Genomic DNA, 227,470 nt, shown 5'->3' on the forward strand with positions numbered 1-227,470 from the left:
GAAGTTGTCGCGCATCAGGTTCGACGCCTTGCGGCCCTCGCCGCGCTGGACGGCGTCGGCCTTCTTGTCCGGCAGCGGGAGCTTCGGGACGATGAGGTGGAAGCCGCTCTTACCCGGATCGGAACCCTTGCCGGAGGAGTCGGCGTGGATGCTGATCGCCAGGCTGGCGCCCGAGGCGTTGGCGGCCGCGGTGCGCTCGTTGATGCATCCGCCCCACCCGGTGTCGTTGGGACGGCTGAGCACGACGCGCGCGCCCTGGCTCTCCAGCGCCCCCTTGACGAGCTGGGCGACCTGCCAGTTGACGGTGTGCTCGGTGGCGCCGTTGACCCCGGTGGCGCCGGTGGTCTGGCAGTCCTTCATCCCGCCCCGCCCGTCGGGCACCTGCTTGGTCAGCGAATGTCCGGCCGCCGACGCCTGGTGGCCGGGGTCGAGGAAGACGGTCTTGCCCGAAAGCTGCTTGGCCGGTGCCGGAGCCGGTGCTGCGGGAGCCGGTGCTGCGGGTGCGGATCGCGGGGCCGCGCTGACGCTCGGCGCCAGGGCGATCGACGCCGAGACGGCCGCGAACATCGCGACGGCGGAAAGGGACTTGCGCATGATTCGGTCAACCTCCGGTGAAAACACCACTAGTCACATCAGTAACATCTGTACCAAGTGAAACATTGCTCGAACCTCGATCTCCAGCCCGGGCGGCACTTGTTAGCAGGATGTGACCTGCAAATCGGACATCACCGGCCCGCGGCGGACTCCGCGTCGTAGCGCAGCAGGCTCAGGACGCCGAACTCGTCATTCTGGTCGACTTTTCCCAGTGCCGCACCGGCCGCGGCGGCCCGCGCCTCGTCCATCCCCGCTCCGATCATCACGACCACCGTCGCCGCGGTGCCCGCCCGCGTCGGCCCGCGCGTCGCGCGCACCCGTCCGCCCACCGCGGAGAAGTCGAGGGTCCCGGTGTAAACGTCGGAGACCACGCGGGTCCACCCTTTCAGCCGGTAGCAACCCGCCGGAGGGCGTTCCAACAATCGCGCCAGGGCGCGCGGGTTCACCGGCTCGTCGCTCTCCCAGGTGACCTGCTGGTAGTGCTCGTGCTCGTGCTCGTGCGCGTGGTCGTCGTCGGCCGCGCGCAGCAACTCGTCGAGCGTCAGTTGCCTGGCCCCGACGTCGACCGGCCGATGACGGGCGTCGACCAACAGCGCCGGATCGATCACCGCCTCGCGCGTGACGATCCGCGGTGCCGAGTCGTTGACGGCGTCGAGCGCCCCGTGCACGGCGGCGAGAGCCGCCTCGTCGACGAGGTCGGCCTTGTTCACCACGATCAGATCGGCCACCGCGGCCTGGCGCAGCACCGTGGCGGGCAACGCGCCATCGGCATGGGACGCGGCGTCCAGCACGTAGACGAGGCCGCCGTAGGCCGCCCGCGGATCGGTCATCGCGGCGACCCGCGATAGCAGGGCCCGCGGATCGGCGATACCCGAGGCCTCGACGAGAACGGCGTCGAGATCGGCGGCGACCAGCCGCGACACCGCGTCTTCGAATCCGTCCGAATCCGTGGTGCAACAGAGGCAGCCGTTGCCGAATCCGACCACCCCGTCGACCTGACCCGCGACCAGCAGCGCGTCGACGTTCACCGCGCCGAAATCATTGACGATCACACCGAATCGGGCCTGATCCGCATGCCGCAGGACATGGTTGAGCAAGGTCGTCTTCCCCGCACCGAGGAAGCCGGCGAGAATGATGACCGGGATGGGCGTGGCGGCGTCGGCCCGAATCACGGCACCCGACTCCCTGAACAGCTGCCGCACACGACCATCAATTCCCGACCGTCGCGGTCGGGATAGTTCGCCACATTCTTCGTGGGCTCGCCGCATTGCGCGCATTGACCGATGACCGCGGTGTGATCGGAGTAATCGACACTCATCCGCCCGTCGAACACGTACACCGATCCCTCCCACAGTCCATCGTCGCCGAACTCTTCGGCATATCGGACTATTCCGCCATCGATCTGGTATACCTCGGTGAATCCGCGCTCGACCAGAAGCGAACTGAGCACCTCGCAGCGCACACCACCGGTGCAATAGGTGATGACCGGCCGGTTCACGAATTCGTCGAACTCCCCGTCGTCGACGAGCCGGAGCAGATCGCGGGTCGTCTTCGCCCGCGGGACGACCGCATTGCGGAAGCGACCGATCTGCGCCTCGATCTCGTTTCGACCGTCGAGAAAGACGACCTCCTCCGCACGGTTCTCGACCATCGCGTTCACCTGGACCGGACTCAGGTGTACCCCGCCGCCGACCACACCGTCCGCGTCGACGCGCACCCGCCCGGCATCGCCGAAGGTCACCATCTCCGGACGCACCTTGACCGAGAGCTTGGGGAAATCGGCGCCGGTACCATCGGACCACTTCACATCGGCATTCTTGAAAGCGGGATACTGGCGGGTGGCGCGCACATAACGTTTCACGTCGGGCAGATCCCCGCCGACGGTGACGTTGATACCGTGGGGCGAGACGACGATCCGCCCGCGCAGATTCGACGCCGACGCGATGCCGAGCTGCCACAGGCGGATCGCCTCGGGATCGGCCAGCGGCGCGAACACGTAGAACAACACAATCTTGGGAGTCGCCACAACATGCCAGGGTACGGACGCTCAGGAGCCGACAAGCGCAGGGTGCGCTTTGCGGCGATCGCGGCCGCCCTACTCGCCGCCACGACCGCGGCGGTGGCCGTGAGCAGCTGTTCGATCGTGTCCGACCTGGCCACCCCCGATAAATCGCGGACCATCGTCGTACCGGGCACCGACCCGCTGACCACCGAATCCGCGGTCCCCTCCTCGTCGGTCGGGGTCTCCGAGGCGATGGAATCCGACAGTGCTTCCGGCCAGTGGGACGACTGGTCCTACGGCCACCTGATCGGCGTCGCCCCGCGCGTCGACATCGACCGCTTCCACCGGGCGGCCAAAACGCCGACGTCACCGCTGGTGACGACGACCGGATTCCACTTCAGCACCCCGGACCGCGGTGTCCAGTGCTCGACGGGCGCCAACGGCACCGGGACTCTGTCCTGCGTGTCCAAACGGGTGAACGGTCCGCCCGCCCCACCCGGCGGCACACCGTCGAGCTGTGCGTGGAATCCCTCGATGGCGACGCTCGGGCCGGCCGGCGCGTCGGCCGGGGCCTGCGCGAACCTGTACCCGGTGATGACCCGCTCGTCCATTCTGCCGTCGCGCCAGACGCTTTCGGTCGGGCGCTTCAAATGCCTCGATTCCACCGAGGGCCTGTACTGCCTCCAATCAACCGGGACCGGATTCGCACTCTCCAAGAACGGTTTCGCCGAGATCCGCGCGGAGCAGCGCGCACCCCGGTCGATGCGCGACGCCGCACCGGACGAATCCAATAGCGAGAGCACGCCGACCACCAAACCGACGCGATAATCACGACCCGTTCCACCAATTGTCGCGCGGCGGATGTTATTGTCGGGCCACTGTCAATATCTTTCACACATATTGGTGCGGAAGAGCATGAAGGGACCAGCCATGGCACGGAAAGCCGTAATTCAGATCTTCGACGACCTTGATGGCGCGCAATTGGACACTCACGAGACGGTTCGATTCAGCGTCGACGGGCGTTCCTACGAATTCGACACCTCACCGGCAAACGCGGCGGCCTTCCGCGATTCGCTGGCCCGCTACATCGGTGTCGCTCGCCCGGTCCGTTCGGGTGGCCGCCGGAGCAGCGGTCGCGGCAAGCTGGACACGCAGAAGATCCGCGATTGGGCCAATAGCAACGGTTACACCGTCAGCGACCGCGGCCGTATTCCCGGTCATATCGTCGAGGCCTACGACGCCGCGCACTGAGGCATCGCCTGACATATCGTCGCAAGGACAACGGCTAACGCACCGGGAATACCTCCCGGTGCGTTAGCTTTTCTCGCAGCCTTCTCGACCGTCGAGGATCTCCCGCAGCTCGCGCAGCACACCGAGGTCGGCGTTGCCCGCGACGAGGTTGCGGGCCCGTGCCGCGACGGTGGGATGGGCATTGGCGACCGCGTACGAATGGTCGGCCGCGGCCAGCATCTCCACGTCGTTGAGGTAATCGCCGAAAGCCGCAGTCTGCGCGGGGGTCACACCGAGTCGCCGCTGCAGCATCCGCACGCCGTGCCCCTTGTTGGCGTCGGCGGCCATGACGTCGATCCAGTGCTTCCCCGAGACGACGACCTGCCCGTCGAGTCCGTCGAAGTAGCGTCGCGCGGCCCGAGCCGCGTCGTCGAAGTCGAAGATCGCGAGCTTGAGGACGTCGCGGCAGTGGGGCGTCAAATCGTCGACCTGCGCCAGCTCCACGTAGTACTTCGCGCACTCGGCGACGAATTCCCCATCGGTCCGCTCGATCACGGCACCGTCGGGCCGACAGACGACGACGCCCAGATTCGCGCCGTCGTCGACCGCCGCGCGCACCGCGTCGACGACTCCGCGGGCGAATCCGTCGGGCACGGTCGTCGTCGACACCACCTCCGCTCCCAGGGTGACCAGCGTGCCGTTCTCGGCGATGTAGGAAAGGTGCTCTCCCCCGGGCTCGCCCGCGAAGAGTCCGCGCAGCGTCGCCAGTTGGCGGCCCGAGGCGGGAACGAAGGCGATCCCCCGCTCCGTCAGCTCCGCGAGCAGCGGCCAGAACTCCGGCGGCACCCGGCCGTCGGGCAGCAGGGTGCCGTCCATGTCGGAGACGACGAGTCGGATGTCCACGCCCGCCACCCTAGCGGCGCGCTAGCGTGAGTCATGTTCAAGACAGACACCGACCACATCGACCAGCGCGTCTCCACCGGTGCGCTCCCCGACCTCGATGAGACCCTCGGCCTGCTCCGCGAGGTCCACGAGCGGTATCGCGGTCTCGACGACGGCGCGGTCGCGGACTACATCCCTGCCCTGGCGAAGGTCGATCCGTCGTTGTTCGGGATCTCCGCCTGCTCGGTCGACGGCCACGTCGCCGACGTGGGCGACGCCCGGCACGAGTTCGCGATCGAATCGGCGTCGAAGGCATTCGTCTTCGCCCTGGTGACCGATGCGCTCGGGCACGACGCCATCAAGAAGCGGATCGGCGTCAACAACACCGGGTTACCGTTCAACTCGGTGATGGCGATCGAACTCAACCACGGCAGCGCGATGAACCCGCTGGTCAATGCCGGTGCCATCTCGGCGACCGCCCTGATGCCTGGTAAGACCCCCGACGAGCAGTGGCACCACCTGCTGGCCGGGCTGTCGGCCTTCGCCGGCCGGGAGCTCACCCTGGACACCGAGGTGTACGAGTCCGAGATGGCGACCAACCAGCGCAACCTCGCCCTGGCCCGCCTGCTGCAGAGCTACGGGAACTTCGAGAACGACCCGACGGAGATGGTCGACGTCTACACCCGCCAGTGCTCGCTGCGGGTGACGGCCCACGATCTCGCGGTCATGGGTGCGACCCTCGCCGACGGCGGCGTGAATCCCGTGACCGGCGCACACGTCGTCTCCCCTCGGGTCTGCCGGGACACGCTGGCCGTCATCGCCACCTCCGGGATGTACGAGCGCTCCGGCGAGTGGATGTTCGAGATCGGCATCCCGGCGAAGTCCGGCGTCGGCGGTGGCATCGTCGCGGTGGCGCCGGGCAAGGGAGCGGTCGGGACGTTCTCGCCGCCGCTCGACGTCGCCGGGAACAGCGTGCGCGGGCAGTACGCGATCGGCCATCTGTCGCGCTCGCTGGGCCTCAACGTCTTCGCCTCGGCCGCCCGGGAGGGGATGGCGTAGCGACTGCGGCGAGTGTCGCCAGCGTCGCGTCGACGGGCGCATCCCCGACGGCGGCGCGCCAGCGGCCCACCTCTCGTCGGAAGAGTTCGCCCGACCGAGTGAGCATCTCGATGCCCCTCTCGGTCGGCACGAGCAGCCGTTCCCGGCGATCCGTCGCGTTGCGCTCCCGCGTAATCAGCCCCATCGACTCCAGCGAGTCGGCGGTCTTCGCCGCGGCCTGTTTCGATACGCCGAGCCGCGTGCCCAACTCCACGCCGGTACACCCCGGACCGATGGCCTGCATGGCGAATCCGTGCGTGTCCCGGATGCCGGGGAATCCGACTTCGGCGAGTGCCGCGTTCACGGCGTCGACCAGGTCGCGGAAGGCGACCATCAGCAGGAACGGCGTCGACGCGTCGTCGACCTGACCTCGGCCTTGATCCATGCCGTCCACCCTACCCCTTGTGGTCAATAAGGTTGACGATGTATGGTCAATCTAGTTGACCACTATCGAAAGGACCCCGTTGTGTACCACCTGACCAGCACCTCCGCCCCCACCTACGACCTCCACGGCGTCACCTTCAGCTCTTACGCGGCGAGCCGATCCGGCGCGTCGAGCCTCGCCGCCTGGCGGGCGGACTTCCCGCCGCACACCCCCGGCGCCGCCCACTCGATGACCGCCGAGGAGGTCGTCGCGGTTCTCGACGGGCAGCTCGACGTCGAGGTCGACGACGACCGCTTCACCGCCGCCGCCGGTGACGCCGTCCTCGTTCCCGCCGGGACCCGATTCCGGATCAGCAACAATTCGCCGGCGTCGGCGCGGGCGTGGGTCACCACCACGCTCGGGATGAATGCGGTGATGGGCGACGACCAGCGGATCGCCCCGCCGTGGGCGCAGTAGCGATCATGAATCGGTGAGCGTCAGCGCACCCAGGCCGGCGACGAGCCCGACGACGACGGCGAGCAGGGCGAAGGTGAGCCGCTCCCCGTGGAAGAACGAGGCGACGAGTTCGCTGCTCCACACCCCCGACGGAAGGGTCGCCGTCACCAGCGCGGCGATCATCGTGCCGACGACGGCGGTGCCGACGCTCGAGCCGACTTCCTGCGCCGTGTCGTTGAGGGCCGCGCCGAGCGATGTCCGGTTCTCCGGCATCGCGCTCACCAGCGCGACGGCACAGATCGTCATCACGGTCCGCAGGCCGATCGTGAACGTCACCATGAACAGGGCGATCAGCGGATAGCCGTGCTCGACGCCCCAGGCGAGTCCGGCCAGCGAACCGGCGAGGAGGACGGCGCCGACCAGGCAGGCGATCCGGTGCCCGAACTGCTTGCCGAGCCATTCGGAGAGCGGGGTGGCGACGATCATCGTGATGATCAGCGGCAGGTTGGCCAGACCGGCGCGCATCGGGCTCCACCCCCACGCGTATTGGAAGTGCAGGATCAGGCTGAACATGATCCCGGCCATCGCGATGGAGGTGCCGACCTGCGCGACAGTCGCGCCGCGGATCGTCGGATTGGTGAAGACGTGGAGGTCGAGCATCGGCTCGCGCGCACGACGTTCATGCCAGACGAAGCCACCGGCCGCCAGCACGGCACCGATGATCGACGCCCAGGTGATCAGCGAAGTCCAGCCGTTGTCGACGCCGGAGGTGAGGGTGAAGCAGCCGAGGCCGATGGCGACGATGCTGAGCACCGCGCCGGGAAGGTCGAGCGAATCGTCGGTCAGCCCCGCTGCGTCGTCGGCCGGGACGCCCAGGCGCACCCCGATCCACGCGATCAGCGCGATCGGGGCGTTGACCAGCAGCAACCACTCCCACCGGACGTGGGCGAGCGCGGTCCCGCCGAGAATCGGGCCGAGGATGAAGCCGCTCATGCCGACGACGATCATCAACGTCATCGCCCGCATCCGCAGCGCTTCGTCGTCGAAGAGCCGGAAGACCAGAGAGTTCGTTATCGGGGCCATCATCGCGGCGGCGACTCCCAGTGCCGCGCGCAGCGCGATCAACTCCCCCGACGAGTCGACGGCCATCACTCCGAGGCTGATCAGCCCGAAGGCCACCAGGCCGATCTGGAGGACGCGTCGCCGCCCGAAGCGGTCGGCGAGCGAGCCGGCGGTGAGCAGCAGCCCGCCGAAGGTGAGCGAATAGGCGCCGGTCACCCACTGCAGGGCGGTGGTGCCGGAGCCGAGATCGCGGCCGATCGTCGGGAGCGCGATGGTCAGCAGGGTGTTGTCCACCATCTCCACGAAGAACGCCAGACACAGGGCGGCGAGCGGAATCCAGGCCGCGCGCAACGACGGGTAGGCGCGGGTTGACGGGGTCTCTGACGTTGTGGTCATGAGGCACCTCCTCATTATCGAACAACGTTCGGTTATCGAACGACGTTTGATACGATAGAACAGCGTTCGATTCAGCGCAAGGGAGGATGATGACGGTATGACGACTCGACGGCGGGCATCGCACTCGATGGAGACGGTGGTCTCCGAGGCGGTCGCCCTTCTCGACGAGGCGGGCGAATCCGCGCTGACCTTCCGGGCACTGGCCGCGCGACTCGGCGGTGGTGTCGCGAGCATCTACTGGTACGTCGACAGCAAGGACGAGCTGCTCGACCGCGCCACCGACCACGTGCTGGCCGGGGTCGTCGCCGACACCGCGGGGTTCACCGACGGCGACGACCCGATCGACAACCTGCGCCACATCGCCGTCGCATTGTTCGACGCCGTGGAGGCACGGCCGTGGCTCGGCGCCTATCTCATGCGGGACACGGGAGCCCAACCCAACGGCATGGTGCTCTACGAACGCCTCGGCCAGCAGGTCATGCGCCTGAACCTCCCGCCGCGCGAATCCTTCCACGCCGTTTCCGCAGTGATGGGCTTCGTCATCGGTACCGCCGCCGACCTCGGCCAAGCCATTCCCGCCGAGGTTCTCGACGGGAGTGTGTCACGCGACGAGCACATCGCCGCCCACGCGAACGAGTGGCGTTCCCTCGACGCCGAGCAGTTTCCATTCGTCCACTACATCGTCGACGAATTCGTCACGCACGACGATGCCGAACAGTTCCGGGCCGGCCTCGACCTGCTGCTCGACGGTCTGCGAGCAAGCGCGCAGTCGCAGTAGTCAGAACGGCGGGTCTCCGTCAGCGGGAGGTGGGTTGATCTTCTCCTCGGCGAGGCGCCTGTCACGGTTGGCGGCGCGTTCACGTCGGCGCCGGGCATGCTCGGCTTTCAACCGATTCCGACCTCGGGGCGGAGCGGTCGTATCAACATCAACCGGTGGCGGGTCGGGATCGCGCCAGGTGATCGTCGTCAACGATTCGAAGAGGTCTTGATTCGTTTCGGCCGGCCCGGGAAACCTGATCCCTTCCGGTGAAACCACCTCAGAAACGAGGCGGCCGCCTGGGTCGCGGAATTGGTCATCGATCCAGCCGTGACCGAAGGTCTTCAACAGATGGTGCATCCGACATTTGACGGCCAGCCCGTCGGGATCGGTCCGGCCACCCTGGGCCGGGGCATCGTGGTCGTACTCGGTCACGTGGTCGATGTCGCAGGCCCAGGCCGGATAGTCACAGCCGGGCACCGTGCAATACCCGTCACGGATCCGCACGAAAGCGTCCAAGGCGGTCGAGGGCCGATACGGATCCGACGGCAGAAACGTCGGCAACCACAGACCCTCGGTCTCCGCGTTGTTCTCGATGACAGTCGTCGGCTTGTTGAGCGGGCGGATGCGCACGTCGTCGCGGTCGAGGATGTCGCGCAGGTGAGCAGCAGAAATCACGCCGTGCCCATCCATGAACCCCGGATTGTCGTTCTTTCCGTCGACGGTGGCCCATTCGGCGACTACATGAACCACCACCGCACCCTTTGTCACCGCCGTGCGCTGCTGCTCGGCCAGCCATGCGTTCAAGGCGTCGGGTTCGGGAATCGACGCCCGGCAATCATCGCGACAGCAGTCGCAGTCGAATCGGGTGCCCGACAACAGGGCGAACACCGCATCGCTACGCCGCGCCTCCGGCGACCGTCGATCATGCTCACAAGCGAGAGCCGCCAGACGGGTGACGGCGTCATAGGCGATCGCCGCATCCTCGGCGGTCATCGTCGCTCCAATGCTGGCCATCCCGTCGGCGCCCGGAAGTAACCAGGCACAGCGATCACTCTTGGCCTTCTCCCTGCGGCGGCGCACCGAATCCGGATCGTGGCGGAAGACGATCCGATCCACCATGTCCCGCAATCTGCGATTCGACCAGACACCCCGACCGTTGCCCAAAGCGCAGAAAATGCCGTGATCAATCGCGCCAGCCCACTGTTGCCCGTCGATCAACTCGGTACGGGCGACGATCAACCGGAACTGTCGTGGCGAAATCATCCCGTCCCGCAGGCGCAGACCCACCAACGGCAGTCGATCCCGCATCGCGATCGCCTCGGCCAACCAGGTCTCCGCCGCATCCTGGCCGATCCCGCGCGACATCGCGATCCGTGCCGCGCATTGGCCCTCGACATCCAGGATCCGTGCTCCCCGCGGTGACGGCTCCGGCTTACCGAACGTCGCGAGTTGGCGATGCATCGCACCGATCTCGCGATACTCACACCACGCGATCATCGACGACGCCTTGCCGCAGCCGGCCAAGGTTTCCAGCGTCCACGCCGGCTCACCCACCGTCACATCCATCGCCGCGGCGACAGCCTGCGCCCGGCCCATCCACAACGAGCCGTCCGACTCACCCAAATGGTCCTCACCGCAATCCGGGCCGGCGCAATCGGCGTCGGCCCCGGGAATCGGCAACGGCCCCGCAGCCTCGTCGCACAACAATGCCCACTCCCCGTCCGCCGGATCGACCGGCGCGAACTCCGGGATATCGACCTCATCGGAAACCGCAGCACTCATTGCCTCGAGCGCGGTGTCCAAGATGAGTCCCATGCCTCAACATTAATCGAACATATGTTCGTAGTCAACACACAGTTGTGCAGCTCAGGATGTCTCCAGCATGCGTCGCATCCAGCGCAGCACGCTGGGCATCGCATACCCGGCGGCGATCATGTGCTCACCGGGGACAGCGCGGTATTCGACATCCGCCCCCTTCGCACGCCACCGCTCGACGAGTTCGGTAACGCCCTGCTCGGGGATGAACTGGTCGCCCAGCAACCTGCTCCTCGAACCGTGGTAGAGCAGGACCGGCATCGTCGGAGCGGTCTCACCGGGCCGGTTGGCGGCGATGACCGACTGCGCGATCTCCGAATCAAACGCATCGGGCACCGTGGCCAGTGCGTCGAGGTCGATACGCGCGATACCGGAAGCCGCGAGCGGAGGCTGCGGGAAGTCCTTGATCCGCGTCGCGACGTAGAGGGCGAAGTCGCCGAATAGCTCGACCATCTGCGGGTATTCACGCGCCTGGCCGATGGTGGCCGCGGCGAACAGACCCGACCCCAACGCGCCATTCATGCTGCGGTACAGCAACGAATAGTCGGTCGGTGTCCCGCCCGCGACCGCGCCGTTGAATCGCAGCTCCGGCGCATAGGACGGCTGTTCCTGCGCGGCCCAGGCGGTGGCGATCGCGCCGCCGCTGTAGCCGTCCATTGCCATCGGCGCCTCGGCGAGGTCCGGCTCCACCCGATGCATCCCACGCACCGAATCCAACACCGCGTGTGCAGCCATCAGGCCGGCCGAATACGCCATGCGCGGCCCTTCGTGATCGGGCAGCAGGACCGCGTAGTTGCGGGCCAACAAGAACGGGAGGAATGGCGGGACGTCGACGTAGGTGCCGCGCTTGATCTGGTAGGACGGCGCCGATTTGAGCCCGAGCGAGTTGATGGGCTGATTGCGCACCACGACCGGCCGAGGCCCCGTGCCCCGCCACGACCGTCGCGGCACGATCAACGTTGCCGTCACCGGGACCGGTCTTCCCTCGGTGTCGGTGGATCGGACCATGAACCGCCGAACCTCCATGCCCGGCAACGGGATTCGCGGTGTCACGCGCTCGACGCGGATCACCTCGCCGTTGGCATGCGACGCGAGGTCGCCCGGATCGGTGTAGAAACCCGTCAGCGGGGTCGGCAGAATGGCGGCGTACCGGTCGGCTCGCTGCTCCGGGGTGAGTCGTCGCGCGGCCCACTCGTTGAGATGCCGGATCACCGTCGGGTTCCGCAACGCGGCCGCGGATCCGACCACCCCTGGGCGCTTCATCACGACAGTCCCAACTCCCGAACTCCGATCACTAGACGGCGGACCAACTTGAACTGAACCGCATTCATGATGGTCACCCTAGTGCGACCGTATCGATCGTCAACCCGACACCGCATCGCCCCATCTTTGTGCATTTGAACAGGTAGTCCGGAGAGCTTGGGCGATCATTGACATGTCGTACATCACATTTGCTCAATACTGTCGTCTTCACCATATCTATAGATGTGGTGAGCCGGATCCAGCCTCCAGGCGCAACGCCGACCGCCATCGGTTCCTTGCCCGTGCGCGCTTGATGGCGACACTGTCCGCAGCGACGGTCGTGGTTGAGGCCGGCGCGCGGTCGCGATCGATGAAGGCGCGCAGGACGCACGTCAGCTCGGCCGCGATGTCGGTGCGGTTCCGTGACCCGTCTCCAGCGCAACGAGCGTCGGTCCGCACCGACTCCTTGCAGAGGGCCACGCACGGCTCGTGACCGGCTCGAGCGATCTTCTCTAGCCTGACAAGCAGAACCTACGTAGCACGACCCAACAGATTCTCCAGCGAGAAGCCATTGAGGGCACGAAGTCAAAATCCGCAACGCCCCTACAGCGCTAGAGACTCACGAGCCGTCCTCGGAGTCATAGAGCAGTTTTCCGTCGAATGCCGGGCGTGACTGGTGTTGGAGGAGCAGTGACAGAAGTCCCCGTGCCGTCGTATCTGAAACCCGTGCGAAGCGCTCTACGCCGAACTCGATTTTCGCTGCTGCCGCGTCTATCTTTGCGGTAAGTCCATCGCTGTGTTTGGTGGCCGTACCGAGTAGTGCAGCAGTGACGTGCCGTCGCGCTAGACGGACTAGACGGACGTCGGCTTCCTTTCCCTGAACGGTGTCGAGGACCGACTCCATGCCCTGGAACTTGGACGCGAGCCCTCGGACCTCGGCTTGCATCTTCTCGTGGCGACGCATCCATGATCCCGGCAGGGACGTGGGTGCCACGTCAGCGCCGCCGACCACACCGTGACCGTTTCCGCTAGTGACGCACGCGTCGAGCGCCAGGACGGGAACCCAAATCTGACTCGCGAACTGAACGCGCCACAGGTCACCGGCAGAGCCCAGAAGTGGGCCGAGATCGGCTTGGTTGGACTTCAGCGGACGATAGGTTTCTTCGTCGCCCTTGGCGGCTGGCTTCAACTCTGTGAGAAGAACCCTCGTCAGAGCGTTACTCCTCCGGCCGCTCGCCCTGACGCTCAGGTCGCACGCCTGCGTAAGGAGAATGTAGTAGCGGGGTCTGCCTTGGCTACGTCCCTTGCCGAAAAGATCATGGAACTTGAAAATGTCACCGACGTCGAGGGGGCTTGCCAGTGATGCGAGGGACTCTCCAGTCTCGAACTGTTCGTCCCACTGAACTTGGTCGTACTGGGCTGGCCGAGAGACACCATCAAGATACAGCTTGACCGCTCCGGCGTTGCGTAGCTTGTTGAGCACCTTGTCGACGAACACGGCGTCTCGTAACGAGGCTGCGAGCGATTTGCGTGCGAATGTCGCAGCGATCCGCATCGCATAGTCCGTCTCGTATAGGCCCTCTTCGCGAGCCGCTTCGAATGCTGCGAGGAGCAAGTACCGATCGACACCTCTCAATGCCTCGATGGCCTTGAGGTTCGCTTGCTCAAGGCTCTTAACCGCATGCGATCGGAAGGCCTCGATCTCCGATGCGAACAAGACAAGGCGCAGTGCCTGGGGGAACTGCTGATCCTGGAGGCGGCGTTTGGCGACCACGATGACCGGCCGGCTGGTGGCCAATCCATCGGTGATCTCGGCTGCGATATCGTTCTCGCGACCCTCGTCGGCAGCCGTGTGGGTTAGCAGCCCCACGTGAACGTGGTCGCGGTCGTCGCGCGCAAGCACGCCCCGCACCAGGTCATCACCCGCGGTAGCCGAGCCTCCCTCTCGCTCGAAGCTGCGATCAAACAGGAGCAAAGTTGGCACTTGGTCATCAAGTAGGGCCTCGCCCGCAGCCCGCCAGTCCGCAAGTCTCATCCGCCGGAAGTCGGCGACACCTTCGAGGAGCTCTGGAAGCGCAAGCAGGGCGGCGTTGTTGCCAGCAACGTCTTGGGGCTGATCGTCAACCAGGCCACCGCCCGACGCTTGGGCACGTAGCGCGGCTTGGGTCAGCTCGTCCCGCTGAAGGTCGGTGAGGTCGTCCCAGGAGGTGCTGACAAGATCGAGCACCTCGTCCTGGCTGAGTTCTTCGGCTTGCTCGTCTTCGCTATCGGGAAGGATAAGCCTCGCAACGAGCACCGTGTCGATGGACTGCGCTCGGATGGCCCCGAGCACGTCCTCCTTGCTCTGCTGTGTGCCCGGAGCGTGATCGTCATCGACGTTGACGACCCTGGTGATACCAAGCGCGGTCAGGAGTTCTTGGATTTGCTCCTTCTGATTGGGTGATCCGCTGTCAACGGCCTCACTGCTCACGTTCGTTCCCCTTCGCGAGTTCCGCATCCATGAAGTGCATACGGAACTTGTAGCGTCGACCCCGACTGTTTCGGTCAGGGGAAAGGAGAATCGACGCGTTCATCGAGTCGAGGAGCTGCCGGACGACAAAGAGGCCGAGACCTCGGCCCGACTGGGATGGCTTCATCGTAATGAAGGGGTCAAATGCAAGTTCCTCGATCGACTCGTCTACGCCCACGCCGTCGTCTTCAACGGTGACGAACGGGCCATCCACGGTGATCCTGATGACCCCCTGGTCGGCCCTCTTGGCGAAAATCTGCCGAAGAAGCCAGTACTCGCTGTTGAGGATGAGATTGTCAAACACTTGCGTGAGCTTGCCTTCGTTGACTCGAACAACGAAGTCGTTCGCCACATCGATCTCAAGTTTGAGGCCGTTCGTACCCCACCTCGCCGTGAAGTACTCGTCAAGCTTCTGGCACATATCTGACATGCGCACGTTGTCGCGGCGCTCTCGCATGTAGCGCAGAGCTGGCGATAGCCTTGCGACCTGCTTGCTCAGTCCGCTTGCGGACGAGCGGACGTGCTCCACGAAGGTCCAGACTCGCTGGTCGGTGCTCCCAGAGGTCTTCAGGTACTGGACGATCTGAGCGCTGCGGCCACGCAGCCCATCGCTGATGTGTTGCACCTCGTGAGCAAGTGCTTCAGCGCCCAGACCTAGGGCAACCGACTCCCACGCGTCTCCGATCTGGTCTTGGGCGAGACGTAGCTGCTCCTCCAGTAACTCAACACCGAGGCGCATGCGGTCATGTGCCTCCTTGAGGTCATCCAGGCGGCCGATGAGAGTCCTCGCCTCCGCGACAGAAGTCCTGAGTTGCGAGATCGTGTTGTCAAGTGCAGCTGCGAGAGTCGGGTCGTGGAAGACGGTACCTTCTGCACTTCGTTGCTGTTCGTCTAGGGTGGATGTCAAGGCTTCAATCTGGTTCAGCACCCCTTTGGTTTCAGCGGCCTGAGCGGCTAGGCCCGAACCCTCTGAGATGCGTCTATTCACGTCTTTGATCAACTCTTGAGGAGTGATCCGTGGCGAGACGTCGATCGACTCAGCCAGCTTCTCGCGCTTATAGTCGTTGTAGCCTCGACGCAGATGCTCCTGAACTCGCGCAGCGTATGCGGCCCACGCCTTCATCACCAAAATGAAATTGCGGTAAGCCGGGGTATCTCTGAATGCTTCACGGTTGGTGGTCTCTTCCAACGCAGCGTTCCCTCTGGCAGAGATGCTCACGTATCCTGAGACGTTTCCCGGCCGGAGGCTGTAGTAGGAACCTCCGGATGTCCATTGCTCTCCCAGGCCGAGCCAGTCTTCATCCACTCGAACGCCGAAGCCGTCCCGATAGACCTTGATGCCCACGAGAGCGCGGACAAACTCCTTGTAGTCCGAGGTGCGGTCGAAGATGCTGGTTGTGTCGCGCGCCAACGAGATGGCACTCACTTCACCATGAAACGGGCCCGGCGAGATCACTTCCTTGGCGACGAGTTCGACGTCCTTGAGAGTCGATAGTTGGATAGTGGATTCACTCTTGAGAAAGTACTGGTCGTCGCCAGGTTCGATGCCGAGTGGACGTGCACGCGCAGATTCAGATTTCGCGAGAAGCCACTGGGAGAACGCATACCCATTGTCACGATCGATGAGATCATCAAAGGCCGCGACGTCCTCTGCGCCCTGCTGTGGTCGCAAGAATGAGGACGAGTAGGTTCCTGTGATAGCGAGTTGCTCTCCGTCGAACTCGAAGGAATAGATCACCGGCGCCGCCTTCAGTACCTCCTGGGCCTTTTCTCGGAGATTGATGAGAGTCGTGTCGATCGTCAACGAGATGTTGAATCCTGATACTCCTTCATACGGTGAGATCATGGAAGCAAGCTCGCGCTGGAGGTCGTTCGTCTCGTGCTGACGCCAAAACTCCGGGTCCCGCAGACCGCGAATCTCTAGACGTGTTCCCCTCTTCATACTTCCGGCGGGGAGCTGGTTCACATCGATAGGCACACTGCTCAGTGATTCCGCCCCTGCGAAGTCGCTCCAGTTCATCACAACGTTCAGCGGGGCCACCGAGGCTTGGTCCTCGCTCCGGTGAGTGGTGGTCATCGCGAGCTGATCGCCGAGCCGCTGAGCTCCAAGGCGACCCAAGCCCTTGTCGCCGAGCGGGGTACGCTTCTTCGCTGTGACCTGACCTGCTGCCTTCATCTCCAGCTTTTGGCTTAGCGACACCGTGAGCCAGCCACGCTTGATGGCCGAGAGGTCCATTCCGGTGCCGTCATCGATGATGGTGATCGCACCGACAAGCTCGTCCTGTTCTTCATCGGACTCGTCCGAAGAGCCAGCTTCGGGGTTGTCCAGAAGTTCGCCAGACAGGCGGTCGAACCGGGCGTGTGTATCAATAGAAACACGCACACGGGTTGCGTCAGCATCGTAGGAGTTCTTGATCAACTCCATCAGAGCTTGCATGTCGTCGGTGATTAGGTCGGCACCCAGTTTGAACACGACCGACGGATGCACATCGAGCTGGAGGGTCTCCACGACCGTTGAATTGCTTGAAGCAGACCCGCTCACAAATCTGCCCTCCACGATCTGGTGATCAGAACCCATTCTTGCGCCATCGTGGCACCCTGATTGTTCTTGGCTGCCATGCGCTTGCGTGACCCTGGAAGCACCCGCTCGATGATCATGACTTCTTCATGGTTGTCCGCAAGGAGAAGTTCCCGAGTGATGCCTACGAGCGGAAAAGTCTGCTTCCCAACGCGTCGTTCCCCCAGGGTGAAGAAGCAGAACGCCCCGTCTTTCAGGCGAGGACCGAGGCTGCTCAATGCATGGTGATAATCGCGGACGAACGAAAGGACTTTCTTTCTGAGAGCCGGCTTCTCATCGATCCGCGGTAGCCACGCCTTCAAGGTTGCCGACTTCTCGCACAAGTCATTTCGGGATGCATCGGCTTCCTTGAGCGAGCCGCCGAGACTCAGCAGGTCGATCCGATGCGTCGATTCCACTAGCGTCTCGTCGAACGCTCCTGGGATGTCCTCGTGAGCGATCCACTGTAGATGTCGACGACGCGTGAATACTGACCCCCAGACGACGGGTGAAAGTTGACCCCCCTCGTCATTCTGGAGGGATGATTTCAGTGGAAGACTGGGCCGAGATCCGTCGGCTGCACAAGGCGGAGGGGTTGTCGATCAAGGCCATCGTCCGGGTGACCGGGCACTCGCGGAACACGGTGCGCGCGGCGCTGCGGTCGGACGCGGCGCCGAAGTACACGCGGCCGTCGAAGGGCTCGTTGGTCGACGCCGTCGAGCCACAGATCCGTCAGCAACTCACATTGGATCCGAAGATGCCGGCAACGGTGATCGCCGAACGGATCGAGTGGACGAACTCGTTGACGATCTTGAAGGACCGGATCCGGCAGATCCGCCCGGAGTACGTCGGGATCGACCCGGCCGATCGGATCGTCCACAAGCCCGGCGAGTCGGCGCAGATGGACTTGTGGTTCCCCGAGACGCGGATCCCGACCGGGTTCGGCAACGCCGAGATCCTCCCGGTGCTGGTGATGACGTTGACGTTTTCGAAGGTTCTGTCGGCGATGATGATCCCGTCACGGCAGGCCGGAGACATCCTGGCCGGGATGTGGGCGTTGATATCGGCGATCGGGAAGGTCTCGAAAACGCTGGTGTGGGACCGCGAATCAGCGATCGGCGGCACCGGGAAAGTCACCGAGCCGGCGCAGATGTTCGCCGGAACTCTGGGCACCAGGATCGTGCTCGCGCCGCCCCGAGACCCGGAGTTCAAGGGGATGACCGAACGCAACAACGGCTATTTCGAGACCTCGTTCCTGCCGGGTCGGGAATTCGCCTCACCCGCGGACTTCAACTCCCAACTTGGGTTGTGGTTGCCGAAGGCGAACGCGCGGACGGTGCGGTCGTTGCATGGTCGACCGATCGACTTCCTCGACGAGGACCTGGCCGCGATGACCGGGTTGCCGCCGGTGGCGCCGCACGTCGGCTTGTCCTCGCGAGTCCGTTTGAGTCGTGACTACTACGTGCGGGTCGACGGTAACGATTACTCGGCGCATCCGTCAGCGATCGGCCGGTTCGTCGACGTCGCGGCGAGCATGGACGAGGTCGTGATCTCCTGCCAGGGGCAGGTCATCGGTGCTCATTCGCGGTGTTGGGACACTGCGCGCACGATCACCGACGACGAGCACGTGGCCGCGGCGAAGGTCCTGCGTCATGACTATGCGCAAGCCCAGAAGGCCAGGTACCAGGCGGCTCGTCGGGGAAAGCTGGTGCCGGTCGAGCCCGCGCTGGTGCGCGATACCGCCTCCTACGACGAACTGTTCGGGGTGGACTTCGACCCGAACCCGACGACCGGTCATCGCGAGGTGATCGCATCATGACCATGACGGCATCTGCGGCCGGTTCGTCGACGGCCTCGACGTTGGCGTATCTGGCTCGGGTCCTCAAGACCCCGACGATCGGCCGGGTGTGGGAACAACTGGCCGACACAGCCCGCGAGGAGGGCTGGTCGCACGAGGAGTACCTGGCCGCGGTCCTGCAACGGCAGGTCGCAGACCGTGAAGCCTCCGGCACCAGGTTGCGGATCGCCGGCGCCCATTTCCCGGCGGTCAAGTCGTTGGAGGACTTCAACCTCGATCACCAGCCATCGCTGCGACGAGACGTGTTGGCGCATCTGACGACGATGTCGTTCGTGGCCAAGGCCGAGAACGTCGTGCTCCTCGGGCCGCCCGGAGTCGGCAAGACGCATCTGGGGATCGGGCTGGGCATCAAGGCGTGCCATGCCGGATATCCGGTCGCGTTCGACACCGCGACCGGGTGGGCCGCTCGCCTGCAGGCCGCGCACACCGACGGCCGCCTCGAGCACGAGTTGAAGCGGCTGCGCCGCTACAAGTTGTTGATCATCGACGAGGTCGGCTACCTACCGTTCGACGCCGATCAGGCGAACCTGTTCTTTCAGTTGATCGCGCACCGTTACGAGCAGGGCTCGATCCTGGTGACCTCGAACATGCCGTTCGGCCGGTGGGGCGAAGTGTTCGGCGACGACATCGTCGCCGCAGCGATGATCGACCGGCTCGTGCACCACGCCGAAGTCCTCACCCTCAGCGGTGACTCGTACCGGACCCGCTCCCGACGGGAGCTCCTCACAACTTCGCCCGAACCGGGCGAACAGCAGTAACCAACCATCAAAGGGGGTCAGGTTTCAGACGTCGATAGGGGGTCAGATTTCACCCGCCGTTGACAGTAGAGGGAGGTAGCTATGCTGACCGTACGGAACCGTGGTCTGGTTGTCCCCGTAGGGTGGTGAGGTCATCAATATGTCGGCCTGTCGCGGAGCCACCCACCGCTCACTCACGGAGCCGGGAAGCAGAAGGACGCCCGGATTCCTTCTAGATTCGTGGAGAAGCTCCATCCGTTCCCAATGCTGCTTTAGGTGTGCGACATTCTGTGCGCCGACCAGCTTGAAGACCTTTATTGCATCGGACTCGCGTCGGGCAATCTCTTCTGCGGTGTATGTGTGCAGTTTGAACGTTGAGATGCGGGAATTCGAGACCAGCCGGATCGTCTCGGCGAGGCACACCCAGAGAAACTGACGGTCAACAAGTTGCGCCTCATCCAAGATGGAGGCCCGAAGCTGCGCCAGTCCCGTCTTGATCTCGGGCTTGAACCACTTGTCTACTCCCGCAAACTCTGGCGCAGCGGGGTTGCTGATAGACGTGGCTCTTTCCACCACCCCAGCCACGGCTGACTCGCCTGCCTCGACAGTTGGCGGATTGGCCTTCACCTGGCAAAGAAGAATCGCCAGTGGGTTGATGTCGCTCCCGTGGAACTCAAGCCCCCTATACAGGCTTTCAAGCATCACCGTTCCGGAGCCTGCAAACGGGTCGTACACGAGTTCAGACATTGGGGATACCGCCCGCAGATCATCCAACAGCGCACCTTGAAGCTCCGGCACCATCATTGCTGGGTACTGGAATAGTGCGTGATTACCCGATCGACTTCTGAGATGACTGAAAGACCAAAAATCAGGGTCTACAGACGTGCGCGCTTGGAGTCGAAGACGGAGAGAGGCCGTAACGTCGCTCTCGGCGTCTGTGAACTGGTGAACCGGTTGGGCGCTCATGCGGGTTGCCCTCCTCTCTTGGTGAGAAGGTTGCCAGCAACCTCCGACAGTTCACCCAGGGGCGGTCTAACGACGTCTGCCGCGCAGTGCTCCAGGGCGCAGCGCTCCAGGCCCTGCATGAGCCTGTCAACCGTCGTAGAGCCATCGAACAGCCCTCGTTGTGGGCCTACGTACTGGCGCCATCGAGACGGATGGCGAGGCCGTCCGCCCATGACCCATGCATGTGTGTGTCCATGGTGGCGCGCTCGGGAAATCACCCAGCTCGTCTGGCCACGTACATGCCTTCCGGCCGTACCGCTCAATGGCGCGACTCCCCAGGCAAAGACCAGCGTGTCGCTACTGGTGAGCAGTGCCTCCAGACGATCACGAGCGTCAAGGAACACTTGAGGAGATGTGGCTACCTGTGCAAGTTCCTTCGAGTTACGAGTCGGGGTCTCGACCAGGTTCGCGATCTCCAGCTTGCCCCATACTTTCGCGACCCGAACGTCCTCCAACACCTGTTGAGTCGTAGACACCCGCTTCGTTTCCCTGGCCGGATTCAAGAGGATCACTCCCACGCGGGGCCCGTCCGCGTGCTGAACACCCATCAGGAACTTCGTCCGTCCACAAGCGTGGCCCCGCTCAGGCTATCGAGGCTTACGTCGAGGACAGCCGCGAGCCGGGCAACTGTGACGAAGGCCGGCGATGCGGTTCGCCCTGACTCGATACTCCGGACGGTGTCGATGCTCAGGCCACTTGCCTCAGCCACGGCTTGAGCGGACAGACCAGCAGCCTTGCGGGCGTCACGGAGCACCGCGCCGAGCCGAGGGACGGCGCGGTGCGGTGCTGTCTTCGCTGGGTGTCGCTCAACCATATGACCATCGTACACGTAGAGTCATACATGTACTCCGTGCGCGGCCCACTTCGGCGGTCCTCACTTGAGGAGTCAACCCGATAGATCAGTTCACCATGTCCAGAGGGCCTCAGTTTGCGCATTCAGTGATGGCCCTGCAGGCGCGGAATCAACCGTGAAGCTGTGGGCGTTCGGTATTGCACACCGTCCGTGCTGTCATTCGCATGACCCTGAGCACGCATGATGGCAGCGCGGGCACGCGCGGCGTCGATCCTCTGCGCCTCGGATACGGGTGGTACGCCGAGGGCTGTGTCGCCGGTGATGCGGTAGCGGTCTCGATAGGCAGCGACCATTCGCGCGGCTTTCCACCAGGCTGCAGCTCCGCGGGCGTCACCAGGTCGTGTGCCGATGACCTTCGTCCAGGCTGCCCCATCCGTGAGCGCACCATCTAGGACGGCGTCGGCGCGGGCTTCGATGAGTGCTTCTCGTTCGTCGAGCGCGGTTCGCATCTCACCGTCACGCACTTCTCTCGCGGTGCTTTGCGGCTCGTCCTGATCCGGCGGGTCGTGCGGTGGCGCGGGCGACTCGGTAGTGGATGACGGCGGCGATGTCGTCGGCGTCATTGAAGCCGCGTGCCGCGATGAGGCGTGGGAGCAGGGTCTCGATGTCGTGGTGGTTGACCTCGGCGCGGCGGAGTGCTGCGGTCAGTGGCCCGAAGGCTTCAGACTCGACCGCAGCTTGGGCTTGATCTGCTGTGAGACCAGAGGTGCGGACGAGGGAGGCCCAGCCGTCGTGCTGTGCGGCGGCGGCGATGGTCTCGTATTCAGCGGCGAGCTGCGCGATCGACCCCCACTGTTCCTGCTCGGCGGTGATCGTCTCGTGAGCGGACAGTTCCGCACCGACGTGCTGGAGCACTCCGGCCAGGATGCTCCGGCTGCTCGCGTTCGGGTCGTCGCCGCGGTGCGGCTGTTGGTGGTCGTCGGTGCGGTCGAGGATCACGTAGGCGTGGTTCGCGGCTCGGCCTCGGGTCATTGAGACGTAGAAGTTCTCCCTCGTTGCGGTCGGCTCGACCAGGACACGGGCGGTGTCGGTGGTGACACCTTGGGCTCGGTGTGGGTGACGGCGTATACGAGATCGACATGCTCGGCGATGTAGGCGGCGAGCAGCACGATCGCACCGCCGTAGGAGCGGCCTGGTCTGCGGATGGTGGGCGATGTAGGCGCGCAGCAGCGGAGTCGATGACGTCAATCACGCGCATCGCCTCGACCGGGCCGAAACGCTCGACGTTGACGCGGAACGATTCGGCGGAGGCGATGTCGACGAAGCTGAGGGAGCGTTGGCGGCCGTCTTGACGCCACAACACACGATAGAAGGTGGAGCCGTCGGCGAGTGCGCGAGAGTGGATTGAAGCCATGTCAGTTGCCTCCTAGGGGGAGCGGTGTTACCCGTTCTACCTGGGAGGTATGACACTCCGTGTTGCCTCGTAGTGTTGCCATGAGGCGATTATCGCATGTTTACCGCTTTGACCTGCGGTAATAAGTGGAGCTAAGGGGACTCGAACCCCTGACCCCCACACTGCCAGTGTGGTGCGCTACCAGCTGCGCCATAGCCCCGTTCGCGGCTTCGCCGCACGCTCATGGCCGGTTTCCCGGCCGCAAGCGCATAAGCGAAACTACACCATCGCGATCACCGCATCCAAATCCCGACGGCAGGGCCGCCGCGACCGCCCGATGCGGCGACCGCGTCAGTTGCCGCCGTTGTCGAGCTTGGTGATCCAATCCGGCGTGGTGTGGGGAACCAGCTTGCCGTTGTGGACGACCGACGGGGTGCTGACCTGGCCGTCGGAGGCCTTCGAGAGCGCCTCCAACGACTGCTTGGCCGACTGCTCGGCGGCCCCGACCTGGGCGCCGCTCGCGATGCAGCGTTGCGTTGCCTCAGTGGCGCCCGCTTCGCTGGCCAGACGCGCCAGGTCGAGGTTGCTGTGGTCGGTCTTGCCGCCCTCTTCTGGCTGGTTGTTGAACAGCGAGGTGTGGAACTTGATGAGCAGTTCCTCCTTCTTCTCGCCCGCCACGCACAGCAGTGCGGCACCGGCGCGCGTCGAATAGTCACCCGACGGCGAGGACTGGTTCAGGAAGTTCAGCATCCGGTAGTGCACGCGCAGCTTCCCGTCCTGGATGGCCTTGACCACGGTGGCACCCTGGCTCTGCTCGAACATCCCGCAGGCCGGGCACAGCGCGTCCTCGAAGATCTCGACGGTCGGGGCGTTCTCGGAGCCGACGATTACCTCGCTCGCGCCCGGGGTGACCGGGCCGACGGGATTGACGGTGAAGGACGTCGACGCGCCGGGGTCCGCCGTGCCCGGAGACTTCGTGCGGTTGGCGTTCCACACCACGCCGCCGATGACCAGACCGGCGACGACGATCACCGCGAGGGAGACCAGAACGTAGGTGAGCACGCTCGTCGACGACTTGGGCGGCTTGTATCCACCCCTGACATTGGGGATCGCGGGGCCCGACTTGGCACTCACGTGGCTACTCCTTGTGGTCCGACAACAGGTCTGTAGTGGTTCTTTCGGGAGGAAACGCTACCCGAAATCCGCTGAGACCCTGCTAAGACCTTGTCGCGGGGTCCAACGCGGCGTCGACGACGGCCTGCGCCTCCTGCTGCACCAGATGCAGGTGGTCATCCCCCAGGAAGGACTCGGCATAGATCTTGTACACATCCTCGGTACCCGACGGCCGGGCCGCGAACCACGCGTTGGCCGTCGTCACCTTGAGCCCGCCGATGGGCGCGTCGTTGCCCGGCGCCCGGGTGAGCACCGCGGTGATCTCCTCCCCCGCCAGTTCGCGCGCCGTGACGCGATCCGGGGTCAGCGCGGCGAGTAGGGCCTTCTGCTCGCGGTCGGCCGGGGCGTCGATCCGCGCGTACGACGAGGTGCCGTACCGCTGGGCGAGCTCGGCGAACCGTTGACTGGGGGTCTGCCCGGTCACCGCGAGGATCTCCGAGGCGAGCAGCGCCAGGATGATTCCGTCCTTGTCGGTCGACCACGGACTGCCGTCGAATCGAAGGAAGGACGCCCCCGCGCTCTCCTCGCCGCCGAAGGCGATGTCGCCGGACAGCAGCCCGTCGACGAACCACTTGAATCCGACGGGCACCTCCACCAGTCGGCGGCCGATACCCGCCACCACCCGGTCGATAAGCGACGAGCTGACCAGGGTCTTGCCGACGGCCGCACCGCTTCCCCAACCGTCGCGATGGGTGAACAGATAGTCGATCGCGACCGCCAGATAGTGGTTCGGGTTCATCAGCCCGGCATCGGGTGTGACGATGCCGTGCCGATCGGAGTCGGCATCGTTGCCGGTGGCGATGTCATAGGAATCGCGCACGGCGATCAACGACGCCATCGCGTTGGGCGAGCTGCAATCCATCCGGATCTTGCCGTCGGTGTCGAGGGTCATGAAATCGAACCGCGGATCGGTGCGCGGGTTCACGACGGTCAGCGACGGCAGGTACCGCTGCCCGATCGCCACCCAGTAGTCCACCGACGCGCCCCCCAGCGGGTCGGCGCCGATCCGCACGCCCGCACCGGCGATGGCCTCCAGATCGACGACCGTGCCGAGTGCATCCACGTAGTGGTCGAGAAACGAGTAGTCAGTCGCGGCGGCGCGGGCCTTCTCGAAGGGGACCCGCCGCACCTCGCGCAACCCGTCGGCCAGGATCTCGTTGGCCCGTGCGGCGATAGTGGAGGTCATCGCCGAATCGGCCGGGCCGCCCGACGGGGGGTTGTACTTGAACCCGCCGTCGCGCGGCGGGTTGTGGCTGGGGGTGACGACGATGCCGTCGGCCCGCGCCTCGTGTGCGGCGTTGAACTCGAGGATGGCCCGACTCACCGCCGGGGTCGGGGTGACCGTGTCACCCGTCGCGGTGTGGACGTCGACACCACCGGCGACGAGGACTTCCAGGGCGGTCCGCCACGCCGGCACCGACAGCGCATGGGTGTCGAAACCGATGAACAGCGGTCCGGCGATGCCCGCCTGCCTGCGGTACTCGACGATGGCCTGCGTGGTGGCGAGGATGTGCGGCTCGTTGAACGCCCCGTCGAGGCTGGAACCCCGATGCCCCGACGTGCCGAAGACGACGCGCTGGCCGGGGTCCGACGGGTCTGGCAGCAGGTGGTAGTAGGCGTGTTCGACGTCGTCGACGTCGATCAGATCCTCCGGCAGGGCGGGCGTACCGGCACGGGGGTGAGCAGCCATATCGCCCAGTCTGCCACCATTGCAGGCATGGCTCCTCGACTCGGCGTGCTGGTGCTGCCCGGCGGCACCGACTACTCGTATAAGCCGTTCTCCCCGTGGCAGGATTCCGCGCTGCGCATGTACCCGTTCACGTGGTCGTTGCGGGCCCGATTCCCCGGGGCGGTCGACGTGGCGCAGGTGCGCTACCGCGTCTACGGATGGAACGGCGGCCAGGCGAGCCCGATGTGGCACGCACGCGCCGCGCTGGAAACGATGGCGCGCAAGCACCCGGGCATCCCGATCGCCGTGATCGGGCACTCGATGGGCGGGCGCATCGCCGCACAGCTCGGCGCGGATCGCCGGGTGATCGGTGTCTTGGGACTCGCCCCGTGGTGGCAGTTCGCGGATTGGCGCGAGATCAACGGCGGAGCGCGGGTGCTCGCCCTGCACGGCTCGGCCGACAGGACGACCCTCGCGCCGCGAACAGCCAAAGGTATCGCCGAGCTGCGCGAGCGCGGCGTCGACGCGAAGTACGTCGAGATCCCCGGCGGCAAACACGCCATGCTCGACCATGTCGGGACGTGGCAGGGTGCCGCGCTGGGGTTCGTCGACGGACTGCTCCGCGACCTGCGCTAGACGGTCACGGCGGAGGGATCAGCTGTAGAGACGCCCGCCGCAGCTCGGCCACGCGCCGATGCCCTGACGGGCCAACACGCGCTCGGCGATGGCGATCTGCTGCTCGCGCGACGCCTGGTGGGGCATCCCCGAACCACCGTTGGCAGCCCAGGTACCCGGGCTGAACTGCAGGCCGCCGTAGTAGCCGTTGCCGGTGTTGGTGGCCCAGTTCCCGCCGCTCTCGCACTGCGCGACGGCGTCCCAGTTGTGGCCGGCCGCAGCGGCGTTGCCGGCGACCGCCGCGATCGGGGCGGTCAGCAGCGCGCCGACGACGGCGGCGCGGATGGTGAGCTTGGTGACGCTCATGGTGTCTCTCCTCGTTGGTGCCGCCCCCTCCGTTGAACGGGGGCTTTACGATTCGAAACAGGAAGCTACGGCGTGCAGATCGAAAGGTCACATCGGCGACAAGTGGGACGAAAGAACCACAAAACCGGCTTTCCCGAGCGAATCCGCAGGTCAGCCGTCGTTACTGTTCTGTGATCTTGCCGTGATCATTCTTAGAAGACTGTGAGAAATTCCACTGGCTCGCGCCGGTTCCGTGGTCACAATTTGCAGGCGACGACGACGAGCGCGACGAGCCCGAGCAGCATGATCAGACTGGCGACCAGGCCCGCCAGCGACCGCGGCTGATCAGGATCAAATTCCCGCAGCGCACGAGACTGCTGGCGGTGCTGGATCGTCGCCAGGACCAGCGTCACGATCCCGACGACGATCATCACCAAGCCCACCAGCCATGGACTGGCGATCGTGTCCGCATTGGTCTCGCGCCGGTACTGGAAGAATTTGAAGATGGTGAAACCGAAGGCGATCAGCGACGTGCTGGTCCGGATCCACGCCATCGTGGTCCGCTCCAGGGCGAGGCGGGTCCGTTCGACGGCGAGCGCCGTCGCCTTGTCGATCTCACCGACGATCCGGCCGCTGGTCATAGCTGGGCGCCGGTGTTCTTCAACTCCGCCAGATTGCGGGCCCTGGTGAGGATCACCACGCTGACGATGAACACCCACGTCGGGAACGCCAGGAGCACCCATTCCGACATGTCGCTGACAATCATGAGGGCCAGCGCGGCCAGATAGGTGATGACCACCAACCACGTGGGCATGACTTTGGTTTTCAACCAGATCGTCGCCAAGGAGATCATGAAGACGGCCCCCATCCGTACGGCGAACGTCTTGCTGATCGAGGCGGCAAAACCGGCGCCGTAACCGATCACGGCGCGCGCGGTGTCCGGATCGACATTGCTCTTGCTGACCACCACGACGCCGATTCCGGCCGCCGTCGACACGAGCATCATCGCGAGGAAGGTCAGGCCGCTGCCCAGGAACACGGTCGAGTAGAAGCGGTCTTCCACCAGGCGGAGATAATCGCGCACGACCGCGATGAACCAAAGGAAGGCGATCGCCGCGAACGGCATCAGGTGGGCGGCAATGGTGATCCGCGACTGGCGATCGGTCGACACGGCCCCGGTGGCCGCTTCTCCGTTGTTGGGCATCGATCCGTGCAGCAACACCAGCGCGGCCCCCAACAGCACTGCGAACAGCACGCCGGCGAACGCCGCCGCCTTCGGCGTCGTCAGCAGATTCGTCGCCACACCTCCCGACAGTCCGCTCGTCGTCGAACTCGAATCACCAGAGGCGTTGGTCATCAGGTCTCCTCAATCATGGGTGAGCAGTCTCGGTACAGCTTCCCAGTTGCCTTCGAGGTTTACCCGCCGAACGCGCGCCCTGACGCGGGGGCCTCACCCGGCGCAGGTCAGGCACCCGACCGTCGGCTCAGGTGTAGGACACGTGCACCGAGCGGATCTTTCCCTCGAACGGAAACGGCGCCTTCGCCCGGTATTCCATCGACACCGGCGATCCCAGACAGGTCCCGAAGTCGAGGCAGTCGTTCGCGGTGAACAGCAACGGAACGCTGACGGGCACAGTCCCCGCGGCCAACTGCTGCCCATCCAGCGTCACATCGACGTCGAGCGGTCCCGCCGGATGGTCGTTGGTGTGCGTCGTCGTGACGACGATGGTCGCCCGGCCGGCAGGCACCTTCTCGTCGGACCGAATCGTGGTGCGCTGCATGAGAAAGAGGTTGTACTCGTAGACGAGGTGGCCCTTGTCGAGGTAGCACGTCAACCCGCCCGCACCCGACCCGAGTGCATAGAGGACGCCGTTGGCGCGTTCCGGGAATTCGACGTCCATGGTGAGGACGTTGTTCTTGGTGCCCAGAGCCGGTGCGCAAAATTCCGGCATGCGCGTCATGTCGCCGGCGAAGTCCCACTCCCGATAGGGCGGTGCGATGCGCAACTCGGGGTGGTAGACCGGAACCCATAGGCCGCCGCCGACGGGGAGAACCGCGTTGCGAGCGGCCTCGACCATGAACAGCTCGCGCATCTGCGCCAGACGCTCCGGCTCATCCGCGGCCAGGTCCTTGGACTGCGACCAGTCCTCGTCCAGGTGGTACAACTCCCACACGTCCTCGTCGGGAGTCCATGTCGCCATGCCCTCGGGCAGCCCGGGCACCCACGGAAGCCGTGGGCCACGGGCCGAGGCCATCCACCCGTCGTGGTAAATCCCGCGGCTGCCCATGATCTCGAAGTATTGCGTCGGCTTGCCGCCGGACGCGGCGCGGTCGACGAGGGTCTCCGCGAAGCTGGCACCGGCGATCGGCATCTGCGGCTCGCCGTTGACCGTCTGGGGTGGGGCGATGCCGACGATTTCGTAGATCGTCGGGACCACGTCGTTGCAGTGCAGGAACACGTCGCGCGGAACCGGATCGGCATTCACCTTTGCCGGCCACCGAACGACCATCGGGTTGCGGGTCCCGCCCAGGTGCGAGGCCATCAGCTTCATACCCTTGTACGGCGTGCTGCCCGCCCACGCCCACGCCGCGTGGTACTGGTTGTCGACGAGCGGCGAGCCCAACGCGTCGAGTCCACCGAGTTCGTCGAGCGCGTCGATGTGCTGACGGACCGTCGTCGGGATCCCGTTCTGCGCGAGCAGTTCCGAAATCGTGCCGTTCTGGCCCTCGCCCGACGACCCGTTGTCACCCCAGATGTAGACGAACAAGGTGTTGTCCGCGTAGCCGAGAGCGTCGAGTTCATCCGTGATCCGGCCAACCTGGACATCGACGTGTTCGGCATAGCCGGCCGCTACCTCCATCAAGCGACGCTGGAACGGCTTCTCATCCTCGGGGATGCCCTCCCAATCGGCCATCTCCGGATCGCGCTCGGTCAGTTCGCAGTCCTGCGGGATCCATCCGACCTCCTTGGCGCGGGCGTGGACGCGCTCCCGATAGGTGTCCCACCCGTCGTCGAACTTGCCCGCGTACTTGTCCGCCCACTCCTTCATGATGTGGTGCGGGCCGTGCAGGCACCCGCTCGCCCAGTACATGAAGAACGGCTTGTCCGCGTTGAACGCCTTGTGCTGCCTCAACCAGCCGATCGCCTCGTCGGCGAGGTCCTCCGACAGGTGGTAGCCCTCCTCCGCCGTGCGCGGGGGTGGGACGACGGTGGTGTTGCGCACCAGGTTCGGCTCATATTGGGATGCCTCACCCGCGAGGAAGCCGTAGAAGTGCTCGAACCCGAGACCAGTGGGCCAATTGTCGAACGGTCCGGCCGCCGTCGTTTCTTCGGCGGGCGTGTTATGCCACTTACCGAAAGCCGAAGTCGCATAGCCGTATTGGCGGAGCACCTCGGCGACGGTGGCGCTCGACCTCGGGATTTTTCCGGCGTATCCGTCCCAATCGTTGGCCAGCTCGGCGATCTGCCCGTTGCCGATCTCGTGGTGATTGCGCCCGGTCAACAGCGACGCCCGCGTCGGCGAGCACATCGCCGTGGTGTGAAACCTGTTGTAGGACACTCCTTCCGCGCAGATCTTGTCGAGGGTGGAAGTGGTCACCTCGCCGCCGAAGGTCGACGGGAGGCCGGGTCCCGCGTCATCGATGAGCACGATGACGATGTTGGGCGCGTCCTCGTGTAGGCGGCGCGGAGTCTTGCGCGGATGGTAGGTCGATTCTTGGAGCGTTCGCCCGGCGACCGACCCCGACGGAACCGGCGGGAACGGCAGCACCCCGCCGTCGGGCAACACCGGTGCCACCACGCCCGAGGTCTTGTTCGATGCCATTTCCGACTCCTCGTCTCGTCACAGGTCAGCCCTCGATCCGCGCCGCACCCAGATAGACGCTAGAGCGGCACGAGCCGTCCGGTCTTGACATCCCAGGACAAGTGTTTGACTGTTCAAGACATGCCTCTGATTCGCGGCACGGCACTGACGGGATTCTCCCAGCTCGTCACCGATTTGGGCGGCGACAGTCGCCGTTTCGCCGCCGACGCCCACATCTCCCACGACGACATCGGCCGGCACGACCGGTTCATCTCACTGCCCCGCGGCGCCCAGATGCTCGAGGACGTCGCAGGCGCGCTCAACACTCCCGACCTCGGTCGGCGGCTGGCCACCCGACAGGGAATCGAGATCCTGGGACCGGTCGGACTGGCCGGTCGCAATGCCGAGACGGTGGCCGAGGCCTTCGCGATCTTCGACAAGTTCATGGCGGCATACAGCCCGTCGATCAGCGCGCGGGTGGTCCCCCACGCCGACCCCGAGCTGCATCGATTCGAGTTCGAATACCTTCTCAAACCCGCGCCAAGGCTCCAGGCGATCGAGTTGTCGATGGGCGTCGTGCTGAAGGTCCTGCGGCTCTTCCTCGGGTCTTCCTATCAGCCGGCCGATCTCCGTCTGCCGCATGCAGCACTCACCGAGCCGGAGACCTATCGCGCGTACTTCGGCTGCCGGACGTATTTCTGCGAACCGATAGCCGCCTTCACCCTGCGGACCGCCGACCTGCAACGCCGCCTGCCCGTCGACCGGCTCGCCCACCAAACCGCGATCGACTTCCTCTCCGCCACCGTCGGTGACCATCGGCCGACGACCAGCGACGACGTCGGCACCTTGATTCGCCAACTCCTACCCTCGGGGGCGGTCCGCCTCGACGATGTGGCGCGCTACCTCGACATGCACCCCAAAGCATTGCAGCGCCGCCTCGCCGCCGAGGGATGCGCATTCGGTGACCTCGTGGACGAGATCCGTCGCGATACCGCCCGGCGACTGTTGCGCGACACCGATATGACGCTCGACCATCTGTGCCGCGAACTGGGCTACGCGGAGCAGAGCGTGCTGACCCGCTCGTGTCGGCGGTGGTTCGGAATGACGCCGACGGAGTTTCGGAGATATGAAAAATCCCCCTGACCAGCTACGTCAGGGGGATTCCTCATTCGAGTGGAGCTGCCGGGAATTGAACCCGGGTCCTCCGCCGCTTCACTGGGGCTTCTCCGTGTGCAGTCCGCTATGTCTCTACTCGGATCTCCCGGTCACGCGAACAAGCCGAGATGACGATCCCAGTCGCTGTGTGATTTCCCGACCCCGCCCGCGACCGGCGGTGTCGGTGAGTTCCCGAAGCTGATGCCGGCATCCGGATGTGGGAACACCACCCGGGCCGACAGACTAGCCTGGCTGCTTAGGCAGCGAGAGCGTAGTCGCGCTGATTGGAATCGGCGCTTAATTGGTTGCTGCGACGCTTAACGGTGGTCTCTAGCCTGCACCGACACGCTTCCCCCAACTCGACGCACAGAGTCGAAACCGATCAGCCCCGAGCGGGATCCACTGCTTTCACAGCGGACTGTTCAGTGTAACCGTCATACCCGCCAGATTCATCCCGATATTCAGACGATGCGGATCAGCACGCTGTCCCGCGCCCCGATCAGCCCGCCCAACCGGCCGTCGTGAGACTCGAATCCGCGTCCGGTCCAGGCGTCGACGCCGTGGATCGTCCCGGACAGTCCGAGTGCCGCGGTCGCGACCGTCACCGCGGCCGGTCGATCCCGCCGATTGGTCAGTGAGACCACCAGGCCCTTGAGGCCGATCGCCCGCGACCGCACCACCTCGTCGGGATTCTCGCGCACTGTGCCGCCCGGCGCGCCGCGGCCGTCGCGGACGAGTTCTCCGACGTCGGGGTTCTCGAGGATCGCGCGAATCTCCGGCGCCAGCGCCTCGGGTCGGCTCACCACCCATCCGCGCGGGACCATCACGAGCGCGGTGAGTTCCGAGCGCAACGCCGCCGGATCGGTGCGCGCGGGTGGATCCAGCGTCACATCCGGTTGGCGCACCGTCGTCGTCTCCCGCGCGCACCCGACGGCGCTCACCGCGGCGACCAGGGCGAGCAGCAGTGCGACGGCGACGCGGCGCGGCGCGCTACATGCCTTTGACGCGGCGCCCGAGTTCACGCTCCACCTCGCGCTGGGCGGTGCGCTTGGCGATGTCGTGGCGCTTGTCGTGGGCCTGCTTGCCGCGGGCCAGCGCCAACTCGACCTTCACCCGGCCGTCGCTGAAATACAGCGACAGCGGCACCAGCGTCAGATTCCCGTCGCGGATCCGGCCGACGAGGTTGTCGATCTCCCGTCGGTGCATGAGCAGTTTCCGGTTGCGCAACGGGCTGTGATTCGTCCACGAACCCGAGCCGTACTCGGCGATGTGGAGTCCGCGCAGCCACACCTCCCCGTCATCGACGGTGGCGAATGCGTCCACCAGCGACGCCTTGCCGTCGCGCAGGCTCTTCACCTCGGTGCCGAGCAGCGCGACGCCGGCCTCGTAGGTCTCGAGGATCGTGTAGTTGTGGCGTGCCTTGCGATTGGTCGCGATCGCCTTGCGACCCTTTTCCTTCACTTCCAGTCCTTCCGCGGTGCAGTGCGGTCGAAACGGATCATTCGCGCACGTACCACCGCAGGGTGACATACGCGGTCACTCCTGCCAACACAATTCCGGTGAGCAGCAGCCACGGCGAGACGAACAACACGTCGTCGACCGACACCCTGGCCAGGATGTTCACCTTGTACAGGTCGTTGAGCGCCTGGTCGAAGAAGAACTTGCGGCCGATGAGCAGCCCGCCGACGGCGAGCAGGGTGCCGATCACGGCGGCGACGACCGCCTCGATGAGGAACGGGAGCTGCGTATACCACCGGGTGGCGCCGACCAACCGCATGATCGAGACCTCGGTGCGCCTGGTGTAGGCCGCCATCTGCACCGTGTTCGCGATCAGCAGCACGGCCACGAACGCCAGGATCAGGGATAGGACGAAGGCCGCGTTGCGCGCGCCGTCGAGCACGCTGAACAGGCGGCTGACGAGCTGTCGCTGGTCTTGGACGCCGTCGACGCCCAGATCCTGGCGCGACTTGTACTTGTCGAGCACCTTGCCGTACATGTCCGGGTCGTTGACCTTCACGCGGAACGACGCCGGCATCGTGTCCGGGGTGACCGCGTCGGCCATCTCCGGCGAGTTCTTGAACGATTCCTTGGCGTCCTTGTAGGCGTCGTCGAGGTTCATCCACGTCACGTTGGTGACGCCCGGCTCCTTCTTCAACTCGTCGCGCAGCTGGGCGCACGGCGCCTTCTCACAGTTCGGATCGGCCTTCGCCACGTCGGTGTTGACGAAGATCTTCATCTCCACGCGACTGAAGAAGATGTCTTGGCTCTTGTTGGCCATCTGCATGACCAGCAGCCCGGCCCCGAGCATGCCCAGGGTGATCGCGGTGGTCACGATCATGGCGATCGTCATGGTCACGTTGCGGCGAAGCCCGTTGAGGACCTCGGCGATGATGAAATTGGCGCGCATGGTTGCTGCTCTCCTCGTATGCGGTGCGTCAGCCGATGCCGTACACGCCGTGCTTGTCGTCGCGGACCAGGTGACCGTTGTCGAACTCCAGGACGCGGCGGCGCATGGCGTCGACGATCTGGCGGTCGTGCGTGGCCATCACCACGGTGGTGCCGCGCCGGTTCACCCGGTCGAGCACCTCGACGATTTCCTGGCTGGTGATGGGGTCCAGGTTGCCCGTCGGCTCGTCGGCCAGCAGCACCAACGGGCGGTTGACGATCGCGCGGGCGATCGCGACGCGCTGCATCTCGCCGCCGGACAGCTCGTACGGCATGCGATCGGCCTTGCCGCCGAGTCCGACGTATTCGAGGACGTCGGGCACCACCTGGTTGATCGTGTGCTGCGGCCGGCCGATCACCTCGAGGGCGAAGGCCACGTTCTCCGCGACCGACTTCTGTTGGAGCAACCGGAAGTCCTGGAAGACGCAGCCGATGGACTGGCGCAGCTTGGGCACCTGCCGGGCACGCAGCGAGTTGACGTGGAAGTCGCCGATCCAGATGTCTCCCGACGTGGGCTTGTCCTCTTTGAGGAGCATCCGGAAGAAGGTCGACTTGCCCGATCCCGAGGGGCCGATCAGAAAGGCGAATTCGCCCTTGTCGACGTCGAGGCTCACGTTGGACAGCGCCGGCCTCGTCGAGGCCTTGTACTGCTTGGTGACGTTCTCCAGCTTGATCACGGGACGCCAGTCTAGCGGCGGCAGCTGAGTGCGCTTCTCAGGCGCGCCGCCTACCCGCCGGACGGATTCGGGACCTTCTCGACGGTGATCGTCGGCCGCGGCGGGGCCTGCTCCGACCGATCGGCCGAATTCGAGAGGTAAACCCCCAGGAGGATGACGAACACAATCGCGAGGACGATCGTCGTCAGGTGTTTGCGCGAGCGGGCGACCATGTCACTCCTGCGATTCCGGGGTATCGGGATTGTATCCGGAGCGCACCTCGATACCGGCCTTGCGAAGTGATTCGATCAGGTAGACCCGCAGGTCGCGGGCCACCTCGAACTGCTTGCCCGGCAGCGTCCGCGCGACCACGCGCACCGTGTACGAGTCCTGTCCCATCGCGGTCACGCCCAGCGGGGTCGGGGCGTCGAGCAGCAACGGACGGTAGCGATCGTCCTCCCGGAATGCCTCTCCCGCCTTCGCCACCTCGTCGTTGACGACGGTGAGGTCGACCTTCTCGGCGAACTCGATGTCGACGACGGCGCGCGCCCAGTCGCGGGACTGGTTGACCGCGGCGATCACCTGGCCGTTGGGGATGGTGATGAGTTCCCCGTCGGTGTCGCGCAACCGGGTCACGCGCAGCGAGATGTCCTCGACGTGGCCCTCTTCGGTGTTGCCGCCGGGCAGCAGCAGACGCACCAGGTCGCCGTACCCGTACTGCTTCTCGGTGACGATGAAGAAGCCGGCGAGGAGGTCTTGGACCACGCGCTGGGCGCCGAAACCGACCGCGGCACCGATGACCGCGCCGGGCCCCACCAATCCGGCGACCGGAACGCCGAGCAGTGCCAACACCCGCAGCACGACGACGAAGCCGATCGCGGAGATGATCGACCAGCGCACCACCTGGAGCACCGCACGCATGTGTTTGGCGCGCTCGGCCAGCACGATGGCGTCGCCGTTGTGCGCGCTACGGGTCACCCGGGACTCGAAGACCTCCAGGACCCAGCCGGTGAGCCGGGCGGCCAGGATGCCGCCGATGACCCACAGCGCGACGGGCAGACCGCACACCTGCAGCCAATCCCACAGTCGGTTACCGACGTGCTCGACGACCCGCTGCCAGCGGTCAGTCGACATCGGCTTCCCCGTCGGCCATCCGCCACCGGATGCCGGCCTCGATGAACTCGTCGATCTCGCCGTCGAGCACGCCAGAAGGATTGTTGTTCTCGACGTTGGTCCGCAGATCCTTGACCATTTGGTACGGGTGCAGGACGTAGGAGCGCATCTGGTTGCCCCAGCTGGACCCGCCGTCGCCCTTCAGGGCGTCCATCTCGGCCCGCTCCTGGGCGCGCTTGCGCTCGAGCAGCTTGGCCTGCAGCACCCGCATGGCCGACGCCTTGTTCTGCAGCTGGCTCTTCTCGTTCTGGCAGGTCACGACGATCCCCGTCGGGATATGCGTCAGGCGCACCGCGGAGTCGGTGGTGTTGACCGACTGCCCACCCGGCCCCGACGACCGGTAGACGTCCACCTTCAGGTCGTTCTCGTCGATGTCGATGTGGTCGGTGGTCTCCACTACGGGCAGCACCTCGACCTCGGCGAAGGAGGTCTGACGACGGCCCTGGTTGTCGAAGGGGCTGATCCGCACCAGGCGGTGGGTGCCCTGCTCGACCGACAGCGTGCCGTACATGTAGGGCGCCTTGACCGCGAAGGTCGCGCTCTTGATCCCGGCCTCCTCCGCGTAGGAGGTGTCGTAGACCTCGACGCCGTACCCGTGTGCGTCGGCCCAGCGGGTGTACATGCGCATCAACATCTGCGCCCAGTCGGCCGCGTCGACGCCGCCGGCGCCGGACCGGATGTTGACCAGGGCGTCGCGCTGGTCGTATTCGCCGGCCAGCATCGTCTTGACTTCCATCGCCTCGATGTCACCGCGCAGGGAGGCGCGCTCGGCATCGGCATCGGCGAGGGCGGCGGCCTGGTCGGCGCCCTCTTCGGATTCGGCCAGCTCGTAGTGGACGGGCAGGTCGTCGAGGCGCTGGCGCAGCGCGGTGACGCGACGGTACTCGGCTTGGGCGTGCGAAAGGTCGCTGGTCACCTTCTGCGCGTGGTCCTGGTCGTTCCACAACTCGGGATCGGACGCCTGCATCTCCAGTTCGTCGATCCGGCGCTTGAGTTCCTCGAGGTCAAGAACTTTCTCGACGGTCGTCAAGGTCGTGTCGAGGGATTCCAGGTCGCTGATGACATCGGGCTGCACAGGAAACAAGCCTAGTCGGACGCGCCTAGTCGGACATGAGGACCCACGACTGCTCGACCTTGCGCGGGTTGTAGCGCACCGGCAGGTCCTGGCCGATCTGTGGCCACGCCCCGGCGAGCGAGTGCGTGAACGATCCGTACACCTCGGTCGGCGCGATGTCGGGGCCCATGATCGTGCCGGAGACGGTCAGATAGGCCTGGCCGTTGGCGTCGCCCTGCGCCGGACGCTCGTTGACGCCGGTGACGGTCAGCGTGCCGCTACTCATCTCCGCCAGCTTCTGTGCCGACGGCCCGCGGTTGCGCAACCCGATGAAGAGCGCGACGGCCGTGGCGGCCAGGAGACCGGCGATCAGGATGCTGAAGATCATGACCGATACCCTAGGTGGTCATGGCCCCTCTAGCCACCGACCTCGCCATTGCCCTGGAACTGGCCGATGCCGCCGACGCGCTGACCATGCCGCGTTTCGGCGCCCTCGACCTCGCCGTGGACACCAAGCCCGACCTCACGCCGGTCTCCGACGCCGACCTGGCATGCGAGACGATGCTGCGCGAACGGATCGGCACCGCACTCCCCCACGACCGGATCCTCGGTGAGGAATTCGGCGGCGACGCGGTCGCCCGCGGCCGCCAATGGGTCATCGACCCCATCGACGGGACGAAGAACTTCGTCCGCGGCGTGCCGGTGTGGGCGACGCTCATCGCGCTCGTCGACGACGGTGTGCCCGCCGTCGGCGTCGTCTCCGCGCCGGCGCTGGGCCGACGCTGGTGGGCCAGCGCCGGCGCCGGGGCCTTCGCCACCGGCCCGGGCGCACCGGAGCCCCGTCGGATCGGCGTGTCGTCGGTGTCCGGGCTGGCCGACGCCAGTCTGGCCTTCTCGAGCCTGTCCGGTTGGGCCGAGCGCGGGTCGCGCGAATCATTCGTGGCGCTGACCGACGAGGTGTGGCGGGTACGCGGCTTCGGCGACTTCTGGAATTACTGCCTCGTCGCCGAGGGGGCGGTGGACATCGCCGCCGAACCAGAGGTCTCCCTGTGGGACCTGGCCGCCGTCGACATCCTGGTGCGCGAGGCGGGCGGGCGGTTCACCAATCTCGACGGTGAGCCCGGACCGCGGGGCGGCAGCGCCGTCGCCACCAACGGAGCACTGCACGACGAGGTGCTGGCGCGCCTGCGCTGAATGCCCTCCGGCATAACGCAGGTAGTGCCACAGTGGATCGGTGAGGTGGCTCGCTGTCGGTTCGGTATTCCTCGTCGCCCTCGCGCTGGCCGTCCTCGGCTGGCTGTCGGGGGGTTGGGTGTGGTGGGTCGTGGCCGCGGTCGCGACGGCCCTGGGTTCCGTCGGCGTCTACGACCTGGTGCAACGCGCCCATTCGGTGACGCGCAACTATCCGATCCTCGGTCATGCCCGTTTCCTGATGGAAGAGATCAGACCGGAGATCAGGCAATACTTCATCGAGTCCAACACCGAGGGCCGGCCATTCGACCGCGAGCTGCGCGACCTGGTCTACGACCGCGCGAAGGGCAACCACGGCGAGGAGCCCTTCGGCACCCAGCGCGACGTCGACGCCGTCGGCTACGAATTCGTCGTCCACTCGATGCGCGCGAAACCGAAACCCGACGGGCCGCAGCCGAAGGTCCGCCTCGGCGGACCGGAGTGCACCAAGCCGTATGACATCGCGCTGCTGAACGTATCGGCGATGAGTTTCGGCTCCCTCTCCGGCAACGCGATCGAAGCGCTCAACGGCGGCGCCGCGCGGGGCGGGTTCGCCCACGACACCGGCGAGGGGTCGATCAGCGTCCACCACCGCAAGTACGGCGGCGACCTCATCATGGAGGTCGCGTCGGGCTACTTCGGCTGCCGCACCGACGACGGGCGTTTCGATCCGGAGAAGTTCGCGCAGCGGGCCACGCTCGATCAGGTCAAGGCCGTCAACATCAAGCTCTCGCAGGGGGCCAAGCCGGGGCTCGGCGGACTCCTGCCCGGGTCGAAGGTGACCCCCGAGGTCGCCGCGGCGCGCGGGGTCCCGGTCGGGGCGACGGTCGTCTCGCCGCCGTCGCACAACGCCTTTCACACCCCGATCGGGCTCATGGAGTTCATCGCGGAGCTACGGGAACTCTCCGGCGGCAAGCCCGTCGGATTCAAGCTCTGCGTCGGGTCGCGGCGCGAGTTCCTGGCGCTGTGCAAGGCGATGCTGGCCACCGACATCACACCGGACTTCATCATCGTCGACGGCTCCGAGGGCGGCACGGGCGCCGGACCGGTCGAGTTCGAGGACCACGTCGGCATGCCCCTGACCGAAGGGCTGATGTTCGTCCACAACGCGCTGGTCGGCGTCGGGCTGCGGGAGCAGATCAAGATTGGCGCCAGCGGCAAGGTCGCGACGGGCATCGACATCGTCAAACGCGTCTGCCAGGGAGCGGACTTCACGTTGGCGGCCCGCGCGATGATGTTCGCGGTCGGGTGCATCCAGGCGCAGAAGTGCCACACCAACACCTGCCCGGTGGGCGTCGCGACGCAGGATCCGGCCCGGGCGCGGGCGCTGGTCGTCGAGGACAAGATCACCCGCGTCTACCAGTACCAGGACCGGACGGTGAACTCCGCGCTGCAGCTCGTCTCGTCGATGGGCTTGGACTCCTTCGAGGAACTGACTCCCCGCCGACTGTTCCGCCGGGTGGACCCGCAGATCACGATGAACTACTACGAGTTGTTCGAGTGGCTCGAGCACCGCCAACTGCTCACGCGGGTGCCGGACGGGTGGCACCGCAACTGGGTCACCGCGTCGGCCGAGACATTCGACGCGGTGGAGGTGGCCGATCTGATCGAGCCGCTCGAGGCGGCACGGGAACTGGACCTCGACGACTAGGGACTCGACGACAACGTGAGGTCGACGTGCGCGCCGACGGTCGCGTCCAACGCGTCCATGCACAACCGATGACATTGCGCCCGACTCATGCGCCCGTCCACCAGGGCGGCGAGGGCGGTGGACCGGACGAAGGAGATCCAGCCCTCGAACGCGACCTCCGCATACCGACGCGCCGCTCCGCGCGCCTGGGCGGCATCGAGGATCACGGTGCACAGGACGGCGAAGTCCCGGTCGATCGGCCCCCGCACCGCGGGGTCGGCCGAAATCGAACTGCGATTGGCGACGATGACGAGCGGGATATTCGCCTCGTAGAAGTCGAAGAAGGCCGCGAGTGCCTGGTCGATGCCGTCGCGCACGGAGGCCGGCGGTCGCGGCGCCACAGACGCGGCGATGGCCGCATGCGCCCGGTGCCAGATCGCTCCGAAGAACTCGGCCTTCGTCGGGAAGTAGTGGTACAGCAGTCGGCGGGTCACCCCGGCCTCGACGGCCACGTCCTCCATCGACACGTCTTCCACCGATCGTTGCGCGAAGACGCGAGCGCCGACGTCGAGGAGGGTTTCCCGACGCTGCGCTGGCGACATTCGCTGACGACCCGGCACGCCCCCATCGTAGGAGGGCTTGACCAGAGGTCCACGGGGACTCACACTGGTCACTATTACACATATGAGAAATAGGAGGAGCGATGCGTAAGGCGTTCGAGATCTGGCTCATCGTCTTCGGGCTCGCGTGCGCGGGCATCGGCGCGGCCCACCTCTTCGGGGGGCAGGCGACATATATCGGCGGCGGCACGGTCAACGCCACCATGGACTCCGACCTGCGGTTCTACAGCCTGCTGTTCCTCGCTTACGGCCTGGCGTTCGTCTGGGCCGCGCGCGACATCGACCGCCGTGCGACGGTCATCAACCTGCTGGGCGCGCTGTTCTTCCTCGGCGGCCTGACGCGCCTGCTGGCCTGGGCGGCGAGCGGTGCGCCGACCTGGTTCTACATCGTGATGATCCCCGTCGAACTCATCGTTCCGCTCGTCAACTACTGGGCACTGCGCGCGATCACCCGCCGCGAGGCGCCCGAGAGCACACCCGGCTAGAAGTCGGCCGACTCCCCCGGCCCGACGACGGTGAACTCGGTGCCCGCCTTGCGCATCTCGCTCAGGCGCGCGTTGTGGATCGCGGCACCGGCCGCCGAGAGCACGCCCTGGTGGACCGGGAACGCCTTCGCTGGCTCGACTCCGCGCAGGTAGTCGACCGATTCGGAAAGCTTCATCCACGGCGCGGCGGCCGGCAGTGCTAGGACCTCCACCGCGACGAAGGGGATGTAGAGGGAGTCGCCCGGGTGCAGCAGCATTCCCGGCCGGTCGTCGGTGCCGATCAGATAGGCGATGTTGTCGATCACCGGCAGCTCGGGGTGGATCACCGCGTGCCGTCCGCCGGTGGCACGGACGGTCAGTTCGCCGATCGGGAAGCGCTGCCCGACGTGGGCGTCGCGCCATTGCCCGTTGGCCGGGCCGGCGTTGAGCTGCGCCGTCGTGGCCGGATCGGCCCAGCGTTGGGCGTCGGGATTGGCGGCGACGAGGGCGGGCAGCCGCGCGACGTCGCAATGGTCGGGGTGCTGATGTGTGATCAGGATGGCGTCGAGCCCGGTGAGCGCCTCGAAGCCCGACGAGAGGGTGCCGGGGTCGAACAGGATCTTCGTGCCGTCGACGTCGGCGAGGAAGCAGGAGTGACCGAAACTGGTGATCCGCATGGATCCATCATGCAACGCCGCCCGCCCGGGCGCGCCGTTGTCAGGGCGGGGTGCGAGAGTAGACGCGACCCCGCCGACCGGAAGGACCCCACCCATGCCACCGCGCAGCCGCCAGGCAGCCGACTCGTTGACCCCCGAAGACCTGGCGGCACTCGCCGCCGCGGTCGCCGACGGCAAACGGGCGACCGTCTACCTGCGCGATGCGATCCCCGGTCTGCGACTGGCGGCCGGTTCCCCGGCGAAGGTCGTCTCGATCGACGGCTCGACGGTGACCGTCCGCCCGAGCGGCGTCGACGACGAACTCCCCTACGAGGCCGAGGAACTCCGGCTGACCAAGGCCGCACCGGCGAAGGCGGGGAAGTCCACGAAGGCCGCCGCTCCCAAACCCGTCGCCACCAAGCCCGCCCCGGCGCCGCCTCGGGCCGTTCCCGCGCCCGCTCCTGCTCCGCGGAAGTCCGCCGCGAAGCCGAAGTCGGTGACCGTGACGATTTTCGGGTCCACCGACAACGAGTGGTCGGTATCGGTGACCGCGGGCGGTCGCAAACCCAACCAGTCGCGCGGCGTCACCCCGGCGGCGGCGGAGAACGCGTTGCGCGAACTCGGCGACGACGCCGCCCTACGGGCGGCCGAATCGGTCCTGCGGGCCGCGCGGGAGGAGGCCGAGCGCAAGGTCGAGGAACTCAGCCGCGAACTCGCGGCGGCGAAGCAGACGCTGGCCGCCCTGTCCGGCGAGGACGCCGACGACTAGGAGCGGCTAGGCGACCGGGGGGAACCAGCCGAGTCCGGCCCCCGCGGAGACCATCCGCACGACGCCGTAGACCAGCCACAGGCCCACCACGGTCAGCCCGACCTTGCCGAACACGAGGTCGCCCCACTGCGAGATCGCTCTGGTCTTCCCGGTCAGCAGCACCCACAGCGCCAGCGCGACGGATGCGACGATGACCGCGAAGAAGAACGGTCCCATCAGGTTGTAGCCGAAGGCCTTCGAGACGTCGCCGTGGGCGAGCATGACGAAGCTGCGCGTCAGCCCGCATCCCGGGCAGGGCAATCCGGTGAAGTGGCGGAAGAGGCAGGTCACCGGACCGGAGGTGACCCTCGACGTCGACCAGGCACCCGCGACGCAGAGCACGGCGGCTCCCCCGGCCGCGACCGTGAGGGCGGGCAGCCTCCGGCCGACCGGGCCGCGGTCGACGAGGGGCGCCGGCGGCGGTCCCGATTCGACGATGGGGCTGGTCATGGAGACAGCGTACCGCCGGGTGTCGACAACACTCCTTACTGTGGAGTAAGGTCTGTTCTTACTAGCGAGTAAGAAGCTTGCTAAGCGGTACCCCGCCGATCATCGGCGAGACCGTTTCACAGTTCCACTCCATCGAGACAGGTAGCAGCGTTTCATGACCACCACTGAACCCCGCGACACCTCCGCCGTCGGCAAATCCGGGAGCAAGACCTCCCCCATCGGCTACGCCATGCGCGCACTGTTCGCGGTCACCGGCTCGGACTTCGCCAACCGCTTCGGTCTCCGCGAGCCGCTCAACCGCGTCGCCTACCAGGGCACCAAGACCGGCTTCCAGACGCTCGGCGCCGCGAACCGCGCCTTCACCAAGGCCACCGGCGACGGCAAGCCCAAGCGCCCGGCCACGTCGAACAAGGGTCTGTTCAACCTGAACCCCGACGACGAGCAGCAGATGATCGCCGAGACGGTGAAGGACTTCGCCACCGAGATCCTGCGCCCGGCCGCCTACGAGGCCGACAAGAACGCGCAGGCTCCGGCCGAGATCCTCGAGCGCTCTGCCGAGCTGGGCATCACCATGATCAACGTCCCCGAGGAGTTCGACGGCGCCGCCGCCGAGCGCGGGGTGGTGACCAACGCCCTGGTCGCCGAGGCGATGGCCTACGGCGACATGGGCCTGGCCGTCCCGCTGCTCGCGCCGAGCGGTGTCGCGTCGACGCTGACCAACTTCGGCACCGATGCGCAGCAGGCCACCTACCTGCCGGATTTCGCCGGTGAGAACGTTCCGCAGTCGGCGGTGGTCATCGCCGAGCCGAAGCCGCTGTTCGACGCCTTCAACCTGACGACCAAGGCCACCCGCGTGCCGAGCGGCTACCGCCTCAACGGCGTGAAGTCGTTCGTCCCGGCTGCCGGCTCGTCGGAGCTGTTCCTCGTCGGCGCCGAACTCGACGGGCGCCCGGCGCTGTTCATCGTCGAATCCGATTCCACCGGCCTGATCGTCGAGGCCGACCCGGGTATGGGCCTGCGCGCCGCCGGGATGGGCCGCCTGCTCCTGCAGGACGTCGCCGTGCCGGAGACCGCCCTGGTCGGCGGCCTCGACGGTGACGAGGCCTTCGCCGCCTACCGCGACGTCGTGCGCCTCTCGCGCCTGGGCTGGGCGGCACTGGCCGCCGGCACCGGCCGGGCCGTCCTCGACTACGTGGTGCCCTACGTCAACGAGCGCGAGGCCTTCGGCGAGCCGATCTCCAACCGCCAGGGCGTGGCCTTCATCGTCGCCACCATGGCCACCGAGCTCGACGGCCTGCGCCTGGTCACGCTGCGCGGCGCCTCGCGCGCCGAGCAGGGCCTCTCGTTCGCCCGCGAATCGGCACTGGCCCGCAAGCTGACCATCGACAAGGGCCTGCAGATCGGCCTCGACGGCATCCAGCTGCTCGGCGGCCACGGCTTCACCAAGGAGCACCCGGTGGAGCGCTGGTACCGCGACCTGCGCGGTGCGGGCATCGGCGAGGGGATCGTCGTCCTCTAGGGGCGGCGAGACGAAGGAGAGCTACCGACATGGCTATCAACCTCGAACTCCCCAAGAAGTTCGCCGCGAACATCGACCAGGCGCGCCAGGCCGCGCATGAAGTGTTCCGCCCCATCTCGCGCAAATACGACCTCGCCGAGCACACCTACCCCGTCGAACTCGACACGCTTGCCGCGCTGTACGACGGCCTCGCCGCCGCCGGTGCGGCCGGTGCCGGTGCCGCCGGTGGCCGTGGTGACGAGGTCAAGGAGCGCCCGGAGGGCGTCGTCGTCAACGGCGGCAACATGCAGTCGATCATCAACTCGATGGAGGCCTCCTACGGCGACGTCGGCCTCATGCTGACCATGCCGTACCAGGGTCTGGGCAACGCCGCGATCGCCGCGGTCGCCACCGACGAGCAGCTCGAATCCTTCGGCAAGGTGTGGGCCGCGATGGCCATCACCGAGCCGAGCTTCGGCTCCGACTCGGCGGCCGTGACCGCGACCGCGGTGCGCGACGGCGACGAGTACGTCCTCAACGGCGAGAAGATCTTCGTGACGGCCGGTTCGCGCGCCACCCACATCGTCGTGTGGGCGTCGGTGGACCGCAGCCTCGGGCGCGCGGCGATCAAGTCCTTCGTCGTTCCGCGCGAGCACCCGGGCGTCACCATCGTCCGCCTCGAGGAGAAGCTCGGCATCCGCGCGTCGGATACCGCGGTGATCCGTTTCGAGGACTGCCGCATCCCGGCCGCCAACCTGCTGGGCTCCCCCGAGGTCGACGTGAAGAAGGGCTTCGGCGGGGTCATGCAGACCTTCGACAACACCCGCCCGATGGTGGCCGCGATGGCCGTCGGCGTGGCGCGGGCGTCGTTGGAGGAGCTGCGGAAGATCCTGGAGGACAACGGGATCGAGATCGACTACGACCGTCCTGCGATCGACCAGCACGCCGCCGCGGCCGAGTTCATCCGACTCGAGTCGGACTTCGAATCGTCGTACCTGCTGACGATGCGCGCCGGCTGGATGGCCGACAACAAGGAGCCGAACTCGCTCGAGGCGTCGATGTCGAAGGCCAAGGCGGGTCGCACCGTCAACGACGTGACCAATCGTGCCGTCGAGCTGGCGTCGACGTTCGGCTACTCGGAGCGGACGCTGCTGGAGAAGTGGGCTCGCGACGCGAAGATCCTCGACATCTTCGAGGGCACGCAGCAGATCCAGCAGCTGATCATCTCCCGCCGCGTGCTGGACAAGAGCAGTGCCGAACTGAAGTGAGCTAACCGGAAACGGTTTCACTGAGGGGTCGAAGAGGGGCCGGGAGATCAGATCTCCCGGCCCCTCGTCGTTCCCGAACTTGCTTACCCGACCGCTACGCGGGCGCGCCCGGGGCAGGTGCACCCGGAGCGGGGGTCGGCTGGCCCGGGGCGGGCGTGGGCTGACCCGGGGTCAGACGAGGCGTCCGCATCCACGGCGGCGTGCCGTTGTCGCCGCGCGGACCGTAGTAGCCGCCCGACCCGTCGTCGCCGTAGCCGCGCGGGCCGCCGTATTGGCCCCATCCATCGTCGCCGCGGCGCGGGCCCCAGCGATCGCCGTGCCGGTCGCCGTACCAATCGCGGTCGCGGTCATCCCAGCGCTTGTGGTGCTCGTGGCTCGAGCCGCGGTCGCTGTCGTTGTCGCCGCAGAGGTAACCGAGCGCGAAGCCGGCACCCAATCCGATCACCCCTGTGAGCAGCGAGACCCCGATGACCGTCGTCCACACGTGGTCGCGCCACCAGGAGCCCTTCGGCTCGTGAGCCGCCACCGGGGGCGGCGGCTGGTGACCCGCTAGTGGGGCGGTCGGCGGGGCGGGGATCCCCGCAGTCGTCGCAGCCGACTCGGCGGCCTGCGGTGCGGACTCAGCAGCTGCGTCGGCGTTGCCGTCCGCAGTCTCATCGGGCTTGTCAGTCATGCACCTGTCCTCTCAGTCTGAAGTGCGATTTCCACAATGCCCGCAAAGTCGTAGTCGTGCCATAAATCCACATCGAGAACTCAGGGTTGCACAGGGTCCACTAATCTTTGGCCATGCCGACAGACACCCCGCCAACCGTGACCGCTCAGACGTCGGTCGCCGCCTCGCCCGACGTCGTGTACGCGCTGCTGGCCGATCTCCCGACGCTCGCCGAGCTGGGCGACGAGATCGCCGAGATGCGCTGGACCAAGGGGGATGCCGCCCGCGTCGGCGCCGTCTTCCGCGGGCGCAACCGCAACGGGTGGCACCGGTGGAGCACCACGTGCACGATCACCGACGCGACCGCCGGCCATGTGCTCGCCTGGGATGTCGCCAGTCTCGGGCAGCCGATCGCCCACTGGCGCTACGACATCACGCCCGCCGACGACGGCTGCCTCGTCGTCGAAAGCATGTGGGATCGGCACTCTGAGCTGCTGAAACGCACCGCGCACCTCCTCACCGGCATCCGCGACCGGGAGGGCGCCAACGCCGAGCACATGCGTGCCACCCTCGACCGGCTGAAAGCGCGCGCCGAGGCCCGGTGAGGCGTGTGACACCCCTCACCGGAAACCGATTTGCACTGCCGCGCGACTCGCCGGTAACGTTGTGTTCACCGACGCGGGGTGGAGCAGCTCGGTAGCTCGCTGGGCTCATAACCCAGAGGTCGCAGGTTCAAATCCTGTCCCCGCTACGACGATTCAGCCCTGACCAGCAAGAACGCCGGTCAGGGCTGAGTCATTTCTTGGACCTGTTTAGCTGAATTCCCCGTTTAATCATCACTTTTCGCCGTGGCGAAAGCCTGGAGCTTAGCCCTGTTGTCCGGCGTGACCGTCGTCTTTGCGACGTAGTGCCGCGCCGTCACATCGGTCCCGGCGTGGCCGAGCTGGGCGGCCGACTCACTCATGTCGTCGGACGCGAGCAGGGTCGCCACAGCCTTGCGGAAGCTCTTGGGAACGACACCCTCCCAGCCGTGGCGCTCGCGCGCCGCGCGCCATTGGTCGCGGAAGTTCGTCGGGTCCCGCAAGGACCCGACCGAGCTGGCGAAAACCACGTCGTCGACGGTCGGCCCAGCGTTGACCTTCCGCGCGAGCAGCACGTCGACCGCGAACTGTGGCAGTTGCAGGCGCCGCCGCGACGCCGAGGTCTTGGGATGGGTCTGCCGGACGAGGCCCTCGCCCTTCTTGCGGATGATCGTCCCGGTGATCGTCACCGTAGGTACCTCTGCACCGAGGTCGAGGTCGGCCCATTGGATCGCGAGTAGCTCACCGAGGCGGACGCCGGTCGCGGCGAGCACGTCGACCGCGTCGGCGAGGTCCTGGCGCACGGCGACCTTGTCGGCCCGCAAGGTGGCGCGAAGCTCGAACACCTCGTCGACCGTGAGCGCCACGACCTCGTCGGCCTTCTTGGCCTCGACCTTGACACCCGTCATCGGGTCCGAGGTGATCGCACCGAGGCGGAAGGCGGTCCGCATCATCCCGGCCAAGTTGGCGCGGACGAGCTTCGCCGTAGGCTTGCCGACCGCCTTCTCAATTCCGTCGAGGTGGCCCTGAAGGCGTCCCGGCGTCACCTCTCGCAAGCGAACCGACCCCAGTCCCCTAAACGTCTCGTCGCCGACGACATAGCGCTCGGTCACCTCGCGGTAGCGCCGACGAGTGTTGTAGCTCTTATCGCTCTCGTCGAGCTTCCCGAGGTAGTACTCCGCAAGGACTGACATCACGGTCTCGCCGTCGATCGCGCTCGCTGTCGTCTGCCCTCCCCAGTCGCGGCCCTTGAGCTTCTCCTGAAGGTTGGTCTCCGCGTCCTGGCGCGAGGTGCCGATCACGCGGACCTGCCGAACGACACCGTCGAGGTCTCGCACCCGGCATCCGGCGATCCCGCCATTCTTGGTCGCCTTGCTCGCGATCCGCCCATGGTCGCCGATCTTCAGCGGTGGCCGCCCTCTACTCATTTCCTCGCTCCTCGTCGTCGTTGCATCCACGCCTCGTTGCCCTCGTCGGACTCGTATCGATTCCCGAGCGCACCGCCGACCTTCTGCTCCACCCCATCAAGTCGTCGCTCGATGCCCTCTAGAGCCTCTTGCTTGAATGGCACCGGCGAGCGGCCAACAGCCCTCATTGCAGATCGCGCCTCCTGCCGCGCCGTCTCATACTTCGACCAAGCCGCGAGCAGCGCGTCCGCTTCACGGCCCATCGCAACTACGGACGCCTCTGCGAGGGCAAGGTCCGTGTCCTTGTCGACATCGTCGAACGGCAAAAGCTCAAGCACGCTCACGCCGAGCACCTGAGCAAACGCGGGCAGCTCCTCGACCTTGAGGGCTCGTTCGCCGGCCTCGATCCTGACGATGGTCTTCGCCTCGATACCCATGTCGGCACGTTCTTTGAGTTCATCGGCAAAAGCGTTGCGACTCAAAGACTTTCGCTCGCGAGCCTCGCGCACCTTTCGGCCGATCTCTCGGTTCATGTCCCACATGGTGACCATAGTACCCCAAAAGTGGGCATTGGAACTATCCCTCTTAGTGGGTACTGCTTGAAGGGTAAGGCAATTCATCCCCAACTGAGAGGAACGAAACATGTTGGACGACGACGAGGTTCTGGTCGCCAAACAGGCGGCCAAGATACTCGGCACGACCGAGCAGGCGCTCGCTCATGACCGTTCGCGCGGCATCGGGATTCCCTACGTCCGGGTGGGCCGCCGTATCCGCTATTTGCGTAGCGACGTGGTCGGCGCACTCGAAGCTGGCCGGGTCGTCCCCGGCGAGACCAAGACCGAGGTGGGTGCGGCATGAGTTCCCGCTTCGATCCCATCCGCGCCGAAGTCGTCACGCTTGGCGAGGACGAGGGTGCTCCTCGTGCCGCCGTTGCGATCCACACCGCTGGTGCGGTCGACACCGAGGGTTGCGTCGACATGACGCCCTCTGACGCGCTGGCGCTGGCCGAGCGCATCCGTATCGCCGCCCTCGGCGCCCTCGATGAGGAGCGGTCATGGTGATCAACACGCCTTCCGTGAGCCCCTTCCGCAACGATCGCGGCGAGTGGGTGGTCGGCATCGACTTTCACGACGGGAAGCTTGCCGCCTTCGAACTGCCTATCGACATGGCGGCCGACTTGGCCGAGAGCATCCGTGACAGCGTCGAGCTGGCGCGGAAGCGGGGGCGCACCAATGACTGACAACACGATGCCCGAAGGCCGCCGCCTGGTCCTGGAGCGCTTGCACCGCCAGGCGAGCGGTGGGCATTCGCTGCGCATCGACGCCGAGCTTCGCCTCGACGACCAGGGGCATGAGCGCGTGCTCGGTCTGCTCGCGGGGTACATCGCGTGCCCGTTCCCCGACGCGCCGGTCAGCGCTGACGCCTTCGATCACTTCGACACGACGGTCGACGCGGTTCGCCTGATCGGCCGGTATTGGGGCCTGAGCGACCAGGAGCTTGCGATCGCGGTCGCCGGGTACTCCGGTGGCCAGATCACCGGGCTCGGTCTCAGTGCCGCGCTGAACAACTTGTGCGCGAGCTATCTGGTCGCGGTCGGCCGTGACGAGGTTCATCCCCGCGCGATCACGGCCGTGTTGGCCCTCGCCACCGAGGGGGCGCAGGCAGCTTGAAAGCAATTCCCTTGAAAGACAACGCAACCCGGCGCACTAGCTCGACGCGCCGGGTTCGTTGTGTCCTCTGTCAGGAGGTGATCGCCACCGCCTAGAAGCGTTCAGGTCGTTCTTCAGGGGAGCCCGACCCAAACCAGCCCCCGGACGTGAAACAACCGCTGAAGCCAAAGCGTCCTAGAGCTTCTGCCCTTGTCGTGCATGGCCCGCCGACCAGGGCAATACCAGGATTCTACCGCCGTCCGGCTCATAGGACGAGTGGCTAGGAGCGCTGGCCCGGGAACGGATACGGGGCGAAATTCCGGGATTCCTTTATGGGTTGGAGGCCACACGAACGCAAGCGATCGAACGATTGGAGGAGGTGCAAGGGTGATCGACCTCAACGACTACAACAACTGCCCGGACACGATGAGCATCCGGCAGTACGTCTACCTCTTGCGGACCTCTCCCGAGGTCCTCATGCAGGAGGTCACCGGCTGGCCCGCGACCCGTCGCCGTCGACATGGCGGCGGGCTCCTGCCTCGTGGTGTCGGACTCGACGCGAAGTGGAAGGACCGCTGTCGCCTGTGCAACACCGAGGTGCGCAAGGGTGACCGCATCGCCTACGGTACCGAAGGGTTGGCGCATGTCTTGTGCCACCTCGCCCGCAAGGCACAGCAGCGCGTCGAGGCCCAGGCCGCAGCGGCGAAGACCGAGCACCGTCGCAAGCGCGACGCCAAGTTCGCCCGTCGTCGTCGGTCAGGTGTCGCATGAGGATCGCCCCGCGCGGATCGCACCGCGTCCGGCCGTCTGTCAGGGCGACGAAGAACGAGAGGTTCCCGATCGTCCTCGCCCTCGTCGGCATCGACTTCAGCATGACCGAGGAACAGGCCGTGAAGCTCGCGACCGACCTCGCCGACGCCGTCGAGCAGCACCGGGGGAAGTCATGACTCTGCCTCGTCCGTGCGCCCGATGTGGCGAGCCCGTCGCGTCCGGTTCGTACTGCGAGGAGCATCGGCCGGCCAAGCGCGCGAAGCCGCAGCGCCCGAGCCGTGAGCGTGGGTACGACGCCGCGTGGTTCCGGCTGTCCCGGCGTGCTCGCAAGCTTCAGCCGTGGTGCAGCGATTGCGGCACCGAGGAGGACCTGACCGCCGACCACTTGCCGAGCGCATGGGAGCGCAAGGCGAAGGGCCTGCCGCTCCGCTTGTCCGATGTCGAAGTGACCTGTCGAGCATGTAACTCGCGCCGAGGAGCTGCGCGTGGTCCTCGCTCGCGAGACTCTCGCGGTGGTCGTCCCGGTGGAACAACCACCGTCCGTCCCGCTAGCAACTCGCTAAGCAAGTCGCTAGCAAGTGCTAGGACCTCGCTCGACCCCAGGGGGGATACCCCAGACGAAGGGTCTCCCGGCCCCGGCGGGAAGCCGCGATCAGCGTTACTCATCGCCGAATATGACGCCGTCAGGGGGACGCGATGAGGTCAGGGAGTCCGTCGAGTCACTTTCATGTCGTCGCGGAACGGAAAGGACGGGGGAAGCGCCGGGTCGACGTTAGAGTCGCTCCCGTCGTCCTCGACAAACGTTCCCAAGTAGCGAAATCCGGTCCACCATTCGTCCAGTTCGCCGTCTTTCCGCGACGCGGGGAGGCGTTCGATCTGCTCCACCCTGAGCCAGAGTTTGCCGGTCTCAGGACTAGCAATGATGTCACCGACGCGAACCTCGTCGGTGCTGACATGTTCGGTTCCCATGCGGGGAGCTTGCCATGAAAGCAGGGCCCAAGGCTCGCACTCTCGACAAGCCGCTCCCGTTCCGTCCGACGGTCACCGGCTCGGCCGCCTTCGAGAAGTTCGCCGCGAAGTTCATTCGGGTTCCGAAGGGGACGAACGCGCGGTCGCCGCTGAAGCTTCGCCAGTGGCAGCGCGAGCTGATCGCGTCGATCGAGGACGCCCAGCCCCAGCCCCGCACGGCCGGTTGGATGCTCCCGCGCGGCCAGGGCAAGAGCACGTTGATCGCCGCCTATGGCTTGTTCCGTTTCTTCACCGACGGCGACGGGGCGATGGTCGTCGTGGTCGCGGTCGACGAGCGTCAGGCCGGGATTGTGTTCGGTATCGCGCGGCGCATGGTCGAGCTCGACGAGGAGCTGAGCAAGCGGGTTCAGGTGTTCAAGGACCGGCTCTATTGGCCCGCCTACGACGCCACGTTCGCCTGCCTGCCCGCCGAGCCGAAGCGCCTGGAGGGCCTCGACTACACGCTGGCGATCCTCGACGAGGCGGGGGTCGCGAGCCGCGAATCCTATGAGACCCTCACCCTGGCCCAGGGCAAGCGCGAGCGGTCGACCGTCGTCGCGATCGGCACGCCGGGACCCTCGATGGACTCGCCCCTAATGGACCTACGCGCCGCCGCGATCGCCAACCCCGGCGACACCTCGCTCGTGTGGATCGAGCACTCGGCGGCCGGGTTCGAGGATCACCCCGTCGACTGTGAGCACTGTTGGTCCCTGGCGAATCCGGCGCTCGGCGACTTCCTTCACGCCGACGCGATGACCGCGCTCCTGCCGCCCAAGACTCGCGAAGCGGTGTTTCGCCGCGCCCGCCTCTGCCAGCTCGCTGTCGACCGCGAGGCCGAGTTCATCCCGGCGAGCGTGTGGGCCGCGCTCGGCACCGGGGAGACGATCCCCGAGCGCGCCGAGGTCGTCCTGGCCCTCGACGGTTCGTTCTCCGACGACACCACGGCCTTGCTCCTGGCGACGGTCTCGACGACGCCGCACTTCGAGCCGCTGGCCGTGTGGGAGAAGCCCGCCGACGATCCCGACTGGCGCGTGCCGGTAGACGAGGTCGAGCAGGCGATCCGCGAAGCCTGCCAGCGCTACCGCGTGATCGAGGTGATCGCCGACCCGTTCCGGTGGACCCGCTCGCTTCAGCTCCTCGCCGACGAGGGCCTCCCGGTCTACGAGTTCCCGCACAGCGCGCCACGCCTGACGGCCGCGACGACCGATGTCTATTCCGCCGCCACGAACGGAAAGTTCTCCCACTCAGGAGATCCCAGGTTCGCCGAGCACATCGCGAACGCGATCGTCTCCGACGACGCCCGAGGTATCCGACTGACCAAGCGCTCACGGTCCCGCAACGCCGGGAAGATCGACCTCGCCGCGTGCTTGGTCATGGCCCACAGCCGCGCCACCTGGCGCGCAATCAATCGGCGCAAGCGCCGGAGAGTGATCAGCTACTAATGACGATCAACGACACGATTCAGCCCCTGACGACCAAGCTCGACACGACGGCCCCGAAGTTGGCCGCCCTCGATCGGTATTGGACCGGCACCCAGCCCGCCGCCTTCTTGTCGACGAAGTCTCGCGAGGCCCTCGACGGCCGCCTGACGACGCTCTCGGTCAACTTCCCGCGCATGACCGTTCGCTCGCGTTCAGAGCGCTTGGAGGTCAACGGCTTTCGCACCTCACCCGACGGCGACCCCGACCCTGACCTGTGGCGCATCTGGACGCGCAACGGACTGGAATCGGCCGCCGACGCCGCCCACGTCGACGCCCTGCTCTACGGCCGCAGCTTCGCGGTCGTGTGGGCCGACTCGGCCGGTAACCCGACGATCAGCATCGAATCCGCCCACCAGCTCGCCGTCGAATTCGACCCGCTCACCCGCGAGGTGCTGCGCGCATTCAAGCGCTGGGTCGACCCGAACGCCAAGCGCGGTTATGCGGTCCTCTACGAACGCGAGGCGATCACCAAGCTCACCGCCGACGCCCGCACCGGAGACCCGGCCGCCCTGTCGGCGACCGCCTGGAGCGCGACCGAGATCATCCCCAACCCGCTCGGCATCGTGCCGGTGGTCCCGATCGTCAACCGTGGCCGCCTCCTGGAGCTGGACGGCACGAGCGAGGCCGACGACGTGCTCGGCCTCACCGACGCCCTGGCCAAGCTCCTCGCCGACGCGATGACGACGAGCGAGTTCTACGCCCGCCCCCGCCGTTGGGTCACCGGCCTGGAGATCGTCGAGGAGCCCCGCCTCGACGACGCGGGTAACCCGGTCCTCGACGAGCACGGCGAGCCGATCGTCGATGTCCTGGAGCCCTTCAGCAACGAAATGAACCGCATGATGCACGCCGAGGACCCCGACACGCGGTTCGGTCAGTTCGACGCCGCCCGCCTCGACGGCTACGGCGACATGATCGCCACGATCACCAACCAGGTCGGCGCACTGTCGGGCCTGCCGCCCCACTACTTGGGTCTTGCTGGCGACCAGCCCGCCAGCGCCGAGGCCCTCCGCGCCTCCGAGGCGAGTCTCGTGTCGCGGTGCTACGACCTCCAGCAGCAGTTCGGCCGGGCCTGGTCTCAGGTCATGGCCCTGGCAATCGCGGTCCGCGACGGGGTCGACCCGCGCACCCTGGACATCTCGACGATGTGGGCCTCGCCCGAGACCCGCACCCCGGCCGAGGCCGCCGACGCCGCCGCGAAGCTGACCGCGATCGGGGTCCCGCTCACCGTCGCCGCCGACGTGGTGCTCGGCTGGACGCCCGAGCAGATCGCCCGATTGCGCACCGCGACCCGCCTCCAGAGCCTCGACACCGCGCCGCTCACCCTGGCCCCGCAGGAGCCCGCAGCATGACCTACGACGACGAGCTGACCGAGGTAGCCGACCAGAGCAGCGCCGACGCGCTCGCGATCCTGGCCGTCTACCTCGCCGCCACCGAGACCAGCCCGAGCACCTCCGAGACCGCCGCCGCGATCGCCTTCAGCGTCGCGCTCCACAACGCCACCGCCGTGAAGCTGGCCGACTTGCACCTGGCCGACCTGCTCACCGTTTCGGCCGGCCGATCAGTCTTGCCGCTCGGCCTGGCCCCGTCCGAAGGTGACATTCCTAGGCTGACGGCCGCCGTCGAGACCATCCTCGCCGAGGACTCGGCCCTCGCTCGCGAGCCCGAGCCCGCAATCGCCGCAGCTCCCGAGGTCGCGCCGGGAAATGTTGCGCCGCAACACGAGCGCAACAGCCTCCAGAGAGTCGACCGGCTGGCACGGTCTGAGCCCCTGGAAGCCGCCTCGCACGCTGAAGGGCAAGCGGTGGCCCTGAGCGACCTCGTCGTCGCCTGGACCCGCGTGCTGAGCCCTGGAGCGTGCACCAAGTGCGTCGCGTGGGCCGAGGGCGGCCGAGAGTTCCCCAAGAAGGCCGCATTCAAGCGGCACCACGGATGCACCTGCACCCGTGGACCTATCACGAAGGAGGATCGCCTTGCCGAACGAAACTGACCCCGAGGTCGACATCATCGAGGAGGTCGACGAGGACGCCACCGAGACCACCGACGAGGAGGTCGACGAGCCCACCGAGGAGGTGCGCGAGTTCTCCGAGGACTACGTCCGGTCGCTGCGCAAGGAGAACGCCCGGTATCGCCAGCGCGCCAAGGAAGCCGACACGCTCGCCGAGCGCCTGCACGTCGAGTTGGTCCGCGCGACCGGCCGTCTGGCCGATCCCGGCGACCTCGCGTTCGCCCCCGAACACCTCGACGACCCCGAGAAGCTCACCGCCGCCCTCGACGCGCTTCTGGAGGCCAAGCCCCACTTCGCCGCCCGCAAGGTCGCTGGCGACATCGGCCAGGGCGCGACCAGCACGCCCGAGCCGACCAGCCTGTCGGCGATGCTGCGCGCCCGCGTCTAGGAATCGTCGCGCCGGTTCGGTAGAATCGAAAGTGCGTTCGGGTTGCTCCGAATTGGGTGTTGGCCCCCGAACGCACTCGCCCCGGCTCGCGACCCTGATGGTCCGAGCCAGGGTCTCCCGCCCCAGGAGGGCAACCCATTCCCGACCCCGAAGGTCACCGCAATCACACGATTCTGGAGATCTTCCCATGGCCGTATCCACTTCCACCGCCGCCGAGTTGACCGCGACTCAGGTTCAGTCGGTCCTCGTCCAGCCCCTCGAAGCGGCATCACAGTTCCTCGCCGCAGGCCCGCAGGTGTTCGACACCGCTGGCCCGATCCGCATTCCCAAGCTCGGCGGCCCCGTCACCGATCCCGGCTTCACCGCCGAGAACACCGAGATTCCCGGCCGCGATGTCGACTTCGACGAGGTCGCCCTGATGCCCTCGACGATGCAGAGCGTCAAGGTGCTCACGAAGTTCAGCAACGAGCTGGCCCGCCAGTCCGTCGTCGCCCTCGACGCCGCGATTCAGCAGCGCCTCGTGACCGACGTGGCCGCCAAGATCGACGCGACGTTCTTCAGCGCCACAGGCAACGGCACCACGACCCCGAAGGGCCTGTTCGCCTGGTCGGGCACTCAGTCGGTCGCGGTCGGTGGCGCGTTGTCCTTCGACGCCCTCCTCGACGCTTGGGGCAAGGCCCTCGAAGCCAACGTGAGCACCGCCAATCTGAAGTGGTGCCTGCGCTCGCGCGACGTGGTGAAGCTGCGCAAGCTCAAGGACACCAACGGCCGCTACCTGATCGACCCCGATCCCACGGTGGCCGGTGGACAGACGTTGTTCGGCCTGCCGGTCATCATCTCCGACCGGATGCCCGACACGACTGGAGGTTCGCCGACCGGCCGGGGCGCGCTCGTCGACTTCTCCCAGATCGCCGTCGCCCGCGACCTGGCCCCGTCCGTGACGATCCTCGACCAGACGTTCGCCGACTTCGATCAGCAGGCGATCCGCGTCGTCACCCGCTACGACGTGGCCCCGCTCAACCCGACCGCAATCGTCACCCTGACCGGAATCACCATCTAGTCATGGACCTCGCCGAGCGTTACGAATACCTCCGCGACGGCGACGACGAGAACATCGAGATCGTCGAGGCGTTCGTCCGCGCCTATACCCGAGGGGTCGGGTTCGACAAGCACACCGGCTTGCCGATCCCGGCCCTCGCCGGGGTGATCCTCGCCGCCGCCAAACGCCTCGAAGTGAGCCCGATCATCGGCCAGGCCACCGAAGGGGGCGAGGTCCGCTACGACGTGTTCAAAGGGTTCAACCTCGCCGAGCTATCGGTTCTCAACGACTACCGCCGTAGGAGCGCCTGACATGGGCGACATCGACCTCGACCAGCAGTTCGTGAACGAGTGGCTCAACGGCCCCGAGTGTGAGCGGATTCTCGGCGACGTGGCCGACGAGGTCGCCGACTACTGGGCGGCCCACGCCCGACGCCGGACCGGCAACATGGCGACCAACACGATCGCGACCACGGTCATGACCGCCAGCGGATGGAACGGCTACTTCGAGGTACTCCCGTACTACGCGAAGTTTCAGGAGCGCGGCACGCACGACGTCGAGGCCATGCACCTGATCGAGGAAATCGTCGCGCTGATCGAGGGCGGCCTGTGACCGGCCGCCAAGCCCACAAGGGCAAGAAGCGCCCGCGCTCCTGGCACCGCCGATTCAACGGCCCCGACAAGGCCCACCTCGTCGCACAGCGCAAGATCGACCGAGCCTTGCGTCGAGCGGCCAAGCAGCTCGTCGACCCCGATTCGCTCCCCGCTTAATCATCGAATAAACGTGCATTTCTTGGAATCTCAGGGCATCTAGCGGAATGGTCGACCGAATGAAATACGTTGTCTAACAGCCAATTTGGCATGAAATGGCAATCCTGGGAATGTCCATTTCGCTAACCCAGAGGTCGCAGGTTCAAATCCTGTCCCCGCTACGAAAACGATGGCCCGGACCACATGGTCCGGGCCATCGTTTTATTCGCTGCGCCTCAGCGCACCAGGCAGAGCGGAAGGTAACCCGACTGTGCCGGTGACGTCGGCGACGTCACAAACAGGCAGGAATTGAATCCGAGCTTCTCTGCCTCGTGACGCAACATGAGCAGCGTGCCGTTCGAGATGACCCGATCACGGCTGAGGATGAATCCGGAGACGCGGAACGGGTCACCGACGATGGCGTACCGGTACGGATCGCCTCGGTGTGCACCGTCGGCCACCCAGGCGACGATGTAGTTCGGGACCCCCCGGGTATCGATGGTGTTCGGCACCCCGGGAAAGCTGACGACGAGTTGGGCGTTGGTCTTGGTATCGACCACCGTGGCCTTGCCCTTGATCCCGTCGGGCTGCCCCGACGGGGAAATGCACCTGTTGTCGACCGACAGCGTCGTCTTGTCGATGATGCCGTAGCGCGCGACCGTGTCGCGGGCGCAACGCACGCTGTAGAACCCGGGGATCGCGGCCTGCTGCCACCACGCGCCCAGGTAGCGGTTGACATCGAGGGAGCGCACCGGCCGCAGCGTTCCGCTGGGCGCTGCAGTCGACGGGCCGGCGGCAAGACCGCCCAGCACGGTGGTGAGCAAGGCTGCGAGGAGGACCGTAAGTATTCGTTTCATACTCGTGATTCGTAGCGAGTCGCGCCGCGGATGGGTGGCAACCCCATCTCGCCCATCTTGCCGACGACCCATCCGAATGACGATCGGCTTCGAACACTGGGTATGACACCGAAGAGCTTCGCAGTGGTGGGCAGCGGCGTCGCCGGCCTGACTGCCGCGCACGTGCTCGCGCGCGAACACCGCGTGACCCTGTTCGAAGCGGATTCCCGGCTGGGCGGCCATGCCGACACCCATCGGGTGATGCTGCCGTCGGGGGCCGAACTCGCGGTGGACACGGCCTTCCTCGTCCACAACGACCGCACCTACCCGACGCTGCAGCGACTCTTCGCCGAATTGGGGGTGACGACGCGCGAGACCGACATGTCGATGTCGGTGCGGTGCGACCGCACCGGTCTGGAGTACGCGGGTGCACGGGGCATCAACGGACTCTTCCCGACCGTCGCCACCGCCGCACGGCCGCGCTACCTTCGGATGCTCGGCGAGATCGTCGCCTTCCATCGCGCGGCGCGGCGGGTGCTGGCGGGCCCCGTGTCAGACGAATCGATCGCCGGGTTTGTGAGTCGCGAAGGATTCTCCGACTACTTCGAGGAGAACTTCCTACTACCGCTGATCGCTGCGGTGTGGTCGTGTGACAGCGCCACCGCCGCCGACTACCCGGCCCGTTCTCTCTTCACCTTCCTCGACCATCACGGAATGTTGTCGGTCTTCGGCTCCCCCACGTGGCGAACCGTGGCGGGCGGATCGGCAACCTATGTCAACGCAATCGCGGGCCGGATAGCCGCGAGCGGCGAGATTCGGCTGTCACAGCCCGTGCGCGGCATACGCGAGACGCCGAACGGGGTTGAGGTCGTCGCGCACCGAGCCGGATCGGCGACGACCGAGACCTTCGACGCGGTGGTGCTCGCGGTCCACCCGCACCAAGCACTGGACCTGCTCGAACATTCCGCAGACCGCGCCCAGATCCTCGGGGCGATGCCCTACCTGGCCAAATCCGCGGTGCTGCACACCGACGAGTCCATGCTCCCCCGCGCGCGACGCGCCCGCGCCTCGTGGAACTACCGGATCCCGGACGACGAGCGCGGCGCCGAATCGATCGTGGTCACCTATGACGTCACCAGACTCATGCGTCTTCCCGACGTGGGTGAGCGGATGCTGGTCACGATGGGTCGGACCGACCTGGTCGACCCGGCGTTGATCCTCGACGAGATGACCTACGAACATCCGGTGTACACACGGGAATCGGTGGCGGCCCAGGCCCGGTTGCCGGAGTTGAACACCGACCGCATCGCGCTCGCCGGCGCCTACCACGGCTGGGGCTTCCACGAAGACGGCGCCGCGTCGGGCGCGCGCGCGGCAGCCAGGCTCGGCGTGCCCTGGCCGGCACCGGGCTTCGGGAGGAACCCATGAGTCCCGACGGAACCGTTCTGCCCGCGATCGTCGACGCGCAGATCGTGCACAGCCGAACCGACCCGATAGTCCATCGGTTCGCCTACCGGAGCCGGACGTGGCTGATCGATATCGACGATCTGCCCGACCTGCCCGGCCCCCTCCGCCCGTTCGCCCGCTTCCGGGCTGCCGACCACTTCCCCGAGCCCCTGGGCGCCGCGGACACGCTGCGCGGCCGATTGGAGAGCCACCTGCGCGCGGCAGGCGTGGAACCACCGACCGGCCGCATCACGGCACTGATGTCGCCGCGAGTCGCCGGGTACGTGTTCAACCCGCTCAGCGTCTACTGGTGCCACACCGACGACGGCGCGCTTGCCTACGTCGTCGCCGAGGTCCACAACACCTACGGCGGGCGCCACTGCTACGTCGTCGACGTCGACTCCGCCGGCCGCGCGAGCGTGGACAAACAGTTCCACGTCTCGCCGTTCCACGACATGAGCGGCAGATACGACCTCCGACTGCCCGAACCCGACCCCGGGGGCAACGTCAGCCTGTCGATCGTCCTATCCCGCCCCGGCGCGGCGCCGTTCACCGCCTCGTTGCGCGGGCGGGCACTCCCGGCCACGGCGCGGCGGGTGGCCCTCACCCAGCTGACCGCGCCACTGGCGCCGTTGGTGGTGGCGCTGCGGATCCGCATCCAGGGTCTCGCCCTATGGCGCCGTCGCCTGCCGATCACGCCGCCGCCCGATCAGCACCAGCACACCACCGTCGCCACCGACCACGTCACCGCACGACAGGAGGAGCCACGATGAAACGGCCCGTGTCCCACGACGAGCCCGAAACGGCCGAGGTCGCCCAGCGCTGGCCCGACCTCGCCACCGTTCCCGGCGGCCCCACCGCCCGGATCCGGGCGCTCGTTGCCGACCAGCTGTTCCGACGTGCAGCGCGGCGCGCTGGGATCCGCGTCGAGTACCCCGACGGGTCGCTCATCGGACCGTCGACCGGTGCGGTACTGCCCAGGATGATCATCCGGCGCCCGGACGCATTCGCCAGGCGCGTCGGCGCAACGGGACTCATCGGATTCGGCGAGGCCTACATGGCCGGCGACTGGGCCACCGACGACCTCGTCGGGCTACTCACCCCGTTCGCCCGGGCGGCGGCCACGCTGGTCCCCCGCCCGTTGCAGTTCCTGCGAACCCTCGTCCTGCCCGGCCCCCGGGCGGAGGAGAAGAACACGACGGCCAACACCCGTTCCAACATCTCCCGCCACTACGACCTGTCCAACGACCTCTTCACCACCTTCCTCGACGAGACGATGACCTACTCGTGCGCCCTGTTTGAACACGATCCGTCGCCGGGCACCGGGTTGAACTGGGATGATCTCGCCGGTGCGCAGCGGCGCAAGATCGACCGCCTGCTCGACCTGGCCGGTGTCGGCCCCGGTACCCGCCTGTTGGAAATCGGAACCGGCTGGGGCGAACTATGCCTGCGGGCGGCGCAACGGGGGGCGATCGTACGGTCGGTGACCCTGTCGGCCGAGCAGTGCGACCTCGCCAACCGCCGGGTGGTCGAAGCCGGGTACGGCGACCGGGTCACGATCGAGCTGTGTGACTACCGCCTGGTGACCGGTGAGTATGACGCGATCGTGTCGGTCGAGATGATCGAGGCGGTGGGCCGAGAATATTGGCCGGCCTACTTCAGCACCATCGACCGTCTCCTGGCACCCGGTGGGCTCGTGGCGGTTCAGGCCATCACCATGCCCCACGACCGGCTGCTGGCCTCTGAACGCACCCAGACCTGGGTACACAAGTACATCTTCCCCGGCGGCCAATTGACCTCGATCCGGGGAATCGAGGAGGCCGTCGCGGAACACACCTCGCTGCGGCCCGTCGACTCGGCCCGGATGGGCCTGCACTATGCCGAGACCTTGCGCCTGTGGCGCGACCGCTTCAACACCGAGGAGGACCACGTGCTGGAATTGGGATTCGATCGCACATTCATCCGTATGTGGGATCTGTACCTGGCGTACTCGGAGGCCGGCTTTCGCGCCGGATATCTCGATGTCGTGCAACTGGGCTTCGCTCGATGACCGGGCCAGCCGGGTTCGCGGTCATTGCCGGGGCCTCGTTGCTGTTCCTCGTCGTGCTGCAGACCGTGGCGTTGGCCGTGGGCCATCGGATCGGCCGCTACAACGTGGTCGACGTCGGGTGGGGGCTGGGATTCGTCGGCGTGGCCTGGTTGGCGCTGGTGCTCGGCGACGGCGATGCGACGCGGCGGTGGCTTCTGGCCGCGCTGGTGAGCATCTGGGGACTCCGGCTCTCGCTGCACATGTTCGTCAAGAGTCGTGGCCACGGCGAGGACCCGCGCTACGTCGAGATGCTCGCCAGGTACGAGGGGCCGCCCGTGCGCGTGGCGGCGACGCGGGTCTTCGCCACCCAAGGCGCAGCCCAGTGGTTCGTGTCATTGCCGATTCAGCTCTCGGCAGTCGCCAGCGCGACGACCGGGGCCGCCTGCGTGGCCCTGGTCGCCGGAATCGCGGTATGGCTGGTCGGCTTCGGATTCGAAGCGATCGGCGACGCCCAACTCCGCCGGTTCAAGGCCGATCCGGCGAACAAGGGCCGGATCATGGACCGCGGACTGTGGGCGTGGACGCGGCACCCGAACTACTTCGGCGACGCGTGCGTCTGGTGGGGACTGTGGCTGATAGCGGCCAGTGCCTGGCCCGGCGTGCTGACCGCACTGTCGCCGGTGGCGATGACCTACTTCCTGGTGGTGGCGACCGGTGCGCGGCTGCTGGAGCAGTCGATGGGTCGACGGCCGGGATACGCCGAGTACCAGCGTCGCACCTCGTTCTTTGTTCCGCGCCCACCACGTCCGAAGGGCTCTGCGCTACGGTCGTGAGTGTGACGACTCCGAGCAGGCCGACGCTTCCACACCTGCTCGAGAACATCGCGGCCGGGGACGGCGCGGCCTTCGGAGAATTCTACGATCAGACCAGTTCCCGCGTATACGGCATGGTGCTGCGCGTACTCCGCGACCCCGGCTACAGCGAGGAAGTGACCCAAGAGGTGTACGTCCAGGTTTGGACGTCGGCAAAGTCCTACGCGCCGTCGTCGGGATCACCTGTGGCGTGGCTGTTGACGATGGCGCACCGCCGAGCCGTCGACCGTGTTCGACGGGAGGATGCGGCCACCAGGCGCGACCTGAACTTCGCGGCACGAGCCGCCGATCGGGAATACGACGAGGTGAGCGAGACGGTAACGACCCGTGAGATGACGGCTGCCGTGCGGGACTGCCTCGATTCGCTGACGGGTACCCAGCGGGAGTCCGTCGACTTGGCCTACTACGGCGGGCTGACGTACCGCGAAGTCGCCGATCGCCTCTCCGTTGCGCTGCCCACCGTGAAGTCGCGCATCCGGGACGGGCTGCTCCGACTCCGCAACTGTTTGGGGGTCGGCGATGCCTGACGATTCACTCCTCGACTGGGCGGCACTGGCCGGCCTCGATGCCCTGGGCGCCGCGGACGTCGCAGACCTCGACGAGCGGTTGCGCACGGCCTCCCCGCAGGCGCGCGCCGACTACGAGCGGGCCCTGCGCGACACCCGCGAGGCGATGGCGCGGGTGAGCGAGGCCACGGCGACAACACCTCCTCCGCGACTGCGCGCTGCGATCCTCGCGGCGGTGCAGCGCATGGAAGCGACAGGGGCGGGAACCGCGGTCGCGGACATATCCGCGATGCCGACAGAGGGATGGCACGGCCGCCGGTTGTCCTACCTCGCCGCTGCCACGGTGTTGGCCGTCGTCGCGGGTGCCGTCGGCTGGCTGATCGGAATCCGATCGGTCGACTCCCACGCGCCCACGAACCCCACCGCGGCACGCGTTTTCGCCGCACGCGACGTCGCCTCCAGATCGGCGCCCGTCGTCCGGGGTCGCGCCACCCTGACCTACTCCGACTCCGTCGACGCGGCCGTGCTGGTAATGAACGACGTCCCGCCGCCCGAGCCCGGGACGGTGTATCAGATGTGGCTCGAGCACCCGGGAGGTGACATGACGCCGGCCGGCACGATGTCGCGCAACGACGTCGCACCCTCGACGACCGCGGTGATCACCGGGATCCGCGACGCCCGCGCCCTTGTGTTCACCGTCGAACCACAGGGTGGCTCGACCCGACCGACCGGTGTCCCGGTGGCGAAGCTGCCGATAGGCTGATCCCTTTTCTCCCTGCTCACGCGCTACGTCCAGACGTCGGCCGGCGGCGTTATACGTCGTGCCGCTACTCGTCCTCAGCGCGATCGCCCTGCGTTCTAACTATCCGCGAAATACAGCTTCGTCACGTCGTACAAAACCAGGGTCGCCGGACCGAGGCCCGCGTGCACGGCGCAAGTCGCGGCCAGACGCCACCGCCGAGCCGCTTGAGCGTAGACCGCGAGTCGGCGTTTGACCGTCGCATACGACGACGCCTCGACCCCGACCTCGGCCAACACGCGCAGGGAGTCCAGTTTGCTCGGGCCGCCCGCGCCGGCGCCTGCCACACCGAGCTCCAACTGTCCCTGACCGGCCGATAGCCGCTCGACGGCCACAGACCTCAATGCCGCCAATTCGGCCTCGGGGTGCGCCGAACCGATGTGATCAATCGTGCGCGAACCCCGTCGATTCGAATGCACGACCTGCACCACAGCAGCACCTAGAACCGCCCCGTTAGTGGCCACCCCGAGACCCAACGGCACAGGTTGCAGCGCCGCCGACTCCAGAATCAGTGAAAGTGAGCCAAGTCAGGTTGAAGGGTCGACGGCACTACCCGGCCCCATGCCCAGAAGCCGTCGACGAAGCACCACTTGCCGGTAGTTCGCGACTTGATACCGGCAATGATCTATGGCATGCGGTCCGGAACCGCAGCCGATACCAGCTCGATCTGCGCCTGGTTGCCGGGAGCGCCGGCCAAGCCCGCATCCGCGGTCAGCAGCGGGACGTCGAGTAACTCCGCCAACGCGACGTACGCCGCGTCGTAGGCGGTGAGGTTCCCGCGCAGTGCCCACACCCGACGGGCGAGCAGGGCGTGATCGTGATAGCTCACGTCGAGCTCCTCGAAGAGTTCCAACGCACGGTTCGCCTCTTCGGTTGTCGTCGAACCGGCCGCTACTCGGCGTCGCAGCACCTGGAGCACCTCGATGGTCAACAGCTGCGGTGCGTGCAACTGCACGGTCGACGCGGCGATCCGCCGCCTGACATCCTCAGCGAGGGGAAGGTTCAACAACAATTCGACGACGACCGACGCGTCGAGGACCATCAGCGCGCGTCACGTTCGGCACGAACCGACTCCGCCGCGGTCTCCCCGCGATAGGCGGCCTCGGGCAGCGCCTCGAGTCGATCGAGCATCTCCTGCCGCGTCGGCCGTTCCACCGATCGCGCCAACTCCGCCAGGGCGAGGTCGGACAACGTCACCCCCTCGCGCGCGGCCCTCTCCTTCAACCTGCGGTGCAGATCCTCGGGGACGTTGCGGACCTGAATCAGAGACATGTAAATATGATGACTTCATCACTATTGCATGTCAATCGGCCATTTGATTATTAGTTACTAACTACTAATCTATCTCTATGGCATCACGTATGAGCGGCGCGGATCGCCGAGAACAGGTCTTGGCGGTCGCGGCACCGGAGTTCGCCCAGCACGGCTTGCACGGGGCGTCGACGGAGGCCATCGCGCGCGAGGCGGGGATCACCCAGGCCTATGTCTTCCGGATGTTCGGCACGAAGAAGGCGCTGTTCCTGGAGCTGGTCACCGCCGCGTTCTCGCGGGTCAGCGACGGGATGCTCGACGCGGCGCAGGGCGCCGACGGACTCGAGGCACTGTCGCGGATGGGAGCGCAGTACTACGGACTGCTCGCCGACCGAACGTCGCTGCTGCTGCAATTGCAGGGCATGGCCGCATGCGGCGACACCGAGGTGCGCGACGTGGTGCGCGAGCGCTTCAGCGCGATGTGGCAGGCCGCGGCGGGAGCGACCGGCCTCGACGCAGTCACCGTCAAGTCCTTCCTCGCTTACGGAATGCTGCTGAACGCCGGTGCCGCACTCGACGTCGACGAGGTCGACGAACCCTGGGCGAGCGGGGTCCGCACCCGCATCGAACCCGGCCTGTTCGCCCACATCACGTCGGAGACGAACCGATGAGCGCGCCGCCGCGAACCACACCGGACACACGACGGCTCGCACCGGCGCTCGTGACGATCGCGTTCTTGGGCGCGGTGATCGGCGGCGTCGGGGCGCCGCTCATCACCTCGGTCGCGTTGGCCCTGCCCGTCTCGTTGGACTCGGCGCAGTGGACGCTGACGGTCACCCTGTTCTCCGGGGCGGTCTCCGCGCCGATCCTCGGTCGGCTCGGCACGGGTCCCCACCGACGCGCCGCACTGCTGGTCACACTGGGCCTCGTCGCGCTGGGCGGTCTGCTGACCGCCCTGCCGCTCCCCTTCTGGGTCCTCCTTCTCGGCCGCGCACTCCAGGGATTGGGTCTCGGCGCCATCGCCCTGCTGATGAGCATCGCGCGCGACCACCTGACCGAAGACCGTGCCCAATCGACGATCGCGACGATCTCGGTGGCGGGAACGGTCGGCATCGGCGTCGCCTACCCGCTCATGGGCCTGATCGACCAGACCGCCGGCTTGCGCATCGCCTACACGGTCGGTTTCGCGTTGTCGCTGCTGGCCGTGATCATCGCCTGGCTGACGATCCCGTCCGACGAGAAGCGGGCAACCCCACGAATCGACGGTCTCGGCGCCGCCCTGCTGGCGATCGGCACACTCGGCATCCTCTACGTCGTGGCCACGCCCGCCGTCTGGCACCGACCGCTCACCGGCGTCGGCATCCTCGTCGCAGCGCTCGCCGCCCTCGTCGCGTTCACGGCGTGGGAACTGAGAACGGCCGCTCCCCTCGTCGACCTGCGCCTGCTCGCCTCCGGCGGCATCCTACGGGCGAACTGCGCCATGCTCGTCGCCGGTATCGGCATGTATCTGCTCTTCTCCCTGCTCACGCGCTACGTCCAGACGCCGGCCGGCACCGGATACGGGTTCGGGCTGTCCGGGGTCGCCGCGGGAGCCGCACTCATCCCGTTCTCACTCCTCGGATTCATCGCGGGCAGACTCACTCCCGGCCTGACCGTCCGCCTCGGTGCACGTGGGACATTCGCCGTTTCAGCGGCGGCCGCCGTCGCCGCAGCCGCCCTCTTCACGTTGGTCCCGAAATCCCTCGTCGCGACACTGGGTTCTATGGCCATCCTCGGCTTCGGCGTCGGCGGCGCGTCGGCCATCATGCCGCGCCTGGTTCTCGACGGCGCGCCCCGCGAGGAGACGGCAAGCGTGCTATCGATCAACCAGATCGTGCGCACGGTGGGCTTCAGTATCGGCAGTGCCGTGGCCGGACTCCTCCTGGCGGCCGCGACACCCACGGGTGCGCGCTTCCCGGTCGCACACGGCTACCAGACCGCGGCGTTGTACGTCGTGCCGCTACTCGTCCTCAGCGCGATCGCCCTGCGTTCTAACGCAGGAAAAAGTAGTACCCGGCGATGAACACGACGACGATGCCGATGTTCACGATCAGCCGCAGCAGGGTCTGATCCCGGTCGCGCAGGAAGGCGACGTCCACACCGACGATGAGCGCGACCATGACGAGCACGTAGACCACCGACCACACCGGGTGTTTCATCCCTTCAGGCTACGCACCCGGCGTACGGTCCAGGATCAACAGCGGGATCTCCCGATCGGTGTTGCGCTGATAGCCGGCATATCCGCGGTACTTCTTCGTCACCCGCGGCCACAGCTCGGCGCGCTCCTGCGGCGTCGCCGGCCGCGCATGGAAGGGCTTGGTCTCGCCGTCGACGGTCACCGTGACCTCCGGCGTCGCGACCGCGTTCTTGTACCAATCCGGATGATCGGAGTGTCCGCCCTTGGACGCGACGACGACGATCCGCTCGTCGTCGTGAATCGGGCTGCTCAGCAGATTGGCATACGGCTTTCCCGACTTGCGCCCGACGGTGTGCAGTTCGACGGGAAGCATGCCCATGACACTCTTCGGGAAGCGTCCGCCGGTCACCGTGAGCAGGGTGCGGTGGCCCGTCTCCAACAACCAGGCGCCCGCCTCGGCCATTCGATCTGATCGACTCATGCGCCGACCGTACGCCGTGGCGGCGCCGATGTCGTCCTACCCCGGGTGGATCTTCCGGAGTGGGGCCCGAGCTACGCGCGCGGGGTTCGGTCCAGGATCAACAGCGGAATCTCCCTATCGGTGTTGCGCTGATAGCTCGCGTACCACCGATAGGCCTTCACCACCTTCGGCCAGAGCTCGGCTCGCTCGTCCGGAGTCGCCGTCCGCGCCCGCGCCGGCTCGGTCACGCCGCCGACGGTGATACGCACGTCGGGGTTCGCGACGGCGTTCTTGTACCAGTCCGGATCGTCGCTGTACCCGCCTTTGGAGGCGACCACGACGATCCGCTCGTCGTCGTGCACCGGACTCGACAGCGTCGTCGTGAACGGGCGCCCACTCTTGCGCCCGACGGTGTGCAACTCGACCGGCAGCATGCCCAGCAGCGTGCGCGGGAAGCGTCCGCCGGTGAGGCGCAGTGCCGCGTGGTGCACTCCGGCCAGCCCCCGGACCGCGGCGAAGACGAGCGGATCGGGCAGGCGCATGCGACGCAGGATACTCAGGACGGGTCGACGACCGGAAAGCTACCCGTCGGCCCCTCCCCCTCGTCGTAGACGTCCTTGGGCGAGCCGATGATCTTCGGATCGGGATGGCCGACCACGCGGTGGTCCTTGTTCGGATAGTCGAAACGGGTGAGCACCCAGCGCATCGCCTCGAGGCGGGCGCGCTTCTTGTCGTTGGACTTCACCACGGTCCACGGCGCGTGCGGCGTGTCGGTGTAGAAGAACATGGCCTCCTTGGCCTCGGTGTAGGCCTCCCACTTGTCCAGCGAGGCGAGGTCGGTCGGCGAGAGCTTCCACTGCTTGACCTTGTCGGTGGAGCGCGAGACGAATCGCGAATGCTGCTCGGCCCGTCCCACCGAGAACCAGAACTTCACCAGGTGGACGCCCGAGTTGACCAGCATCTGCTCGAATTGCGGTGCGGCCCTGGTGAACTCGAGGTACTGCTGGGGCGTGCAGTAACCCATGACCCGCTCGACGCCGGCCCGGTTGTACCAGGAGCGGTCGAACATCACCATCTCGCCTGCGGCGGGCAGGTGCGCCACGTAGCGCTGGAAGTACCACTGCGTCTGTTCCCGCTCGGTCGGCTTCTCCAAGGCGACGACGCGCGCGCCACGGGGGTTGAGATGTTCGGTGAACCGCTTGATCGAACCGCCCTTGCCCGCCGCGTCGCGGCCCTCGAAGACGATGACGATCTTCTGCCCGGTCTCCTTGACCCACGCCTGCAGCTTCAGCAGCTCGATCTGCAGCCGGCGCTTCTCCCGCTCGTAGGCGCGGCGCGAGATCTTCTTGTCGTACGGGTACCCCTGCCGCCACGGGGCATCCGGCCCGTCGTCGGCGGGCTGTCGCTTCGCGGCGCGCTGGAGTTCCTCGAGTTCGTCGATTTCGGGGGTCAGGTCGATCTGGCCGGGCGCGGCCATCTCGAATTCGTCGTCGGGCGTGGTGGAGTCTGTCGACATGCGGGCAAGTGTAGGGCGCACTCCGGCGCGAAACCCGACATGGCGGCAACCAACCGGTAAACGGCGCCTAAAGTCCCGACGACGAGATCAGCGGCTGTGGACGCCGAGCAGCCAGGCCAACTGTTGGGCCAACGGGTTCAGATCCAACCGATCAGGATCCTTCTTCGGCTTGTTATCCCACGGCTGCGCAATATGCGGATTGGCCAACGTCGCCCGCGCCGCACCACGCACCCCCGTCGGCGAACCCTGCGGCACCGTACACCGCGCATTCAAATTCAACGGAAAATCGTCATAGTTCACATCAAACGTCGGATTCTTCCGCTTGATCGCATCAATCATCTGCTGCGTCGACTCATACCCCTGCGTACACGCCGCCGGATTATTCGTCTCCAACACCACACCGAAATGAATCTGACCGTCACCGGGAGCCGGCGCCGCGGATCCCGCGGACAACTGTGAGATCAGGGCGAACAGCACATTCGTCGACCAGCCCGTCGGTGCGATCGCGACCCGGCTCACCGAACCCAGATCCTTGACCACCTTGGTGATATCGGCACCCTGCTTCTGCAACAACCCCGACAACGCCGACGCCGACGTCTGACCCGTCGTCAACAACCGCCGCACATCCGGATCACTCGACGCCAACGTCGAAGTCACCAACTCCAAATTCTTCGACCACGCCAAAATCGCATCCGACTGATCCGCCTGCGTCGCCAACACCACCGACGAATTCCGCAACAACGCAATCGTGTCCGACAACGAGTCATACCCCGCCTTGGACAACGTGTTCAACGACGTCACCAACCGCGTCAGATTGTCACCCTGACCGTTGAACGCCTTGCCCAACTCCTCGACAATCGTCCGCAAATCATCCACCGGCACCGACTCCGCGAAATCCAACGCCGAATTCACCACGTCTTCCAGCGGTGGCGGCGTCTGAGTCTGTGCCTGCGCCAGGATGGAGCCCGCGCGCAGATACGGGCCCGAGGCCGACGTCGGCCGCAGATCGATGTACTGCTCGCCGATCGCCGAGCGATTGGCCACCACGGCGACCGCCGAGTCGGGAATGCGCGGGCGGGCCTTGTCGAGCTGCAACTCGACGTCGACACCGTCGTGGGTGAGCTGTAGTTTCGCCACGCGACCCACCGGGATGCCCTGGTAGGTCACCTCGGCGTTGGTGAAGATGCCGCCGGAGTCGCGCATCTGGAGCAGTACGTTGTAGACGCCCGCGCCGAACAGTCTGTCGACGTGGACCACGTTGAGCCCGCCGACCACCAGGGCAACGATGCCGATCACGGCGGTCGCGATGATCCGGGTGATTTCTCCCCGACTGAGCGGCGGCATGGATCGATGCTACGACGGCGCCCTCGCCGTCGAGAACTTCTGACCGCATCAAGCGGCGGTCAGCACACGACCGCCGACTTTGTGTCGCACGTCACATTCACGAGTTAGCATGGGGGTGCCGATCCGGTCGACCAAGGAGGTCATGATGGCCACAACCCACACGGTTCACCACCACGAATCCCACGGCAACCACCCGATGAGCGTGGTCGCGTTCTGTGCCACCTTGCTCGGCTTCGCGTTCGCCGGCCTCTGGCTGGTGGCACTGGGATCGGGACACGGCACGGCCCTGGCGTTCGGCCTCGTGGCGCTCGCACTCTTCGTCGTCGCCGCGACGGCCTTCCGCATGGTGTCGACGCACGCCACCCACGGACCCTTGCAGCCGGAGAACACCGACGTGGAGACGGGCCGCTACCTCCACGAATACCGCGACTGACGCCCGGGCGCCCTACTTCGGCAGCGCCTGGTACTTGGCGACGGCCGCCTTCAGTTGCTCTAGTGCCTCGCCGTAGGCCTTGAAGTTCCCCGACTGCTGTGCCGCCGACATCGCGCTCAGCGCATCGTTGATGCCGCGCACCGCGTCGTCGAGCGCCGCGTTGGGCGCCGGGTCGGGTCGGGTGCCGGCGGCCTGCTGCGGCTCCGGCGCCTGACCCGGGATCGATTCCGGCGCGGCCACGTCGGCCGGATTGATCCCGACCCGGCGCAGGGCACCGGCCAGGGTCGGGTCGAAGGCCACCTCGTCGTTGTACGAGACCATCACGCCGAACAGCTTCGGCACCGCCGAGTCGGTGCTCTTCGACTGGGTGTACATCGGCTCGACGTAGAGCACCCCGTTACGGCCGACGGGAAGGGTCAACAGGTTGCCGAAGGTCGTGTCCACCGTGCCCTCGAGCATCTTGCGCACACCGGTGGTGGCCTTGAGCATCCGGTCCTGCGCCTGACGCGGACCGATGTACTGCTTGTTGACCGGCAGCACCTTGACCGTCAGCTTCCCGTAGGTGGCGGGATCAGACGACGCGGTGACATATGCCGCGAGATAGGGCTTGCGCAGTACGGTCAGCACGGTCGTCAGCTGGAACTGCGACTTGCGCTCGTCGCCGGGGGCGGCCGCGCTGAAGTAGTACGGCGCCTGCAAGTCCTGGGGGCGCTGCCGGGCCGCGCGGACCCCGGGCGCGAGGTCGGGTGCGGGCTCTGGTGCGGCACCCGAGGCCGCCGCCTGGGTCGGGTCCGGCGGAATCGACCAGAAGTCGCTACCGGTGAAGAACTCCTTGGGATCGTTGACGTGATAGCTGCGCAGCAGGTCGCGCTGGATCTTGAAGAGATCCTCCGGATACCGCACGTGGTCGCGCAGATCCTGACGCTTGTCGAACTCGGCGCGCGGCTTCACCGTTCCGGGGAACACCTTCATCCACGTCTTCAGCACCGGATCCTTGTCGTCGACCTGGTACAGATCGACCCTCCCGGTGTAGGCGTCGACGGTCGCCTTCACCGAATTCCGCACATAGGAGACCTCACGGTCGCTCTGCACCCGCGCAGTCTGACCGGCAGTCAGCGTCCGCACGTCGGTCGTCGCATCCTGCAGGGAGGTCGGTTGCGAATACGGATACCGGTCCAGCGTCGTGTAGCCGTCGACGATCCACTTGATCGACCCGTCGGCCATCACGGCCGGGTAGGTCTTGGAATCGACCGTCAGCCACGGCGCCACACTCTTCACCCGGTCCCGCGGATCACGGTTGTAGAGGATCTTCGAGTTCTGGTTGATCACCGAGGACAACAGGATGTTCCGCTCGGCGTACTTCACCGAGTAGAGCGCCCGCGTGAACCAATTGCCCAGGGAGACACCGGGTCCCTCGTAGGTGTACTTCTTACGGCCCTCGCCGTCGTACTCCTTGGCGGCGTCGTCGGTGCCGACGATCGCGTAGTCCGGCCCCTTGGCGATGAGTTCGCCGAAGTAGATCCGGGGTTGGCGGACCTTGATCGGCGCGTTCTTCTGGTAGTTCGGGGTGTCGATCGTGTCGAGGTCGCTCACCTGGAAGACCGGCAACCCGCCGCTGTCGGCATCCGACGTCGAAGCTGCCGCGTCGACCTTGTTCGCCTGGGCGGCGATGAACCCGTTGCCGTGGGTGTAGACGGTGTGCTGGTTGATCCAGTCGCGCTGGTTGTCCGCGAGGCGCGCCGGGTCGAGTTCGCGGACCGCGACGATGAAGTCGCGGATCTGCCCGTCGACCGGGTACCGGTCGATCGACAGCTGCTTGGGGAAGGCGTAGAAGTTGCGCAGGCTGTTGCTCTGGGCGAAGGCCGGCTCGACGACGTTCGGGTCGAGCAGGCGGATGTTCGAGAGGGTGGCGGAGTCGGAGTTGACCGCCTCGGGCACCGGCGGCACCGAGGTCCAATCCGGTTCGTAGGTGACGTTCTCCTTGCCGATGCCGTAGGCGCTCCTCGTCGCGGCGATGTTGCGCGCGATGTATTCGGCCTCCTTCTGCTGCGCATTCGGCTTGACCGAGAACTGTTCCATCACCGCCGGCCATCCGATGCCGATGATCAGCGACGACAGCAGCATGAGGGCCGTGGCCAAGGCCGGGATCCGCAGGTCGCGCAACACCGCACCGGCGAAGAAGGCAACGGCGCAGATGAGGGCGATGGCGGTGAGGATGAGCTTCGACGGGAGTACCGCGTTGATGTCGGTGTAGCCGGCGCCGCTGAAGATCTCCGCGCGGCGATCGCTGGACAGCAGCGTGTAACGGTCCAACCAATACCCGACGGCCTTGAGGATCAGGAACGCGCCCGCGATGATGGCGAGCTGGATGCGCGCCGCCGAGGTCAGGGCGCCCGGCGTACCGCCGCCACCCAGACGGATCCCGCCGAAGATGTAGTGCGTGGCGAGGCTGGCGACGAAAGCGATGATCACCGCCATGATCAAGATGGTCAGGACCATCCGATAGAAACCGAGGTCGAAGGCGTAGAAGCCGATGTCCTTGCCGAACTGCGGGTCCTTGATCCCGAAGGGTTCGCCGTGGAGGAACATCTGCACCGTCGACCACGAGGCCTGTGCGATCAGGCCGGCGATCGCGCCGAAGGCCAACGCCGGAGCCAGCGCGAACAAGCGCGGGCGCAGCGCGACGGCGGACCGGTAATTGGCCAGCGGGTCGGCCGGGCCGAGGGAGCTGACGACGATCGGGCGGGAACGGTAGGCGGCGAAGATCGCGGCGGCGATGATCGCGGTGACCACGAGGGCGACGACGAGGAACACCACGATGCGCGTCCAGAAGATCGTCGAATAGGTCGAGCGGTAGCCCAGATCGGTGAACCACAGCCAATCGGTGGTGATCCCCACCAATCGGGGGCCGACCAGGAGCAGCACGAGGACGGTGACGCCGATGCCGATCAGGATTCGTCCGCGCCGGGAAATCGTCGGCAGGGTTGGGCTCGTCACGTCTCGCTCTTTTCGTCTCGTCGCGGGCGGCGCTCGCGCCGCCCCGTCACATTTCGCACATGGTCGCCGCGTCGCCCGGCAACAGCGGGAAACAGGGGCCATGTCCGATTTCCCACCACTGTATCTACGTCCGGCGGCGCCGCACAGTTCCCGGTGGGCGATGATGGAGCGGTGACCGACGCCCATCTTTCCCCCGACGCGCTGGGTTCCGCGCTGCGCGACGTGACCGAGTTCGTCGACGCGACGGGCTGGGGCCAGCCGCCGATGCTGTTCGCGCTCGTCCCCACCGCCGTCCTGGCACAGACCGACCCCGACCTCGTCGACGAGTACGACGACTCGGAATTGTCGCCCATCGCGCAGGAGCAGCTGCCACTCTCCGACGACCCGGACACGGTGAACGACGAGCTGGAGCACGTACTGGCCACCACCCAGTGGCCGACCGCGGTCGCCGGCTGCGCGCTGGTCCAGGAGATCATCGTGCTGCCACCGCAGGCCGAGACCGACCTCGACGAAGCCTTCGAACCGCTGATGGCCGACCCCGACGCCGCGGAGGCCGCCGCTCGGGCCACGGCACACAGCCACCCCGGACAACAACCGGCCCGGCTGATCGCCGGTGCGTTGCGCGACGGCCAACGCCTGGCGCTGCTGCAACTGCGATCCGAGGAGTCCGACGGAAGGCTGGAACTGCTCGCCCATCCGGACCTCGCACCAGGGCTTCTCGACGCCCTCGCCGCCACGCTGGACGCCGATCACGATTATTAGCCGCACGGCTGATTCTGCTAGACCTATACGCATGAAATCCCGCCGTGAACTCGCATGCTTCGTCGTGTCCGGTGTCCTGGCCGCGCTGCTCGCCACCGTCGACACGACGGCCCACGCGGCCCCGCCCGCACCGGCTGCTCCGGCTCCCAGCCGCCCCGACCTCCCGACCGGGGCGCCGTATACGCACGGCACCTACGTCGCCATGGGCGATTCCCGCGCGGCCGGCGGATCGGCCACCCTCACCGTCGACTACCAGCTCAACCCGTGCCGACGGTCCGGAGACAACTACCCGTCGCTGGTCCGCGACCGCATCGCGCCGCGCCAATTCATCGACATCTCCTGCATCGGCGCCGAGAGCGCCAACGTGCGGCAATACCCGCAGGTGATGGGGATGAACGTCGGGTCACTGGGATCGGGGTCGACCTCGTTCACCATCGAACCGCAGATCCACCGGGTCCCGGGCAACGCGCAGGTCATCACCATCAGCACCGGCGGCAACGACCTCGGATGGGCCAAGATCCTCACCAAGTGCAACGTGCGCAACCATGCGGGGTGCCGCTTCAACCCGAACCAGAAGCGCCGGGCCGCCTACGGCCTGCACATGCTGTCCATCCAGTCCGGCACCACGCTGCGCGCGATCCGCGCCAAGGCCCCGCAGGCCCAGATCTTCACCGTCGGACTCGGCGGGTTCATCGGCAAGCGCGGCTGCCGCCAGGTGCAGTTGAGCAACGGCGACGCCGTGTGGATGAACAAGCTCTTCGCCGACGCCAACACGCGCCTGCGCAAGGAGACCGAGGCGGTCGGCGGCAAGTTCATCGACATCGCCGACGCCGGGCACGACCCCTGCTCGGCGCGGCCATGGTTCTTCGGGCGCAACGCGCCGGCCGGGAACATGGCCTTCCACCTCAACGCCCTCGGCCGCGGCGTGCTCGCGGCACGGATCGCCGGATCTATCCGCCGCTGAACCGCGCAGCAGTCAGACCGTAGCGCCGCGGCGCGCCCCTCAGTGCGCGCTACAGCTCGGCGTCGGCTTTCCCGCGACCGCCGCGTGGAGCGAGTCGACGGCATGCGACAGCGAATCCACCTTGACCAGGGTCAACCCCTTCGGCACGTCGGTCAGCGCCTCGGTGCAGTTGTCGGCCGGAACCAGGAACAGCGTGGCGCCGGCCTCGCGGGCCGCCTCCATCTTGTGCGTGATCCCGCCGATCGGGCCGACCTGGCCCTCGTCGGTGATGGTTCCGGTGCCGGCGATGAACTTTCCGCCGGTCAGGCTCCCCGGGCTGAGCCGGTCCACCATCGCCAACGACAGCATCAGCCCGGCCGACGGCCCGCCGATGTCGCCCACGTTGACGGTGATCTTCATCGCCGGATCGGCGTTGACCACGGCCGGGATGACGCCGAGGTAGGCGACGGTCACGTCCTTGCCCTTCGCGTCGGAGCCGTCGATCTTGCCGACGGTGACGGTGACGGTCTGCGGCTTCCCGTCGCGCACCACGTCGACGGCGACCTTGTCCCCCGGCTTGTGCGAGCGCACCGCCTTTTGCATCTGCTCGACGGTCGCCACCGGGGTTCCCCCGACCGCGCGCACCTCGTCGAAGCGCTGCAGCACGCCCTTCGCCGGACCGGCGTCGGAGACCGAGGTCAGGACCAGCTTGGTCGGTCGGTTCAATTGGCGCAGCGCGGCGGCCTGGGCCGTCTGCTCCGAACCGGACATCTGCGCGTTGTTCTGCTCGCGGACCTGCTGGTTGGACTGCCCCGGCGGGTACTGCGACTCGCGCGGGACCAGGGTCTCGGTGCGCGAGACCCAGCGCGACAGCGCGTCGAACAGGCTCAGGCCGTCGCTGACCGACACCGTCGTCAGGTTGAGATGGCCGTCGGTCGGGTCGGTGGGCACGCCCTGGATGTCGACGACCGGGACGGGACGGGTCTTCACCTTGCCGTCGGGGAGCTTCCCGGCGGCGACCTCCACGGTCGAGAGCGTGTTGACGGTCGGGCCGGGCCCGAGCGCGACATAGGGCACCTGCACGGACGTGCCGACGAACACGAAGACGGCGAACAGCACGATGGTGACCACCAGCGTCGCGATCCGACGGTACTGGGCGGAAGCATTCACCTGCGCCAGGGTAGCGGGTCGTCGGTACGGTGGAACCATGAGCGATCTCCCGTTCGGGTTTTCCGGCAACGATCCGGACCGCGACGACGATAAGAACACCCCGCGAGACGAGGGCGGCGAGGCCGGTTCTGGCTCCGGCGGCCTCTTCGGCTTCGATCCTTCCCAATTCGACCCGTCGACCTTCGACCCGTCGCAGCTGGGCGCCCTGGGCGCCGATTTCGACCCGTCGACGTTGAATCCCGAGATGATCGGGCAGATGTTCTCCCAGCTCGGGAGCATGTTCAGCGCCATGGGCGCGGGCGCCGCCGGTGGCACCGGCTCGGCCGGGGCGCCGGTCAACTACGACATCGCCAAGCAGATCGCGCGACGCGAGATCGGCGACTTCACGCCGGTCCTCGACAAGGAGACGAATGCCGTCGCCGACGCCGTCCGGCTGGCCGAGACCTGGCTCGACGCGGCCAGCGCGCTGCCCGCCGGTGTCACGACCTCGGTCGCGTGGACCCCGGTGCAGTGGCTCGAGGAGTCGCTGCCCACCTGGGCCACGCTGTGCGATCCCGTCGCGAAGCAACTGTCGCAGGCCTGGGCCCAGGGCATGCCGGAGGAGGCGGCCGCGTTCGCCGGACCGATGATGGGGATGCTGAGCCAGCTGTCTGGATCGGTATTCGGTACCCAACTCGGCCAAGGGCTGGGCAAGTTGGCGACGGAAGTGCTCACCGGTACCGACATCGGGCTGCCGCTGGCCCCCTCCGGCACCGCCGTGCTGTTGCCCGAGGCCATCGCGGCCTTCGCCGATGGACTCGACCTGCCGGCCCAGGAGATCATCGTCTACCTCGCCGCGCGCGAGGCCGCGCATGTCCGGCTGTTCACCCACGTCGGATGGCTGCGCCAGCGGTTGCTGTCCACCGTCGAGCAGTTCGCGGCCGGAATCAAGGTCGACGTGAGCGGGATAGCCGACTCCCTCGGTGGCGGCGTCAACCCCGAGGAGTTGATGGCCAACCCGGAGAAGTTCTCCGAAATGCTCGGTTCGGCGGCATCGTTCGAGCCGACCCCCTCCCCGGAGCAGCAGGCCGCGCTGGAGCGGCTGGAAACGCTGCTCGCCTTGATCGAGGGGTGGGTCGAGCACGTCGTCACCCAGGCCCTCGGCGACCGGATCCCCTCGACGGCGGCGTTGACCGAGACCATCCGCCGTCGACGTGCCACCGGCGGCCCGGCCGAGCAGACGTTCGCGACGCTGGTCGGGCTCGAGTTGCGCCCCCGTCGCGTGCGCGAGGCGACCGCGCTGTGGGACCGGCTCCTGCAGGCCACCGACCCCACCGTGCGCGACCGCGTATGGGACCACCCGGATCTGCTTGCCGACAGCTCCGATCTCGACAACCCGGCCGCGTTCATCGACGGAGTCCTCTCCGACGACCCCGACCCGCTGGCGGCCCTGGAGAAGACGATCGCCGAAGAAGAGAACGACGACGACGACTGAATCGACGCACCGACGTCCGATCAGAACGGGCTGTGGATAACTGCGGTTCACCACACCCGTCCGCGCACGGCGGGCCCACACTGGGCAGATGACGGCACCGGCGGCACGGCGCGCGAGGATCCCGGAGGGCACGGCCATCGTCGTGCGCGACGAGCATCAACTACAGATCGGTACCGATCCCGAGCGCAGTCTGCTCGTCGACCTCCCGCCGACCCTCGACGCGCGAGAGGTGTGCCGCGCGTTGCGATCCCTCGATGATCCGGCCCAGGGTCCCCGACTGCGCCGGCAACTGTGCGCGGCCGGCCTGTCGTCGCCGGATCTCGATCGGATCGTCGCCCGGCTGCGCGGGCTCCGCACAGAGTCTCCCCCTCGACCGGCGCTGCGCGTCTGTCTGCACGGCGCGGGTCCGCTGAACACCGGACTGGCCGCGGCGCTCGCCGAGGCCGGCCACCCGGTCGTGCGCAGCAAGGCCCGACGCGCGCGGCCCTGGCAGATCGGCCCACCACGCCCGACGCTCGTCGTCCTCACCGACTTCACCCACCCCGATCCGCTCGTCGTCGCCGACCTGATGCGGCACGGTGTGCCACACCTGCCGGTGTTCCTGCGCGAGGGCGTCGGCGTCGTCGGCCCGCTCGTCCTGCCCGGCCGGTCGAGTTGTCTGCGGTGTGCCGACCACCACCGCACCGTGCTGGATCCGCTGTGGCCGGTGGTCTGCGCCCAGCTGGTGAACCGCCCGGGCTATGCGGGCGACGCGATCACCCGCCTCACCGTCGGCACCGCACTCGAGCAGATCGAGCAGATCAACCTCGGGATCGGACCGGACGGCGGTGGTCGAACCCCTCGCCCGGACCTCGTCGACACAACCCTGGAGATCCACCCCAGACCGGTGCGCCTGCGCCGAAAGGACTGGTCGGTACACCCGGACTGCGGCTGCGGCGCACGGTGGACCTGAGCGGCCCGGGCCCTGGACTACTCTTGGAAACATGAGTGACATCACACGGGGGGCCGGTCGACGCAACGCCAAATTGGCGGCGCTTCCCATCGGCGTGGCCGGGCGAGCGGTCGGCGGGATCGGCAAGCGCATCGCGGGCAAGAGCAAGGACGAGGTCAGCCAGGAGCTGATGGAGAAGACCGCCGAGCAACTCTTCGCCGTACTCGGCGAGCTCAAGGGCGGCGCGATGAAGGTCGGGCAGGCGCTGTCCATCATGGAGGCGGCGATCCCCGAGGAATTCGGCGAACCGTTCCGGGCCGCGCTGACCAAGCTGCAGGCGGAGGCGCCGCCGCTACCGGCCGACAAGGTCCACGGCGTCCTCGACCAGCAGCTCGGGACGAAGTGGCGGGAACGTTTCCGCGAATTCGACGACGAGCCCGCGGCCGCGGCGAGCATCGGCCAGGTCCACAAGGCGGTGTGGTCCGACGGTCGCGAAGTCGCCGTCAAGGTGCAGTACCCGGGCGCCGACCACGCGCTGCGCGCCGACCTGAAGACACTGGGCCGGATGTCGGGACTGATCCAGAAGCTGTCGCCGGGCACCGACGTGAAGTCGATGGTCGACGAGCTGATCGACCGCACCGACGCCGAGCTGGACTACCTCGGCGAGGCGGACCACCAGCGCGCCTTCGCCAAGGTCTTCGACGGCGACCCGGACTTCCTGATCCCGAAGGTGGTCGCGAGCGCCCCCAAGGTCGTGGTGTCCGAATGGGTCGACGGCATCCCGCTGTCGAAGCTCATCACCTCCGGCTCGCAGGAGAAGCGCAACGAGGCGGCCGCCAAGATGGCCCTGTTCGAGATCTCCTCGACCTACCGCGTCGGGCTCCTGCACGGCGATCCGCACCCGGGCAACTTCTTCATCGCCGACGACGGGCGGTTCGGCGTCCTCGACTTCGGCGCCGTCGGGTACTACCCGGACGGGTTGCCGGCCGAGACGGGACCGATCCTGCGGCTGGCCCGCGACCGCGACTACGACGAGCTGCGCAATCTGCTCGTCGCGACCAACTTCATCCGGCCCAGCCACGCGACGAAGGTCAGCGCCGAGGACATCGAGGCCTACCTGAAGCCCTTCGTCGACCCGCTCTACACCGACGAGTTCCATTTCACCCGCAAATGGCTGCAGCGGGCCGCGGGCAATGCCACCGACCTGCGCGGCGACGTCTACAAAACGTCACGCAACCTCAACGTGCCGAAGAATTACGTGATGGTGTTCCGGGTGTTGCTGGGCTGCGTCGGCATCGCCGCCCAGCTGGAGGCACACGCCCCCTATCGCGCGATCATGTCCGAGTGGGTGCCCGGCGTCGACTGACATCTCGGCCCGGCCCCACGGAAGTCTCGGCCTATGACTGAGCCCGGCAGGTGTGTCCACCTACCGGGCTCAGTCGTTCAGCGGCCTCAGCTCGCGATCTTGCGCGGGCGGCCGCGGGGGCGCTTGCGCGCGACGATGGCGCCGCGCTCGAAGATCTCGCCGCCCCAGACACCCCACGGCTCGGCGCGCTCCAGGGCGCTGTCCAGGCACTCCCGCTGCAGCGGGCAGCCCTGACAGAGGGCCTTGGCCATCTCGAGGTCGGCGGGAGCCTCGGCGAACCACAGGTCCGCCTCGGCCTCCCGGCACGGCAGGCCGAGGGAGGTGAGGTCGGGAGCGGCGGGCGGGGCGCCGCCGACGAAATCGGTGATGCAAGTCATGGGATTCTCCAGGGGTCTGTGCGGGACGGTGCGACAGGGCCAAAAAAGGCCACGGTTCTCGCTTTCGCGATTCACCGTGGCCGGGGGATGTCCGAGGGACGTCGTGTCACATCGGATGATCCGGTACGGAGAATCGCTTGAGCGCTCGCGGTGCGATTGCCGCGATCTGCTTAGGTGCCCATACGACGGTCGTCGAAGCCGGGGCCTGGACCGCCCACGGACGCACGGAAGCGAACGCATCAGCGCTGTACAGATGGATCGTGTTCACTGTCCCTGCTCCTTTCGGCGGTGTCGGTTGTCGGCGCACAACGGGGATGGCCCCGCACGACCTGATCCAGGTTACGGGGCAATGCCGATCGGGCACAACCTATTTTCTACCTGCGGTTATGCGCCGGCCCGCTACGGCGACGCACCGACGACGATCGCGACGACATCCTCGCCGTAGCGCTCCAGCTTCGCCGCGCCCACCCCGTTGACGCGCGCCAATGCGCGCAGGTCCGCCGGGCGGGTGGTCGCGATCTCGCGCAGCGTCTTATCGGCGAAGACGGTGAACGCCGGCTTGTCCTGACGATTGGCCTCGGCCAGCCGCCAGGCTTTGAGACTGTCGAACAGCTCGGCGTCGGCGGGTTCCAGTGGCATCGTCGCGGCCCGTCGTGCGGCGGCACCGGATGCGGCCCCGCGACCCGCCCCCCGGTCACCGGCGCAGGCGTCGCAGATCCCGGTGCGCAGGGCGCGGGCGCCCATCAGGTGCGACGAGCAACGCCCGCAGGTGGGCAGCAATCCGGCCAGGAACCGCGATTTGCGCCGCCCGCGGCGCCCGCCCTCGTTGCGGGCCAATGCCCAGGACAGTTTGAGATGTTCCCTGGCCCGGGTCGCCCCGACGTAGAACAGCCGACGCTCCTCCTCGATCGCCTCGGCGCCCGTGTCAATGGCGTGGCTGATCGGAACGGCGCCGTCGGTCAGCCCGACGAGGAACACCGCATCCCATTCCAGCCCTTTCGCGGCGTGCAGCGACGACAGGGTGACGCCGCGCATCGTCGGCGGATGGCCGGCGGAAGCGCGCGCGGTCAATTCGACGGACAGGTCGTTCATGCTCAACGTGGGGTTGTGGCCGAGGAGTTCTTCGGCGAGCTCGACGAGCGCGGTCAGCGACGCCCACCGCGACTTCGCCTCGGCACCGGCCGGCTCCTCCGGCGTGAGGCCGAGCGGGAAGAGCAGCACCGGCAAGGCGTCGAGCAGGGCGTCGCCTGCCACCGTCTCGTCGGACCGGGCCGCGCCGGCGATCGCCCGGATCGCCTGACGGATCTCCGGACGCGAGAAGAACGCGTCGCCGCCGCGCACCTGGTACGGGATCTGCGCCTCGGTGAGGGCCTGCTCGTACACCTGCGACTGGGCGTTGATTCGGTACAGGATGGCGATCTCCGAGGCCGGCACGCCACCGCGGATGAGTTCGCCGATGTCGGCGACCGCGGCTGCGGCCTCGGCGGGTTCGTCCGGGTACTCGGCGAAACGGGGCGCCGGGCCCGACGGTCGTTGCCCGATCAACTCGAGCCGTGTGCCCGCGGCACGTCCGCGTGCGGCGCCGATCACCCGGTTGGCCAGGTCGACGACCTCGGGTGTCGACCGGTAGTCGCGCACCAGGCGCACGACCTGCGCCTCGGGGAATCGGCGGGAGAAATTGAGCAGATAGTCCGGGCGCGCACCGGCGAAGGTGTAGATGGTCTGGTTCGCGTCCCCCACGACGGTCAGGTCGTCGCGCTCGCCGAGCCACGCGTCGAGCAGCCCCTGCTGCACCGGAGTCACGTCCTGATACTCGTCGACGACGAAGCACCGGTAACGCGAGCGGAACTCGTCGGCCAGGCCCGGATCGTCGGTCAGCATCTGAGCGGTGAAGATCAGCAGGTCGTCGAAATCGAGCAGATAGTCGCCGTCGGCGGACACCTTGGCCGCCTCGTAGGCGGCGTACACCGCGGCGACCTGTTCACCAGAGGCGGGCAGGTCGCGACCGGCCCGTGCCGCGGCGGACGCGTAGTCGGCGGGGCCGACCAGGCTGGCCTTGGCCCATTCGATCTCCGACGCCAGGTCGCGCAGCGATTCGGTCGACGTCGCCAATCCGGCCTTGCGGGCCGCCGGTCCGACGACGGGAAGCTTCGAATCGAGTAGTTCCCAGCGGGCGTCGCCGATACACCGCGGCCAGAAGTAGCGCAGCTGGCGCATCGCAGCTGCGTGGAAGGTCTGCGCCTGCACGCCGGCCGCCGATCCGACGTCGCCGATGCCCAAAACCCGCAACCGGGAGCGCATCTCGGCGGCGGCACGAGCGGTGAAGGTGACGGCGAGGACCTGGTCCGGATTGACCTGGCCCTGGTCGACGAGATGCGCGATCCGACGCGTGATGGTGCGGGTCTTACCCGTGCCGGCGCCGGCGAGTACGCACACCGGGCCGCGCGGCGCGGTTGCCGCGGCGAGCTGCTCCGGATCGAGATCGGCGAGATGGTCCCCCACGCCGACCACTATCGCACCCCGCTCAGACATCCCGCCGACCGAGCCTGCCCCTCACCGCCGAGTGGGCACCTCAACCCCGCCGACTGGGCACTCGAATCGCACCGACTGGGCACCCCAGCCCCGTCGCGCTGGTCGAGTGGATCCGAGCCCCCATGGGCGAGGAACCGTATCGAGACCTGGGCACTCGAATCGCACCGACTAGGCAGTCGTGTCAGAGACCGAGCTTCGTGCGCACGTCGGCGATCGACGGATTGGTCGCGGTCGTGCCGTCGGCGTACTTCACCGTCGGGACGACGTGGTTGCCGTTGTTGACGCTGCCGACGAAGTCGGCCGCAGCCGGATCCTCCTCGATGTTCACCTCGTCCCAGGTGACCCCGAGGCTCTTCAGACCCGTCTTGAGACGTTTGCAATAGACACACCAGGTAGTCGTGTACATGGTCAATACGGGGGCGTCAGCACTCATACCTGAAATAACACCACAGACCTGACGCCATGTTCCCGCGCACTGGCCACTCGGCATGATTCGGGTGCCCAGGTCTCGATACGGTTCCTCGCCCATGGGGGCTCGGATCCACTCGACCAGCGCGACGGGGTTGGGGTGCCCACTCGGCGGGAATCCGGCTCAGTCGGCGGCGGCCCAGGCCTCGATCATGGTGCGGGCGATGGAGACCGAGCCGGGCAGTCGCAGGGGTGCGGGCGGGCCGTCGTCAACGCCCTCCGGATCGGTCCACTCCTTCGCGGTCAGTGCCTCGCGCACCTGGTCGCGGGTGAACCAGGCCGCGTCGGCGATCTCGCCGTCGAGAAAGCGCAGCGGTTCCTCCGGATCGCCGACCGCGGCGAACCCGACCATCAGCGACCGCGGGAAGGGCCACGGCTGGCTCCCCAGATACCGCGGCTGCGACACCGTGATGCCGACCTCCTCGTACACCTCGCGGATCACGCACTGCTCCAACGACTCCCCCGGCTCGACGAAGCCGGCCAGCGTCGAATACCACCGGTCGGGCCACACGGCCTGGCGTCCGAGCAACACCCGGTCGGCACCGTCGTGGACGACGGTGATGATCGCGGGATCGGTCCGCGGGAACTCCTCGCGCCCACAGGAAAGGTCGCGGCGCACCCAGCCGCTCTTCTCCACCGCGGTCGGTTGGCCCGTCGTCGGCGAGAACTGTGCGGAATCATGCCAGTTCAACAACCCGAGCGCGGTGACGAGCAACCCGGCGTCGTCCCCGTCGAGATGGAATCCGGCGGTCCGCGCATCCCCGGCGGGTTCGGCCACCTCGTCGACGCGCAGCGCCCAGCGGTAGGTCTCGCCGTCGACGCCGAGCAACACGGCCCCCTCGGGCGGCTCCTCCCCGACCTGCGGACCGGGCGTCCACCGCATGCCGTCGCCGTCGAGTCCGAATCGACCGCGGGCATCGACGAGGAGCACCTGCGCCGCCGGCCACGCCTGCCGGGCCTCGCCGTGGTTGCCGCGCAATTCGGCGGCCCGCGGGACGGTTCCTCGGGAGAACAGCGGCGGTGAGCCCAGGGTGAACGACATGGCTCAGCGATCCTTGTCCGCGGGACCGCGACGCACGTACAGCAGCCGGTCGCCGAGCTCGATCGACTCGACCTCCGGCTCCCCGACCCGGTAGACCTTGCCGTCACGCACGACGCCGAGCACGATGTCGACCGTATGCGCGGGCGACCCGCCGACCTCGGTCGGGTCGACGACCCGCTCGGCAATCGCATACCCCTCGTCGGGGGTCAGCAGGTCTTCGAAGACCTCGACGACGCTTGGCGTCTGCGTCGCGATACCCAGCAGCCGGCCCGCCGTCTCCGACGTGACGACCACCGAGTTCGCGCCGGACTGCTTCATCACGTGCGAGTTCTCCGATTCGCGGATCGACGCGACGATCGTCGCCGTCTTGTTCATCTCGCGGGCCGAGAGCGTGGTCAGCACCGCGGTGTCGTCGCGGCTGGTGGCGATGATGATGCTCGCCGCATGGGCCGCGCCGGCCAGGCGCAGCACGTCCGATTTGGTGGCGTCACCGCGGACGGTGACCAGGCCGTGTGCCTCCGCCGCGTCGAGGGCCGCCTGTGACGGGTCGACGACGACGATCTCGGCCGGCTTCACGCCGTCGCCGATCATCGCGTCGACCGCCGTCTGTCCTTTGGTGCCGTATCCGACGACGACCGTATGGTTCCGCAATGTTGCCCTCCAACGTTGGATTCGCAGCGCCTGGCGCGACCGTTCGGTCAGCACTTCCAGCGTCGTACCGATCAAGACGATCAGGAACAGAACGCGCAGCGGGGTGATCACGATGATGTTGACCAGCCGGGCCCCGGGGGAAATCGGGGTGATGTCGCCGTAGCCGGTCGTGGAGAGGGTCACCGCCGAGTAGTAGACCGAGTCCAGGAAGGACAGTTGGTCGCCCTGCGCGTCGCGGTAGCCCGAGCGGTCGATGAAGACGACGAGCGACGTGAAGAACAGCGCGCACACGGCGAACAGCACCCGGCGCCCGATCGCCCGCGCCGGACTCCGCTCGGCGTCGGGGATGCGCACGATGTTGACGAGCGCGTATTCCGGCTCGGCCGACAGCGCTCTCGCGCCAGCACGGCGACGCAGTCGGGCCTTCATCGGCCGCTCACGTTGGTCACGCCGCCGAATCTAGCACCGCACCGGATCGGTCGCGCCGGCTCCCGCTATCGGGCGAGCATGCCGGCGAGTGCCGCCGAGTCGGGCAGGTCGTCGGGTTCGAGCGTGTAATCCGACCGCACGTAGTGGAAGGCGGCCCGCACCTGATCGGGTCTCGCGCCGACCAGCTTGGCCCAGGCGACGCGATAGGCGGCGAGCTGGACGACCATCGATTCGCGCTTCGCCGGTTCGGGCACCGCCCCGGTCTTCCAGTCGACGACGATCCACCGCGGCTCGCCGTCGACCCCGGGCGGTTCGTTGAACACCGCGTCGATCCGGCCCCGGACGACCGTCGAGCCGATGACCGTCTCGAACGGCACCTCGACCTCGACGGGGGTGCGCATCGCCCAGCGCGACGCCTCGAACCTGGCGATCAGCTCGGTCAGCTCCTGGTCGGGGGTGGCCGACTCGTCGGCGGCGCCCGGCAACTCGTCGATGTCGAGGAGCCTGGTCGCCCCGAAGCGTCGCTCCACCCACGCGTGGAAGGCGGTGCCACGCCGGGCCATCGGATTCGGTTTGAACGGCACCGGTCGGCGCAGCCGCTGGGCGAAGGTCGCCTCGTCGGTGTCGAGTTCGACGAGCTGGCTCACCGAGAGGTGCGTCGGGAGCGCCACCTCGACCCCCGCCTGGTTGACTCTGGAGTGCTCGTCGAGCAGAACGTCGACCTCGGCGGCCCACTGCGCGACATCCGGGTCGGCGAGGTCGGGATCGGATTCCTCGGCGCGGCTCGGCTCGTCGAACAGCGACGGCTGATCGCGCGCGGTGATGCGGTCGAGTACCAGCGCGGCGGCCCGATCGGCGGCGGCGCGCCGGTCGCCCAGCCGGTCGGCGGGCCAGGCAGCGGTCACGACGTGGGCGGCCAACGGGTTCACCGCGTCGTCGTCCGGTTCGGGTGCGGCCACGTCGATCGTCATGCCGGTGGCGTCGACGGCCGGATTGGCGATCGCCTCCGTGACGATGCCGGCGAGTTCGGCGTAGAACTCCGAAACGGCACGCGGTTTGGTCGACCCCATCGACCAGTGGTGCGCCGAGATGAACAGCGTCTCGCGTGCCCGGGTCAGCGCGACGTAGAGCAGGCGGCGGTCCTCCTCGAGTCGACGCTTGGCGATGGCATCGCGATGCTCGTCGAGCGCCGTTTCCAGTTCTTTCCGGTCGGCCAATCCGGTGAGGTCCAAGCGCGGAAAACCCTCGCCGCCCGCGTCGGCGAGGTCGCCGCGCAACTCGGCGGGCAGTTCGCGGACGCTACCGAGCCACGTCCCGTCCGACCGGCCGCTGGGGAAGATGCCGCCACAGACGTGCGGAATCGCCACGACATCCCATTCGAGTCCCTTCGCGGCGTGGACGGTGAGGATCTGGACGCGCTGTTCGGCGACCTCGATGCGGCCGGGCTCGAGCCCCTTCTCGATGGTCTCCGCGGTGTCGAGGAAGGCCAGCAGACCGGGCAGGGTGGCCCCGGCCTTGTCGGCGTAGTCGGCGACGTAGCCGGCGAAGGCGTCGAGATGCTCGCGTCCGGTGGTCGCGCCGCGCATGCGCCTGGCCCGGATCTGCGCCTCCACCGCCACTCCGATCGTCTGCTCCACGTCGGCGACCAGTTCCGGCAGCGGCTGGCCGATCCGTCGCCGCAACTGGTCCAGCTGCGCTCCGAAGCGGCGGATGCGGGCGAATCCGTCGGCGCTGTATCGCGACGGGTCGCCCGGGTCGACGAGGGCGTCGGCGATGCCCGCGTCGTCGACCAGTTCGTCGGGTACCGATGCGGCGAGGGCGGCGGCGAGCTGTTCTGCGGTGTCCAGCGGCATGTCGGCGACACGGCCGCGCACGGCGAGTTCCCGCGCCCGCTTCCACAGGGCCGCCAGGTCACCGGCACCAAGCTGCCAGCGCGCCCCGGTCAGCAGGCGCATCGCGGCGCTGCCGGCGAGCGGGTCGGCCATCAGCCGCAGCATCGCGACGATGTCCTCGATCTCCGGGACGTGCAGCAGGCCGCCGATGCCGACGACCTCCGCCGGAATGCCCAGGGCCTCCAACTCGGCGGCCAGCGGCGCGGAGTCCTCGTTTCGCCGCACCAGGATGGCCGTGGTCGGCGGTGGCGCTCCCGCGTCGGCGGCCGCGTCGTAGCGCTGCGCGATCCGTCGGGCGATCCACGCGCGCTCGTCGAGCACTGTCTCGGTCAGGGCCAGGGCCACCGAACCGTCGGGCGCCTCCGGGCGGGCGCGCAGCACCGACACCGGGATGCCGGCGCGCCGCAGCTCTTCGGACGCCGCGTTGGCCAGCCGGAGCGCGTGTACGCCGTTGCGCCAGCTGGTCAGCAGTTCGAAGCGCCGCGCGGGGCTGCCGTCGGGCCGCGGGAAATCCGACGCGAAGCGCGGCAGGTTGGCCGCCGACGCGCCGCGCCACCCGTAGATCGACTGGATCGGGTCGCCGACCGCGGTCACCGCGACGGCCGCGTTTCCCCGCCCGCCGAACAGCGCCCGCAGCAGCACGCGCTGCGAGTGACCCGTGTCCTGGTACTCGTCGAGCAGCACGGCACGGAACGAGGCGCGCTCGGCCGTCGCGACCTCCGGATGTTCGGTGACGAGGCGGGCCGCCAACGACATCTGCGATCCGAAATCGAGGGCGCTCTGTTCCCGCATCTGCTCCCCCAGCTCGGCGATCAGGGGCAGCAGGGCGCGCCGCTCGTCGATCACCGCCTGGATGTCACGCATCTTGGCCGACGGGGCGTCGTTCTGCCGCGGCCCCTTGGGCAGCGTGTCGACGAGGTCGTAGAGGCGTTGGCACGCACGTGTCAGGTCGTCGAGGCCGACGAGGTGTTCGGCCGAATCGGAGTACAGCTTGAGCACGGCCTCGGTGACCCCGGTCGGTACCTTGCGCGTCGCGAGCTCGCCGGAATAGTTCGCGACGACCGAGAACGCCAGCTGCCACAGCTCGGTCTCGCTCAGCAACGTCGAGGACGGCTCCACCGGCAGCAAGAGGCCGTAGTCGGCGATGAGTCGGCCGGCGTAGGCGTGGTAGGTGCTGATCTCGGGGTCCGCGTTGCGCAGGCGGGTGCGCAGCGAACCGTCGGGATCCCAATCGGCGAGCACCGCGGCGCCCGACAGAGCGGAGAGGCGCCGACGGATCCGCGCGCCCAGCTCGCTGGCCGCCTTGCGGGTGAACGTCAGCCCGAGGACTTCCTCCGGGCCGGCCAGCCGGTTGACGACGAGCCACACCACGCGCGCCGCCATCGTCTCGGTCTTGCCCGCACCGGCCCCGGCGACGACGAGGACCGGCTCGAGTGGTGCCTCGATGACGGCGATCTGTTCCGGCGTCGGGCGCGGCAGACCCAACGCCGCCGCGATGCTGGTGGCGGGGATCGGATCCGCCGCCGGCTCGACTATCGGCTCAGTCATCGACGACGCTCCGCCCGGTCAGTTGGGCCGGGCAGGACGCGTGCAGCCCGCAATGCCCACATCCGTCGTTCTGCGTCGCGGTGAACACCGGACCGACGCTGCCGCGCGCCGCGGCCCGCAGGATCATCATCCACTCGGACAGGTGCTCGGGGGTCAGTGCCGGCTGTTCGCGCACCGCCGACCCCGTCGACTTGTTGGGATTGGCCACGTAGACGAGTTGACCGCCGCCCGGTTGCGTCCCGGCGTCGAACCCCGGGACGCCGCCCAGGTGCAGCGCCAGTTGATACGCGGCGAGCTGCGGGTGCTGCTTCGCGTCCTGCTTGGTCGGCGGATTCTTCCCGGTCTTCACGTCGACGACGACGGGCCGCCCGGATCGATCGGTCTCCAGCCGGTCGATGCGCCCGACGACGCGCACCGGCAGGTCGTCGGGGGCGCCGGGGGGCAGGGTCGCATCGACGCCGATCTCGGTGCCCACCTCGGTCAGCTGATCGCGCGAGGCGGTCAGCCAGCCGCGGAAGTTGTCGAGCATCTGCTCGGCCCGCTCCAGCTCGCGCCGCGAGAACCATTCGGCGCCGGTGTCCACCCGGTCCCAGATGCCGCGCAGGGCCGCGGTGACCTCGTCGGGGGTGATCTGCCCGGCCAGCGCCTGCACGAGCGTGTGCACCAGGGTGCCGGTCACCGCCGGGGTGGCGTCGCCGTCGCGACCGCCGTGGCCCTCCAGCACCCAGCGCAGCGAGCACCTGGTCAGTGACTCGATACTCGACGGGGAGAGCCGTCGGGGGCCGTCCGCGGGCACCCAGAGGGGCTCCTCGGTACTGGCGCCGGCCAGGCCGTACCAGTCGCGCGGGTGGGCGCCGGGGATGTCGAGGTCGGCCAGCCGGGCGAGCAGATCGCCCGCCGCGACCGCCCGCGCGGACGACGCCTCCGCGTCGACGCCGGCCAGCACCTCGGCGCGCAGCGTGGCGACCAGCGAGGGAAGCGAGAGCACGCGGTCGACACCGGGGTCCACCGGCACGGACTCGGGCTCCGCGTCGTCGTCGGCCGACGTCCCGACGCCGAGCGCGGCCGCGATCTCCGGGATGAAACGCGACGGGGCGGCCTCACCGCTGCCGTCCTCGACGGCGCTCACCACCAACTGCCTGCGCGCACGCGTGCAGGCGACGAGGAGCAGACGCCGTTCGTCGGCCAGCGCCACGGCCCCGCGGGCGACGGTGTCGACGGCCTCGGGGTCCACCCCGTCGAGCAGGTCGACCAGCGCCGACGTGGCCAGCACGCTGCCCCGCGGCCGCAGCGACGGCCACAGCCCGTCCAGCACGCCGGGGACCGCCACCACCTCCCATTCCCGTCCGGCAGCGGCGTGCGCGGAACAGACCGTCACGGCTTCGTCGCGCACCGCCGCGGCACGCGAGTCGCGCGGCACCTGGAGGGCGCGGACGTGCTCGACGAAGGCGCTCACCGCGGCACTCGGCAGGTTCTCGGCGAAGGATTCGGCGGCCTCGAACAGCGCCAGCATCGCGTCGAGGTCCCGGTCGGCCTGCTCCCCCGCCGGGCCGCCGCGCAACGCCGTCGGCGCCCAGCGCCGCTCCAATCCCGAGGCGGCCCACGCATCCCAGAGCACCTCGTCGACGCCTCGGTGGGCCGCGATCGCCGCCCGGGCCGCGCCGACGACCGCGCGCACCCGCACCAACGGCCGCGCCTCCGCGTCGGATAGGACCGCCGCGTAGCGCGCGGCCGCATCGTCGTCGCCGATCGCCGCGGCCAGCGCGGCGATGGAGTCGACCGGGTGACCGGCGTCGGGGGTCTCGTCGGCGCGGCGCACGCCACGGCGCAGTCGCCGCAACGCCGCTGGGTCGGCCGCTCCGATCGGCCCGGTGAGCAGCGTGATGACCAGCTCGGGTTCCAGCGCCACCCCCTCGGCGGCGAGCAGCGCGATGAGAAAGGCGGCGACGGACCGCTGTCGGTACAGCGGAAGATCCGACGCCGGGGTCGCGACCGGTACGCCCGCCGAGCGGAAGGCGCGCCGCAGGGAGGGCAGCGAATGCGGCACCGACCGCACCACGACGGCCATGTCCGACCAGGGCACGCCGTCGAAGAGGTGGGCGCGGCGCAGGAGATCGGCCACCGCCGTCGCCTCCTTGGCCGCCGACGCGAAGACCTTCACCCGCGCCGACCCCGCGGCGTCGCGCGGCAGCGGATAGGCGTGGCGCCGGGCGCCGGGCAGTCGGGCGGCCAGCGCCGCCCCCACCGCGTTGACCGGCGCGGTCGCGCGATGGTCGTCGGTCAGCACGATGTCGTGGGCCGACCCCGCTTCGACGAGGTCGTCGGAGAACCGCGGCGAGGCGCCACGGAAGCCGAAGATGGACTGGTCGGTGTCGGTGGCGACGATCGTGGAGTCGGCCCCGGTGGCGACCAGGCGGATCAAGTGGGCCGCCTGCGGATCGAGGTGCTGCGCGTCGTCGACGAGGACGTGACGGATCCGTGCCCGCTGACCGGAGAGCAAATCCGGATCGGTGGCGAATGCCGAGAGCGCCGAGCCGACCAGTTCGGCGGCGTCGACGGCGGGGGCGCTCGCTTGCGGGGCGCCGACGCCCACCGAGCCGCGCAGCAACATCGTCTGCTCGTACTGGGCGAACATCGCGCCCGCCGCAACCCACTCTGTCCGACGGTGGCGGCGGCCCAGGCGCACGAGTTCCTCGGGTCCGGCGCCCCGCTCGGCGGCCCGCATCAACAGGTCGCGCAGGGCTTGGGCGAACCCGTCGGTGAGCAGGGCAGGTCGCAGCGACTCGGGCCAGGCCGCGGCACCGTCGGCGACGTCTCCGGCGAGGAGTTCACGCAACACCACGTCTTGTTCGGACCCGGTGATGAGTCGGGGCGGCGGATTGTCATGGGCCTGCGCCTGCAGCCGCAGGATCGCGAAGGCATAGGAGTGGATCGTGCGGACCAGCGGCTCGCGCGCGGCGCCGGCCCGATGCGCCCCCGACGCGAGCACGCGCCGCGTGATCTCCTCGCGCAGCGCGGCGCCGGCGCGACGGCTGGCCGCCAACACCAATACCGATTCCGGATCCACCGACGGATCGGTGAGGCGGGCGACGGCCGCGTCGACGATGACCGACGTCTTTCCGCTGCCCGGTCCGCCGTGCACCCGGTACGGCGACCACGGCCGTTCCGGGTCGCGCAGGACCGGTGTGGCGATGATCCTGGCCACCTCGGCAGGCCATTCCCGCGGCGGCGCCGCGACGTCGGCGGCACCGACCAGCGTCGTGCGCACGAGGGGGCGCTGCGCCGGGCTGTGGACCATGTCCCTATCGAATCACGGCGGCCGGACATCGCCTCCGGCCGACTCGATAGGGTCGGTCACCATGAGTCAGCTGCACATCGAGACCTTCGGTCCCGACCGAGGTGCGCCCGTCGTCGTCGCGCTGCACGGGCTCACCGGTCACGGCCGACGATGGGCCCAGCTGGCGCGGGACCTGCCCGATCATCGGATCGTCGCGCCCGATCTCCTAGGCCATGGCAACTCGTCGTGGTGCCCGCCCTGGTCCTATGCCGCCCACCTCGACGCCCTCGGTCCCGTCCTCACCGCGCAGGGCGGACCGGTGACGCTGGTCGGCCACTCCTTCGGCGGCGCGCTGGCGCTGCGCCTGGCCGAGCGCCACCCCGAGCGCGTCCGCGCGCTGATCCTGCTCGACCCCGCGCAGGGCATCGACCCGACCCGCGCCCGCGACGTCGCGGCCGACAGCATGGCGCACTGGACCTATCCGTCGCCCGAGGCGGCCCGCGCCGCCAAGCGCGCCGAGGGCTGGGCAGCGGTGCCCGACGAGATACTCGACGAGGAGATCGCCACGCACCTGCGTCCCTCGGAGGAGGTCGGACTCCCCGCCGGCACCTACGGCTGGCGGGTGAGCCAACCCGCGGCGGCCACCGCGTGGAGCGAGATGGCCGACGGCTTCGCGTTGCCCCCGGTCGGCGTCCCCACCGACGTCGTCGTTGCCGATCGCGTCGACCCGCCGTTCGTCAGCGCCGGATTCCTCGACGCCTGCCGGGCACGACGGCCCGATTCGGTCCGTGTCCACCACGCCGACTGCGAACACATGGTCCCGTTCCTCGAGCCGGAGCTCGTCGCCCGGCTCGTGCGCGATGCGTCGGCGGAAGGGTGAGCCGATGGCGAAGGTGACCGATGCCGAGGTGGAGGCCGTGCGCGCCCTCGTGGCGTCGATTCCTCGCGGAAAGGTCACGACCTACGGCGATCTGGCCGGCGCGGTCGGCCTGTCCAGCCCCCGCATCGTCGGCTGGATCATGCGCACCGATTCGGCCGACCTGCCGTGGCACCGCGTGATCAGCGCGTCGGGCCGCCCGCCCGCGCACATGGCGGCGCGGCAACTCGGGCGCCTGGCCGACGAGGGGGTGCCCGTCGTCGACGGCCGCGTCGTGCTGCGCGAGTGCCGTTGGACGCCGACCGCATCCTGATCTGAGCTGTTTCCAACACCGCACAGTGTTGGAGACGCGCGGGCGTACGATGTGTATGTCAGACCAATGGCATACACATGGGGAGTATGACCATGAGAACGAATATCGACATCGACGACGAGCTTCTCGCCGCGGCGCAGGCCGCGGCCGGGACGTCGACCAAGAAGGACACCGTCCGTCTCGGCCTCGAACTACTCGTCCGACTGGACCGCCAACGCGACCTACGCGACCTGCGCGGTGCCGCACCGTGGGATGACGACTTGGCCAGGATGCGTGCGGACCGATGATCGTCGTCGACTCGACCGTGTGGGTCGACTACTTCAACGGCAATCCGACGCCGGAGTCCGACCGGCTGGACGACTATCTCGGGTCGCGTCCGGTCGCCATCGGTGATCTGATTCTTGCCGAGGTACTCCAAGGATTCCGTCACGAGCATGATGCCCGGCGCGCCGAGGACCTCCTCACCGGACTGACCGTTTTCGACATGCTCGGGGCAGCGCGGGCCGTCGGTGCGGCCGAGCGTTATCGGTCACTGAAGCGGATCGGAATCACTATCCGCAAGACTGCCGACGTGCTGATCGCCTCGTTCTGCATAGACGAAAGCCATCAGTTGCTCGCGCGTGATCGGGACTTCGATCCGTTCACAGAACACCTCGGGCTGCGACGGGCATGACCGTCGGCTCGCAGTGTCGCTGACCGAAATCACGCGACTAGCTGGGTATCTTTGCCATGTGACCACAGTCGAACCACCCGAGCACGTGCTGCGCACGTTCGGTCTGACCGCGCACCCGCCGATCGCGATGGGCGATCAATGGGTGGGCGGCTGGCGCGTCGGCGAGGTCGTCCTCTCGATGGTTCCCGACCACGCCCGAGCCGCATGGTCGGCTTCGACCCGTGAGAACCTTTTCGTCGACGGGCTGCGCATCGCCCGTCCGTTCCGATCGACCGACGGGCGCTACGTCGTCTCCGGGTGGCGGGCCGATACCTACATCGCCGGGTCGCCCGAACCGCGTTACGACGAGGTGCTGCAGGTCGCCGAGCGGCTGCATGCCGCCCTCGCCGGTTTGGAGCGCCCCCGATTCCTGCTGCAACCGCCCGCGCCGCCGTACACCGACGTCGACGTCTTCACCGCCGCCGACCGGGCGGCGTGGGAGGACCAGCCGCTGCGCACCGCGCGCGCCGCCGGGATGTCCGAGCCGGAGACCGAGGACGGCCAGGCCAGCGTTGCGGCACTCAAGACATTGGCCGGTCTGCGCCGACCGGTCACCTCGCCGTCGCAGATCGTCCACGGCGACCTGTTCGGCACCGTCTTGTTCGCCGGTGCCGCCGCGCCGGGCATCACCGATCTGGTCCCCTATTGGCGACCGGCGCCGTGGGCCGCGGCGGTCGTCGCCGTCGACTCCATCGCGTGGGGCGGGGCGGGCGAAGACCTGCTGGACCGCTGGTCCGATCAACCCGAGTGGGGCCAAATGCTGTTGCGCGCCACCATGTTCCGGTTGGCCGTCCACGCCTTGCACCCACGCTCGACGGCCGGCGCGCTGCCCGGCTTGATGCGCGTCGTCGACCTGGTGCGCCTGCGCGTCTAGTAGACCGGCATCGACGGGTCGACGGTGTTCGCCCACGCCGTGATGCCGCCTTGCAGGTGAGTCGCATCGGCGAATCCCGCGCCCTTGAGGATCGCGAGGACCTCCGCCGACCGCACACCCGTGCGGCAATACAGGACAACCGGGCGGTCCTGCGGGATCTTTCCCAGCGCATCGCCTGATTCGAACTCGTCCTTCGGGATCAGTGTCGCACCGGGCAGATGCGCGATGTCCCACTCGACGGGTTCGCGGACGTCGATCAATGCCAGCGGCGCCCCGCTGGCGACGCGCGCCGCCAACTCCGCCGGAGTGAGCGTCGAGCCCGCCGCCGCGGTCTGCGCCTCGTCGGAGACGACGCCGCAGAAGTCGTCGTAGTCGATGAGCGCGGTGACCTTCTCGCCGGCCGGGTCCTTGCGGATCTTCACGGTGCGGAACGTCATTTCGAGGGCGTCGTAGACCATCAACCGGCCCAGCAGTGTCTCGCCGATCCCGCAGATCAGCTTGATCGCCTCGGTGCCCATGATCGAGCCGATCGTCGCGCACAGGATGCCCAGCACCCCGCCCTCGGCGCATGACGGCACCATCCCGGGCGGAGGTGCCTGCGGGTACAGGTCGCGATAGTTGAGGCCGCGTCCGTCGGGCGCGTCCTCCCAGAACACCGACACCTGGCCCTCGAAGCGGTAGATCGACCCCCAGACGTATGGCTTGTGCGCGAGGATCGCCGCGTCGTTGACCAGGTAGCGCGTGGCGAAGTTGTCGGCGCCGTCGAGGATCAGGTCGTAGTGGCCGAACAACTCGACGGCGTTGGTGTTGTCCAAGGCGAATTCGTGCAGGTTGACGGTGATGAGCGGGTTGATCTCGAGCATCGAGTTCTTGGCGGAGACCGCCTTGGAAACACCGATGTCGGACTGGCCGTGGATCACCTGCCGCTGCAGGTTCGACTCGTCGACGACGTCGAAATCGACGATCCCGATGGTTCCGACCCCCGCGGCCGCGAGGTACATCAGCGTCGGCGATCCCAATCCGCCGGCTCCGATGACCAGGACCTTCGCGTTCTTGAGCCGCTTCTGACCGGCCATTCCGACGTCGGGGATGATCAGGTGCCTGCTGTAGCGGGCCACCTCCGCGCGACTCAACTCCGCCGCGGGATCGACAAGCGGCGGGAGCGTCATGGGAACGGCCAGGGGTTGGGTCGGCAGCTCAACGTGCGGTCGGCGTTCATCTGTGGATCAAGGGCCATGATGTCCTTGTTAGCCGTTCCGAAGGATTGCTGCATCATGATGGGCGCCAGTGCCCCGTTCTGCTTGCACGGCTCATGCTTGGCGTAGCCGATGCCGTGCCCGACCTCGTGGTTGATCTGGTACTGGCGGTAACTGTGGATATCGCCGGCGAACGGGATCGCGCCGCGCACCCAGCGCGCCTCGTTCAGCAGCACCTGATGGGTCGGCGGGTAGAAGCAGGACGTCTGCAGTTTGATCTGGTAGCCGCACAGTTCGCGCGTCGTGTTCGTCGACGTCAGCGTGATCCTCAGGTTGGGCTCCTGCCCGGCGCCCACGCGTTTGAACGAGACCTTCCCGCCACCGATCCAACTGTGCCGGTTGGCCAGCGTCGCGTCGACCATCGACGCGAAGGCGGTATCCCCGGAGAAGTCGCTGGGGATCAGCCCGTCCTCCACTTCGACGGTGTAGGTGAACTCCTGCGGGCCCTTGCCGATCTTCTTCGTCGCACCCTTCGTCGGCACGACGTGATAAGTCTTGCGCCCGTCGCGGGTGAAGTGCCCGTCCGGTGGAAGCGCGCCCACCGGTAGGTCCGACTCCGGGATCTGCTGGGTCGGTGCGCCGACCGGTGCCGACTCCTTGCCGATGGCCGTGTTACGCCCCCCGTCGGGGGAAGCATGCCCGGAAGCACCGTCGGCGGTGCCGCCGCGCACCGACATCACCAACAGGACGACGGTGAGAATGCCCAACACCGGAATGGCATAGGCGCGCCACCCGTAGGTGGAGATGAAGCGGCTGATCGGGTTGCCCGCAGCCACGGCCTGAACGATGGGCTCGGTGGGCGGATCCCAGGTCGCGCGCAGCGGTTGTCCGGGTTCGGCGCGCGGGATCGGAGGACGGCGGTAGTCCGCTGCACGTGCCGCATCGCCCGGACGGGGACGCGGCACGCCAGAACGGCCGTTCTCGGATCGGTTCACTCGTCAACTTTCTCACAGCCCGCGCGTCGTTCCGCGCAGGCGGCGCCCAACACGACCAGGTTACCGAACGGGGCGTCGCCCCCGCGGTAGTAGGCTGCTGGCCATGACATCGACGGGCATGACTCCCCCCGCGGGCCGCAACGGGACCAGGCTCCCCCGCAGCGCGCGCAGGTTGCAGCTCCTCGATGCGGCGAGCGAGATCTTCGTCGAACGCGGCTACCACTCTGCGGGAATGGACGAGATCGCCATCCACGCGGGGGTCTCCAAGCCGGTGCTCTACCAGCACTTCCCGTCGAAACTGGATCTCTACATCGCGGTGGTCGATTCGCACGCGGACAAGCTGGTCACCGCGATCAACGACGCGCTGCGCACCAGCACCGACAACCGGATGCGTGTGCGGGCCGCCGTCGAGGCCTTCTTCGATTTCGTCGACCTCGACAATTCGGGCTATCGCCTGATCTTCACCTCCGACGCCAAGGACCCGGCGGTCATCAAACGCGTCGAGGGGGCGATCGAGGCGTGCGTCGACGCCGTCTACGAACTCGTCATGCACGACTCCGGATTCGACCCCTACCGCTCGCGCATGCTGGCGGCCGGGCTCGTCGGGGCCAGCCAGGTCAACGCCCGCTACTGGATCGACGCGCACCGACCCGTCGACAAGCAGGTCGCGGTCGACACCACGGTCGCGCTCCTGTGGGGCGGCCTTTCGCGGGTGCCCTATCAGACGGTCGAGCGAGCGCAGCAGTAGCCGCGGCGCTCGAGAAGGACTACTTGGACCCGAAGCCGACGCGGCGCACCTCGGCGCTGCCGACCTCGGCATAGGCGATCTTCGCCGCCGGGATGAGGAAGCGCGACCCGCGATCGTCGACTAGGGTCAGCAGCTCGGTCTTGCCGGCCAGCGCCGACGACACGGCCTCGAAGGTCTTCTCGCTGTCGTCGGCCACCTGCACGGCCAGCTCGCGGGGGCTGTCGATGATGCCGATCTTCACTTCCACGCTCATGGTCACGAGCCTAGCCGAGACAGGTTGGCACACAGCGCCCCGCGACGCTCGTTTCGCCGAGAGCAGAAGCGACGTCACGTCTGTGGCTCGTCCGCCTTGGCCCGCCGTCGGGCGATCGTCCACGACGTGATGATGGTCGCGAGATAGACGAGGTACGGAAGCACCAGGAACAACACCGGGTAGATCAGGATCGGCCATGCGAGCGCGGCGACGCCGACGAACAAGCCCGACCCGATTTGCCGGAACGGAGTTCTCGGCACCGCGAACAACGCCACACCGATCACGACGACGATAACCATGAAGGTCCCGCCGTGGTACCAGCTCGGCGGGTGAAAGTGATCGTTCACCACCGACAGCTGCACGTTGTACAGGACCGAGACCAGCAGTCCGATCGGCCCGTAGTACTTCCAGAACACCTCCCACGCCCGTCGGCCAAAGCTGTAATGCTCCGCGAACTCCGGGTCCCACAGAGGTCGCGCGCCGGCGACACCGGCCACACCCAACCACATACCCCCAAGGCTGAGGAGGTCCGTAAGCGGCGAACCCGACCTATCGTTCCCAAAGAATTTGAGGCCAGAAATTAGAAGCGCAAGAATGAATATGCCCGGCGTCAGCGCATTCCTTATTCGAATGTCTTGAATCATATTTATGGCGTCCTCACCACGGTAAGGGAAAAGGAGGGAAAAATCGTGGCCGTATGTCAGCCCTCGGAACAATTGGACTTTCCGCTCCCCTCTCAGGATAATTGTGCGGCCCTCTCCCGCCGTCTGGACCTGAGGCATCTGTAGGGTTGTCAATTGTTCCCATCGGCACACCTGGACGAACAACCTCTCGATACTCCGGGGTATAGCCCGGTTTGCCGATCCACTCTTTCCGATAGAACTCCGGCTGATGCGCCTCCGGGCCGTTTGATCCGCTACCGATATCGTGATGATAGGGAAGACTCAAGCTGGGCCCCAAACTGTTACCCAATGCTGCCTTATCTACCGCAATGGGGGTAACACATCCGTCGGGAGCAGTTCTATAGGCTTCGAACCACGGATAGTTCGTCCGCGTACCGTCTATCCGTGGACCATGATCAGTGGGAGTAACCGCTATATCTCCGTTAACCGTTGTGTATCCAGGTTTGACGTTGGCCATGACTCCACCCAAACCCACAGGATCATTGGCGTCGTATCGGATTCGTACAGCGCCATTTGCAGCCTGCATTACACTCGCACGCGGAGTACCGACTTGCACGTCGCCAGGACTCCCATCGGCATTTTGCACGACCGACGGATTCTGACGCATTACGACAAGTCCATTCTCGTAGTCGATGTAGGTTGTAACTCGAGTGTGATCTGGCGAGAAGTTTGGATCCGGCCCGCGATTGTCCCCCATGTTCCGACTAAAAGCGCCACTTCCAGACGGATCGGTCACATCCGGTTCTTTGATAAAATGATTAGTTCGAACTACCCCTTGTCCCGGAACTGGGCGAATTCGGGTGACAGTAATATTCGCATTCTTGCCCTTGTACTTCGGATCCTTGCTAGTTGGGTCTAGCGCCGCAGCCGTGGCAAGGTCTACAGGCGACAGAGGACGGTGCCCCGTGAGCTTTTCAAACTGATGCTCGCCTCGCACGACTGCAGCGTCCACAATCTTGCCGAATTGAATACTCATCTGGCTGTGAATCGCTGACAACTTTTGCCGAGTGTCGTTGTCGGCACTCTCCACTTCTCCAGCCTTTGCGACAATATCGCTTTGCAGTTCGGCTCGGCGACGTTCGTCAGCTTCACTAAGGTCGCCCTCCTTTGTCACCGCAAGGAACTCCGTTACCGTGAAGCCCTCGCCTTCAGCGTCAGCGATCAAGGACTTCGCCTTTGTCAACGGCGCCTCAATCGCGTGGTAGCCGACGTCCATCTCTGTTGCAGCCCGGCCGAGAGTGTCAGTCATTTGACGAACAGTAGATCTGTCAAGGTACGCCGTGTCTTGCGCGGCTTCGGCGGCCGGACCGGTCCAACTCACACCGGAGACGTTCGACACTGCCGCCACATAACGTACAAATAGAGACTCGGCTTTGTCTGCCATCTTCCGCAGCCCCGTGGCCATATGCAGAAGCGGAGCTGGATCGAAAGCCTCGAGGTCAGATCGCGAGGGCGTCACGACTCCGGAGCTTTCCATTCCGGTAGCCCGGCGTGATAAGCCTGCGCTATGGTGGCCGCATTCGTCTGGTCCGTGTGCTCATATTTCTGGGCCACCGAGCGCATGACGGCACTGACGTCGTCGAGGCGCTCCACCAGTGCAGACTTCAGCTTCGTTTGAGCGTCCGCCGACAGCTCGACAGCCTCGCTGACCGACTTCAAGCGACCCGATACTCCGCCGGCCATCCCGAAAGGAAGTATCGGGAACACAGCCATCCCATCCACCGAAAGCTCTGCGACTCGTTTGCAAGTCCGCGCAAGGTGCCTGACAGTGTCCGCAGGTTTTCCAAGTCAACGTTGAAGCTCATCGTGTTGCCAACCTCTCACGTACGGGCGAGTCGGCGCAGCCTGCGTCTGCGTTGGCGACGACTCGCTTCGGGTGGCCAGTAACCCTACCCCAGCCCCAGATCAGCCATGCGTTGCGCGTGACGCTCGGTGACGGAGTCGAAGAAGCGGGAGACCTCGGCCAGGTCGGTGGCGCCGCCTTCGAAAAGGAGGTCGGTGACGTCCTCCTCCTCGGCCAAGACCCACTGCGTGTGGGTGATCGCCTCACCCAGCAGTCGACGACCCCACAGGGTCAGCGGCCAGCGCAACTCGGGCTCGGCCGCGACCCGGGAGCGAACCCAGTCGCGGGCGAATTCGGAATTGCCCGTCTCCGACATCACCGTCGACACCACCGCGCGCGCCTCGTCGGGCAGTGCACCGGCCAGCTCGCCGTAGAAGTCGGCGGCCAATCCGTCGCCGACGTAGGCCTTCACCATGACCTCGTCCCACGTCTTCGGGTTGGTGGTGCCGTGATAGCGGTCGAAGACGTCGAGGTGTGCGAGGACCTGCTCCACCGGGTCGATACCGCGCTTGACCAACTCGGCGGCCAGCTCGTCGTAGTGGTTCATCTCCGACGCTGCCATGCGTCCGATCGCGATGCGGCTCGCCACGTCGGGGGCCATCGCGGACTCGGTGATCAGCCGGTTGTGCGCGGCGTACTCGCCGGCGATGAGGACCGAATACAACTTGGCGATGCCGGGGTTGGAGTCCATGCCTGTGATGGTAGACGGGGACCGAATCGCCCGACCAAGTACACTGCTACCAGGTGCCACGCTGGCCAGACCGGCAGCGGCACCGTGAAATGTGCGCGCATCGCTCCGCACGCGACCCCCAGCCGGGAGGACGCGACACGTCGGAGCCGGCCAAACCGACGGTGCGCGCGAAGCAATCCGAGAGGTTTTGGACAACCACATATGAGCAGCACAACTGCGAGCACCGACGATTCGGTGCAGACCACCATCATCGACGAGGAGCATTCGGCTCCCACCTTCGCCGAACTCGGCGTCCACCCGGACATCGTGGCGGCGCTGACCGCCGACGGCAAGACCCACACCTTCGCCATCCAGGAATTGACCCTGCCGCTGGCCCTGGCCGGCGACGATCTGATCGGCCAGGCCCGCACCGGCATGGGCAAGACCTTCGGCTTCGGCGTCCCCCTGCTGCACCGGCTGCTGACGGCGCCGGAGTCGGGCGTGCGCGCCCTCGACAACACGCCGCGCGCGCTGGTCATCGTGCCGACCCGCGAACTGTGTCTGCAGGTCACCGGCGACCTCGAGGTCGCAGGCAAGGGCGTCAACGTCACCCTGGCCGACGGCACCACGCGACCGCTGAACGTCACCGCGATCTACGGCGGGCGCCCCTACGAGTCGCAGATCGCCGAGCTGCAGTCCGGCGTCGACGTGGTCGTCGGCACCCCCGGGCGTCTGCTCGACCTGGCCCAGCAGGGCCACCTCGTCCTCGGCAAGGTGGAGATCCTCGTCCTCGACGAGGCCGACGAGATGCTCGATCTCGGTTTCCTCCCCGACATCGAGCGCATCCTCTCCGCGGTGCCGTCCGCGCGCCAGACGATGCTGTTCTCGGCCACCATGCCCGGCCCGATCGTCACCCTGGCCCGCACCTTCCTCACCAAGCCGACGCATATCCGCGCCGAGCACGCCAACGACTCGGCCGTGCACGAGCGCACCACCCAGCACATCTACCGCGCCCACGCGCTGGACAAGGCGGAGCTGGTCGCGCGCGTGCTGCAGGCCGAGGGCCGCGGCGCGACGATGATCTTCACCCGCACCAAGCGGACCGCGCAGAAGGTCGCCGACGACCTGGCCGAGCGCGGCTTCGCGGTCGGCGCCGTCCACGGCGACCTCGGGCAGGGCGCCCGCGAGAAGGCCCTGAACGGCTTCCGCGAGGGCAAGGTCGACGTCCTCGTCGCCACCGACGTCGCCGCGCGCGGCATCGACATCGACGACGTCACCCACGTCATCAACTACCAGTGCCCCGAGGACGACAAGACCTACGTCCACCGCATCGGCCGCACCGGCCGAGCCGGGCGCACCGGCATCGCGATCACCCTGGTCGACTGGGATGAGATGCACCGCTGGTCGCTGATCAACAACGCCCTCGGCCTGGAGACCCCGGAGCCGGTGGAGACCTACTCCAGCTCTGAGCACCTGCGCGCCGAACTGGGCATCCCCGAGTCGGCGACCGGTCGCATCGGCGCGCCGAAGACCGCGTCGGGCACCCGCTCCGGTCGCGACGGCGGTCGCGACGGCCGGACCCGCGTCGAGCGTCCCGCCCGCGCCGCCTCGCAGCGTTCGCGTCAGCGCACCCGCGGGGGTAAGTCCGCGGAGGGGAAGACTCCCGACGCCACCACGACCGAGCAGACGGCCAACGCCACCGGCGACGCCGCGGCCAACACCGGTGAGGACGCTCCGCGCCGCCGCCGTCGTCGTCGCGGTGGCCGCGGCGGTCAGAAGCCGGCGCCCGCCCAGGCCGACTGACCGGACCGTCACTCGATGCGACCACTGCGGCGACGGCCGATCGACTTCGCCGTCAGCGCCGTCATCGTCGTGGCGCTGGTCGTCGTCGCGGTTTTCGCCTGGCACGCCAGTTCCGCGCGCCGCACCACGCTGTCCCCGGCGACGGCCGCACCGACGACGCCGCCCTATCCGGACCGCACCCCGGCGCGGCTGGTGCCCCGCTGGCATGCCGCCTCGACCGCGACCCGGTCACCGCAGGTCACCGACACCGTCGTGCTCACCGGTGACGACGGGGCCGTCGTCGCACATGACCCGCACACCGGTCGTGAACTGTGGCGCTACCACCGCGACATCCCGCTGTGCGCACTGCTCGCGGCCTGGTCCCCGTCGACCCCGACCGCGCTGGCGGCCTACCGCAACTCGCGGGGCTGCGGCGAGATCACCGCACTCGACGCCGACCTGGGCACGCGGCGCGCGACGCGCAGCTCCGACGCCGACCGCGCCATCGCCCTGCGATCCGATGGCGGCTACGTCCTGGGCATGGGCACCACCCGCTTGGAGACGTGGGGCTCTAACCTGGTGCGCGGCATCGAGTACGGCCGCGTCGACGCCCCGGTCAAGCCGGATCGCGGCCCCCGCACCGGAACCGGCTGCGAGTTCTCGTCGGGGATGACCTCGGGCGATCGCGTCGCCGTCATCGAGCACTGCGACGGCGACCCCGGCTTCCGCCTCACCGTCCTCGGCGCGGTCCTGGACAAGGACGAAAAGATCACCCTGTACGGGTCGTCGGTGATCACCAGCGGAACGGCCTTCGCGGCACCGACCATCGTCGCCATGTCGGAATCGGCGATCGCGGTGTACGACGGCGGCGAGAACTCGCCCGAGCCGGCACCGCCGACCATCCGCGTCTTCAACTCCGACGGGGCCGACACCGCGCGGCAACCCGTCCCCGGCCCCCGGACCCCACCCACGGCGGCGACGAGTGTCACGAGCGACGGCTTGACCTCGGTGTGGACCGGACAGGCGACGGTGGTACTCGACGGCGACTCGCTGCGCCCGCGCTACACCGTGCCGCACACCCGCGGCCCCGGCATCGTCGTCGGCGGTCAGATGATGGTCCCCGACGACCGCGGCTATGTGGTCGTCGACCCGGCCACCGGGCGCCGCGTCGGAGAGCTGGCGGTGCCCCGGGCATCGAACGGAAAGGCCGCCGAATCAACCCCGATCAACCCGGCTTCGCTGGGCGACGTGATTCTGGAACAGGTCGGCGACACCGTCACCGCGTACGGCCCCTAGGAACCGTTCACTCGGTGAGCGCGAAGGTCTGCAGCGCCTTGCCCTTTTTCCAGTGGTTCCAGAGGTTGGCCGCCAGCTCGCGGTAGGCCAGCGCCCCCTTGTTCTTGCGCCCGCGCAACACCGACGCGCCCGAGGCGGAGGCCTCGGCGAAGCGGACGGTCCGCGGGATGGGCGGGTTGATCACCGACAGGTCGTAGCGGTCGGCGACATCGGCGAGCACGTCGCGGCTGTGCGTGGTGCGCGCGTCGTACAGCGTCGCGATCGCCCCGAGCAGCGTCAGGTCCGGGTTGGTGATCTGCTGGACCTCGGTGACCGTCCGCAGCAGCTGGCCGACGCCGCGGTGCGCGAGCGTCTCGCACTGCAGCGGCACCATCACCGAATCGGCCGCGGTCAGCCCGTTGAGGGTGAGCACGCCCAACGACGGCGGGCAGTCGATGAGGATCACGTCGAAATCCTGGGCGACCTCGGCCAGCGCCCGCTTGAGCGCGTACTCGCGGCCCGGCCGCATCAGCAGCAGCGCCTCCGCCCCGGCCAGGTCGATCGTCGCGGGGAGCAGCGTCACGCCGTCGTCGGTGCTCAGCAACGCGTCGGCGATCTCCTCCTCGCCGAGCAGCACGTCGTGCACCGAGACCTGCAGCTGGTCGGGATCGTGTCCGAGGGAGAAGGTCAGACAGCCCTGCGGATCGAGGTCGACGACGAGAACCGAGACGTCCAGGTCGGCCAGGGCCGCGCCGAGCGACACGGTGGTCGTCGTCTTGGCGACGCCGCCCTTCTGGTTGGCGATCGCGACGGTGTGAGTCATGGCCCCTACCTTACGGTTTCGTCGTCTTCGTCGTCGGGTGCGTCCGGGGCCAGCGCTCCCCCGGCGGCCCACTCCACGGCCGGTCCGGTGAACAGCGCGACGAGGGTGCCCAGCGCCCAGAACGCGAGCGGGACGCCGAGGGCGGGCAGATGGCTCTCGGTCAGGAGCGAATAGGCGACCGGCAGCAGCAGGAGTTGTGCGACGACGGCGATCCCGCGCCCCCACCGCTTGCCGCGCAGCAGCGCCAGCCCACCGGCGAGGAGGGCGAGCCCGATCAGCCCGCACCACATCGCCAGGCCGTAGCCGCTGGCGAAGCTCTCGTGGTGCCCGCCGAGCGCACGGATCACCAGGACGGCGGCACTGATCAGGCCGACGACGCCCTGCACGGCGATGGAGATCCCCGCCCACCGGACCGATCGCGGGGCGGCCGCACTCGATTGCATGGCTTCCAGGGTATTGGGCGCGGCGCGGGCCACCACCGTAGGGTGGTGTTCCGTGCGAGCCCTGCTCATCGTCAATCCGTATGCGACCGCCACCACCCCGGCGGGCCGCGACACCCTCGCGCACACGCTGGCCGCACGCATGGACCTCACCGTCGAGCAGACCACCCACCGGGGCCACGCCCAGGAGCTGGCCCAGCGCGCCATGCTCGACGGCGGATACGAGGCGATCGTCGTGCACGGCGGCGACGGCTCGGTGAACGAGGTGGTCAACGGCCTGTTGGGCGCGCCGGGCGATGTCGCCCCGGCAACGCAGCCCCGACTGGGCATCATCCCCGGCGGCAGCGCCAACGTGTTCGCCCGCGCCCTCGGGATCGACGCCGATCCGCTGTTGGCGACGGCCCAGCTCATCACGCTGCTCGAATCCGGCGCCCAGCGCCGCGTGAACCTCGGGATCGCCGACGACCGGTGGTTCCTGTTCAACTGCGGGATGGGCATCGACGCGCGGGTCGTCGAGGCGATGGAGGCCAAGCGCAACCGCGGCAAGGCCGCCACCCCGAACCGCTACCTGTTCACCACCGTGGTCACCTTCCTGCGCCACCGTGCCGACGAGCAGCGGTTCACCGTCTCCGTCGTCGACCGCGACGGCAAACGCCACGACCTTCCCGACACCGCCTTCGCCTTCGTCCTCAACACCACGCCGTGGACCTATCTGAGCGGCAAACGCATCGAGACCAATCCCACCACGACGCTGTCGGGCGGGTTGGGCGTCTTCGCGTCGTCGACGATGGGCGTGGCCCGCAACCTTCCGCTGGCGACGCGGCTGCTGATGGGCGTCGACCCGCACGCGCGACACGTCTTCCGCGACGACAACGTGCTCTCCGTCTCGTTGCACTCACCGCAACCGCTGCCCACCCAGATCGACGGCGACTACACCGGCGAGCGCACCACGATGGAATTGGGGTATCGTCCCGACGCCCTGGCCGTCGTCGCCCCCGCCGACCAGGCCGTCTTCGACCGGTAGCACACAAAACCTACCCCCGGACGCACAGTGATGTTCCACACGTGTTATTGGAATCCTATTGACTTCGGCGCGATTCGTGAAAGTATTCACAAGGAACCACGAGGAGCCGAACGGTAGTCGGCGCCCGTGCAAACAGCCAGAAAACAGCCAAACGCCCGCGAGGCTTGATACGGGCGCGCATTGCTGCGCGCACATGAGGAGTTGTAGAAATGGATTGGCGCCACAAGGCAATCTGTCGTGACGAAGACCCGGAGCTGTTCTTCCCCGTGGGGACCAGTGGCCCGGCGATCGCGCAGATCGCTGACGCGAAGCTCGTTTGCCAGCGCTGCCCGGTGACGGCCGAGTGCCTCACCTGGGCGCTCGACTCCGGTCAGGATGCCGGCGTCTGGGGCGGCATGAGCGAGGACGAGCGTCGCGCCCTCAAGCGCCGCAACGCCCGCACGCGCACCCGCAGCAGCGTTTAAGACTCTCGGATCAGCCCCGGACGCGACCGGCGTCCGGGGCTTTTTCGTGCTCGGCGACCCCGACGAGGGGAATGCTGATGGTCACCACGGTCCCCCCGTCGTCACCGTTGACGAATTCGACCGTGCCGCCCAGGTCGATCTCGACCAGTGTCCGCACGATCTGCAGGCCCAGGTGTCCGCTGCTTTGCACGTCGAAGCCCTCGGCGAGGCCGGCCCCGTTGTCGGCCACGCGAATCGAGAGGTCGCGCAGACCGCGCTCGGCCGAAACCCGGATCGCACCGGGCCGGCCGTCGGCGAAGCCGTGCTCCACTGAGTTCTGGATCAACTCGGTCAGGACCATGACCAGCGGCATGGCCAAGTCGGCCGACAGCACGCCGAAACGACCGCCGACGATGATCTGCGCCCGCGGTCCGGCGGTACTCGTCGCGTCGGAGAGCACCGGCAACAAGCGGTGGACGACGTCGTCGAGGTCGACCTCCTCGTCCACGCTGCCGGACAGGAATTCGTGGACGAGCGCGATGGACGCCACCCGTCGGACGGCCTCGGTCAGCGCGGTCCGCGCCTCGGGGTTGACCGTGCGGCGCGCCTGCAGCCGCAGCAGCGCCGAGACGCTCTGCAAGTTGTTCTTCACCCGGTGGTGGATCTCGCGGATCGTCGCATCCTTGCTGATCAACGCCCGATCGCGGCGTTTGACCTCGGTCACGTCGCGCACCAGGACGATCGCACCGGTCGCCGACCTCCCCGGCCGCAGCGGCACCACGCGCAGCAGCACGGTGGCACGGCGGGCGTCGACCTCCATGCGCAGCACGGGCGCGTCGGCGGACCGATCACGGTCCAGGACCGGTCCCGATGCCGCCAGCGCGATCATCGCGGCCGCGTCCTGCGCGTCGAATACGTCGGAGACCAACCCGCCGAACACGTCGGCGAGCACCACGCCGGACAGGTCGGTGGTGTAGCCCATCCGGTGTAGCGCGGACAGCGCGTTGGGGCTGGCGTAGCGGACGACGCCGTTGACGTCGAGGCGGATGAACCCGTCCCCGGCCCGCGGCGTCGACAACCCCGTCTCGGTGGCCTCCACCACCGGAAAAGTCCCGTCGGCCACCATCCGGCACAAATCCGAGGCCGACGCCTGGTAGGCGCGCTCCAGAGGGGAGGGCACGCGGTGGGCGGTGTCCGCGGAGGCGGCGGTGAGGACGGCGATCACCTCGCTGTCGTAGCGGACCGGGATCTGCTCGCGGCGGACGATGACGCCCCCGGTCGAGTCCCGGCCCGATCCGAGGACGATCGCGCCGCGGTCCATCGCCGTGCGCAGTTCCGCGGCGTCGTTCTCCTCGGCGACGTGGGCCACCTGGTCGCCGGGCAGCACCGTCGACGCGGTGTTGGGCCGGCACTGCGCGACGGTGAGGAAGTCGTCGGCGCCGGGCACCGACAGCAGTAGGTCGGCGAAGGCCAGGTCGGCCAGCAACTGCCATTCCCCGACGAGGCGCTGCAGATGGCCGCCCTGCTCGTCGGAGAGACCGGTATGGGCGGCGAGGAGATCGGCGAGCGTCGACACGTGGCTACCGACCGCTACCGGTAGGTGGCGATCACATCGCCGGCCTGGATGACGTCGTCGACCGCCACCTTCACCTCGTCGAGGACTCCCGCGTCCTCGGCGACCACGGGGATCTCCATCTTCATCGACTCGAGCAACACGAGGGTGTCACCCACCTCGACAGCCTGGCCCGCGGAGACCAGCACCTCGAGGACGGTTGCCACGATCTCCGCCACAACGTCTTCGGCCATGGCTCAAAGGTAACGCACGGATTGACCTGTCCGGCCCGCTCCCACCCCGGGTGAGAGCCTCGTTTTCAGTCTGGGCGGTCGGTCGTGAAAGAATGGGACCGCACCAGACGTAAGGAGAGTCCCATGGGTAAGCGTGGACGCAAGAAGCGCAGCCGCAAGAAGAATGCCGCCAACCACGGCAAGCGGCCCAACGCCTGATCCGATCAACGGATCGAGACCCGGGTGCCTCCGGCTTTACCGCCGGTCGCCCGGGTTTTCTGTATCCGTGGTGACGGTGGTCCGCCGGACCGTCGTGCGGGAGACCGAGGTCCCGTCGGAGACCTGGGTGACCGTCGTCGACTGACGAATCTGCACGCGCAGCCGGTCGGCCAGGCCCTGCGGTGCCCGCTCCCCGCCGCACTTACGGCCGATCAATTCCTTGATCTGCTGTTCCAGCCCGTACTGCGCCAGACAGGACGGGCATTTGTCGAGGTGTTCCTGCAGGCGCGCCCGCGCACCCGCGTCGCACTCGTTGTCGAGGAGCAGCCATACGTCGGCGAGCACGTTGGTGCAGTCGAGGGCCTCGAACTGGGGGTCGCTCATCGGGAGGCTCCCGTCTGCGCGGCGCGGTTGAAGCCGCGGTCGCGGGCCACGTCGGCGAGCAGTTCGCGCAGCTGGCGACGCCCGCGGTGCAGCCGCGACATCACGGTCCCGATCGGGGTGTCCATGATCTCGGCGATCTCCTTGTAGGGCAGCCCCTCGACGTCGGCATAGTAGACGGCCATCCGGAAGTCCTCCGGCAACGCCTGCAGGGCCTCTTTGATCTCGTCGTCGGGCAGGGCGTCGAGCGCCTCGATCTCCGCGGACCGCAGCCCCGTCGACGTGTGCTCCGCGGTCTGCGCCAACTGCCAGTCGGTGATCTCGTCGGTCGGGTACTGCGCCGGCTGCCGCTGCTTCTTGCGGTAGCTGTTGATGTAGGTGTTCGTCATGATCCGGTAGAGCCACGCTTTGAGGTTGGTGCCCTCGCGGAAGGACGAGAAGGCCGAGAAGGCCTTGATGAAGGTTTCCTGGACGAGATCCTCGGCGTCGGACGGGTTGCGGGTCATGCGCAGCGCGGCACCGTAGAGCTGGTCGAGCAACGGGAGCGCATCGCGCTCGAACCGGGCGGTGCGTTCCTCGTCGGTCTCGGTTTCCGGCACGACGTTCGCGGCATCGGCGTCTTCGCTCAAGGCGATCCTTTCGGTCCGCACCGGGGCGGGATCCGCCCGATACCCGGCCAAGTCTACCGAGCCGAAGATTTGGCGCCGTTCAATCGGGTTCGCAATCGCGCAGGGCATGGCTGCTCCTCGTCGTACCACCGTCTACGCCAGCATCAACACGGCACCGGTCGGGTGCATTCCCGATCCGTGTCGCAGGGCGTGCCTAAGGTGGACCGCATGTGCGGACGATATGCGACGACGACCGACCCGGCCAAGCTCGCCGCGGAGATCGACGCGGTCAACGAGGTGCCGCCGATGCCGGAGCCGGAGGCACCCGCGCAGCAATCCCTCGACGACATCGGGAAGGCCGACGAGAAGCCGCGCTCACGCTGGGAGAACTACAACGTCGCGCCGACGACGACGATCCTGACCGTCGTGGAACGACATTCCCGGGAGGACCCCGACGACGAGGCGGCGCGTCGCGTGCGCGCGATGCGGTGGGGCCTGGTGCCGCCGTGGGCGAAGGAGATCGGCAAGGGGTCGCTGTTCAACGCGCGGGCCGAGACCGCGTCGGACAAGCCGTCCTTCCGCGCCGCGGTCCGCTCCAAACGCTGCCTCATCCCGATGGACGGCTGGTACGAGTGGCGCAAGGTCACCGGCGCCGACGGCAAGGTCGCGAAGGTTCCGTACTTCATGTCGCCGGCAGATCACTCCCGGCTTTTCATGGCCGGCCTCTGGTCGGTATGGCGGCCGAAGGACGCGGGGGCCGACGAGGCACCGCTGTTGAGCTGCACGATCCTCACCACCGACGCCGTCGGCGAACTGCGCGGGGTCCACGACCGGATGCCGCTGATCATGCCGGTGCAGTGGTGGGAGGAGTGGCTGGACCCGGACACGACCGCGCCGGCCGCGCTGCTGGAGCCGCCGGCGCGCGAATTGGCCGACGCGATCGAGATACGCGAGGTGTCCCCCCTGGTGAACCGGGTCGCCAACAACGGCCCGCAGTTGCTGGACCCGGTCTCGTGAGCCCGGCGGCCCGTACCCGCGCCGTCGCGTGGACCCGCTCCTTCTCGGCGATGAGCCGCCTGGCGATCAGCGTCGCCGTCGGGTTGATCGCCGCCACGGTCCTCTGGGCCGGGTGGCGCGTCGACTGGCGGATGTCGGCGTGGATCGCGACGGCCGCCATGTTCGTCGGCTGGACCTGGGCCACCCTCGGCCCGATGAACGCCGCCCTGACCAGGCAGCACGCCCGGCGGGAGGACCCGACGCACGGCGGCACGGGGATCGTCGTCGTGGTCGCCGCACTGGCCAGCCTGTCCAGCGTCATCGGCGTGCTGTTCCACCATCAGGACCACGCGCTGGTCCTCGGCACGATCGCCGGCATCGTGCTCTCGTGGGCGGCGATCCACACGATGTTCGCCACCCACTACGCGCGGGTGTACTACGGCGATCCGATCGGCGGGATCGACTTCCACCAGAGTGAGCCGCCGGTCTACACCGATTTCGCCTACGTCGCGTTTACCGTCGGCATGAGCTTCGCGATCTCCGACACCGACCTCTCCGGCTCACGGATGCGACGGCCCGCCCTCGTCCACGCGTTGCTCTCGTATTTGTTCGGCACCGTGATCGTCGCGCTGTTCATCAACCTGATCGCCGGCTTGTCGTCGTAGGCTCGCTGTCATGGATGATCGAACCGCAGCAGACGAACCAGGTGCGATGGACGACGTGGCAGCGCAGATCCTGCGCACCTACGACACGATCACCGTCGTCGGGGCGAGCGCCGATCCGGCGAAGGCGGCCAACGAGGTGCCCGCGTACATGCAGGCGCGCGGGTGGCGCATCGTCCCGGTGAACCCCCGTGCCGACGAGATCGTGGGCGAACGGGTCTACCGATCCCTGGCCGACGTCCCGAAGCCCGTCGGGCTCGTCGACGTGTTCCGGCCGTCGGCCGATTGCGCCGAGGTGGCCCGTGCGGCCGTCGCGGCCGGTGCGACCGCGCTGTGGCTGCAACTGGGTATCACCTCGCCGGAGGCGCGCCGAATCGCGCGGGACGCCGGCCTGGCCTACGTCGAGGACCGCTGCTTGATCATCGAGCAGCGGCGCACCGGCATCACCAGGTGACCCGGTGACTGGCCTCTGGTCGCCGGAGCGGCTGCCACTGACACTGCTGTTCGTCTCGTTCATCGCGACCTTCGTCGTCACCCGCGCGATTACCCGGCTGATCCGGGCGGGCAAGGGGCCGTTCCACGACAACATCGCCAGCGGTATCCACGTCCACCACTCGATCCCCGGCATCATCCTGACCGTCGTCGGCGCGTTCTCGTCGGTGGCCGCCCACGGCACCGCACCGATGGCCGCGATCAGCGCGGTGATGATCGGCGTCGGGACATCGCTGGTCCTCGACGAGTTCGCGTTGCTGCTGCATCTCCAGGACGTCTACTGGGCGCGCGAGGGCCAGCTGTCGGTGCAGGTGGTGATGCTGACCAGCGCGGCACTGGGCCTGCTGGCGTTGGGCATCGATCCTCTTGAGAGTGACGGGATGAAGCGCTTCGGGCACGCGGGACTGCTCGTCAGCATCGCGCTGCAGCTTCTCTGCCTACTCGTCTGCATCCGCAAGGGGAAGTACGCGACCGCCGTCGTCGGGGCGTTTCTACTGCCGGTTGCCTGGATCGGTGCGATCCGCCTCGCCCGGCCGAGATCCAGATGGGCGCGCAAACAGTACGACGCGGGGAAACTCACCCGGGCGAAAGCGCGCGCCAACGGCTTCGACGCGCGCTGGGGCCGCCGTGGCCTGGCCTTGGGCGACCTCGTCGCCGGAAAGCCGACCGACTAGATCAACCGCTGAAGGCGTAGTCGTCGAGGGGGAAACTCTTCATCTCGCGCAGCGTGCCCGGCGTCGACTGCGGCCGTAGCAACGTCGCCTCGCCCGCGTGGTTGAAGTAGTAGCTGCGCGAGGTGGAGCAGTCGCCGCGGTAGAAGACCGACGAGTCCAGGCGGCGCGTCGCGTCGTCGAGGAATCGCGTGTTGGCCGTCTCGGTGACCTCGAACGTCGTCGCTCGACGGCGCTTGAATTCGCCCAGCAGGCGGGCGATGTGGCGCATCTGGCCCTCGATCGTCGTGAAGTACGAGAGGCCACTGTAGGAGTACGGGCTGTTGAGGGTGAGGAAGTTGGGGAACTGGGGCACGGCCACGCCCTCGTAGGCCTGGAACCGTTCTGCCCGCCACCACTTCCCCAGGTCTTTGCCGTCGCGGCCGTGGATCTCGAAGGCCGGGAAGTTCGTGTCCCACAGGTCGAATCCGGTGGCGAGCACCAGGGTGTCGATCTGGGTCTTCTGGCCGTCGGCGGTGAGGATGCCGTCGGGATCGATCTTGACGATCGACGACGTCTCGAGCGTCACGTTCGGCTTGGTGAAGGTGGCGAAGTACTCGTTGGAGAAGGTCGGCCGCTTACACCCGAAGTCGTAGTCGGGGGTCAGCTTCTCGCGCAGTTCCGGATCGGCGATCTGGCGGCGCAGGTGCGCCTTGGCCAGCATGGCGGCACCCTTGTTCCCGAACTTGAACTGCTTGAAATGCAGCACGCCGGTCACCATGAGGAGTTCGAGCAGTGCGGTGTTCACCATCCGCGCAGCCTTCTGCGTCGCCGGCACGCGGGCGAACAACTGCTGCACGGGCCGCGGGATCGCGAAGTCGGTCTTCGGCACCACCCAGATCGGGGTGCGCTGGTAGACGGTGAGTTCCGCCGCCTGCTTGGCGATCTCCGGGATCAACTGCACCGCCGTCGCGCCGGTCCCGATGATGCCGACGCGCTCGCCGGTGAAGTCGTGGCCGTCCTCCCACTTCGTGGTGTGGATGATCTTGCCCGCGAAGCTCTTGATGCCGGGGATGTCCGGGGTGTGCGGCTGCGAGAGGAAGCCGGTCGCGGTGAGGAGGAAGCGGGCGGTGCGCTCGGTCCCGTCCTCGCCGAAGACCCGCCACATCGAGTTCTGCTCGTCCCATTCGGCGCGCTGGACCTGTTCGCCGAAGATCATGTGCCGACGCAGGTCGTACTTGTCGGCGACGTGCTCGGCGTAGCGCTTCAACTCGGCACCGGGCGCGTAGAGACGAGACCAATGCGGATTCGGCTCGAAGGAGTAGCTATAGGTGACCGAAGCGATGTCGACGGCGAGGCCCGGGTAATGGTTCACATGCCAGGTGCCGCCGAGATCGTCCTCCCGCTCGACGATGGCGATGTTGTCCAGCCCTTGGCGTTTGAGTTCGATGGCCGCGCCCATGCCGCCGAATCCGGCTCCGACGATCACCGCGTCGTATTCGGGTATCGCATTCTTGTCAGCCACCGTGCCCCCTGGATTGATTGGTCTACCCAAACCTTACAGTGATCGATGTCACGGTTGCCATCGCCGATGGCTCCTCCAACGAAAGCAGCTCCCATGCCGCCACCCACTTCAGCACTCGTCGACCAGCTCGACGACGTCACCCTCGCGACGATCGTCGCCGCCGGCGTCCTGCTCGCGATCGCGATGGCGCTCGGGGTGTGGAAGTACCGGCAGATCATGGCCTCACCCGACGGGCGGGCCCACGTCTACGTCGACATCGCCCACCGCGCCGCGCTCATGTACTCGTTCGCGACGCTGCTCCTGGCGGCCCTCGTCGCCCTGTCTGCGTGGCCGACGTGGGTGAACGCCACGTGCGTCGGCGTCGAGCTGTTCTTCTTCGTCGGCGCCATCGGCAGCTACACGGTGCACGGCGCGCTGCGCGACACCGAGAACCAGTTCCGCCCGCGGCCAGCGATCGCCATCCGCGGCTTCATGGCGGCGCTCATCGTCGGCGAAGTGGGCGGCGTCCTCGTCCTCGTCGCCGGGGTCGTCGCCGCCTGGCTCCGCTAGGCCGGCGCGATCTGCCCACTCGGTGCTGTCGGACTGCCCACTCGGCGGGATCCGACTGCCCACTCGGCGAAGGGTCAGACGAACAGCACGCCGGGATTGAGCAGCCCCTCCGGGTCCCAGGCGTGTTTGATCGCCCGCATGGCCGCGACGTCCGCTGAATCGCGCACGCGCTCGAGCCAGGCGGCCTTGTCCCGGCCCACACCGTGTTCGGCGCTGACGCTGCCGCCCCGCTCGACCACTTTCGCGAGCATGAGTTCGGCCGCCGCCGACTGCTCCTCGTCGGGAATGTCGAGCAGGTTGACGTGCAGATTGCCGTCGGCGGCGTGGCCGAACACGATGGGCCGGCACGGATAGGGCTCCGACGGGGCCCAGACATCGAGCTCGGCGACGAAGCCGCCCATTCCCCGACGCGGGATGGCGACGTCGAGCTTCACCGGCACGGTCGCGCTCGCCCGCGCGATCACCTCGGTGTGCTTCTCGCGCAGTTCCCACAGCGCACGCGCCGGGCCGTCCTCGACGACCGCGTCGGCCACCCCGACGGTGTCTAGGACGTCGGCCAGGCGCTGGGCCGGCTCGGCCCCGGACACCTCGAGCAGCACTTGGAACGCCGACTCGCCCGCCAGCGCCGGACGCGAACCCGATTCGACGACGAGCCGCACCCCCGCCTTCGTCATCAGCTCGACGGCCTCGACGGTCAGCCCCGCCGTGCGGACCGCCGCCACCAGTGCGAACACCTCGTCGATCGAATCGATCGCGACCATCGCCACCGCCGTCTGCCCGGGACGTTCGACGAGGGCGAAGAGTACCCCGGTGATCACGGCGAGCGTTCCCTCGCTGCCGGCGAGGAGTCCGGGCAGGTCGTAGCCCACGTTGTCCTTGCGCAGCGGATTCCACCGGCGCAGCACCGACCCGTCGGCGAGCACCGCCTCGATGCCGAGGACCTGCGCCCGCGTCCCGCCGTGCCGGACCACGTGGACCCCGCCTGCATTCGTGGCGACGATCCCACCGGCCGTCGCCGAATCCCGCGACGCCAGGTCGACGGCGAAGTGTGCCCCGACCGACGTGGCCGCCGCTTCGATCGCCGCCACCGTCGCCCCGGCCTGGACGCCGACGCACATCTCCACCGGGTCCGGCGTGCCGACATCGGTCATCCGCTCCGTCGAGAGCACGATCGTCGGCCGATCGCCGTCGGCGGGTACCGATCCGCCCACCAAGCCGGTGTTGCCGCCCTGCGGCACCACCGCGATCCCCCGGCCGCGGCAGGCGGTCAGCACCGCGGCGACCTCGCCGGTACTCCGCGGGCGGATCACCGCATCGGCCCGCCCCGTGCGCCGCCCGGTCCAATCGGTCAGGAAGCGCCGAGCCGCGTCGGCGTCGGTCACGACATGCGGCTCGCCGACGATCGCGGCGAACACGGCCGGGTCGAACCGGCTCACCGACCGCCCCGGCTCACCACGCCGAGTCCACCGGATGCGGACCGTCGTTGAATTCCAACTGCCGGTGAATCGTCGCCTTGTCATGCAGCACCGCGGCGATGACCGCCGCCACCGCATCGCGGCTGACCTCCCCCTTCTGCTGCCCGGTCGGCTCCGCGCCGGGTTCGCTCACCGAGATACCGCCGCCGGGGGCGTCGGTCAGCCGACTCGGCCCCAGGATGGTCCAGTCCAGGCCGCTCCCGCGCAGGAACTCGTCCGCCGCGGCCTTGGCCTCCGCATAGGCGAAGAACGAATCATCTTCTGGCACACCGTGATCGAGCGAGGCGCCGAAGTAAGAGACCATGACGTAGCGCCGCACCCCGGCCGCCGAAGCGGCCTCGATCGACCGAATCGCGGCATCGCGGTCGACCGCGCGCGTCCGGGTCGGATTTCCACCGCCCGCACCCGCGGACCAGACGATCGCGTCCTGCCCGAGGAACACGTCGGCGAAGGCGGACTCCTTCGCCGCCTCGACGTCGAACAGCACGGGGTTCGCGCCGACTGCCCGCACGTCGTCGGCGTGCGCGGGGTTCCGGATCAGCGCGACGACCTCGTCACCCTGCTCGGCGAGCCGTCGTGCGGCGAGCAGCGCGATCTTGCCGTGGCCCCCGACGATGACGACGCGCACGTCAGCTCTTCGACCGCGAGCTGACGGCTTCGTAGCCGAAGGTCAACAAGACGGCGGCGGCAACGCTGATCGCCCAGCGCATCCAGTCGACGCCGGAGGTGTCGCCCACGCCGAGTTTGTCGGCGACGAAATACCCGACCACGGCACCCAGCACCCCCAGCACGATGGTGACCAACGCCGAGATCGATTGCTTCCCGGGCATCACCACCCGCGCCAGCACGCCGATGACGGCTCCGAAGACGATCAATCCGATGATCCCGCCCACACTCAGGTCCATTGCCCCAGCCTACCGACGGAGCCATCGGCGCAGCCGCCGCTTTACGATTCGTTTACCACGGCCACCGGCGCCTACACTGGACTTGATACTTAGGCATATGAAGTAAAAGTGAGGCCTCGCTCCGTGACGACCGCAACCCAGGCCGATTCCCACTACAAGTGGATCGCACTGTCCAACACCACGCTCGGCATGCTGATCGCGACGATCAACAGCTCGATCGTCCTGATCGCCCTCCCCGACATCTTCAAGGGGATCGGGATCAACCCGCTTCAGCCGGGAAACACCGGCTACCTGCTGTGGATGATGATGGGCTTCCTGGTCGTCACGGCGGTCCTCGTCGTCAGCTTCGGACGCCTCGGCGACATGTTCGGCCGCGCGAAGATGTACAACCTGGGCTTCGCCATCTTCACCTTCTCCTCGATCATGCTGGCCATCACGTGGTTCACCGGCGATGCGGCCGCCTGGTGGCTGATCGGCTGGCGAATCGTGCAGGGCATCGGCGGCGCCTTCCTCATGGCCAACTCGTCGGCCATCCTCACCGACGCCTTCCCGGCCAACCAGCGCGGCCTCGCCCTGGGCATCAACGGCGTCGCGGCGATCGCGGGCTCCTTCCTCGGCCTGCTCGTCGGCGGCATCCTGGCCCCGATCAACTGGAAGTGGATCTTCCTCGTCTCGGTCCCCTTCGGCCTGCTGGGCACCGTGTGGGCCTACCTGAAGCTGCGCGACACCGGCGTCCGCCGCCGGGCCCGAATGGACTGGTGGGGCAACGCGACCTTCGCGATCGGCCTCATCGCTGTCCTCGTCGGCCTGACCTACGGCATCCAGCCCTACGGCCACTCGCAGATGGGCTGGGGTTCGCCACTCGTGCTGACCTGCGTGATCGGCGGCCTCGTCATGCTGGCCCTGTTCGCCTTCATCGAGACCAAGGTCGACGACCCACTGTTCGACCTGCACCTGTTCAAGATCCGCGACTTCCTGTTCGGAAACATCGCCAACCTCACCGCCTCCATCGGCCGCGGCGGGCTGCAGTTCATCCTGATCATCTGGCTCCAGGGGATCTGGCTCCCCCAGCACGGCTACGACTACTCACAGACCCCGCTGTGGGCCGGCATCTACATGCTCCCGATGACCGTCGGGTTCCTGCTCTCGGCACCGATCTCCGGCGCCCTCTCCGACCGGTTCGGCACCAAATGGTTCACGACCATCGGCCTGTTGGTGACCGCGGGCACCTTCGCGGCCCTCATCGCGATCCCGGTCGACTTCTACTACCCGGTCTTCGCGCTCATCCTCGTGATCAACGGCATCGGGATGGGCATGTTCTCCTCGCCCAACCGCGCCGAGGTGATGAACAGCCTGCCCATCGACCAGCGCGGCTCCGGCTCCGGCATGATGACGACCTTCCAGAACTCGGCGATGGTCCTCTCGATCGGCATCTTCTTCTCCCTGATGATCGTCGGCCTGTCCGCCCACCTCCCGACGGCCATGACCACCGGCCTGACCGCGCACGGCGTACCCGCCTCCTCGGCCGAGCAGATCGCCGATCTGCCGACGGTGTCGGTCCTCTTCGCCGCCTTCCTGGGCATCAACCCGGTCCAACACATCCTCGGACCGCACCTGTCGGCCCTCCCCGCCGCCGACCAGCACGCGCTGACCGGACTCGACTTCTTCCCGCGACTGATCTCCGATCCGTTCGCCGACGGGCTGAGCACGGCCTTCACCTTCGCGATCGTGTGCTGCGTGGTCGGGGCCGTCGCCTCGCTCTTCACCACCTCGCAGAGCACCACCGCGACCGCCGACGAGGTCGTCGACACCGACGACGCCTACGACTCGTCGTCGCGACCGGTCACCGCGGCGCGGTCCACGACCCAGGGTGACGACGGGCGGGCCGCGGAGCGCGGCAACGACTTGGCCCGCATGTAGGCGAATCCGACCTGGTCGGGTCCGGTGAAGCCGCAGCGCTGCCGGAACCAGCCGGTCATGAGGTCGGCGACCATCTCGGCCGATTCACTCACCAGATAGCCGTGGGTGCAATCCTCGAACAGGTCGTCGTGGTGCCAGCAGTCGAGCGCCACATCCTCACCGTCGTACGCGTCGAGCAGCGGAATGATCATCAACGTCGTCGACAGCCGCAACAGGTATCGGCCGCGGTGCAGACGCTGGACCTGGGCGCACTCCACGTCGTAGCCGTGCGTCTGCGCGTTCGCACCCGACCGACCGGCATCGATCACGCTCGCGACGGGCATCTCGCCCAGGCGATCCGCGAGCCACCCGGTGAACCCGTCCCACTGCGCGTCCTCGAGTCCCATAGTCCCCTCCTGCCCTGCCAGAGATCTGGTCGCCACCGACCGTCGGTGAACTGATGTTCGAAGTGAACCAGGGAGGTCGGACAATGCCCCGTCGCGGCTGCCGATCAGTCGCCGTCGTCGCTGGACCGTCGGCCACCGACGAAGTCGAGGAGTGCCGGCTGGGCGGACACGATGCGGTCGATCTCCTCACCGCCGTCGCACCGGAGCAGGCCGATCACCAGCGCCGGACCACTGCTGCCCAGGACGCGCCAGATCCCGCCCGAGTCCGCCCATCGACGCAGGATCTCGACGGGTTCGTCACCCATGCCCGTCCAGCTCGGCGACGATCACCGGAACGTGGCTGGTGGCCGGATCCTTTGTCGCGGTGGCCAATTCGACGTCGGTCTCGGCGGCCGTCTCGGCGATCCCGGCGAGCGCCTGCGCCTGCTCTCCCGACTGCAGCTCGGCCCGATAGCGCGCGGCGAACTCGTCGTATTTGCCGGGCCCGGCGTGGTGATACCACTCGCGCAACTCCGTGCTCGGCGCGACCTCCTTGCACCAGGTGCCGATGCGCGGGTCGTCCTTGCGGATTCCGCGGGGCCACAACCGGTCGACGAACAGCCGGGTCACCCCCGGAGGCACATCGTCGTAGACCCGGCCAATACTGACGCCCATACTGTCAACGTACTCTCGGCCGGCTTCCGCCGGAACCGTGCCGACGGCAAGAGCGAGGAGCAGAAGTGGGCACCGACGAACCCCGAACCGTGCGCGCCATGGCCGCGACGTCCTACGGCGATCCCGCACGGGTGATCGCTCCCGTCGACGTCGCGGTGCCGGCGCCCGGCCCCGACGAGGTCACCGTGACGGTCCGGGCCGCCGGCGTCAACCCGATCGACGGAAAGATCGTGCGGGGTCAATTCGGCGACGACCCGGCCGCCCTGCCGCGGCGGATCGGGTCGGAGGCCGCCGGCGTCGTGAGCGCGGTCGGTGACGGATCGCGATTCGCCGTCGGCGACGAGGTCATCGTCTACCGGGCGATCGGCGGCTATGCCCAAGCCCTGCTCGCCGACGACGAGACCGTCTTCCGCAAACCGGCGGCATTGCCCTTCCCCACCGCTGCCGGGCTGCTGCTGACCGGTGTGACGGCCGCCGACCTGGTGGAGACCGCCGCCGTCACCGACGCGGACACGGTCGTGGTCCACGGCGGCGCGGGTGGCGTCGGCGCCATCGCGGTGCAGCTGGCCGTGCGCCGCGGCGCCCGGGTCATCGCCACCGCAGCGCAGCGCAACCACGAGTACCTGGCCGGCCTCGGCGCCGTTCCCGTCGTCTACGGCGACGGCCTGACCGAACGTCTCCACCAGGCGGCGCGCGGACCGGTGACCGCGGCGCTGGACACGGTCGGCACCGACGAGGCGATCGACGCCTCGCTGGCCTTGGGGGTCGCCCCGGAGCGGATCGTGTCGATCGCCGCCTTCGGCCGCGGCGGCGACGGGATCATCCTCGTCGACGGGTCGACGCCGCAGAGCAAACGGCATCGCGCCGAGGCGATTCCCGGCCTGATCGCCGACGCGACGAGCGGCGAACTGACGGTCGAGGTGGCGAAGACCTTTCCGCTGGAACAGGCCGGTCAGGCCTTGGCGGAGCTGGCCGGAGCACACCCCCGGGGCAAGTTCGTCCTGCTCCCCTGACGCGGAATGCGCGGCGACGCGTCACTCGAATCCTTTTCCGTCAATACATGACAGGTTCTGACATGTATTTGGGTTTTGCTGGACCTTGCCCTGGAAATCAGCGAAGGAGACCCACGTGCCCGCACCGAATCTGACCCTCGTCTACGTCCGCGACGCAGCAGCGTCGACGGACTTCTACCGGACACTCCTCGAGATCGAGCCGATCTTCACCAGCCCCCGCTACGTCGCGTTCGACATGGCACCCGGCGTCCTGTTCGCCCTGTGGTCGGGTCGCTCGGATACGCTCGACGACGCCGGGACCCGCACATCGGAGATCGGCATCATGCTCACCGGGGGCGCCGCCGCGATCGACGCCACCTTCACGGACTGGACGCGCAAGGGCGTCGAGGTCGTTGACGAACCGCACGACGAGGTGTTCGGCCGCACCTTCGTCGTCGCCGATCCCGACGGCAACCTCATCCGGGTGTGCCCGGTGGACTGATCAGATGACGCCCAGGGCCAGCATCGCGTCGGCGACCTTGATGAAGCCGGCGATGTTGGCACCCGCGACGTAGTTGTCCGGCATGCCGTAGGTCTGCGCGGTCTCCACGCAGCTGTCGTGGATGCCGCGCATGATCTCGGCGAGGCGGTCCTGCGTGTAGTCGAAGCTCCACGAGTCGCGCGAGGCGTTCTGCTGCATCTCCAGTGCACTGGTGGCCACACCGCCGGCGTTGGCGGCCTTGCCGGGCGCGAAGAGCACGCCGGCGTCGGCGAAGGCCTTGGTCGCCTCCGGGGTGCAGGGCATGTTGGCGCCCTCGGCCACGGCGACCACGCCACCGTTGATCAGCTTGGCGGCATCGTCACCGTCGAGCTCGTTCTGGGTGGCACAGGGCAGTGCGACATCGGCCGCGACATCCCAGATGTTGCCCTTCTCGACGACGGCGACGCCGTTGCCGCGCAGCGTGGCGTAGTCGCCGATGCGACCGCGCTGCACTTCCTTGACCTGCTTGAGCACGTCGAGGTCGATGCCCTTCTCGTCGACGACATAGCCCGACGAGTCCGAGCAGGCGATGACCGTGCCGCCGAGTTCGTGGATCTTCTCGATCGCGTAGATGGCGACGTTGCCCGAGCCGGAGACCAGCACCTTCTTGCCGTCGAAGGATTGGCCGCGCGTCTTGAGCATCTCCTGGGTGAAGAAGACCGCGCCGTAGCCGGTGGCCTCGGTGCGGACCTGCGATCCACCCCACGCCAGGCCCTTGCCGGTGAGCACGCCCGATTCGTAGCGGTTGGTGATGCGCTTGTACTGGCCGAACAGGTAGCCGATCTCGCGGCCGCCGACGCCGATGTCACCGGCCGGGACGTCGGTGTACTCGCCGATGTGGCGGTACAGCTCGGTCATGAACGACTGGCAGAAGCGCATGATCTCGCCGTCGGAGCGACCCTTGGGATCGAAGTCCGAGCCGCCCTTGCCGCCGCCGATCGGCAAACCGGTCAGCGAGTTCTTGAAGATCTGCTCGAAGCCGAGGAACTTGACGATGCCCAGGTAGACGCTGGGGTGGAAGCGCAGGCCCCCCTTGAAGGGGCCGAGCGCGGAGTTGAACTCGACGCGGAAACCGCGGTTGATCTGGACCTTGCCGTTGTCGTCGACCCACGGCACGCGGAAGATGATCTGACGTTCGGGCTCGCAGAGTCGCTTGATCACGGCGGAATCGGCGTACTCCGGGTGCTTGTGGACCACGGGGCCGAGGCTGTCGAACACCTCGCGCACGGCCTGGTGGAATTCCTGCTCCCCAGGGTTGCGGCCAACGACCTCGTCGAACAGCTCGGTCAGTTTCGCGTCCATGTCTATGACAACCTCCGCCCGGCCTCAACGCTGAGGCCTCACAATGAAGCCCTCACAACTGCGAGGGCTCTACTGAGCGTAAAACTGCCATATCGGTCGTTCTGGTGCCAAATCGCCGGAAACGGATAAACCCGACTTCGGCTTTCGACAACCCGTTGCGAACTGCAACTTCACGAGTCGACGGCGGCCGCGAGTCGCCCGAGAAACTCCGCCTGCGCCGCGTTGATCTTCTCCGCCGCCCGCGCGAGCCCGAACCAGTCGCCTCGATCGACCTCGGGGAACTCCCGCATCTGCCCCGATCGCGGCGGCCACTGGATTTCGACGGTGTTCGAGACCAGCGCCGCGGCGTCGACCTCGCCCCGCACAGCGAAGGCGCGCACCACCTTGCCGCCCCGCTGGCGTACCTCGCCCAGGTCGAGGACCTCCCCGTCGCGCGGCCGCTGCCCCGTCTCCTCGGCGAACTCCCGGCGGGCCGCGGCGAGGGGATCCTCGTCGGCCCCGTACTCCCCCTTGGGGATCGACCACGCGCCGTCGTCCTTGCGCGCCCAGAACGGGCCGCCCGGATGGACCAGGAACACCTCGATGCCGTCGGGACCGTCGCGATAGACCAGCAATCCCGCGCTATGCGCTGCCATCTGACGATTATGGCCGCATGAGAGACTGGACCCCATGACTGCCTGGCCCGCACCCACCGCCGTGAAACCGGTCACGGCGACGGTGTCGGTGCCCGGGTCCAAGTCGATCACCAACCGCGCCCTGGTCCTCGCCGCACTGGCCGACCAGCCGTCGACGATCCGCGGCGCGCTGCGCAGCCGCGACACCGACCTCATGCTCGCCGCACTCGTGGCCCTGGGCACCCGCGCCGACGTCGCCGCCGACGATCCCACGCGGATTGCCGTCACCCCCGGAGCGCTGCAAGGCGGTCGGGTCGACTGCGGACTCGCGGGGACCGTGATGCGCTTCCTGCCGCCGGTCGCGGCGTTGGCCGACGGCGTCGTCGAATTCGACGGCGACGAACAGGCGCGCGGGCGCCCACTCGGCACCATCCTCGACGCTCTGACGCAGCTGGGCGCGGACATCAGCGGCGGCGGACTGCCGTTCACGGTCGCCGGGACCGGGTCGGTGCGCGGCGGCGAGGTTGTGATCGACGCGTCGGCGTCCTCGCAATTCGTCTCCGGACTGCTCCTCTCGGCCGCCCGGTTCGACGACGGGGTGCGCGTCGTGCACCGCGGCGCACCGGTGCCGTCGATGCCGCATATCGACATGACCGTCGACATGCTCGCCGCCCACGGCGTCACCGTCGACGTCTCGACCCCCGACGTGTGGCAGGTCGCCCCGGGCGTGATCCGCGCCCATGACTGGGTGATCGAGCCCGACCTCTCCAACGCCGCCGCCTTCCTCGCGGCGGCGGCAGCCACCGGCGGGACGGTGCGCGTGCCGCGCTGGCCGGCGCAGACGACCCAGCCCGGTGCTCGATTCGTCGACATCCTCGCCGAGCTCGGAGCGACCGCGCAGCGCGACGACCACGGCGTGCTCACCGTCGTCGGATCCGGCGGGTTGCACGGCATCGACGTCGACCTGCGGGCCGTCGGGGAGCTGACGCCGACCATCGCGGCGCTGTGCGCACTGGCCGACGGGGAATCCCGCCTCACCGGGATCGGCCACCTGCGCGGCCACGAAACCGACCGCCTGGCCGCACTCGCCACCGAGATCAACCGGCTCGGCGGCGACGTCGCCGAACTGCCCGACGGGCTGCACATCGTGCCGCGCCCGTTGCACGGCGGCCGCTGGGAGTCCTACGCCGATCACCGCATGGCGACGGCCGGCGCACTCATCGGCCTGTGCGTCCCCGAGGTCGAGGTCGTCGACATCGGGACCACCGCGAAGACGCTGCCCGACTTCCCGCGGATGTGGGCGGAGATGCTGGGCGCCGGGAGCGGGTCCGACGTGTCCAGCACGGGAGCCATCGCGCGGTGAGCCGCGGCGGGCGCGCCACGCGCGGGTACGACGAATCCGACGTGCGGATCCGCCCGGGCAAGGGCACCCGTCCGCGCACCAAGACGCGACCCGCGCACGCCGACGCGGCCGAGGCGATGGTGGTGTCGGTCGACCGGGGACGGTGGGGCTGCGCCGTCGACGCCGACCCGGACCGGATCGTCGTCACGATGCGCGCCCGCGAACTGGGCCGTACCCCGATCGTCGTCGGCGACCGCGTCGGCGTCGTCGGGGACGTCTCGGGCGCCAAGGACACCCTGGCCCGAATCGTACGCGTCGACGACCGCACCTCCGTGTTGCGCCGCACCGCCGACGACACCGATCCCTACGAGCGGATCGTCGTGGCCAACGCCGATCAACTGCTGATCGTCACGGCGCTGGCCGATCCGCCGCCGCGCACCGGCTTCGTCGAGCGAGCCCTCGCCGCGGCCTACGTCGGCGGCCTCTCGCCGGTGCTGGCGCTGACCAAATCCGACCTCGCCGACGGCGCGCAGTTCCGGGCCGCCTTCGACGGATTGGACCTACCCATCGTCGCCGCCGGGCGCGACGACGACCTGACCGAGTTGCACGCGCTGCTGGCCGGAAAGCTCACCGCCCTGGTCGGCCATTCCGGGGTGGGCAAGTCGACGATGGTCAATCGCCTTGTCCCGCAAGCAGATCGAGCGACGGGTGAGGTCTCGGGCGTCGGCAAGGGGCGGCACACGTCGACGCAGTCGGTCGCCCTCCCGCTGCCGGACTCCCCTGGGACCTGGGTCGTCGACACCCCGGGGATCCGCTCGTTCGGGCTCGCCCACGTCTCCCCCGACGACGTGGTGAACGCCTTCGCCGACCTGCGCGAGGCCATCGAGGACTGTCCCCGCGGCTGCACCCACCTGGGTCCGCCCGCCGATCCGGAATGCGCGCTCGACGAACTCGACGGCGCCGCCGCCCGCCGCGCGCAAGCCGTCCGCAACATCCTCGTCGCACTGCATTCCGGGGAGACCGACCCCGAGGGGTGAGCTTCAGACTGGTCGAAACAGATCGGTCTGGGGGACAGATGACGGCATTCGACAAGTGGGACGCACCCACTTTGCAGCGATCATGTCAGCAGTGCCGCTATTATGGCAGCATGACCAGCATCACGATTCGTCATGTACCCGATGAGGTGCGCAACGAACTCGCCGCCCGCGCCGCTCGCGCCGGTCAATCTCTGCAGGAATACATGCTGGCGGAGGTAACACGGCTGTCGGAACGTCCTTCGATCGCCGACCTGATGGCTGAGGTCCGCGCCGAGAAGGAGCTTCACCCGAGTCGCGTGACCAGGGCGCAGATCCTCGCCGACCTCGAAGCAGATCGTCGCTGAGGCGCCGCCGTGCAAGTCATCGATGCCTCGCTGGTCATCGCCGCACTCGTCGATCCGGGCCACGATGGCGCGTGGGCGGAAGCGGCGCTGGAGGCGACAGAGCTCGCTGCACCGTCGCTCATGCACTATGAAGCCGCGAACGTGCTCCGCAAGGCGGTGGCACGTGGCGAACTCGACCCTTCAGCTGGCGCCGCAGCGCTTTCGCGACTTATGCGGCTAGCCGTCACGGCTCTCCCCTTCGAACTCACCGCGCAGCGGGCGTGGGAACTCCGCGACAACCTGACCTCCTACGATGCCGCCTACGTGGCGGCGGCCGAATTGCTCGGGTGCCGACTTGTCACCCTCGACGAGCGCCTTTCCCGCGCCAGCGGACCGAGGTGCGAAATCGTCACACCGGGCTAGCCGCGCACCCGTCGTCGGGAGCGACGGTTCTCCTTCAACCGCGCGATCGCGGTCTTGAGGCCGCGCGAACGCGGGACCAAACCGTCGAAGCGGTGCTCGGAGGCGGTCTCGGGGGCGTCGTCGACGGTGTCGCGCAGGAACCGGTCGGGCAGCGCCAGCTTGTTGATCGTGCGCAGGGTCTGCAGGTACTGGGAGAGCAACGATCCCGTCGTATAGGGCAGGTCGTACTTGTCGCACAGCTCGCGCACCCGCACCGAGATCTCCGGCAGCCGGTTGCTGGGCAGGTCCGGGTAGAGGTGGTGCTCGATCTGGTAGCTCAGGTTGCCGGAGAGGAAGGCCATCGTCGGGCCGGTGTCGAAGTTCGCGGTCCCCAGCATCTGCCGCAGGTACCAGGCGCCCTGGGTCTCCCCCTCGAGCGACTCGGCGGTGAACTTCTCGGCGCCGTCGGGAAAGTGTCCGCAGAAGATGACGAGGTAGGCCCAGACGTTGCGGACCAGGTTCGCGGTGAGGTTCGCGGTGAGCGTGTGCTTGAAGTTCGGCCCGGACAGCGCCGGGAACAGCACGTAATCCTTGCCGAGTTGGCGCCCGACCTTCCGGAGGAACTCCTTGATCTGTGGGACCGCCACCTCTTTGGACTTGCGCCCCCTGGCGACCTCGCCGAGTTCCAGGTCGTGCAGCGCGATGCCCCACTCGAAGCCGGCCGCCAGCAGGAGGTTGACAAAGGGCTGGGCGAGCCAGCGCGGCTCCCACGGCTGGTCGCGGGTGACCCGCAGCGTCTTGTACCCGACGTCGTGGTCCATGCCGACGACGTTGGTGTACTTGTGGTGGATGTAGTTGTGCGAGTGCTTCCAGTGCGGGGCGGCGCACACCATGTCCCACTCCCACGTCGCCGAATGCACCTCGGGATCGTTCATCCAATCCCACTGGCCGTGCATGACGTTGTGGCCCAGTTCCATGTTCTCGATGATCTTGGCCAGCGCCAGCGACCCGGTGCCCAGCCACCACAGCCCGCGACGGTGACTGCCGAGCAGCGCGGCGCGGCCGACGATCTCCAGCGCACGCTGGGTGCGGATCGTGCGCCGCAGGTAAGCGACATCACGCGAGCCGAGGTCGGACTCGACTTCTCGGCGCAACGAGTCCAGCTCCGCTCCGAGCGCCTCCACGTCGGCGTCGCTCAGGTGCGCGTACTCGCGAATATCAGTGATTGCCATCGGTGTCCATTATGCGCGTCGGGAACCCGCCGCGCGCCTCGGAGTGCGCCAGGTCCCGATCAGGCCGCGTTCGTGTCCTGGGTCTCCGCGGGTACCGCCCGGAGCGCGGCGCCGCCCTTACGGTTGCGGCGACGATGACGCAGGCCGGCGATCGCCGAGCGCAGTCCGCGGCGGCGCCCGCTGACCGGGTCGACCGTCGCCACCAGGCGGCGCGTCGGGTCGTCAGCCTTGAACCGCAGTTCCGAGGCGGTCTCCGGGGCGTCGTCGGCGGTGGCCAGCAGGAACCGGTCGGGCAGCGACAGCTTGGCGATGGTGCGCCACGCCTTGAGGTACTGCACCGGCAGCGATCCGGTGGTGTACGGGAGGTCGTATTTCTCGGCGAGCGCCTGCACGCGCACCGAGATCTCCGGCAGCCGGTTGCTCGGCAGGTCGGGGAACAGGTGGTGCTCGATCTGGTAGCTCAGGTTGCCCGACATGAAGCCCAGCACCGGGCCCGAGTGGAAGTTCGCGCTGCCGAGCATCTGGCGCAGGTACCACTGCCCCTGCGACTCGTCGTCCATGTCCTTGCGGGTGAACTTCTCCGCGCCGTCGGGGAAATGGCCGCAGAAGATGACGGCGTTGGTCCACAGGTTGCGGATGACGTTGGCCACCAGGTTCGCTCCGGCGGTACGTCGCGCGGCCGCGGGCGATCGGGTCAGCGCGCCCACCAGGGCCGGGTAGACCACGTAATCCTTGCCGACTTGGCGGCCGATCTTCTCACCGACGTCGCGCAGGTCCCGGCGGAACTGTGCGCGCTCCTCGGGGGTCTTGCGCTTACGGCCGAGTTCGAGGTGCTGTGCGGCCACCCCGTATTCGAAGAACACCGCGAGGAAGGTGTTGTAGACGAGGTTGCCGAGGTAGAAGGGCCGCCACCGCTGGTCGCGCGTGACGCGCAGCAGCCCGTAGCCCACGTCGTCGTCCATGCCCAGCACGTTGGTGTACTTGTGGTGGATGTAGTTGTGGGTGTGCTTCCAGTGGGCCGACGGCCCGGTGTTGTCCCACTCCCAGGTGGTCGAGTGCACCTCGGGATCGTTCATCCAATCCCACTGGCCGTGCATGACGTTGTGGCCCAGTTCCATGTTCTCGATGATCTTGGCGGTGCCCAGGGTGGCCGCGCCGGCCCACCACAGCGAGCGGCGGCTGCCGCCGGCGATCATGAGCCGCCCGGCCAGGTCGAGGCCGCGCTGGAGGCGGATGGTGTTGCGGATGTACCGCGCGTCGCGCTCGCCCCGGTCGGCCTCGACGTCGGCGCGGATCTGGTCCAGTTCGCGGCCCAGCGCCTCGACGTCGGCGGCGGTGAGATGGGCATACTCGGGGATGTCGGAGATCGCCATGTGAGTCCTAACCTACGGTTACGTAACTTACGCCAGCGTAGGTTACGCTTATGGTGGTTGTCCAGCCCCCAGGAGGAGTCGAGAAAGATGACTTGGCGCGAACGCTTCGAAGAACCGGTCCGCGACATCGCGGCGCGCAGCCGGGGCACCAACTGGGCCCGCGCGGCCATCGCACGGATCACCACTCCGCTGCTGCCCGACGACTATCTGCACCTGGCCAACCCGCTGTGGTCGGCGCGCGAACTGCGCGGCCGCGTCGTCTCGGTCCAGCGCGAGACCGCCGACTCCGCGACGATCGAGATCAAGCCCGGCTGGGGCTTCTCCTTCAACTACCGGCCCGGCCAATACCTCGGGATCGGCGTCGACGTCGGCGGGCGCTGGGTGTGGCGGTCGTACTCGCTGACGTCGGCACCGGAGCGCGCCGAGCGGACGCAGACGGTGGCCATCACGGTGAAGGCGATGCCCGAGGGCTTCCTCTCCTCGCACCTGGTCACCGGCCTCCAACCGGGGACGATCGTGCGACTCGCAGCACCGGCGGGCGAATTCGTCCTGCCCGAACCCCTCCCCGCCTCCCTGCTGTTCCTCACCGCGGGCAGCGGCGTCACCCCGATCATCGCGATGTTGCGCACCGTCGCCCATCGACGCAAGCGGACCGCGGCATCCACCCCGACGTCGATCGTGCTGATCCATTCCGCACCCGCCGCCGACGACGTGCTGTTCGCCGAGGAACTCGCCGGCTACGCCGCCGACGGACTCGTCGACGTCCACATCCATCACACCCGCACCCACGGCCGTCTCGACGCCGACGACATCACGCGGATCTGCCCCGACTGGGCACAGCGGGAGGCGTGGGCCTGCGGCCCGGGCGGATTCCTCGACCTGGTCTCAGACATGTACCAGCGCGCCGGCGCGGCCGAGCACCTGCACCTGGAGCGCTTCGCCCTCGAACGCGGCGCGACCGGCGCCCAGGGCGGGTCCGTCACCTTCGCCCGCAGCGGCAAGACCGCCGACGTCGACGGCGCGACGACGCTGCTGGAGGCCGGCGAGGCCGCGGGCGTGCTGATGCCCTTCGGCTGCCGCATGGGGATCTGCCAGAGCTGCGTCGTACCGGTGGAATCCGGCGCGGTGCGCGACCTGCGCACCGGGGTCGAACACGTCGCCGGCGAGCGCATCCAGACCTGCGTCAGCGCCGCGGCGGGAGACTGCACGCTCGACGTCTAGCGGGCGCCGGCCCAGGTCACAGCAACTCGAGCAGGAACGGAACCTCCTGCGTCGCATACCAAGCCAGGTCGAAGTCTTCGACGTCGCCGATGGCCAGCTCCGCGTCGAGGTCGCCGAGATCGGCGGCGTCGACCGCCTCGATCGCCGCGCGCACGGCCGGCTCGGCACCGGCGCCGTCGACGTGTACCGACGCGATCGCCCGCCGGGGAATCGGCCCGCCGACCTTCACGACCGCCGCGTCGAGATCGGGGCGCAGCGTCGCGTCGACATCGGCCGCCACGACGACCCGCCGCGGCGGCAGCGACTCGCCGTCGTCGGTCTCGTCGCCCAGGAGTCGCAGGCTCGCGCGCGCGGCCTCCCGCATCGCGGCCTCGGACAGCTCCTCGTCGTCGCCGGAGGTGTACGACTCGCGCAGCGCCGGGGTCAGGGCGAAGGCGGTCCCGCCGACCGGCAGGAACTCGCCCGTCTCGTCGAGCCGCTTGAGCATGGCCAGCGTCGCGGGGAGATACACCCTCATCGTCGTCACTCCCCCGTCCCGTCACGGCCCGGCCGCAATTCGTCGAAAGCATCGTGCGTGTAGTCCACCATCGCGGGCAGGTCGGCGAGCACTCCGCGATCGCCGAGGTAGGCGAACTCGATCCGGTCGGTGTAGGTCACCACGGTAATCGCCAACGCCCGGTTGGCCAGTAGCGAGGGCACCAGGAACATGTCGCGCACCGGGGCGCCGTGCAACCAGCGCTGGCCGACCGGGGTCGGGGCGACGGAGATCGGCACGTTGTAGGTGTGCCGGTTCCAGCTGGTGAAGAACTTCGTGGCGACGTCGGCGAAGGGGGTGACGCCCAAGTCCGGGAGCAGCGGGTTCATCCGCCGCGACTGGCGCGACGCGGAGTTGGCATTGCGCTGCGCCAGACCCGCGACCTGCGCGAGCACCACCGACGGATTCGACTCCCCGACGGGCAGGTCGGTGACGAACCCCGGCCCGTCCTCCCCGGACCACGCGGTATCCGGGCCGTCGGCGGAATCGGGCGGGAGGTCGTCCGGGTCGGCCTGCATCGTCAGCGGCAGGACGACGCGCACCGCCGCTCCCGCGGCGAGGGTCTCGGTGAACGAGAGCAGCCACCGGCGCAGCACGCCGGTCAGGACGGCGAGTTGGACGTCGGCGCGGGTACACCCGTAGTGCTCGGCGATCCGGGTCGCCTCCGAGGCCGAGATGCTGGCGACGGCGAAACTGCGCGTCGACGTGGTCGCCCGGTTGAGCGGACTACTCGGCGCGGAGTTGGCGACCTGCGAGATCGCCTCGGTCACCTGCGACACCGACGATCGCGCCAGCGAGCGCAGCCCCGCCACCGGTCCGTTGCCGCCGAGGATGGTTTCGACCATCTCTCCCGGGCGGGCCAAGCCCTCGGTGATGGCACCCATCGCGAGCTGCACGTCGCTCGGGGCCGTCTTGGGCATCCACAGGTCTTCGGCCGGTTCGGTCGACGCGGGAACGCTGTCGAGCAGCACTTGCGAGAGCTCCGGCGAATCGGGCCCGAGCAGCGCCCGATGGGTCTTGGTGAGGACCGCGATGGCGCCGTCGGCGAGGCCCTCGATCACGTACATCTCCCACAGGGGGCGGTTGTGGTCCAGCGGGCGGGACAGGACACGCCCGACGAGATCCTGGAGCTGTTCGGCTCCCCCGGGACGGGGCAATCCGGCACGTCGGATGTGGAAGTTGATGTCGAAATCGGCGTCGTCCACCCACACCGGGCGGGCCAGCCCCATCGTCACCGGCTTCACCACCTGCCGGTACCGCGGCGCGTACTGGATCCGCCCCTCGGTCAGGGTGACGAGCGACCGGTAGTCCACGGTGTCACCGGTCGCCGCGGCCCGCGGATCGACGATCATCAGGGTGCCGACATGCACCGTCGAACCCGCCTCGTCGAGGAAGTAGTACATCGCTTCGCGGGGGGTCAGCCGATTCACCATGATCAAGCGATCCTATCGGTCCGCAACCCTTTGCGCGGACCCTCCCGCGGAGACCGGACACCGTCGTTTACGATCACCGCAGTCCCCGCCGACAAGCAACAGAGGAGTCGACCGATGGCCTCCCGCACGACTCAGCTTTGGACGGCGATCGCCGTCGTTTTCGCCAGCGGCGCACTGCTGCTGGCCACCGCCCCGCCGACCAACTTGGTCAACGCACCGATCAACCCGAATGCCGGGGCCCAGGGCGGTGACTTCGACACGAAGGTGACCCCCGCGCTCGCCTCCTTCTACGACACCCCGCTCCCTCCCGATGCGCACGTGGGCCAGTTGTTCGCCGCCCAACCGGTCGAGGAGGCCCCGGCCGACGTCAAGATGTTCCGGATCCTCTACGTGTCCACCGATCTGCGGGGGAACAAGATCGGCGTCTCCGGCCTGTACGTGGCACCGCGGGACGGCGCACCCGCCGCTGGCCGTCCGCTCGTCGCCTTCGCCCACGGGACCACCGGGGTCGGTCGGATGTGCGGCATCAGCCACACGCCCTTCACACCGTCGACCCCCGGGTTCACCGCGTGGGGTCCGCACCTGAAGCCGCTCGTCGATGCCGGGCTGGCCGTTGTCGCCTCCGACTATTCGGGCATGGGCGCCCCCGGTCCGTCGTCATACCTGGTCGGCCCCCTGGAGGCGCGCGGCGTACTCGACTCGATGCGCGCCGTCCTCAATCCGTCGCCGATGATCGGCGACATCCCGATCGACAAGGGCAAGCTCGCCGTCTACGGAAAGTCCCAGGGCGGCGAGTCGGCGACCAGCACCGTCGAGATCGCACCGACCTACGCCCCGGACCTGCGGCTGTCCAGCGGCGTGATCCTCGCGCCGGGCTACACGCCGCCGATCCGCGGCATCCTGAGCGCCGTCGCGAAGAATCCGACGAGCACCGACCAGAACATGTTCATGCTCCTGATCGCCAAGTCCTACGCCGAGAACTACTCGATCGGCCTCGACGAGATCCTGACTCCCGAGGGCGTCAAGCGGGCGAAGCTCCTCGAGAACCATTGCGGTTCCGACCTCGCCGACCGCCTCTCCGACATCCCCCTCAACCAGCTGCTCAAGACCCCCGTGTCGAAGGACCTGATCGCCGCGATGGGCCGGGCCATGCCCGGCACCAAGAGGCTCACCGCCCCGATCGGCGTGTGGCAGGGGCTGAAGGACAAGACGATCCTCCCCGAGGTCACGCACGCACAGGTGATGTCGCAGTGTGCCCTGGGCACCACCACGTTCTACGTGCGCTATCCCGAAGACGACCACGGATCGATGAACTACCAGGCGCGAATGCACCAGCCGTCGGCCATCGACTACATGAAGGGCATCTGGGCCGGCAATCCCGCTCCGAACAACTGCGCCAACCAGCTGCTCGGCACCGTGCGCACCAACTCGAAGGTGAAATAGCGTGAACCACCACATCCCGGTAGAAGCTTCGCTCGGCCTGGCCATCGGTTTCCTCGTCGTCACCTGGGCCGCCTTCCGCAGCTCGGACGCGCCCAAGCCGGGCGTCATGAGCCGCGGCGGGATGGCCGCCGTCCTCGTCTACGCGGTGTTGGCCGTCCCGGTCTTCGCGACGAGCGGCCTGACCCTCCTGGGCCTGGTCGTGCTCCTGGTCGTCATCGCGCTGGCGTTCGCGGCCAACACCCTCTCCCGCGGCCGGGCCGCGCAGGATTCCCCGGGAACCCTTGAGCGGTTCACCCGGACGGCGGTGTCGATCGGCATCGCGGCGGTGCTGCTGGTGTCTGCCGCCCAGACGATTTCGCTCGTCGGCCGCCTCGACCCGCGCATCGTCGTCGTCACGGTCGCCGCGGTGGCCGCCTACCTGGTGTTCGCGCAGGGCCTCGCCGCCACGCATCGCATCGGCTCGACCACGATGTGGTTCATGATCGTCCCGGTCGTGGTGGCACTGTTCCTCGGCCTCTTCCTCGGCGGCGCCGACGTCCTGGTCCCGCCCCTTCGGCCGGTGGCGGGTATCTCGGCGGCCTCCGCGGTCGGCATCGCGCTCGCGCTGATCGCCATCGGCTGGGCCGACAACACCCTGCGCACCAGCGCCCGGGTGGGCAAGTGGTCGCCGGTGCGGACCCTGCTGGGGCCGCTGGTCGTCGTGGCGCTCATCGTCGTCGGCCTGCTCATGTTCCTCGGCGGCGGCGTGCTCGTCCCGTCGTTGGAGTTCTTCACCGTCCCGGCGAACCTCGACAAGGTGCCCGGCGTCGCCGGCGCGGCCTTGCTCTTCCTCACGGTGTTGTTCACCGGGCTGACGGCGCACGCCTTGTCGGGCACGGCCACGGGTGAGCCGGACGCACAGCTCTCGAAGACCACCACGACGACGCTCTGGGCGGCGATCATCGCGGCCGTGCTCGCGCTGGTCGGCCTCGGCGCCCCGATGCTGCTGCTCCTCACCTCACTGGTGGCGGCGGCCCTGCTGGGCGCCCAGGCCGCCGGTCGCCACGCCGATCGCGGCTTGGCGGTGGGTCTGGTGGTCGCCTTGTTCGCGCTCACCGCCTTGCTGGTCACCGGCGAGACGGCCGTCGGATGGTGGACCGGGCTCGCCGTCCTCGTCACCGCGGTGGCGGCGTGGGCGGCAGCGGTCACCGGTACGGGCGAGTCCCGGGCGGTCCCCGCCGCCTGAGCCTCAGTCCACCATCAGGCCCTGGATCCGCCAGGAGGGGGTCCGCGCTCCCTTCTTCGTGCGGACCCGCGCCAACCTGCCCGCGAAGGCGCGCACGCGCTCACCGCTGGTGTAGGTGCCGAAGAACTCGGCCTGGCCGTCGGCCGCGAGTTGGATGTGTACCCGACGCAGGCGCAGTCCGGGGGTGGCCTGCCCGGCGCTCTGTGCCGCCAGCCGGGCGTCGTACCTCGACCTGCCCCGGCTGATGACGTGGTCGATCACCGGCGGCGCGACGAGCGGGCGCAGCGCGGTCACCGGCCGACGACGGTCGACGACCTCGAGCACGACGGTCATCGCGGCGACGGCGAACTCCCGCGCGGCCACCGCATCGGCGGCGACGGCACGTGCCGGCACCTCCGCTCGCCCCGGTTCGGGGGCAGGCGGTGCCGGGCGCAGGACGCGCGGCTGCGGCGTCGCGACCCCGTCGGCGCACTCACACGAGCGCCCCCACCGCCCCGGATGCTCGAAGGGCGGGGCGGGGCGAACGACGACCTGGCTGGTGTCCATATAAATGGGACGCAGCACAGGGCCGAACGGTTCCACCGGAACCGAAATTCATCGCCGAAGCGATACCTCAGCGACGACGCTTACCGCGCTTCGGCGCAGCCTTGGCGGCCTTCTTGCGACGGTTGGGCCGGGGGCGGATCCCCACCTGGTCGCCGTCGACGTCGGCCGCGTCCTCGTCGAAGGCGGCGGCGTCACCGGTCTCGTCGGGGCCGGTGAACACCATCGGCACCTCGGCGGGCTCGGCGGGCACCCCGCTGGCGCGCAGCGCCGCGGGAACCTTCGACTGGTCGGCCGAGTCGGCGACCGGACCGGTCGGCAGCTCGGGGCCGGGCTCCTGGACGGGTTCGGTCTCGACCTGCGCGTTGTAGAGGAAGCCGAGGCTCTCCTCCTTGATGCCCTCGAGCATGCCGTGGAACATGTCGAAGCCCTCGCGCTGGTACTCGACGACCGGGTCGGCCTGGGCCATCGAGCGCAGGTAGATGCCCTCGCGCAGGTAGTCCATCTCGTAGAGGTGATCGCGCCACTTGCGGTCGATCACCGACAGCAGGATGCTGCGCTCGAGCTGGCGCATCGCGCCCTCGCCCGCGATGGCGTCGATCTCGGACTCGCGGCGCTCGTAGGCCTTGTGCGCGTCGTTGACCAGCACCTCGCGCAGTTCGTCTGCCGCGACGTCGTCGCGCTCGCCGAACTCGTTCTCGCCCAGCACCTCCCGCGGCGTCAGCTGGATCGGGTAGAGCGACCGCAGCGCGGTCCACAGCTCGTCGGTGTCCCAGTCCTCGGCGTAGCCCTCGGCGGTCGCACCGTCGACGTAGGCGCCGACGACGTCGTCGATGAACTGCTGGATCTGCTCGCGGTGGTCCTCGCCGGCCAGGATCGTCGAGCGCTCGCGGTAGATCACCTTGCGCTGCTCGTTCATGACCTCGTCGTACTTGAGGACGTTCTTGCGGACCTCGAAGTTCTGCTGCTCGACCTGGGTCTGCGCCGACCGGATGGCCTTGGTGACCATCTTCGCCTCGATGGGCACGTCGTCGGGGAGGTTGACGCGGTTCATGATCGATTCGAGCGCCGCGCCGTTGAACCGTCGCATCAACTCGTCGCCCAGCGAGAGGTAGAAGCGGGACTCGCCCGGGTCGCCCTGGCGGCCGGAGCGACCGCGCAGCTGGTTGTCGATGCGGCGCGACTCGTGGCGCTCGGTGCCGAGCACGTAGAGACCACCGGCCTCGCGTACGTCCTCGGCCTCCTGTTCGGCGTTGCGGCGGGCGATGGTGATCGCCTCCTCCCACGCGGCCTCGTATTCCTCGGGCGTGTGCACCGGGTCGAGCCCGGCCTTGCGCAGCCGGGAGTCGGCGATGATGTCGGCGTTGCCGCCGAGCACGACGTCGGTTCCACGGCCGGCCATGTTCGTCGCGACCGTCACCGCGCCGACGCGGCCGGCCTCGGCGATGATCTGCGCCTCCTGCTCGTGGTACTTCGCGTTGAGCACGCTGTGCGGGATGTCGCGCCGCTGCAGCTGCCGCGACAGGTACTCCGACCGCTCCACGCTGGTGGTACCGATCAGCACCGGCTGACCCTTCTCGTGCCGCTCGGCGATGTCGTCGACGACGGCGTCGAACTTCGCCTCTTCGGTCTTGTAGATCAGGTCGGTCTGATCCTTGCGGATCATCGGCTTATTCGTCGGGATCGGCAGCACGCCCAGCTTGTAGATCTGGTCGAACTCGGCGGCCTCGGTGTCGGCCGTACCGGTCATGCCCGACAGCTTGTCGTACATGCGGAAGTAGTTCTGCAGGGTGATGGTGGCCAGGGTCTGGTTCTCCGCTTGGATCTCCACGCCCTCTTTGGCCTCGATGGCCTGGTGCAGGCCCTCGTTGAACCGGCGGCCGTCCAGCACGCGGCCGGTGAACTCGTCGACGATGACGACCTCGCCGTTGCGGACGATGTAGTCCTTGTCGCGGAAGAAGAGTTCCTTGACCTTGATCGCGTTGTTCAGGTAGCCGACCAGCTGCGAATTGGCCGCGTCGTAGAGGTTGTCGATGCCGAGCTGGTCCTCGACGAAGCCGACCCCCTCCTCGTGCACGCCGATGGTCTTCTTCTTGATGTCGACCTCGTAGTGGACGTCCTTCTTCATCATCGGCGCCAGGCGCGCGAACTCGACGTACCACTTGCTCGACGAGTCGGCCGGGCCGGAGATGATGAGCGGGGTGCGGGCCTCGTCGATGAGGATCGAGTCGACCTCGTCGACGATCGCGAAGGCGTGGCCGCGCTGGACCTGCTGGTCGATCGAGTGCGCCATGTTGTCGCGCAGGTAGTCGAAGCCGAACTCGTTGTTGGTGCCGTAGGTGATGTCGGCGTCGTAGGCGCGCTTGCGGGCCTCCGGCGACATCGCCGAGAGGATCACGTCGGTCTCCAGGCCCAGGAAGCGGTGGACGCGGCCCATCCACTCGGCGTCGCGCTTGGCCAGGTAGTCGTTGACCGTGACGACGTGCACGCCGTCGCCCGCCAACGCGTTCAGGTAGGCCGGCAGCACACAGGTCAGGGTCTTGCCCTCACCGGTCTTCATCTCGGCGATGTTGCCGAAGTGCAGCGCCGCGCCACCCATGATCTGCACGTGGAAGTGCTTCTGGTCGAGCACGCGCCACGCCGCCTCGCGTGCCACGGCGAAGGCCTCGGGCAGCAGCTCGTCGAGGGTTTCCCCGCCGGCGAGGCGCTCCTTGAACTCCGCGGTCTTGTCCCGCAGTTCGTCGTCGGTGAGCGCGGCGGTCTCGTCTTCGAGAGCTTCCACGTGACCGGCGATCACGTCGAGGCGCTTGACCATCCGGCCTTCGCCGACGCGGAGCAGCTTGTTCAGCACTTGGCAATCCCTTGTGTATAACCGTGAATGTCGTCGGGGCCCGAAACGGACCCCCTGACATGGTACGGAACTACCGCACGCCCGGCACCGTTGAGGTGCCGGGCGTGCCGTAGAAGGTGGGCTCAGACCAGCCGGATCAATCCGTAATCGAATGCGTGGCGGCGGTACACCACCGACGGGCGGTCGGACTCCTTGTCGTGGAACAGGAAGAAGTCGTGGCCGACCAGCTCCATCTCGTAGAGGGCGTCGTCGACGGTCATCGGCACCGCGGAATGCTCCTTGGTCCGCACGATCTGGCCGGGCTCATGGCCGTCGACCTCGTATTTCTCCTGGTCGCGGGCCGCTGCCGCCAGCGTGTCGGCGGTGCTGCCGGCCAGTGCCCCCGCACCGGTGGCGGTGGCCTCGGCCAACGAGGTCGGCGTGCGCAGGCCGTAGCTGATCTCCTTGCGCGACTTGGCCCGGCGCAGGCGCGTGCCCAGCCGGTCCAGCGCGAGCTCGAGTGCGGCGTAGAAGTTCTCGCCCCCCGCCTGCGAGCGGACCACCGGCCCCTTGCCGAAGGCGGTGAGCTCCACCTGCTGGCACGCCTTGGCCTGGCGGCGATTCCGCTCGTGGTAGAGCTGCACGTCGAAACGGGTGATCGTCGGGTCGTAGCGCTCGAGTCTCGCCAGCTTGTCCCCCACGTAGACGCGGTAGTGCTCGGGGATCTCGACGTTGCGCCCGGAGAAGGTCACCGAGGCATTCGGCTCGGCCGGTTCCGACGAGACCTGGGTGCCGGGCGGTCGTTTGAACGCGGCCGCGGCATCGAAGGAGGTGTCCGCCTCACGCGTGTGGTTGGCCTTGGACTCGCGATGGCCTTTGCGGTGGATGACAGTCGACATACAAACCTCCTACTGGCGGGGAAATCTCCGAAAGCTCATGCCAGCCTGGGCGGCTGGCACCTGACGTGGCAGCGGCCTCACCTCCCTGTCTTCGCTGCCGCGAGGCGGTGGGGGGAACGTTGAAATCGACCGTAGTCGCAGTTGCACCGCACTGCCAGGTTTTGGTGCACGCAGGCGCGCCGCGCCGGCGAACGTGATGGGATGGCAATCGAGGGGACCGACGGGGGGATCGAAATGAGGGAATCGGCGCGCCCGTTTGCGCCCGGACAACTGCTGCGCGCACTGGCCGACCTGGTCGTTCCCCTCGAATGCGGCGGCTGTGCGACGCCGGGCACCCCGTGGTGCGCCGCCTGCGCCGCCCACCTTCTCGACGTGCCCCGGCCCGTCGATCCGCGCGTCCGGATCGGGGCACCGGTCTGGGCACATGGTCCCTACCGCGATCCCCTGCGCAGCGCTCTCATCGGCGTCAAGGAGCGCCACCGTCGCGACCTGGTGGACCCCCTCGCCGCGGCGCTCGCCCGGTCGCTGGTCACCCTGGCCCGGTGGGGCGAGCTGCCCGACGCCGGACACCTGGTCCTGGTTCCGGCACCCACCCGCACGCTGGCTGCCCGGCGGCGCGGCGGCGATCCGGTGTCGGCCTACTCGCGCGGTGCGGCCCGTCGGCTGGGACCGGGCGCCGACGTCGCCGCACTGTTGCGGACCGCCCCCTGGGTGCGCGACTCCGCCGGGCTGTCCGCGTCGGCGCGTCGGGCCAATCTGCGCGGCTCGATCCATCTGCGGCGCACCCCGGACCTCCCGGCCGACGCCGCCGTCGTCCTCGTCGACGACGTGCTCACCACCGGGGCCACCGCGGCCGAATCGGTCCGCGTCCTCGCGACGGCGGGGATCCGCGTCGACCTCGTGCTGGTGCTCGCCGCAGCCGGTTGACCGGCTCGGTTGAGGACAACCGGGGTCAGGGCAGCACCGGCACCATGTCCGCGCCCTTGGCGGCGGGCACGTCCACCCACGTCTGGTCCCGGTCGCGCGTGCTGCTGGAGAGCATCAGGACCCCGCGGGTATCGGCGACATAGGTCGCCGAGAGGTTCGCGGCCACCGCGCGCACCGGCGGCGCCAGATTGCCGGTGACCAGTCCTGCGGCGGGCAGCCCGGAGATCGGCACCTGTGTCACCGGTGTCTCGGCGGCGTCCCGGCCGACGACGAGCGTGGTCGGGGACGCCCAGTCGAGTGCGACGGCGCGGTTGCCGATGTTGAACGCGGCGAATCGGGGGTGCGCCAGGACGAGCCGGCCGTCGTCGCCGGTCCCGATGACCGCGAAGATCACCTGGCCGCCGACGATGAGCGCCACCCGCACCCCGTCCGGCGAGACCTGCAGGTCGGTGATCGGGCCGTGCGCCAACGCCGCGAGTTCGGTGGTGTCGGCGACCGCGCCGCGCGGGTCGGCCCCGCCCGGCGCCCACCGGGTGGGCCGGCCGTCGACGACCGCCCAGATCTCCGAATCGGCGCCGAAGCTCGGCCGGGTGATGGTCGTCCCGGTGTCCAGCTGTGTGACCGCGCCGCCGTAGGGACCGGTCACCAGCGACGCGGTTCCGCCCGTCGACGGTTCATCCGTCACCTCGCCGACGTCGGGTGCGGCGGTGGGCCGGTCCGGGCGCGCGGCCCGGACCGCGGCGACCCGGGAGCGGTCGTGGCTCAGGCTCGCCGAGGCGACGATCCGTCCGTCGTTGAGATTCCCGCCGACCGGCCGCAGGGCATTGGGCTCCACCGACGAGAGCGTCCCGCCGCTGATCACGTCGAGCTTCTCGTCCTGCCCGGTCAGCGCGGTGGGCGAATACCGCTGCACCTGCGCCAGCTGCAGACCGTCGGGATGGTCGCGCAGCAGCGGCTGCCCGTCGAGGATCACCTCGTAGGGGGCCGGCGCGTCGGCGCTGCTCAGCGTCCACACGATCTGGGCCGCCATCAGTTGACGATCGGCGTCGGAGGGGGCGCCGCCGTCGGTGAGGTTGATCCGCACGCCGCCCTGATCGCGCCTGGTCACCTCACCGAGCTGCGTCTTGGGTCCGATCGCCGATCCCACCGACTGCTCCAGATCGATGCTGGGCCCGGCGAGCATGCGCGCGACGACCGACGACGTGGAGACCTGGCCGCCGAAGAACCAGCGCGGGTCGCCGACGAGGCGCTGGTGCCCCCGGTCGGTGAAGTACAAGGTGACCAGGCGATAGGTCGACTCGAACTGGGTGCGGTCCAACAGGACGCCCGTCGGCAACGGGCCGTCGATGCGCCAGCCGGCCGACGTGTGCGCGAGTTTGAGACTGGCCTCCACGCGCCCGGTGGCGGGCAGCAGTTGCCCGTTGACCTTGAGCGAGGCCGTGTTGTCCCCGACGATGCGGACCCGCGCGTCGTTGTCGGTCCGCGACTCGAGGAGCACGTTGATGTTGCTCAGGACCGCGGTGTCGCCGCGGTCGTCCCACCGGGCCCCGCTGTCCTGGGTGAGGAAGGCGCGTGCCGCCGAATGCGCGGCCGTCGGATCGGCCGTCGCCCGCAGGAAGGCGTGAACGGCCGCCTCGGGGTCCATCGATGCGTCGGGACGCGGCGGCGGCGGGGCGGCCGGTCGGCGGTCGAAGGATTTCATCGGCTGCGGCGAGGAATCGGTGGGGATGGCGACGCAGCCCGCAGCCAGCACCGTCACCGCCGCGGTCAGCACGCCGATCAGCGCGCGAGTCGGCCTACGCTCCACTGTTCACCCCCGTCGGACGCAGCGGCAGCGGACTGCCGAGCACCTTGTGCCCCCGCTTGAGCGGCAGCGTCAGGCGGAAGTTGGCGCCCTTGCCCGGCTCGCCCCAGGCCTCCAGTCTGCCCGAGTGCAGATGCGCGTCCTCGACACTGATCGCCAGGCCGAGCCCGGTGCCGCCCGATCGCCGGTACCGCGACGGGTCCGAGCGCCAGAACCGGTTGAACACCAGCTTCTCCTCCCCCGGCCGCAGGCCGACGCCGCGGTCGCGGACGGTGACCGCCACCGCGTCCCCGTCGGTGCGCATGGTGAGGGTGACCGGGCGCTGCTCGGAATGGTCGATGGCGTTGGCCAGCAGGTTGCGCAGGATGCGCTCCACCCGTCGCGGATCGATTTCGGCGATGACCGGATCCTCGGGGAGGTCGACGACGAGTTCGGTGCCGGTCTCCTCGGCGAGATGGCGCACCGTCTGCAGCGCCGCCTCGATCGGGATCGACATGGGCATCTGCTCGGCCGCCAACTCGGCCATGCCGGCGTCGTGGCGCGAAATCTCCAACAGCTCGTTGAGCAAGGTCTCGAAGCGGTCGAGTTCCTTGTCGAGCAACTCCACCGAACGCTTGCGCACCGGGTCGAGTTCGTCGCGGCCCTCGTACAGCAGGTCCGAGGCCATCCGGACCGTCGTCAGCGGCGTCCGCAACTCGTGGGAGACGTCGGAGGTGAACTGCCGTTGCAGGCCGCCGAACTCCTCCAGGTGCGCGATCTGCCGCTGCAGGCTCTCGGCCATGTCGTTGAAGGACATGGCCAGCCGGGCCATGTCGTCCTCGCCGCGCACCGGCATCCGCTCGGACAGCCGGCCGCTGGCGAAGCGCACCGCGACCCGGGCCGCGGACCGCACCGGGAGCACCACCTGCCGCGACACCAGCCAGGCGATGGCCGCCAGCAGGCCCAGCAGGACGACGCCGCCGGTGAGCAGCGTGCGGAACACCAGGTTGACGGTGTCCTGCTCCACGGTCAGCGGGAACACCAGGTACAGCTCGAGGCCCGCGATCGCCGAACTCGTCGGCGTGCCGACGAGCAGGGCCGCGGTCCGAACTCCCCCGGCCGTCTCCACCGTCGAATACTGGTAGGCCACCTGGCCGCTCTGCACCATGTTCCGCAGGTTGGCCGGGATGGCCGCCACCGGTCCGACGCCGACGTCGCCGACGCCGTCGCTCCCCGGACCGCGCACCAGCAACACCGTGTCGAAGGCCCCCACCGCGCGGGAGCCGGCACTGCCCGAGTCCGCGCTGTCCCGCTCGGTCAGCAGCGATCGGGTCTGGCGCAGACGCGTGGTGAGCGGGGTGCTCGGATCCGGGCTGGCCAGGTCGCGCTCGACCGAGGCGCGCGCACGGTCGATCTCCTCGCCCGCGGCGGCCAGCTTGGCGTCGAGCAGGCTGTTGGTGATCTGCGACATGAGCACGAAGCCCAGGATGACGAGCACGACCAGCGAGAGCGCGAGCGTCGAGCAGATGACGCGCAGCTGCAGGGAACGCCGCCACACGCCGCCGAATCGATGCCCCAGCTGGGACAGATTGCGGCGCAGACGAGCCGTCGGGCTGTTGGGCCGGCGCGGTCGGGCCGAGCGCACCCGGCCGGATCGGTCGGTCACGGCGGTCCGGCTTTGTAGCCGACACCCCTCACGGTCAGGACGATCTCCGGGTTCTCCGGATCGGTCTCCACCTTCGCGCGCAGGCGCTGCACGTGGACGTTCACCAGGCGGGTATCGGCCGGGTGGCGGTATCCCCACACCTGTTCCAGCAGCACGTCGCGGGTGAACACCTGCCGGGGTTTGCGGGCCAGGGCCACGAGCAGGTCGAATTCCAGCGGGGTCAGGGAGATGGGCTCCCCGTCGCGGGTCACCTTGTGCGCCGGCACGTCGATCTCCACCGGGCCGATGGACAGCATCTCGGCCGGCTCGTCGTCGGTGCGACGCAGGCGGGCGCGGATGCGCGCGACCAGTTCCTTCGGCTTGAACGGCTTGACCATGTAGTCGTCGGCGCCGGACTCCAGGCCGAGCACCACGTCGACCGTGTCGGTCTTGGCGGTGAGCATGACGATCGGGACGCCGGAATCCTGGCGCAGCACACGACAGACGTCGATGCCGTTCATCCCCGGCAGCATGAGGTCGAGCAGGACGAGATCGGGGCGTATCTCGCGCACCGCGGTCAGCGCCTGGGTTCCGTCGGCGACATGGAAGGGCTCGAACCCCTCCCCGCGAAGCACGATCGTCAGCATCTCCGCGAGAGCGGCGTCGTCGTCGACGACCAGGACACGTGGCTTCATGCGGTCCATAGTGACACTTCCGTGACCTTTTGTTCGGGATGACGCGCCGGGGGACCCGGTGGCCGGCGGACCGAGGGTTTTCCCTCGATTCCCCACCCGCACCGGTCCTGCCTACCGTCGTCTTACCCGCCGACGGAGCACCGCGCGGGACCGTGCGCGAGGAAGGGTCCAGTCATGGCAGCCGAATTCACCGGGAGGATCGCCGCCGACGTCCGCGATTCGCAGCCCGATTGGACGCCGTTCCTCGAGCCGAGCGCCCCCGACGGCGCGCCGAACGTCTTGTTCATCGTCTGGGACGACACCGGCTACGGCGCCTGGGACCTCTACGGCGGGCTCGTCGAGATGCCGACGATGCGCCGGATCGCCGATCGCGGGCTGCGCTTCTCGCAGTTCCACACCACCGCGCTGTGCTCCCCGACGCGCACGGCGCTGCTCACCGGCCGGAACGCTCAGAGCAGCGGCATGGGGACGATCGGCGAGATGGCCGACGGCTTCCCGGGCCTGTCCTGTCTCATCCCGCGGGAGAACGGGCTGCTGCCGGAGATGCTGCGCGAGCGCGGCTACAACACCTTCGCCATCGGGAAATGGCATCTGAGCCCCGCCGTGGAGATGGGGATGGGCGGCTCGAAGCGCACCTGGCCGCTCTCGCGCGGCTTCGACCGCTTCTACGGGTTCCTCGGCGGGCTGACCGACCAGTGGTATCCCGACCTGACCTATGACAACCACCCCGTCGAACCGCCCGCCCGGCCCGACGAGGGCTATCACCTCTCGACCGACCTCGCCGACAAGGCGCTGGAGTTCCTGCGCGACAGCCGCAGCGCCGCACCGGGCAAACCGTGGTTCGCCTACGTCGCGCCGGGAGCGGGCCACGCTCCGCACCACGCCCCGCGCGAATGGTCCGACCGCTACGCCGGGAAGTTCTCGATGGGCTACGAGCGCTACCGGGAGATCGTGCTGGCCAATCAGAAGGAGCTCGGCCTCCTCCCCGAGGACACGGAGTTGCCGCCGCTCAACCCGTATGGCGAGGCGACCGGCCCGGAGGGGCAGCCGTGGAGCGAGAGCGATCTGGTCCGCGCCTGGGACGACCTGCCGGAGAACGAGCGGCGCCTGTTCGAGCGGCAGGCCGAGGTCTACGCGGGCTTCCTCTCCCACGCCGACCACCAGCTGGGCCGGATCATCGACTTCCTGGAGGAGACCGATCAGCTCGACAACACGATCATCGTCGCCATCTCCGACAACGGGGCGAGCGCGGAGGGCGGCGCGCTGGGTTCGGTCAACGAGAACCGTTGGTACAACGGCATTCCCGAGGATATGGACCTGAACCTGTCGCTGCTCGACGACCTCGGCCTGGAGAACACCCACCCGCACTACTCCAACGGCTGGGCGATGGCGTTCAACACCCCGTTCAAGATGTACAAGACCTACGCCTCGGTCGAAGGGGGCGTCGCCGATCCGATGGTGCTGTCCTGGCCGGCCCGCGTCCCGGCGCGCACCGAGCCGTGCGCCGCCTACGTCCACGCGATCGACGTCGTGCCGACCGTGCTGGAGGCCATCGGCATCGACGCCCCGGCAGCGTTGGGCGGCGTCGAGCAGTCGCCGGTGGAGGGGGTGAGCTTCTTCCCGGTGCTGCTCGACGAGAACGCGGCCGTCGCCAAGGAGCACCAGTTCTACTCGATGCTCGGCACCCGCGGCATCTGGAGCGGTGGGTGGCATGCCTGCACCGTGCACGCGCCCACCCCGTCCGGCTGGGGGAAATTCGACGCGGACCGCTGGGAGCTCTACCGCCTGGCCGACGACCGCAACCAGCTCCACGACCTCGCCGAGCAGGAGCCGGCGAAACTGGCCGAGCTGCGCGACCTCTGGGATCGCCTGGCCACCGAGTACAACGGCTATCCCCTCGATGACCGCAGCTCCGAGGAGATCCTGGCCGTCGCGCGCCCGAACAACACCGGGATCACCGACAGCCTCGTGCTCTACCCCGGTTGCGCGCCCTTCTCCGAGCACGGCGGGGGCGTGGAACTGCCGCACCGGCCGTTCGCGATCACCGCGTCGATCACCGTCGACGATCCCGCGTCCGCGCAGGGCATCATCTTCTCGCAGGGCGGCCGATTCGGCGGTCACGCGCTGATGATCCGCGACGGGAGGATCCGCTACCTCTACAACTGGCTCGGCGAACTCGAGCAGGAGCTCGTCGCCGACACCCCGGTGGCCGGCGGCCCCGCGACGATCGAGGTGCGCTACGAGATCGACGAGATGGTCGACGGCTCCCCGCACGGGCCGGCGACGCTCGAGGTGAACGGGCAGACCGTGGCGCAACGGCGGATCCGCACCCAGCCCGGGTACTTCAGCATCTCCGGGGAGGGGTCGACGGTCGGTCGCGAGACGGGACAACCGGTCACCGCGGACTACGAGCCGCCGTTCACCTTCCGCGGCGGGACCATCGACCAGGTCGTCGTGCGGGTCGGCGCCCCCTTCACCGGCGAGGCGGCGGTCTCGGACACGGCCGTCACGGCGGGGTTCGCCCGGGATTGACCGGCGCTACTCCGAGGCGTTCCACGTGGCGACGCCGACGCGCGAGGTCACCCCGAGCTTTCCCATCAGGCGCGTGACATGTCCCTCGACGGTCTTCGGCGAGAGCTCGAGCCGCCGGGCGATCTGTTTATTCGCCAACCCTTCGCGGATGAGCGCCACGACTTCGGTCTCACGAGGGGTGAGTCCGACTCCGCCGTCATCGATCCGTCCCGGATCGTCGCCGCGGCGGGCATAGAGGAGCGCCTCACGGGCGGTCATCGACACTCCGAGCGCGTCGGCGCCCTCGGCGGTGATCGCCGCGAGGTCGGCCGCCACGTCGGGAGCCCGCGCGGTCGCCGGGTGCAGGCCGATCACATCGGCGTGCCCGGCGGCCGCGACCAGGGTGGCGGCCCGCGACCGATCGCCCCACCGGTTTTCCAGCAGCGCGCAGGTGATGATCAGGTCGATATTCTCCGGGCGATCCGGGAAGTCCAGGGCGACGTCGAGCGCGGCGCCGACGTGTCCGAACGCTGCCGCACGGTCGTCTCGGCGCCAGGCGTAGAGGGCGAACATCTGTTGGGCGAAGCCGCGGTAGTAGCTCTCGTCGAACCGTTGTGAGAGGACCACGATCTCGTCGCAGACATCGGCTGCCGCCCGGTAGTCGCCGCGCAGGTTGTGCGCGTACACCTGCAACTGCCGGCCGCGCATACTCATCCGGATCAGTCCCGGATCGGCGTCGGCGAGGGAGACCACGGCGGCCAGGGTGGTGATCGCCTCGGCCGTCTGACCCCGCTGGATCTGTCCGAATCCGGCGACGTAGCCGTGGGCGCCGCGGACGAACGGGTCGCCGCTGCCCGCGACCATCTCGGTCAGCTCGCGCAGGTAGGCGTCCCCGTCGTCGACCCGACGCATCCCGAAGGCGAAGGTGCCGGCCAGCACCAGGGTGCGCAGCCGCAGGTCCGGGGGCAGCCCCGGTTCGCGCAGCAGCCGCCGCAGCCAATACATCCCCTCGTCGAGGCGACCGGTGGCCCACCAGAGTTCCGGCGCGGGCAGCAGGACGAGGCCGAGGAGATCCGCGTAGGCCCCGACGGCAAGCGACGAGCGGGCCGCCTCGCCGAAATTGGCGACCTCCGACTCGGCGGCGCGCAGCTGCCGCGCCTGGTGCGGTCCCACCCATTGCTCTTCGAGGCCGGCGCCGATCCGGGCGTACCACCGGGCGTGTGCCGCGCGGACCGTTCCGGCCTCTTCCGGCGTGCGGTCGAGGCGGTCGCACGCGAAGGCGCGGACGGTCGCGAGGAGCCGGTAGCGCATCGGCCCGTCGGTCCCGGCGACCGTTTGCAGCAGCGAGCGCCCGACCAGGGCGTCGACCAGATCGAGGGCGTCCCCGCCGACGCCGTGCGCGCCGAGCACCTCGGTCGCCGCGGCCAGGTCGAATGATCCGCCGAACACCGACAGCGCCTCGAGCGCGAGCCGTTCGTCGGCCGATCCGAGGCGGTGACTCCAGGCGATCGAATCGACCAGTGACCGACGGTTGGTCGACGCGCGCCCCGGGTTGGCCGCCAACACGGCCAGCGGGGCGCGCAGCCGATCGTCGAGTTCGACGAGCGAGAGGACCCGGGCGCGGGCCGCGGCCAATTCGATCGCGAGCGGTAGACCGTCGAGGCGGGCGCAGATCCGCGAGACCAGCTCGACGTCGCCGTCCCCCTCGCCGATGTCGGCTCCGCGCGCCCGCGCACGGTCGTAGAACAGGGCCACGGCATCGGCGCGGGAGCCGCGGTCGATCGCCAAGGGGGCGACGGTGAACACCCACTCCCCGGCCACCCCCAGTTCCGAGCGCGAGGTCGCGATGATGCGCAGGTGCGCGCAGCGGTCCAGCAGGGCGACGATCACCTCGCCGACGGTGTCGATGAGGTGCTCGCAGTTGTCGACGACGAGCAGTGCGGGCCGGGCGTCGAGGTAGCGGACGATGTCGGCGACCGTGTCGCCGCCGCGCGTCGGTGCGCCGACCGCCGCCAGGATGGTCGGGGCGACCAGGCCGGGCTCACCCACCGGCGCCAGGTCGACGAACCAGCACCGGTCGTCGAAATCGGCGGCCAGGCCGCGGGCCGATTCGACGGCCAGCCGGGTCTTGCCGACGCCGGGCGGGCCGACCAGCGTCGTCAGGGGATGCGCCGCCACTCGGGTCCGGATCCGTCGGAGTTCGGCCCGCCGCCCGACGAAGGAGGACAACGGGCGCGGCAGCATGCGGGTCACGCGAGCGCGGCGAGCACCGTGTCGATGCGCCGCTGCCTGGTCTCCGGCCGCTTCGCCTCGACGACGCCGCGCGCCGCCTCTTTGCGTTTGGTGTACGAGAGTGCGTCGAAGGCGGCCCGTGCGCCGGGCACGCCGTCGAGCGCCGCGGCGAGGTCGTCGGGGAGATCGACCTCCCGCTCGGCGGTGTCGAGCGCGACCGTCGCGGTCACCTCGTCGCCGATGTCGACGCCGAGCTCGGCGCGCGCCGCCTTCGACAGGCCGATCAGATAGACACCGCCCATCGGGGCGACGCGCAGCCGCGCACTGCGGTTCCCGACGGTGACGACCACCGCGGCGCGCTTTCCCCCGCCCAGATCGTCGACTTGCCCGTCGGTCAGGGTGAGCGCGGTCGCCGGACCGACCGGTTCCAGCGTGGTGGTGATCGTCAGCGGCACGCCCCGAGTCTAGGCGCCGACAACGGCGCGGCGAAGTGAATGGCGGCGAGTCGGTAGTGTCGTGGATCGTGTCCACGTTCATCACCGTCGAAGGACTCGACGGAGCCGGTAAGCGCACCCTCGTCGACGGGCTGCGGCAGCAGTGGGCGGCCGACGGTTTGCGCGTCGCGACGATCGCCTTCCCCCGTTACGGCGAGTCCGTCCACGCCGATCTCGCGGCCGAGGCGTTGCGCGGCGGACACGGGGACCTGACCGACAGCGCCTACGCCATGGCCCTGCTGTTCGCCCTGGATCGGCGGGCGGCGCTTCCACGGTTGCGGGAGTTGATCGACGCGCATGACGTCGTCATCGCGGATCGGTACGCCGCCTCGAACGCGGCCTACACCGCGGCGCGCGTCGCCGACCACTCGACGGCGGCGGCGGTCGAGGCGGCCGAATGGGTGCGCGCCCTGGAGTTCGAGCGCTTCGGACTACCCGTACCGCAATGGCAGCTGTTCCTGGGCGTGCCCGTCGACGTCGCCGCACAGCGCGCCGTCCACCGCGCGGCGGCCGACGCCACCCGCGAACGCGACCGCTACGAGCGGGACGCCGCCCTGCAGGAGCGCGTCGACGAGGCCTACCGCGGCCTGGCGGCCGCACAGTGGGTGGCGCCGTGGCGCGTGCTGTCCGGCGACCCGGAGCCGGGGCTGGCAGCGGAACTACTCGACTGAACCGGTAAACCCAACACTTCGGGACAAACCCGACGCCTCGCGGCCGCTGGGTTTGTCCCGAAGTGTTGGGTTTGCGCGGGGATCAGTACCGGTAGTGCTCCGGCTTGTACGGCCCCTCCACGTCGACGCCGATGTATTCGGCCTGCTCCTTGGTGAGCTTGGTCAGCGTGCCGCCGAGCGCCTCGACGTGGATCCGCGCGACCTTCTCGTCGAGGTGCTTGGGCAGGCGGTAGACCTCGTTGTCGTATTCGTCGTTCTTGGTCCACAGTTCGATCTGCGCGATGACCTGGTTGGAGAAGCTGTTGCTCATCACGAAGGACGGGTGGCCGGTGGCGTTGCCCAGGTTCAGCAGGCGGCCCTCGCTCAGCACGATGATGCTGTGACCGTCCGGGAACACCCACTGGTCGACCTGGGGCTTGACGTTGATGCGGGTCATCCCCGGCGCCGACTCGAGCCCGGCCATGTCGATCTCGTTGTCGAAGTGGCCGATGTTGCCGAGGATCGCCTGGTTCTTCATCTTCTGCATGTGCTCGAAGGTGATGATGCCCAGGTTGCCGGTGGAGGTGACGACGATGTCGGCATTGCCGATCGCGTCGTCGACGGTGACGACGTCGAAGCCGTCCATCAGCGCCTGCAGCGCATTGATCGGATCGATCTCGGTCACCTGGACCCGAGCCCCCTGACCGGCCAGCGACTCGGCGCAGCCCTTGCCGACGTCGCCGTAGCCGCAGACCAGCACCTTCTTGCCGCCGATCAGCACGTCGGTGCCGCGGTTGATGCCGTCGATCAGCGAGTGGCGGGTGCCGTACTTGTTGTCGAACTTGGACTTGGTGACCGAGTCGTTGACGTTGATCGCGGGGAAGGCGAGGTCGCCGGCGGCGGCGAACTGGTAGAGCCGCAGCACGCCCGTCGTCGTCTCCTCGGTGACGCCCTTGACCGACTCGGAGATGGCGGTCCACTTGCCCTTGTCCTGCGCGAAGCGGTCGCGCAGCAGGTTGAGGAAGACCTTGTACTCGGCGGAGTGGTCGTCGTCGGCGGGTGGCACGACCCCCGCCTTCTCGAATTCGGCGCCGCGCAGCACGAGCATCGTCGCGTCGCCGCCGTCATCGAGGATCATGTTGGCCAGCACCGGGTTGCCGTCGGCGTCGGCGGGCCAGGTGAGCATCTGCTCGGCGCACCACCAGTACTCCTCGAGCGTCTCCCCCTTCCAGGCGAACACCGGCACGCCCTTGGGCTCGTCGACGGTGCCGTACGGGCCGACGACGACCGCGGCGGCAGCGTGGTCCTGGGTGGAGAAGATGTTGCACGACGCCCAGCGGACCTGCGCGCCGAGCGCGACGAGGGTCTCGATGAGCACCGCGGTCTGCACCGTCATGTGCAGCGAACCGGAGATGCGGGCGCCCTTCAGCGGTGCCACGTCGGCGTATTCGCGACGCAGCTCCATCAGACCGGGCATCTCGTGCTCGGCGAGTTCGATCTCCTTGCGCCCGAAGTCGGCTTCGGCGAGGTCGGCGACCTTGAAGTCGATTCCGTTGCGGTGCTCGGCGGTCGGCGTGGACTTGGACACGAGGCTCATCTGCTCCCCTAATCGATGATGTGCGCGGGTTCCGCCCAGGCTATCGTGCCGCCTCGGTCGGCCCGAGTCGGCCCCGCCGCTCGTCGGGTCAGGCTTCGCCCCGCTCGCGCCGCCCGACCATCGAGTGCCGGCTGCCGTAGGCGAAATAGACGACGAACCCGAGGGCCATCCACACCAGGAACCGGATCCAGGTCAGCGCCGAGAGGTTCAGCATGAGCCAGACGCAGGTCACGATCGCGAGCACCGGGACCACGGGACCGCCGCGCACGACGAATCCTCTGGGCAGGTCGGGTCGGCTGCGGCGCAGCACCATGACCGCGCCGGCCACCACGACGAAGGCGAACAGCGTCCCGACGTTCACCATCTCCTCGAGTCGGTCGATCGGGAAGAACCCGGCCACCAGGGCGACGACGGCACCGATGATCAGGGTCAGGCGGGCCGGGGTGCCGAACCGCGTACTGGTCTTGGCGAGGCCGCGGGGCATCAGGCCGTCGCGCGACATCGCGAACAGGACGCGCGATTGGCCGAGGACCAGCACCATGACCACCGTCGTGAGACCGGCCAGGGCGCCGATGGCGATCAGCTTCTCCGCCCACATCACCCCGTTGATGGCGAAGACGTCGGCGAGGTTCTTCGAATCGTCGCCCTTGCCGGCGAGCTGGTGGTAGTTGGCCATCCCGCTGACGACGAGGGTGACCAGCACGTACAGAACGGTGACGATGGCCAGCGAGCCGAGGATGCCGCGCGGGATGTCCCGCTTGGGGTTGCGCGTCTCCTCGGCCGTGGTCGCGACCACGTCGAAGCCGATGAAGGCGAAGAACACCACCGAGGCCGCGGCGAGGACGCCGTACCACCCGTACGAGGTGTTGCCCGCGCCGGTGATCAGCGAGAACAACGAGGAGTCCACCGACTTGGCCGCGTCGCCGCCGCCCTGGCTCGGCGGGATATAGGGCGTGTAGTTGGCCGCCTTGACGTAGAAGAAGCCGACGACGATGACGAGCAGCACCACCGCGATCTTGACGGCGGTGATGACGGCGCTGAACCGGGAGGAGAGCTTGGTTCCGACGGTGAGCAGGATCGTCACGAGGGCGACGACGGCGACCGCCCCCCAGTCGAATCCGATGCCGCCGATGGAGACCGAGTGCATGGACTTGGGCACCGACGGGATGAACGCGTGTACCAGGTTCCCCAGGTAGCCCGACCAGCCCTTGGCGACGGTGGCCGCGCCGACGGCGAACTCGAGGACGAGGTCCCACCCGAGGATCCACGCCAGGAACTCGCCGAAGGTCGCGTAGCCGTAGGTGTACGCCGATCCGGCGACCGGCACCGTCGAGGCGAACTCGGCGTAGCACAGCGCCGCCAGACCGCAGGCGAAGGCCGCCATCAGGAAGGAGATCGAGATGGCCGGCCCGGCGTTGTTGCCCGCCTGCGACACCGTGACGGTGAAGATACCGGCGCCGATGACGACCGCGACGCCGAAGACGATCAGGTCGCGGACCGAGAGGTCCTTGCGCAGCTGGTGGCCGGGTTCCTCGGCATCGGCGAGGGACTGCTCGATGGATTTGGTGCGCAGCAGCGGACTGACCATCGCCTAGACCTCCGCCGTCGTCGCGTCTGTCTCGTCGGTCCCGCGGTCGATATCGGGCTCGAGGTAGATCGGGCCGACCTGCGGCACCGCCTCGCGGATCCGGACCTCGGCGGCGTCGATGGTGCGCGCGATCGTCGATGCGTGCTTGGCCGCGGGGATGGCGATCTTGGCGGCGACGAGCAGTTCTTCGGGCCCCAGGTACTGCGTCTTGATGTGGATGACGCGCTCGATGGTCGGCTCGGCATCGAGGGCGGAGATGATCGCCCGGTGTTCCGCCTCGGTGGCCCCCTCGCCGATGAGCAGGCTCTTCATCTCGACGATCAGCACGACGGCGATGATGCCGAGCAGGATGCCGATCGAGACGGTGCCCAACCCGTCCCACAATCCGTCGCCGGTGGCCCAGGTCAGGCCGACGCCGATGATCGCCAACACGAGGCCGATCAGCGCGCCGCTGTCCTCCAGCAGCACCACCGGGAGCTCCGGGTTGCGCGAGTTGCGGATGAACCGCCACCAGCTGGCCCGGCCTTTGAGCGGTGACGACTCCTTCACCGCCGTGCGGAAGCTGTAGCCCTCCAGACAGATGGCGACGGCGAGGATCGCGACGGCGATATACGGCGACTCCAGCGTGTGGTCGTGACGGTGCTGGAGCTTCTCGAAGCCCTCGTACAGGGCGAACAGCGATCCCAGCGCGAAGATCACCAGGGCGACGATGAACGAGTAGAAGTAGCGCGCCCGGCCGTAGCCGAACGGGTGCAACGTGTCCGCGTCGCGCTTCGCCCGTTTCTGCCCCAGCAGGAGCAGTGCCTGGTTAGAGGTGTCGGCGACCGAGTGGACACCCTCGGCCAGCATCGACGATGAGCCGGTGATGGCCCAGCCGACGAATTTCGCGACGGCGATACCGCCGTTGGCGACGAGTGCGGCGACAATCGCCTTCTTGGATCCTTCAGCGGACACGGGTGCCTCACGGGTTCGGAAGATGGTCAGGGATGATTCGGACACAGCGTACCGTTGCCCGAATCATCCCGACCGTCTTACACGGCGAACGTGCGGCCCACCCGCATATCGGTGTTGCCCATCGTCGACGAGGCCTTGGTCACCGCCGAGCTCAGATTGTTGAGCCGGGTCCGTGATTCGTCGAAGACGCGGTCCCAGTGGTGCTGGGCGTCTTGGTATGCCTGCGCGCCCTGGGCGGACTGCCAATGGGTGGCCAACGCGTTCACCTGGGTCCGCAGCTGGCCCGACAACTGCTCGAGTCGGGCGAAGTTGCGGTTCAGATCGCCGGTCAGGGTGTCGAGCGCGGCGAAGTCGTACTGGATGAGACTCATGATTTCCTCCTTGTGGTTGTTGCTCTGGTCGGTCGGTCAGACCGCGAGCGAGCCGGTGATGGTCGCCGCCCCCGAGTCGTCCTCGTCGCCGTAGCCCGCGAACGACGAGGCGAGCTTCGCCTTGATGTCTTCGAGCGCGAGGTTGAGCTTCGTCGCGCTGGCGTTCCAGTCGGCGTGCGTCGAGTCGTACGCCCCAGATGCGCGTCCCTTCCAGGTGCCGGCCGCCGTCTGCGAGGCGGTCTGGATGGCACGGATGACCTGCTGCATCTCGTCGACGATCCCGGCGACCGACTTGGTCGACGCCATCGACGCCCCGACGTCGAGATTGAGCCCTGATCCGGGCATGGTGTTCCCCCTTCTCTCTGGTGTCGGATCACACGGTCGCGTGACCCGAGTCTGTGTCGGTCGGGCCGCGCACGACCCGCACCTCGTCGCCGACGGCAAGCTCCGCCCACGTCAACGCACCCGTCTCGCCGCTGCCCTGGCGGGTGACATCCGGCGTCGCGGCCGGGCCCACGACGGCCCCCGGCACGGCGGAGACACTCGCGCCCCGCGGTGCCCCGGAACCACTCGTCGGCGCCATCGCCCCGAGTCCGCCGCCGACCGGAGTACCCGCCGCCCCGACCCCGCGGGTGGTCGCCGACGGCTCCCCACCCGCGCCGCTAGACGGCTCCCCCGCAGGCGTTCGTCTGACCTGGGTCACCGGAGTCGCGGCGAAGGCCGTCAGAATCCGGGGTGGCGCAATCGCCGGCGGCATCGAAACCCCCGGGACTGCCCCGCTCACACCCGCCGCCCCACCCGACCCCGTCGACGTTGCCGGGGCCCCCGTGGCGCGGACGAGCGCGGGTGGGGGAAGGTGTTCGGGGGCCGCCGTCGCCAGCGGCTCGGAGTCGCGTTCGTAGTCGGCCATCACCCGCGCCGCGGTCGCGCAGAGTTCGCGCTCGGCCCGCTCGGCACGAACCAATCCGCCGGTCATCATCGCCGACAGGCCGATGGTCGAGGTCAGCCGCGCGAGTCCGACCCGGGCCGCGTCGATCGCCTCGGCGGCCGGCATCGCGAGCCGGGCCGTCTCCAGCGCCGACAGCCCGGCCCGGGCTAGCCTCTCCTGCGCCGCCGCCACGTCGGCGAGTCCGTCGATCCAGCCAGGCAGGCGGGACAACACGGACGCCGTCGTCCTCGCCCCCGCCGAATCCCACTGCTCGCTCAGCCCGTCGAGCGTGCGTCGGGTCACCGCGACCAGGGCGTCGAGGTCCGCGGCGAGATCGGCCCAGCCGTCGGCGCAATCGGCCAGCGGGACCGCTCCGGCACCGGCCATGAGGTCGGTGCGCAGCCGCTCGGGGGTCCGGGACTGCCAGTCGATGCCGGTGAAACCGGGTCGGATTCCGGTCATGGTCGGTGCGCGCCATCCGCCGCGGCCAGTGCGCGTGCGTGTTCCCGCAGTGCCGCCGCGGCTCCGACGGCCTGTCCGGCACCGGCGACGACATCCGCGCGAAACGCCCGCGCGGCGGCGTCCAACGAGGCCGCCACCCGTTCACTCACCTCGTCGTTGCCCGCGGCGGCCGGTGCGAGACGCGTGGTCCGCATGGTCACCGCCCGCTCCAGTCTGGTCGCGACCGACTCGAGTGCCGCTGCGACCCGCTCGAGTCCCGCCGGGTCGACGGTCAGTTTCGGCGTCATGACAACAGTTCCTCCCTCAACGCGGCGAGCCTGGCCCCCGCCGTCGACTTCTCGGGCGGTGCTGGTTCATCCGGCGCCCCGTCGGGGCCACGGTCGTCGCCGAACACCGCGGGCGCGTACGCCCGAGCGCAATCGGATACGGCATCGCTCGACTTGAGCGCCGCCAGTGGCGCGCCACCGGCCAGTCGCGCGACCGCATGCGCACCGCCCAGGGCACCGGCCGCGCCGACCGGGGCCATCCCGGTCCCCGTTGTCGGCGTGGCGCCCGCGGGCGACGGACTGGTCGTCGCGGCGAAACCCGCCGGCTCGGTTCCGCCCAGGACCGGTGTCCTCGCGGCGTAGCTGGCCGTGACTTCGCGTGGACCGCCCGCGCCGAGGCCGGCCCCTGCACCGCCGAGGCCCTTGGCAGTCGCTCCCTTTCCGCCGGCTCCCTTTCCGCCCTGACCGGCGCGCCCGGCCCCGGCGACACCCTGATGGTGGCGGTCGCCCTGTCGGCCGTCGTCCTGGGCGGGGCAACGACAGTCCCCGCCGCGATCCTTGGCCGTCGCGAGTCGCTTGCCCGGTGGTGTGGCCGCCTGTTTCGGCGCGGCCTTCGCCGCGGCGGTCAGCGCCGAGCCGAGGGCGCCGGTCGCCGCCTTGATCGGGCCGGCCGCGGCTTCCAGCACGCTCGCCGCGATCGCGAAGGCCGACCCCGCACCGGCCGGGGCACCGCTGACGGGCACCGGTTTGCCGTTCGCGGCCATCGACGCGGTCGGCGCCAGCAGCTGCGCCTTCGTCGCGGCGACCACCGCGCCTCCCTCGGCCAGACCAGCGCTGATGATCGCGAGCACGGCCGCCTGCCCGGGCGGGGTCGCGACGAACGGCAGCGCCGCGGCGAGGAGCCCCACGGTCTTCGCGATGACGGCTTGCAACGCAGCCAGGCCGCCCGCGACCATCCCCGCTCCGACGGTGATATCGGCCGACATCTTCGCTCCCTGGGCCGACACCGCCCCGGTCTCGGCGCTAGTGCGGGCCATCTTGGTGGCGGCCCCGGTCGCGGCGGCACCGGCCCAGACCTTGTCCATCTCCTTCAGCGCCGTCGTGGTACCCGAGATGGTCAGGTCGAGCAGCGAGGAGAGGCCCTTGAATATCGCTCCCGGGTCGCCCGCGCCGGCCAGATCCCCCGATCCGAACACACCGAGCAGATCGGTGAGCGGCTTCAACAGCACCGCCGGGTCCAGTACCGGAAGCGGCGGAAGACCCGGCAGCGGCGGTGCGGGAGGCAGAGCGGGCAGCGATGGCAGACCCAACGCCCGCAACACCGCCGGAACGGGGGTGTCGAGGATCGGGCCCAACCCGGCACCCCGCAGCGCGCCCTCGACGGTCGGCGGACCGATCAGCACCGAGGCGCTACCGCCTGCTCGCGCCGTCATCGCCCGATGCCGTCCGCGCCGGCGGCATCGGCACCGTCGAAGGCCGCGGTCCCGGCGAGCATCGCCGCGGCCGTCCCCGCATGCGCCGCGGCCAGGCCTCCGACCGACGCGAGGTGGGCGGCCTGTGCCAGCGCGAACGCCCCGACGAACTCTTGGCCGATCAGACCGAACACCGCGACCATCGCCGCGGTGTTGGCCGCCGCGTCTATCCCGCCCGCCGACGCCAGCGCCGTGCCCATCGTCGCCGACGTGGCCGCCAATCCCTCGACCGCCTCGCCGATCATCACCACCAGACCCATCACTCCCCCTCGTCGGTCGCGATACCGGCGAACTCGCCGAAGTCGCTGTTGAAATCCTCGGTGAGCCGGGCGCGCTGCGCGTAGGCCCGCTGCGCGGCGATCATCGCCGTCGACACGATCGACTCCCCCAATGCGTCGGCCCCGAGCCGCACCGCCGCGTGGTCGAGTTCCAGACCGACAAGCGCACCGGAGCCGTCGACCCGGGCGGTGACGGCTCCCTTCGGGTCCGCCGCCTCGGCGCGGATCGCCGCGTAGCCGTCGGAGAGATCGGCCATCCGGCCCACCGCCGTCGACACCCGCGCCAGGATCTCGTCGAGTTGTGGATTGGCCATCGGGATCACCGGAGCCACGACCGCGGCGCACAGCTCGCGTCGTCGGCATCGGACTGGATACGGGCGAGGTCGTCAGCGGTGGCCAGGCCCATCAATGCGAGCAACTCCTCGTCGACCCCGTCGCACGTGAGCGTTTCCCGCAGCCGTACGCCCGCGCTGACCCGCCCCTGCTCGCACAGGGCCAGGACCTGGGCGGCGATGGCCCGCGCCCCGAGGCGCAGTGCCGATTCGGCGATCGTCACCTCCACCGGCAACCCCTGCGCCGTCGTCGTCACCGAGATCGCCCCCGAGCGCGACCGGGTGGTGATCCGGCTGTCGATCCAGTCGAGCACCCCGGGTGTCGTCCCGATTGTCATTTCCCCTCCCCCGAGCGGCGGATTTCACCGCATATGGGATTAGACGCAGCACGGCCCCGAACGGTTCCATCGGATCGGCGATTAATCGGCGGCGCTTGTAAACACCCTGCTAATTCGGTGATACGCCCGAGGCGCCGCACCTGCGGGCGGGGTTGACTGGGAGACGTACCACCGCTGCGGCCCCAGGGAGGATCACGGTGACCACCACGAACCGCATCCGGATGCGCTACCGGACGATTCACGGCTACCGCCGCGCCTACCGCATCGCGGGCGAGAACCCCGACGACGGCTCGCGCCCCGTCGTCGTCCTCCTGCACGGAATCGGCGACAACTCGTCGACGTGGCAACCCGTCATATCCCGCCTGGCGAAATCGCATACCGTCATCGCCCCCGACCTGCTCGGGCACGGGTCCTCCGACAAGCCGCGCGCCGACTACTCGGTGGCGGCCTTCGCCAACGGTTTGCGCGACCTGCTGTGCGCACTCGGCCACGACCGCGTCGTCCTGGTCGGCCACTCGCTCGGCGGCGGGGTGGCGATGCAGTTCTGCTACCAGTACCCGTCGATGGTCTCCCGGCTGATCCTCGTCTCGGCCGGCGGCGTCACCCGCGACGTCTCCCCCGCACTGCGCCTGGCCACGCTGCCCGGCATGACGCAACTCCTCGGTCTGCTGCGCCTGCCCGGCGCACCCGCCGTCCTCGACGGGGTCGCCCGCACACTGGCCGCGACGCCGGAGCTACCCGGCCCGGCCGGACCCCTCTCGCCGCGCCGACACCTCGTCGACCGGCCCGACCTGCTGCGCATCCTGGCGGATCTGAGCCCGCGCGATTCCCGTGCCGCCTTCAGCCGGACCCTGCGCTCGGTCGTCGACTGGCGCGGGCAACACGTGTCGATGCTCGACCGCAGCTATCTCACCGCCGGCATCCCGGTACTGATCGCCTGGGGCACGGCCGACACGGTGATCCCCTACCGGCATGCCGAGATCGCCCACTCCGCGATCACCGGCTCACGCCTGGAGACCTTCGACGGCTGCGGTCACTTCCCGTTCCGCGACGAGCCGGACCGCTTCGCGACGATGGTGACCGAGTTCATCTCGTCGACGACGCCGCCCGCCTTCGACCGGCAGGCCTGGCGACACCTACTGCTGGAACCGCCCTATCCGCCGCAACAGCCCGAACCGCCGGTCACCTCGTCGGCGTCGCGGAGGTCACGGGTGGTCGCGTTGCGCGCGGCCCACTGATCGGGCGGCGGATAGTCGACGCCGATCAGGCACAGACCCCGCGCCTGGGCCACCGGCACCTGCGCGCTGCGCTCGGTCTCCCGGAGCAGACCGGCACACCAGTCGACGTCCCGCCGACCCTCGGCGACGGTCGCCACCGCGCCGACCAGTGAGCGGACCATCGACCAGCAGAACGCGTCGGCACTGACCCGGCCGACGAGCACGCCGTCCTCCGCGCGGTGCCAGGAGAACCGCTGCAGGTCGCGGATCGTCGTCGAACCGGGCCGGAACCGGCAGAAGGCGGCGAAGTCGTTCAGCCCGACCAGGGTCGCCGACGCGGCGTTGAGCGCATCGAGGTCCAGCGGACGGGGCCAGTCGGCGGTCGTCCGGGCGGACACCGGTTCCGGTCCCCACGGCGCATCGGCCAATCGGTACTCGTAGTGCCGGCGCAGGGCTGAGAACCGCGCGTCGAAGTCGTGCGACACCTCGTCGACGGACTTCACCCGCACGTCGTCGGGCAGCAGTTTGGCCAGTCGCCGGACCAGCGTCGACGGGTCGCCGTGGATCGATCTCGTCTCCAGCGCCGCCCGCGGCACATCGAGGTGCGCGACCTGGCCGCTGGCATGCACCCCGGCGTCCGTGCGCCCGGCGACGGTCAGTCGCACCGGCTCGCGCAGCACCGTCGTCAGGGCGTCGGTCAGTACCCCGGCGACCGTCCGCCGCCCCGGCTGCAGGGCCCAGCCGCTGAACTCCGTGCCGTCGTAGCCGACCAGCAACCGGAGACGACAAACCCCGCCACCGGCTGGGGTGGCGGGGTCGGTCGGCATAGAACTCAAGCCTCGTCGCGGAGCGACGGACTAGGACTCGTCGCGCTGCGACGGCGGCAGCTGGTACCCGGCGGCCTCCGCGTCGGCGTCGGTCGCGAACCAGATCTCGGCCTCGGTGCTCTCGTAGAAGCGGGTGCCGGGACGGTGGTACAGCTTCGAGGAGGCGTTGCCCTTGATCGGGAAGCCCTCGGGCTGCGAACCGTCGTCGAGCGGTGCGTGCGCACCGGCCGGCAGCTCGGCCGAGTCGGCGGCCTTGTCGGCCTTCGCCTCGGCCGCCTTGGCGGGCTTGGCCTCGGCGGCCTTCGCCGGCTTCTCGTCGGCCTTGGCCTTGGCGGCCTTGGCCGGCTTGGCGTCGGCCTTCGCCTCAGCGTCGACAGCCTTCGCCTCGGCGGCGTCGTCGGCCTTGGCCTCGGCAGCCTTCGCCGGCTTCTCGTCGGCAGCCTTGTCGCTCTTCTTCGAAGCGGCGACGCGGTTGGCGCGGTTGGCCTCGGTGGTCACGGTCGACTCGCGGACGAGTTCGATCACGGCCATCGGGGCGTTGTCGCCCTTGCGCGGCAGCGTCTTGATGATGCGGGTGTAGCCGCCGGGACGCTCGGCGAACGACGGGCCGATCTCCGCGAACAGGACGTGGACGATGTCCTTGTCACGGATGAACTTCAGCACCTGGCGACGATCGGCAAGGGAGCCGGCCTTCGCGTGGGTGATGAGCTTCTCGGCGTACGGGCGCAGCCGCTTGGCCTTCGACTCGGTGGTGGTGATGCGGCCGTGCTCGAACAGCGAGGTGGCGAGGTTCGCCAGGATCGCCTTCTGGTGGCTGGCCGACCCGCCGAGGCGGGCACCCTTGGTGGGCTTGGGCATTGTCTTCTCCTCAGAGGTGACCGACTCTCACGAGTGGGTCGGGGGTTTGGTACAGCCGCTTACAGTTGCTCGGTCTCGGCGAAATCCTCGCCGTCGTCGGCGCCCGCGTCATCCGACCATGTGCCGGTGGCCGGGTCGTAGCCCGCCACCTGCGACGGGTCGAAGCTGGCCGGGCTGTCCTTGAGGGACAGGCCCATCGCGTGCAGCTTGACCTTGACCTCGTCGATCGACTTCTGGCCGAAGTTGCGGATGTCGAGCAGATCCGACTCGGTCCGCGCGACCAGCTCGCCCACGGTGTGCACACCCTCGCGCTTGAGGCAGTTGTAGCTGCGCACGGTCAGCTCCAGGTCCTCGATCGGGAGGTTGAACGACGCCATGTGGTCGGCCTCGATCGGCGACGGGCCGATCTCGATGCCCTCCGCCTCGACGTTGAGCTCACGGGCCAGGCCGAAGAGCTCGACCAGCGTGGTTCCGGCCGACGCCAGGGCGTCGCGCGGGCTGATGGAGTTCTTGGTCTCCACGTCGAGCACCAGACGGTCGAAGTCGGTGCGCTGCTCGACACGGGTGGCCTCGACCTTGTAGGTCACCTTGAGGACCGGCGAGTAGATCGAGTCGACCGGGATGCGGCCGATCTCGGCACCGGTGGCCTTGTTCTGCACGGCCGGCACGTAGCCGCGGCCCCGCTCGACGACCAGCTCGATCTCGAGCTTGCCCTTGTCGTTGAGGGTCGCGATGTGCAGGTCAGGGTTGTGCACGGTGACACCGGCCGGGGGCACGATGTCGGCGCCGGTGACATCCCCGGGACCCTGCTTGCGGACGTACATGGTGACCGGCTCGTCCTCTTCGGAGGAGACGACCAGGCCCTTGAGGTTCAGGATGATCTCGGTGACATCTTCCTTGACCCCCGCAACGGTGGTGAACTCGTGCAGCACGCCGTCGATGCGCACGCTGGTGACCGCCGCGCCCGGGATGGACGACAGCAGGGTGCGGCGCAGCGAGTTGCCCAGGGTGTAGCCGAAGCCGGGCTCGAGGGGCTCGATGAAGAACTTCGAGCGGTTCTCGGCGATGACCTCTTCGGACAGGGTGGGTCGCTGTGAGATGAGCATGTGCGGTGTTTTCTCCTTTGCCGCCCACTATTTGACGGCGTCGGTGGATGTGCTGTCCCCCGGAATGGGGGCAGTCGGGGGGCGGAGCCCCCCGACTGGATGACTACTTCGAGTAGTACTCGACGATGAGCTGCTCGGTGAGCGGCACCACGATCTGCTCACGCTCGGGCACGTTGTGCACGAGGATGCGCAGGGTCGAGGGCACGACCTGCAGCCATGCCGGCACCGGCCGGTCGCCCTGGATCTCCTTGGCGATCTGGAACGGCACCGTCGCGAGCGACTTGGGTCGCACGTCGATGATGTCGTACTGACCGACGCGGTAGCTCGGGACGTCGACACGCACGCCGTTGACGGTGAAGTGTCCGTGGCTGACCATCTGACGGGCCTGGCGGCGCGTGCGGGCCAGACCGGCGCGGTACACGACGTTGTCCAGACGGGTCTCGAGGATCTTCAGCAGCTCGTCGCCGGTCTTGCCGGTGCGACGGTTCGCCTCTTCGTAGTAGCGGCGGAACTGCTTCTCCATGACGCCGTAGGTGAAGCGGGCCTTCTGCTTCTCCTGCAGCTGGAGCAGGTACTCGGTCTCCTTGATCCGCGCGCGGCCGTGCTGCCCGGGCGGGTAGGGACGACGCTCGAACGCCTTGTCGTCGCCGATCAGGTCGACGCGCAGACGGCGCGACTTCTTAGTTGCTGGTCCGGTATAACGAGCCATTGTTTCTAGTCCTTACCTTCCCGCTAGACCCGGCGCCGCTTGGGCGGACGGCAACCGTTGTGCGGCTGCGGGGTGACATCGGAGATCGTGCCGACTTCGAGGCCGGCGGCCTGCAGGGAGCGGATCGCGGTCTCGCGACCGGAGCCCGGGCCCTTGACGAACACGTCGACCTTCTTGACGCCGTGCTCCTGGGCCTTGCGGGCCGCGTTCTCGGCAGCGAGCTGCGCGGCGAACGGGGTGCTCTTACGCGAGCCCTTGAAGCCCACGTGACCCGACGACGCCCAGCTGATGACGTTGCCGTTGGGGTCGCAGATCGAAACGATCGTGTTGTTGAACGTCGACTTGATATGCGCGTGGCCGTGCGGGACGTTCTTCTTATCGCGACGGCGGGTGCCCTTCTTGGGGCCAGCGCTACGTGACTTAGGAGGCATTACTTCTTCTTCCCGGCGATGGTCTTCTTCGGGCCCTTGCGAGTGCGGGCGTTGGTCTTGGTGCGCTGACCGTGGACCGGCAGGCCGCGACGGTGCCGCAGGCCCTGGTAGCAGCCGATCTCGATCTTGCGACGGATGTCGGCCTGCACCTCGCGGCGCAGGTCACCCTCGACCTTCACCGACGCCTCGATGTATTCGCGCAGCTTGGCGACATCGGCGTCGGTCAGATCCTTGGCGCGCAGATCCGGCGAGAGGCCGGTGGCGGCGAGGATTTCCTCCGAAGTGGTACGACCCACCCCGTAGATGTAGGTAAGTGCGATCACCAGCCGCTTTTCGCGGGGGAGATCGACACCGGCAACACGTGCCATGTGTTCATTTCCTTCTCGTTGTCAGAGGTCTTCCCCCAGTCCGTCCCGACTCGGTCGGGCCCCGGCCTCTGATCCGGGGGTGGGCGGGTACTCGTCTGTGCCCGCTGGTGCTGGAGGTTCGTCGTATTCAGTTGTCAATCACTTGTCGGCCAAGCGACCGGTGGAAGGGCGCTGCTCAGCCCTGGCGCTGCTTGTGGCGCAGGTTTTCGCAGATCACCATGACCCGTCCGTTACGGCGGATCACCTTGCACTTCTCACAGATCGGCTTGACGCTCGGCTGGACCTTCACGTCAGCTTCTCCTGTTTTCTTGTCACGGGCAGTGCGGTATCCCGCACCACGGCCGTTGCTGTTCCCCGGCGACGCCGGGAAGTCCTACTTGTACCGGTAGACGATTCGTCCGCGACCGAGGTCGTAGGGCGAGAGTTCGACGACCACGCGATCCTCGGGCAGGATGCGGATGTAGTGTTGCCGCATCTTCCCGCTGATGTGGGCGAGAACCTTGTGGCCGTTCTCCAGCTCAATGCGGAACATCGCATTGGGCAGGGGTTCGACAACGCGACCCTCAACCTCGATGGCACCGTCCTTCTTCGCCATGTCCTCCGCGATTCCCGGCCCGATCAGGCCTGGTAGTCATCAGTCCGCCGTCGCCATCGCTGACGTCGGCGGTGTTCCGGTCGGTGCCGGGCCATCCCCGTCGCACATGCCGCGAAAGCATGCGGAAACGGGCACGACAAGCGCACCGACGATCTATATTACGGCACGCGGCGCGGCATTCCCAATTCGCCCGCCGGCGCCGCGGCCGGCCACCTAGACTTTGACGCCCATCGACCGGGCCATCGCCCCCAGGTCGTCGAACCGCTCGCCGCGTGCGGCCAGGATCCATCGGTCGCCGTCGCGGCGCAGGTCGGCGTAGATCAGTGCCCGCTCGCCGCCGAACCGGGCCTGCAGATCGCAGCGGGCGAGCAGCCCCGCATCGGAATCGGACAGTTCCACGAACCCGGCCGGATAGTCGCCGAAGGTGGTCTGACCGCCGTATGAGCTGACCCCGATCGCCACCCGGTCGACGGCCGCCGGCAGGGCGGCGGTGTCGACGGTCAGCTCCTCGCGCCAGCCGGTGCGCACCGAGCGGTCGGAGTTGAGGCGGACCGCGCCGTTGTAGGCGGCCAGGTTGTTGAAGAACACGAAGTCCGTATCCGAGGTGACCACCGCGCTCGTCGGCAGCACGAAGGCCGCGAGGTCGAGATCCAGGGCGACGCCGGGGGGCTGGTCCCAGCCGACCCCGACCGACACCTGCTGCAATCCGGCGCGGCTCATCGGGCCCCCTCCACCATGACGTTGTTGGCGGCGAGCACCCAGCGGACCGGGTCGGTGACGCGGAACGGGGAGATGCCGCGGTCGCTGAGCTTCTCCCCCTCCGGCGGGGCGCCGAGCGCGGAGACCGCGAAGAACCGGTGCTCGTACTGCCGTCCGGTGACCTGGTTGACCATCGTCGTCAGCGCCGGACCGGCGTCGAGACGGGTGAGCAGGCTGCGCACCTCCTCGTGCAGCCGCAAACCCTCCTCCTCGTCGTAGCCGCGTTCCAGCAGCCCCGGGTCCCGGTTGTAGGCGGCCCCCGGCTGCCCCATCACCTGTCCCCACGAACTGGCCTGGACCGCCGACAGCGCCTGCAACGCGTCGAACTTGGAGAGGATCACCGCGAGTTTGGGCGACCCGTCGCCGATCAGGTTGGTGACGGTGTGCAGCACGTGGCGCGGGTCGCCGCCGACCGTCGTCGACGCGGGGACCAGGTCGCGCAGCTGGTTGGCGACCTCCCCGACGCGCAGCGGGTCGAAGAGGAACAGCACCGCGTCGGCGCGGCTGAAGAAGTCCCAGGCAACGCCCCCGACGTCGGCGGCCTCGAGGTCCTCCCCCGCCACGTCGCGGATCACCAGGTACTGCCTGGTCCCGCCCCATTCGCCGAGGTTGAAGATCAGCGGGTCGTGTTGGTAGCTGCCGTGCAGCGAGGCCCGCGGCGTCGGCTGCAGGATTCCCCGGTCCTCGAACAGCGGCGTCTCGTACTCGTCGCGGAACCGGCGGACCGTCTCCTCGTTGGCACCGAAGACCTCCCGGTCCAACCGGGCAGCGAATCGCTGCAGCTGTTTGACCAGCACCGCGATGTACACCGTCTTGCCGGTGGCGCGCGCCCCGGCCATCGTGATACAGGTGGCGTTGCCGAAGTACCAGTGCGACGGCAGCACGAAGTGGCAGTGGGGGCACGCCGCGTCATACGGGTGCTCCGGCGAGGGCGGCCATTCGCCGCTCCACTCCGACCGGTTGGCCACCGTGACCGGCCCCATCCGCACCTCGCGACCGGCATAGGCCGACGCGACGGGATCGGCGACGACCTGGCGCGGCTCCTTCTCGACCCAGGCGAACACGTCCAGGTGCAGCGGCGAGAAGCACCGTGGGCACTTGGTCAACGCGCACCCCCCAGTCCCACGGGCGCCAACAGCGCCGCGACGACCCGCCCGATCCGGTCGGGCTGGGCCACCAGGGCGGTCCCCGGGTCGGCGACCGGCGCCAACACCGCCCCGCGCAGTCCGGGTCCCGCCGCCGCCGCCGACTCGGAGAGCACCAGCAGCACCTGGTCCGCGGCCGGTTCCACCGCGCCGACCGAATCAGTGAGCAGCACGGTCAACGTGCCGGGCGCCGGTGCGACCGCCAGTCCGCCGCTCAGGGCGTAGCCGGCGGCCGGAGCGGCGGCGAAAGTGCTGCCGACCCGGTCGGCGGGCACCGGGGCGGGCGGGGGCGAGGCCGGGGAGGCATACCCGACGGAGACCTCCGGGGTGCCGGCGACGACGGCACCCATTCCCGCGACGATGTCGGCGGCGGCCGCGACCATCCCGGAGGAGAAATGCGCGGCCATCGACGCCGAGGTGTCGACGAGCAGACGGACCGGGCGCGCCTGCGATTCGGGCACCCGATCGGCTCGGATGACGCCGCGGGTCGCGATCCGGGCCGCCGCGGCCACTGGCGGCAGTGTCCCGTCGGGGACGGTCAGCCGGGTCGTGACCGACAAGGTGTCCCCCGCGCCGGGGGCGATGCTGGCCAACTCGATGAAGCCGAGACCGGATACGTCGCGCGGGGTCAGTTGGGCGATGTCGGCCTCGTAGTCGGCGGTGCCGTCCGGCCCGATCGACACGTGCACGGTCGTGCCGCTTGCGAACAACTCGCTTCCCGCGGGCACCGCCGCGATGACGACCTCCTCGGCCACGCGCGGCAGGATCAACAGCGCGGGCGAGGTCTCGACGACCCCCGCCGCCGGTCCGCCGGCCCGGGTCCGCGCCACCAGCCGCACCCCGTGGGGATTGGGGGCGCCCGACACGGCGAGGCTGACCGCCAGCGGGCGCCGGGCCAGGGTCGCCGCCGATTTGCCGTCCAACACATAGGTAGCCACTAGCCGAGTCCTCCCAGTCCGGAATTCGCCGCGATGCCCGTGCGCGCCAACCACTCGGCCGCGGCCGGCCGGTAGTCGGCGAAGAATTTCTCGGCGGCCGCGGGACCCAGGCCCCGCACCACCAGCCAGCCGGCGTCGCGCAGCCCGGCCACATCGGCCGGTCCGCGATAGGTACCGGCCTCGACCCGCTGGTCGACCAAGGACTGCGACCATCCCACCGCACCGGCACGATCGTCCGCGAGCGGGCCGGCCCCGGCACCCGCGATGCGCAGGAAAGCCGTGAACGCGTGCCCCGCGACCCATGCCGGGTCGAGCAGCCAGGCCCATTCGGCGCGCGCGAGTTCGTCGCGGACGCGCTGGTCCAGCGACGTCATCCGGCCGCGCAGCGAGGCGCAGAAAGCCGATTCGGGATCGGCCCACGGCGCGCCGTCGCTCTGCCCGAGCACGAAACCGGCCGCGGCCATGACGACGAGTTCGTCGGCCGCCTGCCCGACCCAGGCGACGGTGCCGTCGGGTGCCGGGGTGCTGGCCGACGAGGTGGCCAGCGTCGCGACGCTGGCGCACCACCCGTCGCGGTCGGTGGTGGCGGTGCGGGCCCCGCGGCGCAACCAGGCGGCGGCGACGAGTTCGGGCGTCGCCGAGTCGCGCGCGTCCACCACGGCCTGCAGTGCGGCATCCTCCACCTCGCCGTAGAACACCATCGAGTCGAGGAGCTGCGGGGGCACCCGACCGCTGTCCGCCGAGAAGCGCAACAGATCCTCGGGCGGCGGGGTCGCCAGCGCCACGATCGCACCGACCAGGTCGCGACAGTCGTCGTCCTCGAGACGCGCGGCACCCAGCGCCGCGTCGATCGCTGCGCCGGCCAGCGCGCCGCGCGCCGACGGATCCAACCGGTTCGCCGACGATGCGGGGTCGGCGAGTACCGCTCGCGTCGCGAAACCGAAGAGGTAGTCGTCGTCCGGGGTGGCCGGAGTCGGATGGACGTAGCCGAACGGTCCAAGCGCGCCGAACAGCCATCCGGCGACGTCGCCGGGCAGCCCCACCAGGCTGGGCACCGCCAGCCGCGCGAACAGCGGGCGGACATGGGCGGCCAGCGTCGGCTCGCTGATCGCCGCGGCGTCGAACCGCTCGATCCATCCGGGATCTCCGATGCCGAGGAGCCCGGAACTCGTGCATGCCTGTGTCAGGGCGGCGCGCGCCGCCGTCAGGTCGGCGTCGGGTGCGGCCAGGCGTTCGACGATCTCCGCCGTGCGCAGCAGCGGCCGCGTCGCCTCCTCCCCCGCACCGGCGAGTTCCCCGGCACGTTCAGCGATCCGGTCGCGCAGCGGGCCGAGGGGGACGGACTCGACGGCCGGTACCCCGGCGAGGTCGCAGGCGTCGAGCCACGCCGGGTCCGCGCAGGCCGCCGCCAACACGCAGCGGGCCAACGCCGGGGTGGCCCGGCGGCGCAGCGCCGCCCGGCGCAACCGTGCGAGCGCCTCGTCCGGGGTCGGCGGATAGCGCCGCAGCGTCGTCTCGACGAGGTCGGCGGCCCACGGCAGCGCGCCCAGTCCGTCGGGGGCGTCGTCCACGACGACGGCGGCGGCATCCGGGTGGAACTCCGCCAGCTCGGGGTCTTCCAGAACGGCGACGGCGATCGGCCACTCCGGGGCGAGCCGCGCCGCGGGAGCGGCGTCGGCGATTTCGGCGGCGACCCGGTCACGGCGCGCGAGGATCCGCCGCGCCACGTCGTCGTCGGCCAGCACGGCCTCGGCCAGCACCGAGAGCGCAGTCACCGGCACCGGGCCGGAGGCCACCCGGTGCCCGGCGGCGGCGCTGTCGCCGAGGTAGGGCTCCTCGTGCTCGTCGACGACGACGCCGGGATACCCGGCCAATTCGCCGAGTCGCGCACGCGGCACCGCGACCAGGTGCAGTGCCGAACCGGCACCGGCCAGCACCGCGTCGGGGGCATCGTGGGTGCTCCAGGAGAACCGGCGCGCCCCCTGCGGGGTGAGGAACCGGCTGACCGCGGCGATCCAGGCGGCCGCGCGGTCGTGGTCGTCGACACCGAGGACGACGGTCCCCGGCGCATCCCCGGACAGCCGTGCGGACACCGCGTCGAGCAGGACGCGCAGCACGCTGACCCGATCGGCCGCCGGGTCGAGGAGGAAGTCGAGGGTCGCCGCCTCCGACAGCGCGGGATTCGGCGCGGGAGCGGTGCCGCCCGCGGGCAGGGCGGCGGCGCGCACCTCGTCGGGCCCGTACGGCGAACTCCACCCGGACCAGCGCCACAGTTCGACGGGGAGGAATCCGGCCGGGTCGTCGGGTGCGTCGTCGGCGAGGACGTGCGCGAAGACGTTGCCCGGGCGCCCGGTGGCGTCGCGCCCGGCGTCGACGGTGTGCCAATAGGCGGCCCGTCCGGTCCCGTCGGGTCCGGTCGTGTACAGGTAGCTCAGCCGGGCCGGCCTGGTCGCGATCTGCTCGGGCGTGGGGAAGCCGGGCAGGGCCGGCTCCAGGTCGAACCGGGTGACGATCCGCGCGACCAGCTCGTCGAGGTAGGCCGGGTCGAGGGTGCCGACCACCTGCTTCACCTGCCATCCGCCGCCGTGGCCGCGACCGCCCGGGGCGGCCATCGCGCTGACGGGCGCCCCCTCGTCGAAGGAGGTGTACGTGAACTGTGCGTAGCGGTCGGCGGCCACCGGTGCCGGGGTGACTCGTCGCGCCGCCTGGTGTTTGGTCAGGTCTGCCATCGGTTCACCACCCGGGCTGCGCGGCCGGCGGCGGAGGCGGGCTGATCCACAGCGATGCCATCGGCGGGTCGAGCATGCCGATGGGCGGGCGGGCATCGCCGCGCGCCGGGTCGGCGACGAAGATCCGCACGAAACCGGTCAGATTGGTCAGGTCGACGACCCACGGCGTGACGGTGCGCCCGGCCGGGATCTCGCCGTAGATCTGACAGTGCGGCCGTTCCTCGCCCATATCCGAGCCGAAGCGGAGGGTGCGCCCGTCGGAGGCGTCGAGGGGAAGGCGTTCGGGCCGGTGGACCGCGACGAGCGGCGGGAGGTCGCTGACGGCGACCTCTGCGTGCAGCACCAGGCGGACGACGGTGCGCCCGGGCCCGGCCGCCACCGGCTCGAACTGGTAGGCCATGCGGATCAAGCCGCGGTAGGGCAGCCCGACCGCTTCGCCGGTGATCTCCCGACCGGCCGAATAAGAGACCGGGACCAGGTAGACGTGGCATCCCTTGGGGGTCAGTGGCCGGGTGAGGATCAGCGCGCCGTCGCGTTCGTACTGCTCGGCGCTGACCTCGCCGAAGGGCTTGCCGGTCAGCAGTTGCTCGCTCGGGATGGATGCCGGTCCGATGTAGGCGCGCACCGCGGCTGCACCGCGCGGCCACCCGAAGGTGATCATCTCGCAGTGGAAGCGCTCGACGATCTGCGGCTCCACCACGCCGGGCAGCGGTCGGGCCAGGACGCGGGTCGTCCCGATGCGCGCCCGCCCGGCGGCGACGGTAACGGGGGTGAGGTAGGCGCGATCCCACCCGCTGGGCCACGGCACCCCGGTCATCTGCGAGAAGGTCGGGTCCTGGCCGGCCTTCGCCGGATGGCGCACCCGCGTCTCCTCGGTGAACCCCTGCACCGACAACGCCTCCAGCGGCAGGTCCTCGCGCTCGAGCCCGGCCGGGGGCGGCTGCTGGAATCGGTAGACCCGCACCTCCTGCCCGCTCTCCGGGGTGGTCCAAGCCAGGTCGAACAGGGAGCCGTTGTCGTTGATTGCGACCTGCAGGTCGGCGATGGACGCCAGGTCGACCGAGACGAGGATCTCCTGCTGCGCCGGGCGCGAGAGGCGCAGCGATTCGCCGACGGGCACCTCGGCCAGGGCGCGGTACAGATAGCGGCGCCCGCGCGGCACGTCGGCGTCGACGAAGCCGGTGAGATTCGCGTCGTCGACGCAGATCTGGAAGCGCGGGTCGGTGGTCGCGGGGCCGCCGGCGTCGAGCGGGATGCGGAACACCCGCACCGCCCGGGTGCCGGGGAACACCGACCACTCGCCGACGACGCGGCCTGTGTCCTCGGTCAGCACCATGTCCTCGACCGGGCTGATGTCCTGCCCGATCGCCCACTGCACCGGCTGTGCCGCACGGGCGGCGGCCTCGCTGTCGCCGACATGCGCCCACACCTGGTAGTGGCGCACGGCGCTGGTCAGGAAGCGGTTGTCCTCGGCCGCGGTGGCCGCGGTGACGCCGACCAGCTCGCCCGCCTCCGGTTTGTACGGTGGCACGTCGTCGCCGGACACGACGCGGTAGAGGACGACGGGGCCGCCGGGAAACGGATCCCAGGCCAGCCGCACACCGTCCGGGGTGGTCGCGATGCGCAGCGCTCCCGGTGCGATGTCGGTCTCGGGGTACTCGTAGTCGCAGAAGTCGGCATGCGTCAGCGGCAGGAGGCTCGACGCCGGGGGCGCGCTCCGGGTGACGGCGGAGGGAGTCGGCGACGGCGCGACGGCCGGCGCGGGGGGCGACGGCGCGACGGCGGCGGTCGGCTCCGGCGGAGCCTGCGACGGCGCGGAGGACGGCGCATAGCGGGCGAACAGGGCCGCCAGCTCCTCGACGAGGTCGGCGGCGCCGGGCAGCTTCTTGCGGATCTGCTCGGCGCTCACCGGCGCACGCTTGGCCAGGTTGCGCAGCGTGATGTCCTTGATCGTCTCCGCCCCTGGCGCCCCCTGCGCGATCTTCTCCCCGCGCCACGCGATGAGGGCCGCGGTCAGCGCGGCGAGCGGGTCGGCACTGCCCGCCCGCGCCGCGGACCCCTCGTCGTCGACGGTGGGCGCACGGTGGGCTCCGGCGGTGCCCGATGCGGGCGGCGGACCCGCGGGTGATGCCAAGCGGTCCGGCAGGTGGGCGACCGCGATCGCCGGCAGCACCCCGAGCTCGACCTGACCGAGCAGGTGGTCGATGGCGGCACCCCACCACTGCGCGACCGGCGAGGCGCCGCTGTCGCGCCAGGTGCCGGGGTGCTCGGCGATCAGGTGCAGCTCGTCGGCGGCGGGGACGGGCACATCCCGTGCCGCCACCCCCTGTGCCCACAGCTGCAGGGCAGCCGTCAGGTCCGAATCGGACGCCATGCTCAGCCCTGCCCCATCTCCGGCGCCCGGAACCGGTCCGGTGTCGCCCCGAGCCCGCTCGGGTCGGCCGCCCCGGACTGGCGGACCGGCGACTGCGGCACCTCCCACGTCGTCCCGGACGCGGCGGCGGCACTGCCCTGCGCCCGCAGGTAATCCAGCCCGATGGCCTCCGACAGTTGGGTCGCGACGCAGACGATGCCCAGGCCGGTGCGGACGCGGTGGCGGGTGTCGACGCGGACGGCCGCCGCCCCGTTGGTCACCGCGATGTCGGTGAGCAGGGCGTGGTCGAAGGACCCGCTCGGCGCGGCGTCACGGTCGATCCCGGCGAGGAACTCCGCGAGCGGCAGCGGGGCGCCGCCAGACACGGCGACCGTGCCGACCAGGCGGGGGACGAGTTCCCCGAGGGATCCGCCCAGCGAGTGCAGCGCTTTGCCCCACACCAGGTCGGCCCCGGTCGAACCGATCACGCCGCCGAACAGATCGGTGGACCAGCGGTCCAGCGAGGTTCCGCTGCCCATCCCATGGTCGAGCCACACCGGCGACGCCTGCGCCCCGACCTCGCGCGAACCGACGCGCGGCGGGATGTAGGTGGTGATGATCGAATCCCACGACTCGGTCAGCCAACCGGGCCGGAACAGGTCCTGGCGCAGGTAGCCGACCGCCTCGTTGACGTCGCCGCCATTCGGCTGGGCAGTCCCGAGACCGGTGGACAACGGCAGGCCGGAGGTGATCGGCAAACCGGTGGCGGCGGCCGCCGACGGGGTGCCGAGCGGCGCCTCGAGGTAGGCGCCGAGGGCCCGGTTCCAGGAGAGGAATTGGCGGTACGCCTGCGAGAGCCGCCGGACGTCGCGCAACGCCTGGCGCAGGTTGTGGCGGTCCACCTCCAGCCGGTCGATGCTCGCGCGCCGTTGGTGCAGCATGGCGAAGATGGTCCGCTGGGATTGGATGAACCCCCACAGGCAGAGTCCGAAACCGATCAGGACCGCCGCCACGATCACCAACAGCGACACCCACCACTGCACGTCCCACTTGACGGTGAGGTACACGAACAGACCGGTGAGCAGGAGCAGCAGCACGACGGTCAGCTGGACGGCGCGGCCCAGCGACTTATTGCGCTGGTCGGGCTCCGGCGGCGGTGCGACGGCGGTGTTCACCTGGTGCAGCAACTGCTGCACCTCGTTGTAGGCGCCGTAGAAGGCGTCGGCGAGTCGCTCGGCGGCGGCCACCCCGAAACTGCGGCCCAGGGTGCGCCGCCAACCGGACAGTTCGGTGAGCGTCGAGCGGGCCGCCACCCCCTGGTCGGAGCTGGATTCCAGTTCGGTCAACCGGTTGGACAGGTCGGCGGCGCCCAGCACGTCCACCGGGTCGACCGACGCGCAGTCGACGGCGGCCTGCACCGGGCCGGGAATGGCCCGGAACGCCGACGCCGGCCCCGGCACGACCTGCGCCGCATACTTGACGATCCCGCGCGCCGAGCCGACCTGGATCGGCGGCAGGTCGCGGCTGCGCGCCCCGGCGTCGGCGAGGGTGAGCGCCGCCCTGGCATAGTCCTGCCACACCTGCGAGAGGTCGGAATCGGCGTCGGCCAACTGGCCCGTCGGATCGAAGAGCGCACCGGACAGCGCATTCGAGGCGGCGCCGATGTCCTCCCACCCGGCGACCCGGCCCGCCGAGGTGCGGCCGTTGACCACCACCTGGTAGGCGGCGGGCTGACCGGCGAAGACCGCCTCTTCGACCCCGACCGCGATCTTCGACGACACGCTGTCGACGACACTGCGGTACCAGGCGCCGGGGGCGTTGCGGATCGACGCCCATACGAATCTGGCGAACATCCTGAGCACCGCCATCGCGCCGATCTGCTGCGGCGGGGTGGCGGAATAGGACTGTCGCGGACCGCGCAGCACGGCGGCGTATTTGCGCCAGAAGCCGTCGGCCATCGCGGTGGTGGCCGTCGCCGCGTCGGAGACGTACACCACCTGAGAGCGCTGGTCGCTGGGCAGCGGCAGCACGCCGTCCGAACTCAGCAGCGACGTGCTCAGCTCGGACTCCACCTCGTCGGTGCGCAGGCTGCGGTAGAAGGAGCGGGCCAACCGGACCGACTCCCCCGGGACGACGGGCAGCGCGTCGAGGGGCGCGTGGTCGACGCCGGCCCACAGCCCGGCCAGGCCGGCGACGACCGGAGCGCTGTAGCGGCCCAGGTCGTCGGGGCCCACCCCGGCTGGCAGCGGAATGCGGCCGTAGTCCGGGCCGCGCGAATCCTCCGGGGAGATCGCGATGTTGTGCCAACCCGGCACGGCCAGCTCGGCGGGGGCGCCGGCGACCTCGGTGCCGCGCACGAGCAGCGCGCGAATGCGGACGACCGAGCCGGCGCCCGTCGCGGAGATCAACTTGTCGGCTACGCCGGTCTCGTCGGCCACTGACAGCCGCCGCGCACCGGGCAGTGCCGGGACCACCGAGCACACCCGCAGCACCTGGGTGCGCCGCGCCGAGACCAGATCGGGCACGGTGACGTCGCGGGCGATCCCCTGCGAGACGAGCACGACCGTGGACAACGGCGCCTGCCCGTCCGGGTCGCCGATCCACAGGAAGTCGTCGACCATGCCCGCCGCGGACAGATCGCACAGCGCGGAGAACACGCTGTGCGCGAGCCCGCTCGGTGCGAGGAGCGCGGTCAGCGTCGTGGGCCGCGACGGCATCAGAAGCCGTCCGGCTTCCCCGGTGCCTGCGGCGCCGTCGGGTCGGGGGCCGCGGACCCCATCGGGGGCGGGTTGAACGAGTCCATCGAGGGGGCCGCGAAGGTCTCGCCGGACTGGAAGGTCGGGGCCGTCGTCGGCGCCGCCCCGCCCTGCTCGGCGAGGGCGACCGCCGCGTCGAGGACGCCCAGCAGCTCGTTGGTCGCCCAGTAGATATCCGGCGCGATGTCGCGGTAGATGGGTGTCTTGGACGCCTGCTCGCGCACCGTGATGCGGGCGAACACACCGGTCCCCTCCGCCCCGGACTGTCCCGGTCCGGCGCCCTCACCGGGCTCCATGTAGTTCTTCGACACGAACTCGTGCTGGTAGGCCAGGTAGGCGCGCAGCCGTTCCGCGCGATCGCGAATCGAGACGCCGGGGCCGGTGTCGGCGATGACCGACGCCACGCCGGTGCCGGTCTCCCCGGTGCGCAGCCAGTTGGCCATATTGGTGACCGCGGCGAGTTGGCGCTGGTCCAGCCCGGTCGACGGGTTCTCCGCGCCGGCGTCGAAGATCGCGCGCAACGCGCGGTAGGGGGCCATCGACGCCATCACCGGCGGCTGGTGGCTCTGCGCGATCGCGACGAGCAGCGACTCCAGCACGGCGGGCAGCCAGTCGTACTCGGCGAGGAATTCCGACGGCGGGGTGAGCAGTGGGTTCGGGAAGGGCAGCCAGCGACTTGCCTGGGAGTCCCACACGTGGACGGCGTCGGCGAACGGCGGCCCCGGAATCTGGACCTGACCGATCGCCTGGCCGAGCAACCAACCGCCGACCATGGCCCGCCGCTCGTTCTCGTGCATCGGCAGGCTCGCCTGCAGCGGCCGGGAGCGGCGCATCGTCCAGAACGCCTTGCGCTGCCCGGGCGACGACGCCAGCCACTGGCGGGCGGCCGGTTCGATCACCGCCTCGTAGGCCAGCGGCGAGTAGTTCGGATAGGACCCGAAGATGTCGATGCGCTTGATCTTGGCCTCGTCGGTGAGCGCGTTGCCCAGGGCGTCGGCACTCTTCTTGTCGACGCGCGCGGTCGCGGCGAGAGCGGTCTTGAGGTCGCCGGCGACGGACAGGCCCAGGAACGGGATGGCCGAGAACTTGTACCGGTAGGTCATCTCGGCGACGCCGTGGATGGCCTGCATGGCGTTCTCGTTGACGCTCGCCAGCGGGCGGGCCAGGTTGACCGCCTCGCCGAAGCGCAGCTCCAGATCGGTGCGGCGCGCGGCGCGCTCGGACTCCGGCGCGTCCTCGCCCTCGACGTATTGGCGCAGCGAGACCGAGCAGAACCGGTCGAAGGACTCCCCGGTGCGCGCGACGAAGCGGCGCGAGCGCCCCAGCAGCTCGGCCGGGCGCAGGTGGACGTCGTAGGTCGCGCGCTGCGCGATGAGGCCGTCGCCGGTCTCCGGGTGGCGCGGGAAGGCCCGCGAGACCCAAGTCGTGGTGCGTTCGACGACGGGCTGCTCGGCCGCCGGGCTCGTGCTGCCGTCGACGGTGGTCCAGAAACCGGTGATGACGTGCCCGGCCGCGCGCGAGATGCCCTCGCCGAGGAGCCGCGGGTCGCTGGAGGTCGCCCCTACCGAGGCGGGCAGGTCCATCTCGTAGCGCTGCTTGAACTCCGCCGACCGGGTCAGCATGACCTCGTTGTCGGCCTCGGAGAAACGTTCGGCGACGAGTTCGTCGGTGTCGGCCGGCCAGGCCGCGTACTCGTCGGTCTGCAGCAGGGCCAGGCCGACCTGCTGCCGGTTGGCACCGGCCGCCTGGCGCAGCAGGGTCTGGGATTCGTTCAGCGCGTCGACCAGCGGGTCGAACACCTCGGTGATCATCGCGCCGACCGCGTTCCCGACGTGGTGGGCCAGGGCCGCGTAGACCTGCCGCTCGACGGTGCGCGCCGAACCGGCGAACACCTCGTCGGCGATCGGGGCCGGGTTGGCGATCGTCCCCGAGAGCGAGGCCAGCGTCGCCTTGACCTCGGGCGGCAGGTCGGCGATGTCGGGCGGGCCGTACTTCGACAGGTCGGTCATCGCGGGCAGGATCACCTCGTCGAGCAGGCGTGCCACGCGCTTGACCATCCCCGTCGCGTACGGCAGGCCCTGGGTGGCCAGCGCGCGGGCCGTCGCCTGCTCGAGGGCCCCGGCGAAGTGCAGGTGCCAGTTGAAGGCCTGGTGGTAGGCGACCGAATTGGCCCCCTCGGCCAGGGCGTGGCGGCGCTCGGCCAGGACCTGTCCGACTCGCGCAGCCCACTGCTCGCCGTTCACCCCGGGCGTCTGGTCGATCATCGGCCGGACCGCGGTGTTGACGACCCCGCGGGCCTGTGCGAAGACCTGGTCACCCGGCAGCACCGAGGACATCAGCCACTGCGCCAATCCGGACGACGATCCGTCCGCCCCCTCCGGCAGCCCCAGCGAGTAGCAGATGTTGCTCCACTGGTTGTCGAGGATGGCGTTGACCTGCTCCTCGTCGGAGGCGTCGTTGCCGGGCTGGAGGTGTCCGCGCAGCAGCTTGTCGACGCTGCTGCGGGCCAACCGCTGCGACGAGTACTCGGCGTAGCGGTCCCGGCCCATCGACAGGCTCGCGTAGCCGAAGGTGCCCCAGGGCACGTTGTTCCACTGCTTGTTGCCCCAACCCAGGTACTCCAGCGAGCCCTGATCGCCGACGGCGTTGGTGAGATCCCATTCGACGAATTGCTGGGTGGCCGACCCGGACAGCATCAGCCCGGCCAGTCCGCGACCGAGGCCGCGGTAGACCGCGCCCGGCGTGCCGTCGCCGAAGATGGTGCGCTGCGCGCCGACATACCGGCCGACGGGGAAGACGCGCGCGAACGGGATCAGTGTCCCCTCGCCGTGCTCGTGGCCCAGGGCGCGCAGGAGAGCGACGTCGGTGGCGCGGGCCGAACCGGTCTGGCTGGCCACGATCTCACCGAGCATGGCCAGCGCATTGGCGCGGGTGCCGGTGATCGCCGAATCGGGCAGCGTCTCGAAGATGTCGGGGGTCACCATGAACACACCCATGAGGCGCGGGTCGACGCCCTGCACGAGGGTGAGGATGCGGCAGACGTCGAGCGCCATCGACGCCCCGGCGCCGCCGGCCATCGAGGAGACGACGAGCACGATCGGCTGGTCGTTGGAGCTGTAGGCCCCGGCGCCCGGGATCTTCAGCGAGCGCATCTCGGTGTCGGTGGGGTTGGTGAACAGTTCGTCCCAGGCGCGCTGCAGCGCCTTGCGGACGGTGTCGACCCGGCTCAGCGTGATCATCCGGCCCAGTGCGCGGTATTGGCCGGCGCCGGTGGACAGCGGCGTGTAGACGGTCTCCGGGTCGCGCGGCGCCCAGGTGGCGATCGTGTCGAGTTCGTTGTTCGCGACGAGGCGCTGGGTCATGGCGTTGTCGAGGACCTTGTAGCTGTCGCTCTCCGGGCCGGTGCCGACGTAGACCCCGCCCTGGTCGGGCACGGTTCCGACGCCGGGGACCCCCGACGGCGACGTCGGGACGTCGAGGTGCACGAACTGCCAACCCGAGGGCAGTTTGTCGATCCCGTGGGCCCGCAGGTCCGACTTCAGCTGATCCATCATGTAGGCCAGCGCGGCTCCACCGGAACCACCGCAGCCGACCACCAGAAAGCGCTTCATCTCGTTATCAATCCTCTTCGCGAACTATTTGTCCATCTGCGGCCCACCCCGAACCGGGCGGCAGCCTCACCGTTGGAACGGGTTGAAATCCGTCCCGGCCTGGCCCGGCTGCCCCGCCGGACCCGGTTGCGGGTTCGGTTGCGGGTTCGATTGTGCCGGATCGGTCGGAGCGGCCGTCGGTCCGGCGGGGGATGCGGCCGGCGGGCCGTAGGGATTGACCGGCCCGGCTCCGCCCGGTCGCGGCGGGCCGAATGCCCCCGGCGCGGGCGGCGGCACCGGAGCGCCGAACGGATCGGCACCGGGTCCGCGGCCACCGCTGCCGAAGGGATCGGCACCGGCGGGTCCGGCCGCGGCGGCACCGGCCTGGGCGCGCAGCGTCGCGAGCCCGGGTCCGAGGTGCTCGGTGATCTCCTCGGTGAACCGGGCGAGCACCGGCTCCCCCGCGTCGGCACCGGCCAGCACGACCACCGTCGCCCGGTCCGGCGCGCCGTTGGGGTCGTGCAGGATGAACCACCGGTTGTGGACCGCCAGTGGCAGCTTGGCATCCGGGTTCGGCCCCACCGTCTCGCCGCTCTTGCCCGCGGCGCCGACCGTCCCCGGCGCACTCGCCTGCACGTATCCGGTACCGAACGGCGACCGTCCGACGCGGGTGTCCAGACTGATCCCGTCACCGAGGTCGAGGTGCCGCGACGCAGCGGCCGTCCCCGGCACCATGCGCACCAGATCGGTGTCGGCGAAGGCGAAGGGCTCGCCGTCGCGCAACACGCTGGAGCCGCTGATCGTCACCGGAATCGCCTGGGCGCGCAGCGACCGGGCCGGGATGCGGGCCGTCCACCACTTGGCCAGGTAGGCCAGGCCGAGCGGGATCAACGGGCCCAGGAGCAAGGCCGCCAACACCCCGAGCAGGGTGTTCGCCGCGTTCTGCGTCTTCGCCAGACTCGCCGTGAACTGCACGTCCATCGACTGCGGGTCACCCTTGCCGTCGGCCTTGGCGACCTTCACGGTCACCGTGCCGTTGGCTTCGCCGCGGGCCTGGTTCGGCACGTGCAGCGTGAGCGGCAGTTGCCCGTCGTCCCCGCCGTCGGAGGTCTTGATACAGGATTCGCGGCTCGACGCCGACGAGGTGACCGACAGCCCCTCGGCCGGTGCCGCGGCGATCTTGGCCGCCCCCTGCGGCTCCACCCACACGCAGCCCGCCCCGGTGATCCGCACGTTCACCGTCGCCTCGCCGGCCCCGGTCACGGTGCCGAAGTCGACCCGCGGCTGCACCTGCGGGTAGCCCGCGGGCGGGTTGATCACGGTGGGGATGTCGACGCCCTTGGGCACCAGCGGCGTCCCGGCCACCAATTTGCCCTTGGAATCACGGGCTGCGGCGGTCGTGACGGCCAACGTCAGGTGCAGCGTCGCCGCCCCCGGCGGCACCCCGGTGAGATCGAGGGTGTGCTTCTCGGTCAGCTTGTCCTTGGGCACCTCCGAGGCGATCGGGATGGTCTTCCCGTTCCGGGTGACCAGGCTCGCGTCAAAGGTGACGGTGCCGGGCAGGTCGGCCACGTCGACCGCCTCGTTCTTCTTGTTCGTGACGGTGAACAGCATCGCCTCGTGCTTGGCACCGCTGCGCAGCTTGTAGTTGCCGTTGCCCGGCCACTGCGGCGTGAGGTCGCCGTAGATGCGGATATTCGACTGGGTCTGCGCATCGGTCTTGCCGGGCGAGACGAACACCAGCGCCCACACACCGCGCCACTTCGCCTTGCCCGAGTTGGACATCTCGATGGAGACCGACTTATCCGTCGGCGAGGTGAAGTCCACGGCTACGCCGTTGACGTCGACGTGGCCGGATGCGCCCTTGAGTCGGTGCTCGTGACCGTCGGGGGAGACCAGGACCGGCGTCAGCCCCTTGGTGGTCGCGTCGGCGATGATGCTGACGCTCGACACCGACTGGTCCAGGACGAACACGTGCTTGGCGCTGTCGCAGACGCGGTTGTTGTCGCAGGCGCCGCGCTTGGTCTCGACGCCGGTACCGCCGCCGAGCCGCGCGAAGGCCATGACCAGGTCGTTGATGTCGGTCACGCGATAGAACGCGCCCGGGACCGGTTCGGTGACCGTGCCGCAGGTGCGACCGCCGGGACCCTTGCCGGTGGCGATCGACTGCAGCAGGTTGAACTGGGAGGCCTTGGCGTCGGCGTCGAGTCCGATCGCGACGGTGATCACGCCGGAGGTGCGCAACTGGTCGGCGATGCCGCCCGGCCGGCACAGGGCCTGCTCGGCGGCCTTCTTCATCGCGTCGCGATCGGCCGGCGTGTGCAACTGCTGGCCGGGGGCGAATTCCTTGTCGACCTGATCGCGGTTCTGATAGTCGAAGTCGAGGGATCCGTCGGTGAACCACACCATCATCTGACATCCGGGCGCCGCATCGGGAGTGCGCTTGGCGGCCAGCGCGGCCGACGCATCGGTCAGCGCGGTCGCATAGTCGGTGTCCCGGCCGGTGTTGCTGGTCGCGAGGGTCATCAGACCCTCGTTCACCTTGGTCATCGCGTCGCGGTTCAGCGGCGTCCAATCGGTGACGACGCGGTACCGGTCGGCGAAGGCCGCCACCGAGAGGTCGAGTCGGGCACCGTCTCGCTCGGCGGCCAGCTGCAGCTGGCGGGCCAATTCCTTGGCCGCCGCGACCCGGGCCGCCTGCGCGTCGCTCTTCTGCAGGCTCAACGACTCGTCGATGAGGAACAGCACCTGCCCGCTGCGCTGCCCGGCCACGCAGGAGGCGAACCGCGACACCGCGGCCTCACCCTCCGGCGCCGCGTGTGCTGCGGTCCCCGCCAGTAGTCCGAGCGGGGCGAGCAACCCCGCCAGCGCCACGGCCGCCAGCCATCGCGTCACCTTCACCGGACCACCGCCACTACTCCCCCTCGACATCTACAGCCTTCCGATCCAGAAGCCCACCGCGAGCGCCGTCACCGCGATGGCGATGACCACCACCGCGAGGGCCACCGTCCACAACACCCCGGTGGAGCTCGGGCGCGAGTACACCGTCGCGGTCTTGCGCAAGGTGTCGACCGCGATGAAGCGGGCGATGAGCCAGATGGCGATCGGCCCGGCCAACAACCAGCCGAGGAGCGCCCACCACTGGCCCCAGCCGACCGCGCCGACGACGGCGCCGATCGCCGCGACCCCGCCGGCGAGGATCAACAGACCGTTCGGCGGCGTCGCCAGTGTCAGCGCCCCCGCACCGGATGCCTCCGCACCCGGCCGCGCGAGCGGGTCCTGGCGCTCGTATCCGGCCGTTGCCAGACCCGTGTCGAAGACCTGCCCGGCCTCGTGCCGACCTCCACCGGAGGCCGGCGCCTCGTGGCGGCCCGGGGCGTCGACGGGACGCCCGAACCGGGGCTGGTTCGGGGCCGGCGACTGCACCGGATTCGGATCGTTCGTCGGTGTCCACGGCTGCCCGCCGCCCGCGGGCGGCTGGTATCCACCGGGATACGCCCCGGGTTCGGGGCGCGGTTGCCCCGGGTCGGCGCCCGGGCCGAAAGGATTGAACGTTGACACGCTGGCCATGCTTCCATACGCCGGTAACATTCGGGTGACCTCACCAAATGATCGTCGCGGCGCGTCGTGGGCCGCCAAACCCTCGCCGTGCGGACGCCCTTCTGGCAGTATCGCAACGATGATCCCCTTCCTGTGGCGCACCGCCACCACCGGCGTAACCCTGTGGCTCACCACCCTCCTCATCCCGGGCAGTCTCAAGTTCGATTGGGGGACGGCTACCGCCACGTGGCAGAAGGTGGGGATCGTCGCCATCGTCGCGGTGATCTTCGGCGTCGTGAACGCCTTCATCAAGCCGTTCGTCCAGGTGTTGTCGATCCCCTTCTACATCCTGACCCTGGGCCTGTTCGGAATCATCATCAACGCCTTCATGTTGTGGATCGTCTCCTGGTTCACCCAGAAGGTCACCCACTGGGGATTGGTGGTCAACAACTTCTGGTGGTCGGCGATCTGGGCGGCCATCATCGTCGCGATCGTCGGCATGGTCGTCAGCGCGGTCGCCGACGCCGTCGCGAAGTAGGGATGGGCATGTCGCTGCGCGTGACCGCCGTCGCCACCGCCGCCGTCGTCGCCGGGGCGCTGCTCGCCGGGTGCTCGTCGACGCCCTCGAACGTCGACAGCGCGCGTTCGGTGACCGTCGTCGGAACCGGCAAGGTCACCGGCGTGCCGGACACGCTCAGCGCCACCATCGGCGTCGAGGCGGAGGCCCCCGACGTCTCGGCGGCGATCAACACCGCGTCGGACAAGATCGCCAAGATCACCGAGGCGGCCGTCGCGGCCGGGGTGGAGAAGAAGGATATCCAGACGCAGCAGGTGTCGATCCAGCCGCGCTACTCCTCCCCCGGTGCCGCCGGCGGCACGACGACGATCAGCGGATACGAGGCGAGCAACACCGTCTCCATCAAGGTGCGCGACCTGTCCAAGGCGTCGAAGGTCCTCGGCGACACGGTGACCGCCGGTGGCAACAACACCCGGCTGTCCGGGGTGTCCTTCGCCATCGACGACAATTCCGCGCTTCTGCGCAACGCCCGCGAGGCCGCCTTCGCCGACGCACGGGCCCGCGCCGACCAGTACGCCCGCCTCTCCGGTGACAAACTCGGCAAAGCCCTCGTCATCACCGAGGCGAATACGGCCACCGACACCCCCGCCCCGTCGTACCGCTCGGCCCCCGACGTCGCCGCCGCACCCATCCCCGTCGAACCGGGTCAGCAGACGCTGAGCTATTCGGTCACCGTGAAGTTCGCGCTGACCTGATGAATCCGGCGCTGGAACCGTGGGCGAACTTCAATGTCGCCGTGGCCGGGGCCAGTGCGGCGTTGGCCGGTCTGATCATCGTCGCGATGTCGGTCAACCTCGACGGGATCCTCGCCGCACCAGCCATCGTCGCGCGGGGCGGCGCCGCCATCGGCGCGCTGGTCCTCGCGGTCATGGCGGCGTGCTTGACACTCGTCCCCGGCCAATCCCTGTTCGCCCTCGGCCTCGAGATCCTGCTCGGCGCGGTGGCCGCCCTCGCGATGGCGCTCGCCGCCGCGCGCGACATCTATCGGGTCCATCCCCCGCGACGACGACTGCCGTTCAAGTTGGCGATGAGCATGCTCTCGCCGGTCCTGTTCACCATCGGCGCGTCGCTGCTGCTGGCCGGCAATGCGGCCGGGTTGAACTGGGTGGCCGCCGGGGCCGTCGTGTCCATCGTGGCCGGCGTCGGGATCGGATGGATCACGCTGATCGAGATCCGGCGCTGAGTCGGCGATGCGAGCGGTAGTCCAGCGCGTCGGCTCGGCCCGGGTCCTCGTCGACGACGAGGTGGTCGGCGAGCTGGCGCTATCCGACGGCGACCAGGGGCTACTGGTCCTCGTCGGTGCCACGCACGCCGATACCGTCGAGCAGTCGCACGCCCTGGCCGACAAGATCTGGCGGCTGCGAATCCTCGACGGCCCGGATGGCACCGCGTCGAGCGCGGCCGACCTCGGGGCGCCGCTCCTCGTCGTCAGCCAGTTCACCCTCTACGCCAACACGGAGAAGGGCCGCCGACCGTCCTGGAGCGCGGCTGCGCCGGGAGCGGTGGCCGCACCCCTCGTCGACGCCGTGGTCGAGCACCTCCGGGTGGCGGGGGCGAGTGTGGCGACCGGCCGCTTCGGGGCGCATATGCAGGTCGAATCGGTCAACGACGGTCCGGTGACCATCCTGCTGGAGGTGTGAGGGGGCCTAGGGGCGGGTCGTCAGGATGCGCGGACCGTCCGCGGTGACCGCGATGGTGTGCTCCCAGTGCGCGGCACGGCTGCCGTCGTCGGTGACGACGGTCCAGTCGTCGTCGAGCACGCTGGTCTCCTCGGTGCCGAGGGTGAGCATCGGCTCGACGGCCAGCGTCGACCCGACCACGAGGCGCGGGCCGCGGCCCGGCTCGCCCTCGTTCGCCAGGAAGGGCTCCATGTGCATCTCGCGGCCGATGGCGTGGCCGCCGTAGCCGGCGACGATGCCGAAATGCCTGTTGAACTTCTCGCGCGCGGCGAGTGTTCCGAGCTCGATGGCGTGGGAGACGTCGGTGAGACGGGCGCCCTCCACCATCGCGGCGATACCCGCCTCCAGCGACAGCCGCGTCGCCTCGCTCAGCTCCTCGTCGGCGCGCGAGAGGGTGCCGACGCCGTAGGTCCACGCCGAATCGCCGTGCCAGCCGTCGAGGATGGCGCCGCAGTCGATGGACACGAGATCACCGTCGGCGAGGACGACGTCCTTCGACGGGATGCCGTGCACGACGACATCGTTGACCGAGCTGCAGATCGAGCCGGGGAAACCGTGGTAGCCCTTGAACGAGGGCACGGCCCCGGCCCCTCGGATCACCGATTCGGCCACCTCGTCGAGTTCGAGGGTCGAGACGCCGGGCGCCGAGGCCTCCCGGACGGCGACGAGTGCGCGGCCCACCACCTCGCCGGCGGCGGCCATCGCGTCGAGCTCGCCGGCCGAGCGGAACGGGACGACTCCGCGTCGACCGAAGAGACCCATCGGTTAGACGTCTGGCTTGTCGTCGATGCCGAGCGCGGCCAACACGCGCCGGTGCACCTCGTGGATGTCGCCGACGGCGTCGATGGTCGTGACCTCGTCGCCGTAGAAGTCGAGCAGCGGAGCGGTCTCGGTCGCGTACACCGCGAGGCGGTTGCGGATGACTTCCTCGCTGTCGTCGGCGCGCCCGCGGGCGAGCATCCGCTCGACGACCACGTCGGCGTCGACGGTGAACGAGAGCACCGCATCGAGCTTCACGCCCATCGCGGTCAACGCCTCGGCCTGCTCGATCGAGCGCGGGAAGCCGTCGAGGATGAACCCGCGGGCGGCGTCCGGCTCGGCGATGCGGTTGCGCACCATGTCCACGGTCACCTCGGAGGGCACCAGATCGCCGGCGTCGAGGTAGCGCTTGGCCTCGATGCCGATGGCCGTGCCCTGCGCGATGTTGGCGCGGAACAGGTCACCGGTGGAGATGTGCGGGATACCGAGCGCCTCGGAGAGCAATTCGGCCTGGGTACCCTTGCCGGCTCCGGGAGGGCCGAGGATCACGAGCTTCAATTGAGGAACCCTTCGTACTTGCGCTGCATCAACTGGCTGTTGACCTGCTTCACGGTGTCGAGGGCGACCACGACCATGATCAGCAGCGCGGTGCCGCCGAACGGAAGGTTCTGCACGCCTCCGGAGTTGCCGACGTTGAGGAACAGGTTAGGCAGGATCGCGATCACACCGAGGTAGATCGAACCGGGAAGGGTGATCCGCGAGAGCACGTAGCCGAGGTAGTCGGCCGTCGGCTGACCGGGGCGGATGCCCGGGATGAAGCCGCCGTACTTCTTCATGTCGTCGGCCCGCTCCTGCGGGTTGAAGGTGACGGCGACGTAGAAGTAGGTGAAGAAGATGATCAGCAGGAAGTAGACGACGATGTAGACCGTCGAGGTCGGGTTCGCCAGGTGCTGGTCGATGAACTGCTGCCAGCCCTTCGCGTTGTCGCCCTTCGTCAGGTTGCTGACCAGCATCGGCAGGTACAGCAGCGAGGACGCGAAGATGACGGGGATGACGCCGGCCTGGTTGACCTTCAACGGCAGGTAGGTAGAGGAACCGCCGTACATCTTGCGGCCGACCATGCGCTTGGCGTACTGCACCGGGATGCGGCGCTGCCCCATCTCGATGAACACCACGCCGCCGACGATGACGAGACCGGCGACCAGGACCAGGGCGAAGGCGAGTCCGCCGCGGTCGTTGAGGATCATCTTGCCCTCGGCCGGGATGCGCGCCACGATTCCGGCGGAGATCAGCAGCGACATGCCGTTGCCGATGCCGCGCTCGGTGATGAGCTCGCCGAACCACATGACGACCATGGCGCCGGCCACCATCACGACCACGATCAGGGACAGGCCCCAGATCGACTTGTCGTGGATGATCTGGTCCGGGTAGCAACCCGCGGCACCCTCTTTGCCCTGCAGCAGGCTGCCGCTGGAGCCGAGCGCCACGATGCCGGTGGCCTGCAGGACCGCCAGGCCCACCGTCAGGTACCGGGTGTACTGCGTCATCTTGGCCTGACCGGCCTGGCCTTCCTTGCGAAGGTCCTCGAAGCGGGGGATGACGACGGTGAGCAGCTGCACGATGATGCTCGCCGTGATGTAGGGCATGATGCCGATCGCGAACACCGACAGCTGCAGCAGTGCGCCGCCGGAGAACATGTTGATCAGCGAGTACAGGTCCTCCGCGCCCTTCTTGCCACCGGAGTTGTGCAGACAGTTCTGCACGATCCCGAAGTCGACTCCCGGCGACGGGAGGGTGGCGCCGAGCCGGTACAGCACAAGGATAAAGAGGACGAAGAGGATCTTCTTCCTCAGTTCCGGGGTGCGGAACACGGCGATCAGGGGGGAGAACACTAATTCCTCCTAGTGGCGACCACTTCGGTATGGGCCTGCAGGATTATTTGTCGCGGGCAACGCTGGAAACTCTAACAGTGTCCGCCAGCGGCGGACCGGCGAGCAACGCGGTACGCGCTGCCCGGCCGGCCCGCCGACTGGGGTATCAGAGTTCGGTGGTGCTACCGCCGGCGGCGGCGATCTTGTCCTTCGCCGACGACGAGAACTTGTTGGCGGTGATGTCGAGCTTCACCGACAGTTCGCCGTCACCGAGAACCTTGACCAGCTGGTTCTTGCGGACCGCACCCTTGGCGACGAGATCCTCGACGCCCACGGTGCCGCCCTTGGGGAAGAGCTCGGCGAGATCGCCGACGTTGACGACCTGGTACTCGACCCGGTTGCGGTTGGTGAAGCCCTTCAGCTTCGGCAGCCGCATGTGGATCGGCATCTGGCCGCCCTCGAAGCCGGCCGGCACGTTCTTGCGGGCCTTGGTGCCCTTGGTGCCGCGGCCGGCGGTCTTGCCCTTCGAGCCCTCACCGCGACCCACGCGGGTCTTCTCGGTCTTCGCACCCGGAGCGGGCCGAAGGTGGTGGAGTTTGATGGTCATTCTTAAACCTCTTCGACGGTCACGAGGTGCCGGACCACATTGATCAGGCCCCGCGTCTGCGGGTTGTCCTCGCGGGTGACGGTCTTGCGGATGCCCTTGAGGCCAAGGGTGCGCAGGCTGTCACGCTGGTTGCTCTTGGTACCGATGGTGCTTTTGATCTGGGTGATCTTCAGCTGGCCCACTTCAGTCTCCTTCTTGGCCATGACGGTCACGCTCCCTTGGTCGTGGCCGCGGCAGCGGCGACCGCGCGGGCGCGCAGCATGCCGGCCGGAGCCACGTCCTCGATGGGCAGACCGCGACGCGCGGCGACCTCTTCGGGACGCTGCAGCAGCTTGAGGGCCGCCACGGTGGCGTGCACGACGTTGATGGCGTTGTCGGAGCCGAGGCTCTTGGCCAGGACGTCGGAGACGCCCGCGCACTCGAGCACGGCGCGCACCGCGCCACCGGCGATCACACCGGTACCCGGGCTGGCCGGGCGGAGGAGCACGACGCCGGCCGCGGCCTCGCCCTGCACCGGGTGGGTGACCGTCCCGCCGATCATCGGGACGCGGAAGAAGTTCTTGCGAGCCTCTTCGACGCCCTTCTGGATCGCGGCCGGGACTTCCTTGGCCTTGCCGTAGCCGACGCCGACCATGCCCTGGCCGTCGCCGACCACCACGAGGGCGGTGAAGCTGAACCGACGGCCGCCCTTGACGACCTTCGACACGCGGTTGATCGTGACGACGCGCTCGAGGTGGTTGCGCTCCTCGCGGTCACGGCCCCCGCGGTTGTCGCGACGATCGCCGCGGCCTCCGCGACGGTCGCCGCCGCGCTCGTTGCTGTTGGGGTTGTTGCTGTTGGCGGGACCGTTCCCGCCGTCACGCTGACGTCCGGGCATCAGAGGGTCCCTCCGTTGTTGATCAGGCAAATAGTGATGGTCATCAGAACTTCAGGCCTCCCTCGCGGGCGGCGTCGGCGAGCGCCGCGATCCGGCCGTGGTAGCCGTGGCCACCGTGGTCGAACACGACGGTCTCGACGCCGGCAGCCTTGGCGCGGCTGGCGATGAGTTCGCCGACCTTGGTGGCCTGGGCCGACTTGTCGACGCCGGCCGCACGCACGTCGGCCTCGATCGACGACGCCGCGGCCAGCGTGTTGCCGGCCAGGTCGTCGACGAGCTGCACGTGGATGTGGCGGCTGCTGCGCTTCACGACCAGGCGCGGACGCTCCGGGGTGCCCGCGATCTTCTTGCGGAGCCGGAAGTGGCGTCGGGTGGTGGCGGTGCGGCGACGCGTCGAAGCGTCCTTGCCGACCGGCTTGCGGTTCACTGTTGCGGTTTCACTCATGGCTTACTTACCCGTCTTTCCGACCTTGCGGCGGACCTGCTCGCCTTCGAAGCGGATGCCCTTGCCCTTGTAGGGGTCCGGACGCCGCAGGCGGCGGATGTTCGCCGAGATCTGGCCGACTTGCTGCTTGTCAATGCCCGACACCGTGAACTTCGTCGGCGATTCCACCGCGAAGGTGATGCCCTCGGGCGCCGCGATGGGCACCGGGTGGCTGTAGCCGAGCGCGAACTCGAGGTCGCGGCCCTTGGCGGCCACGCGGTAGCCGACGCCGAAGATCTCCAACTTGCGGGTGTACCCCTCGGTGACACCGACGACGAGGTTGTTGATCAGGCTGCGCGACAGACCGTGCAGGGCACGGTTGCGGCGCTCGTCATTGGGCCGGGTGACGACGATCTGGTTGTCCTCGACGGCGACCGCGATGGGCTCGCTGACGGTGACGGACAGTTCGCCCTTGGGGCCCTTGACCTTCACGTCCTGGCCGTCGACGTTGACGTCGACACCGGCCGGGATGGCGATGGGGTTCTTACCGATACGCGACATGTGCTCCGCCCCTTACCAGACGTAGGCGAGGACTTCGCCGCCCACGCCCTGGTTGGCTGCCTGACGGTCGGTGAGCAGGCCCGACGACGTGGAGATGATGGCCACGCCGAGGCCGCCCAGCACCTTGGGCAGGTTGGTCGATTTCGCGTACACCCGGAGACCCGGCTTGGACACGCGGCGCAGGCCGGCGATGCTGCGCTCGCGGCTCGGGCCGTACTTGAGGTTCACGACGAGCTTCTTGCCGACCTCCGCGTCTTCGACGCGGTAGTCGGTGATGTAGCCCTCTTTCTTGAGGATCTCGGCGATGTTCGTCTTGATCTTCGACGACGGCAGGCTCACCTCGTCGTGGTACGCCGAGTTGGCGTTGCGCAGACGGGTCAAGAAGTCTGCGATGGGGTCAGTCATGGTCATGGTTGACCGTCAACCTTTCTCGTAGCGGTTCCCATGCAGCGGCGGACTGGGTTTCCCCAGGTCACCGGTGGGCCTACCACGAAGTGGAGTTGTGCGTAGGTTCTTCCCTATCGATGCCATTGGCTTTTCGCCGGCACCGACGGGGTATGAAGTTGTGACTCCCGGGGGGCACAGTTCACCCCGGGCAACCGTTTCAGTGTAGGGAATCACCAGCCCAGACCCAAATCGGGACCAAGGTCGGAAGATTCACGCGTTGATATCACGCCGGCGAATTTTGCGGACTAATGTCCGTTTTATGAGCCGCCCAGCCCAGGTTCAAGGTAGATCGGCACAGGCCCTGCTCGATGTCGGGAGGTTCTTCACCCGCTGGGCCGAGACTGAAGACAGACGTGCGGTGTTCCGGGAGGGCGGCCGCGCCGGTGACGTCTTTTATCGGGACCGCTGGAGTCACGACAAGATCGTGCGGTCGACCCACGGCGTCAACTGCACCGGGTCGTGCTCGTGGAAGGTCTACGTCAAGGACGGCATCATCACCTGGGAGACCCAGGAGACCGACTATCCGTCGGTGGGTCCCGACCGGCCCGAGTACGAGCCGCGCGGATGCCCTCGCGGCGCCGCGTTCTCGTGGTACACCTACTCGCCGACGCGGGTGCGCCACCCATACGCGCGCGCCGTGCTCGTCGAGATGTACCGGGAGGCGAAGGCGAAACTCGGCGACCCGGTGCTCGCGTGGGCCGACGTGACCGGTGACCCGTTGCGGCGCCGGGCCTATCAGCGGGCACGCGGGCGCGGCGGCCTGATCCGGGTCGATTGGGACGAGGCGATAGAGATGGCCGCGGCCGCCCACGTGCACACGATCAAGACCTACGGACCCGACCGCTGCACCGGCTTCTCCCCCATTCCGGCGATGTCCATGGTCTCCCACTGCGTCGGCACCCGTTTCGTCCAACTCCTCGGCGGCGTGATGACGTCCTTCTACGACTGGTACGCCGATCTTCCGGTCGCCAGCCCGCAGGTGTTCGGCGATCAGACCGACGTCCCCGAATCGGGCGACTGGTGGGACGCGACCTACCTGATGATGTGGGGCTCCAACGTCCCGGTGACCCGCACCCCGGACGCGCACTGGATGGCCGAGGTCCGCTATCGCGGCACCAAGGTCGTGACCGTGTCCCCCGACTACGCCGACAACACCAAGTTCGCCGACGAATGGCTTCCGGCGCAGGCCGGAACCGACGGCGCGCTCGCGATGGCGATGGGACACGTCATCCTCAAGGAGTTCTTCGTCGACCGGACCACCCCGTTCTTCACCGACTACGTACGCAAGTTCACCGACTTGCCGTTCCTCGTCGGCCTCGACGAACAGGACCACGACGGGCAACGGGTCCTCGTGCCGGGCAAGTTCGTCACCGCCGACGAAGTGGGCCTTGGCACCGCAGACGAAGACGAATGGAAGACCGTCTTCCTCGACGATGCGACCGGCGCGGTCGTCGCGCCCAACGGATCGATGGGCTTCCGCTACGCCGACTCGGGGCGGGGCCGCTGGAATCTCGACCTGCAGGGCCGCGTGCCGCGATTGAGTCTGTACGACGATGATGACGCCGAGCCGGTGGCGATCAGCGTGGCGGCCTTCGATGCCCCGGACGGAAGCGGCTCGGTGCTGCGCCGCGGCGTCCCGGCGCGCCGCATCGGCGGACGCCTCGTCACCACCGTGTACGACCTCATGCTCGCCCAATACGGCGTCGGGCGCGACGGACTCCCCGGTGAATGGGCCGACGGCTACGACGACGCCGACACGCCCTACACGCCGGCGTGGCAGGCCGCGATCACCAGCGTTCCGGCCCAGTCCGCGATTCGAATCGCGCGCGAGTTCGCCGCGAATGCGGTTGACTCCCAAGGGCGTTCGATGATCATCATGGGCGCGGGCATCTGCCAGTGGTTCCACGGCGACGTGACCTACCGGGCCATCCTCGCCCTGCTGAACCTGACCGGCAGCATGGGCCGCAACGGCGGCGGCTGGGCGCACTACGTGGGCCAGGAGAAGTGCCGACCGATCACCGGGTGGATCTCCTTGGCCAACGGTTTGGATTGGTCGCGCCCGCCTCGAACCCAACCGGGCACGTCGTTCTGGTACATGCACACCGACCAGTGGCGCAACGACGGCTATTCGACGACCACTCTGGCCTCTCCCCTGTCCCGCGGCGTTCTCGACCATCCGCATACCGCCGACGCGATCGCTCAGTCGGCCCGATTGGGCTGGATGCCGTTCTATCCGCAGTTCTCCGCCAATCCACTCGCCGTCGCCGAGGACGCGCTCGCCGCGGTCGACGCGGGCGAAGCGCCCGACGTCGGCACCTGGGTCGCGCGGCAGCTCGCCGACGGGGCCCTCACCCCGTCGATCGAAGACATCGATGCACCGGAGAGCTGGCCGCGCACGCTGGTTCTGTGGCGATCCAATCTGCTCGGCTCGTCGGCGAAGGGAGACGAGTACTTCCTGCGCCACCTGCTCGGCACACAACACAATGTGTTGGGGACCGAGGACTCGGACACCCCGCGGCCGGCGGAGGTCCGCTGGCACGCCGAGGCGCCCGAGGGCAAGCTCGACCTGCTGCTGTCCGCGGACTTCCGGATGACCTCGACGACGCTGATGAGCGACATCGTGCTGCCGGCGGCCACCTGGTACGAGAAGCACGACCTGAGCTCGACCGACATGCACCCTTTCGTGCACGCCTTCACCCCCGCGATCGACCCGCCGTGGGAGGCCAAGAGCGACTTCGAGTTGTTCCACCTCCTCGCGGCGGAGGTGGCGAGACAGGCCGAGAAGCACCTGGGGACGGTGCACGACCTGGTGGTGACGCCCAACCAGCACGACACCCCGGGCGAGACCGCCAATCCGCACGGCCGCGTCCAGGATTGGGCCGGTACCCCGGACCCGGGTGTCCCGGGGCGGAACCTGCCGCAGTTCACCGTGGTCGAGCGCGACTACACGGCGCTCGCCGACAAACTCGCCTCGGTCGGCCCCCTCGCCGACCGACTCGGCTTCACCGTCAAGAACCTCACGTTCGACGTGGGGTCGCAGCTGGCCAAGCTCGCCGCCAAGAACGGCGTCATGATGCGTCCGGACGGGAGCGACAGCGTCGTCGACGGTCGGCCCGCGATCGACACCGACGAAAAATTGGCCGAGGCGATCTTGATGTTCTCCGGCACCACCAACGGTGAGCTCGCCGTCGACGGTTTCCGCAAGCTCGAGGAGCGGACCGGCAAGAGCTTCGTCGACCTGGCCGTCGGCTCGGAGGAGAAGCGCATCACCTTCGCCGACACGCAGGCGGCCCCGCAGCCGGTGATCACCTCGCCGGAATGGTCGGGTTCGGAGACCGGCGGGCGACGGTACGCGCCGTTCACCATGAACGTCGAGCGGGAGAAACCGTTCCACACTTTGACCGGACGAATGCACTTCTACCTCGACCACGATTGGATGCTCGACATCGGCGAGGCGCTGCCCGTCTATCGCCCGCCCCTGGACATGCACCGACTGTTCGGCGAACCCCGACTGGGCCCGACCGGCGAGATGGAGATCGCGGTCCGGTATCTCACGCCGCACAACAAATGGTCGATCCACTCCGAGTACCAGGACAACCTGTTCATGCTGTCGCTGTCGCGAGGCGGACCCGCGGCCTGGTTGTCGCCGGCCGACGCCGAAGCGATCGGCGTCGTCGACAACGACTGGATCGAATGCGTGAGCGCCAACGGCGTCTTCGTCGGGCGGGCCGTCGTCAGCCATCGCATCCCGGCCGGTGTCACCTACGTCCACCACGCGCAGGAGCGGACGATCGACGTCCCGAAGTCGGAGGCGACGGGCCGACGCGGCGGCATCCACAACTCCGTCACCCGACTATTGGTCAAGCCGTCGCACCTGATCGGCGGGTACGCCCAACTCTCCTACGCATTCAACTATCTGGGACCGACGGGGAATCAGCGCGACATCGTCTCAACCATCCGCAAACGCAGTCAGGAGGTGACGTACTGATGCGAGTCATGGCGCAGGTCGCCATGGTGATGAACCTGGACAAATGCATCGGCTGCCACACGTGCTCGGTGACGTGCAAACAGGCCTGGACCAACCGCGCGGGAACCGAATACGTGTGGTTCAACAACGTCGAGACGCGGCCCGGCCAAGGCTATCCGCGTCGCTACGAGGACCAGGAGCGCTGGCGAGGCGGGTGGAAGGTGAACCGCCGCGGCCAACTGCGGCTGCGCACCGGCGGGCGGTTGCAGAAACTGGCCACGATCTTCTTCAGCCCGGTTCAGCCAACGCTCGACGACTACTACGAACCGTGGACCTACGACTACGAGAACCTCATCAGCGCACCGCTGGGCGACGATATCCCGGTGGCGCGACCCAAGTCGCTCATCACCGGCCAGGATATGAAGATCACCTGGTCGGCGAACTGGGATGACAATCTCGGCGGGTCGGCTGCCACCGAGCGGTTGGACCCCGTTCTGGACAAACTCCGCCAGGAGGCCGGCGACAAGGTCAAGTTCTCTTTCGAGCAGACCTTCATGTTCTACCTGCCGCGCATCTGCGAGCACTGCCTGAACCCGTCGTGCATGGCGTCGTGCCCGTCGGGCGCCATCTACAAGCGCGAGGAAGACGGCATCGTTCTCGTCGACCAGGATCGCTGTCGGGGTTGGCGCCAGTGCATCACCGGGTGCCCGTACAAGAAGATCTACTACAACCATCGCACCGGCAAAGCCGAGAAGTGCACCTTCTGCTACCCCCGTATCGAGGTCGGCCAGCCGACGGTCTGCTCCGAGACGTGTGTCGGCCGGCTGCGCTACATCGGCCTCTTCCTGTACGACGCGGATCGGGTCACCGAGGCGGCTTCGGTCGCCGACGAGCAGGACCTTTACGAGGCACAACTCGACCTGATGCTCGATCCCGCCGATCCCGAGATCATCGCCGCGGCCCGCGCCGAGGGGATTCCCGACGACTGGCTTGAGGCGGCGCGGCGCTCCCCGGTGTATGCCCTGGCGAAGAAGTACCGCGTCGCGCTGCCGCTGCATCCGGAGTACCGCACCATGCCGATGGTTTGGTACGTCCCCCCGCTGTCGCCGATCGTCGACCTGTTGACCGAGCAGGGCCACGACGGGGAAAGCCACACCAATCTGTTCGGGGCGATCGACGCGCTGCGCATCCCCGTCGAGTACCTGGCCGAGTTGTTCACCGCCGGCGACTCCGACGTCGTGACCGGCGTGTTGCGCAAGCTGGCCGCGATGCGTTCGTACATGCGCGATGTCGCCCTGGGCCGCGAGCCGAATGCGCTCATCCCCGCGTCGGTGGGGATGAGCGAAGAGTCCCTCGTCGAGATGTATCACCTGATGGCGATCGCGAAGTACGCCGACCGCTACGTCATCCCGACGGCGCATCGCGAGGAGGCCCACGGGCTCGAGGAGATGGCCTGCTCCCTGGACTACGAGGACGGCCCGGGCATGTATGAATCCGGTCCGTTCGGAGAGGCGAGCGGACGCCCGACGCCGGTCTCGGTCGAGACCTTCCAGGCTCTGAAGCAACGGCAGACGTCGGACCGCGCCGCCGACGAGGACACGCTGCGCGGACGGGTCAATCTCCTCAACTGGGACGGCAACGGCAGTCCGCCCGGCCTGTTCCCCGGGGGATCGTGATGGGCGGCCCATTCGGGCGCGCCCTGCGGCGGCGCGCAACCACCGCGGATCACCGGGTGATTCACCAGGTCGCGTCGTGGTGCCTGCAGTACCCCGACGACGAGTTGATCGCGCGCCTCGGGCTCCTGCGCGGCGCGCTCGACGAACAACCCGCGTCTGCGGCCGTCGACGCCCTGCACCGATTCGTCGCCCATCTGACCGAGGCGGATCCGGCGGAGTTGCGGCGCGACTACGTGAACGAATTCGACCTGTCCCGACACCAGACCCTCTATCTCACCTACTGGTCCCACGGCGACACGCGCCGTCGGGGCGACGCGCTCACCGCGATCAAACGCCGATACCGCGAGGCCGGGTTCCTGGTCGACACCCACGGCGAACTGACCGACTACTTGCCCATGGTGTTGGAGTTCGCCGCCCGCGTCGACCCGTCTTCGGGCCTCGAACTGCTGGTGGAGCACCGCGCGTCCGTCGAGTTGATTCGGCTCGCCCTGCGCGAGAAGGAGTCGCCCTACGCCGATGTGCTCTTCGCGGTCTGCGCCACGCTGCCCGGCGACTCGCCGCCGGACAAGGCGAGCGCCCTGGCGATGCGCGGCGCGGCAGCGCGTTCGGACGTCGTCGAGCAGGTCGGACTCGACTCCGGCGATCCGCGATTGATGCCGTTGTTCACGAAGTCCGAGTTCGCCGGCTCGGCACCCAAACCGGTCGACGGCGCCGACCGCCGTCGCGAGGAGGTGGCCCGACGATGAGTGTCTTCCTCTGGGGCGTCGTCCCGTATCTGGCGTTGATCGCCGTCGTCGGAGGCACGATCTGGCGATTCCGCTACGACAGGTTCGGCTGGACGACCCGCTCGTCCGAACTGTACGAGTCGCGGCTGCTGCGGATCGGATCGCCGCTGTTCCACTACGGGATCTTGATGGTGATCGCGGGACACGCGATCGGACTGGTCATTCCCGAGTCGTGGACGGCTGCCATCGGGATCAGCGAGTCCACCTATCACTGGGTCGCCGCGGGCGGCGGGGTGATCGCAGCGGTGGCGACGCTCGTCGGAGTCGCAATCCTCGTGTACCGCCGTCGAACGGTCGGTCCGGTGTTCGCCGCGACCACCGCGAACGACAAGCTGATGTACCTCGTATTGATCTCGGCTTTGATCGCCGGCACGTACATCACCGTCGTCGGAATGGTCGATCCCCACGGTCCCGGGGTGAACTATCGCGAAACCGTCGCACCGTGGTTCCGCTCGATTTTCGTGCTGCGCCCCGACATTGACGCGATGGAGGCGGCCCCGTTGCGGTTCCACGTGCATGTTCTGATCGGCATGGTGCTGTTCATCTTGGTGCCGTTCACGCGGTTGGTGCACATATTCACCGCACCGCTGCACTACCTGTTCCGCCCCTACATCGTCTATCGCAGCCGGGATAGCCGCCCAACGTCGGGAACGGGCCGCGCCGAGGCATGGGCCCCGATCGGCACAAAGGATCGAGCACGACGATGACGACCACCAACACTGGACCCACGTCGGCCTCGGACACGTTGCGCGCGGACCAGACCCGCAACCTGGTTCTCGCCACAGCGGCGTTCACGATCACCTTCTGGGCGTGGAACCTCATCGCGCCGCTGGGCGTGTTCTACGCGAGCCCGGGCGAGATGGGCCTGGATTCGACGCAGAAGTCGATCCTCATCTCGGTCCCCATCCTCGTCGGATCACTGGGCCGCATCGTCGTCGGCGTGCTCACCCCGCGGTTCGGTGGACGCGTCATGTTCACCTCACTGCTGTTGTTGTCGGCACCCTTCGTCATTCTCGTGGCGGTCGCCGGTGAGCTGAAGTCCTATCCGCTGATGATCGTGATCGGCTTCTTCCTCGGTGTGGCCGGAACGAGCTTCGCGGCGGGCATCCCGTTCCTGAACAACTGGTACGAGCCCGCGCGGCGCGGATTCGCCACCGGCGTCTTTGGCGCCGGGATGGGCGGGACAGCCCTGTCTGCATTCTTCACACCCCGTTTCAAGGAGTGGTTCGGCTACTTCCCGACGCACCTCATCATCGCCGTCGCTCTGGTCGTCGTTGCCGCGGTCTGCTGGGTGATGATGCGCGACGCACCGAGCTGGGCACCGAATCGCGAGCGTCCGCTGCCCAAGCTCGTCGACGCGCTCAAGCTGCCGATCACCTGGCAGATGGCCTTTCTCTACGCAGCCGCCTTCGGTGGTTTCGTGGCCTTCTCCACCTACTTGCCCACCTACCTCAACGACGTCTACGAGATCACCGACCTCAAGTCCGCTGGCGCCCGCACCGCCGGATTCGCCATCGCCGCGGTCGTGGCAAGGCCGCTCGGCGGCTCCCTCTCCGACCGTTTCGGTCCGCGCCCGATCACCGCGATCTCCTGTGGCGGTGCCGCGGTCCTGGCGATCTGGATGATCACCAAACCCGCGATGCCGTGGCTGGCCGGCGTCGACTTCATCCTCATGGCCGTGATGATGGGAATGGGTGCCGGATCGGTCTTCGCCTGGGTGGCCGTCGCCTCCCCGGCCGCACGGGTCGGCGCGGTGACCGGCCTCGTCGGAGCCGCCGGAGGACTCGGTGGCTTCTTCCCGCCGCTGGTGATGGGTGCGACATACGACGACGCCACTCGCTCCTACACGGTAGGACTCTCGCTCTTGGTCGCGTTCGCTGCTGCGGCCTGCCTCTTCACCATCTTCGGCATACCGCGCCAGAAGGACGACGACCAACCCGATCCCTAAGGGAGGCCGCGACCGGGGACCTTGGTCAGGACACCGCGAAACGTTCGGCGATCGAGTCCAGCACGAGGTCCAGGCCGTAGCGATACTCGTCGGCGAATCGGTAGCCGGATTCCATGATCGCAGCGCCGAGCTCGGCCAGATGCGGGTACAACTCCATCGGCATCGCCTCGGTGAACTCCCCGACGAAGTCGTCGGCACTCTCGCTGAATGGGAGGTTCATCTCGGTGAGCACGAATCCGTAGACGTACGAGTCGATCGCCGAGAACGTATGCGAGGCGAGTTCGACGGAGAAGCCATTCCGGCGCAGACACCCGAGCACGGCATTGTGATGAGTCAACAGTGCCGGGCCAGGGGTCCGGCGGGACTCCACCAATCCCAACGCCCACGGATGGGCGGACAGGACCTCTCGAGCGGAGTCGGCACGACGGGCCATCCCCGCGCGCCATTCGTCGTCGACGGTCGGTAGCTCGATGCGGGCGAAGATCCAGTCGACCATCGCATCGAGGAGGGAGTCCTTGTCGGAGACGTGGTGATACAGCGACATCGCCTCGACGCCCAGTTCGCGCCCGACGTTGCGCATGCTGACCTGGGCCAACCCTCCCTGATCGGCGACCGCGACGGCGGCGTCGACGATCCTCTCGGGACTGAGGCGGGCACGCACCACCACGGGGCGATCCTCTCTGCCTGTTGCATGCTTACACCCGTAAGGCTAGCATTCAACCACAGACTTACACCCGTAAGGAGAACCGCCATGCGCGCTGCCATCGCCCAGGATTACGGCCCACCCGAGGTCGTCTCGGTGAAAGACGTACCGGTCCCCCGTCCCGGCACCAAGGACCTCCTCGTCCGCGTCACCGCCGCCGCGGTCACGTCGGGCGATGCCCGTATCCGCGGGGCCGACTTCCCGGCCGGTTTCGGCGTGCTCTCGCGGCTCGCGCTCGGGTTCACGCGACCGCGCAACTCGGTGCTCGGCGGCGCCTTCTCCGGAGTGGTGACCGAAGTCGGCACGAAGACCGACGGATTCGCCGTCGGCGACGAGGTGTGCGGGATGACCGGCGTATCGATGGGCACCCACGCCGAATACGTCGTCGCGCCCGCCAAGAAGACGTCTCACAAACCACCCCGGGTGAGTCACGAGGATGCTGCCGGCCTGTTGTTCGGCGCGACGGCGGCGAACCACTTTCTGCGAGTGTCGCAGACCGGCTCCGACTCGACGGTTCTGATCAACGGAGCGTCGGGCGCCATCGGTACGAGCGCGATCCAGCTCGCGAAACTACGCGGCGCCACGGTGACCGCGGTGACGAGCACCCGCAACGCTGCGCTCGTGCGGGATCTCGGCGCTGACGAGGTCATCGACTACACCGTCTCGCCGATCACCGCGTCGGGCCGACGTTTCGACGTCGTCATCGACGCTGTGGGGAATCTGGACCGCAAGTCCGGCCGAGACCTCCTGTCCGAGAACGGGATTCTGGTCCTCGGTGTCGCCAGCCTCGGTGACAACCTCTGTGCGCGCGGCAATGTCAAAGCCGGCGTCGTCCCCGAACGCGCCGACGACTTCGCGCACCTGCTATCCCTGGTCGCCGACGGCAGACTCCGCGTCGTCATCGATGAATCGCTCCCGCTCGACGACATCGTCGCCGCCCACCGTCGCGTCGACTCGGGGCGCAAGGTCGGCAATATCGTCATCACGTGCTGACGCCTCGGTACGGTGGGCAGATGGCACGCAAACGTTGGAGCGACCTGTCCCCCAAGGCGAAGGGCGCCGTCGTCGGTCTCGCCGCCGTCGATGCCGGACTGCGCGCGTGGGCGCTGCGCGACCTGGCCAGCAGAACCAAGGACCAGGTCAACGGTCCGAAGATGCTGTGGCAGTCGGGCATGGCGGTCGTCAACTCTGCCGGCATCCTGCCGCTCGTCTACCTGGTGCGGGGCCGCCGATCGACGCCCGACACGCAGACCGCCTGATCCACGGCCGACCATGAAGCCACGGACCGCCGCCGTCAGCGTCGCGATACTCGCGACGGTTCTCGGCCTCGCCGGATGCGATCGATCGTCGTCGCCGAATACCCCCGCCCAGGTCACCGTCACGTCGACGATCACCCAGAGCGCACCGGGGAATCCGGCACCGTCGACGGGTGAGGAAGCGCAGACCCCGGGCGCGGGCGGCGCGAATCCCGCCGACTATCAGGGGACGGGCGGCTACTACTTCGTCTCACCGTCGGGCAAATGGCATTGCGCCATCCTGACCGACACCCGGCAGGCGGGCTGCAACGGCACCATGCCGCCGATGGCACCGAACGTGCCGGGCGCGGGCGCACCCGATGCGATGGTGCGGCCCAACGCCATCGTCGTGGGCACGGGACCGGGCATGGGCCCAGTTCATGTCCTTCGGTGGCGCCGACCTGCAGATGTTGGGGCCGAATACGAACCCCCTCCCCTACGGCCAGACGCTCACCGTCGGCGATTTCCGCTGCTCTGTGGAAACCGACACCGGCGTCACCTGCGACAACACGCTGAGCCATCACGGATTCACCATCTCCGACCACACGTTCGACCTGCGCTGACGCACAGCGCAGCGGATGCGGATCGATCATCAGAAGGAAACACGTGAACACGGAGGACCTACGAGCCGGCCTCAGCAGTATCGCCGCGCACGAGCTATTCGACTCCCTCCCCGCGGTGTCGGTCGCCGAAATCCTCGGCCGCTGGCACGGATCGGAATTGCCGACCGGTCACCCGATGGACGGCCTGCTCGCCTTGTCCGGGTGGTACGGCAAAGAGTTCATCGACGCCGAAACCGTTCACCCGCTGCTCTTCGGCGACGATCCGGAACACCTCTACGCGGTGAACCCGAAACTCGTCCCGCTGCGCACCTTGAACCGGCTCGGATCCAAGGTTCCGCGCATCATGCCACCCGGTGGGCGCTCCTCCTTCCGCGCGATGCGGACGACCAAGCCGCGAGCACGTCTGCGGACCGTGGAGTACCGCGGGCTCGGCAGCGCTGCGATGGTCTACGACGACATTCCGGTCATCGACCATTTCCGGCGACTCGACGAGACGACCCTCCTCGGCGCCATGGACCAACGCGGATCCGACGAGACCTACTTCTTCCTCCTGGAACGCGAGTGACTGCGATGCGCCCACTCCGGTACTCGATCAACGTCACCGTCGACGGGTGTTGCGATCATCTGGCCGGGCGCCCGGACGAGGAGTTGCACGACTACACCGCGGCGATCATGGGCCGCGCCGACACGCTGCTCTTCGGACGCGTCGTCTACGAGATGATGGAATCCGCGTGGCGCGTGCCCGACGACGAGCAATCCGACGACCCGTTCGTCGCGACGATCAACGCGATGCCGAAATACGTCGTCTCCCGCACCCTCTCGACCGTCGACTGGAACGCACAGCTGGTGCGCGGCGACCTGCGTGCGGCCGTCACCGAGTTGAAGGAACAGCCGGGCACGGGCATCTACACGGGTGGTGTCACGTTGCCACTCGCGCTGGCACAGCTGGGGCTGATCGACGAGTACGAATTCATCGTGCACCCACGGATCGCCGGTCGCGGTCCGACGCCGTTCGCCGGTCTGCGCGAATTCGTCGACCTGCGGTTGATCGGTCGAACCGAACTCGCCTCCGGCGCCGTGGCCCTCCGCTACGAGCCGCAGCGCTAGCCACCGCTAGGCGTCGAGCTTCCTCAGCAATGCCCGGGTACGGTCGCGCACCTGCTCGTCGCGATCGAAGACGATGCCGACGTATTCGTCGACTCCGGCATCGACGAGTTCGTTGATCCGCGCGGTCACGGCGGCCTCGCCGCCGACGATCGCCGCGTCGACGGGGGTGTCGTAGCCCTCCCGGTCGAGCATCGCTCGATACGACGGGAGGTTGTTGTACATGGCGAACTGCTTGGCCGCAGTTGCCTTCGACGTCTCCACGTCGTCGGTCACGGCGACGGGCAGGAAGGCGACGGTCCGCACCTCCGACGACGAGCGGCCCGCCTCCTCCGCGGCGGTGCGCAGGCTGGGGATGATGTGGTCGCGCAGCGTCTTAGGCCCCGTCATCCAGGTCACCGTTCCGGCCGTCCGCCGCCCGGCGAGGTCGAGCATCTTCGGCCCGAGCGCGGCCAGATAGACCGGCGGCGCGGGTACTTCGGTGAGGCTCATGTCGCCGCGGGTCGTCGTGAACTCGCCGTCGACTGCGGCCTGCTTCTCGTCGAGCAGCGGCAGCAGGCCGTCGAGATAGTCCGACGTCCGGGCCACCGCCCGGCTGAACGGGATCCCCCACATGCCTTCGGTGACGATCTTGTGCGAGAGCCCCAACCCGAGCGTCAACCGACCGCCGGTCACCGCGTTGACGGTCAGCGCGCGCTGCGCGAGGTTCATCGGGATCTGCGTTTGGATCGGCAGGACGCCGGTGCCGAACTCGATCCGCGGTACTTCTCGACCGGCCAACGCCAGCACGGTCAGCGTGTCGGCGTCGCGCGGCATCTGCGTCGCCCAGATGCGTTTGAAGCCCTCCGACTCGAATTTCGCCAGCTCCGCGATGTAGGAGTCGAGGTGCAAGGTCTTGCGGCTGTCCACCGCGTGCATGATGGTGATCTCCACGGGTTCCAACGTAGCCGTCCGACGGGGAGGGTTGGCGAGATCGGTTGCGAGGTCTCGATACGGTTCCTCGCCTATCGGCTCGGATCCACTCGACCACCCAGTCGTTGCGGGGTCTCGATACGGTTCCTCGGCTAGCGCCTCGGATCCACTCGACCACCCAGAAGGTTGCGGGGTCGTCTGTCCACTCGACCACGTCAACGCACGACGACCCCGCCTCTTGTCGAGGCGGGGTCGTCGTATCGTTCGTGAAGCGGCCCGGAACGGATCCGGGCCTCAGCTCACCAGCTGGACTTCTGCACGCCCGGCAGCTCGCCGGCGTGCGCCATCTCGCGCAGGCACACTCGGCACAGGCCGAACTTGCGGTACACCGAGTGCGGACGGCCGCACTTGTTGCAGCGCGTGTAGGCGCGCACGGCGAACTTGGGCTTCTTGTTGGCCTTGTTGACCAGAGCCTTCTTTGCCATCAGATTTCCCTACCGTCAGTTCTTCGCGTTGTTGTCTTTGAACGGGAAGCCGAGCGCGCGGAGCAGCGCACGACCCTCGTCGTCGTTGGTGGCCGACGTGACAACGGTGATGTCCATACCGCGCGGTCGGTCGATCGAGTCGATGTTGATCTCGTGGAACATCGACTGCTCGTTGAGCCCGAAGGTGTAGTTGCCGTTGCCGTCGAACTGGCGGTCGCTCAGGCCGCGGAAGTCGCGGATACGCGGGAGGGCGATCGACACGAGGCGGTCGAGGAACTCCCACATGCGGTCGCCGCGCAGCGTGACGCGCGCACCGATCGGCATGCCCTCGCGCAGCTTGAACTGCGCGATCGACTTGCGGGCCTTGCGGATCTCCGGCTTCTGACCGGTGATCAGCTCCAGATCCTTGACCGCGCCGTTGATGAGCTTGGAGTCGCGGGCGGCGTCGCCGACACCCATGTTGACGACGACCTTCACCACGCCCGGGATCTGCATGACGTTGTCATAGCTGAACTCCTTGTTGAGGGAGTCCTTGATCTCTTCGCGGTAGCGGGCCTTCAGCCGGGGCTGCACTTTTTCGGAAGTGGTCATCTCAGATGTCCTTCCCGTTCTTGCGGGAAATCCGGACGCGCTTGCCGGTCTCCTCGTCGGTCCGGTAACCCACGCGGGTGGGGTTGCCGTCGGAGTCCACGACCATCACGTTTGAGACGTGGATGGAGGCTTCCTGGGTCACGATGCCCCCGGAGGAGGCGCCGCGCTCGTCAGCCGAGGCGGCGGTGTGCTTCTTGATGCGGTTCACGCCCTCGACGAGGACTCGCTGCTGCTTCGGGAAGGCCTGGATGACCTTGCCCTTGGCGCCCTTGTCCTTGCCGGAGACGACGATCACGGTGTCGCCCTTGTGCACCTTCATGTCAGAGCACCTCCGGAGCCAGCGAAACGATCTTCATGAAGCGCTTGTCGCGCAGCTCGCGGCCGACCGGGCCGAAGATGCGGGTACCGCGCGGGTCGGTGTTGTCACCCTTGAGGATGACGGCGGCGTTCTCGTCGAAACGGATGTAGCTGCCGTCCGGACGGCGCCGCTCTTTGATGGTGCGGACGATGACGGCCTTGACGACCTCGCCCTTCTTGATGTTGCCGCCCGGGATGGCGTCCTTGACGGTGGCGACGATGACGTCGCCGATCCCGGCGTATCGCCGCGAGGAGCCGCCCAGCACGCGGATGCACAAGATTTCCTTGGCTCCGGTGTTGTCGGCGACCCGCAGGCGAGATTCCTGCTGAATCACTCGGTTCTCCTGACCTGGATTTTTTGCCCGCCGGATTTCCGACCCGACGTGCACGGTCTGCTGCCGCCGGACACGCGCCTGCCAGGGGTTTTCCGGTCTCCCGGAGCACTCCAGTGGGTTCGCATGCCGACTCGCGACGCAGATGCGCCGCGGGCAACCGCTTCAGTCTAAGGGAAACCGCAGGTCGGGGCCAAATCGTGGTCCGGGTGCCCCGACGGTCAGCGGAAGTACCCCGCGACCGCGGCCAGGGTGTCCCCCATCGCCATCGGCACCACTCCCCCGTGGTCGGTGGGATAGGTCCGCATCGTCACGGCCGCGCCCCCGCCGCGCAGCTCGTCGACGAGGGTCTGGGTGCCGATCGCCGGGATGACCGGGTCGAGCACCCCCTGCTGGATCAGGATCGGCCGGCGCCAGCCCGTCGTCGGGATGTCGGCGTAGTCGCGCAACGCGCGCACGAAGGCGGTGCCGTCGACCGGGGTCCGATAGAAGGTCCCGGGCGCGACGGTCGTCATCGCGTTCGCGAGTTCGCCCGCGCACACGGTTCGCGCCGTGGTCAGCCACCGCTTCCCGGTCGGCGTCAGGTATCCCAGCGGATTGACGTCGGGCCGCGCATGCGCGAGTCCGCTCATCAGGTAGAGCGCGAACCCGTAGTAGCTGTTCAGCACGCTGAGGTTGGGCACCCCGGGCCGCTGGATCGTCGAGAAGATCTTCGAGACCTGGCTGTACGGCGCGAGTGCGACCACGCCGCGGACGTCCAGGTCGGGTGCGTAGCGCGGTGCGAGTCGAGTTGCCCACAGCGCCGCGTGACCGCCCTGGGAATGGCCGACGGCGACCCAGCGTCTCCCGACTCCCGAGTCGACGTCGCGCGCGGCGCGCACCACGTCGATCACGTCGTGGGCCGCTGCCCGACCGCCCAGATACTCCGCTTCGGCGCCCGCGCCGGCGTAGTCGGTCGCCGCGACGACGTACCCGTGGCGCAGGGCCGCCGCGATCAGCGGCTGGTCGCGGTCTTGCACCCGGCCGGTCATGAGGCTCGGCGCGCACTGCGGCGCGATACCCGTCGTGCCGTGCGCCCAGGAGATGACGGGCCAGCCACCGCGCGGCGCGGCGCCGCGCGGGAAGTAGACCGCGCCGGTGCTGCGCGCCGGGCGCCCGTTCTGATCGCGGGTGGCGTAGAGCAGCCGCACCCCGCGGGCCGCCCCCGACGGCAGGTCGGCGGCGGCAAGCGCCGACGTCGAGAGGACCGCCCCGTCCGCGGGCGCCGCGCCGGCCTGGGCCGGCACGACGACCGACGCTCCGACCGCCAGCCACAGGCCGACCAACAGGGAGTACAGACGCATGCCGCGATGCTACCCAACCCGTCGCCGACACCACCGTCGCCGCGGACGCGACGACGAATGCCCAGGTGATTGCCAGGATCGGATGTAAACCTGGACCTGTACACTCGTGCCGAACTTTGCCGAAGGGAATCCTGTGTCGTCTGCCGTCTTGAGGACTGTCGTGGGATTGGCCCTCGCCTTCGCCGCCACGGTGTCGGCCGTACCCGCGGCACACGCGGAGGACGGCAGCCGGATCGTCAGCGCCCGGTCGACCGGTGTGCAGGAGGAGTCGCTGGTCGTCTACGCGGCCTCTATGAAGCGCGAGGTACCCCTCACCGTCCTGCTGCCGAAGGACACCGCGAAACCGCGACCGGTCCTCTACCTCCTCAACGGGGTCGGCGGCGGCGAGCGCGTCAAGACGGCCGACGGCACCAAGGGGTCGTCGTGGGGCGACTACACGACCTATCGGAAGTTCTTCCGCGACAAGAACGTCTACGTCGTCACGCCGATGTCGGGCCGCTTCTCCTACTACACCGACTGGCGCGAACCCGACCCCCAGCTGGGTATCCAGAAATGGCAGACCTTCCTCACCGAGGAATTGCCGCCGCTGATCGACCAGCACTACGGGACGGCGCGCCGGAACGCGATCGCCGGGCTCTCGATGGGCGGCACCTCGGTGTTCAATCTGGCGATCGCGAATCACAGGCTCTACCGCTCGGTTGCCGCCTTCAGCGGCTGCGCGCGGACCAGCGACCCGATCGGCCAGCAATACGTCAAGCTCACCATCAACGACAACGCCCGCAACAGGCGCGCCGAAAAGATGTGGGGACCCGTCGGCGGTCCCGGCTGGCTGGCGAACGATCCGTACGTGCAGGCCCCCCGCCTGCGCGGCATCAAGATCTACATGACGACCGGTTCCGGCCTGCCCGGCGAGAACGACACGCTCGAACGGCAGGACGTCAAGAACGGCGGGCCGCACTGGCTGGCCGACCAGATCCTCTCCGGCGGCGTCATCGAGGCCGCGGTGAACCTGTGCACCCAGCAGATGGCCCAGCGGCTCTCCTCGATCGGCATCCCCTACCGCCTGACGGTCCGGCCGACGGGGACCCACGCCTGGAGCTATTGGCAGCAGGACCTGTACAACACCTGGCCCGCGCTCGCGCGCGACCTGGCCACCTCCTGACGCCTCCGGACTAATCCGGGTCCCGACGCTCCTCCGTCGTGTGCGCCGCCGCATCCAGCCCGTCCTGCACGGCGGGTCCGATGACCGCGAGGGAGTCGGCATCGGCCATGCCCAGATGATGGGTGTCGACGTCGACGTTGATCACGCGGCCGGTGACGCGACCACGCCAGCCCGCGGCGACCGTCGCCGGATCCGCTTTGTCCGCGGTGGCGGTGAAGACGTGCAGATCGCCGTCGAAAACCGGCGGCTCGTACGCCGATCCGATCCGGGCGGCATTGGCGAAGCTGTCCATCACCCGGTCGACCTGGCCGGGCCGCAGCAGCCCCATCTTCTCGATCTGGTCGCGGACCACCTCGGCGACCTCCTCGGCGCTCTCGACTGTGACGCCCTCGTCGAGCTGGAACAGCTCGCGCCAGCCGCCCAAGAGGTCACCGACATCGGGGGTCGGCGCCCCGTCCGTTTCGGCGGTCCCCGTATCGGCCGGCGCACCCTCCTCGGCCACGGCGGCATCCATCAAGCCCAGATAGGCCACCGATTCGCCGGCCGCCTGCAGGGCCACGGCGACCGCGTGGGCCACGTGTCCGCCGATGGACCACCCGAGCAGATGGTAGGGGCCGCGCGGTTGGACCGCGCGGATCTCGCGCACGTAGCGCTGCGCCAACTCCGGAACCGACGAGGCCTCCGGCTCGTCGAGCACGACGTGCGGGTCCTGCAATCCGTAGACGGGTCGGTTCGCCACATAGGGCGCCAGTCCGCCGTAGAACCAGGCCAATCCGCCTGCCGGGTGGATGCAGAACAGCGGCGGCGCGCCGCCGTCGGCGCGCAGGGTGATCAGCACGTCGTTGACCACGCCGGCCGATCCGGCCAGGGCAGCGGCCACTCCGCGCGGCGTCGGGTCGGCGAACAGCGTGGCCAGGGACAGATCGGCATCGGCCCGGTTGCGCAGCGCGCCGACGACCCGCGTGGCCGAGAGCGAGTTGCCGCCCGCGTCGAAGAAGCTCTGCGCCACGCTGACGCGGTCGACGCCGAGTACCTCGGCGAACACTTCGGCGACGAGGCGTTCGACCTCGTTCGCCGGCGGCTCGTAGCCGCCGGTGTCGTCGGGGAACTCCGGTTCCGGGAGTCGGCGGCGGTCGAGTTTGCCGATGACCGTCAGCGGCAGTTCGTCGATGACGACCAGGGCGGCCGGGACCATATAGGCGGGTAGCCGCAGGCGCAGGGCATCGGCCACGGCGGCGACATCCACCGCCGCCCCCGGCTCGGCGACCAGATACCCGGCCAACCGGCTGCGGCCGTGCCGGTCGGTCACGCCGATCGTCACCGCCGTGGCGACGCCGGGTTGTTCGGCGAGCGCGGCGTCGATCTCGCCCAGCTCGACGCGCTGGCCGTTGATCTTGACCTGGTGGTCGGAGCGCCCGACGAATTCCAGCTCGGCCGGATCCCCGGTCCAGCGCACCAGGTCACCGGTGCGGTACATCCGCTGCCCCGCGTAGTCGCCGAAGGGGTTGGCGACGAACCGGGCCGCGGTCAGCCCCGGTTGGCCGTGGTAGCCGCGCGCCAGCTTGTCGCCGAGGAGGTATAGCTCACCGACGACACCGCGACCGACCGACCGGAGCCGCTCGTCGAGGACGACGGCACCCATCCCGGGCACCGGTCGGCCGATGCGGATCGGCCGCCCGGCGGTCAAGATCGCTCCGGTGGCCGACACGGTGGTCTCCGTCGGGCCGTAGCCGTTGAAGAGTTCGCGGCCCGGCGCCCAGCGCGCCACCACCTCGGGCGCGACCGCCTCCCCGGCGGTGCCGAGGTGGCGAAGCGAGGACGCGCGCGCGGGGTCCATCGTGGCCAGCACGGCCGGGGTGATCACCGCGTCGGTGACCCGATGCCGGGAGATCACCTCGACCAGTCCCTCGCCGGCGTAGACGTCGGCCGGTGCCACGACGAGGGTGAGCCCGAGGCCGAACGCGGCGAACAGCTCGAAGAAGGCCCCGTCGAAGCCGATGGCCGCGACGGCCAGGACCCGGGTGTCGGGAAGCTCGCGCGTCCACTCGCGATGCTGCTGGTTGAGCCGGGACAAACCGCGGTGGCTCACCGCGACGGCCTTGGGCCGCCCCGTCGACCCGGAGGTGTAGACGAGGTAGGCGAGCGAGTCGACGCCGCACCTCCCGCTCAGCTCCGCGTCGGCGACGGGGAGGTCCGGGTGCCCCGAGACGCTGCGGACGGTGAGGTCGGCGGCCGGGGTGATCGCGGCATCCGGTCGCGGCGCGAGGTCGCCGACGGTGATCAGCCGCTGACCGGCGAATTCGAAGACGTCCCGATCGGCGCGACGCACCGCGATCAGCAGCGGGTCGGCGTCGGCCACCATATGCGCCAGGCGCTCGGGCGGCAGCCCCGGATCCAGCGGCAGGTAGGCCGCGCCGGCCTTCAGGATCGCGGTGATGAGGACCGCGGCCTCCAACGACCGCGGCATCCCGATACCGATGACGGTCTCCGGTCCGGCGCCCCGACCGATCAGCTCGCGCGCGAGCCGGTTGGTCAGCGACTCGAATCCGGCGTAGTCGAGCGCGCGGTCGGCTTCGACGACCGCTGGCCGACGGGGGTCGAGCGCGCGCCGGGCGAAGATCTCGCGCGCCGTCGCGGGCGCCAGGGGGTTCCGGTCGCCCAGCACCGGCACGAGGTCGCGACGGTCCTGCTCGTCGAGGATGTCGATGTCGGCGACGACCGCATCGGGATCGGCGGTGACGGCGTCGAGGATCGCCAGGAAGGTGTCGCGGAACGCCGCGATCGTCGCCTCGTCGAACAATGCCGTGGCATAGGTGAGTCCGCCGCGCAGGCCGCGCCCGGCCGTCTCGGTGAATGCCGCCTGCAGATCGACCTTCGCGATCGGCGCCGGATCGTCGATCACCCGCAGCTCGGTGCCGCCGTCGGCCGCCGTATCCCCGGCGGCGGCGCCGCCGGCGTCGACGAGGTAGTTGATCCCCACCTGGAACAACGGGGCATGGGCGGTCGACCGGTTGGGCGCGAGGGCTTCCACCACCTGCTCGAAGGGCACGTCGGCGTGGGTGAAGGCCTCCATCGCGACGCCCGAGACCTGTTGCAGGAGGGCCCGGCCGCTGTCGCCGCCGCCGTGGCGGGTGCGCAATACGACGGTGTTGACGAACATGCCGACCAGGTCGTCGAGGGCTTCTTGCCCCCGCCCGGCGACCGCCGCGCCGATGGCGACGTCATCGGTGCTCGCCAGCCGGGCGACCGTGGCGGCCAGGGCGGCGTGCAGGACCATGAACGGGGTGACCCCCTCCCGCGCGGCGGTCGTATGGACCGCCGCGGACCGCTGCGGACCGAAGTCGAAGACCAGCTGGGCGCCGGACAGATCCGCGACCGCCGGGCGCCGACGGTCCGCGGGCAGGTCGACGACCTCGGGCAGTTCGGCGAGGGTCTGCGACCAGTACCGGATCTGGGCGGCGAGGATCGACCCCTCGTCGTCGGGGTCGCCGAGTTGCTCGCGCTGCCACAGCGCGTAGTCGGCGTACTGGATCGGCAGCGGCGCCCACGTCGGTGTCACACCGTTGGCTCGGGCCGCGTAGGCCGCGCCGAGGTCGCGGGTGAAGACCGGCATCGATTCGGCGTCGGTGGCGATGTGGTGGACCACGATGACCAGCACGTGGTCGGCACCGTCGGCGGCGACGCGCGCACGGATCGGCAGGTCGGTGCCGACGTCGAATCCGCGAGCGCCGACGGCGAGCGCCTCCTCGGCCGTGTCGGTGACGGCCCAGTCGAACCGCGCCGCGGCGTCCCGCTCGTCGACGATCTGCGCGACCGGCGTGCCGTCGACCACCGGGTAGACGGTGCGCAGCACCTCGTGACGGGAGACGACGTCGACGAGTGCGGCGCGCAGAGCCTCGACATCCAGGCCGCCGGGCACCCGCAGCGCGACCGGGATGTTGTAGGCCGGCGACGCCGGGTCGAACCGGTTGAGGAACCACATCCGCTGCTGCGCGTAGGCGAGCGGGATGTGCTCGGGTCGGGGGCCGGCGACCAGCGGCGCACGGGTGGCGGCCGTCCCCACGCGCGCGGCGAGCCCGCGCACCGTGGGCGCCTCGAAGACGTCGCGGACCGTGACATCCGCGCCGAGCGCCTCGCCGACCCGCGCGGCCACCCTGGTCGCCGAGAGCGAGTTCCCGCCGATGTCGAAGAACGAGTCGGTGACCCCCACCCGGTCCAGGTGCAGGACCGCCGCGACGACGTCGGCGATGGTCTCCTCGATGGGGCTGGTCGGCTCGATCAGCGCGGTGACGGCGAACTCGGGTTCCGGCAGCGCCTTGCGGTCCAGCTTGCCCGCGGCGTTGAGCACGACGTCGTCGAGGCCGACCCACACCGTTGGCACCATGTAGCCGGGCAGGGCGGCGCGCACGGTTTCCCCGATGGCCTGCGACGACACCGACGACGGGCTGTAATACCCGACGAGGTGCTGCTCGCCGGAGGATGTCTCGTGCACCGTGGCGGCGACGTGGACGACGCCGGGGGCCCGCCCCATGACCGCTTCGATCTCGCCGAGTTCCACCCGCTGGCCGCGCAGCTTCACCTGGAAGTCGGTGCGACCGAGATACTCCAGCACACCATCGGGGCGGCGGCGCACCAGGTCGCCGGTCCGGTACATCCGGGCGCCGGGCTCGCCGAACGGGTCGGCGACGAATCGGTCGGCGGTCAGGTCGGGCCGGGCCGCGTAGCCGCGCGCGAGTTGGACCCCGCCCAGATACAGCTCGCCGGCGACCCCCTCGGGCACCCGCCGCAACCGCGAGTCCAGGACGATGGCCGACGAGTTCCAGACCGGCGTGCCGATCGCCACCGACGTCGCGGAGCCGTCCACCGACTCGATCGGTTCGGCGGTGATTTCCACGGCGGCCTCGGTGGGGCCGTACAGGTTGAACAGCAGGGATTGCGGCAGCGCGTCACGCACCGCGGCGGCGCTCGCCGGCGGCAGCGCCTCCCCGGTGAAGGACATGATGCGGACCGAGTCGAGTTCGGCCAGTCGGGCCGGTCCGACGACGTCGAGGAAGGCACCGAGCATCGACGGGACGAAATGCACCATCGTCGCCCGCGCGCGGGAGATCGCATCGGCCAGCGCCCGCGGATCCAGGTGCGTCTGCGGCCCCAGCACCAGCATCCGGGCGCCGGTCATCAGCGGGGCGAACAACTCGGGAACCGACACGTCGAAGGTGTACGGGGTCTTCAGGACGACGACGTCGCCCTCGTCGATCGGGAGCGCCGCCAGCCCCCACCACAGTCGGTTGAGCACTGCCGCGTGACTGAGCGTCACCCCCTTGGGCACACCGGTCGAGCCCGACGTGAACAGCGTGTAGACGGCGTTGTCTGCACTGACGGCGCCACGGCGCTCCGCCGCCGTCAGTAGCGCCTCCTCTCCGAGAGGTTCGTCGGCGGTGAAGTCCAGCACGCGGGCGCCGCGGCTGCCGGCGACCTCGACGACGGCCGGTGCCGCGCCCACCGCGTCGGCGGTGAGCACCACCGACACCCCGGCCGCGTCGAGCATGTGTTCCACCCGTTGCGCCACCGCGCCGGTGTCGACCGGGACGTACTGTCCGCCGGCCGCGACGATCGCGTGGATGGCGATCACCATCTCGATCGACCGGGGGATGGACAGCGCGACCGCGTCGTCGGGGCCCACCCCGGCGGCGATCAACCGCCTGGCCAACTGCGACACCCGCGCACCGAATGCGCGGTAGGTCAGCTCGCGGCCGTCCTCGGCGACCAGGGCGACGGCCTCCGGGGTGGCCTCGATCTGGGCGAAGACCGCGTCGGTCACCAGCGGCAGAGCCGGCACGTCGCGCCGCTCGCCCGACTCGACACGTTCGAGCCGGGCCGCCTCCGGCGCCTGCAGGATCTCGATGTCGCCGACGGCCCGCGCGGGATCGGCGGTGGCCTCGGCGAGGACGGTGACGAGGCGGTCGGCGAAGCGGGCCACGGTGGCGGCGTCGAACAGATCGGTGGCGTACTCCAATCCGAGCGACCACGGCTGGCCCGCGGCCCCCGCGGACACCTGCACGGTCAGATCGACGCGCGAACTCACCGTCGGCGCCTCGACCTGCTCGATCGACAATCCCGGTAGGTCGACACCCGTCGAAAGGCCGCCGAGCCGGTTGAAGAAGACCAGCACCTGGGTCAGCGGGGCGAAGGCCTCCGACCGCACCGGGTTGAGGGCGTCGACCAGCGATTCGAAGGGGACGTCGGCATTGGCGAAGGCCGACGTGTCGATCGTCTTCACCTTCTCGAGGAAGTCGGCGAAGCGCTCCTTCGGGTCGACCGCGGTCCGCAACACCAGCGTGTTCACGAACATGCCGACCAGCGGGTCCAGGACGGCCCGTCCCCGCCCGGCGCTGGACGCGCCGATCGCCACGTCGTCCGCGGCGGCCAATCGGCCGATCAGCGCCGCGAGGGCGGCGTGGAAGACCATGAACTCGGTGGCACCGCTCGCGCGCGCCAGCCGCTCGATTCCGCTGACGACCGACGCCGGGATCTCGGCACGCACCAGGGCGCCCCGATGCGTCGCGACCGGCGGCCGGGGGCGGTCGCCGGGTAGCTCGACCAGGTCGGGCAGCCCGGCGAGTTCCCGCTGCCAATAGTCGAATTGGCCGGCGAGCACCGAATCCTCGTCGGCCACCGTCCCCAGTTCGCGCTGCTGCCAGAGGGCGAAGTCGGCGAACTGCACCTCCAGCGGCTCGAAGCCGGGGTCGCGACCGGCGGACCGGGCGGCGTAGGCCCGGACCAGGTCGCCGGTCAGCGGTTGCAGGGATTCGCCGTCGGCGGCGATGTGGTGTGCCACCACCGCGAGGACCACCCCGTCGGCGCCGGGCCACACCCGCACCCGCACGGGCCACTGCCGCGACACGTCGAAACCGGTCGTGACGGCGCTCTCGATCCCGGCGAAGGAGTCGACGACCTGCCAGTCCAGGTGCTGGGCCGCCGAGTCGGCGGCGGCGATCACGGCCGTCGGCGCACCGTCGACCGCGGGGTAGACGGTGCGCAGCACCTCGTGACGGTCGACGACGTCGTCGAAGGCGGCGCGCAGCGCCGCCAGGTCCACGTCGCCGACCAGCCGCAGGACCAACGGGATGTTGTAGGCGGGTGAGGCCGGCTCGAATTGGTTGAGGAACCACATCCGCTGCTGCGCGAACGACAACGGGATCTCGTCGGGTCGCGGCACCACGGCGACCACCGGTGCCAAAGCGGCGCCGGTAGCGGCGGTGGCGATGCGTGCCAGATCCCGCACCGTCGGGGCCTCGAATACGTCGCGGACGCCCACCTCGGTGCCGAAGGCCTCACCGACGCGGGCGGCCAGCCGGGTGGCCGACAACGAGTTGCCGCCCAGGTCGAAGAAGGAGGCGGTGGCCCCGACGCCGTCGACCTCGATGTCCAGCAGGTCGGCGACGATCGCCGCCACGGTGTGTTCGGCGTCGGTGGCCGGCTCGACGTAGTCGTCGGCGGCCGCGAAGACCGGCTCCGGCAGCGCCGCCGTGTCGAGTTTGCCGACCGGGGTCATCGGGAGTTCGTCGATCACCGTGATGCTTCCGGGCACCATGTAGGCCGGCAGCGCCGCGGCGGCATGGGTCCGCACCCGGTCGACGTCGAGTGCGCGCCCGGGCACCGGGACCAGATAGGCGGCCAGGGCGGTGGCGCTCGACCCGCCGACTCCGACTACGGCGGCGGACGCCACGTCCGCGTGCGCGGCGAGCACGCCCTGGATCTCGCCCAGCTCGATGCGCAGGCCGCGCAGCTTCACCTGGTCGTCGGAGCGACCGACGTATTCGATGCTCGGCGTCCCGTCCTCCCCGCGCACCCAGCGCACGACGTCACCGGTGCGGTACATCCGCTCCCCCGGCTCGCCGTGCGGATTCGCGACGAAGCGCTCCGCACTCAGCCCGGGCCGGTCGAGGTAGCCGCGGCTCAGCCCGGCGCCGGCGACGTAGAGTTCGCCGGCCACCCCGTAGGGGACGGGTTGGAGTCGACCATCGAGGACGAGGAGCGCGATGCCGGGGATCGCCCCGCCCAGCAGCACGGGTCCGCCCGTGTCCCGCAGCGGCGGGGACAGGGTGACGCCGATGGTGGTCTCGGTCGGCCCGTAGAGGTTGTGGACCACGACATGCGGCGCCCAGCGGCCGACGAGGGCGGCGGGCACGGCCTCGCCGCCGGCCATCAGGGCCTTGAGATCGGGCAGGTCCCGCGGGTCGAGGGTCGCCAGGACCGAGGGGGTGAGGAAGCCGTGCTCGACCCGCTGCTCGGTCATCCACGCCTGGAGCTCGGCGCCGCCGACGGCCTGGGTCGGCCGGTAGGCGATGGTGCCCCGAGCCGTCACGGCCATCAGGTATTCCAGCACCGAGGCGTCGAAGCTCGGCGAGGCGAACCCGAGGACCCGCGCACCCCGCTCGACGCGCAGACCCGCGTGTTGGGCGGCGGCGAAGTTCGCCAGGCCGCGATGGCTGACCGAGACCCCCTTCGGGCGCCCGGTCGAGCCGGAGGTGTAGATGACATAGGCCAGGTTGTCGGCGTCGACGGGGGCGGCGAGTTCCGCGGCGCGCAGCGGCTCGGAAGATTGTGCGGCGATGTCGGGGAGCAGCCGCGTCCCGCCGATGTTCGCCGTAGCGGGGGCGCCGTCGGGGGGCTCGATGCCGTCGACGGTGAGCGCCAACACCGCGCCCGAGTCTTCGAGCATGTTCGCGACGCGCTGCGGCGGATAGTCGGGGTCGATGGAGACGTAGGCGGCACCGGTCTTGGCCACCGCCCAGACCGCGGTGTAGGCCATCGCCGAACGTGGGATGAGCAGTGCGACGATCTGCTCGGCGCCGACGCCCCGGGCGATCAGCCAGCGGGCCAGGCGCGTGGAGCGCTCGTCGAGTTCGCGATAGGTGAGCTGGACGCCGAGTCCGTCGACGACGGCGACGGTATCCGGAGCATCGGCGACGGCGGCCGCGAACAGATCGGCCAGCAGCACCGGCGGGACGGCGCGACCGGTGGTCATCGGCACCAGTTCCCGCTGTTCGGCGTCGTCGAGCAGCGGTACCGCCCCGACCGGTGTGTCGGGTGCGGCGACCAGGGCGCCGAGGATCGCGACGATCCGCCTGCCGAGGGCGGAAACCGAATCGTCGGTGAACAGGTCGGCGGCATAGGCGATGCGGCCACCCCACGGCTGCCCGGCGGGCGCGACCCCGACGCCGACGGTGAGGTCGACCCGCGCCGGCTCCTCGGCGAGGGTGAGCGGCTCCACCGCGAGACCGCCAGGCAGGGTGAGCCCGGCGGTGTCCCCGGCGCCGTCTTCGACGGTGAGCAGGACCTGGGCCAGCGGCGCGAAGGCCTCCGAGCGCGTCGGCGCCAATTCGGTCACCAGGTATTCGAACGGCAGATGCGCGTGCTCGAAGGCCGCGAGGTCGACGTCGCGCACCTGGTCGAGGAGTTCGCCCAGCGGCACGCCCGGGTCCACGGCGGTGCGCAGCACCAGGGTGTTGACGAACATGCCGACCAGGCCGTCGAGTTCCCGGCGCCCGCGACCGGCCACCGGTGAGCCGATGACGATGTCGCCGGTGCCCGACAGCCGGGCCAGGAGGGCGGCCAGCGCGGTGTGGACCACCATGAACGGGGTGACGCGGTGCTCGCGGGAGAACTCGGCGATCGCGGCGGCGAGGTCGGCCGGGATCTCGAATCCGACGCTGGCGCCCCGGGTCGAGGCGACCGCCGGGCGCGGGAAGTCCGTTGGCAGTTCGAGCAGGTCGGGGGCCGCCTCCAGGTTCTTGCGCCAGTAGTCCAGCTCGGCACCGAGCACCGATCCCGAGTCGTCGGCCGACCCGAGGACCCGCTCCTCCCAGATGGCGACGTCGGCGACCTGGATCGGCAACGGGTCTGCCTGACTCTCCCCGCCGGCGGCGGTGGCCGCGTAGGCCGCGATCAGGGCACGGGCGAGGACGCCGCCGGACTGCCCGTCGCCGGCGATGTGGTGGATCATGACGAGCAGGATGTGCTCGTCGTCGGCGACGGGCTGCAGCCGCACCCGGATGGGCAGTTCGTCGACGAGGTCGAAGCCGTCGGTGGCCGCCGCCTCGAGTGCGGCGCGGTCCCCGACCACCGCCCAGTCGACCAGTTCCGCGGCGTCGTCGGCCGGGAGGACCAGTTGGTGGGGCACGCCGTCGTGGGCGGGGAAGAGCGTGCGCAGCACCTCGTGGCGGGAAAGCACGACGTCGAGTGCGGCACGCAGCGCGTCGATGTCGAGCGGGCCGCGCACGCGCAGGCCGATCGGGATGTTGTAGGCCCCCGAGGCCGGGTCGAAGCGGTTGATGAACCACATGCGGCGTTGCGCGTTGGTGAGGGGGATCCGGGCGGGGCGCGGTTCGGCGGCGGTGATCGGCGGCAGACCGGCGGGGGCGTCGCCACCGACGCCGCGCAGGAGTTCCCGCACCGTCGGCGCCTCGAACACGTCGCGGACCGAGATGTCGACACCGAGGGCGTCCCCCGCCCGCGCGGCGAGCTTCGTCGCCGACAACGAGTTGCCGCCCAGGTCGAAGAAGGATTCGGTGACGCTGACCTCGGACAGGCCGAGGACTTCGGCGTACGCGGCGGCCACCGCCGCCTCCCGCGGATTCCGCGGTGCGACGAATTCGGCGGCCAGGGCGGTGAAATCGGGGGCGGGCAACGCCTTTCGGTCCAATTTGCCCGCGGAGTTGAGCACGACGTCGTCCAGCGGCACCCACACCGTCGGCACCATGTACGACGGCAGGACCGCGCCCACGGCGGCCTTGACCGACGCCACGTCGACCTCCGGCCCCCCGGCGGCACTGACGTAGCCGACGAGGTGTTCGGTGCCACCCGGCCCGGCGACGACGGTCGCGGCGGCGTGCACGACGCCGGGAGCGGCGGCCATCGCCGACTCGATCTCGCCGAGTTCGATGCGCTGCCCGCGCAGTTTCACCTGGAAATCGGTGCGGCCCAGGTACTCCAGCCCACCCGATGCGTTCCACCGCACCAGGTCGCCGGTGCGGTACATCCGCTCCCCCGGCGCGCCGAGCGGGTTCGCCACGAAGCGCTCGGCGGTCAGGTCGCCGCGCGCAGCATATCCGCGGGCCAGCTGAACCCCGCCCAGATACAGCTCGCCGGCCACCCCCGGCGGCACCGGGGCCAGCCGGGCGTCCAACACCAGCGCCGTCGAGTTCCACACCGGTGCCCCGATCGGCACGACCGCGCCGACCTCGGTCACCCGCTGGTAGGTGATCTCCACCGCCGCCTCGGTCGGGCCGTACAGATTCCACAGGTCCACGTCGAGGGAGTCGAGGACCTGTGCTGCGACGGCCGGGGGCAGCGCCTCGCCGGTCGTCGAGACGTAGCGCAGCTCGGTCAGGCGGGCCAGTTGCTCGCGCGGCACCACGTCGAGGAAGACCGAGAGCATCGACGGCACGAAATGCACCGAGGTGACCCGCTGCGACTCCAGCAGCTGCGCGAGGTAGCGGGGGTCGGCATGGCCGCCGGGACGGGCGATCACCAGGGTCGCCCCGGCCAGTATCGGCGCGAACAGCTCGGTGACCGAGCAGTCGAAGGTATAGGGCGTCTTCTGCACGACGACGTCGTCGGCGCGCCACGCGATCTCGTCGAGCCCCCACCACAAGCGGTTGAGCACAGCCTCGTGGGTCAGGGTCACACCCTTGGGCCGGCCGGTCGATCCGGAGGTGAACAGCGTGTAGACCGCGTGGTCGGGTCGCAGCGGCGTGAGTCGCTGCGCGTCGGTGATCGGCACGATGCCCGGGTCGAAACCGCCGGAGGCATCGACGATCACCAGCTGGGCGCCGGCCGCCCGGGCGGTCTGGGCGACGGTTCCGGACTCGTCGCCGGGGCCCACCAGCACCGTGCGCGCCCCCACCGTGGCGAGCATGTACTCGACGCGATCGGCGGGGGTCTGCGGGTCGATCGGCACGTACTGCCCGCCCGCGGCGATCACCCCGTGCAGTGCCACCAGCATCTCCACCGACCGCGGCAGGCACACCGCCACCGCGTCCTCGGGGCCGATCCCCGCGTCGACCAGTCGCCGACCCAGTTCGGCGACGCGGGCGGCGAATTCGCCGTAGGTCACCGACCGGTCCTCGAATACCAGCGCGACGGCCTCGGGATTCGCGGCCGCCCGCCGCACCAGGTGATCGGGCAGCAAGGTCGGGTCGACCTCGCGCACCGCTCCGCTCTCCCACTGCGCCACCCGCCGCCGTTCGTCGTCGTCGAGGAGCGCGATGTCGCCCACCGGGAGCTCCGGCGCGGTGGCCAAGGCGGTGAGCACGGCGACGAAGCGGTCGGCCAGCCGCTGCGCGGAATGGGCGTCGTACAGGTCGGTGGCGAAGGGCAGCCGCCCGGTCCAGCCGCCGTCGGCATCGGGGGCGAGAACGAAGGTGAGGTCGTTCTGCACCGCCGTGGTGGGTGCGGCGACGGGATCGACGGTCAGGCCGGCGACCTCCTGCGCTTGCCCCGCGGCACCGTCGGCGAAGTTCTGGAAGGCCAACTGGATCCCGAAGAGCGGCGTGTGAGCCTCGGTGCGCGTCGGCGCGAGTTCTTCGACGAGGTATTCGAAGGGGATGTCGGCATTGGCCAGTGCGCGCTCGTCGGCGGCGCGCACGGTGCCGATCAGTGCGCGCGCGTCGGCGGCCGGGTCGACCAGGGTCCGCAGCACCAGGGTGTTGACGAACATGCCGACCATGCCGGCCGTCTCCGGGTCGCCGCGCCCGGCGACGGGCGTGCCGATCACCACGTCGTCGGTGCCGGCCAGGCGGGAGATCAGTGCGGCGAGGGCGGCGTGGACCACCATGAAGTCGGTGGCCCCGACGGACCGGGCCAGGTCGCCGACCGCGGCCACGACCCCCGCCGGAACGGCGAAGTCGACCGAGCCGCCGGCCTGGGTCGCCACCGGCGGTCGCGGGCGGTCGCCGGGGATCTCGACGATCTCCGGGATGCCCGCCAGCTCTTCGCGCCAATGCTCGAATTGCCGGGAAAGCTCGGAGCCCGGATCGCTCACCGACCCGAGGCGCTCGCGCTGCAGCAACGCGACGTCGGCGAATTGCAGCGGCAACCGCTCCCAGCCCGGTTCGCGGCCGGAGACACGGGCGGCGTAGGCCGTCATGAGGTCGGCACCGAGGATGCCCAGCGAGACGCCGTCGGCGGCGATGTGGTGCACGACCGAGGCCAGCACCTGCGCATCACCATCGGTGAACAGCGCGACGCGGACCGGGATCTGGCGCGTGACGTCGAAGGTCTGTCCGAGGAATTCCGCGACCGCGGTACCGACGTCGGCGACGACGCGGCGGGAGAATCCGATCTCCACCACCGCCGTATCGAGGTCGACGATCTCCTGGACGGGATCGCGCCCGTCGTCGCCGGCCGGGTAGCGGGTCCGCAACACCTCGTGCCGCCCGAGCAAGTCATTGACCGCCGCGGCCATCGCCGCGTCCTCGACGTCGCCGGTGATGCGCATGGCCAGCGGCAGGTTGTAGGCGGTGGTGTCCGGGTCGAAGGTGTTGAGGAACCACATCCGCTGCTGGGCCAACGACAACGGCAGCCGGTCGGGACGTTCGGGCCGCTCGGCGACGGATACTTCGCCGAGGCCGATGGCCCCGTCCAGGTCGAGGGCGCGGGCCAGCGCCGCCGGAGTCGGGTTGTCGAAGAGCAGGCGCACACCGACGCGCTCGCCGGTCAGCGCCGTGAGCCGCCCGGCCAGCTGGGTCGCGGTCAGCGAGTTGCCGCCGATGTCGAAGAACCCGGCGTCGGCACTGACCTCCGACAATCCGAGCACGTCGGCGAAGACGTCGACGAGGACTTCCTCCGCCGCGGTCGCGGCCGGGCGGAACCCGGTGTCGGCGGTGAACTCCGGCGCGGGCAGCGCGTTGCGGTCGAGCTTGCCCGCGGTGTTGAGCACGATGTCGTCCAGCGGCACCCACACCGTCGGGTGCATGTATTCGGGCAGGGCCAGCGCGACGGCGGCGGCCACGGTCGGCGGCGCGACATCGGCCGGCGCGTAGTAGCCGACCAGGTGCTCGCCGCCGCCCGGTGCGGTGACGACGGTCGCGGCGGCGTGCACGACGCCCGGAGCGGCGGCGATCGCCGACTCGATCTCACCCAGTTCGATGCGCTGCCCGCGCAGCTTCACCTGGAAGTCGGTCCGGCCCAGGTACTCCAGCCGATCGCCGCCGCCGGCCGCGCCGGGCAGGATTCGCACCAGGTCGCCGGTCCGGTACAGCCGCGATCCCGGCCCGCCGAACGGGTCGGCGACGAAGCGCTCGGCGGTGAGGTCGGCGCGAGCGGCATATCCGCGGGCCAGCTGGACCCCGCCCAGGTAGAGCTCGCCCGGCATCCCCGGCGGCACCGGGCGCAGCCTCTCGTCGAGGACGTAGGCCGTCGAGTTCCACATCGGCACGCCGATCCCGACGCGCTCCCCCACCGTCTCGATCTGCTCGTAGGTGATCTCGATAGCCGCCTCGGTGGGGCCGTAGAGGTTGTAGAAGTCGGCACCCGGGACGAGTTCGCGGGTGCGCGCGGCGACCGCCGGGGGCAGCGCCTCACCGGTCGTGTAGATCCAGCGCAGACTCGACAGCGTCAGATCGGTCCCGCTCCCGCCGTTGGCCAGGCCCCCGACGACGTCGTTGAACACCGAGAGCATCGACGGCACGAAGTGGATCGAGGTGACACCGGCGGAGGCGACCAGCTCGGCGAGGTAGACCGGATCGGCATGCCCACCCGGCTCGGCGATGACGACCTGGGCGCCGACCATGAAGGCCTCGAAGAGTTCGGGGACCGAGCAGTCGAAGGTATAGGGCGTCTTCAGCATCACGACGTCGTCGGCGGCCCACCCGAACTCGTCGTTGCCCCAGTACAGGCGGTTGAGGACCGCCTCGTGCGACAGCGTGACCCCCTTGGGCACGCCGGTGGAGCCCGAGGTGAACAGGGTGTAGGCGGCGTGGGCGGGGCGCAGCGGGGCGCGCCGGTCGGCATCGGTGACGGGCACATCGGCGGCCGCCGGATCGACCGGTCCATCCGCGTCGACGGCGACGACCCGCGCGCTCGTCCCGCGCAACGGCTCCACCCGCGGGTCGACGACCAGGGCCAAGGACACCCCGGCGGTGTCGAACATCTGCTGGGTGCGCTCCGGCGGCGCCTCGGTGTCGACCGGCACGTACTGCCCGCCGGCGGCGACGATCGCGTGCAGCGCGACGAGCATCTCGACCGAGCGGGGCATGCAGACCGCGACGGCGTCCTCGGGTCCGACGCCGAGCCCGATCAGTTCCCGCGCGAGGGAGTTCACCCGCGCGCCGAATTCCCGGTAGTCGACGACCCGGTCGCGCAGGCGCAGTGCCGGGGCATCCGGGGTCGCCGCGACCTGTGCGGCGAGGGTATCGGGCAGCGTCGTGCGCGCCACCTCGACGACCGGTCCGCGCGCCCGCGCCAACGCCTCGGTCCGGGCGCGCTCCGACGCCGGGTCGATGTCGCCGAGGCGGCGGGCCGGATCGGCGACCATGACCCGCAGGATCTGGCGGTACACGTCGGCGAAGGCCTCGACCTGTGCGCCGGTGAACTCGCCCGGCAGGTACTTCAGGGTCGCCGAGATGTCGTCGGCGACCGGCTGCGTGTACAGGTTCAACGGGTAGTGCGAGGCGTCGGCCATCGCGATGTCACTGATCGCGACGTCACCCGGTGTCGCCGCCTCGATCCCGGCGACGTCGATCGGATAGGACTCGTGCAGGGTCAGGGTGTCGAAGAGGACGTTCTGGCCGACGGCGGCGGAGATCTCGGCCAGGCTCACGTGCTGGTGGTCGAGGACGTCGACCTTGGCGCGCTGCATCCCGTCGAGCAGTTCGGCCACGGTGCGGTCGGGGGCGATCCGGGCCGCGACCGGAAGCGTGTTGATGAACAGGCCGATCATCGATTCGACGCCGTCGAGCCCGGCCGGGCGGCCGGACACCGTCTCGCCGAAGCACACCGTGCGATTGCCGGTCAGCCGCGAGAGGAACACCGCCCAGGCCGCCTGCAGGATCGTGCTGGGGGTGACCTGCTGCTCGCGGCCCAGCGCGCCCAGTTCCGCGGTCAGATCGGCACCCAACCCGAAGCGGAATTCGGCGGGGGGCTCGTCGGCGCTGACGCCGGCACCGGTGCCGACGAGGGTGGGGCCGTCGAGGTCGGCGAGGAGATCGCGCCAGGCCGCGAGGCCGGCCTCCCGGTCGGTGTCGGCGAGGTGGGCCAGGTAGTCGGCGAAGTCGGGCTCGTCGGGAACCGCGGGCGCACCGGTCCCGTACAGCGAGAGCAGGTCGGCCAGCACCAGTGGGCCCGACCATCCGTCGAAGAGGATGTGGTGGTTCGTGACGACGAGGCTGTCGTGGTCGTGCCCGGCGGCCAGGACGAACCGTACAACGGGCGGCGCGGCGAGGTCGAACGGCCGGTAGCGCTCCGCACCGGCGAGGGCGGCGACCGCCGCCGCGTCGGGAGTCTCGTGTATCTCGAAGGGCAGCGACACCGAATCCGGGACGACCGCCGCGATGGCCCCGCTCTCGGTGCGGATATAGCCGGAGCGCAGGACGCGGTGCCGGTCCAGCAGGGCGGCGACCGCGGTGCGCAGCCGCTCCCGGTCGAGGTGGCCGGTGAACTCGATGACGGCCTGCGTCGAATAGACGTCGAGGCCCTGCGCATCGTCGGCGACCAATTCGTGCTGGAAGTAGAACCCGCGCTGCAACGGGGAGAGCCCCCACACCTGCGCTTCGGGATAGGTGCGCGCCAGCGCGTCGAGATCGGCCTGGGTGAGACCCGATCCGGGCACGTCGGACGGGCTGAGCCCGATTCCGCCCGCCCGGGCCGCGGCGACGATCCCGCCCAGTTCGGCGGCCCAGCGGGCACCGATGTCGGAGGCGGCGGCGAGGTCGAGGACGGTGTCGTCGTATCCGATGTCGGCGACGAGTTCGCGCCCACCCTCGCCCGGTACCGCGCTGACGGTGAACGCCAGCGCGTTGGCCGGGCGCATCCGGCCGCTGACAGTCGCCGGGAGCGACGGCCCGTCGGCGGCGGGCACCAGGTCGTCGGCCAGCTCGTCGGCGGAGTCGGGGGTCGCGGCGGCGGCCGTGCCGGCGCCGAGGAAGTTGAACCCGATACTGGGCAGCGGTCGGCGTGCCAGTTCCGGATCGGGTTCCGGCCCGTAGCGGAGCATGCCGAATCCGGCGCCGTCGGGTTGCCCGGCGATCTCCTCCTTGGCCGCCTTGACGGCGTGGACGGCATCGGCGCCGGGGTCGAGTAGCACCGGCGCGATGGTGGTGAACCAGCCGACGGTCCGCGTCAGGTCGGCCTGGCCCGTCTGGTGCGCCAGGACCGTGTGGTCGCGGCCGTGTCCCTCGAGCTGCACCGAGATCGGCCGGTCGTCGACGATTCCGGCGGCGCACTGGTAGCCGCGCACCGCCCGGGCCAGGGCGGCCAGCATGATCTCGGTGCTGCCGGTGCGGAACGCTTTCGGCGCGGTGCCCAGGACCGCTTCGGCGACATCGGCCGGCACGCGCAGGCGCGTCGTTCGGGCCGCGCTCATCGGTCCTCCCCCGGATTCGTCGGTGCCAATACCGTCGGCGTCTGCGGCAGCCGGTCGAGCCAATAGCCGGTCTCGTCGCGGCGCGCGGCCGCCTCCCGCGCGACGGCGGTGTACCAGCCGCGCACCGAGGTCACCTCCGGGCGCAGGTCGATCGGGCTGCCGCCACGGTGCTGCGCCCAGGCCGTAGCGAGGTCTTCGACGAGGATAGGCCAGGACACCACGTCGACCCCGAGGTGGTGAACGGCGAGCACGATGCGGCCGTCGCCGGCGGAGTCGCGCACCAGCACGGCGGCGACGAGGAGCCCGACGGCCGGGTTCAGGTGGGCCAGGGCGTCGGCGTGGGCCGCACGGATCTCGTCGTCGAACGCCGGGCTGCCCGCCGCCGCGTCGCAGACCCGGTGCGCGATCCACACCGCGTCCTCCGCGTCGACCACCCCGGTTCGCAGGATCGCGTGCTGGAAGTCCTGGTCGAGGGTGGCGCGCAGCGCCGGGTGCGCCTGCGCGACCGCTCCCACGACGACGCGCAGCGCATCGGCGTCGAGTGCGCGCGGCGCGGTGAACACGATCGCCTGCGAGAAGTCGGCGTAGTCGCTCGGCCCGTCGGCCGACTCGGCCATCCACGCGACGATCGGCGGCAGCGGCACCTCGCCGTCGGCGCCGCCGTCGGGTTCGGGCAGCGCCGGTGCCGTCGATCCGTCCGTGGCTACCCGGGCCATCGCGCGCACCGTGCGGTGCTCGAAAATCTCGCGCGGGGTCAGCGGCAGCCCGGCCGCCTTGGCCGCCGACGCCAATTGGATCGACATGATCGAGTCGCCGCCGAGCGCGAAGAAGGATTCGGTGACCGACACCCCGTCGCGGCCGAGCAGGCCGGCCACGATGTCGGCCAGAGTGGCCTCGGCCTCGGTCTCCGGTGCGGCGAACTCGCCGGCGACCGGGGCGCCGGGCACCGGCAGCGCGGCACGGTCCAGCTTCCCCGACCGCGTCATGGGCAGTTCGTCGATGGTGAGGAGTTGCCCGGGCACCATGTGGGCCGGGAGCAGCAGCGCCGCCGCGGCGGTGACCGCCTCGATGTCGGGGGCCGGGGCCGCCTGGTCGGCGACGAGGTATCCGACGAGGCGGGTCACGCCGTGGTCGTCGTCGATGCCGACCACGACGGCCTGCGCGACGCCCGGCTGCGCGGCGAGGACCGCCTGGATCTCGCCGAGCTCGACGCGCTGCCCGTTGATCTTGATCTGGTCGTCGGCACGGCCG

The 227,470-nt window shown here is 68.8% G+C and carries 222 protein-coding genes, 2 tRNA genes, 1 other RNA gene and 1 pseudogene (2 of these 226 cut by a window edge); 89 read left to right on the plus strand and 137 right to left on the minus strand.

Features of this window, described 5'->3' with window-relative positions; all coding sequences use genetic code 11:
• The 3 genes from HUN08_RS12920 to HUN08_RS12930 form a co-directional block, all read right to left on the minus strand.
• Positions 1-594: the 5' portion of an N-acetylmuramoyl-L-alanine amidase gene (locus HUN08_RS12920; RefSeq protein ID WP_301546728.1), read on the minus strand. It extends 438 nt beyond the left edge of the window; only the first 594 of its 1,032 coding nucleotides appear in the window; it begins with the start codon at positions 592-594; its stop codon lies off the left edge, out of view.
• Between the two features lie 131 nt (positions 595-725).
• Positions 726-1,766, minus strand: coding sequence for a GTP-binding protein (locus HUN08_RS12925; RefSeq protein WP_301546729.1), 1,041 nt, complete (start codon positions 1,764-1,766; stop codon positions 726-728).
• Positions 1,763-2,620, minus strand: coding sequence for a rhodanese-related sulfurtransferase (locus HUN08_RS12930; protein ID WP_124249075.1), 858 nt, complete (start codon positions 2,618-2,620; stop codon positions 1,763-1,765). Before HUN08_RS12930 ends, HUN08_RS12925 begins: the two co-directional genes overlap by 4 nt.
• Positions 2,621-2,623: 3 nt before the next feature.
• Here HUN08_RS12930 and HUN08_RS12935 point away from each other — a divergent pair, with 3 nt between their 5' ends.
• Positions 2,624-3,424: a hypothetical protein gene (locus HUN08_RS12935; protein WP_124249076.1), complete on the plus strand. Its 801-nt coding sequence runs from the start codon at positions 2,624-2,626 to the stop codon at positions 3,422-3,424.
• A gap of 102 nt (positions 3,425-3,526) precedes the next feature.
• The gene (locus HUN08_RS12940) at positions 3,527-3,847 is read left to right on the plus strand and encodes an Lsr2 family protein (RefSeq protein ID WP_124249088.1); all 321 of its coding nucleotides are present in this window, start codon (positions 3,527-3,529) and stop codon (positions 3,845-3,847) included.
• A gap of 63 nt (positions 3,848-3,910) precedes the next feature.
• Here HUN08_RS12940 and HUN08_RS12945 read toward each other — a convergent pair whose 3' ends face one another.
• Positions 3,911-4,729 (minus strand): Cof-type HAD-IIB family hydrolase, encoded by an 819-nt coding sequence (locus HUN08_RS12945; RefSeq protein WP_124249077.1) that lies wholly within the window; start codon positions 4,727-4,729, stop codon positions 3,911-3,913.
• Between the two features lie 33 nt (positions 4,730-4,762).
• On the opposite strand from HUN08_RS12945, the gene glsA reads away from it, so the two are divergent.
• Positions 4,763-5,767, plus strand: a complete 1,005-nt coding sequence (gene glsA, locus HUN08_RS12950; protein WP_124249078.1) for a glutaminase A — start codon at positions 4,763-4,765, stop codon at positions 5,765-5,767.
• On the opposite strand, the gene HUN08_RS12955 is transcribed toward glsA, so the two are convergent.
• A complete protein-coding gene (locus tag HUN08_RS12955; protein WP_124249079.1) occupies positions 5,727-6,191 on the minus strand; it encodes a MarR family winged helix-turn-helix transcriptional regulator in 465 nt (154 codons plus the stop codon). The two genes, glsA and HUN08_RS12955, sit on opposite strands and share 41 nt — an antisense overlap.
• 42 nt (positions 6,192-6,233) lie before the next feature.
• On the opposite strand from HUN08_RS12955, the gene HUN08_RS12960 reads away from it, so the two are divergent.
• Positions 6,234-6,647 carry a cupin domain-containing protein gene (locus tag HUN08_RS12960; protein WP_301546730.1) on the plus strand — a complete coding sequence of 138 codons (414 nt, stop codon included), beginning with the start codon at positions 6,234-6,236 and terminating at the stop codon, positions 6,645-6,647.
• A gap of 3 nt (positions 6,648-6,650) precedes the next feature.
• Here HUN08_RS12960 and HUN08_RS12965 read toward each other — a convergent pair whose 3' ends face one another.
• A complete protein-coding gene (locus tag HUN08_RS12965) occupies positions 6,651-8,084 on the minus strand; it encodes an MFS transporter (RefSeq protein ID WP_124249080.1) in 1,434 nt (477 codons plus the stop codon).
• A gap of 97 nt (positions 8,085-8,181) precedes the next feature.
• Here HUN08_RS12965 and HUN08_RS12970 point away from each other — a divergent pair, with 97 nt between their 5' ends.
• Positions 8,182-8,862 (plus strand): TetR/AcrR family transcriptional regulator, encoded by a 681-nt coding sequence (locus HUN08_RS12970; RefSeq protein WP_124249081.1) that lies wholly within the window; start codon positions 8,182-8,184, stop codon positions 8,860-8,862.
• Here the strand turns inward: HUN08_RS12970 and HUN08_RS12975 are convergent, their stop codons facing one another.
• From HUN08_RS12975 to HUN08_RS13000, 5 genes are all read right to left on the minus strand, one after another.
• Positions 8,863-10,647, minus strand: coding sequence for an HNH endonuclease signature motif containing protein (locus HUN08_RS12975; protein ID WP_165353464.1), 1,785 nt, complete (start codon positions 10,645-10,647; stop codon positions 8,863-8,865).
• A gap of 63 nt (positions 10,648-10,710) precedes the next feature.
• On the minus strand, positions 10,711-11,922 hold the full coding sequence (locus HUN08_RS12980) for a lipase family protein (RefSeq protein WP_124249083.1): 1,212 nt from the start codon (positions 11,920-11,922) through the stop codon (positions 10,711-10,713).
• A 598-nt stretch (positions 11,923-12,520) separates the two neighbouring features.
• On the minus strand, positions 12,521-14,371 hold the full coding sequence (locus HUN08_RS12990; RefSeq protein WP_124249084.1) for a hypothetical protein: 1,851 nt from the start codon (positions 14,369-14,371) through the stop codon (positions 12,521-12,523).
• Positions 14,361-16,919 carry an ATP-binding protein gene (locus tag HUN08_RS12995; protein WP_165353465.1) on the minus strand — a complete coding sequence of 853 codons (2,559 nt, stop codon included), beginning with the start codon at positions 16,917-16,919 and terminating at the stop codon, positions 14,361-14,363. The genes HUN08_RS12990 and HUN08_RS12995 overlap by 11 nt, the downstream gene beginning before the upstream one ends.
• A 29-nt stretch (positions 16,920-16,948) precedes the next feature.
• On the minus strand, positions 16,949-17,386 hold the full coding sequence (locus HUN08_RS13000) for a hypothetical protein (protein ID WP_124249086.1): 438 nt from the start codon (positions 17,384-17,386) through the stop codon (positions 16,949-16,951).
• A 122-nt stretch (positions 17,387-17,508) separates the two neighbouring features.
• On the opposite strand from HUN08_RS13000, the gene istA reads away from it, so the two are divergent.
• Complete coding sequence (istA, locus tag HUN08_RS13005) at positions 17,509-18,786, plus strand: IS21 family transposase (protein ID WP_124249144.1); 1,278 nt, start codon at positions 17,509-17,511, stop codon at positions 18,784-18,786.
• A 2-nt stretch (positions 18,787-18,788) separates the two neighbouring features.
• Positions 18,789-19,583 carry an IS21-like element helper ATPase IstB gene (gene istB / locus HUN08_RS13010; protein ID WP_298446595.1) on the plus strand — a complete coding sequence of 265 codons (795 nt, stop codon included), beginning with the start codon at positions 18,789-18,791 and terminating at the stop codon, positions 19,581-19,583.
• Positions 19,584-19,625: 42 nt separating this feature from the next.
• On the opposite strand, the gene HUN08_RS13015 is transcribed toward istB, so the two are convergent.
• The 7 genes from HUN08_RS13015 to pgm form a co-directional block, all read right to left on the minus strand.
• Positions 19,626-20,309, minus strand: a complete 684-nt coding sequence (locus HUN08_RS13015; protein WP_301546731.1) for a hypothetical protein — start codon at positions 20,307-20,309, stop codon at positions 19,626-19,628.
• A gap of 215 nt (positions 20,310-20,524) precedes the next feature.
• The gene (locus HUN08_RS18570; RefSeq protein WP_124246897.1) at positions 20,525-21,115 is read right to left on the minus strand and encodes a DUF1643 domain-containing protein; all 591 of its coding nucleotides are present in this window, start codon (positions 21,113-21,115) and stop codon (positions 20,525-20,527) included.
• Positions 21,115-21,381: a helix-turn-helix domain-containing protein gene (locus HUN08_RS13025; RefSeq protein ID WP_124246896.1), complete on the minus strand. Its 267-nt coding sequence runs from the start codon at positions 21,379-21,381 to the stop codon at positions 21,115-21,117. Before HUN08_RS13025 ends, HUN08_RS18570 begins: the two co-directional genes overlap by 1 nt.
• 495 nt (positions 21,382-21,876) lie before the next feature.
• Positions 21,877-22,392, minus strand: a complete 516-nt coding sequence (locus HUN08_RS13030) for a hypothetical protein (RefSeq protein WP_174900930.1) — start codon at positions 22,390-22,392, stop codon at positions 21,877-21,879.
• Between the two features lie 508 nt (positions 22,393-22,900).
• Positions 22,901-22,973: transfer RNA gene (locus tag HUN08_RS13035), tRNA-Ala, on the minus strand.
• A 131-nt stretch (positions 22,974-23,104) separates the two neighbouring features.
• On the minus strand, positions 23,105-23,887 hold the full coding sequence (locus HUN08_RS13040) for a thioredoxin domain-containing protein (protein WP_124246895.1): 783 nt from the start codon (positions 23,885-23,887) through the stop codon (positions 23,105-23,107).
• 82 nt (positions 23,888-23,969) lie between these two features.
• Positions 23,970-25,616 carry a phosphoglucomutase (alpha-D-glucose-1,6-bisphosphate-dependent) gene (gene pgm, locus HUN08_RS13045; protein ID WP_124246894.1) on the minus strand — a complete coding sequence of 549 codons (1,647 nt, stop codon included), beginning with the start codon at positions 25,614-25,616 and terminating at the stop codon, positions 23,970-23,972.
• 27 nt (positions 25,617-25,643) lie between these two features.
• On the opposite strand from pgm, the gene HUN08_RS13050 reads away from it, so the two are divergent.
• Positions 25,644-26,231, plus strand: a complete 588-nt coding sequence (locus tag HUN08_RS13050; protein WP_124246893.1) for an alpha/beta hydrolase — start codon at positions 25,644-25,646, stop codon at positions 26,229-26,231.
• 18 nt (positions 26,232-26,249) lie between these two features.
• On the opposite strand, the gene HUN08_RS13055 is transcribed toward HUN08_RS13050, so the two are convergent.
• The 4 genes from HUN08_RS13055 to HUN08_RS13070 form a co-directional block, all read right to left on the minus strand.
• Positions 26,250-26,576: a transglycosylase family protein gene (locus HUN08_RS13055; RefSeq protein ID WP_124246892.1), complete on the minus strand. Its 327-nt coding sequence runs from the start codon at positions 26,574-26,576 to the stop codon at positions 26,250-26,252.
• Positions 26,577-26,812: 236 nt separating this feature from the next.
• The gene (locus tag HUN08_RS13060) at positions 26,813-27,196 is read right to left on the minus strand and encodes a YidH family protein (RefSeq protein WP_124246891.1); all 384 of its coding nucleotides are present in this window, start codon (positions 27,194-27,196) and stop codon (positions 26,813-26,815) included.
• The gene (locus HUN08_RS13065) at positions 27,193-27,858 is read right to left on the minus strand and encodes a hypothetical protein (protein WP_301546732.1); all 666 of its coding nucleotides are present in this window, start codon (positions 27,856-27,858) and stop codon (positions 27,193-27,195) included. Before HUN08_RS13065 ends, HUN08_RS13060 begins: the two co-directional genes overlap by 4 nt.
• A 181-nt stretch (positions 27,859-28,039) precedes the next feature.
• Positions 28,040-30,379 carry an arylsulfatase gene (locus tag HUN08_RS13070; protein ID WP_124246890.1) on the minus strand — a complete coding sequence of 780 codons (2,340 nt, stop codon included), beginning with the start codon at positions 30,377-30,379 and terminating at the stop codon, positions 28,040-28,042.
• 120 nt (positions 30,380-30,499) lie between these two features.
• Here HUN08_RS13070 and HUN08_RS13075 point away from each other — a divergent pair, with 120 nt between their 5' ends.
• Positions 30,500-31,501, plus strand: coding sequence for an AraC family transcriptional regulator (locus tag HUN08_RS13075; RefSeq protein WP_124246889.1), 1,002 nt, complete (start codon positions 30,500-30,502; stop codon positions 31,499-31,501).
• Between the two features lie 28 nt (positions 31,502-31,529).
• On the opposite strand, the gene ssrA is transcribed toward HUN08_RS13075, so the two are convergent.
• The 9 genes from ssrA to HUN08_RS13120 form a co-directional block, all read right to left on the minus strand.
• Positions 31,530-31,903: a transfer-messenger RNA gene (ssrA, locus tag HUN08_RS13080) on the minus strand.
• Positions 31,904-31,974: 71 nt separating this feature from the next.
• The gene (locus HUN08_RS13085; protein WP_124246888.1) at positions 31,975-32,535 is read right to left on the minus strand and encodes a hypothetical protein; all 561 of its coding nucleotides are present in this window, start codon (positions 32,533-32,535) and stop codon (positions 31,975-31,977) included.
• The gene (gene smpB / locus HUN08_RS13090; protein ID WP_124246887.1) at positions 32,504-32,974 is read right to left on the minus strand and encodes an SsrA-binding protein SmpB; all 471 of its coding nucleotides are present in this window, start codon (positions 32,972-32,974) and stop codon (positions 32,504-32,506) included. Before smpB ends, HUN08_RS13085 begins: the two co-directional genes overlap by 32 nt.
• A gap of 37 nt (positions 32,975-33,011) precedes the next feature.
• Positions 33,012-33,920: a permease-like cell division protein FtsX gene (gene ftsX, locus HUN08_RS13095; protein ID WP_124246886.1), complete on the minus strand. Its 909-nt coding sequence runs from the start codon at positions 33,918-33,920 to the stop codon at positions 33,012-33,014.
• A gap of 28 nt (positions 33,921-33,948) precedes the next feature.
• Positions 33,949-34,635, minus strand: a complete 687-nt coding sequence (gene ftsE, locus HUN08_RS13100; protein WP_124246885.1) for a cell division ATP-binding protein FtsE — start codon at positions 34,633-34,635, stop codon at positions 33,949-33,951.
• A gap of 50 nt (positions 34,636-34,685) precedes the next feature.
• The gene (locus HUN08_RS13105; protein ID WP_165353385.1) at positions 34,686-34,847 is read right to left on the minus strand and encodes a hypothetical protein; all 162 of its coding nucleotides are present in this window, start codon (positions 34,845-34,847) and stop codon (positions 34,686-34,688) included.
• Between the two features lies 1 nt (position 34,848).
• The gene (locus HUN08_RS13110; protein ID WP_124246884.1) at positions 34,849-35,748 is read right to left on the minus strand and encodes a mechanosensitive ion channel family protein; all 900 of its coding nucleotides are present in this window, start codon (positions 35,746-35,748) and stop codon (positions 34,849-34,851) included.
• Positions 35,738-36,862 carry a peptide chain release factor 2 gene (gene prfB / locus HUN08_RS13115; RefSeq protein WP_124246883.1) on the minus strand — a complete coding sequence of 375 codons (1,125 nt, stop codon included), beginning with the start codon at positions 36,860-36,862 and terminating at the stop codon, positions 35,738-35,740. Before prfB ends, HUN08_RS13110 begins: the two co-directional genes overlap by 11 nt.
• A 25-nt stretch (positions 36,863-36,887) precedes the next feature.
• Positions 36,888-37,229, minus strand: a complete 342-nt coding sequence (locus HUN08_RS13120; protein WP_124246882.1) for a hypothetical protein — start codon at positions 37,227-37,229, stop codon at positions 36,888-36,890.
• Positions 37,230-37,249: 20 nt separating this feature from the next.
• On the opposite strand from HUN08_RS13120, the gene hisN reads away from it, so the two are divergent.
• Positions 37,250-38,035 (plus strand): histidinol-phosphatase, encoded by a 786-nt coding sequence (gene hisN / locus HUN08_RS13125; RefSeq protein WP_124246881.1) that lies wholly within the window; start codon positions 37,250-37,252, stop codon positions 38,033-38,035.
• Positions 38,036-38,075: 40 nt separating this feature from the next.
• Positions 38,076-39,722, plus strand: coding sequence for an FMN-binding glutamate synthase family protein (locus HUN08_RS13130; RefSeq protein ID WP_124246880.1), 1,647 nt, complete (start codon positions 38,076-38,078; stop codon positions 39,720-39,722).
• Here HUN08_RS13130 and HUN08_RS13135 read toward each other — a convergent pair.
• Positions 39,719-40,321 (minus strand): TetR/AcrR family transcriptional regulator, encoded by a 603-nt coding sequence (locus HUN08_RS13135; RefSeq protein WP_301546733.1) that lies wholly within the window; start codon positions 40,319-40,321, stop codon positions 39,719-39,721. The genes HUN08_RS13130 and HUN08_RS13135 overlap by 4 nt on opposite strands.
• An 83-nt stretch (positions 40,322-40,404) precedes the next feature.
• Between HUN08_RS13135 and HUN08_RS13140 the strand changes: the two genes are divergently transcribed.
• Positions 40,405-40,806 (plus strand): DUF4345 domain-containing protein, encoded by a 402-nt coding sequence (locus HUN08_RS13140; protein ID WP_124246879.1) that lies wholly within the window; start codon positions 40,405-40,407, stop codon positions 40,804-40,806.
• Here the strand turns inward: HUN08_RS13140 and HUN08_RS13145 are convergent.
• Positions 40,803-41,462 (minus strand): MBL fold metallo-hydrolase, encoded by a 660-nt coding sequence (locus HUN08_RS13145; protein ID WP_124246878.1) that lies wholly within the window; start codon positions 41,460-41,462, stop codon positions 40,803-40,805. The genes HUN08_RS13140 and HUN08_RS13145 overlap by 4 nt on opposite strands.
• A gap of 94 nt (positions 41,463-41,556) precedes the next feature.
• Between HUN08_RS13145 and HUN08_RS13150 the strand changes: the two genes are divergently transcribed.
• Positions 41,557-42,210, plus strand: coding sequence for a DUF6319 family protein (locus HUN08_RS13150; RefSeq protein WP_124246877.1), 654 nt, complete (start codon positions 41,557-41,559; stop codon positions 42,208-42,210).
• 6 nt (positions 42,211-42,216) lie between these two features.
• Here HUN08_RS13150 and HUN08_RS13155 read toward each other — a convergent pair whose 3' ends face one another.
• Positions 42,217-42,699, minus strand: coding sequence for a DUF2752 domain-containing protein (locus HUN08_RS13155; protein ID WP_124246876.1), 483 nt, complete (start codon positions 42,697-42,699; stop codon positions 42,217-42,219).
• Between the two features lie 154 nt (positions 42,700-42,853).
• Here HUN08_RS13155 and HUN08_RS13160 point away from each other — a divergent pair, with 154 nt between their 5' ends.
• The gene (locus HUN08_RS13160) at positions 42,854-44,218 is read left to right on the plus strand and encodes an acyl-CoA dehydrogenase family protein (RefSeq protein WP_124246875.1); all 1,365 of its coding nucleotides are present in this window, start codon (positions 42,854-42,856) and stop codon (positions 44,216-44,218) included.
• Positions 44,219-44,247: 29 nt separating this feature from the next.
• The gene (locus tag HUN08_RS13165; RefSeq protein WP_124246874.1) at positions 44,248-45,465 is read left to right on the plus strand and encodes an acyl-CoA dehydrogenase family protein; all 1,218 of its coding nucleotides are present in this window, start codon (positions 44,248-44,250) and stop codon (positions 45,463-45,465) included.
• A gap of 94 nt (positions 45,466-45,559) precedes the next feature.
• Here the strand turns inward: HUN08_RS13165 and HUN08_RS13170 are convergent, their stop codons facing one another.
• The gene (locus HUN08_RS13170) at positions 45,560-46,138 is read right to left on the minus strand and encodes a hypothetical protein (protein WP_124246873.1); all 579 of its coding nucleotides are present in this window, start codon (positions 46,136-46,138) and stop codon (positions 45,560-45,562) included.
• A 113-nt stretch (positions 46,139-46,251) separates the two neighbouring features.
• On the opposite strand from HUN08_RS13170, the gene HUN08_RS13175 reads away from it, so the two are divergent.
• The gene (locus tag HUN08_RS13175) at positions 46,252-46,722 is read left to right on the plus strand and encodes an SRPBCC family protein (protein WP_124246872.1); all 471 of its coding nucleotides are present in this window, start codon (positions 46,252-46,254) and stop codon (positions 46,720-46,722) included.
• Between the two features lie 72 nt (positions 46,723-46,794).
• Positions 46,795-46,868: transfer RNA gene (locus HUN08_RS13180), tRNA-Met, on the plus strand.
• Positions 46,869-46,946: 78 nt separating this feature from the next.
• Here the strand turns inward: HUN08_RS13180 and HUN08_RS13185 are convergent.
• Entirely contained in the window at positions 46,947-48,125 is a 1,179-nt protein-coding gene (locus HUN08_RS13185) for a site-specific integrase (RefSeq protein ID WP_124246871.1), read from the minus strand.
• On the minus strand, positions 48,122-48,646 hold the full coding sequence (locus tag HUN08_RS13190) for a helix-turn-helix transcriptional regulator (protein WP_165353386.1): 525 nt from the start codon (positions 48,644-48,646) through the stop codon (positions 48,122-48,124). The genes HUN08_RS13185 and HUN08_RS13190 overlap by 4 nt, the downstream gene beginning before the upstream one ends.
• 100 nt (positions 48,647-48,746) lie before the next feature.
• On the opposite strand from HUN08_RS13190, the gene HUN08_RS13195 reads away from it, so the two are divergent.
• The 6 genes from HUN08_RS13195 (at position 48,747) to HUN08_RS13220 (ending at position 50,700) form a co-directional block, all read left to right on the plus strand.
• Positions 48,747-48,962, plus strand: a complete 216-nt coding sequence (locus tag HUN08_RS13195) for a helix-turn-helix domain-containing protein (protein WP_124246869.1) — start codon at positions 48,747-48,749, stop codon at positions 48,960-48,962.
• Complete coding sequence (locus tag HUN08_RS13200; RefSeq protein WP_124246868.1) at positions 48,959-49,165, plus strand: hypothetical protein; 207 nt, start codon at positions 48,959-48,961, stop codon at positions 49,163-49,165. Before HUN08_RS13195 ends, HUN08_RS13200 begins: the two co-directional genes overlap by 4 nt.
• Entirely contained in the window at positions 49,159-49,344 is a 186-nt protein-coding gene (locus tag HUN08_RS13205) for a hypothetical protein (protein ID WP_124246867.1), read from the plus strand. Before HUN08_RS13200 ends, HUN08_RS13205 begins: the two co-directional genes overlap by 7 nt.
• Entirely contained in the window at positions 49,337-49,774 is a 438-nt protein-coding gene (locus HUN08_RS13210) for a hypothetical protein (protein WP_124246866.1), read from the plus strand. The genes HUN08_RS13205 and HUN08_RS13210 overlap by 8 nt, the downstream gene beginning before the upstream one ends.
• Before the next feature lie 366 nt (positions 49,775-50,140).
• Positions 50,141-50,524 carry a hypothetical protein gene (locus HUN08_RS13215; protein ID WP_124246865.1) on the plus strand — a complete coding sequence of 128 codons (384 nt, stop codon included), beginning with the start codon at positions 50,141-50,143 and terminating at the stop codon, positions 50,522-50,524.
• Positions 50,521-50,700: a hypothetical protein gene (locus HUN08_RS13220; protein WP_124246864.1), complete on the plus strand. Its 180-nt coding sequence runs from the start codon at positions 50,521-50,523 to the stop codon at positions 50,698-50,700. Before HUN08_RS13215 ends, HUN08_RS13220 begins: the two co-directional genes overlap by 4 nt.
• Before the next feature lie 526 nt (positions 50,701-51,226).
• On the opposite strand, the gene HUN08_RS13225 is transcribed toward HUN08_RS13220, so the two are convergent.
• Positions 51,227-51,493 carry a hypothetical protein gene (locus HUN08_RS13225; protein WP_124246863.1) on the minus strand — a complete coding sequence of 89 codons (267 nt, stop codon included), beginning with the start codon at positions 51,491-51,493 and terminating at the stop codon, positions 51,227-51,229.
• A 14-nt stretch (positions 51,494-51,507) separates the two neighbouring features.
• Between HUN08_RS13225 and HUN08_RS13230 the strand changes: the two genes are divergently transcribed.
• From HUN08_RS13230 to HUN08_RS13265, 8 genes are all read left to right on the plus strand, one after another.
• The gene (locus HUN08_RS13230; protein ID WP_124246862.1) at positions 51,508-52,974 is read left to right on the plus strand and encodes a terminase large subunit; all 1,467 of its coding nucleotides are present in this window, start codon (positions 51,508-51,510) and stop codon (positions 52,972-52,974) included.
• Positions 52,974-54,362 carry a phage portal protein gene (locus HUN08_RS13235; RefSeq protein WP_124246861.1) on the plus strand — a complete coding sequence of 463 codons (1,389 nt, stop codon included), beginning with the start codon at positions 52,974-52,976 and terminating at the stop codon, positions 54,360-54,362. Before HUN08_RS13230 ends, HUN08_RS13235 begins: the two co-directional genes overlap by 1 nt.
• Positions 54,359-55,000, plus strand: a complete 642-nt coding sequence (locus HUN08_RS13240; RefSeq protein ID WP_124246860.1) for a hypothetical protein — start codon at positions 54,359-54,361, stop codon at positions 54,998-55,000. The genes HUN08_RS13235 and HUN08_RS13240 overlap by 4 nt, the downstream gene beginning before the upstream one ends.
• Complete coding sequence (locus tag HUN08_RS13245) at positions 54,984-55,406, plus strand: hypothetical protein (RefSeq protein ID WP_124246859.1); 423 nt, start codon at positions 54,984-54,986, stop codon at positions 55,404-55,406. The genes HUN08_RS13240 and HUN08_RS13245 overlap by 17 nt, the downstream gene beginning before the upstream one ends.
• Positions 55,407-55,593: 187 nt before the next feature.
• Positions 55,594-56,466: a phage major capsid protein gene (locus HUN08_RS13250; RefSeq protein WP_124246858.1), complete on the plus strand. Its 873-nt coding sequence runs from the start codon at positions 55,594-55,596 to the stop codon at positions 56,464-56,466.
• Between the two features lie 2 nt (positions 56,467-56,468).
• Positions 56,469-56,756 carry a hypothetical protein gene (locus HUN08_RS13255; protein WP_124246857.1) on the plus strand — a complete coding sequence of 96 codons (288 nt, stop codon included), beginning with the start codon at positions 56,469-56,471 and terminating at the stop codon, positions 56,754-56,756.
• Between the two features lies 1 nt (position 56,757).
• Positions 56,758-57,057 (plus strand): hypothetical protein, encoded by a 300-nt coding sequence (locus tag HUN08_RS13260; protein ID WP_124246856.1) that lies wholly within the window; start codon positions 56,758-56,760, stop codon positions 57,055-57,057.
• Positions 57,054-57,215, plus strand: coding sequence for a hypothetical protein (locus HUN08_RS13265; protein WP_165353387.1), 162 nt, complete (start codon positions 57,054-57,056; stop codon positions 57,213-57,215). Before HUN08_RS13260 ends, HUN08_RS13265 begins: the two co-directional genes overlap by 4 nt.
• A 215-nt stretch (positions 57,216-57,430) precedes the next feature.
• On the opposite strand, the gene HUN08_RS13270 is transcribed toward HUN08_RS13265, so the two are convergent.
• On the minus strand, positions 57,431-58,051 hold the full coding sequence (locus HUN08_RS13270; RefSeq protein WP_124246855.1) for a lipocalin family protein: 621 nt from the start codon (positions 58,049-58,051) through the stop codon (positions 57,431-57,433).
• 102 nt (positions 58,052-58,153) lie between these two features.
• Between HUN08_RS13270 and HUN08_RS13275 the strand changes: the two genes are divergently transcribed.
• Genes HUN08_RS13275 through HUN08_RS13300 form a run of 6 tightly spaced genes read left to right on the plus strand, consistent with a single transcriptional unit; the run spans position 58,154 to position 63,646 of the window.
• Positions 58,154-59,458 carry an NAD(P)/FAD-dependent oxidoreductase gene (locus tag HUN08_RS13275; RefSeq protein ID WP_174900931.1) on the plus strand — a complete coding sequence of 435 codons (1,305 nt, stop codon included), beginning with the start codon at positions 58,154-58,156 and terminating at the stop codon, positions 59,456-59,458.
• The gene (locus HUN08_RS13280) at positions 59,455-60,249 is read left to right on the plus strand and encodes a DUF1365 domain-containing protein (RefSeq protein WP_124246854.1); all 795 of its coding nucleotides are present in this window, start codon (positions 59,455-59,457) and stop codon (positions 60,247-60,249) included. Before HUN08_RS13275 ends, HUN08_RS13280 begins: the two co-directional genes overlap by 4 nt.
• Entirely contained in the window at positions 60,246-61,526 is a 1,281-nt protein-coding gene (locus HUN08_RS13285; RefSeq protein ID WP_124246853.1) for a cyclopropane-fatty-acyl-phospholipid synthase family protein, read from the plus strand. The genes HUN08_RS13280 and HUN08_RS13285 overlap by 4 nt, the downstream gene beginning before the upstream one ends.
• Entirely contained in the window at positions 61,523-62,338 is an 816-nt protein-coding gene (locus tag HUN08_RS13290) for a DUF1295 domain-containing protein (RefSeq protein WP_124246852.1), read from the plus strand. Before HUN08_RS13285 ends, HUN08_RS13290 begins: the two co-directional genes overlap by 4 nt.
• A gap of 2 nt (positions 62,339-62,340) precedes the next feature.
• Positions 62,341-62,904, plus strand: a complete 564-nt coding sequence (gene sigK / locus HUN08_RS13295; protein WP_367649921.1) for an ECF RNA polymerase sigma factor SigK — start codon at positions 62,341-62,343, stop codon at positions 62,902-62,904.
• Complete coding sequence (locus tag HUN08_RS13300; protein WP_124246851.1) at positions 62,897-63,646, plus strand: anti-sigma factor; 750 nt, start codon at positions 62,897-62,899, stop codon at positions 63,644-63,646. Before sigK ends, HUN08_RS13300 begins: the two co-directional genes overlap by 8 nt.
• A gap of 107 nt (positions 63,647-63,753) precedes the next feature.
• On the opposite strand, the pseudogene HUN08_RS13305 reads toward HUN08_RS13300, so the two are convergent.
• The 3 genes and pseudogenes from HUN08_RS13305 to HUN08_RS13315 all read right to left on the minus strand — a co-directional run.
• Positions 63,754-64,110, minus strand: a pseudogene (locus HUN08_RS13305) (IS1634 family transposase); the annotation flags it as partial.
• A gap of 197 nt (positions 64,111-64,307) precedes the next feature.
• Positions 64,308-64,724: a type II toxin-antitoxin system VapC family toxin gene (locus HUN08_RS13310; RefSeq protein ID WP_301546734.1), complete on the minus strand. Its 417-nt coding sequence runs from the start codon at positions 64,722-64,724 to the stop codon at positions 64,308-64,310.
• Positions 64,724-64,954, minus strand: coding sequence for a hypothetical protein (locus HUN08_RS13315; RefSeq protein WP_124246849.1), 231 nt, complete (start codon positions 64,952-64,954; stop codon positions 64,724-64,726). Before HUN08_RS13315 ends, HUN08_RS13310 begins: the two co-directional genes overlap by 1 nt.
• A 77-nt stretch (positions 64,955-65,031) precedes the next feature.
• Between HUN08_RS13315 and HUN08_RS13320 the strand changes: the two genes are divergently transcribed.
• Both HUN08_RS13320 and HUN08_RS13325 read left to right on the plus strand, forming a co-directional pair.
• Positions 65,032-65,604: a TetR/AcrR family transcriptional regulator gene (locus HUN08_RS13320; protein WP_301546735.1), complete on the plus strand. Its 573-nt coding sequence runs from the start codon at positions 65,032-65,034 to the stop codon at positions 65,602-65,604.
• Complete coding sequence (locus HUN08_RS13325) at positions 65,601-66,995, plus strand: MFS transporter (protein WP_124246848.1); 1,395 nt, start codon at positions 65,601-65,603, stop codon at positions 66,993-66,995. The genes HUN08_RS13320 and HUN08_RS13325 overlap by 4 nt, the downstream gene beginning before the upstream one ends.
• On the opposite strand, the gene HUN08_RS13330 is transcribed toward HUN08_RS13325, so the two are convergent.
• From HUN08_RS13330 to HUN08_RS13350, 5 genes are all read right to left on the minus strand, one after another.
• Positions 66,964-67,131 (minus strand): hypothetical protein, encoded by a 168-nt coding sequence (locus HUN08_RS13330; RefSeq protein WP_165353388.1) that lies wholly within the window; start codon positions 67,129-67,131, stop codon positions 66,964-66,966. The two genes, HUN08_RS13325 and HUN08_RS13330, sit on opposite strands and share 32 nt — an antisense overlap.
• Positions 67,132-67,140: 9 nt before the next feature.
• A complete protein-coding gene (locus tag HUN08_RS13335; RefSeq protein WP_124246847.1) occupies positions 67,141-67,590 on the minus strand; it encodes a nitroreductase family deazaflavin-dependent oxidoreductase in 450 nt (149 codons plus the stop codon).
• Positions 67,591-67,661: 71 nt separating this feature from the next.
• On the minus strand, positions 67,662-68,111 hold the full coding sequence (locus tag HUN08_RS13340; protein WP_124246846.1) for a nitroreductase/quinone reductase family protein: 450 nt from the start codon (positions 68,109-68,111) through the stop codon (positions 67,662-67,664).
• Positions 68,112-68,125: 14 nt separating this feature from the next.
• Complete coding sequence (gene ppk2, locus HUN08_RS13345) at positions 68,126-69,085, minus strand: polyphosphate kinase 2 (protein WP_124246845.1); 960 nt, start codon at positions 69,083-69,085, stop codon at positions 68,126-68,128.
• 87 nt (positions 69,086-69,172) lie between these two features.
• Entirely contained in the window at positions 69,173-70,429 is a 1,257-nt protein-coding gene (locus tag HUN08_RS13350) for an MCE family protein (protein WP_129624295.1), read from the minus strand.
• 145 nt (positions 70,430-70,574) lie between these two features.
• On the opposite strand from HUN08_RS13350, the gene HUN08_RS13355 reads away from it, so the two are divergent.
• Positions 70,575-70,862, plus strand: a complete 288-nt coding sequence (locus HUN08_RS13355; RefSeq protein WP_124246843.1) for a hypothetical protein — start codon at positions 70,575-70,577, stop codon at positions 70,860-70,862.
• Positions 70,863-70,874: 12 nt separating this feature from the next.
• On the opposite strand, the gene HUN08_RS13360 is transcribed toward HUN08_RS13355, so the two are convergent.
• Complete coding sequence (locus HUN08_RS13360; RefSeq protein WP_301546736.1) at positions 70,875-73,859, minus strand: UPF0182 family protein; 2,985 nt, start codon at positions 73,857-73,859, stop codon at positions 70,875-70,877.
• A 171-nt stretch (positions 73,860-74,030) separates the two neighbouring features.
• Between HUN08_RS13360 and HUN08_RS13365 the strand changes: the two genes are divergently transcribed.
• Entirely contained in the window at positions 74,031-74,621 is a 591-nt protein-coding gene (locus HUN08_RS13365; RefSeq protein WP_124246841.1) for a PPA1309 family protein, read from the plus strand.
• Between the two features lie 31 nt (positions 74,622-74,652).
• On the plus strand, positions 74,653-75,585 hold the full coding sequence (locus HUN08_RS13370) for an SGNH/GDSL hydrolase family protein (protein WP_124246840.1): 933 nt from the start codon (positions 74,653-74,655) through the stop codon (positions 75,583-75,585).
• Positions 75,586-75,624: 39 nt separating this feature from the next.
• Here the strand turns inward: HUN08_RS13370 and HUN08_RS13375 are convergent, their stop codons facing one another.
• Complete coding sequence (locus HUN08_RS13375) at positions 75,625-76,734, minus strand: PDZ domain-containing protein (RefSeq protein WP_301546737.1); 1,110 nt, start codon at positions 76,732-76,734, stop codon at positions 75,625-75,627.
• Between the two features lie 37 nt (positions 76,735-76,771).
• Between HUN08_RS13375 and HUN08_RS13380 the strand changes: the two genes are divergently transcribed.
• The 3 genes from HUN08_RS13380 (at position 76,772) to HUN08_RS13390 (ending at position 80,505) form a co-directional block, all read left to right on the plus strand.
• Complete coding sequence (locus HUN08_RS13380) at positions 76,772-78,208, plus strand: zinc-dependent metalloprotease (RefSeq protein ID WP_124246838.1); 1,437 nt, start codon at positions 76,772-76,774, stop codon at positions 78,206-78,208.
• Between the two features lie 88 nt (positions 78,209-78,296).
• Complete coding sequence (locus HUN08_RS13385) at positions 78,297-79,160, plus strand: hypothetical protein (protein ID WP_124246837.1); 864 nt, start codon at positions 78,297-78,299, stop codon at positions 79,158-79,160.
• A gap of 31 nt (positions 79,161-79,191) precedes the next feature.
• On the plus strand, positions 79,192-80,505 hold the full coding sequence (locus HUN08_RS13390; RefSeq protein WP_124246836.1) for an AarF/ABC1/UbiB kinase family protein: 1,314 nt from the start codon (positions 79,192-79,194) through the stop codon (positions 80,503-80,505).
• A gap of 86 nt (positions 80,506-80,591) precedes the next feature.
• Here HUN08_RS13390 and HUN08_RS13395 read toward each other — a convergent pair whose 3' ends face one another.
• The 7 genes from HUN08_RS13395 to HUN08_RS13425 form a co-directional block, all read right to left on the minus strand.
• A complete protein-coding gene (locus HUN08_RS13395; protein WP_124246835.1) occupies positions 80,592-80,882 on the minus strand; it encodes a WhiB family transcriptional regulator in 291 nt (96 codons plus the stop codon).
• 399 nt (positions 80,883-81,281) lie between these two features.
• Positions 81,282-83,414: an ATP-dependent DNA helicase UvrD2 gene (locus HUN08_RS13400; protein ID WP_124246834.1), complete on the minus strand. Its 2,133-nt coding sequence runs from the start codon at positions 83,412-83,414 to the stop codon at positions 81,282-81,284.
• Between the two features lie 181 nt (positions 83,415-83,595).
• Positions 83,596-83,847, minus strand: a complete 252-nt coding sequence (locus HUN08_RS13405) for a mycoredoxin (protein ID WP_124246833.1) — start codon at positions 83,845-83,847, stop codon at positions 83,596-83,598.
• Positions 83,848-84,006: 159 nt separating this feature from the next.
• Positions 84,007-84,924, minus strand: a complete 918-nt coding sequence (nudC, locus tag HUN08_RS13410) for an NAD(+) diphosphatase (RefSeq protein ID WP_124246832.1) — start codon at positions 84,922-84,924, stop codon at positions 84,007-84,009.
• Between the two features lie 3 nt (positions 84,925-84,927).
• The gene (locus HUN08_RS13415; RefSeq protein ID WP_124246831.1) at positions 84,928-86,004 is read right to left on the minus strand and encodes a TrkA family potassium uptake protein; all 1,077 of its coding nucleotides are present in this window, start codon (positions 86,002-86,004) and stop codon (positions 84,928-84,930) included.
• 65 nt (positions 86,005-86,069) lie between these two features.
• A complete protein-coding gene (locus tag HUN08_RS13420; RefSeq protein WP_124246830.1) occupies positions 86,070-89,444 on the minus strand; it encodes a UvrD-helicase domain-containing protein in 3,375 nt (1,124 codons plus the stop codon).
• Positions 89,437-92,742 (minus strand): ATP-dependent DNA helicase, encoded by a 3,306-nt coding sequence (locus HUN08_RS13425; protein ID WP_124246829.1) that lies wholly within the window; start codon positions 92,740-92,742, stop codon positions 89,437-89,439. The genes HUN08_RS13420 and HUN08_RS13425 overlap by 8 nt, the downstream gene beginning before the upstream one ends.
• A 61-nt stretch (positions 92,743-92,803) precedes the next feature.
• Between HUN08_RS13425 and HUN08_RS13430 the strand changes: the two genes are divergently transcribed.
• The 5 genes from HUN08_RS13430 to HUN08_RS13450 all read left to right on the plus strand — a co-directional run bounded on the left by HUN08_RS13430 (position 92,804) and on the right by HUN08_RS13450 (position 95,497).
• Entirely contained in the window at positions 92,804-93,601 is a 798-nt protein-coding gene (locus HUN08_RS13430) for an alpha/beta fold hydrolase (RefSeq protein ID WP_124246828.1), read from the plus strand.
• 4 nt (positions 93,602-93,605) lie between these two features.
• Positions 93,606-93,911, plus strand: coding sequence for an MGMT family protein (locus tag HUN08_RS13435; protein WP_124246827.1), 306 nt, complete (start codon positions 93,606-93,608; stop codon positions 93,909-93,911).
• Between the two features lie 86 nt (positions 93,912-93,997).
• A complete protein-coding gene (locus HUN08_RS13440; RefSeq protein WP_301546738.1) occupies positions 93,998-94,198 on the plus strand; it encodes a type II toxin-antitoxin system VapB family antitoxin in 201 nt (66 codons plus the stop codon).
• On the plus strand, positions 94,195-94,584 hold the full coding sequence (locus HUN08_RS13445; RefSeq protein WP_124246825.1) for a PIN domain nuclease: 390 nt from the start codon (positions 94,195-94,197) through the stop codon (positions 94,582-94,584). The genes HUN08_RS13440 and HUN08_RS13445 overlap by 4 nt, the downstream gene beginning before the upstream one ends.
• A gap of 58 nt (positions 94,585-94,642) precedes the next feature.
• Positions 94,643-95,497 carry a TIGR02569 family protein gene (locus tag HUN08_RS13450; RefSeq protein WP_124246824.1) on the plus strand — a complete coding sequence of 285 codons (855 nt, stop codon included), beginning with the start codon at positions 94,643-94,645 and terminating at the stop codon, positions 95,495-95,497.
• On the opposite strand, the gene moeZ is transcribed toward HUN08_RS13450, so the two are convergent.
• Together moeZ and HUN08_RS13460 are read right to left on the minus strand one after the other, a co-directional pair.
• Positions 95,494-96,666: an adenylyltransferase/sulfurtransferase MoeZ gene (gene moeZ, locus HUN08_RS13455; RefSeq protein ID WP_124246823.1), complete on the minus strand. Its 1,173-nt coding sequence runs from the start codon at positions 96,664-96,666 to the stop codon at positions 95,494-95,496. The two genes, HUN08_RS13450 and moeZ, sit on opposite strands and share 4 nt — an antisense overlap.
• Positions 96,663-97,688, minus strand: coding sequence for a DUF3152 domain-containing protein (locus tag HUN08_RS13460; protein ID WP_174900934.1), 1,026 nt, complete (start codon positions 97,686-97,688; stop codon positions 96,663-96,665). The genes moeZ and HUN08_RS13460 overlap by 4 nt, the downstream gene beginning before the upstream one ends.
• 103 nt (positions 97,689-97,791) lie before the next feature.
• Here HUN08_RS13460 and HUN08_RS13465 point away from each other — a divergent pair, with 103 nt between their 5' ends.
• Positions 97,792-98,436: a TetR/AcrR family transcriptional regulator gene (locus tag HUN08_RS13465; RefSeq protein ID WP_124246822.1), complete on the plus strand. Its 645-nt coding sequence runs from the start codon at positions 97,792-97,794 to the stop codon at positions 98,434-98,436.
• Positions 98,437-98,455: 19 nt separating this feature from the next.
• On the opposite strand, the gene HUN08_RS13470 is transcribed toward HUN08_RS13465, so the two are convergent.
• From HUN08_RS13470 to HUN08_RS13490, 5 genes are all read right to left on the minus strand, one after another.
• Positions 98,456-98,689 (minus strand): DUF3107 domain-containing protein, encoded by a 234-nt coding sequence (locus HUN08_RS13470; RefSeq protein WP_124246821.1) that lies wholly within the window; start codon positions 98,687-98,689, stop codon positions 98,456-98,458.
• A gap of 74 nt (positions 98,690-98,763) precedes the next feature.
• Positions 98,764-99,198: a hypothetical protein gene (locus HUN08_RS13475; protein WP_124246820.1), complete on the minus strand. Its 435-nt coding sequence runs from the start codon at positions 99,196-99,198 to the stop codon at positions 98,764-98,766.
• Positions 99,199-99,346: 148 nt separating this feature from the next.
• A complete protein-coding gene (locus tag HUN08_RS13480; protein ID WP_124246819.1) occupies positions 99,347-100,756 on the minus strand; it encodes a hypothetical protein in 1,410 nt (469 codons plus the stop codon).
• A 71-nt stretch (positions 100,757-100,827) separates the two neighbouring features.
• Positions 100,828-101,085: a hypothetical protein gene (locus tag HUN08_RS13485; protein ID WP_129624297.1), complete on the minus strand. Its 258-nt coding sequence runs from the start codon at positions 101,083-101,085 to the stop codon at positions 100,828-100,830.
• Between the two features lie 176 nt (positions 101,086-101,261).
• Entirely contained in the window at positions 101,262-101,906 is a 645-nt protein-coding gene (locus HUN08_RS13490) for a ferritin-like fold-containing protein (RefSeq protein WP_124246817.1), read from the minus strand.
• 201 nt (positions 101,907-102,107) lie between these two features.
• On the opposite strand from HUN08_RS13490, the gene HUN08_RS13495 reads away from it, so the two are divergent.
• Complete coding sequence (locus tag HUN08_RS13495; RefSeq protein WP_124246816.1) at positions 102,108-103,688, plus strand: DEAD/DEAH box helicase; 1,581 nt, start codon at positions 102,108-102,110, stop codon at positions 103,686-103,688.
• A gap of 15 nt (positions 103,689-103,703) precedes the next feature.
• Positions 103,704-104,963, plus strand: coding sequence for a PQQ-binding-like beta-propeller repeat protein (locus tag HUN08_RS13500; protein WP_124246815.1), 1,260 nt, complete (start codon positions 103,704-103,706; stop codon positions 104,961-104,963).
• 7 nt (positions 104,964-104,970) lie between these two features.
• On the opposite strand, the gene HUN08_RS13505 is transcribed toward HUN08_RS13500, so the two are convergent.
• Positions 104,971-105,765, minus strand: a complete 795-nt coding sequence (locus HUN08_RS13505; protein WP_124246814.1) for a ParA family protein — start codon at positions 105,763-105,765, stop codon at positions 104,971-104,973.
• Between the two features lie 5 nt (positions 105,766-105,770).
• Positions 105,771-106,208, minus strand: a complete 438-nt coding sequence (locus tag HUN08_RS13510; RefSeq protein ID WP_124246813.1) for a hypothetical protein — start codon at positions 106,206-106,208, stop codon at positions 105,771-105,773.
• A 52-nt stretch (positions 106,209-106,260) separates the two neighbouring features.
• Here HUN08_RS13510 and HUN08_RS13515 point away from each other — a divergent pair, with 52 nt between their 5' ends.
• Positions 106,261-107,229 carry a diacylglycerol kinase family protein gene (locus tag HUN08_RS13515; RefSeq protein WP_124246812.1) on the plus strand — a complete coding sequence of 323 codons (969 nt, stop codon included), beginning with the start codon at positions 106,261-106,263 and terminating at the stop codon, positions 107,227-107,229.
• 209 nt (positions 107,230-107,438) lie between these two features.
• On the plus strand, positions 107,439-107,693 hold the full coding sequence (locus HUN08_RS13520; RefSeq protein ID WP_124246811.1) for a WhiB family transcriptional regulator: 255 nt from the start codon (positions 107,439-107,441) through the stop codon (positions 107,691-107,693).
• Between the two features lie 10 nt (positions 107,694-107,703).
• On the opposite strand, the gene HUN08_RS13525 is transcribed toward HUN08_RS13520, so the two are convergent.
• The 4 genes from HUN08_RS13525 to HUN08_RS13540 form a co-directional block, all read right to left on the minus strand.
• Entirely contained in the window at positions 107,704-109,248 is a 1,545-nt protein-coding gene (locus HUN08_RS13525) for a sensor histidine kinase (RefSeq protein ID WP_124246810.1), read from the minus strand.
• 14 nt (positions 109,249-109,262) lie between these two features.
• Positions 109,263-109,478, minus strand: coding sequence for a biotin/lipoyl-binding carrier protein (locus tag HUN08_RS13530; protein ID WP_124246809.1), 216 nt, complete (start codon positions 109,476-109,478; stop codon positions 109,263-109,265).
• 234 nt (positions 109,479-109,712) lie between these two features.
• Positions 109,713-110,060, minus strand: coding sequence for a mycothiol system anti-sigma-R factor (gene rsrA, locus HUN08_RS13535; protein ID WP_124246808.1), 348 nt, complete (start codon positions 110,058-110,060; stop codon positions 109,713-109,715).
• On the minus strand, positions 110,057-110,794 hold the full coding sequence (locus HUN08_RS13540; protein ID WP_124246807.1) for a sigma-70 family RNA polymerase sigma factor: 738 nt from the start codon (positions 110,792-110,794) through the stop codon (positions 110,057-110,059). The genes rsrA and HUN08_RS13540 overlap by 4 nt, the downstream gene beginning before the upstream one ends.
• Positions 110,795-110,893: 99 nt before the next feature.
• Here HUN08_RS13540 and HUN08_RS13545 point away from each other — a divergent pair, with 99 nt between their 5' ends.
• From HUN08_RS13545 to HUN08_RS13560, 4 genes are read left to right on the plus strand one after another with little or no spacing between them, the layout of a single operon-like run.
• Complete coding sequence (locus tag HUN08_RS13545; protein ID WP_124246806.1) at positions 110,894-111,682, plus strand: SOS response-associated peptidase; 789 nt, start codon at positions 110,894-110,896, stop codon at positions 111,680-111,682.
• Complete coding sequence (locus HUN08_RS13550; RefSeq protein ID WP_301546739.1) at positions 111,679-112,326, plus strand: DUF1345 domain-containing protein; 648 nt, start codon at positions 111,679-111,681, stop codon at positions 112,324-112,326. The genes HUN08_RS13545 and HUN08_RS13550 overlap by 4 nt, the downstream gene beginning before the upstream one ends.
• A 10-nt stretch (positions 112,327-112,336) precedes the next feature.
• Positions 112,337-112,777 (plus strand): CoA-binding protein, encoded by a 441-nt coding sequence (locus HUN08_RS13555; RefSeq protein WP_124246805.1) that lies wholly within the window; start codon positions 112,337-112,339, stop codon positions 112,775-112,777.
• 4 nt (positions 112,778-112,781) lie between these two features.
• Positions 112,782-113,489: a hypothetical protein gene (locus tag HUN08_RS13560; protein WP_124246804.1), complete on the plus strand. Its 708-nt coding sequence runs from the start codon at positions 112,782-112,784 to the stop codon at positions 113,487-113,489.
• Between the two features lies 1 nt (position 113,490).
• On the opposite strand, the gene HUN08_RS13565 is transcribed toward HUN08_RS13560, so the two are convergent.
• Positions 113,491-114,990, minus strand: coding sequence for an NAD(P)/FAD-dependent oxidoreductase (locus HUN08_RS13565; RefSeq protein ID WP_301546740.1), 1,500 nt, complete (start codon positions 114,988-114,990; stop codon positions 113,491-113,493).
• Positions 114,991-115,083: 93 nt separating this feature from the next.
• Here HUN08_RS13565 and HUN08_RS13570 point away from each other — a divergent pair, with 93 nt between their 5' ends.
• Positions 115,084-115,539, plus strand: coding sequence for a hypothetical protein (locus HUN08_RS13570; RefSeq protein WP_124246803.1), 456 nt, complete (start codon positions 115,084-115,086; stop codon positions 115,537-115,539).
• Positions 115,540-115,613: 74 nt separating this feature from the next.
• Here HUN08_RS13570 and HUN08_RS13575 read toward each other — a convergent pair whose 3' ends face one another.
• Genes HUN08_RS13575 through HUN08_RS13585 form a run of 3 tightly spaced genes read right to left on the minus strand, consistent with a single transcriptional unit; the run spans position 115,614 to position 117,919 of the window.
• A complete protein-coding gene (locus HUN08_RS13575) occupies positions 115,614-116,975 on the minus strand; it encodes an FAD-binding oxidoreductase (protein WP_124246802.1) in 1,362 nt (453 codons plus the stop codon).
• 13 nt (positions 116,976-116,988) lie between these two features.
• Positions 116,989-117,642 carry an NAD(P)H-binding protein gene (locus HUN08_RS13580; protein WP_124246801.1) on the minus strand — a complete coding sequence of 218 codons (654 nt, stop codon included), beginning with the start codon at positions 117,640-117,642 and terminating at the stop codon, positions 116,989-116,991.
• Between the two features lies 1 nt (position 117,643).
• Entirely contained in the window at positions 117,644-117,919 is a 276-nt protein-coding gene (locus tag HUN08_RS13585) for a GlsB/YeaQ/YmgE family stress response membrane protein (RefSeq protein WP_174900936.1), read from the minus strand.
• Positions 117,920-118,042: 123 nt separating this feature from the next.
• On the opposite strand from HUN08_RS13585, the gene HUN08_RS13590 reads away from it, so the two are divergent.
• Positions 118,043-119,839, plus strand: a complete 1,797-nt coding sequence (locus tag HUN08_RS13590) for an MFS transporter (RefSeq protein ID WP_301546741.1) — start codon at positions 118,043-118,045, stop codon at positions 119,837-119,839.
• On the opposite strand, the gene HUN08_RS13595 is transcribed toward HUN08_RS13590, so the two are convergent.
• From HUN08_RS13595 to HUN08_RS13605, 3 genes are all read right to left on the minus strand, one after another.
• Positions 119,740-120,225, minus strand: coding sequence for a hypothetical protein (locus tag HUN08_RS13595; RefSeq protein WP_174900937.1), 486 nt, complete (start codon positions 120,223-120,225; stop codon positions 119,740-119,742). The two genes, HUN08_RS13590 and HUN08_RS13595, sit on opposite strands and share 100 nt — an antisense overlap.
• Before the next feature lie 104 nt (positions 120,226-120,329).
• On the minus strand, positions 120,330-120,530 hold the full coding sequence (locus HUN08_RS13600) for a hypothetical protein (RefSeq protein ID WP_124246800.1): 201 nt from the start codon (positions 120,528-120,530) through the stop codon (positions 120,330-120,332).
• The gene (locus tag HUN08_RS13605) at positions 120,523-120,879 is read right to left on the minus strand and encodes a DUF488 domain-containing protein (RefSeq protein ID WP_124246799.1); all 357 of its coding nucleotides are present in this window, start codon (positions 120,877-120,879) and stop codon (positions 120,523-120,525) included. Before HUN08_RS13605 ends, HUN08_RS13600 begins: the two co-directional genes overlap by 8 nt.
• Positions 120,880-120,944: 65 nt before the next feature.
• Between HUN08_RS13605 and HUN08_RS13610 the strand changes: the two genes are divergently transcribed.
• The gene (locus tag HUN08_RS13610) at positions 120,945-121,892 is read left to right on the plus strand and encodes an NADP-dependent oxidoreductase (RefSeq protein ID WP_367649922.1); all 948 of its coding nucleotides are present in this window, start codon (positions 120,945-120,947) and stop codon (positions 121,890-121,892) included.
• Positions 121,893-122,007: 115 nt separating this feature from the next.
• Entirely contained in the window at positions 122,008-122,373 is a 366-nt protein-coding gene (locus HUN08_RS13615; protein ID WP_124246798.1) for a VOC family protein, read from the plus strand.
• Here HUN08_RS13615 and gdhA read toward each other — a convergent pair whose 3' ends face one another.
• A complete protein-coding gene (gdhA, locus tag HUN08_RS13620) occupies positions 122,374-123,714 on the minus strand; it encodes an NADP-specific glutamate dehydrogenase (protein WP_124246797.1) in 1,341 nt (446 codons plus the stop codon). It lies immediately after the preceding gene.
• A 170-nt stretch (positions 123,715-123,884) separates the two neighbouring features.
• Positions 123,885-124,349 (minus strand): NUDIX domain-containing protein, encoded by a 465-nt coding sequence (locus HUN08_RS13625; RefSeq protein ID WP_124246796.1) that lies wholly within the window; start codon positions 124,347-124,349, stop codon positions 123,885-123,887.
• A 34-nt stretch (positions 124,350-124,383) separates the two neighbouring features.
• Here HUN08_RS13625 and aroA point away from each other — a divergent pair, with 34 nt between their 5' ends.
• The 4 genes from aroA (at position 124,384) to HUN08_RS13645 (ending at position 127,453) form a co-directional block, all read left to right on the plus strand.
• Entirely contained in the window at positions 124,384-125,691 is a 1,308-nt protein-coding gene (gene aroA / locus HUN08_RS13630) for a 3-phosphoshikimate 1-carboxyvinyltransferase (RefSeq protein WP_124246795.1), read from the plus strand.
• Entirely contained in the window at positions 125,688-126,707 is a 1,020-nt protein-coding gene (gene rsgA / locus HUN08_RS13635) for a ribosome small subunit-dependent GTPase A (RefSeq protein WP_124246794.1), read from the plus strand. The genes aroA and rsgA overlap by 4 nt, the downstream gene beginning before the upstream one ends.
• Positions 126,708-126,817: 110 nt before the next feature.
• The gene (locus HUN08_RS13640; RefSeq protein ID WP_124246793.1) at positions 126,818-127,051 is read left to right on the plus strand and encodes a hypothetical protein; all 234 of its coding nucleotides are present in this window, start codon (positions 126,818-126,820) and stop codon (positions 127,049-127,051) included.
• A 9-nt stretch (positions 127,052-127,060) separates the two neighbouring features.
• A complete protein-coding gene (locus tag HUN08_RS13645; protein ID WP_124246792.1) occupies positions 127,061-127,453 on the plus strand; it encodes a type II toxin-antitoxin system VapC family toxin in 393 nt (130 codons plus the stop codon).
• Here the strand turns inward: HUN08_RS13645 and HUN08_RS13650 are convergent.
• Together HUN08_RS13650 and HUN08_RS13655 are read right to left on the minus strand one after the other, a co-directional pair.
• Complete coding sequence (locus tag HUN08_RS13650; RefSeq protein WP_124246791.1) at positions 127,450-128,664, minus strand: fatty acid desaturase; 1,215 nt, start codon at positions 128,662-128,664, stop codon at positions 127,450-127,452. The genes HUN08_RS13645 and HUN08_RS13650 overlap by 4 nt on opposite strands.
• 59 nt (positions 128,665-128,723) lie before the next feature.
• Positions 128,724-130,037, minus strand: a complete 1,314-nt coding sequence (locus HUN08_RS13655) for a fatty acid desaturase (protein ID WP_124246790.1) — start codon at positions 130,035-130,037, stop codon at positions 128,724-128,726.
• 87 nt (positions 130,038-130,124) lie between these two features.
• On the opposite strand from HUN08_RS13655, the gene HUN08_RS13660 reads away from it, so the two are divergent.
• Entirely contained in the window at positions 130,125-131,258 is a 1,134-nt protein-coding gene (locus HUN08_RS13660) for a ferredoxin reductase (protein WP_124246789.1), read from the plus strand.
• A gap of 16 nt (positions 131,259-131,274) precedes the next feature.
• On the opposite strand, the gene HUN08_RS13665 is transcribed toward HUN08_RS13660, so the two are convergent.
• Together HUN08_RS13665 and HUN08_RS13670 are read right to left on the minus strand one after the other, a co-directional pair.
• Positions 131,275-131,775, minus strand: coding sequence for a hypothetical protein (locus tag HUN08_RS13665; RefSeq protein ID WP_124246788.1), 501 nt, complete (start codon positions 131,773-131,775; stop codon positions 131,275-131,277).
• Between the two features lie 5 nt (positions 131,776-131,780).
• Complete coding sequence (locus tag HUN08_RS13670; protein ID WP_124246787.1) at positions 131,781-133,226, minus strand: wax ester/triacylglycerol synthase domain-containing protein; 1,446 nt, start codon at positions 133,224-133,226, stop codon at positions 131,781-131,783.
• Positions 133,227-133,340: 114 nt separating this feature from the next.
• On the opposite strand from HUN08_RS13670, the gene HUN08_RS13675 reads away from it, so the two are divergent.
• Together HUN08_RS13675 and HUN08_RS13680 are read left to right on the plus strand one after the other, a co-directional pair.
• Positions 133,341-134,669, plus strand: a complete 1,329-nt coding sequence (locus tag HUN08_RS13675) for a lipase family protein (protein ID WP_124246786.1) — start codon at positions 133,341-133,343, stop codon at positions 134,667-134,669.
• Position 134,670: 1 nt separating this feature from the next.
• Entirely contained in the window at positions 134,671-135,894 is a 1,224-nt protein-coding gene (locus HUN08_RS13680) for a hypothetical protein (protein WP_124246785.1), read from the plus strand.
• A gap of 3 nt (positions 135,895-135,897) precedes the next feature.
• On the opposite strand, the gene HUN08_RS13685 is transcribed toward HUN08_RS13680, so the two are convergent.
• The 3 genes from HUN08_RS13685 to raiA all read right to left on the minus strand — a co-directional run bounded on the left by HUN08_RS13685 (position 135,898) and on the right by raiA (position 140,166).
• Entirely contained in the window at positions 135,898-136,458 is a 561-nt protein-coding gene (locus HUN08_RS13685; RefSeq protein ID WP_124246784.1) for an Rv3235 family protein, read from the minus strand.
• A gap of 49 nt (positions 136,459-136,507) precedes the next feature.
• A complete protein-coding gene (gene secA, locus HUN08_RS13690; protein WP_124246783.1) occupies positions 136,508-139,288 on the minus strand; it encodes a preprotein translocase subunit SecA in 2,781 nt (926 codons plus the stop codon).
• A 122-nt stretch (positions 139,289-139,410) separates the two neighbouring features.
• Positions 139,411-140,166, minus strand: a complete 756-nt coding sequence (gene raiA / locus HUN08_RS13695; RefSeq protein ID WP_124246782.1) for a ribosome-associated translation inhibitor RaiA — start codon at positions 140,164-140,166, stop codon at positions 139,411-139,413.
• Positions 140,167-140,400: 234 nt separating this feature from the next.
• On the opposite strand from raiA, the gene HUN08_RS13700 reads away from it, so the two are divergent.
• The gene (locus tag HUN08_RS13700; RefSeq protein WP_124246781.1) at positions 140,401-141,093 is read left to right on the plus strand and encodes a ComF family protein; all 693 of its coding nucleotides are present in this window, start codon (positions 140,401-140,403) and stop codon (positions 141,091-141,093) included.
• A 25-nt stretch (positions 141,094-141,118) separates the two neighbouring features.
• On the opposite strand, the gene HUN08_RS13705 is transcribed toward HUN08_RS13700, so the two are convergent.
• From HUN08_RS13705 to mtrA, 3 genes are all read right to left on the minus strand, one after another.
• A complete protein-coding gene (locus HUN08_RS13705) occupies positions 141,119-142,900 on the minus strand; it encodes an LpqB family beta-propeller domain-containing protein (RefSeq protein ID WP_124246780.1) in 1,782 nt (593 codons plus the stop codon).
• Entirely contained in the window at positions 142,890-144,476 is a 1,587-nt protein-coding gene (gene mtrB, locus HUN08_RS13710) for an MtrAB system histidine kinase MtrB (protein ID WP_301546999.1), read from the minus strand. The genes HUN08_RS13705 and mtrB overlap by 11 nt, the downstream gene beginning before the upstream one ends.
• Positions 144,477-144,538: 62 nt before the next feature.
• Positions 144,539-145,225, minus strand: coding sequence for an MtrAB system response regulator MtrA (gene mtrA, locus HUN08_RS13715; protein WP_124246778.1), 687 nt, complete (start codon positions 145,223-145,225; stop codon positions 144,539-144,541).
• A 165-nt stretch (positions 145,226-145,390) separates the two neighbouring features.
• Here mtrA and HUN08_RS13720 point away from each other — a divergent pair, with 165 nt between their 5' ends.
• Positions 145,391-147,748 (plus strand): arylsulfatase, encoded by a 2,358-nt coding sequence (locus tag HUN08_RS13720; RefSeq protein WP_124246777.1) that lies wholly within the window; start codon positions 145,391-145,393, stop codon positions 147,746-147,748.
• A gap of 6 nt (positions 147,749-147,754) precedes the next feature.
• Here the strand turns inward: HUN08_RS13720 and HUN08_RS13725 are convergent, their stop codons facing one another.
• Both HUN08_RS13725 and HUN08_RS13730 read right to left on the minus strand, forming a co-directional pair.
• On the minus strand, positions 147,755-149,971 hold the full coding sequence (locus tag HUN08_RS13725) for a LuxR C-terminal-related transcriptional regulator (RefSeq protein ID WP_301547000.1): 2,217 nt from the start codon (positions 149,969-149,971) through the stop codon (positions 147,755-147,757).
• A 5-nt stretch (positions 149,972-149,976) separates the two neighbouring features.
• Positions 149,977-150,414 (minus strand): YdeI/OmpD-associated family protein, encoded by a 438-nt coding sequence (locus HUN08_RS13730; protein ID WP_124246775.1) that lies wholly within the window; start codon positions 150,412-150,414, stop codon positions 149,977-149,979.
• Positions 150,415-150,482: 68 nt separating this feature from the next.
• Between HUN08_RS13730 and HUN08_RS13735 the strand changes: the two genes are divergently transcribed.
• Complete coding sequence (locus HUN08_RS13735) at positions 150,483-151,124, plus strand: dTMP kinase (protein ID WP_124246774.1); 642 nt, start codon at positions 150,483-150,485, stop codon at positions 151,122-151,124.
• Positions 151,125-151,206: 82 nt separating this feature from the next.
• On the opposite strand, the gene ahcY is transcribed toward HUN08_RS13735, so the two are convergent.
• From ahcY to HUN08_RS13790, 11 genes are all read right to left on the minus strand, one after another.
• Positions 151,207-152,700, minus strand: coding sequence for an adenosylhomocysteinase (ahcY, locus tag HUN08_RS13740; RefSeq protein WP_124246773.1), 1,494 nt, complete (start codon positions 152,698-152,700; stop codon positions 151,207-151,209).
• Between the two features lie 88 nt (positions 152,701-152,788).
• On the minus strand, positions 152,789-154,288 hold the full coding sequence (locus HUN08_RS13745; RefSeq protein WP_124246772.1) for an amino acid permease: 1,500 nt from the start codon (positions 154,286-154,288) through the stop codon (positions 152,789-152,791).
• Between the two features lie 3 nt (positions 154,289-154,291).
• Positions 154,292-155,242: a cation diffusion facilitator family transporter gene (locus HUN08_RS13750; RefSeq protein WP_124246771.1), complete on the minus strand. Its 951-nt coding sequence runs from the start codon at positions 155,240-155,242 to the stop codon at positions 154,292-154,294.
• A gap of 77 nt (positions 155,243-155,319) precedes the next feature.
• Complete coding sequence (locus HUN08_RS13755) at positions 155,320-155,613, minus strand: WXG100 family type VII secretion target (protein ID WP_124246770.1); 294 nt, start codon at positions 155,611-155,613, stop codon at positions 155,320-155,322.
• A 36-nt stretch (positions 155,614-155,649) separates the two neighbouring features.
• Positions 155,650-155,958 carry a WXG100 family type VII secretion target gene (locus tag HUN08_RS13760; protein WP_124246769.1) on the minus strand — a complete coding sequence of 103 codons (309 nt, stop codon included), beginning with the start codon at positions 155,956-155,958 and terminating at the stop codon, positions 155,650-155,652.
• A gap of 28 nt (positions 155,959-155,986) precedes the next feature.
• Positions 155,987-157,003 (minus strand): PPE domain-containing protein, encoded by a 1,017-nt coding sequence (locus HUN08_RS13765; protein ID WP_124246768.1) that lies wholly within the window; start codon positions 157,001-157,003, stop codon positions 155,987-155,989.
• Positions 157,000-157,290: a PE domain-containing protein gene (locus tag HUN08_RS13770; RefSeq protein WP_124246767.1), complete on the minus strand. Its 291-nt coding sequence runs from the start codon at positions 157,288-157,290 to the stop codon at positions 157,000-157,002. The genes HUN08_RS13765 and HUN08_RS13770 overlap by 4 nt, the downstream gene beginning before the upstream one ends.
• Positions 157,287-158,702, minus strand: a complete 1,416-nt coding sequence (locus HUN08_RS13775) for a hypothetical protein (protein ID WP_165353390.1) — start codon at positions 158,700-158,702, stop codon at positions 157,287-157,289. The genes HUN08_RS13770 and HUN08_RS13775 overlap by 4 nt, the downstream gene beginning before the upstream one ends.
• Positions 158,699-159,001 (minus strand): hypothetical protein, encoded by a 303-nt coding sequence (locus HUN08_RS13780; RefSeq protein WP_124246766.1) that lies wholly within the window; start codon positions 158,999-159,001, stop codon positions 158,699-158,701. Before HUN08_RS13780 ends, HUN08_RS13775 begins: the two co-directional genes overlap by 4 nt.
• Complete coding sequence (locus tag HUN08_RS13785; protein ID WP_124246765.1) at positions 159,001-159,333, minus strand: YbaB/EbfC family nucleoid-associated protein; 333 nt, start codon at positions 159,331-159,333, stop codon at positions 159,001-159,003. Before HUN08_RS13785 ends, HUN08_RS13780 begins: the two co-directional genes overlap by 1 nt.
• A 5-nt stretch (positions 159,334-159,338) precedes the next feature.
• Positions 159,339-159,689: a hypothetical protein gene (locus tag HUN08_RS13790; RefSeq protein ID WP_124246764.1), complete on the minus strand. Its 351-nt coding sequence runs from the start codon at positions 159,687-159,689 to the stop codon at positions 159,339-159,341.
• Positions 159,690-159,910: 221 nt separating this feature from the next.
• Here HUN08_RS13790 and HUN08_RS13795 point away from each other — a divergent pair, with 221 nt between their 5' ends.
• Entirely contained in the window at positions 159,911-160,927 is a 1,017-nt protein-coding gene (locus HUN08_RS13795; protein ID WP_124246905.1) for an alpha/beta fold hydrolase, read from the plus strand.
• Here HUN08_RS13795 and truA read toward each other — a convergent pair.
• The 17 genes from truA to HUN08_RS13880 all read right to left on the minus strand — a co-directional run bounded on the left by truA (position 160,843) and on the right by HUN08_RS13880 (position 183,640).
• Positions 160,843-161,733 (minus strand): tRNA pseudouridine(38-40) synthase TruA, encoded by an 891-nt coding sequence (gene truA, locus HUN08_RS13800; RefSeq protein ID WP_124246763.1) that lies wholly within the window; start codon positions 161,731-161,733, stop codon positions 160,843-160,845. The genes HUN08_RS13795 and truA overlap by 85 nt on opposite strands.
• A 30-nt stretch (positions 161,734-161,763) precedes the next feature.
• Positions 161,764-162,591, minus strand: coding sequence for a 50S ribosomal protein L17 (gene rplQ, locus HUN08_RS13805; RefSeq protein ID WP_124246762.1), 828 nt, complete (start codon positions 162,589-162,591; stop codon positions 161,764-161,766).
• 59 nt (positions 162,592-162,650) lie between these two features.
• Positions 162,651-163,697: a DNA-directed RNA polymerase subunit alpha gene (locus HUN08_RS13810; protein ID WP_124246761.1), complete on the minus strand. Its 1,047-nt coding sequence runs from the start codon at positions 163,695-163,697 to the stop codon at positions 162,651-162,653.
• A gap of 103 nt (positions 163,698-163,800) precedes the next feature.
• Positions 163,801-164,406, minus strand: coding sequence for a 30S ribosomal protein S4 (gene rpsD / locus HUN08_RS13815; protein ID WP_124246760.1), 606 nt, complete (start codon positions 164,404-164,406; stop codon positions 163,801-163,803).
• A 23-nt stretch (positions 164,407-164,429) separates the two neighbouring features.
• Positions 164,430-164,837, minus strand: coding sequence for a 30S ribosomal protein S11 (gene rpsK / locus HUN08_RS13820; protein ID WP_007322015.1), 408 nt, complete (start codon positions 164,835-164,837; stop codon positions 164,430-164,432).
• Positions 164,837-165,205, minus strand: coding sequence for a 30S ribosomal protein S13 (rpsM, locus tag HUN08_RS13825; RefSeq protein ID WP_124246759.1), 369 nt, complete (start codon positions 165,203-165,205; stop codon positions 164,837-164,839). The genes rpsK and rpsM overlap by 1 nt, the downstream gene beginning before the upstream one ends.
• A gap of 175 nt (positions 165,206-165,380) precedes the next feature.
• A complete protein-coding gene (gene rpmJ, locus HUN08_RS13830; protein ID WP_005207978.1) occupies positions 165,381-165,494 on the minus strand; it encodes a 50S ribosomal protein L36 in 114 nt (37 codons plus the stop codon).
• 84 nt (positions 165,495-165,578) lie between these two features.
• Entirely contained in the window at positions 165,579-165,800 is a 222-nt protein-coding gene (infA, locus tag HUN08_RS13835; protein ID WP_005187701.1) for a translation initiation factor IF-1, read from the minus strand.
• Positions 165,801-166,013: 213 nt separating this feature from the next.
• Positions 166,014-166,520 (minus strand): TerD family protein, encoded by a 507-nt coding sequence (locus tag HUN08_RS13840; protein ID WP_124246758.1) that lies wholly within the window; start codon positions 166,518-166,520, stop codon positions 166,014-166,016.
• The gene (locus HUN08_RS13845; protein WP_124246757.1) at positions 166,517-167,665 is read right to left on the minus strand and encodes a hypothetical protein; all 1,149 of its coding nucleotides are present in this window, start codon (positions 167,663-167,665) and stop codon (positions 166,517-166,519) included. The genes HUN08_RS13840 and HUN08_RS13845 overlap by 4 nt, the downstream gene beginning before the upstream one ends.
• Positions 167,662-168,642, minus strand: a complete 981-nt coding sequence (locus HUN08_RS13850; RefSeq protein WP_124246756.1) for a hypothetical protein — start codon at positions 168,640-168,642, stop codon at positions 167,662-167,664. The genes HUN08_RS13845 and HUN08_RS13850 overlap by 4 nt, the downstream gene beginning before the upstream one ends.
• A complete protein-coding gene (locus tag HUN08_RS13855) occupies positions 168,642-171,371 on the minus strand; it encodes a hypothetical protein (protein ID WP_124246755.1) in 2,730 nt (909 codons plus the stop codon). The genes HUN08_RS13850 and HUN08_RS13855 overlap by 1 nt, the downstream gene beginning before the upstream one ends.
• A gap of 4 nt (positions 171,372-171,375) precedes the next feature.
• Positions 171,376-173,745, minus strand: a complete 2,370-nt coding sequence (locus tag HUN08_RS13860) for a hypothetical protein (RefSeq protein WP_124246754.1) — start codon at positions 173,743-173,745, stop codon at positions 171,376-171,378.
• A gap of 2 nt (positions 173,746-173,747) precedes the next feature.
• Entirely contained in the window at positions 173,748-176,441 is a 2,694-nt protein-coding gene (locus HUN08_RS13865; RefSeq protein WP_124246753.1) for a hypothetical protein, read from the minus strand.
• Complete coding sequence (locus HUN08_RS13870) at positions 176,441-180,091, minus strand: tubulin-like doman-containing protein (protein WP_124246752.1); 3,651 nt, start codon at positions 180,089-180,091, stop codon at positions 176,441-176,443. The genes HUN08_RS13865 and HUN08_RS13870 overlap by 1 nt, the downstream gene beginning before the upstream one ends.
• 66 nt (positions 180,092-180,157) lie before the next feature.
• On the minus strand, positions 180,158-182,971 hold the full coding sequence (locus HUN08_RS13875; RefSeq protein ID WP_165353391.1) for a vWA domain-containing protein: 2,814 nt from the start codon (positions 182,969-182,971) through the stop codon (positions 180,158-180,160).
• 30 nt (positions 182,972-183,001) lie between these two features.
• Positions 183,002-183,640 (minus strand): hypothetical protein, encoded by a 639-nt coding sequence (locus HUN08_RS13880; RefSeq protein WP_124246750.1) that lies wholly within the window; start codon positions 183,638-183,640, stop codon positions 183,002-183,004.
• A gap of 109 nt (positions 183,641-183,749) precedes the next feature.
• On the opposite strand from HUN08_RS13880, the gene HUN08_RS13885 reads away from it, so the two are divergent.
• Genes HUN08_RS13885 through dtd form a run of 4 tightly spaced genes read left to right on the plus strand, consistent with a single transcriptional unit; the run spans position 183,750 to position 185,827 of the window.
• Complete coding sequence (locus HUN08_RS13885) at positions 183,750-184,148, plus strand: phage holin family protein (RefSeq protein WP_124246749.1); 399 nt, start codon at positions 183,750-183,752, stop codon at positions 184,146-184,148.
• Between the two features lie 8 nt (positions 184,149-184,156).
• The gene (locus HUN08_RS13890; RefSeq protein ID WP_165353392.1) at positions 184,157-184,882 is read left to right on the plus strand and encodes an SIMPL domain-containing protein; all 726 of its coding nucleotides are present in this window, start codon (positions 184,157-184,159) and stop codon (positions 184,880-184,882) included.
• The gene (locus tag HUN08_RS13895; protein WP_124246747.1) at positions 184,882-185,370 is read left to right on the plus strand and encodes a hypothetical protein; all 489 of its coding nucleotides are present in this window, start codon (positions 184,882-184,884) and stop codon (positions 185,368-185,370) included. Before HUN08_RS13890 ends, HUN08_RS13895 begins: the two co-directional genes overlap by 1 nt.
• A gap of 7 nt (positions 185,371-185,377) precedes the next feature.
• Positions 185,378-185,827 carry a D-aminoacyl-tRNA deacylase gene (dtd, locus tag HUN08_RS13900; protein ID WP_124246746.1) on the plus strand — a complete coding sequence of 150 codons (450 nt, stop codon included), beginning with the start codon at positions 185,378-185,380 and terminating at the stop codon, positions 185,825-185,827.
• Between the two features lie 6 nt (positions 185,828-185,833).
• On the opposite strand, the gene map is transcribed toward dtd, so the two are convergent.
• The 9 genes from map to rpsH form a co-directional block, all read right to left on the minus strand.
• Positions 185,834-186,628, minus strand: coding sequence for a type I methionyl aminopeptidase (gene map / locus HUN08_RS13905; protein WP_124246745.1), 795 nt, complete (start codon positions 186,626-186,628; stop codon positions 185,834-185,836).
• Positions 186,629-186,631: 3 nt separating this feature from the next.
• A complete protein-coding gene (locus tag HUN08_RS13910) occupies positions 186,632-187,183 on the minus strand; it encodes an adenylate kinase (protein ID WP_124246744.1) in 552 nt (183 codons plus the stop codon).
• On the minus strand, positions 187,180-188,517 hold the full coding sequence (secY, locus tag HUN08_RS13915) for a preprotein translocase subunit SecY (RefSeq protein WP_124246743.1): 1,338 nt from the start codon (positions 188,515-188,517) through the stop codon (positions 187,180-187,182). The genes HUN08_RS13910 and secY overlap by 4 nt, the downstream gene beginning before the upstream one ends.
• Before the next feature lie 145 nt (positions 188,518-188,662).
• Positions 188,663-189,103 (minus strand): 50S ribosomal protein L15, encoded by a 441-nt coding sequence (rplO, locus tag HUN08_RS13920; RefSeq protein ID WP_124246742.1) that lies wholly within the window; start codon positions 189,101-189,103, stop codon positions 188,663-188,665.
• Between the two features lie 2 nt (positions 189,104-189,105).
• The gene (gene rpmD, locus HUN08_RS13925) at positions 189,106-189,285 is read right to left on the minus strand and encodes a 50S ribosomal protein L30 (RefSeq protein ID WP_124246904.1); all 180 of its coding nucleotides are present in this window, start codon (positions 189,283-189,285) and stop codon (positions 189,106-189,108) included.
• 26 nt (positions 189,286-189,311) lie between these two features.
• Positions 189,312-189,980, minus strand: a complete 669-nt coding sequence (gene rpsE / locus HUN08_RS13930) for a 30S ribosomal protein S5 (protein WP_124246741.1) — start codon at positions 189,978-189,980, stop codon at positions 189,312-189,314.
• Between the two features lie 43 nt (positions 189,981-190,023).
• Complete coding sequence (rplR, locus tag HUN08_RS13935; protein WP_124246740.1) at positions 190,024-190,425, minus strand: 50S ribosomal protein L18; 402 nt, start codon at positions 190,423-190,425, stop codon at positions 190,024-190,026.
• Positions 190,426-190,428: 3 nt separating this feature from the next.
• Complete coding sequence (rplF, locus tag HUN08_RS13940) at positions 190,429-190,965, minus strand: 50S ribosomal protein L6 (RefSeq protein ID WP_124246739.1); 537 nt, start codon at positions 190,963-190,965, stop codon at positions 190,429-190,431.
• A 12-nt stretch (positions 190,966-190,977) separates the two neighbouring features.
• Positions 190,978-191,376 (minus strand): 30S ribosomal protein S8, encoded by a 399-nt coding sequence (rpsH, locus tag HUN08_RS13945; RefSeq protein WP_124246738.1) that lies wholly within the window; start codon positions 191,374-191,376, stop codon positions 190,978-190,980.
• 295 nt (positions 191,377-191,671) lie between these two features.
• On the opposite strand from rpsH, the gene HUN08_RS13950 reads away from it, so the two are divergent.
• Genes HUN08_RS13950 through HUN08_RS13970 form a run of 5 tightly spaced genes read left to right on the plus strand, consistent with a single transcriptional unit; the run spans position 191,672 to position 199,788 of the window.
• Complete coding sequence (locus HUN08_RS13950; protein WP_124246737.1) at positions 191,672-195,400, plus strand: nitrate reductase subunit alpha; 3,729 nt, start codon at positions 191,672-191,674, stop codon at positions 195,398-195,400.
• On the plus strand, positions 195,400-197,055 hold the full coding sequence (narH, locus tag HUN08_RS13955) for a nitrate reductase subunit beta (protein ID WP_124246736.1): 1,656 nt from the start codon (positions 195,400-195,402) through the stop codon (positions 197,053-197,055). The genes HUN08_RS13950 and narH overlap by 1 nt, the downstream gene beginning before the upstream one ends.
• Complete coding sequence (narJ, locus tag HUN08_RS13960; RefSeq protein WP_124246735.1) at positions 197,055-197,801, plus strand: nitrate reductase molybdenum cofactor assembly chaperone; 747 nt, start codon at positions 197,055-197,057, stop codon at positions 197,799-197,801. Before narH ends, narJ begins: the two co-directional genes overlap by 1 nt.
• Positions 197,798-198,547 carry a respiratory nitrate reductase subunit gamma gene (gene narI, locus HUN08_RS13965; RefSeq protein ID WP_124246734.1) on the plus strand — a complete coding sequence of 250 codons (750 nt, stop codon included), beginning with the start codon at positions 197,798-197,800 and terminating at the stop codon, positions 198,545-198,547. Before narJ ends, narI begins: the two co-directional genes overlap by 4 nt.
• Positions 198,544-199,788 carry a nitrate/nitrite transporter gene (locus HUN08_RS13970; RefSeq protein WP_124246733.1) on the plus strand — a complete coding sequence of 415 codons (1,245 nt, stop codon included), beginning with the start codon at positions 198,544-198,546 and terminating at the stop codon, positions 199,786-199,788. Before narI ends, HUN08_RS13970 begins: the two co-directional genes overlap by 4 nt.
• A gap of 25 nt (positions 199,789-199,813) precedes the next feature.
• On the opposite strand, the gene HUN08_RS13975 is transcribed toward HUN08_RS13970, so the two are convergent.
• Positions 199,814-200,455, minus strand: coding sequence for a TetR/AcrR family transcriptional regulator (locus HUN08_RS13975; protein WP_165353393.1), 642 nt, complete (start codon positions 200,453-200,455; stop codon positions 199,814-199,816).
• Positions 200,456-200,539: 84 nt separating this feature from the next.
• Between HUN08_RS13975 and HUN08_RS13980 the strand changes: the two genes are divergently transcribed.
• Together HUN08_RS13980 and HUN08_RS13985 are read left to right on the plus strand one after the other, a co-directional pair.
• Positions 200,540-201,484, plus strand: coding sequence for an NAD(P)-dependent alcohol dehydrogenase (locus tag HUN08_RS13980; RefSeq protein ID WP_124246732.1), 945 nt, complete (start codon positions 200,540-200,542; stop codon positions 201,482-201,484).
• A 20-nt stretch (positions 201,485-201,504) separates the two neighbouring features.
• The gene (locus tag HUN08_RS13985) at positions 201,505-201,750 is read left to right on the plus strand and encodes a hypothetical protein (protein ID WP_124246731.1); all 246 of its coding nucleotides are present in this window, start codon (positions 201,505-201,507) and stop codon (positions 201,748-201,750) included.
• A 237-nt stretch (positions 201,751-201,987) separates the two neighbouring features.
• Here the strand turns inward: HUN08_RS13985 and HUN08_RS13990 are convergent, their stop codons facing one another.
• Complete coding sequence (locus HUN08_RS13990; RefSeq protein WP_165353394.1) at positions 201,988-202,155, minus strand: hypothetical protein; 168 nt, start codon at positions 202,153-202,155, stop codon at positions 201,988-201,990.
• Positions 202,156-202,166: 11 nt separating this feature from the next.
• Here HUN08_RS13990 and HUN08_RS13995 point away from each other — a divergent pair, with 11 nt between their 5' ends.
• From HUN08_RS13995 to HUN08_RS14005, 3 genes are read left to right on the plus strand one after another with little or no spacing between them, the layout of a single operon-like run.
• Positions 202,167-202,349 (plus strand): hypothetical protein, encoded by a 183-nt coding sequence (locus tag HUN08_RS13995; protein WP_124246730.1) that lies wholly within the window; start codon positions 202,167-202,169, stop codon positions 202,347-202,349.
• Between the two features lie 43 nt (positions 202,350-202,392).
• A complete protein-coding gene (locus HUN08_RS14000) occupies positions 202,393-202,914 on the plus strand; it encodes a DUF4334 domain-containing protein (RefSeq protein WP_124246729.1) in 522 nt (173 codons plus the stop codon).
• A gap of 5 nt (positions 202,915-202,919) precedes the next feature.
• Positions 202,920-203,456 carry a dihydrofolate reductase family protein gene (locus tag HUN08_RS14005; RefSeq protein ID WP_124246728.1) on the plus strand — a complete coding sequence of 179 codons (537 nt, stop codon included), beginning with the start codon at positions 202,920-202,922 and terminating at the stop codon, positions 203,454-203,456.
• A 6-nt stretch (positions 203,457-203,462) separates the two neighbouring features.
• Here HUN08_RS14005 and HUN08_RS14010 read toward each other — a convergent pair whose 3' ends face one another.
• The 6 genes from HUN08_RS14010 to HUN08_RS14035 form a co-directional block, all read right to left on the minus strand.
• Positions 203,463-204,386, minus strand: a complete 924-nt coding sequence (locus tag HUN08_RS14010) for a TIGR03564 family F420-dependent LLM class oxidoreductase (protein ID WP_124246727.1) — start codon at positions 204,384-204,386, stop codon at positions 203,463-203,465.
• A 278-nt stretch (positions 204,387-204,664) separates the two neighbouring features.
• On the minus strand, positions 204,665-204,850 hold the full coding sequence (locus HUN08_RS14015) for a type Z 30S ribosomal protein S14 (RefSeq protein ID WP_007319192.1): 186 nt from the start codon (positions 204,848-204,850) through the stop codon (positions 204,665-204,667).
• Positions 204,851-204,865: 15 nt separating this feature from the next.
• Positions 204,866-205,441: a 50S ribosomal protein L5 gene (gene rplE, locus HUN08_RS14020; protein WP_124246726.1), complete on the minus strand. Its 576-nt coding sequence runs from the start codon at positions 205,439-205,441 to the stop codon at positions 204,866-204,868.
• A gap of 1 nt (position 205,442) precedes the next feature.
• Complete coding sequence (gene rplX / locus HUN08_RS14025) at positions 205,443-205,760, minus strand: 50S ribosomal protein L24 (protein WP_124246725.1); 318 nt, start codon at positions 205,758-205,760, stop codon at positions 205,443-205,445.
• A 1-nt stretch (position 205,761) separates the two neighbouring features.
• The gene (gene rplN, locus HUN08_RS14030; RefSeq protein ID WP_124246724.1) at positions 205,762-206,133 is read right to left on the minus strand and encodes a 50S ribosomal protein L14; all 372 of its coding nucleotides are present in this window, start codon (positions 206,131-206,133) and stop codon (positions 205,762-205,764) included.
• 218 nt (positions 206,134-206,351) lie between these two features.
• Positions 206,352-207,473, minus strand: coding sequence for a S9 family peptidase (locus tag HUN08_RS14035; protein ID WP_124246723.1), 1,122 nt, complete (start codon positions 207,471-207,473; stop codon positions 206,352-206,354).
• A gap of 148 nt (positions 207,474-207,621) precedes the next feature.
• On the opposite strand from HUN08_RS14035, the gene HUN08_RS14040 reads away from it, so the two are divergent.
• On the plus strand, positions 207,622-208,635 hold the full coding sequence (locus HUN08_RS14040) for an alpha/beta hydrolase family protein (protein WP_301546742.1): 1,014 nt from the start codon (positions 207,622-207,624) through the stop codon (positions 208,633-208,635).
• 10 nt (positions 208,636-208,645) lie between these two features.
• Here HUN08_RS14040 and HUN08_RS14045 read toward each other — a convergent pair whose 3' ends face one another.
• Both HUN08_RS14045 and HUN08_RS14050 read right to left on the minus strand, forming a co-directional pair.
• Positions 208,646-226,219 carry a non-ribosomal peptide synthetase gene (locus HUN08_RS14045; protein WP_124246721.1) on the minus strand — a complete coding sequence of 5,858 codons (17,574 nt, stop codon included), beginning with the start codon at positions 226,217-226,219 and terminating at the stop codon, positions 208,646-208,648.
• Positions 226,216-227,470 carry the 3' end of a non-ribosomal peptide synthetase gene (locus HUN08_RS14050; protein WP_124246720.1) on the minus strand. Its footprint extends 18,971 nt past the window's final position, so the window shows 1,255 of its 20,226 coding nt (coding positions 18,972-20,226); the start codon falls outside the window, past its right edge — the gene reads right to left on this strand; it ends in the stop codon at positions 226,216-226,218. The genes HUN08_RS14045 and HUN08_RS14050 overlap by 4 nt, the downstream gene beginning before the upstream one ends.

Source organism: Gordonia sp. X0973, from assembly GCF_013348785.1.
Taxonomy (GTDB): Bacteria; Actinomycetota; Actinomycetes; order Mycobacteriales; family Mycobacteriaceae; genus Gordonia.

Bases quoted from the DNA above. Each gene is read 5' to 3' on its own strand.
- HUN08_RS12935 (WP_124249076.1), top strand. From the start codon at position 2,624: ATGCCAGGGTACGGACGCTCAGGAGCCGACAAGCGCAGGGTGCGCTTT.
- HUN08_RS12940 (WP_124249088.1), top strand. From the start codon at position 3,527: ATGGCACGGAAAGCCGTAATTCAGATCTTCGACGACCTTGATGGCGCG.
- glsA (WP_124249078.1), top strand. From the start codon at position 4,763: ATGTTCAAGACAGACACCGACCACATCGACCAGCGCGTCTCCACCGGT.
- HUN08_RS12955 (WP_124249079.1), bottom strand. From the start codon at position 6,191: ATGGATCAAGGCCGAGGTCAGGTCGACGACGCGTCGACGCCGTTCCTG.
- HUN08_RS12960 (WP_301546730.1), top strand. From the start codon at position 6,234: ATGGTCAATCTAGTTGACCACTATCGAAAGGACCCCGTTGTGTACCAC.
- HUN08_RS12965 (WP_124249080.1), bottom strand. From the start codon at position 8,084: ATGACCACAACGTCAGAGACCCCGTCAACCCGCGCCTACCCGTCGTTG.
- HUN08_RS12970 (WP_124249081.1), top strand. From the start codon at position 8,182: ATGACGACTCGACGGCGGGCATCGCACTCGATGGAGACGGTGGTCTCC.
- HUN08_RS12980 (WP_124249083.1), bottom strand. From the start codon at position 11,922: ATGAAGCGCCCAGGGGTGGTCGGATCCGCGGCCGCGTTGCGGAACCCG.
- istA (WP_124249144.1), top strand. From the start codon at position 17,509: ATGATTTCAGTGGAAGACTGGGCCGAGATCCGTCGGCTGCACAAGGCG.
- istB (WP_298446595.1), top strand. From the start codon at position 18,789: ATGACGGCATCTGCGGCCGGTTCGTCGACGGCCTCGACGTTGGCGTAT.
- HUN08_RS13015 (WP_301546731.1), bottom strand. From the start codon at position 20,309: ATGTCTGAACTCGTGTACGACCCGTTTGCAGGCTCCGGAACGGTGATG.
- HUN08_RS18570 (WP_124246897.1), bottom strand. From the start codon at position 21,115: ATGGGTGTTCAGCACGCGGACGGGCCCCGCGTGGGAGTGATCCTCTTG.
- HUN08_RS13025 (WP_124246896.1), bottom strand. From the start codon at position 21,381: ATGGTTGAGCGACACCCAGCGAAGACAGCACCGCACCGCGCCGTCCCT.
- HUN08_RS13030 (WP_174900930.1), bottom strand. From the start codon at position 22,392: ATGACCCGAGGCCGAGCCGCGAACCACGCCTACGTGATCCTCGACCGC.
- pgm (WP_124246894.1), bottom strand. From the start codon at position 25,616: ATGGCTGCTCACCCCCGTGCCGGTACGCCCGCCCTGCCGGAGGATCTG.
- HUN08_RS13050 (WP_124246893.1), top strand. From the start codon at position 25,644: ATGGCTCCTCGACTCGGCGTGCTGGTGCTGCCCGGCGGCACCGACTAC.
- HUN08_RS13055 (WP_124246892.1), bottom strand. From the start codon at position 26,576: ATGAGCGTCACCAAGCTCACCATCCGCGCCGCCGTCGTCGGCGCGCTG.
- HUN08_RS13060 (WP_124246891.1), bottom strand. From the start codon at position 27,196: ATGACCAGCGGCCGGATCGTCGGTGAGATCGACAAGGCGACGGCGCTC.
- HUN08_RS13070 (WP_124246890.1), bottom strand. From the start codon at position 30,379: ATGGCATCGAACAAGACCTCGGGCGTGGTGGCACCGGTGTTGCCCGAC.
- HUN08_RS13075 (WP_124246889.1), top strand. From the start codon at position 30,500: ATGCCTCTGATTCGCGGCACGGCACTGACGGGATTCTCCCAGCTCGTC.
- ftsX (WP_124246886.1), bottom strand. From the start codon at position 33,920: ATGCGCGCCAATTTCATCATCGCCGAGGTCCTCAACGGGCTTCGCCGC.
- HUN08_RS13105 (WP_165353385.1), bottom strand. From the start codon at position 34,847: ATGGTCGCCCGCTCGCGCAAACACCTGACGACGATCGTCCTCGCGATT.
- HUN08_RS13110 (WP_124246884.1), bottom strand. From the start codon at position 35,748: ATGTCGACTGACCGCTGGCAGCGGGTCGTCGAGCACGTCGGTAACCGA.
- HUN08_RS13120 (WP_124246882.1), bottom strand. From the start codon at position 37,229: ATGATCTTCAGCATCCTGATCGCCGGTCTCCTGGCCGCCACGGCCGTC.
- hisN (WP_124246881.1), top strand. From the start codon at position 37,250: ATGGCCCCTCTAGCCACCGACCTCGCCATTGCCCTGGAACTGGCCGAT.
- HUN08_RS13140 (WP_124246879.1), top strand. From the start codon at position 40,405: ATGCGTAAGGCGTTCGAGATCTGGCTCATCGTCTTCGGGCTCGCGTGC.
- HUN08_RS13145 (WP_124246878.1), bottom strand. From the start codon at position 41,462: ATGCGGATCACCAGTTTCGGTCACTCCTGCTTCCTCGCCGACGTCGAC.
- HUN08_RS13150 (WP_124246877.1), top strand. From the start codon at position 41,557: ATGCCACCGCGCAGCCGCCAGGCAGCCGACTCGTTGACCCCCGAAGAC.
- HUN08_RS13155 (WP_124246876.1), bottom strand. From the start codon at position 42,699: ATGACCAGCCCCATCGTCGAATCGGGACCGCCGCCGGCGCCCCTCGTC.
- HUN08_RS13160 (WP_124246875.1), top strand. From the start codon at position 42,854: ATGACCACCACTGAACCCCGCGACACCTCCGCCGTCGGCAAATCCGGG.
- HUN08_RS13165 (WP_124246874.1), top strand. From the start codon at position 44,248: ATGGCTATCAACCTCGAACTCCCCAAGAAGTTCGCCGCGAACATCGAC.
- HUN08_RS13170 (WP_124246873.1), bottom strand. From the start codon at position 46,138: ATGACTGACAAGCCCGATGAGACTGCGGACGGCAACGCCGACGCAGCT.
- HUN08_RS13175 (WP_124246872.1), top strand. From the start codon at position 46,252: ATGCCGACAGACACCCCGCCAACCGTGACCGCTCAGACGTCGGTCGCC.
- HUN08_RS13185 (WP_124246871.1), bottom strand. From the start codon at position 48,125: ATGAGTAGAGGGCGGCCACCGCTGAAGATCGGCGACCATGGGCGGATC.
- HUN08_RS13190 (WP_165353386.1), bottom strand. From the start codon at position 48,646: ATGTGGGACATGAACCGAGAGATCGGCCGAAAGGTGCGCGAGGCTCGC.
- HUN08_RS13195 (WP_124246869.1), top strand. From the start codon at position 48,747: ATGTTGGACGACGACGAGGTTCTGGTCGCCAAACAGGCGGCCAAGATA.
- HUN08_RS13200 (WP_124246868.1), top strand. From the start codon at position 48,959: ATGAGTTCCCGCTTCGATCCCATCCGCGCCGAAGTCGTCACGCTTGGC.
- HUN08_RS13205 (WP_124246867.1), top strand. From the start codon at position 49,159: ATGGTGATCAACACGCCTTCCGTGAGCCCCTTCCGCAACGATCGCGGC.
- HUN08_RS13210 (WP_124246866.1), top strand. From the start codon at position 49,337: ATGACTGACAACACGATGCCCGAAGGCCGCCGCCTGGTCCTGGAGCGC.
- HUN08_RS13220 (WP_124246864.1), top strand. From the start codon at position 50,521: ATGAGGATCGCCCCGCGCGGATCGCACCGCGTCCGGCCGTCTGTCAGG.
- HUN08_RS13225 (WP_124246863.1), bottom strand. From the start codon at position 51,493: ATGGGAACCGAACATGTCAGCACCGACGAGGTTCGCGTCGGTGACATC.
- HUN08_RS13230 (WP_124246862.1), top strand. From the start codon at position 51,508: ATGAAAGCAGGGCCCAAGGCTCGCACTCTCGACAAGCCGCTCCCGTTC.
- HUN08_RS13235 (WP_124246861.1), top strand. From the start codon at position 52,974: ATGACGATCAACGACACGATTCAGCCCCTGACGACCAAGCTCGACACG.
- HUN08_RS13240 (WP_124246860.1), top strand. From the start codon at position 54,359: ATGACCTACGACGACGAGCTGACCGAGGTAGCCGACCAGAGCAGCGCC.
- HUN08_RS13250 (WP_124246858.1), top strand. From the start codon at position 55,594: ATGGCCGTATCCACTTCCACCGCCGCCGAGTTGACCGCGACTCAGGTT.
- HUN08_RS13255 (WP_124246857.1), top strand. From the start codon at position 56,469: ATGGACCTCGCCGAGCGTTACGAATACCTCCGCGACGGCGACGACGAG.
- HUN08_RS13260 (WP_124246856.1), top strand. From the start codon at position 56,758: ATGGGCGACATCGACCTCGACCAGCAGTTCGTGAACGAGTGGCTCAAC.
- HUN08_RS13270 (WP_124246855.1), bottom strand. From the start codon at position 58,051: ATGAAACGAATACTTACGGTCCTCCTCGCAGCCTTGCTCACCACCGTG.
- HUN08_RS13275 (WP_174900931.1), top strand. From the start codon at position 58,154: ATGACACCGAAGAGCTTCGCAGTGGTGGGCAGCGGCGTCGCCGGCCTG.
- HUN08_RS13280 (WP_124246854.1), top strand. From the start codon at position 59,455: ATGAGTCCCGACGGAACCGTTCTGCCCGCGATCGTCGACGCGCAGATC.
- HUN08_RS13285 (WP_124246853.1), top strand. From the start codon at position 60,246: ATGAAACGGCCCGTGTCCCACGACGAGCCCGAAACGGCCGAGGTCGCC.
- HUN08_RS13290 (WP_124246852.1), top strand. From the start codon at position 61,523: ATGACCGGGCCAGCCGGGTTCGCGGTCATTGCCGGGGCCTCGTTGCTG.
- HUN08_RS13300 (WP_124246851.1), top strand. From the start codon at position 62,897: ATGCCTGACGATTCACTCCTCGACTGGGCGGCACTGGCCGGCCTCGAT.
- HUN08_RS13310 (WP_301546734.1), bottom strand. From the start codon at position 64,724: ATGGTCCTCGACGCGTCGGTCGTCGTCGAATTGTTGTTGAACCTTCCC.
- HUN08_RS13315 (WP_124246849.1), bottom strand. From the start codon at position 64,954: ATGTCTCTGATTCAGGTCCGCAACGTCCCCGAGGATCTGCACCGCAGG.
- HUN08_RS13320 (WP_301546735.1), top strand. From the start codon at position 65,032: ATGGCATCACGTATGAGCGGCGCGGATCGCCGAGAACAGGTCTTGGCG.
- HUN08_RS13325 (WP_124246848.1), top strand. From the start codon at position 65,601: ATGAGCGCGCCGCCGCGAACCACACCGGACACACGACGGCTCGCACCG.
- HUN08_RS13330 (WP_165353388.1), bottom strand. From the start codon at position 67,131: ATGAAACACCCGGTGTGGTCGGTGGTCTACGTGCTCGTCATGGTCGCG.
- HUN08_RS13335 (WP_124246847.1), bottom strand. From the start codon at position 67,590: ATGAGTCGATCAGATCGAATGGCCGAGGCGGGCGCCTGGTTGTTGGAG.
- HUN08_RS13340 (WP_124246846.1), bottom strand. From the start codon at position 68,111: ATGCGCCTGCCCGATCCGCTCGTCTTCGCCGCGGTCCGGGGGCTGGCC.
- ppk2 (WP_124246845.1), bottom strand. From the start codon at position 69,085: ATGTCGACAGACTCCACCACGCCCGACGACGAATTCGAGATGGCCGCG.
- HUN08_RS13350 (WP_129624295.1), bottom strand. From the start codon at position 70,429: ATGCCGCCGCTCAGTCGGGGAGAAATCACCCGGATCATCGCGACCGCC.
- HUN08_RS13355 (WP_124246843.1), top strand. From the start codon at position 70,575: ATGGCCACAACCCACACGGTTCACCACCACGAATCCCACGGCAACCAC.
- HUN08_RS13370 (WP_124246840.1), top strand. From the start codon at position 74,653: ATGAAATCCCGCCGTGAACTCGCATGCTTCGTCGTGTCCGGTGTCCTG.
- HUN08_RS13380 (WP_124246838.1), top strand. From the start codon at position 76,772: ATGAGCGATCTCCCGTTCGGGTTTTCCGGCAACGATCCGGACCGCGAC.
- HUN08_RS13385 (WP_124246837.1), top strand. From the start codon at position 78,297: ATGACGGCACCGGCGGCACGGCGCGCGAGGATCCCGGAGGGCACGGCC.
- HUN08_RS13390 (WP_124246836.1), top strand. From the start codon at position 79,192: ATGAGTGACATCACACGGGGGGCCGGTCGACGCAACGCCAAATTGGCG.
- HUN08_RS13395 (WP_124246835.1), bottom strand. From the start codon at position 80,882: ATGACTTGCATCACCGATTTCGTCGGCGGCGCCCCGCCCGCCGCTCCC.
- HUN08_RS13400 (WP_124246834.1), bottom strand. From the start codon at position 83,414: ATGTCTGAGCGGGGTGCGATAGTGGTCGGCGTGGGGGACCATCTCGCC.
- HUN08_RS13405 (WP_124246833.1), bottom strand. From the start codon at position 83,847: ATGAGTGCTGACGCCCCCGTATTGACCATGTACACGACTACCTGGTGT.
- nudC (WP_124246832.1), bottom strand. From the start codon at position 84,924: ATGTCGTTCACCCTGGGCTCACCGCCGCTGTTCTCCCGAGGAACCGTC.
- HUN08_RS13415 (WP_124246831.1), bottom strand. From the start codon at position 86,004: ATGAAGGCCCGACTGCGTCGCCGTGCTGGCGCGAGAGCGCTGTCGGCC.
- HUN08_RS13420 (WP_124246830.1), bottom strand. From the start codon at position 89,444: ATGACTGAGCCGATAGTCGAGCCGGCGGCGGATCCGATCCCCGCCACC.
- HUN08_RS13425 (WP_124246829.1), bottom strand. From the start codon at position 92,742: ATGGTCCACAGCCCGGCGCAGCGCCCCCTCGTGCGCACGACGCTGGTC.
- HUN08_RS13430 (WP_124246828.1), top strand. From the start codon at position 92,804: ATGAGTCAGCTGCACATCGAGACCTTCGGTCCCGACCGAGGTGCGCCC.
- HUN08_RS13435 (WP_124246827.1), top strand. From the start codon at position 93,606: ATGGCGAAGGTGACCGATGCCGAGGTGGAGGCCGTGCGCGCCCTCGTG.
- HUN08_RS13440 (WP_301546738.1), top strand. From the start codon at position 93,998: ATGACCATGAGAACGAATATCGACATCGACGACGAGCTTCTCGCCGCG.
- HUN08_RS13445 (WP_124246825.1), top strand. From the start codon at position 94,195: ATGATCGTCGTCGACTCGACCGTGTGGGTCGACTACTTCAACGGCAAT.
- moeZ (WP_124246823.1), bottom strand. From the start codon at position 96,666: ATGACGCTCCCGCCGCTTGTCGATCCCGCGGCGGAGTTGAGTCGCGCG.
- HUN08_RS13465 (WP_124246822.1), top strand. From the start codon at position 97,792: ATGACATCGACGGGCATGACTCCCCCCGCGGGCCGCAACGGGACCAGG.
- HUN08_RS13470 (WP_124246821.1), bottom strand. From the start codon at position 98,689: ATGAGCGTGGAAGTGAAGATCGGCATCATCGACAGCCCCCGCGAGCTG.
- HUN08_RS13475 (WP_124246820.1), bottom strand. From the start codon at position 99,198: ATGTGGTTGGGTGTGGCCGGTGTCGCCGGCGCGCGACCTCTGTGGGAC.
- HUN08_RS13480 (WP_124246819.1), bottom strand. From the start codon at position 100,756: ATGGCAGACAAAGCCGAGTCTCTATTTGTACGTTATGTGGCGGCAGTG.
- HUN08_RS13485 (WP_129624297.1), bottom strand. From the start codon at position 101,085: ATGGCTGTGTTCCCGATACTTCCTTTCGGGATGGCCGGCGGAGTATCG.
- HUN08_RS13490 (WP_124246817.1), bottom strand. From the start codon at position 101,906: ATGGACTCCAACCCCGGCATCGCCAAGTTGTATTCGGTCCTCATCGCC.
- HUN08_RS13495 (WP_124246816.1), top strand. From the start codon at position 102,108: ATGAGCAGCACAACTGCGAGCACCGACGATTCGGTGCAGACCACCATC.
- HUN08_RS13500 (WP_124246815.1), top strand. From the start codon at position 103,704: ATGCGACCACTGCGGCGACGGCCGATCGACTTCGCCGTCAGCGCCGTC.
- HUN08_RS13505 (WP_124246814.1), bottom strand. From the start codon at position 105,765: ATGACTCACACCGTCGCGATCGCCAACCAGAAGGGCGGCGTCGCCAAG.
- HUN08_RS13510 (WP_124246813.1), bottom strand. From the start codon at position 106,208: ATGCAATCGAGTGCGGCCGCCCCGCGATCGGTCCGGTGGGCGGGGATC.
- HUN08_RS13520 (WP_124246811.1), top strand. From the start codon at position 107,439: ATGGATTGGCGCCACAAGGCAATCTGTCGTGACGAAGACCCGGAGCTG.
- HUN08_RS13530 (WP_124246809.1), bottom strand. From the start codon at position 109,478: ATGGCCGAAGACGTTGTGGCGGAGATCGTGGCAACCGTCCTCGAGGTG.
- rsrA (WP_124246808.1), bottom strand. From the start codon at position 110,060: ATGAGCGACCCCCAGTTCGAGGCCCTCGACTGCACCAACGTGCTCGCC.
- HUN08_RS13540 (WP_124246807.1), bottom strand. From the start codon at position 110,794: ATGCCCTGCGCGATTGCGAACCCGATTGAACGGCGCCAAATCTTCGGC.
- HUN08_RS13545 (WP_124246806.1), top strand. From the start codon at position 110,894: ATGTGCGGACGATATGCGACGACGACCGACCCGGCCAAGCTCGCCGCG.
- HUN08_RS13555 (WP_124246805.1), top strand. From the start codon at position 112,337: ATGGATGATCGAACCGCAGCAGACGAACCAGGTGCGATGGACGACGTG.
- HUN08_RS13570 (WP_124246803.1), top strand. From the start codon at position 115,084: ATGCCGCCACCCACTTCAGCACTCGTCGACCAGCTCGACGACGTCACC.
- HUN08_RS13585 (WP_174900936.1), bottom strand. From the start codon at position 117,919: ATGGACCTGAGTGTGGGCGGGATCATCGGATTGATCGTCTTCGGAGCC.
- HUN08_RS13595 (WP_174900937.1), bottom strand. From the start codon at position 120,225: ATGGGACTCGAGGACGCGCAGTGGGACGGGTTCACCGGGTGGCTCGCG.
- HUN08_RS13600 (WP_124246800.1), bottom strand. From the start codon at position 120,530: ATGGGTGACGAACCCGTCGAGATCCTGCGTCGATGGGCGGACTCGGGC.
- HUN08_RS13605 (WP_124246799.1), bottom strand. From the start codon at position 120,879: ATGGGCGTCAGTATTGGCCGGGTCTACGACGATGTGCCTCCGGGGGTG.
- gdhA (WP_124246797.1), bottom strand. From the start codon at position 123,714: ATGGACGCGAAACTGACCGAGCTGTTCGACGAGGTCGTTGGCCGCAAC.
- HUN08_RS13625 (WP_124246796.1), bottom strand. From the start codon at position 124,349: ATGGCAGCGCATAGCGCGGGATTGCTGGTCTATCGCGACGGTCCCGAC.
- aroA (WP_124246795.1), top strand. From the start codon at position 124,384: ATGACTGCCTGGCCCGCACCCACCGCCGTGAAACCGGTCACGGCGACG.
- HUN08_RS13640 (WP_124246793.1), top strand. From the start codon at position 126,818: ATGACCAGCATCACGATTCGTCATGTACCCGATGAGGTGCGCAACGAA.
- HUN08_RS13650 (WP_124246791.1), bottom strand. From the start codon at position 128,664: ATGGCAATCACTGATATTCGCGAGTACGCGCACCTGAGCGACGCCGAC.
- HUN08_RS13655 (WP_124246790.1), bottom strand. From the start codon at position 130,037: ATGGCGATCTCCGACATCCCCGAGTATGCCCATCTCACCGCCGCCGAC.
- HUN08_RS13660 (WP_124246789.1), top strand. From the start codon at position 130,125: ATGACTTGGCGCGAACGCTTCGAAGAACCGGTCCGCGACATCGCGGCG.
- HUN08_RS13665 (WP_124246788.1), bottom strand. From the start codon at position 131,775: ATGAGGGTGTATCTCCCCGCGACGCTGGCCATGCTCAAGCGGCTCGAC.
- HUN08_RS13670 (WP_124246787.1), bottom strand. From the start codon at position 133,226: ATGGTGAATCGGCTGACCCCCCGCGAAGCGATGTACTACTTCCTCGAC.
- HUN08_RS13675 (WP_124246786.1), top strand. From the start codon at position 133,341: ATGGCCTCCCGCACGACTCAGCTTTGGACGGCGATCGCCGTCGTTTTC.
- raiA (WP_124246782.1), bottom strand. From the start codon at position 140,166: ATGTCGACTGTCATCCACCGCAAAGGCCATCGCGAGTCCAAGGCCAAC.
- HUN08_RS13700 (WP_124246781.1), top strand. From the start codon at position 140,401: ATGAGGGAATCGGCGCGCCCGTTTGCGCCCGGACAACTGCTGCGCGCA.
- mtrA (WP_124246778.1), bottom strand. From the start codon at position 145,225: ATGGACCGCATGAAGCCACGTGTCCTGGTCGTCGACGACGACGCCGCT.
- HUN08_RS13720 (WP_124246777.1), top strand. From the start codon at position 145,391: ATGGCAGCCGAATTCACCGGGAGGATCGCCGCCGACGTCCGCGATTCG.
- HUN08_RS13725 (WP_301547000.1), bottom strand. From the start codon at position 149,971: ATGCTGCCGCGCCCGTTGTCCTCCTTCGTCGGGCGGCGGGCCGAACTC.
- ahcY (WP_124246773.1), bottom strand. From the start codon at position 152,700: ATGAGCCTCGTGTCCAAGTCCACGCCGACCGCCGAGCACCGCAACGGA.
- HUN08_RS13745 (WP_124246772.1), bottom strand. From the start codon at position 154,288: ATGGTCAGTCCGCTGCTGCGCACCAAATCCATCGAGCAGTCCCTCGCC.
- HUN08_RS13755 (WP_124246770.1), bottom strand. From the start codon at position 155,613: ATGAGTCTCATCCAGTACGACTTCGCCGCGCTCGACACCCTGACCGGC.
- HUN08_RS13760 (WP_124246769.1), bottom strand. From the start codon at position 155,958: ATGCCCGGATCAGGGCTCAATCTCGACGTCGGGGCGTCGATGGCGTCG.
- HUN08_RS13765 (WP_124246768.1), bottom strand. From the start codon at position 157,003: ATGACCGGAATCCGACCCGGTTTCACCGGCATCGACTGGCAGTCCCGG.
- HUN08_RS13770 (WP_124246767.1), bottom strand. From the start codon at position 157,290: ATGACGCCGAAACTGACCGTCGACCCGGCGGGACTCGAGCGGGTCGCA.
- HUN08_RS13775 (WP_165353390.1), bottom strand. From the start codon at position 158,702: ATGACGGCGCGAGCAGGCGGTAGCGCCTCGGTGCTGATCGGTCCGCCG.
- HUN08_RS13780 (WP_124246766.1), bottom strand. From the start codon at position 159,001: ATGGGTCTGGTGGTGATGATCGGCGAGGCGGTCGAGGGATTGGCGGCC.
- HUN08_RS13785 (WP_124246765.1), bottom strand. From the start codon at position 159,333: ATGGCCAATCCACAACTCGACGAGATCCTGGCGCGGGTGTCGACGGCG.
- HUN08_RS13790 (WP_124246764.1), bottom strand. From the start codon at position 159,689: ATGACAATCGGGACGACACCCGGGGTGCTCGACTGGATCGACAGCCGG.
- HUN08_RS13795 (WP_124246905.1), top strand. From the start codon at position 159,911: ATGCGCTACCGGACGATTCACGGCTACCGCCGCGCCTACCGCATCGCG.
- truA (WP_124246763.1), bottom strand. From the start codon at position 161,733: ATGCCGACCGACCCCGCCACCCCAGCCGGTGGCGGGGTTTGTCGTCTC.
- rplQ (WP_124246762.1), bottom strand. From the start codon at position 162,591: ATGCCCAAGCCCACCAAGGGTGCCCGCCTCGGCGGGTCGGCCAGCCAC.
- HUN08_RS13810 (WP_124246761.1), bottom strand. From the start codon at position 163,697: ATGCTCATCTCACAGCGACCCACCCTGTCCGAAGAGGTCATCGCCGAG.
- rpsD (WP_124246760.1), bottom strand. From the start codon at position 164,406: ATGGCTCGTTATACCGGACCAGCAACTAAGAAGTCGCGCCGTCTGCGC.
- rpsK (WP_007322015.1), bottom strand. From the start codon at position 164,837: ATGCCTCCTAAGTCACGTAGCGCTGGCCCCAAGAAGGGCACCCGCCGT.
- rpsM (WP_124246759.1), bottom strand. From the start codon at position 165,205: ATGGCACGTGTTGCCGGTGTCGATCTCCCCCGCGAAAAGCGGCTGGTG.
- infA (WP_005187701.1), bottom strand. From the start codon at position 165,800: ATGGCGAAGAAGGACGGTGCCATCGAGGTTGAGGGTCGCGTTGTCGAA.
- HUN08_RS13840 (WP_124246758.1), bottom strand. From the start codon at position 166,520: ATGAGCCGCGCCGGATTGCAGCAGGTGTCGGTCGGGGTCGGCTGGGAC.
- HUN08_RS13855 (WP_124246755.1), bottom strand. From the start codon at position 171,371: ATGGCAGACCTGACCAAACACCAGGCGGCGCGACGAGTCACCCCGGCA.
- HUN08_RS13860 (WP_124246754.1), bottom strand. From the start codon at position 173,745: ATGGCGTCCGATTCGGACCTGACGGCTGCCCTGCAGCTGTGGGCACAG.
- HUN08_RS13865 (WP_124246753.1), bottom strand. From the start codon at position 176,441: ATGCCGTCGCGGCCCACGACGCTGACCGCGCTCCTCGCACCGAGCGGG.
- HUN08_RS13870 (WP_124246752.1), bottom strand. From the start codon at position 180,091: ATGAAGCGCTTTCTGGTGGTCGGCTGCGGTGGTTCCGGTGGAGCCGCG.
- HUN08_RS13880 (WP_124246750.1), bottom strand. From the start codon at position 183,640: ATGGCCAGCGTGTCAACGTTCAATCCTTTCGGCCCGGGCGCCGACCCG.
- HUN08_RS13885 (WP_124246749.1), top strand. From the start codon at position 183,750: ATGATCCCCTTCCTGTGGCGCACCGCCACCACCGGCGTAACCCTGTGG.
- HUN08_RS13890 (WP_165353392.1), top strand. From the start codon at position 184,157: ATGTCGCTGCGCGTGACCGCCGTCGCCACCGCCGCCGTCGTCGCCGGG.
- HUN08_RS13895 (WP_124246747.1), top strand. From the start codon at position 184,882: ATGAATCCGGCGCTGGAACCGTGGGCGAACTTCAATGTCGCCGTGGCC.
- dtd (WP_124246746.1), top strand. From the start codon at position 185,378: ATGCGAGCGGTAGTCCAGCGCGTCGGCTCGGCCCGGGTCCTCGTCGAC.
- map (WP_124246745.1), bottom strand. From the start codon at position 186,628: ATGGGTCTCTTCGGTCGACGCGGAGTCGTCCCGTTCCGCTCGGCCGGC.
- rplO (WP_124246742.1), bottom strand. From the start codon at position 189,103: ATGACCATCAAACTCCACCACCTTCGGCCCGCTCCGGGTGCGAAGACC.
- rpsE (WP_124246741.1), bottom strand. From the start codon at position 189,980: ATGCCCGGACGTCAGCGTGACGGCGGGAACGGTCCCGCCAACAGCAAC.
- rplR (WP_124246740.1), bottom strand. From the start codon at position 190,425: ATGAGTGAAACCGCAACAGTGAACCGCAAGCCGGTCGGCAAGGACGCT.
- rplF (WP_124246739.1), bottom strand. From the start codon at position 190,965: ATGTCGCGTATCGGTAAGAACCCCATCGCCATCCCGGCCGGTGTCGAC.
- rpsH (WP_124246738.1), bottom strand. From the start codon at position 191,376: ATGACCATGACTGACCCCATCGCAGACTTCTTGACCCGTCTGCGCAAC.
- HUN08_RS13950 (WP_124246737.1), top strand. From the start codon at position 191,672: ATGAGCCGCCCAGCCCAGGTTCAAGGTAGATCGGCACAGGCCCTGCTC.
- narH (WP_124246736.1), top strand. From the start codon at position 195,400: ATGCGAGTCATGGCGCAGGTCGCCATGGTGATGAACCTGGACAAATGC.
- narJ (WP_124246735.1), top strand. From the start codon at position 197,055: ATGGGCGGCCCATTCGGGCGCGCCCTGCGGCGGCGCGCAACCACCGCG.
- narI (WP_124246734.1), top strand. From the start codon at position 197,798: ATGAGTGTCTTCCTCTGGGGCGTCGTCCCGTATCTGGCGTTGATCGCC.
- HUN08_RS13970 (WP_124246733.1), top strand. From the start codon at position 198,544: ATGACGACCACCAACACTGGACCCACGTCGGCCTCGGACACGTTGCGC.
- HUN08_RS13980 (WP_124246732.1), top strand. From the start codon at position 200,540: ATGCGCGCTGCCATCGCCCAGGATTACGGCCCACCCGAGGTCGTCTCG.
- HUN08_RS13985 (WP_124246731.1), top strand. From the start codon at position 201,505: ATGGCACGCAAACGTTGGAGCGACCTGTCCCCCAAGGCGAAGGGCGCC.
- HUN08_RS13990 (WP_165353394.1), bottom strand. From the start codon at position 202,155: ATGCCCGGTCCCGTGCCCACGACGATGGCGTTGGGCCGCACCATCGCA.
- HUN08_RS13995 (WP_124246730.1), top strand. From the start codon at position 202,167: ATGTCCTTCGGTGGCGCCGACCTGCAGATGTTGGGGCCGAATACGAAC.
- HUN08_RS14005 (WP_124246728.1), top strand. From the start codon at position 202,920: ATGCGCCCACTCCGGTACTCGATCAACGTCACCGTCGACGGGTGTTGC.
- HUN08_RS14015 (WP_007319192.1), bottom strand. From the start codon at position 204,850: ATGGCAAAGAAGGCTCTGGTCAACAAGGCCAACAAGAAGCCCAAGTTC.
- rplE (WP_124246726.1), bottom strand. From the start codon at position 205,441: ATGACCACTTCCGAAAAAGTGCAGCCCCGGCTGAAGGCCCGCTACCGC.
- rplX (WP_124246725.1), bottom strand. From the start codon at position 205,760: ATGAAGGTGCACAAGGGCGACACCGTGATCGTCGTCTCCGGCAAGGAC.
- HUN08_RS14035 (WP_124246723.1), bottom strand. From the start codon at position 207,473: ATGCGTCTGTACTCCCTGTTGGTCGGCCTGTGGCTGGCGGTCGGAGCG.
- HUN08_RS14045 (WP_124246721.1), bottom strand. From the start codon at position 226,219: ATGAGCGCGGCCCGAACGACGCGCCTGCGCGTGCCGGCCGATGTCGCC.